The sequence below is a fragment of the Halioxenophilus aromaticivorans genome, assembly GCF_042850945.1.
Taxonomy (GTDB): Bacteria; Pseudomonadota; Gammaproteobacteria; order Pseudomonadales; family Cellvibrionaceae; genus Halioxenophilus; species Halioxenophilus aromaticivorans.
In genome coordinates, this window is sequence record NZ_AP031496.1 from 5,010,881 (window position 1) to 5,241,566 (window position 230,686).

General features: G+C 51.1%; 183 protein-coding genes, 1 tRNA gene and 1 pseudogene (2 of these 185 cut by a window edge). 91 read left to right on the plus strand and 94 right to left on the minus strand.

Annotated features, from left to right (window positions below; translation table 11 throughout):
• The 4 genes from ACGHM3_RS21365 to ACGHM3_RS21380 all read left to right on the plus strand — a co-directional run.
• Positions 1-10: the end of a hypothetical protein gene (locus ACGHM3_RS21365; RefSeq protein ID WP_345421066.1), read on the plus strand. It extends 428 nt beyond the left edge of the window; only the last 10 of its 438 coding nucleotides appear in the window; its start codon lies off the left edge, out of view; it ends in the stop codon at positions 8-10.
• A gap of 1,232 nt (positions 11-1,242) precedes the next feature.
• Complete coding sequence (locus tag ACGHM3_RS21370) at positions 1,243-2,598, plus strand: DnaT-like ssDNA-binding domain-containing protein (RefSeq protein WP_345421063.1); 1,356 nt, start codon at positions 1,243-1,245, stop codon at positions 2,596-2,598.
• Positions 2,510-3,199 carry a replication protein P gene (locus ACGHM3_RS21375; RefSeq protein ID WP_345421060.1) on the plus strand — a complete coding sequence of 230 codons (690 nt, stop codon included), beginning with the start codon at positions 2,510-2,512 and terminating at the stop codon, positions 3,197-3,199. The genes ACGHM3_RS21370 and ACGHM3_RS21375 overlap by 89 nt, the downstream gene beginning before the upstream one ends.
• Before the next feature lie 50 nt (positions 3,200-3,249).
• Positions 3,250-4,059: a glucosaminidase domain-containing protein gene (locus tag ACGHM3_RS21380; protein WP_345421057.1), complete on the plus strand. Its 810-nt coding sequence runs from the start codon at positions 3,250-3,252 to the stop codon at positions 4,057-4,059.
• A 19-nt stretch (positions 4,060-4,078) separates the two neighbouring features.
• Here ACGHM3_RS21380 and ACGHM3_RS21385 read toward each other — a convergent pair whose 3' ends face one another.
• The 3 genes from ACGHM3_RS21385 to parC form a co-directional block, all read right to left on the minus strand.
• Positions 4,079-5,311: an HD-GYP domain-containing protein gene (locus tag ACGHM3_RS21385; RefSeq protein ID WP_345421054.1), complete on the minus strand. Its 1,233-nt coding sequence runs from the start codon at positions 5,309-5,311 to the stop codon at positions 4,079-4,081.
• Positions 5,312-5,476: 165 nt separating this feature from the next.
• Complete coding sequence (locus tag ACGHM3_RS21390) at positions 5,477-5,770, minus strand: PilZ domain-containing protein (RefSeq protein WP_345421051.1); 294 nt, start codon at positions 5,768-5,770, stop codon at positions 5,477-5,479.
• 95 nt (positions 5,771-5,865) lie between these two features.
• A complete protein-coding gene (parC, locus tag ACGHM3_RS21395; protein ID WP_345421048.1) occupies positions 5,866-8,112 on the minus strand; it encodes a DNA topoisomerase IV subunit A in 2,247 nt (748 codons plus the stop codon).
• 250 nt (positions 8,113-8,362) lie between these two features.
• On the opposite strand from parC, the gene ACGHM3_RS21400 reads away from it, so the two are divergent.
• From ACGHM3_RS21400 to ACGHM3_RS21410, 3 genes are all read left to right on the plus strand, one after another.
• The gene (locus ACGHM3_RS21400; RefSeq protein ID WP_345421046.1) at positions 8,363-10,015 is read left to right on the plus strand and encodes an acetolactate synthase large subunit; all 1,653 of its coding nucleotides are present in this window, start codon (positions 8,363-8,365) and stop codon (positions 10,013-10,015) included.
• A gap of 162 nt (positions 10,016-10,177) precedes the next feature.
• A complete protein-coding gene (locus ACGHM3_RS21405) occupies positions 10,178-10,492 on the plus strand; it encodes a cytochrome c (RefSeq protein ID WP_345421043.1) in 315 nt (104 codons plus the stop codon).
• A gap of 167 nt (positions 10,493-10,659) precedes the next feature.
• Positions 10,660-11,154 (plus strand): TlpA disulfide reductase family protein, encoded by a 495-nt coding sequence (locus tag ACGHM3_RS21410; protein ID WP_345421040.1) that lies wholly within the window; start codon positions 10,660-10,662, stop codon positions 11,152-11,154.
• Between the two features lie 158 nt (positions 11,155-11,312).
• On the opposite strand, the gene ACGHM3_RS21415 is transcribed toward ACGHM3_RS21410, so the two are convergent.
• From ACGHM3_RS21415 to ACGHM3_RS21425, 3 genes are read right to left on the minus strand one after another with little or no spacing between them, the layout of a single operon-like run.
• The gene (locus ACGHM3_RS21415; RefSeq protein WP_345421037.1) at positions 11,313-11,675 is read right to left on the minus strand and encodes a DUF2750 domain-containing protein; all 363 of its coding nucleotides are present in this window, start codon (positions 11,673-11,675) and stop codon (positions 11,313-11,315) included.
• 28 nt (positions 11,676-11,703) lie between these two features.
• A complete protein-coding gene (locus ACGHM3_RS21420) occupies positions 11,704-12,423 on the minus strand; it encodes a SprT family zinc-dependent metalloprotease (RefSeq protein ID WP_345421035.1) in 720 nt (239 codons plus the stop codon).
• Between the two features lie 3 nt (positions 12,424-12,426).
• The gene (locus ACGHM3_RS21425; protein WP_345421032.1) at positions 12,427-13,074 is read right to left on the minus strand and encodes an MBL fold metallo-hydrolase; all 648 of its coding nucleotides are present in this window, start codon (positions 13,072-13,074) and stop codon (positions 12,427-12,429) included.
• A 323-nt stretch (positions 13,075-13,397) separates the two neighbouring features.
• On the opposite strand from ACGHM3_RS21425, the gene ACGHM3_RS21430 reads away from it, so the two are divergent.
• The gene (locus tag ACGHM3_RS21430) at positions 13,398-15,587 is read left to right on the plus strand and encodes a serine/threonine-protein kinase (protein WP_345421029.1); all 2,190 of its coding nucleotides are present in this window, start codon (positions 13,398-13,400) and stop codon (positions 15,585-15,587) included.
• 235 nt (positions 15,588-15,822) lie between these two features.
• Here ACGHM3_RS21430 and pssA read toward each other — a convergent pair whose 3' ends face one another.
• Entirely contained in the window at positions 15,823-16,629 is an 807-nt protein-coding gene (pssA, locus tag ACGHM3_RS21435; RefSeq protein WP_345421026.1) for a CDP-diacylglycerol--serine O-phosphatidyltransferase, read from the minus strand.
• 872 nt (positions 16,630-17,501) lie between these two features.
• Complete coding sequence (ilvC, locus tag ACGHM3_RS21440) at positions 17,502-18,518, minus strand: ketol-acid reductoisomerase (RefSeq protein ID WP_345421023.1); 1,017 nt, start codon at positions 18,516-18,518, stop codon at positions 17,502-17,504.
• Positions 18,519-18,712: 194 nt separating this feature from the next.
• Here ilvC and ilvY point away from each other — a divergent pair, with 194 nt between their 5' ends.
• On the plus strand, positions 18,713-19,579 hold the full coding sequence (gene ilvY / locus ACGHM3_RS21445; RefSeq protein ID WP_345421020.1) for an HTH-type transcriptional activator IlvY: 867 nt from the start codon (positions 18,713-18,715) through the stop codon (positions 19,577-19,579).
• A 52-nt stretch (positions 19,580-19,631) separates the two neighbouring features.
• On the opposite strand, the gene ACGHM3_RS21450 is transcribed toward ilvY, so the two are convergent.
• Positions 19,632-20,387 carry a hypothetical protein gene (locus ACGHM3_RS21450; protein WP_345421016.1) on the minus strand — a complete coding sequence of 252 codons (756 nt, stop codon included), beginning with the start codon at positions 20,385-20,387 and terminating at the stop codon, positions 19,632-19,634.
• Positions 20,388-21,360: 973 nt separating this feature from the next.
• Here ACGHM3_RS21450 and ACGHM3_RS21455 point away from each other — a divergent pair.
• Complete coding sequence (locus ACGHM3_RS21455) at positions 21,361-21,675, plus strand: hypothetical protein (RefSeq protein WP_345421013.1); 315 nt, start codon at positions 21,361-21,363, stop codon at positions 21,673-21,675.
• Here ACGHM3_RS21455 and ACGHM3_RS21460 read toward each other — a convergent pair whose 3' ends face one another.
• The 4 genes from ACGHM3_RS21460 to ACGHM3_RS21475 form a co-directional block, all read right to left on the minus strand.
• The gene (locus tag ACGHM3_RS21460) at positions 21,676-22,443 is read right to left on the minus strand and encodes a putative metalloprotease CJM1_0395 family protein (RefSeq protein ID WP_345421010.1); all 768 of its coding nucleotides are present in this window, start codon (positions 22,441-22,443) and stop codon (positions 21,676-21,678) included. It lies immediately after the preceding gene.
• Positions 22,444-22,472: 29 nt separating this feature from the next.
• On the minus strand, positions 22,473-22,802 hold the full coding sequence (locus ACGHM3_RS21465; protein ID WP_345421004.1) for a hypothetical protein: 330 nt from the start codon (positions 22,800-22,802) through the stop codon (positions 22,473-22,475).
• Between the two features lie 249 nt (positions 22,803-23,051).
• Positions 23,052-23,351, minus strand: a complete 300-nt coding sequence (locus ACGHM3_RS21470) for a hypothetical protein (RefSeq protein WP_345421001.1) — start codon at positions 23,349-23,351, stop codon at positions 23,052-23,054.
• A gap of 413 nt (positions 23,352-23,764) precedes the next feature.
• Entirely contained in the window at positions 23,765-24,205 is a 441-nt protein-coding gene (locus tag ACGHM3_RS21475; RefSeq protein WP_345420998.1) for a VOC family protein, read from the minus strand.
• A gap of 164 nt (positions 24,206-24,369) precedes the next feature.
• On the opposite strand from ACGHM3_RS21475, the gene ACGHM3_RS21480 reads away from it, so the two are divergent.
• Together ACGHM3_RS21480 and ACGHM3_RS21485 are read left to right on the plus strand one after the other, a co-directional pair.
• On the plus strand, positions 24,370-25,074 hold the full coding sequence (locus ACGHM3_RS21480) for an OmpW family outer membrane protein (protein WP_345420995.1): 705 nt from the start codon (positions 24,370-24,372) through the stop codon (positions 25,072-25,074).
• A 165-nt stretch (positions 25,075-25,239) separates the two neighbouring features.
• Positions 25,240-25,668, plus strand: a complete 429-nt coding sequence (locus ACGHM3_RS21485; RefSeq protein WP_345420992.1) for a hotdog fold thioesterase — start codon at positions 25,240-25,242, stop codon at positions 25,666-25,668.
• Between the two features lie 122 nt (positions 25,669-25,790).
• Here ACGHM3_RS21485 and ACGHM3_RS21490 read toward each other — a convergent pair whose 3' ends face one another.
• Complete coding sequence (locus ACGHM3_RS21490) at positions 25,791-27,284, minus strand: M23 family metallopeptidase (protein WP_345420989.1); 1,494 nt, start codon at positions 27,282-27,284, stop codon at positions 25,791-25,793.
• A gap of 569 nt (positions 27,285-27,853) precedes the next feature.
• Positions 27,854-28,486, minus strand: a complete 633-nt coding sequence (locus ACGHM3_RS21495) for a Dabb family protein (RefSeq protein ID WP_345420986.1) — start codon at positions 28,484-28,486, stop codon at positions 27,854-27,856.
• A gap of 651 nt (positions 28,487-29,137) precedes the next feature.
• On the opposite strand from ACGHM3_RS21495, the gene ACGHM3_RS21500 reads away from it, so the two are divergent.
• Positions 29,138-29,524, plus strand: a complete 387-nt coding sequence (locus tag ACGHM3_RS21500; RefSeq protein ID WP_345420983.1) for a hypothetical protein — start codon at positions 29,138-29,140, stop codon at positions 29,522-29,524.
• A gap of 285 nt (positions 29,525-29,809) precedes the next feature.
• Here the strand turns inward: ACGHM3_RS21500 and ACGHM3_RS21505 are convergent, their stop codons facing one another.
• Complete coding sequence (locus ACGHM3_RS21505; RefSeq protein ID WP_345420980.1) at positions 29,810-31,765, minus strand: hypothetical protein; 1,956 nt, start codon at positions 31,763-31,765, stop codon at positions 29,810-29,812.
• Between the two features lie 279 nt (positions 31,766-32,044).
• Between ACGHM3_RS21505 and ACGHM3_RS21510 the strand changes: the two genes are divergently transcribed.
• Positions 32,045-32,947, plus strand: a complete 903-nt coding sequence (locus ACGHM3_RS21510) for an aldo/keto reductase (RefSeq protein ID WP_345420978.1) — start codon at positions 32,045-32,047, stop codon at positions 32,945-32,947.
• Between the two features lie 28 nt (positions 32,948-32,975).
• Here the strand turns inward: ACGHM3_RS21510 and ACGHM3_RS21515 are convergent, their stop codons facing one another.
• The 9 genes from ACGHM3_RS21515 to ACGHM3_RS21555 all read right to left on the minus strand — a co-directional run bounded on the left by ACGHM3_RS21515 (position 32,976) and on the right by ACGHM3_RS21555 (position 45,248).
• Positions 32,976-36,218: an AAA family ATPase gene (locus ACGHM3_RS21515; protein ID WP_345420975.1), complete on the minus strand. Its 3,243-nt coding sequence runs from the start codon at positions 36,216-36,218 to the stop codon at positions 32,976-32,978.
• 39 nt (positions 36,219-36,257) lie between these two features.
• Complete coding sequence (locus ACGHM3_RS21520) at positions 36,258-37,496, minus strand: exonuclease SbcCD subunit D C-terminal domain-containing protein (RefSeq protein ID WP_345420972.1); 1,239 nt, start codon at positions 37,494-37,496, stop codon at positions 36,258-36,260.
• 26 nt (positions 37,497-37,522) lie between these two features.
• Complete coding sequence (locus tag ACGHM3_RS21525; RefSeq protein ID WP_345420969.1) at positions 37,523-37,903, minus strand: rhodanese-like domain-containing protein; 381 nt, start codon at positions 37,901-37,903, stop codon at positions 37,523-37,525.
• Between the two features lie 291 nt (positions 37,904-38,194).
• Positions 38,195-39,355 (minus strand): conjugal transfer protein TraF, encoded by a 1,161-nt coding sequence (gene traF, locus ACGHM3_RS21530; protein ID WP_345420967.1) that lies wholly within the window; start codon positions 39,353-39,355, stop codon positions 38,195-38,197.
• 571 nt (positions 39,356-39,926) lie between these two features.
• Positions 39,927-41,813 (minus strand): DNA topoisomerase IV subunit B, encoded by a 1,887-nt coding sequence (parE, locus tag ACGHM3_RS21535; RefSeq protein ID WP_345420964.1) that lies wholly within the window; start codon positions 41,811-41,813, stop codon positions 39,927-39,929.
• Positions 41,814-41,874: 61 nt separating this feature from the next.
• Positions 41,875-42,468: a YqiA/YcfP family alpha/beta fold hydrolase gene (locus tag ACGHM3_RS21540; protein WP_345420961.1), complete on the minus strand. Its 594-nt coding sequence runs from the start codon at positions 42,466-42,468 to the stop codon at positions 41,875-41,877.
• Between the two features lie 273 nt (positions 42,469-42,741).
• Positions 42,742-43,530: a 3',5'-cyclic-AMP phosphodiesterase gene (cpdA, locus tag ACGHM3_RS21545; RefSeq protein WP_345420958.1), complete on the minus strand. Its 789-nt coding sequence runs from the start codon at positions 43,528-43,530 to the stop codon at positions 42,742-42,744.
• A 466-nt stretch (positions 43,531-43,996) separates the two neighbouring features.
• Positions 43,997-44,467 (minus strand): DUF1249 domain-containing protein, encoded by a 471-nt coding sequence (locus ACGHM3_RS21550; RefSeq protein WP_345420955.1) that lies wholly within the window; start codon positions 44,465-44,467, stop codon positions 43,997-43,999.
• A 169-nt stretch (positions 44,468-44,636) separates the two neighbouring features.
• Positions 44,637-45,248, minus strand: coding sequence for an NUDIX domain-containing protein (locus tag ACGHM3_RS21555; protein WP_345420952.1), 612 nt, complete (start codon positions 45,246-45,248; stop codon positions 44,637-44,639).
• Between the two features lie 102 nt (positions 45,249-45,350).
• On the opposite strand from ACGHM3_RS21555, the gene ACGHM3_RS21560 reads away from it, so the two are divergent.
• The 5 genes from ACGHM3_RS21560 (at position 45,351) to ACGHM3_RS21580 (ending at position 52,418) form a co-directional block, all read left to right on the plus strand.
• Entirely contained in the window at positions 45,351-45,533 is a 183-nt protein-coding gene (locus ACGHM3_RS21560; protein WP_345420949.1) for a hypothetical protein, read from the plus strand.
• Positions 45,534-45,704: 171 nt separating this feature from the next.
• Positions 45,705-47,072: a TolC family outer membrane protein gene (locus tag ACGHM3_RS21565; protein WP_345420946.1), complete on the plus strand. Its 1,368-nt coding sequence runs from the start codon at positions 45,705-45,707 to the stop codon at positions 47,070-47,072.
• Positions 47,073-47,249: 177 nt separating this feature from the next.
• Entirely contained in the window at positions 47,250-48,701 is a 1,452-nt protein-coding gene (locus ACGHM3_RS21570) for a rhomboid family intramembrane serine protease (RefSeq protein WP_345420943.1), read from the plus strand.
• 49 nt (positions 48,702-48,750) lie between these two features.
• Positions 48,751-50,130 carry a DUF4013 domain-containing protein gene (locus ACGHM3_RS21575; RefSeq protein WP_345420940.1) on the plus strand — a complete coding sequence of 460 codons (1,380 nt, stop codon included), beginning with the start codon at positions 48,751-48,753 and terminating at the stop codon, positions 50,128-50,130.
• A 266-nt stretch (positions 50,131-50,396) separates the two neighbouring features.
• On the plus strand, positions 50,397-52,418 hold the full coding sequence (locus tag ACGHM3_RS21580) for an FG-GAP repeat protein (RefSeq protein WP_345420937.1): 2,022 nt from the start codon (positions 50,397-50,399) through the stop codon (positions 52,416-52,418).
• Positions 52,419-52,455: 37 nt separating this feature from the next.
• On the opposite strand, the gene ACGHM3_RS21585 is transcribed toward ACGHM3_RS21580, so the two are convergent.
• Complete coding sequence (locus tag ACGHM3_RS21585; RefSeq protein ID WP_345420934.1) at positions 52,456-53,061, minus strand: LysE/ArgO family amino acid transporter; 606 nt, start codon at positions 53,059-53,061, stop codon at positions 52,456-52,458.
• Positions 53,062-53,205: 144 nt separating this feature from the next.
• On the opposite strand from ACGHM3_RS21585, the gene ACGHM3_RS21590 reads away from it, so the two are divergent.
• The 5 genes from ACGHM3_RS21590 to ACGHM3_RS21610 all read left to right on the plus strand — a co-directional run bounded on the left by ACGHM3_RS21590 (position 53,206) and on the right by ACGHM3_RS21610 (position 57,408).
• On the plus strand, positions 53,206-54,084 hold the full coding sequence (locus ACGHM3_RS21590; protein WP_345420931.1) for a LysR family transcriptional regulator ArgP: 879 nt from the start codon (positions 53,206-53,208) through the stop codon (positions 54,082-54,084).
• Positions 54,084-54,533: a GNAT family N-acetyltransferase gene (locus ACGHM3_RS21595; RefSeq protein WP_345420929.1), complete on the plus strand. Its 450-nt coding sequence runs from the start codon at positions 54,084-54,086 to the stop codon at positions 54,531-54,533. Before ACGHM3_RS21590 ends, ACGHM3_RS21595 begins: the two co-directional genes overlap by 1 nt.
• An 11-nt stretch (positions 54,534-54,544) precedes the next feature.
• On the plus strand, positions 54,545-55,237 hold the full coding sequence (locus ACGHM3_RS21600) for a sulfotransferase (RefSeq protein ID WP_345420926.1): 693 nt from the start codon (positions 54,545-54,547) through the stop codon (positions 55,235-55,237).
• A 303-nt stretch (positions 55,238-55,540) separates the two neighbouring features.
• Positions 55,541-56,464, plus strand: coding sequence for a hypothetical protein (locus ACGHM3_RS21605; protein ID WP_345420923.1), 924 nt, complete (start codon positions 55,541-55,543; stop codon positions 56,462-56,464).
• Positions 56,461-57,408, plus strand: coding sequence for a tetratricopeptide repeat protein (locus tag ACGHM3_RS21610; protein WP_345420920.1), 948 nt, complete (start codon positions 56,461-56,463; stop codon positions 57,406-57,408). The genes ACGHM3_RS21605 and ACGHM3_RS21610 overlap by 4 nt, the downstream gene beginning before the upstream one ends.
• A gap of 114 nt (positions 57,409-57,522) precedes the next feature.
• On the opposite strand, the gene waaA is transcribed toward ACGHM3_RS21610, so the two are convergent.
• Genes waaA through ACGHM3_RS21625 form a run of 3 tightly spaced genes read right to left on the minus strand, consistent with a single transcriptional unit; the run spans position 57,523 to position 61,653 of the window.
• Positions 57,523-58,803 carry a lipid IV(A) 3-deoxy-D-manno-octulosonic acid transferase gene (gene waaA, locus ACGHM3_RS21615; protein ID WP_345420917.1) on the minus strand — a complete coding sequence of 427 codons (1,281 nt, stop codon included), beginning with the start codon at positions 58,801-58,803 and terminating at the stop codon, positions 57,523-57,525.
• On the minus strand, positions 58,803-60,563 hold the full coding sequence (gene msbA, locus ACGHM3_RS21620) for a lipid A export permease/ATP-binding protein MsbA (protein ID WP_345420914.1): 1,761 nt from the start codon (positions 60,561-60,563) through the stop codon (positions 58,803-58,805). The genes waaA and msbA overlap by 1 nt, the downstream gene beginning before the upstream one ends.
• Positions 60,564-60,609: 46 nt before the next feature.
• Positions 60,610-61,653 (minus strand): glycosyltransferase family 9 protein, encoded by a 1,044-nt coding sequence (locus ACGHM3_RS21625; protein ID WP_345420911.1) that lies wholly within the window; start codon positions 61,651-61,653, stop codon positions 60,610-60,612.
• 515 nt (positions 61,654-62,168) lie between these two features.
• On the opposite strand from ACGHM3_RS21625, the gene ACGHM3_RS21630 reads away from it, so the two are divergent.
• Positions 62,169-63,167, plus strand: a complete 999-nt coding sequence (locus ACGHM3_RS21630; RefSeq protein ID WP_345420908.1) for a branched-chain amino acid aminotransferase — start codon at positions 62,169-62,171, stop codon at positions 63,165-63,167.
• 87 nt (positions 63,168-63,254) lie between these two features.
• Here the strand turns inward: ACGHM3_RS21630 and glnE are convergent, their stop codons facing one another.
• The 3 genes from glnE to ACGHM3_RS21645 all read right to left on the minus strand — a co-directional run bounded on the left by glnE (position 63,255) and on the right by ACGHM3_RS21645 (position 68,478).
• On the minus strand, positions 63,255-66,278 hold the full coding sequence (gene glnE / locus ACGHM3_RS21635) for a bifunctional [glutamate--ammonia ligase]-adenylyl-L-tyrosine phosphorylase/[glutamate--ammonia-ligase] adenylyltransferase (protein ID WP_345420905.1): 3,024 nt from the start codon (positions 66,276-66,278) through the stop codon (positions 63,255-63,257).
• 79 nt (positions 66,279-66,357) lie between these two features.
• On the minus strand, positions 66,358-68,112 hold the full coding sequence (locus ACGHM3_RS21640) for a GspE/PulE family protein (RefSeq protein WP_345420901.1): 1,755 nt from the start codon (positions 68,110-68,112) through the stop codon (positions 66,358-66,360).
• Between the two features lie 60 nt (positions 68,113-68,172).
• On the minus strand, positions 68,173-68,478 hold the full coding sequence (locus ACGHM3_RS21645) for a hypothetical protein (protein WP_345420897.1): 306 nt from the start codon (positions 68,476-68,478) through the stop codon (positions 68,173-68,175).
• A 206-nt stretch (positions 68,479-68,684) separates the two neighbouring features.
• On the opposite strand from ACGHM3_RS21645, the gene ACGHM3_RS21650 reads away from it, so the two are divergent.
• From ACGHM3_RS21650 to ilvD, 6 genes and pseudogenes are all read left to right on the plus strand, one after another.
• A complete protein-coding gene (locus ACGHM3_RS21650) occupies positions 68,685-71,294 on the plus strand; it encodes a diguanylate cyclase domain-containing protein (protein ID WP_345420891.1) in 2,610 nt (869 codons plus the stop codon).
• A 130-nt stretch (positions 71,295-71,424) separates the two neighbouring features.
• A complete protein-coding gene (argE, locus tag ACGHM3_RS21655) occupies positions 71,425-72,579 on the plus strand; it encodes an acetylornithine deacetylase (RefSeq protein WP_345420885.1) in 1,155 nt (384 codons plus the stop codon).
• Between the two features lie 93 nt (positions 72,580-72,672).
• A complete protein-coding gene (gene argA / locus ACGHM3_RS21660) occupies positions 72,673-73,989 on the plus strand; it encodes an amino-acid N-acetyltransferase (RefSeq protein ID WP_345420882.1) in 1,317 nt (438 codons plus the stop codon).
• Between the two features lie 109 nt (positions 73,990-74,098).
• Positions 74,099-74,362, plus strand: a complete 264-nt coding sequence (locus tag ACGHM3_RS21665; RefSeq protein ID WP_345420879.1) for a BrnT family toxin — start codon at positions 74,099-74,101, stop codon at positions 74,360-74,362.
• A pseudogene (brnA, locus tag ACGHM3_RS21670) lies at positions 74,352-74,591 on the plus strand (type II toxin-antitoxin system BrnA family antitoxin). The gene ACGHM3_RS21665 and the pseudogene brnA overlap by 11 nt, the downstream one beginning before the upstream one ends.
• A 133-nt stretch (positions 74,592-74,724) precedes the next feature.
• A complete protein-coding gene (gene ilvD / locus ACGHM3_RS21675) occupies positions 74,725-76,560 on the plus strand; it encodes a dihydroxy-acid dehydratase (RefSeq protein ID WP_345420876.1) in 1,836 nt (611 codons plus the stop codon).
• A 107-nt stretch (positions 76,561-76,667) separates the two neighbouring features.
• Here ilvD and ACGHM3_RS21680 read toward each other — a convergent pair whose 3' ends face one another.
• On the minus strand, positions 76,668-77,318 hold the full coding sequence (locus tag ACGHM3_RS21680; RefSeq protein ID WP_345420873.1) for a hypothetical protein: 651 nt from the start codon (positions 77,316-77,318) through the stop codon (positions 76,668-76,670).
• A gap of 13 nt (positions 77,319-77,331) precedes the next feature.
• The gene (locus tag ACGHM3_RS21685; RefSeq protein ID WP_345420870.1) at positions 77,332-77,847 is read right to left on the minus strand and encodes a hypothetical protein; all 516 of its coding nucleotides are present in this window, start codon (positions 77,845-77,847) and stop codon (positions 77,332-77,334) included.
• An 846-nt stretch (positions 77,848-78,693) separates the two neighbouring features.
• On the opposite strand from ACGHM3_RS21685, the gene ACGHM3_RS21690 reads away from it, so the two are divergent.
• Positions 78,694-80,823, plus strand: coding sequence for a TonB-dependent receptor (locus ACGHM3_RS21690; protein ID WP_345420866.1), 2,130 nt, complete (start codon positions 78,694-78,696; stop codon positions 80,821-80,823).
• Positions 80,824-80,905: 82 nt separating this feature from the next.
• Here ACGHM3_RS21690 and ACGHM3_RS21695 read toward each other — a convergent pair whose 3' ends face one another.
• The 9 genes from ACGHM3_RS21695 to lgt all read right to left on the minus strand — a co-directional run bounded on the left by ACGHM3_RS21695 (position 80,906) and on the right by lgt (position 89,308).
• Positions 80,906-81,559 carry an FMN-binding negative transcriptional regulator gene (locus tag ACGHM3_RS21695; protein ID WP_345420863.1) on the minus strand — a complete coding sequence of 218 codons (654 nt, stop codon included), beginning with the start codon at positions 81,557-81,559 and terminating at the stop codon, positions 80,906-80,908.
• A 216-nt stretch (positions 81,560-81,775) separates the two neighbouring features.
• Positions 81,776-83,125 carry a hypothetical protein gene (locus tag ACGHM3_RS21700; protein ID WP_345420860.1) on the minus strand — a complete coding sequence of 450 codons (1,350 nt, stop codon included), beginning with the start codon at positions 83,123-83,125 and terminating at the stop codon, positions 81,776-81,778.
• 22 nt (positions 83,126-83,147) lie between these two features.
• Positions 83,148-83,756, minus strand: coding sequence for an energy transducer TonB (locus tag ACGHM3_RS21705; protein WP_345420857.1), 609 nt, complete (start codon positions 83,754-83,756; stop codon positions 83,148-83,150).
• Between the two features lie 4 nt (positions 83,757-83,760).
• Positions 83,761-84,165, minus strand: a complete 405-nt coding sequence (locus ACGHM3_RS21710) for a biopolymer transporter ExbD (protein WP_345420854.1) — start codon at positions 84,163-84,165, stop codon at positions 83,761-83,763.
• Positions 84,166-84,206: 41 nt separating this feature from the next.
• Entirely contained in the window at positions 84,207-84,734 is a 528-nt protein-coding gene (locus ACGHM3_RS21715; protein ID WP_345420851.1) for a MotA/TolQ/ExbB proton channel family protein, read from the minus strand.
• A gap of 10 nt (positions 84,735-84,744) precedes the next feature.
• Positions 84,745-86,118, minus strand: a complete 1,374-nt coding sequence (locus ACGHM3_RS21720) for a MotA/TolQ/ExbB proton channel family protein (protein ID WP_345420848.1) — start codon at positions 86,116-86,118, stop codon at positions 84,745-84,747.
• Positions 86,115-86,900 (minus strand): DUF3450 domain-containing protein, encoded by a 786-nt coding sequence (locus ACGHM3_RS21725; RefSeq protein ID WP_345420845.1) that lies wholly within the window; start codon positions 86,898-86,900, stop codon positions 86,115-86,117. The genes ACGHM3_RS21720 and ACGHM3_RS21725 overlap by 4 nt, the downstream gene beginning before the upstream one ends.
• Before the next feature lie 606 nt (positions 86,901-87,506).
• Positions 87,507-88,340, minus strand: a complete 834-nt coding sequence (locus tag ACGHM3_RS21730; RefSeq protein WP_345420843.1) for a thymidylate synthase — start codon at positions 88,338-88,340, stop codon at positions 87,507-87,509.
• A gap of 89 nt (positions 88,341-88,429) precedes the next feature.
• Positions 88,430-89,308: a prolipoprotein diacylglyceryl transferase gene (gene lgt / locus ACGHM3_RS21735; protein WP_345420840.1), complete on the minus strand. Its 879-nt coding sequence runs from the start codon at positions 89,306-89,308 to the stop codon at positions 88,430-88,432.
• 93 nt (positions 89,309-89,401) lie between these two features.
• Between lgt and ACGHM3_RS21740 the strand changes: the two genes are divergently transcribed.
• Positions 89,402-90,211: an NRDE family protein gene (locus tag ACGHM3_RS21740; protein WP_345420837.1), complete on the plus strand. Its 810-nt coding sequence runs from the start codon at positions 89,402-89,404 to the stop codon at positions 90,209-90,211.
• A gap of 24 nt (positions 90,212-90,235) precedes the next feature.
• On the opposite strand, the gene ACGHM3_RS21745 is transcribed toward ACGHM3_RS21740, so the two are convergent.
• From ACGHM3_RS21745 to rppH, 3 genes are read right to left on the minus strand one after another with little or no spacing between them, the layout of a single operon-like run.
• Positions 90,236-90,760, minus strand: coding sequence for a shikimate kinase (locus ACGHM3_RS21745; protein WP_345420835.1), 525 nt, complete (start codon positions 90,758-90,760; stop codon positions 90,236-90,238).
• A 47-nt stretch (positions 90,761-90,807) separates the two neighbouring features.
• Positions 90,808-93,084, minus strand: coding sequence for a phosphoenolpyruvate--protein phosphotransferase (ptsP, locus tag ACGHM3_RS21750; RefSeq protein ID WP_345420832.1), 2,277 nt, complete (start codon positions 93,082-93,084; stop codon positions 90,808-90,810).
• Positions 93,084-93,584, minus strand: a complete 501-nt coding sequence (rppH, locus tag ACGHM3_RS21755) for an RNA pyrophosphohydrolase (protein WP_345420829.1) — start codon at positions 93,582-93,584, stop codon at positions 93,084-93,086. Before rppH ends, ptsP begins: the two co-directional genes overlap by 1 nt.
• Positions 93,585-93,694: 110 nt before the next feature.
• Here rppH and ACGHM3_RS21760 point away from each other — a divergent pair, with 110 nt between their 5' ends.
• Both ACGHM3_RS21760 and ACGHM3_RS21765 read left to right on the plus strand, forming a co-directional pair.
• A complete protein-coding gene (locus ACGHM3_RS21760; RefSeq protein WP_345420826.1) occupies positions 93,695-94,417 on the plus strand; it encodes an HAD family hydrolase in 723 nt (240 codons plus the stop codon).
• Between the two features lie 25 nt (positions 94,418-94,442).
• Complete coding sequence (locus ACGHM3_RS21765; protein ID WP_390517631.1) at positions 94,443-94,628, plus strand: helix-hairpin-helix domain-containing protein; 186 nt, start codon at positions 94,443-94,445, stop codon at positions 94,626-94,628.
• A gap of 98 nt (positions 94,629-94,726) precedes the next feature.
• Here ACGHM3_RS21765 and ACGHM3_RS21770 read toward each other — a convergent pair whose 3' ends face one another.
• From ACGHM3_RS21770 to ACGHM3_RS21785, 4 genes are all read right to left on the minus strand, one after another.
• Positions 94,727-95,914 (minus strand): class I SAM-dependent rRNA methyltransferase, encoded by a 1,188-nt coding sequence (locus tag ACGHM3_RS21770; RefSeq protein ID WP_345420823.1) that lies wholly within the window; start codon positions 95,912-95,914, stop codon positions 94,727-94,729.
• 99 nt (positions 95,915-96,013) lie between these two features.
• Positions 96,014-96,406 (minus strand): glycine cleavage system protein GcvH, encoded by a 393-nt coding sequence (gene gcvH / locus ACGHM3_RS21775; RefSeq protein WP_345420820.1) that lies wholly within the window; start codon positions 96,404-96,406, stop codon positions 96,014-96,016.
• A gap of 238 nt (positions 96,407-96,644) precedes the next feature.
• Positions 96,645-98,216 (minus strand): iron ABC transporter permease, encoded by a 1,572-nt coding sequence (locus tag ACGHM3_RS21780; RefSeq protein ID WP_345420817.1) that lies wholly within the window; start codon positions 98,214-98,216, stop codon positions 96,645-96,647.
• Between the two features lie 69 nt (positions 98,217-98,285).
• On the minus strand, positions 98,286-99,320 hold the full coding sequence (locus ACGHM3_RS21785; RefSeq protein ID WP_345420814.1) for an extracellular solute-binding protein: 1,035 nt from the start codon (positions 99,318-99,320) through the stop codon (positions 98,286-98,288).
• Between the two features lie 185 nt (positions 99,321-99,505).
• Between ACGHM3_RS21785 and ACGHM3_RS21790 the strand changes: the two genes are divergently transcribed.
• Positions 99,506-102,169, plus strand: coding sequence for an AsmA family protein (locus ACGHM3_RS21790; RefSeq protein ID WP_345420812.1), 2,664 nt, complete (start codon positions 99,506-99,508; stop codon positions 102,167-102,169).
• Between the two features lie 13 nt (positions 102,170-102,182).
• Positions 102,183-103,277, plus strand: coding sequence for an A/G-specific adenine glycosylase (gene mutY, locus ACGHM3_RS21795; RefSeq protein ID WP_345420809.1), 1,095 nt, complete (start codon positions 102,183-102,185; stop codon positions 103,275-103,277).
• Here mutY and ACGHM3_RS21800 read toward each other — a convergent pair.
• Positions 103,251-103,691, minus strand: coding sequence for a hypothetical protein (locus ACGHM3_RS21800; protein WP_345420806.1), 441 nt, complete (start codon positions 103,689-103,691; stop codon positions 103,251-103,253). The genes mutY and ACGHM3_RS21800 overlap by 27 nt on opposite strands.
• A 143-nt stretch (positions 103,692-103,834) precedes the next feature.
• On the opposite strand from ACGHM3_RS21800, the gene ACGHM3_RS21805 reads away from it, so the two are divergent.
• Positions 103,835-104,134, plus strand: coding sequence for an oxidative damage protection protein (locus tag ACGHM3_RS21805; protein ID WP_345421129.1), 300 nt, complete (start codon positions 103,835-103,837; stop codon positions 104,132-104,134).
• A 94-nt stretch (positions 104,135-104,228) separates the two neighbouring features.
• A tRNA-Phe gene (locus tag ACGHM3_RS21810) sits at positions 104,229-104,304 on the plus strand.
• A gap of 232 nt (positions 104,305-104,536) precedes the next feature.
• On the opposite strand, the gene ACGHM3_RS21815 is transcribed toward ACGHM3_RS21810, so the two are convergent.
• Both ACGHM3_RS21815 and ACGHM3_RS21820 read right to left on the minus strand, forming a co-directional pair.
• The gene (locus ACGHM3_RS21815; RefSeq protein WP_390517636.1) at positions 104,537-105,103 is read right to left on the minus strand and encodes a putative toxin-antitoxin system toxin component, PIN family; all 567 of its coding nucleotides are present in this window, start codon (positions 105,101-105,103) and stop codon (positions 104,537-104,539) included.
• Positions 105,104-105,109: 6 nt separating this feature from the next.
• Positions 105,110-105,562, minus strand: a complete 453-nt coding sequence (locus tag ACGHM3_RS21820; protein ID WP_345420802.1) for an excisionase family DNA-binding protein — start codon at positions 105,560-105,562, stop codon at positions 105,110-105,112.
• A gap of 490 nt (positions 105,563-106,052) precedes the next feature.
• Here ACGHM3_RS21820 and ACGHM3_RS21825 point away from each other — a divergent pair, with 490 nt between their 5' ends.
• From ACGHM3_RS21825 to ACGHM3_RS21835, 3 genes are all read left to right on the plus strand, one after another.
• The gene (locus tag ACGHM3_RS21825) at positions 106,053-107,453 is read left to right on the plus strand and encodes a hypothetical protein (protein WP_345420798.1); all 1,401 of its coding nucleotides are present in this window, start codon (positions 106,053-106,055) and stop codon (positions 107,451-107,453) included.
• Positions 107,454-107,572: 119 nt separating this feature from the next.
• Complete coding sequence (locus ACGHM3_RS21830) at positions 107,573-107,917, plus strand: hypothetical protein (RefSeq protein WP_345420795.1); 345 nt, start codon at positions 107,573-107,575, stop codon at positions 107,915-107,917.
• A gap of 228 nt (positions 107,918-108,145) precedes the next feature.
• Positions 108,146-110,464, plus strand: coding sequence for a P-loop ATPase, Sll1717 family (locus ACGHM3_RS21835; RefSeq protein WP_345420792.1), 2,319 nt, complete (start codon positions 108,146-108,148; stop codon positions 110,462-110,464).
• Positions 110,465-110,937: 473 nt separating this feature from the next.
• On the opposite strand, the gene ACGHM3_RS21840 is transcribed toward ACGHM3_RS21835, so the two are convergent.
• Positions 110,938-111,903: a transposase gene (locus ACGHM3_RS21840; RefSeq protein ID WP_345420789.1), complete on the minus strand. Its 966-nt coding sequence runs from the start codon at positions 111,901-111,903 to the stop codon at positions 110,938-110,940.
• 80 nt (positions 111,904-111,983) lie between these two features.
• Here ACGHM3_RS21840 and istA point away from each other — a divergent pair, with 80 nt between their 5' ends.
• The 12 genes from istA (at position 111,984) to ACGHM3_RS21900 (ending at position 123,360) form a co-directional block, all read left to right on the plus strand.
• Entirely contained in the window at positions 111,984-113,507 is a 1,524-nt protein-coding gene (istA, locus tag ACGHM3_RS21845; RefSeq protein ID WP_390517641.1) for an IS21 family transposase, read from the plus strand.
• Positions 113,504-114,268, plus strand: a complete 765-nt coding sequence (istB, locus tag ACGHM3_RS21850; RefSeq protein ID WP_390517644.1) for an IS21-like element helper ATPase IstB — start codon at positions 113,504-113,506, stop codon at positions 114,266-114,268. Before istA ends, istB begins: the two co-directional genes overlap by 4 nt.
• Before the next feature lie 595 nt (positions 114,269-114,863).
• Positions 114,864-115,280, plus strand: coding sequence for a DUF5713 family protein (locus tag ACGHM3_RS21855; protein ID WP_345421728.1), 417 nt, complete (start codon positions 114,864-114,866; stop codon positions 115,278-115,280).
• A gap of 617 nt (positions 115,281-115,897) precedes the next feature.
• Positions 115,898-116,509, plus strand: coding sequence for an RNA methyltransferase (locus ACGHM3_RS21860; RefSeq protein ID WP_345421731.1), 612 nt, complete (start codon positions 115,898-115,900; stop codon positions 116,507-116,509).
• Positions 116,510-116,624: 115 nt separating this feature from the next.
• Positions 116,625-117,164, plus strand: a complete 540-nt coding sequence (locus ACGHM3_RS21865) for a 2OG-Fe(II) oxygenase (RefSeq protein ID WP_345421734.1) — start codon at positions 116,625-116,627, stop codon at positions 117,162-117,164.
• Between the two features lie 161 nt (positions 117,165-117,325).
• On the plus strand, positions 117,326-117,754 hold the full coding sequence (locus ACGHM3_RS21870; RefSeq protein WP_345421737.1) for a hypothetical protein: 429 nt from the start codon (positions 117,326-117,328) through the stop codon (positions 117,752-117,754).
• A gap of 263 nt (positions 117,755-118,017) precedes the next feature.
• A complete protein-coding gene (locus ACGHM3_RS21875; RefSeq protein WP_345421739.1) occupies positions 118,018-118,464 on the plus strand; it encodes a hypothetical protein in 447 nt (148 codons plus the stop codon).
• Positions 118,465-118,469: 5 nt separating this feature from the next.
• Positions 118,470-119,063: a rhomboid family intramembrane serine protease gene (locus ACGHM3_RS21880; RefSeq protein ID WP_345421743.1), complete on the plus strand. Its 594-nt coding sequence runs from the start codon at positions 118,470-118,472 to the stop codon at positions 119,061-119,063.
• An 847-nt stretch (positions 119,064-119,910) separates the two neighbouring features.
• Complete coding sequence (locus ACGHM3_RS21885) at positions 119,911-120,759, plus strand: SDR family oxidoreductase (RefSeq protein ID WP_345421746.1); 849 nt, start codon at positions 119,911-119,913, stop codon at positions 120,757-120,759.
• Between the two features lie 255 nt (positions 120,760-121,014).
• Complete coding sequence (locus ACGHM3_RS21890) at positions 121,015-121,401, plus strand: hypothetical protein (protein WP_345421749.1); 387 nt, start codon at positions 121,015-121,017, stop codon at positions 121,399-121,401.
• A 381-nt stretch (positions 121,402-121,782) separates the two neighbouring features.
• Positions 121,783-122,313 carry a cytochrome b/b6 domain-containing protein gene (locus ACGHM3_RS21895; protein WP_345421752.1) on the plus strand — a complete coding sequence of 177 codons (531 nt, stop codon included), beginning with the start codon at positions 121,783-121,785 and terminating at the stop codon, positions 122,311-122,313.
• A gap of 144 nt (positions 122,314-122,457) precedes the next feature.
• On the plus strand, positions 122,458-123,360 hold the full coding sequence (locus tag ACGHM3_RS21900; RefSeq protein ID WP_345421755.1) for a histone deacetylase: 903 nt from the start codon (positions 122,458-122,460) through the stop codon (positions 123,358-123,360).
• A gap of 247 nt (positions 123,361-123,607) precedes the next feature.
• Here the strand turns inward: ACGHM3_RS21900 and dld are convergent, their stop codons facing one another.
• Together dld and ACGHM3_RS21910 are read right to left on the minus strand one after the other, a co-directional pair.
• Positions 123,608-125,314 (minus strand): D-lactate dehydrogenase, encoded by a 1,707-nt coding sequence (gene dld / locus ACGHM3_RS21905; protein ID WP_390517651.1) that lies wholly within the window; start codon positions 125,312-125,314, stop codon positions 123,608-123,610.
• A gap of 79 nt (positions 125,315-125,393) precedes the next feature.
• Entirely contained in the window at positions 125,394-127,094 is a 1,701-nt protein-coding gene (locus ACGHM3_RS21910) for an L-lactate permease (protein WP_345421760.1), read from the minus strand.
• A gap of 164 nt (positions 127,095-127,258) precedes the next feature.
• On the opposite strand from ACGHM3_RS21910, the gene ACGHM3_RS21915 reads away from it, so the two are divergent.
• Positions 127,259-128,170 carry a LysR family transcriptional regulator gene (locus ACGHM3_RS21915; RefSeq protein WP_345421763.1) on the plus strand — a complete coding sequence of 304 codons (912 nt, stop codon included), beginning with the start codon at positions 127,259-127,261 and terminating at the stop codon, positions 128,168-128,170.
• Positions 128,171-128,183: 13 nt separating this feature from the next.
• Here ACGHM3_RS21915 and ACGHM3_RS21920 read toward each other — a convergent pair whose 3' ends face one another.
• Positions 128,184-129,311, minus strand: coding sequence for a DcaP family trimeric outer membrane transporter (locus ACGHM3_RS21920; protein WP_345421766.1), 1,128 nt, complete (start codon positions 129,309-129,311; stop codon positions 128,184-128,186).
• A gap of 355 nt (positions 129,312-129,666) precedes the next feature.
• Between ACGHM3_RS21920 and ACGHM3_RS21925 the strand changes: the two genes are divergently transcribed.
• Positions 129,667-131,613, plus strand: a complete 1,947-nt coding sequence (locus ACGHM3_RS21925) for a rhamnogalacturonan lyase (protein ID WP_345421769.1) — start codon at positions 129,667-129,669, stop codon at positions 131,611-131,613.
• Positions 131,614-131,660: 47 nt separating this feature from the next.
• On the opposite strand, the gene ACGHM3_RS21930 is transcribed toward ACGHM3_RS21925, so the two are convergent.
• Positions 131,661-133,856, minus strand: a complete 2,196-nt coding sequence (locus ACGHM3_RS21930) for a TonB-dependent receptor (protein ID WP_345421773.1) — start codon at positions 133,854-133,856, stop codon at positions 131,661-131,663.
• 567 nt (positions 133,857-134,423) lie between these two features.
• On the opposite strand from ACGHM3_RS21930, the gene ACGHM3_RS21935 reads away from it, so the two are divergent.
• Positions 134,424-135,242, plus strand: a complete 819-nt coding sequence (locus tag ACGHM3_RS21935) for a peptidoglycan-binding domain-containing protein (protein WP_345421778.1) — start codon at positions 134,424-134,426, stop codon at positions 135,240-135,242.
• Between the two features lie 58 nt (positions 135,243-135,300).
• Here ACGHM3_RS21935 and ACGHM3_RS21940 read toward each other — a convergent pair whose 3' ends face one another.
• Both ACGHM3_RS21940 and ACGHM3_RS21945 read right to left on the minus strand, forming a co-directional pair.
• Complete coding sequence (locus tag ACGHM3_RS21940) at positions 135,301-137,325, minus strand: alpha/beta hydrolase family esterase (protein ID WP_390517656.1); 2,025 nt, start codon at positions 137,323-137,325, stop codon at positions 135,301-135,303.
• A gap of 366 nt (positions 137,326-137,691) precedes the next feature.
• Complete coding sequence (locus ACGHM3_RS21945) at positions 137,692-138,018, minus strand: hypothetical protein (RefSeq protein ID WP_345421783.1); 327 nt, start codon at positions 138,016-138,018, stop codon at positions 137,692-137,694.
• Positions 138,019-138,301: 283 nt separating this feature from the next.
• On the opposite strand from ACGHM3_RS21945, the gene tmpT reads away from it, so the two are divergent.
• Positions 138,302-138,937 (plus strand): thiopurine S-methyltransferase, encoded by a 636-nt coding sequence (gene tmpT / locus ACGHM3_RS21950; protein WP_345421786.1) that lies wholly within the window; start codon positions 138,302-138,304, stop codon positions 138,935-138,937.
• Between the two features lie 82 nt (positions 138,938-139,019).
• Here tmpT and ACGHM3_RS21955 read toward each other — a convergent pair whose 3' ends face one another.
• From ACGHM3_RS21955 to ACGHM3_RS21995, 9 genes are all read right to left on the minus strand, one after another.
• A complete protein-coding gene (locus ACGHM3_RS21955; protein ID WP_345421789.1) occupies positions 139,020-139,619 on the minus strand; it encodes a transglutaminase-like cysteine peptidase in 600 nt (199 codons plus the stop codon).
• Between the two features lie 118 nt (positions 139,620-139,737).
• A complete protein-coding gene (locus ACGHM3_RS21960) occupies positions 139,738-141,663 on the minus strand; it encodes a LapD/MoxY N-terminal periplasmic domain-containing protein (protein ID WP_345421793.1) in 1,926 nt (641 codons plus the stop codon).
• A complete protein-coding gene (locus ACGHM3_RS21965; protein ID WP_345421796.1) occupies positions 141,650-142,945 on the minus strand; it encodes a HAMP domain-containing sensor histidine kinase in 1,296 nt (431 codons plus the stop codon). Before ACGHM3_RS21965 ends, ACGHM3_RS21960 begins: the two co-directional genes overlap by 14 nt.
• Before the next feature lie 8 nt (positions 142,946-142,953).
• Positions 142,954-144,474, minus strand: coding sequence for a DUF3369 domain-containing protein (locus ACGHM3_RS21970; RefSeq protein WP_345421935.1), 1,521 nt, complete (start codon positions 144,472-144,474; stop codon positions 142,954-142,956).
• Positions 144,475-144,492: 18 nt separating this feature from the next.
• The gene (locus ACGHM3_RS21975; RefSeq protein ID WP_390517661.1) at positions 144,493-146,091 is read right to left on the minus strand and encodes a sensor histidine kinase; all 1,599 of its coding nucleotides are present in this window, start codon (positions 146,089-146,091) and stop codon (positions 144,493-144,495) included.
• 52 nt (positions 146,092-146,143) lie between these two features.
• Positions 146,144-146,740: a response regulator transcription factor gene (locus ACGHM3_RS21980; protein ID WP_345421802.1), complete on the minus strand. Its 597-nt coding sequence runs from the start codon at positions 146,738-146,740 to the stop codon at positions 146,144-146,146.
• A 2-nt stretch (positions 146,741-146,742) separates the two neighbouring features.
• The gene (locus tag ACGHM3_RS21985) at positions 146,743-148,092 is read right to left on the minus strand and encodes an HlyD family type I secretion periplasmic adaptor subunit (protein ID WP_345421806.1); all 1,350 of its coding nucleotides are present in this window, start codon (positions 148,090-148,092) and stop codon (positions 146,743-146,745) included.
• Positions 148,079-150,253: a type I secretion system permease/ATPase gene (locus ACGHM3_RS21990; protein WP_345421809.1), complete on the minus strand. Its 2,175-nt coding sequence runs from the start codon at positions 150,251-150,253 to the stop codon at positions 148,079-148,081. The genes ACGHM3_RS21985 and ACGHM3_RS21990 overlap by 14 nt, the downstream gene beginning before the upstream one ends.
• A gap of 25 nt (positions 150,254-150,278) precedes the next feature.
• Positions 150,279-152,171 carry a TolC family protein gene (locus ACGHM3_RS21995; protein WP_345421812.1) on the minus strand — a complete coding sequence of 631 codons (1,893 nt, stop codon included), beginning with the start codon at positions 152,169-152,171 and terminating at the stop codon, positions 150,279-150,281.
• 23 nt (positions 152,172-152,194) lie between these two features.
• Between ACGHM3_RS21995 and ACGHM3_RS22000 the strand changes: the two genes are divergently transcribed.
• Positions 152,195-152,347, plus strand: a complete 153-nt coding sequence (locus ACGHM3_RS22000; RefSeq protein WP_345421815.1) for a hypothetical protein — start codon at positions 152,195-152,197, stop codon at positions 152,345-152,347.
• A 119-nt stretch (positions 152,348-152,466) separates the two neighbouring features.
• Positions 152,467-162,348 carry an Ig-like domain-containing protein gene (locus ACGHM3_RS22005; protein ID WP_345421818.1) on the plus strand — a complete coding sequence of 3,294 codons (9,882 nt, stop codon included), beginning with the start codon at positions 152,467-152,469 and terminating at the stop codon, positions 162,346-162,348.
• An 83-nt stretch (positions 162,349-162,431) separates the two neighbouring features.
• Here ACGHM3_RS22005 and ACGHM3_RS22010 read toward each other — a convergent pair whose 3' ends face one another.
• The 3 genes from ACGHM3_RS22010 to ACGHM3_RS22020 all read right to left on the minus strand — a co-directional run bounded on the left by ACGHM3_RS22010 (position 162,432) and on the right by ACGHM3_RS22020 (position 166,125).
• Complete coding sequence (locus tag ACGHM3_RS22010) at positions 162,432-164,126, minus strand: GMC family oxidoreductase (RefSeq protein ID WP_345421821.1); 1,695 nt, start codon at positions 164,124-164,126, stop codon at positions 162,432-162,434.
• Positions 164,127-164,152: 26 nt separating this feature from the next.
• On the minus strand, positions 164,153-164,755 hold the full coding sequence (locus tag ACGHM3_RS22015; RefSeq protein WP_345421824.1) for a gluconate 2-dehydrogenase subunit 3 family protein: 603 nt from the start codon (positions 164,753-164,755) through the stop codon (positions 164,153-164,155).
• A 215-nt stretch (positions 164,756-164,970) separates the two neighbouring features.
• Entirely contained in the window at positions 164,971-166,125 is a 1,155-nt protein-coding gene (locus ACGHM3_RS22020; protein WP_345421827.1) for a ThuA domain-containing protein, read from the minus strand.
• 157 nt (positions 166,126-166,282) lie between these two features.
• Here ACGHM3_RS22020 and ACGHM3_RS22025 point away from each other — a divergent pair, with 157 nt between their 5' ends.
• Positions 166,283-167,050, plus strand: a complete 768-nt coding sequence (locus ACGHM3_RS22025) for an AraC family transcriptional regulator (RefSeq protein ID WP_345421830.1) — start codon at positions 166,283-166,285, stop codon at positions 167,048-167,050.
• Positions 167,051-167,100: 50 nt separating this feature from the next.
• On the opposite strand, the gene ACGHM3_RS22030 is transcribed toward ACGHM3_RS22025, so the two are convergent.
• Complete coding sequence (locus ACGHM3_RS22030; RefSeq protein WP_345421833.1) at positions 167,101-168,228, minus strand: hypothetical protein; 1,128 nt, start codon at positions 168,226-168,228, stop codon at positions 167,101-167,103.
• A 132-nt stretch (positions 168,229-168,360) separates the two neighbouring features.
• Here ACGHM3_RS22030 and ACGHM3_RS22035 point away from each other — a divergent pair, with 132 nt between their 5' ends.
• The 8 genes from ACGHM3_RS22035 to ACGHM3_RS22070 all read left to right on the plus strand — a co-directional run bounded on the left by ACGHM3_RS22035 (position 168,361) and on the right by ACGHM3_RS22070 (position 179,898).
• The gene (locus ACGHM3_RS22035; protein ID WP_345421838.1) at positions 168,361-170,142 is read left to right on the plus strand and encodes a tannase/feruloyl esterase family alpha/beta hydrolase; all 1,782 of its coding nucleotides are present in this window, start codon (positions 168,361-168,363) and stop codon (positions 170,140-170,142) included.
• A gap of 14 nt (positions 170,143-170,156) precedes the next feature.
• Positions 170,157-170,687, plus strand: coding sequence for a DUF3237 domain-containing protein (locus tag ACGHM3_RS22040; protein ID WP_345421841.1), 531 nt, complete (start codon positions 170,157-170,159; stop codon positions 170,685-170,687).
• A 682-nt stretch (positions 170,688-171,369) separates the two neighbouring features.
• Entirely contained in the window at positions 171,370-172,119 is a 750-nt protein-coding gene (locus ACGHM3_RS22045; RefSeq protein ID WP_345421844.1) for a hypothetical protein, read from the plus strand.
• A 265-nt stretch (positions 172,120-172,384) separates the two neighbouring features.
• A complete protein-coding gene (lysM, locus tag ACGHM3_RS22050) occupies positions 172,385-172,921 on the plus strand; it encodes a peptidoglycan-binding protein LysM (protein ID WP_345421848.1) in 537 nt (178 codons plus the stop codon).
• A gap of 68 nt (positions 172,922-172,989) precedes the next feature.
• Entirely contained in the window at positions 172,990-174,141 is a 1,152-nt protein-coding gene (locus ACGHM3_RS22055) for a hypothetical protein (protein WP_345421851.1), read from the plus strand.
• Between the two features lie 97 nt (positions 174,142-174,238).
• On the plus strand, positions 174,239-176,206 hold the full coding sequence (locus tag ACGHM3_RS22060; protein ID WP_345421854.1) for an adenine deaminase C-terminal domain-containing protein: 1,968 nt from the start codon (positions 174,239-174,241) through the stop codon (positions 176,204-176,206).
• Positions 176,169-177,458 (plus strand): HupE/UreJ family protein, encoded by a 1,290-nt coding sequence (locus tag ACGHM3_RS22065; RefSeq protein WP_345421857.1) that lies wholly within the window; start codon positions 176,169-176,171, stop codon positions 177,456-177,458. Before ACGHM3_RS22060 ends, ACGHM3_RS22065 begins: the two co-directional genes overlap by 38 nt.
• A gap of 529 nt (positions 177,459-177,987) precedes the next feature.
• Positions 177,988-179,898, plus strand: a complete 1,911-nt coding sequence (locus tag ACGHM3_RS22070) for an ATP-dependent DNA helicase RecQ (protein WP_345421860.1) — start codon at positions 177,988-177,990, stop codon at positions 179,896-179,898.
• A 15-nt stretch (positions 179,899-179,913) separates the two neighbouring features.
• Here ACGHM3_RS22070 and ACGHM3_RS22075 read toward each other — a convergent pair whose 3' ends face one another.
• The gene (locus tag ACGHM3_RS22075; RefSeq protein WP_345421863.1) at positions 179,914-180,312 is read right to left on the minus strand and encodes a TM2 domain-containing protein; all 399 of its coding nucleotides are present in this window, start codon (positions 180,310-180,312) and stop codon (positions 179,914-179,916) included.
• A 302-nt stretch (positions 180,313-180,614) separates the two neighbouring features.
• Positions 180,615-181,658 carry an NAD(P)-dependent alcohol dehydrogenase gene (locus ACGHM3_RS22080; RefSeq protein WP_345421938.1) on the minus strand — a complete coding sequence of 348 codons (1,044 nt, stop codon included), beginning with the start codon at positions 181,656-181,658 and terminating at the stop codon, positions 180,615-180,617.
• Between the two features lie 187 nt (positions 181,659-181,845).
• On the opposite strand from ACGHM3_RS22080, the gene ACGHM3_RS22085 reads away from it, so the two are divergent.
• Positions 181,846-182,739 carry a LysR family transcriptional regulator gene (locus ACGHM3_RS22085; RefSeq protein WP_345421866.1) on the plus strand — a complete coding sequence of 298 codons (894 nt, stop codon included), beginning with the start codon at positions 181,846-181,848 and terminating at the stop codon, positions 182,737-182,739.
• A 60-nt stretch (positions 182,740-182,799) separates the two neighbouring features.
• On the opposite strand, the gene ACGHM3_RS22090 is transcribed toward ACGHM3_RS22085, so the two are convergent.
• Positions 182,800-183,828 (minus strand): LacI family DNA-binding transcriptional regulator, encoded by a 1,029-nt coding sequence (locus ACGHM3_RS22090; RefSeq protein WP_345421869.1) that lies wholly within the window; start codon positions 183,826-183,828, stop codon positions 182,800-182,802.
• A 382-nt stretch (positions 183,829-184,210) separates the two neighbouring features.
• On the opposite strand from ACGHM3_RS22090, the gene ACGHM3_RS22095 reads away from it, so the two are divergent.
• Together ACGHM3_RS22095 and ACGHM3_RS22100 are read left to right on the plus strand one after the other, a co-directional pair.
• The gene (locus ACGHM3_RS22095) at positions 184,211-185,218 is read left to right on the plus strand and encodes a Gfo/Idh/MocA family oxidoreductase (RefSeq protein ID WP_345421872.1); all 1,008 of its coding nucleotides are present in this window, start codon (positions 184,211-184,213) and stop codon (positions 185,216-185,218) included.
• 31 nt (positions 185,219-185,249) lie between these two features.
• The gene (locus ACGHM3_RS22100; protein WP_345421875.1) at positions 185,250-186,191 is read left to right on the plus strand and encodes a sugar phosphate isomerase/epimerase; all 942 of its coding nucleotides are present in this window, start codon (positions 185,250-185,252) and stop codon (positions 186,189-186,191) included.
• A gap of 25 nt (positions 186,192-186,216) precedes the next feature.
• On the opposite strand, the gene ACGHM3_RS22105 is transcribed toward ACGHM3_RS22100, so the two are convergent.
• From ACGHM3_RS22105 to ACGHM3_RS22140, 8 genes are all read right to left on the minus strand, one after another.
• Positions 186,217-186,678, minus strand: a complete 462-nt coding sequence (locus tag ACGHM3_RS22105) for a hypothetical protein (RefSeq protein ID WP_345421878.1) — start codon at positions 186,676-186,678, stop codon at positions 186,217-186,219.
• Positions 186,679-186,755: 77 nt separating this feature from the next.
• Positions 186,756-189,245 carry a TonB-dependent receptor gene (locus tag ACGHM3_RS22110; RefSeq protein WP_345421881.1) on the minus strand — a complete coding sequence of 830 codons (2,490 nt, stop codon included), beginning with the start codon at positions 189,243-189,245 and terminating at the stop codon, positions 186,756-186,758.
• 573 nt (positions 189,246-189,818) lie between these two features.
• Positions 189,819-190,952, minus strand: coding sequence for an FAD-dependent oxidoreductase (locus ACGHM3_RS22115; protein WP_345421884.1), 1,134 nt, complete (start codon positions 190,950-190,952; stop codon positions 189,819-189,821).
• 4 nt (positions 190,953-190,956) lie between these two features.
• Positions 190,957-191,322, minus strand: coding sequence for a Rieske 2Fe-2S domain-containing protein (locus ACGHM3_RS22120; RefSeq protein ID WP_345421887.1), 366 nt, complete (start codon positions 191,320-191,322; stop codon positions 190,957-190,959).
• 24 nt (positions 191,323-191,346) lie between these two features.
• On the minus strand, positions 191,347-192,273 hold the full coding sequence (locus tag ACGHM3_RS22125) for a VOC family protein (RefSeq protein WP_345421890.1): 927 nt from the start codon (positions 192,271-192,273) through the stop codon (positions 191,347-191,349).
• 45 nt (positions 192,274-192,318) lie between these two features.
• Entirely contained in the window at positions 192,319-193,479 is a 1,161-nt protein-coding gene (locus tag ACGHM3_RS22130) for a prolyl oligopeptidase family serine peptidase (protein WP_345421893.1), read from the minus strand.
• Positions 193,479-194,273: a cyclase family protein gene (locus ACGHM3_RS22135; RefSeq protein ID WP_345421896.1), complete on the minus strand. Its 795-nt coding sequence runs from the start codon at positions 194,271-194,273 to the stop codon at positions 193,479-193,481. The genes ACGHM3_RS22130 and ACGHM3_RS22135 overlap by 1 nt, the downstream gene beginning before the upstream one ends.
• Positions 194,274-194,315: 42 nt before the next feature.
• Entirely contained in the window at positions 194,316-195,293 is a 978-nt protein-coding gene (locus ACGHM3_RS22140; RefSeq protein WP_345421899.1) for a fumarylacetoacetate hydrolase family protein, read from the minus strand.
• Positions 195,294-195,465: 172 nt separating this feature from the next.
• Here ACGHM3_RS22140 and ACGHM3_RS22145 point away from each other — a divergent pair, with 172 nt between their 5' ends.
• Positions 195,466-196,374, plus strand: coding sequence for a LysR family transcriptional regulator (locus ACGHM3_RS22145; RefSeq protein ID WP_345421902.1), 909 nt, complete (start codon positions 195,466-195,468; stop codon positions 196,372-196,374).
• Between the two features lie 224 nt (positions 196,375-196,598).
• Here ACGHM3_RS22145 and ACGHM3_RS22150 read toward each other — a convergent pair whose 3' ends face one another.
• Positions 196,599-197,498: a LysR family transcriptional regulator gene (locus ACGHM3_RS22150; RefSeq protein WP_345421905.1), complete on the minus strand. Its 900-nt coding sequence runs from the start codon at positions 197,496-197,498 to the stop codon at positions 196,599-196,601.
• A 291-nt stretch (positions 197,499-197,789) separates the two neighbouring features.
• Between ACGHM3_RS22150 and ACGHM3_RS22155 the strand changes: the two genes are divergently transcribed.
• Together ACGHM3_RS22155 and ACGHM3_RS22160 are read left to right on the plus strand one after the other, a co-directional pair.
• The gene (locus tag ACGHM3_RS22155; protein WP_345421908.1) at positions 197,790-198,245 is read left to right on the plus strand and encodes a (2Fe-2S)-binding protein; all 456 of its coding nucleotides are present in this window, start codon (positions 197,790-197,792) and stop codon (positions 198,243-198,245) included.
• 3 nt (positions 198,246-198,248) lie between these two features.
• Positions 198,249-200,453, plus strand: a complete 2,205-nt coding sequence (locus ACGHM3_RS22160) for a xanthine dehydrogenase family protein molybdopterin-binding subunit (RefSeq protein WP_345421911.1) — start codon at positions 198,249-198,251, stop codon at positions 200,451-200,453.
• Between the two features lie 3 nt (positions 200,454-200,456).
• Here ACGHM3_RS22160 and ACGHM3_RS22165 read toward each other — a convergent pair whose 3' ends face one another.
• Positions 200,457-200,951, minus strand: a complete 495-nt coding sequence (locus ACGHM3_RS22165) for a GNAT family N-acetyltransferase (protein ID WP_345421915.1) — start codon at positions 200,949-200,951, stop codon at positions 200,457-200,459.
• Between the two features lie 54 nt (positions 200,952-201,005).
• Positions 201,006-201,707 (minus strand): SOS response-associated peptidase family protein, encoded by a 702-nt coding sequence (locus ACGHM3_RS22170; protein WP_345421918.1) that lies wholly within the window; start codon positions 201,705-201,707, stop codon positions 201,006-201,008.
• A 204-nt stretch (positions 201,708-201,911) separates the two neighbouring features.
• Between ACGHM3_RS22170 and ACGHM3_RS22175 the strand changes: the two genes are divergently transcribed.
• The 7 genes from ACGHM3_RS22175 (at position 201,912) to ACGHM3_RS22205 (ending at position 209,054) form a co-directional block, all read left to right on the plus strand.
• Complete coding sequence (locus ACGHM3_RS22175; RefSeq protein WP_345421921.1) at positions 201,912-202,154, plus strand: hypothetical protein; 243 nt, start codon at positions 201,912-201,914, stop codon at positions 202,152-202,154.
• An 83-nt stretch (positions 202,155-202,237) separates the two neighbouring features.
• Entirely contained in the window at positions 202,238-203,086 is an 849-nt protein-coding gene (locus ACGHM3_RS22180) for a hypothetical protein (protein ID WP_345421923.1), read from the plus strand.
• Between the two features lie 3 nt (positions 203,087-203,089).
• A complete protein-coding gene (locus ACGHM3_RS22185; RefSeq protein WP_345421926.1) occupies positions 203,090-204,583 on the plus strand; it encodes an NAD-dependent succinate-semialdehyde dehydrogenase in 1,494 nt (497 codons plus the stop codon).
• A 48-nt stretch (positions 204,584-204,631) separates the two neighbouring features.
• On the plus strand, positions 204,632-205,189 hold the full coding sequence (locus ACGHM3_RS22190; protein ID WP_345421929.1) for a hypothetical protein: 558 nt from the start codon (positions 204,632-204,634) through the stop codon (positions 205,187-205,189).
• 19 nt (positions 205,190-205,208) lie between these two features.
• Positions 205,209-205,580 (plus strand): Na+ dependent nucleoside transporter N-terminal domain-containing protein, encoded by a 372-nt coding sequence (locus ACGHM3_RS22195; RefSeq protein WP_390517676.1) that lies wholly within the window; start codon positions 205,209-205,211, stop codon positions 205,578-205,580.
• The gene (locus tag ACGHM3_RS22200; RefSeq protein WP_008250625.1) at positions 205,540-208,560 is read left to right on the plus strand and encodes a Tn3 family transposase; all 3,021 of its coding nucleotides are present in this window, start codon (positions 205,540-205,542) and stop codon (positions 208,558-208,560) included. The genes ACGHM3_RS22195 and ACGHM3_RS22200 overlap by 41 nt, the downstream gene beginning before the upstream one ends.
• Before the next feature lie 23 nt (positions 208,561-208,583).
• On the plus strand, positions 208,584-209,054 hold the full coding sequence (locus ACGHM3_RS22205; protein WP_345426536.1) for a tyrosine-type recombinase/integrase: 471 nt from the start codon (positions 208,584-208,586) through the stop codon (positions 209,052-209,054).
• 107 nt (positions 209,055-209,161) lie between these two features.
• Here the strand turns inward: ACGHM3_RS22205 and ACGHM3_RS22210 are convergent, their stop codons facing one another.
• Complete coding sequence (locus ACGHM3_RS22210; RefSeq protein ID WP_345426538.1) at positions 209,162-210,130, minus strand: helix-turn-helix domain-containing protein; 969 nt, start codon at positions 210,128-210,130, stop codon at positions 209,162-209,164.
• Between the two features lie 116 nt (positions 210,131-210,246).
• Between ACGHM3_RS22210 and ACGHM3_RS22215 the strand changes: the two genes are divergently transcribed.
• Together ACGHM3_RS22215 and ACGHM3_RS22220 are read left to right on the plus strand one after the other, a co-directional pair.
• Positions 210,247-210,630 (plus strand): PaaI family thioesterase, encoded by a 384-nt coding sequence (locus ACGHM3_RS22215; RefSeq protein ID WP_345426540.1) that lies wholly within the window; start codon positions 210,247-210,249, stop codon positions 210,628-210,630.
• Positions 210,631-210,708: 78 nt separating this feature from the next.
• Entirely contained in the window at positions 210,709-211,500 is a 792-nt protein-coding gene (locus tag ACGHM3_RS22220; protein WP_345426542.1) for an alpha/beta hydrolase, read from the plus strand.
• 98 nt (positions 211,501-211,598) lie between these two features.
• On the opposite strand, the gene ACGHM3_RS22225 is transcribed toward ACGHM3_RS22220, so the two are convergent.
• Positions 211,599-211,763 carry a MerR family DNA-binding transcriptional regulator gene (locus ACGHM3_RS22225; protein WP_345426544.1) on the minus strand — a complete coding sequence of 55 codons (165 nt, stop codon included), beginning with the start codon at positions 211,761-211,763 and terminating at the stop codon, positions 211,599-211,601.
• Complete coding sequence (locus ACGHM3_RS22230) at positions 211,760-212,971, minus strand: ATP-binding protein (RefSeq protein ID WP_345426546.1); 1,212 nt, start codon at positions 212,969-212,971, stop codon at positions 211,760-211,762. The genes ACGHM3_RS22225 and ACGHM3_RS22230 overlap by 4 nt, the downstream gene beginning before the upstream one ends.
• A 209-nt stretch (positions 212,972-213,180) precedes the next feature.
• On the opposite strand from ACGHM3_RS22230, the gene ACGHM3_RS22235 reads away from it, so the two are divergent.
• The 4 genes from ACGHM3_RS22235 (at position 213,181) to ACGHM3_RS22250 (ending at position 221,244) form a co-directional block, all read left to right on the plus strand.
• Entirely contained in the window at positions 213,181-216,117 is a 2,937-nt protein-coding gene (locus ACGHM3_RS22235; RefSeq protein ID WP_345426548.1) for a Tn3 family transposase, read from the plus strand.
• 62 nt (positions 216,118-216,179) lie between these two features.
• On the plus strand, positions 216,180-216,800 hold the full coding sequence (locus ACGHM3_RS22240; protein ID WP_390517680.1) for a tyrosine-type recombinase/integrase: 621 nt from the start codon (positions 216,180-216,182) through the stop codon (positions 216,798-216,800).
• A 394-nt stretch (positions 216,801-217,194) separates the two neighbouring features.
• Positions 217,195-218,112, plus strand: coding sequence for a SprT-like domain-containing protein (locus ACGHM3_RS22245; protein ID WP_345426550.1), 918 nt, complete (start codon positions 217,195-217,197; stop codon positions 218,110-218,112).
• A gap of 69 nt (positions 218,113-218,181) precedes the next feature.
• The gene (locus ACGHM3_RS22250; RefSeq protein WP_345426552.1) at positions 218,182-221,244 is read left to right on the plus strand and encodes a Tn3 family transposase; all 3,063 of its coding nucleotides are present in this window, start codon (positions 218,182-218,184) and stop codon (positions 221,242-221,244) included.
• Between the two features lie 994 nt (positions 221,245-222,238).
• Here ACGHM3_RS22250 and ACGHM3_RS22255 read toward each other — a convergent pair.
• Entirely contained in the window at positions 222,239-223,453 is a 1,215-nt protein-coding gene (locus tag ACGHM3_RS22255) for a site-specific integrase (protein WP_123035844.1), read from the minus strand.
• Positions 223,454-223,563: 110 nt separating this feature from the next.
• Between ACGHM3_RS22255 and ACGHM3_RS22260 the strand changes: the two genes are divergently transcribed.
• The 3 genes from ACGHM3_RS22260 to ACGHM3_RS22270 all read left to right on the plus strand — a co-directional run bounded on the left by ACGHM3_RS22260 (position 223,564) and on the right by ACGHM3_RS22270 (position 227,429).
• Positions 223,564-226,611, plus strand: a complete 3,048-nt coding sequence (locus ACGHM3_RS22260) for a Tn3 family transposase (protein ID WP_123035799.1) — start codon at positions 223,564-223,566, stop codon at positions 226,609-226,611.
• 172 nt (positions 226,612-226,783) lie between these two features.
• A complete protein-coding gene (locus ACGHM3_RS22265; protein WP_123035800.1) occupies positions 226,784-227,143 on the plus strand; it encodes a type II toxin-antitoxin system RelE/ParE family toxin in 360 nt (119 codons plus the stop codon).
• Positions 227,136-227,429 (plus strand): helix-turn-helix transcriptional regulator, encoded by a 294-nt coding sequence (locus tag ACGHM3_RS22270; RefSeq protein ID WP_123035801.1) that lies wholly within the window; start codon positions 227,136-227,138, stop codon positions 227,427-227,429. The genes ACGHM3_RS22265 and ACGHM3_RS22270 overlap by 8 nt, the downstream gene beginning before the upstream one ends.
• A gap of 275 nt (positions 227,430-227,704) precedes the next feature.
• On the opposite strand, the gene ACGHM3_RS22275 is transcribed toward ACGHM3_RS22270, so the two are convergent.
• The 3 genes in view from ACGHM3_RS22275 to ACGHM3_RS22285 are tightly spaced (at most 31 nt apart) and all read right to left on the minus strand, a layout consistent with a single transcriptional unit that may run on beyond the window.
• A complete protein-coding gene (locus ACGHM3_RS22275; RefSeq protein WP_027951052.1) occupies positions 227,705-228,805 on the minus strand; it encodes a CaiB/BaiF CoA-transferase family protein in 1,101 nt (366 codons plus the stop codon).
• A gap of 31 nt (positions 228,806-228,836) precedes the next feature.
• Positions 228,837-229,613, minus strand: coding sequence for an SDR family NAD(P)-dependent oxidoreductase (locus ACGHM3_RS22280; protein ID WP_345426562.1), 777 nt, complete (start codon positions 229,611-229,613; stop codon positions 228,837-228,839).
• A gap of 20 nt (positions 229,614-229,633) precedes the next feature.
• Positions 229,634-230,686: the 3' portion of an acyl-CoA dehydrogenase family protein gene (locus ACGHM3_RS22285; RefSeq protein ID WP_345426564.1), read on the minus strand. It continues 93 nt past the right edge of the window; 1,053 of the gene's 1,146 nt are visible here — the last part of the coding sequence; the start codon falls outside the window, past its right edge; its stop codon occupies positions 229,634-229,636.

A 230,686-nucleotide genomic window follows, 5' to 3' on the forward strand; every position in this document is an offset into this window, starting at 1 on the left:
CAAAAAATAAAAATCCCCTTTAATTAAGCCAGCCTACTTCATCAAAAAACAAGCCTAAACTCAATCGTAACGGCCGAATACCACCCTGTATTAATCACCCCAAGAAATGACGTGGGTGTCTTAATAAGAAGACATCACAGACCCTACCGCCTAGCACACCGCTTCAGCTTGGTTGCGAAGCTCCGAGCTCAATTAACGCCACACTTAATATGGATGTCTTGTTAAGGACCTTGTTAAGGACCTTGTTAAGGACCTTGTTAAGGAGGACTAGCATGGGTGTCTCGATAAGAAGACACCAAGAAAAAACGTGGGTGTCTCGATAAGCGTTGTTGCGAAGCACCGTACCCAACTACCACCGCGCCTAACATGGGTGTCTTGATAAGAGAAAACGGGGGGTGTCTCGATAAGAAGACATTACAAACCCTACCGGTCAGCACACCGTTTCAGCTTCGCAGCCAAGTTGTAAGACTGTGTGCGGCAGGGATGCCGCACTCAAGCCTCCAGGGACGGATTCACGGCGGGTCTTACAGCTTGGTTGCGAAGCACCGTGCCCAACTAACGCTACGCTTAACATGGGTGTCTTGATAAGAAGGGCTGTACCCAACTAACACCGCTCTTAAAATGGGTGTCTTGATAAGGAGGGCTAACATGGGTGTCTCGATAAGCACTTAATATGGATGTCTTGTTAAGGACCTTGTTAAGGACCTTGTTAAGGACCTTGTTAAGGAGGACTAGCATGGGTGTCTCGATAAGAAGACACCAAGAAAAAACGTGGGTGTCTCGATAAGCGTTGTTGCGAAGCACCGTACCCAACTACCACCGCGCCTAACATGGGTGTCTTGATAAGAGAAAACGGGGGGTGTCTCGATAAGAAGACATTACAAACCCTACCGGTCAGCACACCGTTTCAGCTTCGCAGCCAAGTTGTAAGACTGTGTGCGGCAGGGATGCCGCACTCAAGCCTCCAGGGACGGATTCACGGCGGGTCTTACAGCTTGGTTGCGAAGCACCGTGCCCAACTAACGCTACGCTTAACATGGGTGTCTTGATAAGAAGGGCTGTACCCAACTAACACCGCTCTTAAAATGGGTGTCTTGATAAGGAGGGCTAACATGGGTGTCTCGATAAGCAAACATGGGTGTCTCGATTGGCATTCACCCGCTTTAGATTGGCAGTCGCGTCTGGTGACTCGGCCGCTTGCCGCGGTAAACTACGCAGCCAGAGATTACACCGAGCTTTACCATGCCGTCACAGCCCCTACCCGAGCGCCCTATTACTGTTTCTCCGCGATTGGCCTGCCAGTTGGGGCTGGAGGGCGCTACTTTGGTTGCGATTTTGGCGGATTACGCCTTTCATCAGCCGGCCCGCATCCGCAATGGTTACCGCTGGTACCGATTAACCCAGGAACAAGCCGGGCACCTGATGCCGTTTTGGAACGGGCAGGATATCCAGCGCATCACGCAAACCCTGCGCAGCCAGGGGCTACTGCTCCTGGCCTCTGCCCCCTTTGCCGCCAGCGGCGAGCTCAAATTTGCCTTTAACCAAAAAGTAGACGAAAACCAAAGCCCGGCGCCGGTAAAACAAGATGTGCCGATGGTGGCTGCCAGCCCCATCGCCGCGCACTGGTCCCCTGGAAGCGAGATCACCGCCCGCCTGGCCGAGCACAACATACCCGATGCCTTTATCCGTGAGCTGGTGCCGGAATTCGTTACCTACTGGCGCGAACGCGGTGACAGCCAACGCTCCTGGGGGGCCAAATTTCAGTCATTTTGCGTGCGCCGCTGGCGCCAATATGAAGACCGCCGCGCCCGCGAGCAAAAAATGCAAGCGGCACAAACGCCACTTCCGGAGCAGTGGCAGCCAGACGACCACGTACTCAAACAACTCAGCCAAGAAGGCATCCCCATGGCGTACATCAACGATTGCGCCAGTCGCTTCCGCCTCTACTATCGCGAAACCGGCGCAGTGATGTCGTCCTGGGCTATGACCTTCTACGCCTGGGTAAAACGCGACTGGGAAGAAAAACAAACCCCATTTTTACCCAACCGCAAACCGGTAGCCATGAGCAACGACTGGCGCCCGGCGGAGCACAGCGTTGAATATTTAAAGAAAATGGAAGTGGACGACCAGTTCATCGAAGATTGCGTGCCGGAATTTATCCACAAGTGGATCGAACAGGGCTCCTATCGCAACAACTGGGGTGACCTCTTCTGCCAGCACGTCGGCACTCAGTGGAATTTTTTACGCCAGGGCATCACCCCAACCAAGGTAGCCACCTTGATCACCGACCAATGGCAACCCTCACCGGAGTGTGTTGAGCTGCTGCAAAACCAGTGCGAAATGCCTGGCGAATTCATTCAGTCACAACTGCCCGAGTTTGTTTTATACTGGCGCAATCGCTCGGAACCTAGACACAGCTGGGATAGCATCTACATACGCCACTTAAAGTATATTTGGGCACGACAAAATCAACTGGGCAGCAACGCCAACGGGAATGCACTGACTCCTCATGAAAGACAGCAAGCAAGTGATCGACCAAGTAGCACAAGAGATGCGTCACTCGCAGCCCGACTCACCGATCGCAGCTGGGCCTACTGATAACCACCCCAACGGTGGCCAAAGCAGCCGGCCGAAACCACCGCCGGCGCTTATCGATGCAATCAACCAAGTGTTTAGCTTGTTTAGCCTGAACTATCACAACCAGTACTACGCCGCCTACAAAGACACCGAGCGCGAAATCCAGGCGAAACGCCTGTGGCTAGAGGCCCTCCGCGGGTTTGAACCCTCAGTGCTGTTGCAGGCGGCCAAATCGGTGATGGTGCACAACGAATACCTACCCACCCTGCATACCATGTTGGAGCACTGCCAAAAACAACTGGGCGAGGCCTTGCCCGATGTCCACGCGGCCTACGTTGAAGCCTGCCGCGCACCCAATCCCAAGGCCTCCGCCAGATGGAGCCACCGGGCGGTGTATCACGCCGGCCGCATGGCCGACTGGTACTTTTTGGCCACCACCAGCGAGGCCACGGCGTTTCCGATATTTCGCCGTCATTACAACGAGATTTGCCAGCGTGTGCGCGACGGCGAGCAACTGCCGGAGCCCAATTATTTGGCACTACCAGAAGAGACCGAAACCGGTTTGAGCAAGTCGGAAAATCTAGAAAAGCTCAACCAACTGCGCAAAGACCTAGATCTGTAACCCAGATCTTTAGTCCAGACCTGTAATCCCCCGCTTGTAGAGAATACCCCATGCCCCGCGCGCCTTTCCTAACAGCCCTTGCACTGCTATTGCCAGCCGGCTTGCTGGCGGCGGTGTTCGGCCTAGAACATAACGCTCGCCAGCCATCGCCACCGTCACTTTTGGAGCGACCGGCGGCTCCGAAGCCAGGCCCGGCGCCGGATTTTGCCAGCATTGAAGACGTCTCTGAGAAAAAGCAGGCCTTTGTTGACTACCTGCTGCCACTGATTCGCTACCACAACGATCTATTGCGCTGGCAGCGGGGGCAGTTACAGCAGATTCAAAACCGACGGGAAAAAGGCCAAAAGCTCAGCTCCGAACAGCAAAGCCTACTGGAGCAACTGCAACAAACGTTTGAGAGCCAAGAAGTGAGTGATCTACTGGCCAAAGTGGATACTATTCCAGCCTCTTTGGTGTTGGCCCAGGCTGCCACGGAAAGCGGCTGGGGCAGCTCCCGCTTTGCGCGCGAGGGAAACAACTATTTTGGTCAGTGGTGTTACCAGGTCGGCTGCGGTATTAAACCGGCCCAGCGGGCGACGGGAAAATCCCACGAGGTGAAACGTTTTAACAGCGTAACGAGCTCGGTACGCGCCTACTTTAACAACTTAAATACCAACCCCGCCTACCAGCAGCTGCGCCAATTGCGTCAGCAAACCCGAGATTCTGGGCAGCGGCTAACGGGGGTTCTAATGGCCGCAGGATTGGCCAAGTACTCCGAGAAAGGCGACGACTACATCGACTACCTTCGCTCGATGATCAACAGTAACGGCTGGGGAAAACTGGATGCCAGCGCCCAGCAGTTAGCGGACGCCAGCGAGTAGGACTGACTAGCGGGGTGGGTTATTCGATGGCTGAGTTGAGCAGCGCCTGCAAATCCAATTTGGTTTGTGCTGGGTCCACCGCTTTCTCGATGCACACCTCATCTTGCTTGGCTAGTAGGTCCAACTCAAAAGGCTCTAACGCCGCTTTCTTTTTAACGTCGTACACCACCGTCACCACGGGCTTATCCATGGCATCCGGGTTAACCGATTGCACCACCGCAATGCGCTGATTGTTGAGCAGCACCAAGCAGCCCGACGGGTACACACTTAAGCAACGAATAAACTGGTAAACAAAGGTTTTATCCAAGTGGCGCTCATCGCTCCACTCGAGCATTTTTTTCAACGCCGTGGACGGCGGCATGCCGCGGTGATACACCCGGTCTGCGGTGACGGCATCGTAAACATCAGCCACCGCAGCCATACGGCTGTGCATGGGTAACTGATCTTCAGCCAAACCCCGCGGGTAACCCGAGCCATCCATGCGTTCATGGTGGTGGGCGACAATGTCGAGAATCTCTGGCGCCAAATCCGGCACTGGCCCCAAAATGGCTTCGCCGTACGTAACGTGCCGCTTCATCTCTTCCCATTCGTGGTTTTCTAGTTGGCCGGGCTTGTGCAAAATGGCATCGTCGATTTTGATCTTGCCCACATCGTGCAGCAACGCGCCACTGACCAGGGTTTGCAGATCATCGCCGCTGACACCCACCGACGAAGCCAACACCCCCATCAACACACTGACATTGAAAGAATGTTCCAAAAGATAGCGATCTTTGCAGCGAAGATGGGTTAAACATAGGAGCGCGTTTTGGTTTTTCTCTAGGGATTGCAACACCGCGCCTGCGGTTTCCTGGGCCGGGCCAACCTCAACGGGCTTACCCATTTTGGCATCTTGCATCACTTTATTAACGAGCTCATGGGCCTCATTTTGAATTTCTTTGGCCAGCTCCAACTCTTCATCAAAGGCCACTTTGGGTGTCGGCCGGTGGTAGGGCTTTTTAACCAGTGATGCAATATCTTTTTTTTGCTGCTGAATAATGGCTTCTTGTTCCACACCTGCTTCGGTGCCCTTGCCTTTTTCCACATCGATATAAAGGTCAGTAACACCCAACTTGATAATCTGTTCGATGACCCTCGGGTTTTTCACCCAGCCTTTACGAGCAAAATTATTATCCGGCACCCAAGCATTGCTAACATCGGCGATGTACATGCCAACTTCGAGAGCATCAACAGGAATACGCTTTATTTGCGACATTAAATTCAAAATCCGTAAGAAAAGATCCGGCGGCGCGAGTCGGAGAATGCGCCATCAAAATGAGTATAGACCGTCCGTGGTCTAGGTTCCTGGCGGGATATCAAAAAAGGAAAAGTTAGAAAAGCATCCTAATTTGGATGAAAAATGCGCAACACTGACTACTAATTACGCAATAAACTTAAGGCCCAATCCTTGTTTGTCGGCTCTTACAACTTGGGTATTAACGGTTTTGGATGTGGGAAGACCAGACACCACACGCACTGAAACGGTGGCACCAACAGCAATGGGTTTAACGATCTCAGACTCAAGAGCAATGTAAACACCAGAATCAGAGACGTCCTGGCAAACTGCTTGGTATTGGCCCAGTGTCGGGTGGTCTAACACCAGCCGACAAGAGTAGTACGTTCGCAGATCGTGACGCTTTTCGATGCTTTCAACTTCAGTAGCACTAGCTTTCATGTGTTTCCCCTCTTATGTAATAGTTTTTTTACGGGAAGGGCCAGTATAGAGCAAAAAACAACCAATTTACTTTAATTTACAGTGCCAAATTCGACTCATTGAACGTCAATAGAATCGACCTTCTGCGATCCGCGCGGCAGTTTAAGCCCTCTTCGGCCACGTTCACCTACATACTCGTTGAGTTCGGCGAACTTCATCGACTTTTTCTTTTTGCCGCTATAAAGGGTTAACACCTGCTTAGATGTTAAAACTGTGACGGCCACCACAAATTCCAAACGTTCTTCAACCCTAGCACCGGCAATATTGATGATCTTGTTACCTTTACCTCGCGCCAATTGCGGCAGCTCCGCCACCGGGAATGCCAACAAACGCCCCTCGTTGGTAATGGCCGCCACCAGGGCCGTGTCGTCCTCTGGCACCAGCACCGGCGGCATCACCCGAGCACCTTTGGGCAAGTTGAGCAGGTTTTTACCCTTGCTGTTTTTACTGGTCATGTCATCGAGGGTGGTGATAAAACCGTAGCCAGCATCGCTGGAGATGATTAACTTTTGGCTGCCTTCACCCATGATGAGCCCTTCAAAGGTAGCGCCACTGGGCGGATTAAGCCGGCCGGTAACAGGCTCGCCCTGCCCCCTGGCCGAAGGCAGGGTATGCGAGGCAAGGGAATAGCTCCGCCCAGTGGAGTCGATCAAAACCGTTGGCTGATTGCTCTTGCCGCGCGCGGCAAACTTAAAGTTATCGCCGGATTTATAACTCAAGGCGGCTGGGTCGATGTCGTGCCCCTTGGCGGAACGAATCCAGCCCTTATCTGACAGAACCACGGTAATCGGGTCTGAAGTCAGCAGATCTTGCTCGCTAAGCGCCTGGGCCTCGGCCCGCTCAACGATGGGTGAGCGACGATCATCGCCAAACTTATCGGCGGCGGCCAACAGTTCTTTTTTCACCAGCGTTTTTAGGCGACGGTCGGACGACAAGGTTTTGTTGAGGTCGTCACGTTCCTTTTCCAGCGCCTCTTGTTCCTCAAGGATTTTCATTTCTTCCAGGCGCGCCAACTGCCGCAGACGGGTATCCAAAATGTAATCCGCTTGCATTTCGATCAGATCAAAACGCTCCATCAACACCGGCTTGGGGTGATCCTCGGTGCGAATGATATGGATGACCTCATCCACATTGAGGTACACCAGCATTAAGGCCGCCAGGCGCAGCAAGCGCTCTTCAACTTTCTCTAAGCGGTACTGCAAACGGCGGCGCACGGTGTCCTGGCGGAACACTAGCCACTCGCTGAGCATAGTATTCAACGCCTTAACCTTGGGTTTCCCGTCGATGCCGATGACGTTTAAGTTTACTCGGTAGCTACGTTCTAGATCCGTTGTAGCAAACAGGTGGTTCATCACCTGCTCTGCATCCACGCGATTGGTACGCGGCACAATGACTAGGCGAGTCGGGTTTTCGTGGTCCGATTCGTCGCGCAGGTCGGCCACCATAGGTAGCTTTTTGGCCTGCATCTGGTTAGCGATCTGCTCCAGAATTTTTTCACCACTGCTTTGGAAGGGCAGCGCAGTAACCACGATATCACCATCTTCTCTGCCCCAAATGGCGCGCATGCGCAGAGCACCACGACCGGTTTGGTATATTTTTAACAGATCATTTTTGCCAGTGATGATTTCGGCATCGGTGGGCATATCCGGGCCCGGGATAAACTCGCACAATTCCTCTACCGAGGCCTTGGGATTTTCCAGCAGATGTACAGTAGCGTTAACCACCTCGCGCAGATTGTGCGGAGGGATGTCTGTGGCCATACCCACAGCAATACCCGTGGTACCGTTGAGCAGCACGTTGGGCACCTGGGCCGGCAATACTTTGGGCTCGTCCAGGGTGCCATCAAAATTGGGCAGCCACTCCACTGTGCCCTGGCCTGCCTCGGCCAACAGCACCTCAGCGTACTTTGCCAACCGGGCTTCGGTGTAACGCATGGCTGCGAAGGATTTGGGGTTATCCGGGCTACCCCAGTTACCCTGGCCGTCGACCAACGGGTAGCGATAGGAAAAAGGCTGCGCCATTAGCACCATGGCTTCGTAGGCGGCACTGTCGCCGTGTGGGTGGAACTTACCGATCACATCGCCCACGGTACGAGCAGATTTTTTAAATTTGGCATTATTGGCCAGGCCCAGCTCGCTCATGGCGTACACGATACGGCGCTGCACCGGCTTGAGGCCGTCACCAAGATGCGGCAGGGCGCGGTCCAAAATCACGTACATGCTGTAATCGAGATAGGCTTTTTCAGTAAACGCTTTCAGGGCGATGGACTCTTCACCATCGTCGCCAATGATCAAATCGGTCATGAAGTTCCTTAAGGGGCTGTTGGCTTTTGGCCGTGCACAATGCCGGGCTAGCGCTGGCTTATACCAAAGCTGGCCCACGCGGGCAATTTATTGGCCGAAATCTTTGCAATTTACCCTACCGGCCTTGCGCTAATGAAACCAATAGCCAATGGCGCCTTCCAATACCATCACCTTGGTGCGAAACTACTAATATTTGCCCCGCCCAGGGCACCCGTTCGTTTCGCAAGATCACGGCTCGCAAGGAGAATCCATGAAAGCCTCCGACCTAATGGTCCAATGTTTGGAAGAAGAAGGAATAGAATATATTTTCGGTGTGCCAGGAGAGGAAAACGCCGACTTTATGATGTCTTTGGAGGCCTCTGACCAAATCCGGTTTATTCTTACCCGCCACGAACAGGGCGCGGCGTTTATGGCCGAAGTCTATGGCCGCCTCACCGGCAACCCCGCCGGCTGCCTGGGCACCCTAGGCCCCGGCGCCACCAACCTAATCACAGGCGTTGCCGATTCCAATATGGACCGCGCGCCCATGCTGGTGCTCACCGGCCAGGGTGCCTCTACCCGCCTGCACAAAGAGTCACACCAAGTGATGCAGGTAGTGGACATGTTTGAGCCGGTCACCAAATGGGCCACCACCGTGTGGCACCCAGAAAACATCCCAGAAATTATCCGCAAGGCCGTACGCTTGGCGCGCACCGAGAAACCCGGTGCCGTACACATTGAGCTGCCGGAAGACATCGCCAAACTGTGGGCACCCAAAGAGCCCCTAAAAGTGAAAAAATTTCGTCGCCCGGTGCCGGACGAGAAAATCATTAACCTTGCCTTTGAGCGCATCAAAAAAGCCAAATGCCCAGTGATTATTGCCGGTAACGGCTGCATCCGCCGCCGCGCTAGTAAACAGCTGCGTCTGCTGTGCGAAAAAACCGGCATCGGTGTTATTAGCACCTTTATGGCCAAAGGTTGCGTCGATATGCGCGAGGACTATAGCCTCTACACCATCGGCCTTGGTTCCAAGGACATACCGGCTTGCGCCGTGGATGCCGCCGATTTAGTCATCACCCTGGGGTACGACATGGTTGAGTACCACCCCAAACTGTGGAACCCCGGCGCCGACAAGGACGTACTGCACATTGATTTTCTACCCGCTGAAATCGACGAAAACTACGACCCTTCCGTAGAAATCGTAGGAGACCTCGCCCACGCGTTGTGGATGCTCAACGAGCGCATCGACGCCCACGGCCCACTCGACTTTGACCTATCATCCCAACAGGCGGTGCGGCGCGATATGACCGCCGAGCTTGAAGCCCATAAGGACGACACCGGTGAAGGCCCCATCCGGCCGCAAAAAGCCCTGTGGGACGCACGCCAGGTGCTGAACGATGAAGACATTCTATTGAGCGATGTAGGCGCCCACAAAATGTGGATTGCCCGCCACTGGATTGCCCACGAGCCAAACACTTGCCTGATCCCCAACGGCTTTTGCTCCATGGGCTTCGCACTACCCGGCGCGCTGGCGGCGAGTTTGGTGTATCCAGAGCGTAAAATCCTCGCCATTTGTGGAGACGGCGGGTTTATGATGAACGTTCAAGAGATGGAAACCGCCGCCCGGTTGGGTACCAAACTAACGGTGATGGTATGGGAAGACGGTGGCTACGGGCTGATTGGCTGGAAACAAGACAACGAGTTTGGCCGCCATACTGACCTGGCGTTTTCCAACCCAGACTGGCTGCAATTGGCCCAGGCCTTTGGCTGGAACGGACACCTGTGCACCCGCGCCGAAGATCTGCAAAGCACCCTGAGAGAGGCCACTGAAGAAGACGGTCCAAGCCTTGTGGTTATCCCCATCGATTATCGAGAGAATGTAAAACTGACGAAAAAACTCGGTGAGATGGCCTGTCCTATTTAGGTTGGGTTCAACTAACCTACTTTATACCAATAGGCGTTTCATCCGGCACACTTTAAAATACGTATTTGATGTGATGCTTGAGAACACCGTAACGCACTAATAAAACAGCGCGTGCTTGTTACAAGCGCTGTAAGACTAAATTCCGTGACAGTAGGAAATACTATGAAAAAGCTAGCTTTCAGCGCCCTAATTGGCGCACTTGCCTTCAGTGCCAACAGCTTCGCCGCTGGTGATGCCGCCACCGGAAAAACCAAGGCCGCCATTTGCGCCGCGTGCCATGGTATCGATGGTGTGGCGATTTCTGCCCTGTACCCTAATCTCAAAGGCCAAAACGCTCCCTACTTGGAAGGTGCCATCAAAGCCTACCGTGACGGCCAACGCACCGGCGGCATGGCGGCGCAAATGGCGCCTATGGCACAAGGCTTGTCTGACCAAGATATCGCCGACCTGGCGGCCTATTTCGAAAGCCTTAAGTAGCCCACACCGCTGCACAAGCGCCCAGCACGGGCGCTTGTTGCTAATTTACCCCACCCACCAGCTAAACCCAGTCTAAATTCCGCACTCGTAGCGGCTTCGGAAACCAATCGTTTAATCCGCAGTCGAAAGCCAACACAATAAGCTCCGAATAAATTTGATCCATATTTATGAACGCTTCCTGCACCAAGACTTTGGCACTGCTATTAACGCTGATGGCCTGGACCGCCCAGGCTGCCATGCCGCCACAATCTGGCGATAAAGCGCCGGATTGGATACTCACCAACGCCGAAGGCAAGCCAACTTCCCTATACCGCGATTCAGACGACGCACAGGTGGTGCTGGTATTTTGGGCTTCATGGTGCCCTTTTTGTCTGGATTTAATGCCGCAGCTGGAAGCATTGCAAACCGAATTGGCCGAAAAACCAGTGAAGTTTTTTGCCTTGAATGTGTGGGAAGATGGTGACCCGGTGCAATACCTGGCAACAAAAGCACCGCACCTAAGACTCCTACTAAAGGCGGAAACCGTGGCCCAGCGTTATGGCGTGGTGGGTACTCCGGGGCTGTTTGTCATGGATGAAGAAAAGAACATTACCTACATTCGCCAACGCGGCACCAGCAGCGAAGAAGCTATCACCGCGGTGCGCACTGCACTGGGCTATTAGTTAACACATAAGGTTGGAACACCAGGGGTTGGAACGCCAGGCAATGGAACAAAGAGCCCCAGATCAGGGTACGGAGGCAAGTGTGGGCGAATTTCCAGCGGCGCTATTTCTAGCCGCCCTATTTTTAGCCGCCCTAGGCCGCCGGTCTGCCAGCAAGGTTAATCCAGGGCGGACTCAAAGTCCTCAAGTAGATCTAACGGCTCAACCTCTTGCCCGGCTAATTCGTCGTTCCAATTGATGCCCACCAGCAACTGATCGTCGTGCATGCCCGGCAACCAGTCATCCAAAAACTCTTCCGTGCTCACTGCCACCACCTGGTGCCCCTGCCACTCGTCGACACAGTGGCTCTCGGCGAACTCGGGCTGGGACCAGAATGGCATCACCTGGCTCTGTGGGAAGGTCTCGGAGTCACACAGCGCCCAACCGTCGGGACCTTCCAAGCCCCAAACACAACCCGTGTCGGCGGCATCGGTAATAAAACGGCTATAGTTTTCGTCTAGGTCGTCGCCGAGCGCGCTCATGGCTGTCCTTCAATGTTCAAAAAGTAATTTAAAACCACAAGCAATGGCCGTGATGCTGCAGCCAGGTTTTCGCCGCTTGGTACTCTGGGCAAACCTTACCGACCAGCGACCAAAACCGAAGGCTGTGGTCAAAGTGCTGCAAATGACAGACTTCGTGGGCTACCAGATAGTCGATTACCGGCTCCGGAGCCTGCATGATCAACCAGTTAAATTGCAGGCTACCGTCGTGGGTGCAATGGCCCCAGCGCGAGCGAGTTTTACGCAATTTTATCTGCTGGTAGCGCAAGCCCATCTGCCGAGTAAGCTGTTCGGTCTTGTGCGTGAGCACGGCCATGGCTTGTTGCTGGTACCACTGGCTTAGCAGTCGCTCCAGCTTGGCTTGCGGGTCGCGCACTTTACGCCGAGACACCACCACCCGCAAGCTCTGGTCCTGAATCTCTACTCGATCGACGGCGGCGACACGCACATCCAGGCTGTAGGGTTGGCCACAAAACCACCAACGCGCACCAGGTTCGTAGGTGCGCGGCGGGTAGAGCAGTGCTCGCTGGCGATACAGGGAGAGCTTTTCTTGCACCCAAGCCGCCCGCGCCAACACGAAACGCTGGATATCCCCCTGATGAACGAAGTTGGGGGCACGTACCACCACCTGATCGCCACGCACTTGAATCTCAATGGTTTTACGCCGCGCAGAGCGACGCAAAGTGTAATTAAAGGGCAAATGAGTGGATTTTAGAGACTGGGTCGCCATGGTCTAGCCGAAGTTTTTATCCGCAACGAAAGGATTGGTGTGTTTTTCGTGGCCAAAAGTGGACATCGGGCCATGGCCAGGCACAAAACGCACGTCATCACCCAAGGGCCACAGCTTGCCGCGAATGGATTGCACCAAATCATTAAAGTTACCTCGAGGGAAATCAGTACGTCCCACACTACCGGCAAACAGCAAATCGCCGACAAACGCGATTTGACTGGTTGCCTCGTAAAAAATCACATGGCCAGGGGTGTGGCCAGGACAATGCAGCACGTCGAAGGTAAGGTTACCCAAGGTTAGCTGATCGCCATCATTTAACCATTGGCTAGGTTCAAATACTTCGGCCGGCGGAAAATTCACTTGAGCGGCAAAACGGGGCAAATCTTGCAACCAAAATAGGTCTTCCCGGTGGGGGCCAATGATGGGTACATCAAACTGCCGCGCCAAATCCGGTGATGCGGCCACGTGATCCAAATGGCCATGGGTTAGCCAAATGGCGTGGGGCGTTAGGCCCTCTTCGCTCAGTACAGCCTGGATGCGGTCGATGTCGCCGCCCGGATCCACTAACACGGTCTGTTTGGTCTGGTCACACCACAGCACGCTGCAGTTTTGCTGAAAGGCCGTCACCGGGATAATACGAAATTTAAGCATAGAAACAGGCCCATTCATTTAGGGTTTAAAACCGACGATTTATAGTAGTGGTCACAAGGGACTCAAACCGGGTTATTATAGCGCCCGTGCCAGCTAACAACAGTGGCCTAAACGATACACGCCAACCTGCACTAAAGCGCCCCCTCTATAGAGAAGGCCGTAGGGGCCGCACACTATTGGTGCGTCCAGGCCAGTGACTGGCCACATTTGGCAAGACTTTAATAAATTTGACCTACCCCTTCTGCCCAGCTCGCGTTACGGCGGCCGGCGCGTCAGTCAAATTTGATTGTAATTCACCGATTTAGACCCCAAATTACGCTCTTATGGACTTAGAAATTCCCGGCTACGATATTATTGAGCGCATAGGCAGCGGCGGCATGGCCTCGGTTTACCGTGCCAGCCAGAAAACCTTCCAGCGCGACGTGGCCCTTAAAGTTCTACGCCAGGATTTGGGCAGCGATGAAAAATACAGCGAGCGCTTTGTGCAAGAATCGCAGATTATCGCTAGGCTGCACCATAGCCATATTGTGCAGGTGTACGATGTCGGCCAGTTCAAAAACCTGTTCTATGTGGCCATGGAGTTCCTGAGCGGCCGCAACCTGTCTGAGATGCTGCGCCAGCAGCGCGTGGATCGCAACCGAGCAGTTCGCATTTTTTCGCAAATTGCCTCGGCGCTGGACTATTCACACCAAAAAGGCATTGTTCACCGCGATGTTAAGCCCGACAACATTATGTTTCGTGATGACGGCGCGGCGGTGCTCACCGACTTTGGCATAGCCAAAGACACCGACGCCTCCATGGAGCTGACGCAAACCGGCACCATTATGGGCACCCCCAAGTACATGAGCCCAGAGCAGATACGTGGTGGAACCGTAAGTCCCTCCTCTGATCTGTACAGCATGGGCGTGGTGTTTTTCCAAATGCTCACCGGCAGTGTGCCCTACAGCGGCGCCACCCTAGTGGAGGTTGCGGTTAAGCACCTCAACGAGCCCATCCCTACCCTGGACGATCATCTCAGCCACTTTCAACCGATTATCGACAAAATTTTGGCCAAAAAGCCCGAAGATCGATATCACCGCGGCAAGGAGATCTTGAACGATCTGGCCAAGGTTGAGCACCGGGCGGTGAACGTTTTGTTGGATACCGACGACGAAGAAGATCTGCTGCACGACACCGGCCGCCTAATGGCACCCATTGTTGACGAGGCCGATCTCGACAACCAGGACAGCATCAACAACACGGTTACCAACCACGATGGCGTGACCTTGCTTAGCTTGGAAGGCATGGATCAGGGCATTGACGCCACCACCATTCGTGCAGAATCCCCAGTAACCGGTAAGTACAAGCGAGTCACCACGGCCAGAGCCGCCAGCCATGGCGACAGCAGCACCACAGACCATAGCGAAGATGATACCCTGGTGGCGGAAGCGCCCACGCCTGCGGCCGCCAAGAAAGCGGAACCTGTAACCAGCGCCCCCAGCCGCACTGGCAGTACCAAACGCAATGCCAGCGAAGACCCCATGGACACTACCCACTGGGAGTACCTGCTCGATCAGCCCGAAGCTGGCAGCGAAGCTGAAGCCACCAACGACGCCAAACCTAATTGGACGCTCTACAGCGGTATCGCCATTGCCTTTATGATAGTGGTGGTTGTCGTCGCTTGGATTGCGCCTTCCGTGGGGCCAAGTGAGTTCCCAAATACCCACGATGCACGCTTGAACACAGATGCAACGCAGCCGGCATCGCCAACAGTGGCCGGTAGTGTTCCCCCCCAAAATGAGACCACCAGTGGCGGCAGCAGCGTAGCACCGGCCAATGCCCCAACCAATGCCCTAGCCGAAAGCGCACTGGATGAAACCCGGGTGGTGGAGAATTCCCTGGTGCAAGGGGAAGTAATCAAAAACGAACCAAGTGCTAAACCTGCCGACACGCCCGCAGTAGAGCAGCCCGTGGCAGAGGCCGTTCCAGCAGAGGCCGCATTGGATGCTGAGACCCAGGCCACCATCGCTCAATTACTAGCCGCCGCCCGTACCGACGAGCGCAGTGCTCGCCTTACGCAACCACTGGGTAACAATGCCCTGGTAAAGTATCGCCAGGTGTTGGCGCTGGACGCCGAAAACACCGACGCGCAACTGGGTATTAGCCGAATCGCCGACCACTTTGTGGCCAACGCCGAGCAGTTCCCCAGCAAAGAGAATATGGGTTTGGCGTACTCGGTACTCTCTGACGCCAAAGATGCCAGCCCAGGCAACCCTTACCTGTACCGCATTAATCAGCGCTTAAAAGTGGTGACTGACAGCACCAAGGCCAGCGCCAACCAGGCTGATACCCTCTACAAAAAGCTGCAGGTGCAGGGGCTGTTGCGCAGTGCCGAAATCGACGAGCGTGAAGGCCGCTTAATGGCTCCCGCGCACAACAATGCCGCCGATAAGTATCGCAAGGTACTGGACATTGACCCGAGCAATAAGGTTGCCTCAGAGCGGTTAGCCTCCATAGAACAAGACCAGCCCTAGGCTGGTCTTTGGCCCTGACCCCAAGCTTGGCGGGCTTACTGCCAATAGCCTTCTCTTCACCCTTTTAAGGTTAAGCGCTTGCGATGCTTGGGCCTTATGATCCAGGCTCGACGAAGCTATCTTTTTACGTGTTCTCTTTATTCTCTGAGCCCCGGTTCCTTAAACGCTTACCCTCTAAGCCAATGGCCCCCTATAACTAAGACTTTTACCTAAGACTTTTACCCAGGACCTTTACCTAGGACTTTGGCTTAAGCCTACTGTGAGCCGCTCTGAAGATAGCTTGCAAAGGCCCAGAGGCGGCGTAGAGTATGCCAATCAGCAGCAACACACGCGGCGGGTCTATGGTGATAATGGTAAACAGCAAAACTGTGACGATGATAAATACAAACGGAACTCGGCCTTTAAAATCGATACCCTTCATACTTTGATAACGCACGTTAGAGACCATCAACAAAGCAACCGCCAGAGTCACCATGCCACACAGCAAGCCGATGGCCGGACCAACACCCACCTCATAACCCGTCCACACCATAGTGGCAACAAAACCGGCTGCAGCTGGGCTGGCCAGGCCGGTGAAATAGCGTTTATCCGCCGTGTGCACCTGGGCATTAAAGCGCGCCAGACGCAGCGCCGCACAAGCCACATAGGCAAAGGCAATGGCCCACCCCAACTTACCCAAACCGGTAAGGGCCCAGTTAAACATCAAAATAGACGGCGCTATGCCAAACGACACCAAGTCGGACATGGAATCGTATTGCACGCCAAATTCACTTTGAGTATTGGTGAGCCGTGCAATGCGGCCGTCCAGTCCATCTAAAATACCTGCCACCACGATGGCAATGGCGGCTTGCTCAAAACTGCCTTGGGTAGATGCGATTATGGCGTAAAAGCCAGCAAATAAGGCACCTGTGGTGAATAGGTTCGGCAGTAGGTATACGCCCTTGCGACGTATGCGCTTATCGCCCTCTTGCACTTCTTCTTCGTGTTCATCTACCGGGAGGGATAAATTATTGGTATCCGTGTTATTTTGCGGTTGGGTCACGATTGATCCTGTTGATTCGACTATGGACAACTCGGCACAGTGCTGCCACGCACGAGAACTGGGGGCAATCTTAAGCGAAGCGTGTGCATAAGCAAGAGCTAGCAAGCCTTAGGGCCGGAATCTAGTGCGGATGCCCCCAAAGCACTCAGCCAAAGATCGAGTAGGAGGCGGGATTACTCCCGCCGCCCTCTCACACCACCGGGCATACGGTTGCGTACCACGGCGTTTCCTGTCTCTACACAGACGTGAAGCGAGCTTTGTTCCGTTTTATTATTCGCCTGCCAATCACAAATCACTGCAACATTCATTGGAGTACCGCTGCGCAGAAAAGTTATTGCAAGCCCTCTTACAAGGCATCTGATTAGATTGGTCAGAGAGATAATATGACTATCCGCTCATGACAGCTTCGGCCCTTCAGTTTACGGTGACAGACCTACTATGGCGTCTGCTGACTTCTGTCACTGCATCTGAGCACCTCACTATGCCAGTAGCCAGAGGCACAACGACAGACCTCCCAAGGTAATGCGCGTGACCTTCACACTTATATCTGCCGCATCTACATCCACAGCTTCCGTGTAAGTACTGGGTTTTGAAGATATTGGCCTGCTCACCCGCTGAAGATGCCTTCTATGCGATTCCTGTTCGTCAGGCCAGTGTTTTGCCTTCGGCTTACTTCCGGCCGACGCTCCGGAGATTCCACCTCACGATGGACACCCTTGCCGTTCTGCTAATCGTTCCCCTTACCGGGCCGATAAGTCATCCGACCGCCACCACGCGTATCGGAACAGCGCATACGCGCTAAACGCCATGCCTGGCACACCCCAAAAAAAACGGCCCCGAAGGGCCGCTATGAACAAAACCAATGCCGAAGCTTAGTTTTTGCTCTTATCAATGATTTTCTTGGAGGTAATCCAAGGCATCATGCTGCGCAGTTTCTCACCAACAACTTCAATGCCGTGGGCGGCGTTGTTGCGACGGTGGGCAGTCATTGAAGCGTAGTTAGTCGCCCCTTCGGTGATGAACATTTTGGCGTATTCACCAGACTGAATGCGCTTGAGGGCATTACGCATGGCTTCGCGGGATTGATCGTTGATCACCTCAGTGCCAGTTACGTACTCACCGTACTCGGCATTGTTAGAGATGGAGTAATTCATGTCGGCGATGCCGCCTTCGTACATTAAATCAACAATCAGCTTGAGCTCGTGCAAACACTCGAAGTAAGCCATCTCGGGCGCGTAGCCGGCCTCTACCAGTGTCTCAAAACCGGCTTTAACCAGCTCTACTGCACCGCCACACAATACGGCTTGCTCGCCGAACAGGTCAGTTTCGGTTTCGTCTTTGAAAGTGGTTTCGATGATACCGGTACGACCGCCACCAACGGCAGAGGCGTAGCTCAAAGCAACTTCTTTGGCGCGGCCAGAGGCGTCTTGGAAAATAGCAATCAGATCAGGAATACCGCCGCCGTTAACGAATTCATTACGTACGGTGTGGCCTGGGGCTTTAGGTGCAATCATGATGACGTCTAGGTCAGCGCGAGGAACCACTTGGTTGTAGTGTACAGAGAAGCCATGGGCAAAGGCTAGGGTAGCGCCTTGCTTGATGTTAGGCTCAATCACATCGCGGTACAAAGCGGCATGGTTTTCGTCTGGGGCCAGAATCATAACAACATCAGCACCGGCAACGGCCTCTTCGATACTGGCAACTTTCAAACCGTGGGCCTCAGCTTTAGCCGCTGAAGAAGAGCCCGCACGCAGACCAACGGTAACGCTGGAGCCAGAATCTTGCAGGTTACAGGCGTGGGCGTGACCCTGTGAACCATAACCAATGATGGCAACCTGCTTGCCCTGGATAATGGATAAATCGCAGTCTTTGTCGTAATAAATTTGCATGGTGTACTCTCTCCGATGTTGGTGCTGGCACACTTATGCCCACACCGATGTGATGAAAACCCGCGCAGTGTACGCCGGCATTCAAGTTGCGTAAAATGAAATATTTGAAACCTAATATCCCATCTTACGCAACACCCTCCGGTTTGCTTATCAGGGTTACCACTAAGGGCAAAGGCAATCTAAGGGCAACGACAATGGACGATAAGGCGCTCAAACAATTTGTCACCTTGGCCGAGGTACTGCACTTCGGCAAGGCAGCCGAGCGCTGCCACCTGAGCGCCTCGGCACTTAGCCGCTCTATCCAAGCCTTGGAAGAGGAATTAGGCACCCGCTTATTTGTGCGCGATAACCGCCACGTCAGCCTCACGCGAGAGGGCAAGGTGTTTTGGCAACAGGCCCAACCACTGCTCAACCAATGGCAACAAGTAAAGGACAGCGTTGGTAAGCAAAGCCGAGAGCTGGCGGGCGAATTGAAGATCTATTGCTCGGTCACCGCCAGTTACAGCTTTTTATACGACATACTGCACGAGTTCCGTAAGCGCCAACCCAATATTGAAATCAAACTCAGTACCGGTGACCCAGCCCTGGCCATCAATCGAGTGCGCGAGGGCTTAGAAGACATTGCCATCTCTGCCCGGCCGGAAAAATTGCCCCGAGGCGTTAACTTTACTCGTATACAAACCACGCCTTTATTAATGATTGCCGAGCGCGAGGCAGCGCAACTATACCTACGCAACGCGCGCCACTTCTGGCAGGCCACGCCGATTATTCTGCCCATGGAGGGCCTGGCGAGAGATAAAACCCTAGCTTGGTTTGAACGTAACCGGCTAGACCCGAACATCTACGCTCGGGTGGCGGGCAACGAGGCTATTGTGAGCATGGTGTCGCTGGGCTTTGGCGCCGGCGTGGTGCCGGAGATTGTGTTAGCCAACAGCCCGTTAAAAGACCGGGTGTCGGCGTTGCCCATTAGCAACGCCGTAGGGGATTTTGATGTGGGGTTGTTTGCCCTCAGCAAGCGCTTAAAAGACCCACTAGTGCAAGAATTTTGGCAGAGCCAATAAACCGGCCGGTATAAATTGGCCCAATAACAGCGATTCAACAATAGACAAGGGTTCAGTAATGGAAGGTTACCTGCAAGCCCGCCATATCCAAATCCGACTCCCCGCTGAGCAAGCCACCTTCGACATCGTTGACGCGATGCCAAAACAGCGACATCCCCCAATCCCACCCCACCTTATAGCTGGCCTCCAGACCAAACATCAGCGGCACCTTGGTTTCGTTTTGATCGTATTTACTGACTCTGGTACCAACCGCCAAAGGTAAACCCTGGATAACGTCGTCGGTGATCTCACCGGTGGTAAGCAGCTCGGATTGCGTGCTTAAAAACGCCAAACCCAACTTGGCTTTCAGCGCAAAGCTTTGCGTTACCGGCCAAATAGCTACCCCCATAGCCGAGATACCGCGCAAACGAGTCGTCGTTTTTGCTTCGCCCTCGTAAGAAATCTGGCCGACGAGTTGTTGTTGGGTTTCGGGATTGGAAAAGGTTAACGTAAGACCATCAATACTGCGCGGGCCAGCTTGCTGGTATTTACCGCCGTCGAAAAAATGCGCCTCCACCGCGAAATGCTTGCGAAACTGATAGCCATAGACCAGTTGCCACCCCAGATCATCTTCGGTGCTTTGCGCTAGGCTGATCGCCTCTACGGCGTCAAAATAAGTGCCCACATAGTTATAGGACGGTTTTTCGTACTGGCTATTAAAGCCCCCCACCCCAAAATACATGTGGGTTACCGGTTGCGCCTGTGCCTCGTAGCCCAAAAAGCCCCAAACCACGATACCAATCAACACCACACTAATGATTCGATACATACCTTTCCCCAGGTCAAACGTTTATCACGGCGCCGGCCCGCATTTTGAACAGTCATATTTTTGGCAAATTACCGTTTTATTTTGACGCTTTCTAACCAAAATCAGGGCGCAGACGCTTTGCGCAGGCTAGCGTATTTTGACCAATCGGCACAGTTTTTTGCACAGTTAGTTGTATTTTTAACCGCTGGGGAAAAAAATTCCGCCTCACTGTGGACAATTACCATCGTTTAGGGTTATGCCATGGCCAGTACACGTGCCCCAAGACTGCACACAGCAACAGCAAAAGCCGTTTTTTTAATGTATTCCTATATTTTTCAGTATGTTATAACCACCACCTAAATTGGTTTATTAGGACATCCTTAGATTAGCGTCCGCTACACTTCTTTGTAAACTTTACATTTACTGCACATTTTCTCTGGAAAACCTGTTGAGCATCCTGTGGATAACCCACCGACAACACCGAGTCATCACTCCTTGTATGCGGTGCTCAAAAAAACGCCTACACAGCTGGGCCTAGCCGCACTGCCCCGTCAAAGGCTTGACCCGTATACTGCCCCGTTCGCAGCCTCGGGACTAATTTGGTGCACCCCTGGCTAAAAATACGGCGCGATTACTGCCTAGAGCCTGTTGACACTAATTTGGAGCTTCTGTTGAGTCAGGAAATAGTCCAATCTAGGCGCGAGCCGCGAAGTTTGATGGGCCCAAATAAGCGGTGAGCAACAACGAGTGGACTATTTCCTGGCTCAACCCGAAGGGCTGGGGCCAGCTTCCCGCTCAACGTTGTTGCCAATCGCTCATGTAGGCCCACTACATGTCACTCTTGGCGCCTAGTTGAACGGGAAGCTGACCTCCAGCAGTGGTACCAAATTAGTGTCAACAGGCTCTTGGAAACTTGCGATTCCATCGAGCATGTTATAAATATCAATACACACTCCAAAACCAAGCAGCTCCAGCTGCCACTGCCACCACTACCATGAAGAAACCAAAGACCAAAGCCCAAGTGAGAGCTGAAATAGAAGCTCAAATGACGGACTACCTTCAACGTGGTGGTGAAGTGGCGCAGTTTGCCCGGGGCGAGAGCAGTCTTTCACCCTCGCTGCACCCGTTCAAGGTGCAATCCTCCGATAAGCCTACGGAATCGCGCACATCGGTGCAGGATGCCGTTGCCGCCATAGAAAGCCGACGTAAAACGCACCCCAAGTCAAAGGCCCCCATGAGCAAGAGACCGAAAAAGGTTTTAATAAAGGATGATTTTGGCCAGCCACTGCGCTGGGTTTGGGAAGAGTAACTACACTCGGTTATAGAGCTGGGTGCCCACAGAATTAGCAACGGCGGGGTTGTAGGCCTCGTACAGTCGGAGTTGGGCCCGTGGCTTGGCGGTTTCGCTCTCAGCTGCCGCCTCCTCGTCATCGTTTTGCGCTGTGCGCTCTTGCTTAGCCTCGGCGCGCCGGGCATCGCTCAGCTCACGCAGCTCGGTTTGTGCGTCGGTTTTAATTTGCATAGCGCGGGAAGCCACCGAGCGATCTTGGGCAGAAGGTTCCGCCGGGGCCAACGCCGCACGAATGACTTGATCTGCCTGGCGGATCTTCTGATCAGGATCGCCCTCGCCTTTAGGCAGCCGTATGGGTACCTCACCACCAATGGCGTAGCGTGCTCCGTCGGGGCCGCGCTCGTATTCGTAACTGGCAGCACCGGCATACTGGCCACCCACGGCTTCGTGGGCCTGTTCGTGAGCTCGCACCTCTCGGTCGCGGGCCTTAAGCTGCATTAGGGTAGCCAACTCTTGCTCGGAGAGCTCTTTGCCGGCGACCTTTTTAGTTTTTTCCTCAGGCTTTGCATCTTGGGATTCTTCGCCGGCTATCTCTTCCTCATCGCTTGGCAGCGTATTGGCCGACGACTGGCGCGCATCTCGATCACCCGCTTTACTGTTGTTGGGCGATTCTTTAATGGGGGGCATAGGCGAGGCGTTAACCGGATTGGTTACCTCACTACTGGCGGTGGCAGCAAAAGGCGTTACTGCGTTGCTAAAATTGCTGCTGGCGCTGGGGATGTTCATGGCGCGTGGCGCTCGTTGCCTTAAGGCCGCTAAACGATCTCGTCAATCAGTTTTCCGGCCAGCTCATCGGACACCGACACCACTTCGGCCGACGCATTAAAGAGTAGTTGAGCTTGCCGTTGATTAACGAGTTCTGTGGCGATATCTGCGGTTCTACTTGGGTCGAAATTAACCGAGCCAACATCGCTGTAGGAGGTTGCAATATTTTGCGCCGAATTCAAAATCTGCCCGCCGGCGGACTGCATACCATTCACACCGGTGGTAAAGCTTGCGCTTAAACCGGTATTTGCGGAACCAACATCCGTGCGTGGCCTGGCGCTATTCAAATATGCACTGCTACTGGCTGATGGAATATCCAAAACAATTACCTCTGGTTGCTTCACCCTGAAGTTTAGCCAAGCGGCTATTTTTTCGACAGCGGACTTTAATATCGTTTTAGCGCAAAAAACGCATTTTTATGACAGGTTGAGGATTAATAAAAGCGTGCTGGCGTAACTTTCCGCGCTGCTAATCGAATTCGATGAAGAAAATCATCACCGCGTTAAGTACGACCAACAGTAGGTTAACGGAGTACGTATTTAAACGGCTATCGGCACCAGCCTAAAACATTAGCTGTAACTTTTTAACTGAGAGCTCATTAAGCGGCCACTACTGTTTTGCGCTAAGGCAACGGCACTCAAGCTTTTTAACAATTGGGCTGTGCGCAATGGTTTGGGTAGGGGAATGTAATCTTTATGTACTTTTCTTCGTCCCAGAGTAACGACGTAATCGGCCTGCTCTGCGAGCCGCTGAATTTCGTGTGCATCGGTTATTCTGTCAACATCGATAATGGCGATATCTACCGGGCTGCAACCAGCACCCACCACACGCCATTGGCGATTGGTTTTGGTGGATAGGATTTCGATCATGGTTATCAGCACTATACGATCGTAAGGCGCTAAACCAAACAGTCTTATTGAATTACTCATAGCCAAATAAAAATAAACCCAAGCTTGTCGTCTAAAAATCCGCCGCAAACGGCCACGTAAAATGCATTACGACAAGATTAGTAATTCCGCCCAAAAACTCTATAAATAAATTAATAAAAGCGGGTCAATTAGCCACATCAAAGAAGATTTAAAGAGAAGCTTGGCAAACACTAAAACGAGTGATTTGGCGCTCGTAACGACTTAAAACTATCTTTGACGTCTACTACTAGAATTTATTGGCATGAGAACCTGCCATTGCTAAAAGGCAGGCTAGGCATTTTACGTTTCTGTAATTTTCACGCTAATTGATCTGCATCAACTGAAACTTAAGTTACCAGTGCAAAGCGATCAGGCTACCACTCGCCGGTGTTAGGCATCGATGCCCAGGGTTCTTGCGGGGGTAAATGCTCGCCCTCTTGTAACAGCTCCAATGAGATGTTGTCTGGTGTGCGCACAAATGCCATATGGCCGTCTCTGGGTGGCCGGTTGATGGTGACACCCATGGACTGCAAGTGCTCGCAGGTTTGATAGATGTTTTCAACTCGGTAAGCTAGGTGGCCAAAATTTCGGCCGCCGCTGTATTCTTCTGGGTCCCAGTTGTAGGTTAACTCCAGAGTGGGCGATTTATTTTCTTTGGCAGACTCAACATCGTTAGATGCCGCTAAAAATACCAGCGTAAAACGACCTTTGTCGTTATCGATTCGCGACACCTCCTCCATGTCCAAACCCCGGCAGAAGAAATCCAGAGTTTTGTCTAAATCGGTGACTCGAATCATTGTGTGTAGATAACGCATGGCAGGCCTCGGCTAATTTGTTTTAAATCAATAATCACGTGAATGTTGCGACAGCAAAGCCCGGCCATAAGTTTCACGCCACTGGCGCTTAATCCAGATCAAAAACTCGCGCCAACAGCGCAGTAATCTGCACTCAACCAACAACACAAACGAGAGAGTACCCCATGAAACTGGTTAAAAACGCATTCATCTTCACAGCGGCCGCATCAGCCATCGCCCTGGCGCCCTTGGCCACAGCCTATGAAGCCGGTGACGTTGCTTTACGCCTTGGCGTAACCCAGGTAGCTCCGGATGCTTCCAGTGACAATGTCACATTAGATGGCTCCACTTTAAGCTTGGCCGGCGGCACGTCACAAGTGGATGTAGATTCTAACACCCAGCTGGGTTTAACCCTGGAATATTTTGTTACCGACGCCATTGGCGTTGAACTACTGGCGGCTACGCCGTTTGAACACACCGCCGAAGGCAAAGGAGAATTAGCCGGGCTTGATATAACCGACGCAAAACAACTACCACCCACATTAAGTTTGGTATACCACTTTGGCGGCCTTGGGCAAATTGAACCCTATGTCGGCGTGGGCTTAAACTACACGGTGTTTTTTGATGAAGACATCACCGGCCAAGCCGACACCACACTATCCAGCCTGGGCTTAACCGGCGCCGATGTTAGCTTGGAGGAATCCTTTGGCTACGCCGTACAGGCCGGCGTCGATTTCCATTTGGATGAAAAGTGGTTTATCAACGCCTCAGTGCGCTATATCGATATTTCAACCACGGCAGATATCGACTTTGACAATGGCAGCACCATCAGCGTAGACGTGGATATCGATCCCTTTGTTTACAGCCTATTCGCTGGCTACCGTTTTTAACTGAGCATTGTCTCAACCTCGACCCGGCCCACATTGGGCCGGGCTTTTTTGTTACGCCCACCACCAAGTGCTTACATTTTCGCCTTGTTTTTGGCCATTTTGGCAAACGACTACAGCTGCCAAAGCGTTTACACTGTGGCCTTGAACGTATAGCGGATATTTTGCATGTCAGCACCCATCTGGTTTGGTCAACCCACAATCGACCTTATTAGCCAAATGCAACAAGGCACCATCGACGAACACCTGGGGATTTCCATAACCGAGATTGGCCCGGACTATTTGAAAGGCACCATGCCGGTGGATCGACGGACCTTGCAACCCACCGGACGTTTGCATGGTGGCGCCAACGTGGTACTAGCGGAATCGCTGGGCAGCATCGGCGCTAATATGGTGGTGGATAACAGCCAACGGGTGTGTTTTGGCTTGGACATCAACGCCAACCACGTTCGCGGCGTTAGCCAGGGCGAGGTCACGGGCATCGCCAAGCCGTTGCATATCGGCGCTACTACCCAGGTATGGGAAATCAAAATCTACGACGAAAAAGATCGGCTCAGTTGTATTTCGCGTTTAACCATGGCGGTGGTTAAACGCTAGCAATCTGATCGAGCGTGATCTGTAGGCCATGATTGCATCAATGACACAACGGCTTGGCCGAGATCCCAGCCAAGCCTCGATTCAAACTCTACCGTCTCAGAATGCGCCTTATTAGAAAACGGTTAATGCTGAAACCCAAAAGGTAATAAACCGCAGATCAACCGCGTGCTAGGGCTGAATTCCTTATCGATTTCCGTGCCATTGAGACACTGCATTGTCAGATTGATTGGGTTAATGTCGTCTTTTGAGGCGCTCACTTCCCAGTCTTGCTCCTGATTACAAACTTCGGGGTTCTGATTGCATATCGAATTATTTGACTGCCCAAAAGCGAAATCTAGGCACAAAGATTCTACTTCCTGTCGACTCGCTGACATCACACTAATGTCGATAGACACCACCTCTTCCCCATCAGTCACGTCAATTTCTTCGGATCCCGTTGTAGAGTTAACAGTAATCGAATTGATTCCCCCTGGGCAATTACCTTTAACACTGAGCTGTGTAGTTAAATGTTCCTTAAATACAGACTCTGAATTTGGCTCCAGTACCTGCCAAGAATAATCGCTCACCGGGCTGCCACTGTTTACCGCATCTATCGCCAATGTGATATCTGGTATCGTAACCTGTTGTACTGTTAAGTTTGCTGGGGGTACGAAACCTCCTATCTTTGGATCTGGGCGGATTAAACGGCGCGGAGTAGCCACACTAATAGGTCCGTTCAACTGCACCCAATCTGTTTCTACCACGTTGCGGCCATCCGGTTTCGTAGCAATATCGGCATCTGAAAACCGCATCGGGATACTGTGGCAGTCTTGTTTTATATCACGCAGAGGCACGCTGCACTCCTGCAAATCGACGTGCAAATGTGGTCCGCCCGAACGACCAGAGTTACCAACTCGCCCCAAGAGATCACCTTCTTTTACTTGGGGCCAGGGAAACGGATTTACAGTTTCAGGTATGACACCGAACGCTCCCGACTTGTCTTTAGAATTTGCCATTTCCGTTCGTCCATGACTGCATACGCTTTCAGGAATGGAGCCTTCTCGAAAATGCGCTAAAAGGAACAGGCGGTTTTGAGTCGGAACCCACAAACGCACCATATTACCGCCACCAGGACGTTTACAGGCCACGTTAGGGTTGGCGGGGTTGTTGCCACATCCATCTTCGGCAGGGTCGTCACCATCTAGGGCTACTCGCCAACAACTCAATACAATACCATCGGCTGGAGCATAAACCGGAACATCCCAGATCAGTCTCCGGGCATCGCCTTCCAGACCATCCCTCGCAGGCAATTTACTGGTCCATTTATTAGTACTACTGTTGAAACGAACGCCATTCAAATCCCGTTTGTTACTGCCATTACCGTGCCCCGTGGCCTGCCAATATACATCTTGGGGTAGATCCTGCCCTCTCGAGGGGAATGGATAGCTGATGGCTCCGGGGTTTACATAGTGGGCATCTATGCCTTGGAGAGTTGAGCGCGAAGGCAACTCCGAAGATAAATCTCCACTGGTTCGTATTACTTGAGCGTAGACGTTGGAGGTAACCAGCGCCCCCACCAATGCGACCCCGCATAACACCCATAAACCAGCCATAACCCGTTGTATATGATTCGCCATAACTCGCCACCCACTCATTTTTTTGTCTGTTTATTAGCTCCGACAGACATCTTTTATCGGAGCTACAAATTTACGAAGAAAGTCTAAAATCACTTAAAGTACACTCCAGAGATTTTCAATCTAGTAAATTTGATAAGCGGAGTATTGAGTATTTATACCTATTTTTGCAGCTAAACTAGTCATTCAGCAGCTAGAGCCGCCAGCAATTAGATTATATTCACCGTAGACTAAATTTGGTTATATTCTAAAGCACCCATTTTGAATCTTGGGTAGATAGGAATGATCACCGAACATCATCTAACCCGAAACTACTAATAGCGGCAGCCTAAATTCGATAACTGTAATCGAACAATAAAACCTTCCCTGTATTCCACAGCCATTGGCGTGAAATCTCAAACCTACATTTTCATGTTGGGGCTGGGCTGTAGATGGATAACTTAGAACCCATCCGATTCGAGACAAAAATAAATTACTCGCCACAACTATCGAAAAAATACAAAAGGCTGACCAAAACACTGCGTTTAACCATAAGGCTGGTTAAACACTAGCGTTTGACTGCCTAATGGTAGTTACCAGGCCGTGGCTTGGTCTACGGTTTCTGGGCCGCAAAGCCAATCGCCGGTGATGGAAATCGCAACCTGGGTGCCTTTGGGTACCTCGGTGCCTGGAGCCGGCTCAGTCATCATTATGCGATCTGGTGCCCACACAGAGCCAATAACCTCGTCCACCTCTCCCAGCTCCAACCCGACCTCGGCCAGCATGGCTTTGGCTTGCTCTATACCCTTGCCGCGAATCTCTGGCACGTAGGCCAGTTTTGAATCCGAATGTTGCACCAACACGCGGGCTTTTTCTTTCTCGGCTTCTTCTTTGGCTGCCGCCTCATCGAACGCCGGGCCAAAATAGTCCACCTCCCAATCGAACGAAATCATGTTTTCTAGAATATCTGGCAGGAAAGGTGTCATGCGCAGGTGAGCCCAGTGCGACATATAGCGCTCCATGGCCTCGTAGCTGTCGATATCGCAACAATTGGCAAAGTCAAAATCGCCACTGTGAAAACGCGGCTCTTTTACACACAAACCGTGGCTGTAATCGCGTATTTCTTTATTTAAGTGCGGCAACTTTTTAACTTCTTCTATAAAAGTATCAATGTGCTCTTGCTTGGCATCGGCTTTGAATTTAATCATCACGACATGACGAATCATTGGGCATCTCCTAGTTGGTTATTGTTATCGACGGCGCACCCTATCCCGCTGCACCAAGAAACAATATGCCCCTTTTTGCTCAATTTATAACCTAACCAATCCGATAGCCCAGAAATAGAGCACTCAGACGTGCAGCCAAGCTATTTGTACACTTACGGTGTAATTTTTTTGGCTGTAAAACAGTTCGCTCAAGAGGTTCACGGTAGTTATATCATTGTTGTTTTTTTTGGCGCCAATAATGCCGTGAACAGTTTTCTGCATCGTCCCGACCACGAGTAAAATACTGGCCCGAGGTCCGAGCAAGAAAGCGTTAAAATAACGTGGCTAACTTAAATAATGATGACATTAATTCTGAGGATATTTTCTTCTATTGCTTTACTGCTCTGCCTGCCCTCGTTCGCGCACGAAGGACACCCTAGCGAAAGATGTACTCGTTGGTTCTTAGATACCAATATCAGCCCAAACTCTAAGACCTGTATGCCTTTTTGCACAGCAGCGTCTGTAGGCATGGGCACCTTTAATTGCCCCAACCAATGCGATCATTTTTGCGTGCCACAAAAAGCAAAAATCTGCAACGATGCTCCAACACTTAGAGAATACAGGGAATTCCGGGAGGATGAGGGGCAGTCCTATCTAGATTGGACAGATAACATGTGGGACCCTTTGTCTCGAATGCGCGATGGTATTATAGACAATAACCGAGCAAACCCAGGAATCCCGGCATCGACTATTTGGAATAATCGTGAAGCCATACAAGATATCGTCGAAGGAAACACCTTGGCCGGAAGCGTCGACCTTTGGGCCAACACAGCCTTGGTTCTTCTGCCTGAGGAACATGCAACGGATTTGAAAAATTCAGTGGAGTTAATGATTACAGGAATGGAGTCACTACGACAGGATAACGACCCCACTACCTTTCACCAAGGAGAGGATGGTTTTATGCGCGCTCAAGCCAAATACGCGTTAAGCCAGAGCGGCTGCTCTAGCGATTTAACCAATGATTACAACCTACGGCCATATACGCCAAACCGCGAGTGATACTAGCGCGAGGAAGATCTTCTTATAAAACAGATCCCTTCAGAGAGTGCGTTAGTCCGATTTAATTTATTAGCGTTGAGTTACAGCGGGCTATTGTCACTGTGTTTAGGGTTCGTTACACCTAATTTTTCACAGCGCTAAGCTCAAGCGTTTTTTTACCATTGGCGCGCTGAAAAACTATCAACTTTAAGTTTAGCGAGCATTTATAGCTTTATTATTGACCTGATTTGGCCCGCCAACAGCTAGCGGGACGCCGTGTTACAGCGCCCCACTTCCAACATCACATTAATAACAACCCAAAGTAATCTCTTTGAGGCCCACCAAGGTGTCATCATTGGCCATGCTTTTCATCTCTTGCATGGCGGCGGCGCGGGCCAGGGCTTGCACTTGAATTTGGCATTCGCCCTCCGCCTCACCGGTAACGGCCTCGGCGGCGGCTAGGTATTGTTCTTCTTGGTTGGCCAGTTGCTCTACCAGTTTGGCGCCCACATCTAAGGCCACTTCTTTGGCCAGGGTATCCAGCATGGTGGAGTCCGATGGTAGGTTGGCCACTTTAAAGGGCATAACAAACTCGCCAATCTCAATGCCTTCGGTGCTGGTATCTTCGGCTTTAGATTCTTTGGTGATGGAATCGGGGAAGATGACTTTTTCTGTGCTGGCATCGACCAAGCGATAGCTTAGGGTGAACTTGGCCGCTTTGCGGTGTTCGGTGACGCCCACGGATACATTTTCGTTCTCTTCTCGCTCAATGGTTTGCGCCGGGGCTGCTATTTTTCCACGCTCGGCGGCGCTCAGCTGCAGCCAGCTGTTGTAGGCCGGGTTGGGGACGGTCTCGTGACCCACGGTAACCCGCATGATCTTTTTGCCACGACGCTCGGTGGCGTTAACCTTGGCGTCGATGATGCTGCCAGTAACGAGATAATCCACCACCGGCGGCAGGTTGGTTTGCCGCTTGCGCTCGCGCTCACGCACAGTGGCCTCGTACTGCTGGCGTTCGATAATGCGCACATCAAAGGGGATTTGCTCGAACAGATACTGGGCGATATAGGTGGCCAGCACATCGCTGTAATCCACTTGGCCGCTGCTACTGACAAACTCCGTGGTAGTGATTTTGCGAATGGAGGCCTGCTGTACGCGGGCTTTAATGCCATTAAGCTGGTTTACAAAGTTGGTGTTGTCCGGGTCTATGTCGCCAATCATTAGCAGGTAGCCCAAGGCGGCTTCGTAGTCTTCCGCTTTTACCCGGCGCTGGAATTTTTTGGTGAGCTGGCGCACAAGGGCATCAAAACGAGATGCGGGTATAGGCTCTAGCTGGAATTGCTCGTACATCACCCGGCCTTGATCGTACAGGCGGAAGGAGTCTTTCAGCTGGCTGGCATCCAGTACGGCGGCATCGGCCTTGGCCAAGAAGTAATCAGCCATGGTTTGGGAGGTACCCTCTAATTTGGGCACGACTTTATCGAAGTTGTCAGCTTGGCTGGCGCTGGTGAATACCGCGTAGGCGCTGTCGAGGTCACCTTGGCCGAGGGATTCCAAAAAAGCGTTTTCGAAGGCCCGGGCATCGTAGCTGGCCAACTCGTCGGCTAGATTGCTGTCATCCGGGCGCGCAGCGCGAATCAGAGCGGCTTTCTCTTGCACCTGGGCTATGTAACGACCTTGGGCGCGGGCATCGCGCACGTCGCTCACCAGTTTATCAACGAATTCATCTTTGTGGCCCACCCACTGGTCATCACCACTGAGGCGGTGCAGGTTGTCAAACACGGCCAGCTTTTCGGCATCACTGATGTTTTGGCTGAGCTTTTCAGCCTCAAAGTCCACGTAATCCTTGGTGCGCTTTTTCTCTAAGGAGACGCGATCTAGCACGCGCTGCCACTTTTCGGCAGAGATATCTTCAGCGCCGGTGAGTTGCTCCGCGGTGGCGTCGATAGCGGGAATGGGCAACACACCGGAGTCTTCGCGCTTGGCGGTGTACTCGGCATCTAACTGCAATACGGTCAAATCCACCAAGCGATCTTCAATGATGCCGCGCCGGGCGAACTTATCGGCGTTGGAGGATTCTGATTTACCAGCCAACTGAACGTTGTAATCTTGCAACGCTATGAGCAGTTCTTCGTAATTTTCGTTCTGTTGGATATCGGCATCGCTAAGGGCCGCAATACCGCTTTGTGGCTGGGTAGACCCACCGCAACCTGCCAGTGTTGCCACCAACAATGAGCAGATCAGAATCCGTTTAGTATTCACCTTTCCTTCCTACTGAGTACATACGTGTCAATCATTACCTGGCGAAAGCTACCGCAAAGAGCCTTCATGGTCAAAAAACAGCCAAGCAGCCAATCATTTTAACCTGTTACTGCGGCGGAGTTTAGGGTTTATTGCGGTTATTGTTCAAAGTAGGATAACCAGCCAGAGCCCGCGGCCTGGAAAGCGGGCCGACATACAAAGTATAAGCATTCAAAAACCCGCCAACTCTCAGCAGCGGCGGCCACTAAAAGCAAAGCAACAATTAAAGAGACCCCATCCATGTCCACCCCTGCAAGAATTACCCTATGCCCCAAAGGCCCTGAAATTTCTCGCTTGGTGCAAGGTTACTGGCGCCTGAGTGAATGGCGCATGAGCGACCAAGAACTGCTTACTTTTGTAAAACAGCACGTCGAACTGGGAATTACCACCGTGGACCACGCCGCCATCTATGGCCCACCACCCTGCGAGGCCTTGTTTGGTAAAGCTTTGGCGCTGCAACCCAGCCTACGCGATGAGCTGGAGATTGTCTCCAAATTCGGTATCGTGCCGGGCGATAACCACAAGGTGTGGCACTACGATGCCCGCCCGCATAAGATTGTGGAATCGGTAGACCAGTCCTTGGCCAGACTAGGCGTAGAGTATTTAGATATTTTGTTGGTGCACCGCCCGGATTATCTGCTCAACGCAGATGAGGTTGCGGAGTGTTTTGAGCAGTTAAAACAGGCCGGCAAAGTGAAGCATTTTGGTGTTTCTAACTTTACCAAAGCACAGTTTGAACTGTTGCAATCGCGGCTAAACTTCCCACTGGTCACCAACCAAGTTGAGCTCAACCCCCTCAATTTGCCCCTTCTGGAAAGCGGCGATTTAGAGTTTTTGCAACAGCACCACATTACGCCCATGGCCTGGAGCTGCTTGGCCGGCGGCAGAATTTTTCATGAGCAGAGCGAGCAAATAAACCGCCTACGCACCTGCCTACAGCAAGTTGCTAATGAGACAGGTGCCGGCAGCATAGACGAAGTGGTCTACGCCTGGGTGGCCAAACTGCCCGCCAAGCCCGCGTTGATTGTGGGCTCCGGCAACATTGGCCGTGTGCGAGCAGCGGTAAGCGCGCTGGAACTGGAACTTGGCCAGGAGCAGTGGTACCGCATTTGGGAGGCATCCCAGGGGCATAAGGTTAAGTAGCTGGGTGTCCCCTGCCGCAGATTTGGCCTCACACCACTTTTTGGCAACCGGGGCCGCTTATCTCGCTTTGGCCGCCATGGCGGGGCTTCACTTCAATTTGGCAGGCGATGCGGTTTTTTAGCGCCTCTATGTGTGAAATTACCCCAATAAGCTTGCCCTCTTGGTGTAGGCTGGCCAGGGCATCCAAGGCGGTTTCTAGGGTGTCTTCGTCCAGAGTGCCGAAGCCTTCGTCCAAGAACAGTGAATCTACCCGCACTTTTTGGCTGGCCATACTGGATAGCCCCAAGGCCAGGGTGAGGCTGACGATAAAACTTTCGCCACCGGATAAATTTTTGGTAGAGCGAATTTCACCGGCCTGGTAGTTGTCCACCACATTCAATACCAAGGGCTCTTGCTCATCGCGTATTAGCAAGTAGCGATCGGTCATTTTTTCCAATTGGCGGTTGGCGTGGGCCACCATAATTTCGAAGGTTAGGCCCTGGGCAAAATTGCGGTATTTTTTGCCATCGGAGGAGCCGATTAGATCGTGCAATTGCTGCCAGCGATGGCACTCGTTGGCTTGGGCCTGAATCGCCAGTTGCTTTTGTTGGTTGGAGGCTTTTACCTCGGCGTCCTTTTTTAGGTCGTATTGGCAGGTGTTGATGATTTGCTGAATTTCTTTTAGCCGCTCGGAAAATTCAGCTGCTTCGATTTGCAATTGCTCAGCGGTTTTATCGGTGAGCTCTTTTGCAGTTTCTTCCACCAACCGGCCTTGTCGATCTTTAAGCGTGGTTTGGTGTTGTGTTTTTGCTGTGTCTAATTCTGCGGCTTTCTGAGAGAGCGCTTGCCGCTGTTCGGCGCTTAGTATTGCCGCCAAAAGCGTGGTTTCATCAACAAACCCTTGCGCTTGTAATTGCCGCTCAAAGGCCGTCGTCAACTCGCTGAGCGTGGCGGTTCTTTGTTCGATACTTTCGCCTAAAGATTCCACCAACGATTGTGTTCTGGCCACGACTTGCTGGTGATTATGGTGAGCTAATTGGGCTGCTTGTTCTGTGGTTTCGCAGTACTGTAACTGTGTCTGCAATTGCTGTTGTTCTTGGTCGGGTTGTTTTTCACCAAACAACTCTGTGCGATCATGTTGTTGCTCGCCCAGGCGCTGGCTAATATGGTCTGCTTTGTTTTTTACAGACACCACCTGCGCAGTAAGCGACTGTGCCGTGGCCTCTAGGCTTTTTATGTCGCTGTCTAAGCCGGCGATTTTTTTGTCTAGATCGGACTGTTTATTCAGAGCGGCCTGCCATTGTTCTAGCCGCTGGCGTAATTCGATCAACAGCTGTTCCGGCTGAACGAGATCATCTATGCCTAAGGGCTTAATTGCCGCCAACAGGGATTCGGTTTGCGAATTAATACTACTCGCCAGCTCGTGGGCGTCTTGCTGGTATTGATCGAACTGGTTGGCGCTCACCGCTTTTTGACTATCGGCCACCGCCACCTTAGCCGTGCTTTCGGCATGGGCACTTTGTGCTGATTGCAATTGGGCTTGCTGCCCAGCGATTTGCTCCTGCAATGCTTCTGCTTTGCCAATTATTTGCGACACCTGGCCAATCTGCTGATCAATATCGTTGGCCGCAGGCATATTACCGTGAGCAAAGGGATGTTCGGTGGCGCCACACAACGGGCACTCTTGGCCATCTTGTAACTGTGCCCGGTGTTGCTCTAACGAGGCAATTCTGTCTAGGAAGGATTTTTTTTCAATTAAGTTATCGCGTTGGGTACGGTATTCTCGCAATAAACTCCCAGCCAGCAAATCATCCAATTGTTGCTGCGTATCTGCCACCGCGGCCAGGCATTCATCGATGGCTTTTTGCTTTATTTCGGTTTCTTGTTCGGCTTTTGTAAACGCATCTTGGGCGGCTTTTAAAGCCGCCTTAGCGCTTTGTATTTGATTTTGCTTTTGCGCCTGCTGAGTTTTCAATTGTTGCAGCTGAGCGAACTGCGATTCTAACCCCGCTAAATTGGCCACCAGCCATTCGTCTTGCTGGTGAGAGTTTATGTAGGCTTGGGTTTCGTTTAAGCTACCACTGGCAGCTTTGCGCTTTGTCTGCAAGCTGTGTATTGCATCCTTGTTGGTTTGTATCCTCCCTCCAAGCTCACTCTGAGCCTCGGACTGTTCACCCAAAGCGTGATTTAGATCGCTAATGGCTTGGTCCAACAAGCGTACTTTTTGCCACAGCGGCTCTTGGCTTTTTAGTATTTCTTTGGTTTGTTGTGTCTCCCCTTGCGAGCGCTGCCAAGCAGCACTTAGTGGCTCAAGCTCGTCCGCCAATTGCGTTAGCTTGTTTTGGTTTTGCAGCAGCGCCGCCGCGTCCCGCTCTTGCTGAAGCCGCGTGGCTTTAAGCGTTGCATAGGGTCCATCCAAGGTTGCGGCCTGCTGCGCTCGTTGCAGCGTTTCACGGCTTGTCTGGAACGCCACCAAGGCTAGTTGATTGGCTTTTACCGCCTCGTCAATTTGGTGTATTTCTGCTTGCAGCTGTTCAATGCCGCTTAACCAAGCCTGGCTTAGGGCTGTGGTTTCCAGCTGTTTGGTTAGTGTTGCCTCTTGAGTTTGGCTGGCAGCCAAGGTATTCCGCAGTTCGGCTTCTTGCTCCGCGCTGAGCATGGCCTTCTCAGATATTTGAGCCCGCAGCAGCTCTAATTGCTTTGCTTCTTCGCTGTTGCGTTTGTGCACTAGCAAGGAGATATCGGTGTAAATTTCCGTACCGGTAATTTGCTCTAAAATTTTGGATTTTTCTTCTATACCCGCTTTTAAAAAGGTATCAAAACCACCCTGAGCCAATAAAATGGATCGGGTAAAGCGATCGAAATCCATACCGGTTTTTTCAATCACCACGGCCAGGGTTTTACTGCGGGCGGTTTCTATGGGCTTGCCGCTGTCGGCCTCGGATATTTCATGTTCTTGATCTTGCAGCTTGCCGTCGGCTTTTTTGCGCGCCCTGCGGTGCTCCCATTTACAGCGAAAGCGCCCGGCCTGGGATTGAAACACCACCTCGGCCATGCAATCACCGCTGTTGCGCGACATAATATCGTTACCGCTTTTAGTAATGCGGCCAAGGCGTGGCGTTGCGCCGTATAGCGCCAAACAGATGGCATCCAGTATGGTAGATTTCCCCGCGCCGGTGGGGCCAGTGAGAGCAAATATACCATTGGTGGTAAATTCACTGTGGCTAAAATCGATGTGCCAATCGCCGTACAAGGAGTTTAAGTTGCGCAGGCGCAATTCTAGAATTTTCACGGGGTGGGTAGTTCCTATAGCCGCTGGCTGTGCCAGCTTTTATTCGGCTTGGCTGTCGTCATCATTGAGTGTTTGCAAGATTTCAGCGTAGCTGGCAACCAGCCCTGGGCGGGATTCCGGCGGCACCTCGTTGGCCACTAGGCAGCGCTCAAACACTTCTTTGATGTCTAGGTCTTCCAGAGTTTCCTGGTCACCATTTTGATGGATGACCCGGTTGCGTAGGCGCTTATTTTTAATGCGGCGGATTTCCACCGCCGAGCCCTCAATGGCCTCGTCCAACTGCTGGCGCACATTGCCCGCCACCTGGTTGCACGTAAATTCAATCTCCAACCAAGCGTCGCTTTTGCTGGCCACCAGGGTTTGTATCTCAGCCAAAATGGTGTCTACCTCGCCCTCCAGGCGCACCAGGGTTTGAAACCGAGGAATGTGCAATTCCTGTAGTGAGTATTCACGGCCATTAAATTCCAACACCAATACAATTTTCTGCTGCTTGGCTTCGCCATAACCCATGGCAATGGGCGAGCCGCTGTATCGGATGTGCGATTGCCCGCCTACTGTTTGCGGCACGTGTAAATGCCCCAAGGCCACGTAATTTAAACACTCGGGGAAGGCATCCACCCCCACATGGGCTAGGTTACCCACGTAGAGTTCACGCACGCCGTCGTCTTGCTCGGTTTTACCACCGGCTGCGAACAAATGGCCCATACCAATAATTGGAATAGCCTGGCCCTGAGCTTGTTCCAATTGCTGGCGCTTCTGCTCTGCCAGTTGGCATACCTGGGCGTAATGATTTTTGATACCAGCCACCAGCTTGGCGTTTTTATCGTCGATGGTTTCGCCGGGTTCGATTAAACGAATGTCTTTGTCCCGCAAATAGGGCACTGCGCAGATGATTGCCTCTACCCGCTCGTCTTGCCTAAGCAAAATAATTTCGTCTTCGGGGTTATCGCCTATTGCACCTACCACGTGTACGTTCAAAGCTTTTAGCAGTTGCTTAGGGGCATTTAAAAACGAAGGCGAATCGTGGTTACCGCCAATCACCACCACATGGCGGCAGGCAGACGCCGCCACCTTGCACAGAAACTGATAGTACATTTCCTGGGCTTTATTGTTGGGCGTGTTGGTATCAAAAATATCCCCAGCAATTAGCAGCACATCAATGCGTTGTTGCTCAATGGTTTGCTGCATCCAACTTAAAAATCCCTTGAATTCTTCGTAGCGCTTACGGCCGTATAAGGTGCGGCCCAGATGCCAATCGGAGGTGTGCAGTACTTTCATCAAACTAGGAATAGATCCAGTTATTGTTACAGGTAGTCGATTGACGCTGGGGTTACGATGGGGTTCTGGGCTGACAGCCAGGCCTCTAAGCCACCGGCGATACTCTGCACATGCTGGTAACCCATGCTTTTTAGGCTTTGTGCGGCCAGGGCCGCCCGGCCGGAGGTTTTGCAATAGACCACAATATTTAAGGTGCGGGCGTTTAACTCTGGCCGCGACGACATGGTAAATTCCAGCATACCCCGGGGAATGCTGATGGCGCCCTCAATGTGACCGGACTCATACTCGGCGGGCTCTCGCACATCGATCAATAAATGTGCGTTACTGATCACCGAAGGCGCCGCCGCCACATCGATCTCCATAATCTGCTGCTTGGCTTGTGCTACTAAATCCTGTGCTTCTCTCATGCTTGCCTCTGATTTTGCCGGGTTTCAACACCCACTGTAAGTAATGGCATAGGTTTGGTTTGGCTAAACAAACCCCGCTATTGTAATCAAAAGCGCTGGGTCTAACAGTAGGCTCAACCGCTTTAAACGCAGATTGTAAGCAAGTTCAAAGACAGGTAGATGAGATTCGGCAGGGTTGACGAGGTTTCGCCAGAAAGGAAGAAAATTCAAGAGTGTGAGAAGCGCCACCCGGCTGAACTCTGCCCGGCTAAGCTATACCGGGCAAAGTGATACAACGGCGGGATTTTTGTACTACAAAGTCAATTTAAACTCCGCACCCACACCGGCGGTGTTGTTCTCGCTATAACTGGAAGACAAGCCAAAATGGAAGGTGTTAAATGGCGAGAAAGCTAGGCCTGCGGTGACGACGTTTTCTTGCACGTCGTTCATGTCGTGGCGGTAGCCAACGCGCACTGCAGCCCAGTTCCAGAAATTTAATTCTGCACCTAGGCGGGCAAATTGCGCGCGATCGTAACCTGCAAAACCGCTGTCCTCGGTGAGATCTAGATCCGCCGCCAGGGTCAGCATGGAACCGTTATAGGCCACACCCACTGTGGCTTTGGGGTTGAGTTCGTAACGAAGTGGTTCATCGGCTGCGTAGCGCGGGCTGATGGTACCGGGGGCAATGGTGTCGTAATCGCCGCCCAGTACATTGCGCAGGGTTAAGCCTGCGTTGACTTTGGGCGTGATGTAATAGGCCATACCTAGGTCCAGGTTAAACCCGGATTCCGAGGCCACATAGTCGTCTGCATCCAGGTCGTCTTGGTCGTAGCTGCCGGCGGTGCTCTTGTAATAAATGGTTTGCAACTCTTGGTATTTAGGGGCAACCGAAAAACTGAGTTGTTGGTCTTGCCAGGTGGCACCGTGGGCCAGGGCCACATAGGCTTCGCTCACCACAACGCCCACCCCGGTTACCGACGAGGCTGAATCTTCTAGCAAGTCAGCATTGCCGCTGATAATGGCATTTTCGATGAGCGTTTCATCGTCGCTGACGTAATCGGCAATCACGGTCACGTCTAACGTAGAGCGGCCGCCCAAGGCTAGGTTCATTTCTCCCAAGGGCATGGTCAGCGCTAACTCGGTATTCACTTTTAGCGTTACCGGTTTATTATCCAGCTCGGCGAGTTCTTGTAAAAACGCATCCTTGTAGGCTTCTGACGAGGAGACATCTTGCATTTGGATGGCCAAGTCCAACTCATCGTAGGCGTCGGTCATATCGTCTACGGTGTCGGCGATATCGTGGCGGTCGCTGGCTTCTACCACCAGGCTTGGGCCCACAAAAGACCAACCGGCTTGCAGTGGGCCACCGGTCATCAATGCTGGATTCATAATGGCGGCGGTGTCACCGTTGGCCGATGCCACACCGGTGCCACCCATTCCCATGCTGCGTACATCTTCAGCGAGTGAGGGCATGGCGAAACTTAAAGCGGCGGCAAGGAGAGTTGGTTTACACGCGGAGACAGGCTTCATAAATTAGTCCCTTAATTTTACGAGTGAATGCCTTAAGTGTAGAAGCCATTACCAAAAGCTTTAGACCACTGAGCGGATAAAGCCAACCTTTGGTAGCGTGGTGGCGTCCTTGCTCACCTTGCTCACGCCGGCAGCACCACGTTAATTAACACAGCCTTAACTAATTTAGCCGGCATAATTTTCGCGGCTTTTAGTATTTGCCCACAGCATTAATAAACCAACCGCTTTGCTCATAACCCAACACTTGTGCGTTGCAAACGCCTCAGCCGATTGCGTTCATAATGCGGTACACAGTCCACGATAAGCCATGCAAATCTGGCGTGCAGCATTGGGCAAATCATTATTTAACCAAATGGTTTATTAGGCTGGCATTATTTGTGAGCGGTGAATAGGATCTTTAAATAAAAAATCAGGTTTAGCAAAGGCCGATTAAAGCGAATTTTTAATTCAGCAATAAATAAAAACCCCGGTAAAAGCACCGGGGTTTTTATTTACACAAGGGCCTGCGAAAAAACTACACCTCTGCCAAATCACCTTTGGACTCCAACCACACTTTTCGATCGGAGGACCGCTTTTTGGCTAACAGCATATCCAAAACACCGAAGGTGTCTTGATCATCCTCGATGGTGAGTTTAACCAATTTACGGGTATCTGGCGCCATGGTGGTTTCGCGCAGTTGTATTGGGTTCATCTCGCCCAATCCTTTAAAGCGCTGCACGTTGGGCTTGCCGCGTTTTTTCTCGGCTTGTAGGCGATCTAAAATGCCGTTTTTCTCGGCTTCGTCTAGGGCGTAGTAAACTTCTTGGCCTAAATCAATGCGGTACAAAGGCGGCATGGCGATGTAAATATGGCCAGCATCCACCAAGGGTTTAAAGTGCCGTAAGAACAGCGCGCACAACAGCGTGGCAATGTGCAAGCCATCGGAGTCGGCATCGGCCAGCACACAGACTTTGCTATAACGCAGGCCGTCTAAATTATCGCTGCCCGGGTCTACGCCCAGGGCCACAGAAATATCGTGCACTTCTTGGCTGGCGAGAATGTCCGCACTATCGACTTCCCAGGTATTTAGGATTTTTCCGCGCAGCGGCATGATGGCTTGGAAATCTCGCTCGCGAGCTTGTTTAGCGGAGCCACCGGCGGAATCCCCTTCCACCAAAAACAATTCACTGCGGCTTGGGTCACCACTGGAGCAGTCTGCCAGTTTGCCGGGCAGTGCTGGGCCTTGGGTAATTTTTTTACGAGCAATTTTTTTACTGCTGCGCACCCGCGCCTGGGCGTTGCTGATGCAATGCTCGGCCAGCTTTTCGCCGTCTTCGGTGTGTTGGTTTAACCACAGACTGAATGCATCTTTAGCCACACCGGAAACGAACGCCGCCGCCTCGCGGGAGGACAAACGCTCTTTGGTTTGGCCTGAGAACTGCGGGTCACCCATTTTGGAACTGAGCACAAACGAACAGTGCGCCCAGATATCCTCCGGAGCCAACTTAACGCCACGGGGTAGTAAATTGCGGAATTCGCAAAACTCCCGCAGGGCTTCTAACAGACCGGTACGCAATCCATTGACGTGGGTACCACCCTGGGCAGTGGGAATTAAATTAACGTAGCTCTCTTGGGTGAGTTCGCCACCTTCTACCAACCATTGCACGGCCCAATCGGCGGCTTCGGTTTTTGCGCTGAAGGTGCCCACAAATGGCGCCTCTGGCAGGCAGGCCCAACCTTGCGTGGCAGCGGCAAGATAATCGCACAGCCCGTCTTCGTAATACCACTCGTCTTTTTCGTCGTTTTGCTCGTTGGTGAAGTTCACCTTTAGGCCAGGGCAGAGTACCGCCTTGGCGCGCAACACATGACGCAGGCGCGATACCGAGAATTTGTTGCTGTCAAAATATTTTGGGTCTGGCAGGAAGCGAACGCCGGTGCCGGTATCCCGTTTGGCGCAGGTGCCGATGACTTCTAAATCAGCGGCTTTTTCGCCGCCGCTAAAGCCGATGCGGTAAATTTCACCACCACGCTTGATGGTGACTTCCAAAATTTGGGACAGCGCGTTTACTACGCTCACCCCCACACCGTGCAAGCCACCGGAGAACTGATAGTTTTTGTTGGAGAACTTACCGCCCGCATGCAAGGTGGACAAAATCACCTCAACGCCAGGCTTGCCCTGTTCTGGGTGAATGTCCACCGGCATTCCACGGCCGTTGTCGCGCACCGTCATAGAGTGGTCTTTGTGCAAAATCACATCGATCTGATTGGCGTGGCCGGCCAGGGCCTCATCCACGGAGTTATCGATAACTTCTTGTGCAAGGTGATTAGGACGGGTGGTTTCGGTGTACATACCCGGGCGCTTGCGCACCGGGTCTAAGCCCGTGAGGACTTCGATATCTTCAGCGGTATAATTTGTTGCCATGGCCGTTTCGAGCTGCTCTGTGTTTCGAATGCGGCCATGTTAACCGTATTTGCGCGGCTTATTAACACTCCCGCGCATAAAATTTATCGAAAAACGCTAGGCTGGCGGACAAATGACGTTCAAAGTTTTGGAAACTGTGGTCACCGCCCTCTTCTACCAGCATTTCTGCCCCCTGATACTTGGACACGGCTTTGTTGTAGTCCAGGGTTTCGTCACCGGTTTGCAGCAACACCCAATAGTTGGCCAAGCGCTTGGCACTGTGGGCTGGCACCTGGGTCAATTCATCTAGGTGACTACTATTGAGCTGGTAGGTCTGTTCCGTGTGGTAGTTTTGCAGCGTTTGGTCAATGTATTGCGGCATAAGCTTCAACGGCTCACACGCGGGATTGATTAACACCGCAGGTAGATCACAGGCCTCGGCTAAATAGGTGGCCCAAAAGCCGCCCATGGAGCTACCCATTAGGCCAATGTGCTGGCCTTTGAGATCTGCCACCAAGTCATCCAATTGTTGTTGAGTTTGACCGGGATAGGGCGTGAGTTGCGGACAGTAAAAGCTCACCTGCGGGTGCTCCTCGGCCAACCAACGGGCCACTACCTGGGCTTTATGGCTTTGCGGCGAACTTAAAAAGCCATGGATGTAGATAACCGCTGTCATGGGGTTTACCACCTGGTTGTTTGGCGACCGACCTCTGGCTGCTAGTATTTCATCCAAAGGGCCGACTGCAAAGGCCATGAAGATTACGACGAGAAAATTTTAAGAACCACTATTATGCCCTAGCGCCCCGGCATTACCACGCATTAGCTGAAGCATTACTCTTCAGTACAGAAGGCCTTTAACGAACAAAGCCGCCATAAGGCGACTTCGAGTGGGGCTCGCTGCTAGTCGAACGAGGCACTAGCATGACGAAGCAGGCTGGCTGCCGACGGACTAATAACCGTTAGAGGCAAGGTCTATTTGGTAATCGCGCTGGGATACTCTGTTTACCTGGGTATTGAGAGAGCCGTCTTTGTGCAGCTCGAACAGGCGATAACCTGGCATCGCGGTATCCACTGCGAATTCGTCGTTGTTGGGCTTGAACTGAGCGCAGGTAGAAGGGCTACCGAACAGTTTTACGCCATTACGCACAGCTTGGAAATCTTGATGCACATGACCCCAGGCCACTGCACGTACGTTGTTGTGTTTATCGAGGGTTTCGAAAAAACGATCGGAGGAGCGCACTACGTACTGATCCAACCACGCTGAGCCAACAGGCACAGGCTGATGGTGCAAAAACACCATGGCGTTCATGCCACTATGGCGGGCCAGGGTTTTATCCAGGAAGGTCAGCTCGTTATCGCTTAGATCGCCATGCTCAAATCCAGGTACACGAGAGTTAAGGTGGAGCAACAACCACGACCCCATCACCTGTACGGGGTTAATTACCGCAGGGCCTAACACGCGCTTCATTACGTCTAGGTCGTCGTGGTTACCGGGCAAGCAAGACCAAATGTTGATTTGGTGCTCGGCCAGGGTATCGGCAAAGCGGCGGTAGGACTCAGGGCTGCCATCGTTAGAAAGGTCGCCGGAGGCTACTACCATTTCGCTTTTGGGCAACTGCCCTAATACGTCGCGTAGGCTTTGGTCTGTATCCACACCAAGCAAGGTATCACCTGGGATTTTACCCAAATGAGGATCGGTAATCTGCACTACACGAATAACATTGCTTTGAAAAAACATAACCCTAAGTTCTTTGTTTAACCGTATTTTACTTTACTGCCATAGTTTCTAGCTATGTTACCCCAGCGCCGACCCTAGAAATGTCGACTGGCTACGGTAATTTGTATAAAAACCGTAAAATCACGGTGTTTTTTTTGTTATATGACCAAGCGCACATAGAAACGCACGTTCAAGGCCGTTTATGGTAGTTCTAAATCGGTTTGGCGGTTCGCTGTAGTAGTGCATTCAGACGGGTGGTTTTCGCACCCAGGCGAATGGTTATCCCATAAAGCTGATTAAATTGTTACAAATCCAAACCGATTGGTCATGACACTCTGTGCAAAAACGATTATAGCCAGGAGGCCCGGCCTGTCAGGGGTTAAAGGCGCCGACTGGGTTAATTTTTGTTGATAATTTGGCCTAGTCGACATTTTGTAGGGCGACTTTGCCGCGCTAATAGCGATTGGAAGTCAGAGGGGGGGTGTTTTTAGTCGGTAATGCGTTGAGCCACGCGACCGCGGGCCAAACAATGGGCTAGCCATTCGCCCAAAAAGCGGTTGAGTTGTAGTTTCTCGTCCTTTTGGTACATGCGCTGGTTGGGGTAGTCATAGCTGGCGCGAGTGTTCCAATGCTTGTTCCAAGAGACCACCTCGGCCATGCGAGCATCGTGGTACATACGCACGCGTAGCACTCGGTCTTGCTCAAAGGGGTGCGCAGATTGCGTCTGTTTGATCTCTAAGGTAAAGGTGTAGGGCGCTCGCTCCAGCATGGTGAGCTGGATTTTCTCCGCCGGCAGCTCGCCTTTGGCCTCAACTTGGTACTCCCAGGATTCACGCTGCTCTAGGCTTGGCATCAACTTGCACAGACGCACGTAGTTGGCCTCACATTCGGCTTGCTGCGAGCGCAAATCAACTACATAAGACGCTTTTTTAGCCACACGAGGATTGCTGACGGGCAAGTAAAACTCCAAGCTCTAATGAGCATTCAATGGGTGAATCAACTGAGTGCTGTTGTTTATATCTATCACAAGTACCAGGACCTGTTAACAATTAAAGCTCGGGTTGGCCCCAGCAGAACGATCTGTGACACATTCGAAACTGTGCTGACCAAACCCATACCAACCAACACTAGGCTAATGCATTACTGGCAAGCCTAGCACGGTTGGCGACCAACCACTGTAAGCCAATTAACGTTGCAGCGTTGCAATGCTGGTCGGCGAAGAGATTGTCCAGCACCTCCGCGGCGGGGTATACCCCCAAACGGATGTCTTCGGATTCATTCTCCAAGCCATAAAATCCGGCTTTTCCAGTCAAATCGCCCAGGGCACAATACAGGTAAATTTTTTCATCACTGCCACCGGGGCTGGATAGATAGGTGCAGATAGGCACCAATTGTTGTGGACTAAACCCGGCTTCCTCCACCAGCTCGCGGCGGATTGACTGCTCGCCATCTTCCCCAGGGTCAATGATGCCAGCCACCACTTCGTAGCACCAGGCGCCGCCAGCACTGCCTATGGCGCCAACCCGAAATTGTTCTATTAGGCCAATGGTGTCGTTGATTGGGTCATAAAGAATGGCCGCCGCCGCATCGCCCCGTTTAAATACTTCACGTCGAATGGGGTCGCTCCAGCCGCCGCCGAACAACCGATGCTTCAAGGTAACCGTCACCATCTTAAAAAAGCCTTGGTAACTGGTGCGTTCTTCTAATACTTCTACGTCTTGGTCATTAAAACCGGGCATGGCAGTTCCTTCAAACGGGTCTTTAGCTGTGGTCTAGATAACTGGAGCACGAATCGAAAAATATTGGCGCTAATACACCAGTAACCCTCCGGCCGCGGATTAATGAATGCAGTGCTTAGCATCAATCACGATTTCGCAGCGCTGGCTGTATTGGGAGTAACAGAATATCAGGCTATACTGATTAAGACATTGACCGAGTTAGAGGCCCGAGCCAAAACCTACCGCCGCTCCTGCGCATGCCACTCCATTCCATGGCAGCTACCCGCACCCAACATCGCCGGCTGAGAATTCTAACAGATTCTTAAGAAACCAAATTTGCCCAACCCTCGTCCAAGCGGCTTTGGCAAACGATGAAAACTGGCTGCAACGCGGATACTGACACATTTTGGTTTCACTTTTTGCGCGCCGGGCCGATAGAGACACTATTGAATTTCGCACTGATTAAAGGCAAATCGCATGAAAAAGTCAGCCCAACTACTGATTAGTTTGGCAATCGCTACCGCTACAGGCTTAAGCCAAGCGGCAGATTTAAACGAGGTGTACCAACAAGCCCTGGAGAATGAGCACCAACTGAAAGCCGACCAAGCGGCCTACAAGGCGGCACTGCAATCACGCAAACTGGGCCTCGCCGGATTACTGCCCCAAATTAGCGCCACCGCTGAGTACGCCGATACCGACATCGAAACCCGCCAAATTAACAACTTCGACACACTGCCCCAAACCGTCGAAATTCCTGTGCGGGGCACCACTTATACGGTTAGCCTAACCCAGCCCATTTTTGACCTGGGAGCCTGGTTTGATTATCGCCAGGGGATCAACGTTAGCAAGCAAGGTGCAGCTCAATACGCCGCGGATCAGCAGTCGTTTATTGTGCGAGTGGCCAACGCCTACTTTGACGTGTTGCGCGCAGCCGACGTGCTGGATAACGCCATCGCGCAAGAGAAAGCCCTAAAACACCAACTAGAGCAAACCCAGCAGCGCTTTGAAGTGGGGTTGACCGCCATCACCGATGTGCACAATGCCCAGGCTACCTACGATAGCGCGCGGGCAGAAACACTGGGCAACCAAGCCACCCTGGGCGCGGCCTACGATGCCTTGGAAGTCATTACCGGGTCCATCCACGAGGAAGTTTCTGCGCTGTCGGATAGTTTCCCCGTTACCGAGCCTACCCCCGCCAACCGCGACCAATGGGTAGACTTTGCGCTGGAAAACAACAACCAGCTTAAAACCGCCAAACTGGCCTCCGAGGCCGCCCGCCAAGCAGCCAGGGCCGCCTCCGCAGACCACCTGCCCACGGTGTCCGCACGCTTGTCCGAGCAGGACGACCGCAACTACGAGGGCCAATTTGATGGCGCCAACTCGGGGTTTGCCGTGTCCGTTAATTTACCGATCTTCTCCGGTGGCGGTGTTAGCGCTTCTCGCCGTCAGGCCTCGGCGCAGCACATACAAGCCCAAGAGACCTACCTGCAAACCAAGCGTGAAATCATTCAGTCTGCCCGCACCCGACACCTGGGGGTGATCACCGATGTGGCCACCGTAGCGGCACGCAAACAAGCTATTATCTCCAGTGAAAGCTCCCTGGAAGCGACCCAGGCAGGCTACGAAGTGGGTACCCGTGACTTTGTGGACGTACTTAACGCGCAACAGGGTGTTTACCAAGCCCGTGCGGACTACTACAACGCGTTGTACAACTACATCATTAACACCCTGGAGCTGAAGCAAACCGCCGGTACCCTGGCACCGGAGGACGTAGTGGAGTTGAACCAATGGCTCGACGCCAACAACACCAAAACCCGCTCCAGCTACGAAAACACCAGCCGTTAAATCCTCCGACCCGGCGGCTCCGCCGGGTTTACCTCCCCCACCTTTTGGCCTTTTCTGGTTCCGTTGACTGGCGTAATTGGGTTATTTTGACCAAACTTTCTAATTTGAGAACGTACGCTCCCTTACCGACATTCAGGTTCGGATCAGTACCCCAACCGATACAATAGTTCGCAGTTAATGGTTATTTTACCCACCGAAAAGAAAATCGATTGGTCACGCCCGCCGGTGGTCGTGTTCACCTTATTGCTTATCAACCTGCTGGTGTTTTTGTGGCAGCAATCCAATGATGCCAATGTTTACCAAACCGCCATTGAATTTTACAGCGAGAGCAGCCTCCCCGAGCAAGAGTGGCAACCCTACGTGGATTTTCGCATCCGCGGCGGTGATATCGATGAACCAACATTACAGGAAGAACGCGAATATCTGTTTTTAGATTTGGTCTTCGACCCCAAGTTTGATGAATTTCTACAAGAGACCACCCCTTACTACGCCGCCAACGATGCCACCCGCTACGAATGGATTACCGAGCGCGCCGAACTACGCCGCCAAGTCAATCTGCTAAGCGCCAAAGCCTACGGCCTAGCCACCCACCAAGTTAGTGTCATTAACCTGATTACCTACCAATTTTTGCACGGCGATTGGATGCACCTGCTGGGCAATATGATTTTTTTGCTGGTGTGCGGTTTTGCCGTGGAGGCGAGCCTAGGCGGGCGCCGGTTTTTATTATTTTATTTACTGGGCGGCGCCGGCGGCGGTGCTCTATTCCAGCTCAGCCAAATGAACAACGATGAAATCGACTACTTGGTGGGAGCCAGCGGATCGATTTCAGCCGTGATGGCCATGTACGTCACCTTGTTTAGGCTGCACAAGATTGAATTCTTCTATTGGTTGTTTGTGTTCGTCGGTTATTTTCGAGCACCTGCTTTGCTATTACTGCCGCTGTACATCGCTCTGGAAGCCGTAAAATGGTTTATCACCCCAGAGAGCAACATTGCCTACAGCGCCCATATCGGCGGTTTTGTTACCGGCGCGGCATTGGTGGCCCTAGCGCAACGCTTTATGACTCAAAGCATCGACGACGACTATATAGAACAACGCCAGGATGAAGACCTAGAACGCAAAGCCCTGGACCGAGTCTACCGCGCCATCGCCGAATACGAATTTGAAAAAGCGCTAACACAATTGGAGCTGCTTCTTGCCAAAAGCGAAGCCAAGCAACGCGCCCAACTGCTTAGGGTTAAGCTAAATTTGGTCAACGCCCTGGGCAACCAACAGAAAACCGATTTTTTAGTGCACTGCATCGATCAAAACCAATATTTTGATGGTTTAGATTCCGCCATCCACCACTGGTGGAGCCAGCTTAGCGACGCAGAACAACAAGCCATCGATAACCACCAGCGCGTCAAAATAGGCTTGCGGTTAATGGACTTGGACCAATACAAGGCCAGTGAATCAATTCTGTATCAGTTAGTAGATAGCCATTACAAGCAACCCATGGTGGCCAAACTGGCGCGCAGGTTGGCCCATTTTTATGAACGCCAGGGTATTGTTTCGCGCACCACCACTATGACGGAATTGGCCGATTCACTAATGCACTCCGGCATGCACGATAGCCGAACTCAACTATGACATACTCAACCCCGATTTTGGATTCCGGCACAAGGATCGACCGGCCGCTATGAGTCAATGCAAATACCATCCTCTGGTAGCTTCGCGTTACCACTGCCAGCAGTGCCAAAGCCACACCTGCGACAAATGCTGCGACGAAAACCCCACCGGCGACCAGGATGTGGGGCGACGCTGCTTTACTTGCGGGCAGACGGTTACCGACATGGGCTCGGCCCATTCCGCCGCGCCCTTTTGGCGACGGCTGGATAAAATTTATCGCTATGGATTATCGGCCAATGCGCTGGTGGTGATTGCCGCGTGCTCCTTGCTGACCGTGTTCAGCCTGTACAATCCCTGGCTGCTGATTATTCCGTCCATTATTCTCACCCGTTACAGTTTTAATTGCCTGGAGCAAACCGCTCTGGGCAGCATGAAAGCCCCATCCTTAACCAACAGCTTTAGCGGCGGCATTACCCTGCTGGTGCAACTGACGGTAATCATTTTATTGGCCGGGGGCCTGGTTGCTGTTTGCGCCTATTATTTGGGGCCCAACATGGCGGCACTGGCGGGTTTTGTGGTGCTGTTTACCCTGCCGGCGATTTTTATTCTGCTGGCCATTAACGGCACCCTAGGCGAGGCCATCAGTCCGGCCAATATCGGCCAGATGATTTCCGCCACCGGGGCCACTTACATCATTATGCTGCTGTTTATTTTTGTAATGGTGGCATCGGTGGGAGTCATCAACGCGCTGATTGGCGATGGCCACGAACACGTGCAGTTTTTTGCCCAAAACCTGGTAGCCAATTACTACACCGTGGTGGTGTTTCATTTAATGGGTTACTTGGTGTTTCAAAAACAAGAAGCCCTGGGGTTTTATGCCAGCGACAGCGACTTCAGCCGCGAGCCGCGCACCGAGTTTGAAATAGAGCAAGCGCGCATTGAGGTATTGGTAAAAGAAGGCCAATACGAACACGCGCTGGACGCCTATCGGGATGTTCTGCCCAAACACCCCAACAATATTGCTCTGTGGGAAAAGTGCCTGAAACTGATGTGTTTTGTGGGCACTGAACAGCAAGTGAGCCGCTTTGCCGATCAAATTTTGCCGCGGCTTATCAACAAAGACGATGACTTTTACATCGCAAAAATCTACCGCGATATCCTAAGAAAAGCGCCGCAATTTCGCCCCAAGCGCAGCGCCAACACCTTAAGAATTGCCCAAGTGCTGTTTGCTCTAGGTGACTACCGCGCAGTGGCAAAACTACTCCACGAGTTTCACAAACGTCACTCGGAAGACAATCGAGAAATTTACGCAGCCTACGATTTACTGGCTAATTCTTTGGAGCGCATACCTGGCTTAGAGCCCAAGGCCAAAAACTACCGAGTCTTTTTAAAACGATTAGAACCAAGCCTGGCCGATACACTCAACAAGCCACGTCCTGCGGCATTCTAAGGTCAATACAATATTAGAAATTTTGCATACAAGATCCGCTGGCTACCCCAGCCTCATGTGTGAAGCAATTAATTAAGACCGGTTACGTCGACAATCTAGCCGCTCATCCTCTGCGCTTATAAAGCTATCAAAGTAATTAGTATTTTTTACTTAAATGATCCTAGCACTGGTGTTGTAACCGGCGCCCAAAGCCTTACACTGTAGGCGCTTTACAAGTCTTAAAAAAACTAAACATTATTAAAGCCTTATATCCAGGACGCTCATACATGCCTTCGGAATTTTCGTTGTCTACTCGTAACTGCACAGCCGCTGTGCTTTGTTTAATGCTCAGCGCCTGTGGCGGCGGTGGTGGTGGAGGCGGCGGTTCCGGCTCTGGTTCTGGTTCTGGCTCCGGCTCCGGCTCCGGCTCAACTAATGGCATCACCGTAACCACTACCATAACGCCTAACAGCGCCGTGGCACTGGGGAGCCAAACCACCCAAGTGGAAAGTGGTGAAACCGTCACCATCGACCTGACCCCAGCCAGTGGCTTTGTGTTTGAAAGCGTCGAAGGTTGTGGCGGCACGCTGACAGATACCACCTACACCACCGGTGCCGTTACCGCCAGCTGTGAGGTGACTGCGGTATTTAGCCCAGTGCCCACATCTTTCAGCTTAACGGTTAGCGCCATTAAAAACTTTACCTTCGAGTGGCCCGCCGCCGAGCAAGCAACCCACTACCGGTTGCTACGTCAGCAGAAAACCACCGGAGAATATCTCCGCTATGGCGATAATATCGATGCCAGCGAAACCAGCGTCACCATCAATGTTCCGCTGTGGCGCGATGTGAATGCCCTTTACAAACTGCAAACCTGTGTCGACTCCGTGTGTGCCGACTCAGAAGCGTTTTTAGTAGACCAGGATTTAACGCCCTCCATCGGTTACCTAAAAGGCCAACCAGATTTGAACGACGGCGATGAGTTTTTTGGCCGCTCAGTGGGTATCAGCGCGGACGGCACTATTGCTGTCGTTGGAGCCGACCAAAAACTCATTGAAAATGGCGCCGAAGGCGCAGCGTTTGTGTTCGCCCTGGTGAACGGTCAATGGCAGCAACAGACCATGCTGACCGCACCGAACTATCACGTAAACGCAGCATTCGGATACCGCGCCGTAATCAGTGATAACGGCAGAACCATGGCCATCGCTGCTATTGGTGAAAACAGCACGTTTGCTGGCACCAGTGACACTGCACAGACGATCACTCCCCAAAGTGACCCGAACTATGTCGGTTCAATTGGCGCTGTGTATGTGTTTGAAATCAGCGGCGGCAATTGGGAACCAACGGCCTACCTTAAACCCCAGGTCGAAACCCAAGCGCAAATCAATTATTTGGCTGAACTCTATGAGGGCGATACCGAAGGTCTGGAAACCTACAACCTGTTCAAAAACTTTGGCGAGTCTTTAGCCATCAGTGGCGACGGAACCGTGATTGCCGTAGGCATGAAAGGCGCTGCCTTTACCTACCAATACACCGGTAGCGAATGGCAGACTCAAGACGTGGTATTCGGCGCCAATTCCGCTTACGGCACCCCAGACAATATTGGCGACTACCTTGCACTAAACTACGAGGGCACTACCTTGGCATTGGGCGCTCCACAGGATGACAGTGGCGCTAATACCATTAACGGCGATGAAAACAACCAAGACGCCATCGACTCAGGTGCGGTTTATATTTTTACCCACGCCAATGGCGCCTGGTCGCAGCAGGCCTACATCAAAGCGAGTAGCGTAGAAAGTGGTGAGCACTTTGGATTAGTGTCTCTGAGCGGCGACGGCACTACCCTTGCCGTTGGCGCCCCACTGTCGGCCGATACCGGTAGCGCCTATGTCTACGTGAGTAACGAAGGCCAGTGGAGTGAACAAGCGGCACTCACGCCGGTTAATTCAAATTTCGCCGTTGGTTACGGTTTGCCAAGCCTGAGCTACGACGGCAACCAATTGATGATTAGCAGCTACGGTGAGCAGAGCAACGCCGTGGGTTTTGATGGCAATAGCCGAGACGGTTCAGCGCCTGACGCGGGTGCCGTGTACAGCTATACCCGAGACGATGGCGTATGGGGCCGAAACCGATACATCAAAGCACCCAACACAGACGCCGGCGACAATTTTGGCATTGCGCTAGCAGTTAGTGCAGACGGCAACACTCTCATTGTTGGCGCCACCGGGGAAGACAGCTCCGCCAGTGGCGTAAGCGGTAACCAGCAAGACAACGCCGCAACCGACTCTATGGGCGCGGCCTACCTCTACTAAAAGTTAATCCCAAAGTATCAACCCATTGGGCCAAGCGCTACAGCAATACCAAGCTGAGCGCTATGGCCCACATGGTGACACCCACCACCGAGTGCAAAATCTTCCAGGCAATCGCCCGGTTAAATAACGGCTGCAAAAGCCGGCCCGCCACGCACAGGGAAATAAACCACGTACAAGACGCCGCTGCCGTACCGACTACAAACCAGCCACGCTGATCCGTTGGCATTTGCGCGCCCACAGAGCCAATCAACACAACGGTATCCAAGTACACATGGGGATTTAACAAGCTGACAGCTAAGGTCGCCAAAATAATCGACCGGCGAGTGGTGACCACCTGCTTGGACATTTTAAGTGATTGGTCTTCGTTGATTTGGCGAAACGATTGCCAGCCATACCACAACAAAAAGCCGGCCCCACCCCACTTAAACCACACCACAAATTCCGGGTTATTTTCAATCAGTAAGCCAAGGCCAAACACGCCACAGGCCACCAAGATAATATCCAAGGCGATGCAAATACCGGCCATTAACCACTGGTGCTGATTGCGAATACTCTGCGCCAGCAATAGGGCATTTTGCGCCCCAATGGCCATAATTAAGCCAAGGGTTAGCGTATAACCCTGCACCACAGGCAACCAACTCATGATAGAAATCCTTGAACGAGAAGACATTTAGATAACTGGGAAAAGCTCTGGAAGAGCACAACGCCCTTGACCAGACCGCGCCAAGTTTAGGAGAATCCCAACATCAATCAATCTAATTATTTTCATACATCATAAGTTTTTCTTATGAAGCTTTTAAGTCGTCATTTACAAGCCCTAGCTAAAGTCATCGAAACCGAGAGCTTCGAAACCGCCGCGCAGCAGCTGTTTATCTCCCAACCGGCGGTATCTCAGCGCATCAAGCAGCTGGAGCAGCAGGTGGGCCAGCCGCTACTGATCCGCAACTCTCCGCCTCAGCCCACGGCGCTGGGCAAACGGCTAATGCACTTCTACCGCCAGGCCGCCCTACTGGAGGCCGAAGTATTCGACAGCGAAGACCTCAACACGCAAACCCTACCCATCGCCATCAATGCTGACAGCCTAAGCACGTGGTTTTTCCCTGCCGTGGCGGATTTTGTTAAAAACGCTCATGTGCTCCTAGAGCTGCGCGTGGACGACCAAGATCAAACCCTGCGTTTGTTACAGGCCGGCGAGGTCACTGGCGCCATCAGTGCCGAGCAACAAGCCCCCGGCGGTTGCGACAGCATCAAGCTGGGCGGCATGAAATACCACTGCGTGTGTACGCCGGCGTTTCGCGACAGCTATTTTGCCAAAGGCCCCAGCAAGCAGGCGTTTTTACAAGCGCCAGCCCTGCATTACAGCCCTAAAGATCAATTACAAAGTAATTACCTGGCTAAGTATTGGAAAGTGGCCCCTACCTCCTACCCGTTTCACCAGATTCCCTCCACCGAAAGCTACCTGGATTTTATTCTGCGAGGCTTAGCCTGGGGCATTGTGCCTGAGCTACAATGCGAAACCCATTTAGCCAACGGCACCCTAATTAAGCTAGACCCAAAGCGCCCCATTACCGTGGACCTGTACTGGCACACCTGGACGCTACAACCAGAACTGCTAAAAGGGTTTAGCCAACAACTGCAATCGTATTGCCAAAAGGAACTCCGCTAATGAGCCTATTAATTCGCAAAGGCGCCGCACACGATATCGACACGCTGGTGGCTTTTAACCAAGCCATGGCACAAGAAACCGAAAACAAATCGCTGAATGAAACCGTTTTGCAAAAAGGTGTTAGCCAATTAATCGCCACCCCCAGTATGGGGTTTTATTTATTGGCTGAACAAAATAACCGAATTGCTGGCAGCTTAATGGTTACCGAAGAATGGAGCGATTGGCGAGCAGCGCGCTTTTGGTGGATACAAAGCGTGTACGTTGCTCCCCAATTTCGCCGCCAGGGAATTTATTCAAAGCTGTACCGCGAAGTACAGCAACTGGCCGAAGAACAAGGCGATGTGTGCGGCCTGCGGCTGTACGTTGAAAAAGAAAACACCACCGCCCAAAAAACCTATCAGGCACTGGGCATGGAAGAAAACCAATACTTGATGTACGAAACTAAATAGCCTTATTCACAATGGCGCTGCCAAAAAAAATTCTAGTGGTGAGCTTACCGCGCACGGGTACCACTACACTGTGCCGCGAGCTATTGGATTTGAATTACCGGGTGGCCCACACCGCTTACAGCCAAGCCAGCTGTGAGGCCGCTACGGTTATTGCCGACAGCCCCGCCTACGCCGATTTTAATGAGCTCAATCAGGTTTGGTCACCGGACCTCTGGTTGTATTTGCACCGGCCGCTGCCGCGATGGTTGGTGTCTATCCGTTTTTTAATTGAGCAACTGGCGGCGCAACCCCGTAATCGTTTACCCCCCTTATTTTGGCGCTGTTGGCAACGCGTGTTTGGCGAATTCAATAGAGCCATTAGCGACCAACAATTGGAACATATTTATTTTCGCCATCAAGACTGGGTAAGGCAAAGTGCCAAAATAAACCAACAGCAATTGCTGTGCGTTACACTAACCGAAACAAATAACGACACTAATCTTTCTGAGGTGGAGAAAAGCTGGCCAGTACCAATTAACGTAATACTCGGAAATTTGTTAGAACGCGATTCCAGCGAGAACATTTACCCCATCACCTCATCCTACTGCCTTAACCGAGGCCGAGTAACCGCTTGGGCAGGCATTAAGCACGCCAATAAAGTGGCATCGCAATTACGCGGGTCTAACGGTAGGCAATATTACGATTACTCGCTAATGGATACCTAACGCACATTTATCCGCGTCATTTATCTGTGGTGTATCTACAATTTGAATAACGGCCCACTCCGACCGCTCTGTGATCCAATTCGCAAACTCGGTAGTTTTTCGCATGCTTTTGACTGATTTATTTTATGATCCCAGAAAGATACCTCTAATAAAGTATTAATACTTTGGGCGGTTAAATAGAGAATAATCACGGTATTTGTGGGTTAAAGTTACGAGCTATAGTAGCGGGCTAATCTGCCAAAAAGCATGCATCGTGTCATTGGGTTCGAATGCCCACATACTATACCCATAAAAGGACTTGCAATGGAAATCACACCAGGGATCGTTTTAGACGCGGTAGAAGATCAAATTAGCCTATGGGGCGAGGTAACCCGCGCCTGCATAAACCAAGCAACGCTCCCTAAATTGCCAGAAAATAATAACCTGCTAAAGGCAGCACTTTGGTTCAATTTTGGTTTAGAAGCTGGGCAAAACCTCATGCCAGCCGTGGCCTTTATCGCCGGCAAAGCTGCCTTACCCTTGTGGATCGTCGCCACTGCGCAAAAGCAATACAAGAATCATTTTGTCAAAAAACGACAAGATGCCCAGGATATGCTCGGCGACACCTACCAAACATATAAAAATGTTTTAGTCGATTCCGTTTCTGAATCACAGTTTAAGTTTACCCGTTCTAGTTACTACGACTTGATTGAGAGTACTTTTTTATCGTTCTACCAAGGGCAGGATATAGGCGCAAAGGTCAAATTGAAGGATGAAATAGGAGACATAATTAGGGATTCGGGGGTTATTATAACCAAGCAAAATGAGCTCGCCCCCACCATAAATAGCCATATGCAAAGGCTGGCCACAAACCTAACCCGGGTTTGGGAGGGTGCTCAATCCGGCGAATTACTCTACGTAGCCAAAAACTCTGACCTACTATTGCCCACCTCAAAAGCACCCAGGGTTGAAAGCTGTAGGCGTATTGCCAGGCATAGCCCATTTGAAATCCCCGACGGCTACATCCGAGTAAACGCTGCCGACGAAGCTGAGATGGCTTGGCTCTACGCCAACGCTCATAGCCTAAAAACCACCAAGATTGACTACGGATTTTGGGAGCCTTGTCTGGATACCGTCTACGCCAAACCGTTGCCACCTGGGCAACAAACCATAGAGCAGCAATTGAATAACTCCTACCGAAAAACCTGCGACCTACTGGCGCAAACCCACAGCCGGATACACGCATGACCCAAATAAAAAATAGCTCTCGATTCGGCAAGTCTTTTATTACATGCGCCCTAACGCCGTGCAAACTTCTGCTTGTGGCCATATGCTTACCGGCCCTATTGGCCGGGTGCGACAGCAGACAAGAGAGCGAGATAACTCCGGCCAATACCAGCGTTGAAATTTACCAGCGACCAGGCCAGAGAACCAAAATTCAGCGGCCATTGACCGAGCTTGCAGACGAGGCAAAACAATACGCCAATGCAAGAGACACTTTGAAACTGGCCTACCATACCCCTGACGTTAGACCGCTGTACGCGAAAATACACCACTTACTGGCCGGGGAGCGTTACAGCGAAGCCCTGCCCTTGCTCAAAGGTTTAGCAGAACAAGGCTATACCGATGCCGCTTTTGACTTGTTTATTTTTTTTGATCCTTATGAATCCGGCCCGCACGAGCTGGAAGATCCTGCTAAAGCAGCCTATTGGCTAAGGCAAGCCTTGGACGGCGGTTACGTCCATGCCCAGAGTATTGCCGCACTATTGCATTACCACGGTGAAAACCCAGAATTTCCCTTGGATTGGGGAAAATCTGCAGAGTGGTTTTTTATTGCAGCGGAACAGGGAGACCCAGACGCTCAGTCCTTTTTATCAAGGCGTTATAAACGCGGCGAAGGTGTTGAGGTTAACCCCTTAGAAGCTTACAAATGGCAACGGCTGGCGCTAGACCGCATTAAAGTAAGCCACATTGGCATTGGCGAAAATGGCGTGGCCACTGCTGAGTTTTTTTTGAATTCCGTTGTTGAAGAGTTTGAGCTAACGCCGGAGCAGATAAAAGAGGCTGAACAGTTGGCCGCCAAGTGGGAAGATTCACACCCCTGGGCCTACCAATCTCGAGACGAACTGGCCAGTTACAACTGGGAAGCACCTGAAGACTATCCGCCCCCGCAAGACTCGCCGCCCCTGTAATACAGCTCGCCTCGCTAAGACACCCCAACAGGGCACGCCATTGACTCCTCAGCAAGCCGCAATTTCCAGCATTGCGGCTACCGCCATTTCTTTTCAGTTTTACTGCTCGTTGAGCTATACCGTATCCGGCAGGTAAGGTGCCAGCGCCATTAATACGCGCTGCAGTGCGCCTCGATTAGCTTCGGCAAATTGTAAGCCCCGGTTGCCCTGGGCCTGTGCTGCCTCTGGCTGGGCTTGCCAATGGGCAATAGCCGCAGCCAGGGCATCATCATCGGCTACGGTGGTCAGCGCCTGGGCGGCGGTCATTTCCTCTGCCATGGTGGCAAAGTTAAATACGTGGGGGCCGCTGAGCACGGGCTTGCCCCACACCGCTGGCTCCACCAAATTGTGGCCACCGTGGGCCACCAAGCTGCCGCCCACAAAGGCAATATCTGCGGCGCCGTAAAACAGCATCAGCTCGCCCAGAGTATCCACCAATAACACATCGGTAGCGGCGGTTACCGCGCTGTTACTGCTGCGGGTAACCACGGCCATGTTTTGGCATAGGGCCAATACCTCGGTGCTGCGCTCTGGGTGGCGCGGCACCAACACCAACAAAGCGCCGGGCACTTGCTGCTGCAATTGTTTGTGGGCGGCGACGATTTGTTGTTCTTCTCCGGGATGAGTAGAGGCCGCCACCCACACCAAAGGATGGGGCCATTGATTACGCAGGGTTTGAGTCTCAACTCGCAAGCTTTCGCTTATGGCGATATCAAATTTAACACTGCCACAGACTTGCAACCGCTCCTGGGGCAAACCCAAATCTACCAGCCGTTTGCCATCGGCGTTGTATTGCACCAGGGCCTGGGAAACATCGGCCAACATACTGCGAGAGAGGCTGCCAAGCCGGCGATAGCCTCTGGCAGAGCGCGCCGACATACGACCATTTACCAACACCGTCGCCAAATTGCGCTGGCGGCAGGCCCGCAAAATGTTGGGCCAAAGCTCTGTCTCCATCACCAACAACAATCGCGGCTGGTATTGCTTTAAAAAACGCTTAACAATAATTGGGAGGTCGTAGGGTGCGTACACGTGCTGCACGCGCGCGCCGAGCTTGGCCTGCACCTGGGCGGAACCGGTAGGGGTGGTGGTGGTAATAAGCAGTCGGCAGTCGCCTCGGGCCAGTAGATGCTCAATCAACGGCAGCGCCGCCAAAAACTCACCCACAGAAACCGCGTGCAACCAAATTAATGGCTGCTGGCTGCTGGCCCTGTGCGCTAGCGCTGCCCGGCTGTAAAAACTAAAACGCTCGGCCATGCGTTGGCGATAGGCCGGCTGCTTACGCGAGCGTAACAGCAATCGCAAACAAATAAACGGCAAAGCCACCAGCCACAGCGCGTTGTACAGGCCTCGCATTAACCTTGGTCGTCTTGTATTAAGGCCTGTGACGTGTGCAATCCGGCGTACATGCCATTGGCTGCTAACAATTGCTCGTGACTGCCCTGTTCAATAATTTCACCGTTATCCATCACCACAATGGTATCGGCATTTTCGATGGTGGAAAGGCGATGGGCAATAACGATGGTGGTGCGGTTTTTCATCAGCTCGGTTAACGCCGCTTGGATTTTGCGCTCGGATTCGGTATCCAGAGCCGAGGTGGCCTCATCTAAAATCAACACCGGCGCATCCTTTAACAGCGCCCGTGCAATGGCCAAACGCTGGCGCTGACCGCCGGATAGCCGCGTGCCATCTTCGCCGATAATGGTGTTAAACCCCTCTGGCAGCTGCTCGATAAAGTCCAACGCGTGGGCCGCTTTGGCCGCCGCGCGGATGGCCTCCATACTGGCATCGGCTAAATGGCCATAGGCAATGTTCTCTGCCACCGTGCAATTGAATAGCGTGATGTTTTGACTAACTAAGGCAATTTGCTGGCGCAGATTACTTTGCTTGTACTCACTGAGCGCGACACCATCCAAGGTGATGCTGCCTTCACTAGGCTCGTAAAAACGGCTGATAAGGGACGCCAGTGTGGTTTTGCCACTGCCAGAGCGGCCCACCAAGGCCACGCTTTGGCCGCGTGGGATGTGCAAGTTAATGTTGCGCAGCACCTGTGAGTCTATGGCGGTGTAGCGAAAGCTCAGCGCGTTAATGGCAATCGTGCCCCCAGCCCGCGCTACCGTGTAGCTGCCCTCATCTTGCTCCGAGGGGATATCAATAACTTCAAACACACTTTGGGCAGCGGCAACGCCTTTTTGAATTTGCCCACTAATTTGAGTTAACGCCCGAATAGGACGGGCCAGCAGGCCAGCCATCACAATGTAAGCCACGTGTTCTTCCGGCGCCCCTTCCATATTGAGCACTAACAACATCACCAAGGCCAACGCCACCGACAAAATAAATTGCAACACCGGTGTCTGCAGAGAATGGATAAAGTTAAAGCGGATACCTTGCTTGGTGTTGCGCTCGCTGGCCTGGTTGAAACGCTGGCGTTCGTAGCCCTCTCCGCCGTAGCCGCGCACCAAGCGATAACCGTTAACGGATTCGTTGGTGATATGGGCCAAGTTACCCATGCTGTCTTGAATGCGTTTGCTGAGTTTGCTGAACTGGCGGCTGGCCAAGGCCACAATACCGGCCATAAACGGCGCAACTAACAGAAAAATCGCCGTCAGTTGCCAGTTTTGATAAAACAGATACGCCAACAGGGCCAACACCGTGAAGCCCTCACGGAACACGGTTTTCACCGCCGTGGAGGCAGAATTACTGACTTGATTGATGTTAAAGGTAATCAGCGAAACCAGCTCGGCGGAGTTACGCGAATCGTAGTATTGGCTGGGCAAGTAGAGCATTTTATCAAATACCTGCTTGCGCAAATCGTTGATGATGCCCAGGCTCACTTTGCTCATGGCGAAATTGGCCACAAAAAAGCTGGCTCCCCGGGCAAAGGCCAATACCACCACCAAAATAGGCACGTATAACAGGCTGGTGGACTCCGGCATGCGCAGCGCTTTGATAAATTGTTCGATGATGTAGCCAAAAGAGGCTTGAGTTAGGCTGTACACTAAAAAGCCGGCGATGGAGATCGCAAACTGTACTTTATAAGATTTTAGGTACCCCAATAGTCGTTTATAAACGACTAAACCAGACTCTGAGGCCTGGTTTTCAGAATGTTTGCTCATACAGTAATTTATGGACTAACAGGGCTTACAGCCTGATGCTGCGTATTTAATACACCCTGGAAACGCCTGCCGCTTCTGGTTTTTGGTAAAGTTCGTTCGCTACGGCGGGCATTGTAGCCATTAACCGCTCCAATGCCGAGAGCAATTGCGCCGGCGGGCATTGGTTATCGGTTTGAGCGAGCACCAATTGCTGGCCGCCATAGGCGGTTTTGCAGTCAGGCGTGTGTTCGCTGTGCAGGCGCACCATGGGCACCTTTAAGGCCGCTGCCATGTGTGAGAGGCCGTTATCAACGCTCACCACAGAGCAACTGTCCATCAACACCGAAGCGATACCAGAAATTTTAAGGTTGGGCATCAGTTCGGCATCGGTACCCTCCGCTAAGCTGCGCAGGTAATCCCCGGAGACGCGGTCGCGCCACAACAAGCGCACCGGGCGGCCCATTGCACACAGCCGCTGCACCAGTTGCTTAGCGTGCTCCACATCCAAACGTAGGCGGGTTTCTTTGGCCCCTAACATCAAAGTGATGGCCTGCTGGGAGGCACTTTGAGCACAGAACCGGCTGGGCTCTATACCGTAATCGACGTCGATTTGGCCGCTGGCGTTTTTGGGGTTTGCGCTTTTGGGAACGGCGTAGTGCAGGCAATGGGCTAACAGGCGGCGGATTTGCTCCACCCGGTGGAGGTTTTGTGCTTCAGGCTGGCGGTGGTTGTATAGGACGGAAGAGGAACGCTTTTTTTGATCTACTTTACTAAAGCCGGCACAGGCACATTGCACTGTGCGAGCAAACCAAGCCGAAGACCAGCCACCGTAAAGATCGATGACCCAGTCGTAGCTGTATTTGCGCAACTGTTTTTTTAACCGCTTTACGTCTTCGGAGGCGAATAACGAGATAAATCCGCGCTGCCAGCTGTGGCTAGGAATGGTAAATACGTGGCCTACGGCGGGGTGCCACTGCGGCACCTCGGCCCAGCGCTCATCGACTATCACATCGAACACCATATTGGCGTGCGAGTATTTGGCATCGGTAAATGCCGGTAGCATTTGCATGACATCGGCCAAATTGCCGGTGTTAAAGATGAGAACGCGCACGAAATACCTCAGCGTTTTATCAGTTCTCCACCGGGTCGGCGAAGAGCGCCCCAAAAGGGATCAAACCAGCAGGCCTAAAGAGAATGCCCAGATGATTGCTAACTAAGCGGTGTCTGTTAGGCAATAGTCACAGGCTACAGCCCGTCAGACTGCACCCACAAACAACCGGTTGTTTGTATGCATGATACCGAACTGCGCTGCAAACTCCACCGTTAATTGAGTCGTTGAGCGCTTGGCTTGTAAAAGACTCCACATCCACCTCGTTTAACAATATTGGAATAAAAATTGAGTCTCTTTGCTTTTCGTCCCATCCCTCGCCAACTGGCCCCTCCATTGGCCACTGCCTACCGAGGCTATTTGCCACATTGGGCAGAGGCGCTAGTTCTATAAGACGTAAACATAAGACGTAAACAAGCATACCGACCTCAAGCCGGGGGACTATTCCAATTTGCTAACAGGGTAATTACAATTCGCCCTCCGTGGTTTTTAGCCCCCGTTTTTTGAGGTTTCGCTCTATGACTGCCTTTGGTAGCGTATTTATGCCAGAAATGGCTCTATCTGAATTTAATGGCGAGCATTGGAGTGAACCCAAATTGGTCGCCAGTGATAGCATCAGCCTGCACCCTGGGGCCCACGTGCTGCATTATTCCAGCACCTGTTTTGAGGGCTTAAAGGCGTTCCGCCACGGTGACGGCAGCGTTAAGATTTTCCGCATGAACGCCAATATTGCGCGCTTTGCCCAAAGCTCACACATGCTGGCTTTACCCGAAATCGATAGCGCGCAAACCGAGCAAATGATCACCATGACGGTGCGCCGATTTGCCGACCAAGCGCCGGAAGTACCGGGCTCACTTTATATACGCCCAACCCACATTGGCACCGAGCCGGCCATTGGTAAGGCAGCGGGGCCTTCTGCCACCTCTGTGCAATATGTGTTGTTGTCGCCGGTAGGTGATTACTTCTCCGGCGGCGCAGATACTACGTTGCGTTTATTGCTGGAAGAAGACGGCATACGCTGCGCCCCGCATATGGGCCGCATTAAAAGTGGTGGCAACTATGCCAGCGCCCTACTCCCCACACTGACCGCCAAAAAAGAACACAAGGTTGATCAAATTCTGTTTTGCCCCGGCGGCGATGTGCAAGAAACCGGCGCGGCTAACTTTTTGCTCATCGATGGCGATACTCTGATCACCAAATCCTTGGACAGCAGCTTTTTGCATGGCATAACCCGTGATTCCATACTCACCCTGGCCCGCGATCTAGGCATGACGGTTGAAGAGCGCAGTTTGAGCGTAGAAGAACTGCTAGAGCGCAGCCAAAAACCCCAGTGCGAGGCGGCGTTGTCGGGCACGGCGGCGGTACTTACCCCGGTGGGAACCCTGGTACACAAGGGTAAAGAATACTCGGTGGGCAGCGGCAAAGCCGGCCCACTCACCAGTGGCCTGCGCAAAGCCTTGAACGACATCCAGTGGGGCCGAGCGGAAGATAAGCACGGCTGGCTGGTGAGTGTTTAACAGCGCACTTTGCAGCTAGAAGGCCCCAATAATTACACCAAAAAACCAATTCGCAAAACGTGCCGGCCAGCCGGCCGCGCACGATCTCTATCCCTCCATTAAACGCCGCCACATACCCTCAACCTGCTGTCGGTGTTGCGTCAACGCATCGGCCGGCAGCACTGCGTCTTGTTGTTGCAATGCCAAACGGTGGCCCGCAGCACGGTAGGCTTTGTAAGCCTCCGCCAGTACACCTTCCTCCTGCTCGGTTATCAAGCCGGCTTGCTGTAAGGCGGCCAAAATACGAATGTTATCGGAGTAAACCACCAACTCTGGATATTCTACGGCCCAGGCCAAAGCGGCGTACTGCACCATAAATTCAATATCAACAATGCCGCCGCGATCTTGCTTAAGGTTGAACTGCGCCTGATGGGCTTTGCTGCCCAAATGATCGAGCATTTTATTGCGCATATCCACTACCTGCTGGCGTAGATCGGTGCGATCCCGTTGACGGCAAAGCACTGAACGGCGCAGTTGGCTGAACCTGTCGACCAGAGACTCGCTGCCGGCCACCGGCCGCGCCCGCAACAGCGCCTGGTGTTCCCAGGTCCAAGCCTGTTCGCATTGGTATTTTTCAAACGCAGCAATGCTGGTCACCAACAGGCCTGAGTTTCCCGAGGGCCGCAGGCGCATATCCACCTCGTACAATCGTCCAGCGTTGGTGCGGGTGTTGAGGATGTGAATGATTTTTTGCCCTAAACGGGTGTAAAAGGTTTGTGTGTCTATCGATTTGCTGCCGTCTGATTTATCACCGTCAGTGGAGCCCGTGGCTTCGCAATCATGAATAAACACCAAATCCAAATCTGAGCCGTGGGCCATTTCCAGACCGCCAGCCTTGCCGTAGGCGACAATGATAAATCCCTTATCGTGGCGGATGCCTTGGCTGTCGCCAGGCCAGCCGTACTTGCCCACCATATCGGCCCAGGCAATTGCCAACACCTGGCGCACAATTTCTTCCGCCACCCAGGTTAAGTAATCACTGACTTTCATCAAGGGCAAGGTGCCGCTTACCTCGCAGGCAGCCACCCGCAGGCCGTGGGCTCGGCGAAAATAGCGCAACGTATCCATTTGTTGCTCTAGGTCATCTGCCGGAATTGCCGCCAAAGCCTGCTCCAACTCGGCTCGTAATAGCTCGGGCTCCGGCACCGTGTGCAGGTTGTGGGTGTCCAGCAGTTCTTCCAACAACGCCGGGTGGGCGGTAATTTGTTCGGCAATCCAAGCGCTGGCGGTAAATAAGCGCAACAGGTGCGGCAATACGGTGGGGTTTTCCAGTAAAAGCACTAGATAGGCCGAGCGACGAGCGATGTTTTCCAGCAAGGGCAAGGTGCGCGCTAGCAACTGGGCGTGGTCCAGTTGGGCGGGCAGATCTGGCCAGGCTAAAGACTGCCAATCCAGATCCGTTAGCTGCTGTAGCAACAATGCCATCAGTTGATCCAGCTTGGTTCGGCTGCTAGCGGGCAGGCCGTTGAACAGACGATTGCTAGCAAAATGGTTAAGCTGGGTGAGCACAGTTTCGGCCGACTGCAGGCCGAGGTCGACGCAGATTTCTAACGCTTCCTCGGTGCTGAGCTGACTTTGGGTTATGCCCACCCACAGCGCCATGGGCATTTCTCGGGTTTCGGCTTGGTGTTGCTGGCTATCACCCACCACGGCCTGGAATTCACTGTCCACTACGGCACGTACTGATTCTAAATGGTCAAAGCACGCCGGCCAGCTTTCAAAGCCCAGCACAAAGGCCAACCGGGCTTGCTGTTGCGCATCCGTTGGCAGAGCTTGGGTTTGCCGGTCTTGCCAGGCCTGTAGCGCGTGCTCCACCCGGCGCAGAAAGCGATACCCCTGGGCCAGAGCATCGGCGGTAGCGTCGGGCATTACTCCCAGATGCACCAGCGTAGGCAGCACTTTTAACAACCGACGTTCCTGTAGCACAGGCTCGCGGCCGCCGCGCACCAACTGGAACGCCTGGGCGATAAATTCCACCTCGCGGATACCACCCCGGCCCAATTTCACATCCTGGGTTTTATTGCGCAGTTTAACCTCGCGGTTGATCAGGGCTTTCATATCCCGCAGGGCATTGATAACCGAGAAATCCACGTAGCGGCGGTAGCTAAAGGGGCGCAGCAACTGCATTAGTTCGTTGGCGGCGGATTGGCAGTAGCGCCTATCCAGACTTACTACTTCAGAGCAAGTCATCTCAGAGCAGGCCACCACGCGGGCTTTAATCATGGCGTAGCGTTCCCACTCCCGGCCCTGGTTTTGGTAGTACTCCTCTAAAAAGCCAAAATTGGCGGCCAGCGGGCCACTTTGGCCGTAGGGCCGCAGGCGCATGTCGGTGCGGAACACAAAGCCATCGGCGGTTTGTGCATCCAAACTTTTAATCACTCGCTGGCCCAAACGCTGGAAGAACTCCTGGTTAGACACACTCTTTCGGCTTTTGCTGTCGGCCACAGGCCGAGTGTTACCACGCTCTGGGTAGGCAAATATTAAGTCGATATCAGAGGATAAATTCAGCTCCCAAGCCCCTAATTTGCCCATGCCCAACACCAACATCGGCTGCACCTGACCGGTGTCCTCCCCCACCGGCTCGCCCATTAGCGCGGTCAACCAACCATAGTGGCTGTCCATAGCAACCTGGATCGAAGCCTCAGCCAAGGCGGATAGATGCTCGGTAATGATCTCCACCGGCGCCAATTGATTGAGCTCAGCCCACACAATGGCCAACATGGCTTGATTGCGGTGTCGGCGTAATAACCGGTCGAGGAGTTGGATTTGTTGCGTATTGGGTAGCTGGCCGTCAATAGCCGCTACCCCCTCGCGTAACACGCTTTGGTAATACGACAGTGACGGCAGCGCAGTGTGGCGCTGAATTTGGGCCAGCAGCCACTGGGGATGTACAAGGAATTGTTCGTAGGCGTATTGGCTGCCCGCGAGGGTCACCGCCAGCTGTGCCCGGGTTGCACCGGTTAAGACAGTGGGCAGCTCTGGGTAACTATCGCCGTGGCGTTGGCGAATGTTATCGCACAGGTCATCCGCCAAGGCGTCAGCTTGGCTTCGGGTAAAAGCGAGTTCAGTCATGCAGCACCTGCCGCTGTGCGGCTTATTATAATTGCGGTAATTTACGGTCGTGGCTGTGGTAGAGGTTCGAGCACAGCGCCTATTGTTCGATAGGCGGCGCCACTCGCAGCACTTCTTCCATCGTCGTCAGGCCGGCGGCTATTTTCTGAGCACCGGACAACCTTAAGGTACGCATACCCTCGCGCATGGCGGCGTGCCTCATCTGGGTAATATCGGCGTCGTCTTTTATGTGCTTAGCCACGGCCTGGGTAACGGGCAGAATCTCATACAAACCCTGGCGGCCCAAATAGCCGGTGTTGCGGCATTCTAGACAACCCTCAGCCTGCAGCACTTTCTTCGGCAACGGCGCCTTCCATGGGGCTACCAATGCATGCCAATCGCTGGGCGAGATTTCGCCCTCTCCCTTACAGTGCGGGCATAGGGTACGCACTAAGCGCTGGGCCATCACGCCAAGCACGGTGTTTTTGATCAAAAAACTGGGCACGCCCAAATCCAACAACCGGCTGATGGCCGAGGGCGCGTCATTGGTGTGCAATGTGGATAACACCAAATGCCCAGTCAGTGCCGCCTGCACTGCCATTTGCGCGGTTTCCAGATCGCGAATCTCGCCCACCATGATAATGTCTGGGTCTTGCCGCATAAGAGTGCGAATACCCGAGGCAAAGTCAAATTCGATCTGCGGGTTAACCTGGGTTTGGTTAAAGCTCTCCTCAACCATTTCTATAGGATCTTCTATGGTGGAGACGTTGACCTCCGGCGTGGCCAGTTGCTTAAGTGACGAATACAGTGTGGTGGTTTTGCCAGAGCCGGTGGGGCCGGTGACTAAAATAATACCGTGGGGATTGCGGGTCATTTTCTGCCACAGGGCGAGGTCATCGCCCACCAAGCCTAAGTCACTGAAGCTGCGCAACAGCACTTCTGGGTCAAAGATCCGCATGACCAGCTTTTCACCAAAAGCAGTGGGCAAGGTGGATAGTCGTAACTCTACCTCTGAGCCATCGCTGCGCTTGGTTTTAATACGGCCATCTTGGGGCTTACGCTTCTCGGCCACGTTCATCCGCGACAATACCTTTAACCGGCTGACCACAGCAGTGTTGATCGCTGCGGGTAATTCGTACACCTGATGCAAAATACCATCGATACGAAAGCGCACTTTGCCTTGCAAGCGGCGCGGCTCGATATGGATATCGCTGGCGCGCTGATCGAAGGCGTATTGCAACAGCCAATCGACAATATTAACGATGTGTTGGTCGTTTGCTTCGGGATCTTTGGCGCTGCCCAGCTCTAACAATTGCTCAAAGTTAGTCACCGATGAGCCGCCGCTAAGGCCTTTAGCACCGGAAATGGAATTGCTTAGGCTGTAGAACTCCACCATGTAGCGGGCAATATCAGCCGGGTTAGCCACCACCTTATGCACCTTGCGCCGGCTTACGTGTTCCAGTTGCGGAATCCACTCTTCGGTAAAGGGTTGGCCGGTGGCAATGGTGACCATATCAGCGTCCACCCCGACGCACAGGATATCGTGGCGCTTAGCAAACCCGTAGGACATCACCGAAGTCACCTTGGCAACTTCAATTTTTAACGGGTCGATATGGAACAATGGCAAGTCAGCTTTTTCCGCCAGCCACTGGGCTAGGTTTTCGTGGCTGAGTTTACGCCCAGGGTTCGCCTGGTCGTCCAGATCCTGGCTGGCGATAAACGCCAGCGGGTGCATAAGGGCTTGTTCCCGCGTACGTGGCGAACCGGCCAAGAGGTTGGCGTCGCCTTGATCCAAGCGGCCGTCGGCCACTAAATCGTCTAAGCAGGTGCGCAATTCGATGCGTCGATCAGCCAAAACTAGCTCCTAAAAATCAGGGTTGTACAACAAATGGGCAACACATCAGCGTTGCCTTAATTAAAGAGTGTAATCCTGCCACGCGGTTAAGCAAATTATCCAGTACAGCACCCCGGCTTTAGGATAACGCCGAATCACACCACTGCTGCGCTCTTGCACATCAATACTGCACATTAAACAATCAAAACTCTGTGGTATTTTATCTGCCTGAAACGCCTGCGTGTGGTACCCGCCATAAGCGCCGCGAACCGTAGTTGTTGCACACCACCGGCGACTTACCATTACAGGTGCCACCAACCAAATATTGGCGCATTTTTCTATAGAACGAAACACGCTAGCTTGCAGCGAATTTCGGCCAATTTTCATAATAAAGGCCCCGCTACTAAAGCCTGAACGCCATCACTTGACGTAACTTATTTTGTAAAAGTGTGAACAGCGACAAAATATCGACGAATTCCTTAACCTTGTGACGTCAATCTTCGTACTACAATTAAATGCATTGGCGGCCAACATTGACCACCCGCATTAACCGCTGGCAAAGGGTTAACGTTTACTGATGTAAATTAGAGATAATGCCCAACGAAGCAACTTACAAAGCCGTTCTGGATTCCCTGGATATTGGCGTTTTATTACTGGATCAGGATTTACGCCTGGTGCACGTAAACGCGTGGCTGAGTAACCGTTGCGCGGTGCCAGTGGCGGCGCTTATAAATCAACCCATTGGGTCGATATTCCCTACACTTAAAAATTCTTTTTTGCTCGAATGCTGCAACGATGCACTGCACCAGGGCTTACCCAAAAAGTTGTCTAATACGCTAGACGCATCCCCACTGCCGCTGTACGACCCCAACGCCATTAATGAAGGCGAGCACTTACTACAACAGAGTATCGCTATCCGGCCCATTGAGAGTAAAGATCGCCGGTTGTGTGAAATCGTCGTCCGCGATGTCACTAAAAACGTTATCAAAGAAAACTGGCTTAAACGTATCGCCACCAACTTTCGTCATGAGTCGCAACAAAAAGACACGTCTTTGGCGCAGTTTGCACAAATTATTGAAAACGCCACCGATGCTATTTTAGTGGTAGCCTCCGATGGCCATTTGGATATGGCCAATGGTGCGGCCAAACATTTCTTTGGTTTACACGATGACGCAACTGCCATTACCAAACAAGTTAACGACATTTTTACCAGCCACCATCAATGGCAGCGGCAGGAGTTACGCACACAGCTACAGCAATTGATAGAAGAATTGCAGCCACGGCCGGAACATCAAAAAACCTCATCGGCAAACCCTAGCAACCGCATTCCAGCCTTGGCAACACAGATTAAAAACCACGCAGGGCAGGTGGTGCCGGTGCAAATTCGGTTTGCCATTAGCCATCATTTCGGCCACCGAAAATTAATCATCACTGTGCGCGATTGCACCGACCAGGCCGAAACAGAACAAAACTTTTACGCCAGTGAAAACCGTTTTCAAACCCTCGCCAAGCTCGCGCCGGTGGGTATTTTCCGCACCTGCGAGCGCGGCGTTATACGCTATGCCAACGAAACCTGGTTTCAATTAACCGGTGCCGATGATTCACACCTTGATCGCTTATCTTGGCTGAGCTTGGTGGCAGAAAACAGCCGCGAGACAATAGAGCTTAAGTGGCAGGCCAGCAAAGCCAACCGCTTGGGGTTGAGAGAAGAATTTAAACTGATAAAACAGAACTTAAACAGTGGCCAAGCCAAGCCGCTGGACGGCCACCACGATGCCACCTGGGTACTGTGCAATTTAATGCCAGAGTACGACAACCAAGAGCACGTACACGGCTTTGTGGGCATCTTTACTGACATCACGCAACAGCGTTCTAATCAGGAGGCCATTGAGCGCATGGCCTATCACGATGCGCTAACCGGGCTGCCCAACCGGCGATATTTTAACGATACCCTAGAACAACACATTCGATTAAACCGCCGCGCGCAGACCGCTTTCGCGTTATTTGCGTTGGATTTAAACGGCTTTAAACAAATTAACGACACCCTCGGCCACGATGCCGGCGACATCGTACTAAAGGCCATTGCCGAGCGGCTGCAAAAATTGCTGCGCGAGTCGGCCACCGTTGCAAGAATTGGGGGCGACGAATTTAACGTTATGATCCCTGAGTTTGAAGAACTCGGCGCCCTAGAGATTATCGCCCAGCGGATTGGCGAAATAGTACGCGAGCCCACCGTCCTGGACGGCCATGAGGTGAGCCTTTCTACCAGCATCGGCATCGCTCTGTTTCCAACCGATGCAGCCAACAGCCACGAGCTTATCAAAAATGCCGATTTAGCGTTGTACAACGCCAAAGATAATAAAGAGTTACCGTTTGTGTTTTTTGATAAAGCCATGAATCAAAAAGCCACCAGCAACCGAAATCTTTTAGTTGACCTAGAAACCGCCATCGCCGATGAACAGTTTGACTTGCAACTGTCATCGACCGATATAAGCAATGGGGCTAACTACGTGGTGGTGCAAGCCATGCTCAGCTGGCAGCACAACAATTGGGGCACCATTCAACAGCCCAATTTTATTAAAGCCATGGAGCGCAGCCGTTTAATAAAACCGTTTAATTTGCTGTCACTGGAGTTAATCTGCCAGGCATTGCAAAGCTTGCATCAACACCTGCCGGAGTTGACAAATTTAAAACTCATCTTTCAATGGCAGGCTTTTCAGCTATTACAGCCCGGCTTCAGCCAAGACGTAGCCACTGTGATACGTCGCTACAATGTACCTACTCGCTGGCTGCAGTTCGAGATTTCCGAGCAAGCCGCAAACGACTATTTTGGCAGCCTGTTACCTATCTTTTTACAGCTAAACCGACTGGGAGTGCAGCTCACTTTAACGGAGTTCTCCGGTGCGCATTTACCGCTGCAAAAAATCACCCAGCTGCCCATCGCCGCGGTGGAGATAAACCCAGTATTGTTGGATTACGGTACCAACCACCGCGCCAGCCAACTGCAACTCTCTAGCCTGTGCGATTTGTGCAATCGATTGGGTATTGTGATTCATACCAGAACCCCCAACGGCTTGACCCAACTGCGTAATCACGGCTGCCAGCAAAGCCAATTGTTAGAGCCTGGGGCCGGGCTCGCAATGGACGCTTTTATCGAGCAACTCAAGCTAGCCATCAAAGCCGCTAACGGGCGCTCCGCCTAGATCTTTTCAAGCCTTTCTCAGCCGGATTTAACTTTGGCAAAAAGCGCCTTTCCGTGCTTATATACAAGCTAGTTAGAAAATCATAATCGCTCCACAATCACCCTTTATAGCTATCGCGCCAGGCCGAAACATGACACGTCCCACACTCGCCACCGTTAAACATCAGCTCAGCCAGCTGGTCGCCTGCCAATCGGTCTCCAGCGCCCTGCCCAGCCTGGATCAAAGCAACCGTGGCGTCATCGACCTACTGGCCAATTGGTTGGAGGATCTGGGCTTTCGTTGCGAAATTTTGCCCATCGAAGAGCAAACCAACAAAGCTAACCTATTGGCCACCCTGGGCCAGGGCTCCGGCGGCTTGGTACTGGCCGGCCACACCGACACAGTGCCCTACAACGCCGAAAAATGGCAACAAGATCCATTCCAATTGAAAGAGCACAACGAGTGCTGGTACGGCTTAGGTGCCACCGATATGAAAGGTTTTTTCCCGGTGGCACTGGCGGCTGCGGCGCAGTTTAAGTCCGAGCAATTAACCGCTCCATTGATGATTTTGGCCACCGCCGACGAAGAATCTTCCATGTGCGGCGCCCGCGCACTGGTGGAGCAGGGCCGCCCCAAGGGCCGTTACGCCGTAATTGGCGAGCCCACCAGCCTGCGTCCCGTTCGCGCCCATAAAGGCATTATGATGGAGGCCATTCGCATCACCGGCCAAGCCGGGCATTCATCCAACCCCAGCCTTGGCCGCAACGCACTGGAAGACATGCACCTGGTGCTGGCGGAACTATTGGCGTTTAGAGGAGAACTGCAACGGCAGTATCAAAACCCGCTGTTCGAAATAAACTACCCCACGCTGAACCCGGGTTACATCCATGGTGGTGACAACCCCAATCGAATTTGCGGCCACTGCGAATTGCACTTCGACCTGAGGCCCCTGCCCGGTATGGATTTGGTGCAATTGCGCGGTTTAATCGAAACCCGCCTTGGCAAGTTGCAACAGGCCTCAGGTATGGCCATACAATTTGAAAGTCTCTTCCCCGGTGTTCCGGCGTACGAACAGGCCCAGAACTCGGCCCTGGTGGCAGCGGCGGAAAAGCTCACTGGATTCAACGCCGAGGCCGTGGCTTTCGCCACAGAGGCACCATTTTTACAGCAATTAGGCCACGAGACCATCGTTATGGGGCCGGGCAGCATCGACCAAGCTCACCAGCCCAACGAATTTATCGCCATTAGCCAAATTGACCCGGCAATCCACACCGTTACTGGGTTAATTCGACAATTTTGCCTGTAACCTTGGCTTGTAATCGTTGCCCGGCTGGCTATATTGGTGCTTTTTAGCCCCCAGCCAACAATTTCGCCCGTTTATTAGAAGAAAGAATACACAGTGAGCAGTTTTGACCACATAACCTGGTTTCGCGCATCGTCGCCCTACATCAACGCCTACCGTGGCCGCACCTTTGTCGTGTATTTGCCCGGCGAGGCAGTGGACCACCCTAATTTTGGCACCATCGTGCAGGATTTAGCCCTGCTGCACAGCTTGGGCATTCGGTTGGTGGTGGTGCATGGTGCCCGCCCCCAAATTAACCAACGCCTGGCGCAACAGGGCATTGAAACCACCTTCAACAATGGCCAACGCATCACCGATGAAGCCGCCCTGCCGGCCGTGCTGCAAGCGGTGGGAGAAACTCGCTTCTACGTCGAAGCAGCGTTTTCGGCCGGCATGCCCAATTCCCCCATGCACAACGCCGACATCCGCGTGGTTTCCGGTAATTTTGTGGTGGGTATGCCGCGCGGTGTGATTGATGGTGTGGATTTTCACTTCACCGGCAATGTGCGCAAAATTGACAGCCCCAACATCAACGCTGCGTTGGATAACGGCGCCATGGTGCTGGTATCCCATATTGGCTTTTCCACCACCGGCGAGCTGTTTAATGTGTCTTCACTGGCGGTGGCCATGCGCACCACCCTAGCCCTGCAGGCAGATAAGCTGATTACCTTTGTTGAGCCCGATGGCCTAATGCAAGATAACGGCGAGCTATTGCGCCAGGTCAGCGTATCGCAATGCCAGGCGTTTTTAGAATCCTCTACCATTCCCCAGGCCGATGCCGCAGCGGCACTGCGCGCTTGTTACCAAGTGTGCCGCCAAGGAATATCACGGGCGCAAATCATCAGTTATTGCGAAAACGGTGCCCTACTCGAAGAGCTGTTCACCCACGATGGCAGCGGCACCCTGGTGCACAGCGACAGCTACGAAGTACTGCGCAAGGCCACCATCGCCGATGTTGGCGGCATTTTGGCGCTGATTGCTCCGCTGGAAGAACAGGGCATTTTGGTGCGCCGCTCCCGCGAGCTGTTAGAAGCGGAAATCAGCCAATTTAGCGTGCTGGAGATCGACGGTATGATCATTGGCTGCGCCGGCCTGTACACCTACAACGACCAATCCATGGCGGAACTGGCCGCGGTGGCCACCCACCCCGGCTACCAGGGCAAAGGCTTGGGGGCACGGCTACTGGCCAAGGTAGAGCAGGATGCCATTAGCCAGGGCTATCAATCCCTATTTGTGCTCACCACCCAAACTGCCCACTGGTTTATCGAGCAGGGCTTTAAAGCCGCTGAGCTAGGCCAACTGCCCCAGCAAAAACAGCAGCTGTATAACTTGCAACGGCGCTCTAAGGTGTTTATTAAGCCGCTTGCCAAATAAATTTATGCGTTGAAAAAGTTTGCAATGAGAATATCTGACGCTAAGTAGGCGGGTTGAAATGCTCTCTCAACCTTTGCTATTGGCGTACAAAAGGCATACTTTTTGACCAATGAGCGGTTTTGAATATGACTCAGCCAAAAGCACATTCAATCGCGATAAACATGGAATTGATTTCGATGATGCGCAACAGCCTTGGCAGGATGAGGATCTGGTAGAGGTCTTCGCCAAAATAACTGATGAACCCCTTTCCCCTATCATTGGCAAAATTAGTGGTAAACACTGGTCTGCTGTAATCACGCAAAGAGAAACAGACTTCCGGATAATATCAGTGACTCGTTCAGGAAAAGCGGAGGTAGCCCTGTATGAAAGCTAAAGATTTTGATCAAAAGTTCGATGCTAGTGATGAAGATATTCTAAATGAGCTTGATTTTTCCAGTGCTAAACGAGTTAACCAACAACAAAAACGAATTAAGATTGATTTCCCGGTATAGTTGATCGAATCACTAAAGAAAGAAGCCGCCAGGCTTGGTGTGACACGCCAATCCATCATCAAAGTTTGGCTGGCCGAACGGCTGGAGCGCCAGCGGGCCAAACGCACTTAATCACCAAGCAACCAGGGTTAGTGCCCCAAGCCCCATTCTGCTATCCTTAGCGCCCATTTTTGGGTGCCTGGGCCTTCTGCGCGCCAAGCCCCACCCTGATATGTGATTGCACTGATACAGCCCCGGAGCCGATATGCCTGCTTACCGTTCTAAGACTTCCACCGCTGGCCGTAACATGGCCGGTGCCCGCGCCCTGTGGCGTGCCACGGGTATGAAAGACGATGATTTTCAAAAGCCGATCATCGCGGTAGCCAACTCATTCACCCAGTTTGTGCCCGGCCACGTGCACCTAAAAGACATGGGCCAACTGGTGGCGCGCGAGATCGAAAAAGCTGGTGGGGTAGCCAAAGAATTTAACACCATTGCCGTGGACGACGGTATCGCCATGGGACACGACGGTATGCTCTACAGCCTGCCCAGTCGCGACATCATCGCCGACTCGGTAGAGTATATGGTCAACGCCCACTGCGCCGATGCCCTAGTGTGCATTTCCAATTGCGACAAAATCACCCCCGGAATGCTGATGGCCGCCATGCGCCTGAACATCCCCGTAGTGTTTGTTTCCGGTGGCCCCATGGAAGCGGGTAAAACCAAACTGGCCGATCGCAAACTGGATTTGATCGACGCCATGATTGTGGCCGCCGACCCAAATGCGCCGGACGAGAAAGTCGAAGAATACGAGCGCAGCGCTTGCCCCACCTGTGGCTCTTGCTCCGGAATGTTTACCGCCAACTCCATGAACTGCTTAACCGAGGCTCTGGGCCTAAGCCTGCCCGGCAACGGCACCACACTGGCTACCCACGCCGACCGTGAGCAACTGTTTTTGGAAGCCGGCCGTTTAATCGTGGACTTGGCCAAACGCTACTACGAGCAAAACGACCAGCGCGTGTTACCGCGCGATATCTGCACCAAAACCGCCTTTAACAATGCCATGGCTTTGGACATTGCCATGGGCGGCTCCACCAATACTATTTTGCATTTGTTAGCCGCGGCACAAGAGGCCGAGGTGGACTTCACCATGGCCGATATTGACGATTTATCGCGCCGAGTGCCTCAGCTGTGTAAGGTTGCCCCCAACAGCCCAAAATACCACATTGAAGACGTGCACCGCGCCGGTGGCATCTTTGCCATTTTGGGCGAAATGGCTCGCGGTAATATCATCGACGCTAGTGTGCCAACCGTACACAGTAATACTATGGCTGATGGCATCGCCCAATGGGATATTACCCAAACCAGCGATGACAAAGTCTTTGAATTCTACAAGGCAGGCCCTGCCGGTATCCCCACCCAAACCGCGTTTAGCCAAGCCACTCGCTGGCCATCCCTAGACAGCGACCGCGCCGAAGGGTGTATTCGCAGTGTGGAGCATGCGTTCTCACAGGAAGGCGGCCTAGCAGTTCTGTTCGGCAATATTGCCCAAGACGGCTGCGTGGTAAAAACCGCCGGTGTGGACGAATCCATTTTGGTCTTTAACGGCACCGCCCACGTCACCGAATCCCAAGAAGAAGCGGTAGAAAATATTTTAGGCGGCAAGGTAAAAGAAGGCGACGTGGTTATCGTACGCTACGAAGGCCCCCAAGGCGGCCCCGGCATGCAAGAGATGCTGTACCCAACCAGTTATTTAAAATCCATGGGCTTGGGTAAAGCCTGTGCCTTAATTACCGATGGCCGTTTCTCTGGTGGTTCTTCCGGTTTATGCATCGGTCACGTTTCACCTGAAGCCGCCGCCGGTGGTGCCTTTGGCCTGGTGAAAAACGGCGATAAAATCGAAATTAATATCCCAGAGCGATCCATAAATTTAGTGGTAAGTGACGAAGAAATGGCCAAGCGCCGCGCCGAGCAAGACGCCAGCGGCTGGAAGCCGGTTGAACCACGTCCGCGCAAAGTGAGTGCTGCGCTAAAAGCCTACGCTTATTTTGCCACCAGTGCTGATAAGGGTGCGGTGCGGGATTTGTCTAAATTGGATTAATAAGCTGGATAAATTAGTTCGCCAGTGAAACTAACCGTAACACAATCGCAACAAAGCCGGGGCTAACCCGGCTTTGTTTCAACATTTAAAACTTATAGCTTTAGGAATTATTTTTCCAAATAAGCCACGGTTTCCAAACCTTCGTTTCGCCAATAAATCGTCGAAGAATACTCCGCCACCGCACTGCCGATGTTGTCACGAAATAGATCGGCTTCTTGCTCACTGGAGTGTTTCGCCCGCATTTCGCACAATGACTGTCGACAGTCGAGCTGGGTAATAGTCGTTTGCATCAGCTCCTCTTTCTGAGTGATTAAATCCTGGGCGCTGGTTTCTACGGCGTCGGCCCATTTGTCATCTCGATCCTGGGCTTCGTAATTCATACGCATTTCTTCATGCAAAGCGGCTATTACAGCATTATCGTCTGCTTCCATTTCTTCGAGGGTTAACGCCGGTGATGACTCATGGTTAGGCTCTTCCACATCAGTTTGCGCTTTGTCTTGTCTAGCTGTAGATAGCTGCGCAAACTCTAAAACCTCCACTCGATATTGCATTTGCTGTAGCTCCAATAAGACATCATCTAATTTACTGTACAATGCCGTTAACTCTCTGGTGCTGCTGGCCTCGCTGGCTAGGCCCAAGGCCTGCTCTGGCCCCCTATCCTGTAGTGCGCTCAATTGACTTACGCGAGCACCAGCCCAAAAGGCCAGCACCACACCACAAACAACGATCGATGACATCGCCATTTTATCTTTCATCATTGTTAATACCGCTCTAGGAATCTTCTTCGGTCACTAAAATACTGCCGATAAAATCCCCATAACGAGAGTTACCGCCAAGAGAACAGTCCACCACAATTTTGCCTTTACTGGCTGCGGCAGGCAATTTACCCAATGAAATAACGCGCCGCCCCAAACCCGGCACATTTTTGGTTTTCCGCATTATTTCGACATCACCATAACGGTTATAAGCAATTACTCGGCAATTGGGCGTAATTCCAAAATCACCATAATAATCGGCAAAATAAGACACTTCTATTTTTAGCGGCCCCTTGTTGGTTAGTGCATTGTGACGAGGAATAGGACATGTCACATTAGTAATAATTGTCGTGTTCGTGCCAGTGTATCTCATCTCAGCACTGCCATTAATACGCCCCACTTCCCAATTAGAATCTATCAATCTTTGATGACAAATAGAACCAGGATATACGGTGGTTCCTGCCTTTGACTGGACAGACGATAGCGTGCAGAACACCAAAAGAAAAAATGTAGATAAAGATGACTTACCCATAGAACACCTCTAGGCAATTAATTTAGCAAGCGCGTTTAACGCACTTACTGTGGAAAAGAATAATTACTGTTTATTTACCACCGCAACCGATACGAGCAGCGAGTATATGAATACGTTTGGCGCCGACTCCTTTCAGGCGCACTCCCAGTATGTGCATAGATGCCAGAATTTATCTCATAGGATGCAGAAAAATTTTTTTAGACAGGACTGTTATTTAGCTTTCAACCAGAATCGGCAACAGCGCCGCTTTGCACGATCAAAATTTATAGTAGAGCGAATAGTAGCGCTAATATTTATTCCAGCGACCCTAATCGCGTTGTTTTATGTAGAGCCCATACACACCAAAAGCAAATCATACGGTGGCGCCTGCCACTGCTAGAGACACCAATAAAAAAGGGCAGAGAAAGCCACGAGGAAATAAGCCGATTACGTTCATTTTTTCACAACATACTCCTGGTTAATTATTCTGAAATTTAGCGAATTTGACTAATAACCCCTGCAATCTATTCCAATGGCTATCGCAACATTCGGGTATTCACAGCGAAAAACCATCCACCCCCTGGGTGTAGATTTCCATTGCACTCTTTTATGTTGCGGCTAAACGGCATGCTTTCCCATGCAAAGGGCAAAAACACAAATAAAATAAACTCAAACAGCCGCCAAGCAAGGCTGAATTACAACAACTTCCTGCAGACTATTATCGATTTGCTAGCCCGCACAGCGATGATGATCCAACGTACCCCACCTTAGCTCTGGAATACACCAACACCATTGTTATCCGACTTCCATTTTCAAAAAAATAATGATTATCATTATCATTAACCCTTAAATCAAGGAATCTTCACCGTGGTAACAGCAGTCCCCCACAGGCACATCACCCGTTTTATGTTGATCCGTTTCTTTTTGCTCTACCCTTGGGCTGCCACGGGTTTAGCCGACGCTATGGAAGAAGTTTTGGTGATTGGCGAACAAGACTCGTATTTTGAGAAATCACGCGCAACTGCGTTAAAGATGAATTCTGAGGATTTGGAAACGCCGTTCTCCACCAGCGTAATCAACAGCGCCGTACTTGAGGATCTAAAAGCCAGCACATTGGAAACAGCGTACGGCTACCTTACCGGCTTCGCCCGCAGCGGCACCAACGCCAACGCCTTTACCATTCGTGGCCAAGCCGCCGACCTACAGAATATTCAAGTGGATGGCCTACCCGGTCTAGCTTCCCGTTTTGGCTCGCCAGTAACGGCAAACGTAGAGCGCATGGAAGTTCTGAAAGGCCCAGCCTCCGTGCTTTATGGCTGGATGGATCCCGGAGGGATGGTAAATATTGTGACTAAAAAGCCCCAAGCACAGTCCAGCACCAGCATTGACATCACTGGCCAGTATTTTACCGGCTACAACAAGAATGGCTTAGAGGGCTCCCTCGATTCAACAGGGTCTCTCAATGAAGGTAGGTCGCTTCTGTACCGCGTGGTATCCGGATTGGAAACCCTGAATTCCTTTCGCGATTACGTTGAGTCAGAGTCTACGTACCTATTCCCGAGCCTCGCTTGGCTACCAGACGACCAATCCCGCCTGGACGTACAATTCGAGTATCTCAAACAAGACCGTAACGCCGACAACGGCCTTTGGGTAATCAATCAAGACATAAATACCCTGGCCGAGATTGAAACCTATTACCAAGAACCCGGCGACACCGACAACGACGAAGGCTACGGCGTTTCTGTGGCTTACCAACGCACTATCAGTGATCAGCTCTCAGCTCATGTTAAATGGCGCAGTATTTGGCATGAGGATGAGCGAGACCTTTACGAAAGCAACAGCCTGCAAACTGAGGCCGGTGAGACCACTCTACGGCGGCGAAATAGGCATCAATTAAATAAACGTGAATATCACTTTGCCGATGCCAACCTCATTGCAAGCACCCACTTTGGCTTGCCTCAAACGTTTATCCTTGGCTTTAACGGCGGCTACGAATATCGACAGTATGACCGCATTGCATTTGACACTCGTGGCGCCAACCTAAGCCTGGTAGCGCCACAATACACCGGCCGAATTTTATCGGATGACCCAGGCACTTTCCGCCAGTGGAATTTGTACAGCACTGGTTTCTACGCCATGGACCGGATAACCTTAAGTCAACATTGGACGCTTTTGGTTGGTGCTCGCTGGGATAAACAGAGCGGCGATTATCAATTACGATATATCGATGTAGATGACTCCGGTATCGAAGAAGACGAATCCGCACAAAATGTTAGTGTTAATGGGGGTGTCGTCTACCGCGTTAATGATCAGCTGTCTTTTTACGCAAGTTTCGCCGAATCGTTCAACCCGCAAGCCATTCCTTCGTTCGACGTCAATGGCGACCAACTGGACCCAGAACAGGGTGAGCAATGGGAAGCGGGCTTTAAATTTGAATCCGTTGGCGGCCGTTTAAACTTGAATATGGCCTATTTCGATGTGCTTAAAAAGAATATCGTTGAAGAAGGCGAATCTGGCGCAAATGAATTAATCGGTGAGGTCAGTAGCCAAGGATTGGAAGTGACCTTGCAAGCACAACCCAGCGTTAACTTTCAGTTTATGCTGGGTTATACCTACACCGATGCTGAGATCAGCCAGGCCTACGCCGATGCCGCCGACACCCTGGGCAACCCACCGGGCTTTGTCCCCAAAAACACTGCGTTTGCCATGACTCGCTACAATTATCCAGAACCGGTGTGGGGAGGCTTTGTGGGGGCGAGCTTTGGCTGGAAGTACCAAGACGAGCGCTATACCGACGAGGAAACCAGCCGACGTGTTTTACTGCCTAGCCATCGATTGATGGATATCGGGTTTTATTACGAAGTTAACAATGCAAAATACGCTCTCAATATCGCAAATCTTAGCGACGAAACCTACTACGTGGGTGGCACTAACGATACTCGAATATATCCTGGTGACCCGCGCAAGGTTTCGCTTTCAGCAAGGTTTGACTTTTAAAAGGCCCTGCCCGTCACAACACAACCTGCGCTCTGTCATCAGAGCGTAGCACCAAATTATTCAACCGCAGGCACGGACTGGGCTAGTCCCGCTGCTCCGCACTTATCCAACGAGCCATTTCTTGGTGGCGCTCACAGCCTGTTTCGTTAAGGCCTTCAATCACCCCGGCGATGTTCTCCTTTGGTTGGTTTTGGCTTAGTTTCCACTGGCCGGTGATGGATTCCACTTCAACTTCAATACCGATCACTGCCGCTAAAAGACGCTCGATATATTCCGGCGGCGCATCGTCCATGCTCCACGGCGTTTTCTCGTTTTGCTCTTGTTGTTGCGTCAATTTAGCAATTACCTGACTCAGCCACGCCTTGTCTTCCACAAATCGAATCTTTCCGCGAACATGAACCACAGCGTAATTCCAGGTCGGCACGGCACGGCCGTGTTTTTGTTTGGTAGGATAAAAATTGGGGGTGATGTAGGCATTGGGGCCATTAAAGACCGCCAATACCCTGCTGCTTGGCTCGACACTGCGCCACCACCCGTTGGCCTGGGCAATATGCGCTTGCAGTAACAGCTGTGAACCACAATCGCCAACCACAAACGGCACATGAACTGCCTGGATTCTGTCCGCGTCTATCTCCCCTGACGCGGAACTTGCCACTAAGGTCGCTAACGGGAACTCTTTAATTAACCCGGTTAAGGCATCCACGTCTTGTTGATTAAAAGGGTTAGCCGAATGCATTAATACTCCCACCAGTTAAACATATCCTAACGCCACGGTATGCGCTGCTTGCTGCTTGGCGCTTGGCGCTTGGCGCTTGGCGCTTGGCAAAGAAGATACCAAAGGCTTCTGTGATTTGCTTTATTTATATACCCCTTCAAAAATATGTTTAAGAGGCCATAAAAAAACCGAGCCATTTGGCTCGGTTTTTTTAAGCTGCAAAGATTTGAGGCCGGCTCAGTTAGAAGCCAGTGACTCTTCACGCTTTTGCTCACCTTGGCAGAACTGAATCCAGTTCTTAGCAAAGGCTTCGCTGCGCTTATCTTTTTTGGCTTGGTTAAAGTATTTTTCGCAGTCCGCCCAGTTGCCTAGGTTCGCGCTGGCCATACCCATAACCACCTGCAGTTGGTCCATACGTTTCACACCACCACGCGACAGTGCTTTTTTACCAGCATTAATTGCGTTTTTGTTTTGGTCGCTATCCACGTAGTTACCCGCTAACAGAGCGTACAAATTACCATTGTCCGCCTTAGATGCAGCTTCTTTCATAACCGCAATGGACTTGTCCACTTCCTGCGACATGCGCCACGCCGTAGCTAAGGTTTCAAGATTTTTAGAAGTTGGCTCAATAACTTTCTTATCAATGCCTTTCTCGATGATCTTGGCAGCGCGGTAAGAATAGCCTTCACCTAACATCATATAAGCAACGTTAAGTACTTCAGTTTCTTTTTCCAACGCGCCAGCAACGTAGTTGGCATCGCTTAAGTAAGCTGCTTGTTGCTCTTTCTTCACCATGTTGTACATACCTGCTAGCTGCTTGTAGTAAGCCTGCTTAGGGTATAAACGAACCAGTGTTTCCAGAATATCAACAACTTCTTTGTTTTTACCGCGATCGTACTGAATCGCCATTTCGATAGAGTACCAGTTTTCTTTCGGGGTTTTACCCGCTTCCTTGTACATCGAAATCGCTTTCTGGACGTTGCTCAACGATTGGTCGAACTGCTTGTCCTGGTAGTACGCCTGCGACAACAACGCATAGTGATCCGCATTAACAAACATCGGGTCAACTTGCTTAAACCACCTGTTTAGTGTGCCAATGGCGCCTTTGTAGTCCTCCACCACAAACTGTAACTGTGCAACGGTGTACAGAGTAGCAGTCTCTAGGTTTAGAGGAATCTGGGGCGATTGAGCAATTACTAATTTGTAGTATTTAAGTGCGTTGTTGAAGTCCTCTGTGCTGTAGTACGCATAGGCCATGTAGTTATACAACGTGGCTTTCTCGTACGCGTTCCAGCTTGGGGCATCACGCGATTCAATCTTCTTTAACGCTGCCAAGGCGCCGGGGAAATCTGGTTGTACGCCTTCTTTCTCCGGGTTCATCATAGTGTTAGGGTCACCCAATTTCTTGTAAACCGCTTGGCTAATAGCCGGGGTTTTACGGGTAACGCGTTTGTCCTGGGCCGATGCTTTGGCAAAGCCTGCATCTAAACCCAAGCTGTCTAACACCACTACTGAGGCAGTGGGGGCAACGGCCATTGGCAATGCCAAGGCAATGTTGCGCATGAGCTTGGTTTTCAACAGCTTCATATCGTGCTTACTCCTCACTCAATTAGTCTGCGATAGCAAAGGTGATTTTATTTTGGACACCAGGTACTTCAATTGGTGTCCCATCAATCACACGTGGCTTGTACTTAAACTTCAACGCTGCTTTTACTGCTGCATTGTCAAAGATGTTAGGTGGATTCGCCTCAATAACAACCGGATCACGAACAGAACCGTTAGTCGTCACTGTGAACTCAACAATCACGTAACCTTCAATACCTCGTTGCAGTGCACGACGGGGATAAACCGGCTGCACTTTAACAATGGGCAAGTACTCGCCATCGCCACCGAAGCCGCCAACACCGGCCACGTTTAAGTCAGTCTGAGCAGTTGGAGCGGCGATGTTGATACCACTCATGTCTGCGTCAGGGGTTTCCATTTCCATCTGAGGTTGCTCAGGTGGCGGAGTGTCTGGCTCCTCTGGCTTGTCTGGCTTTTGCGTGTCGTATTGGGTTTCGATCTTGGTTTGCGGCATAGTGATATCCGCAATCTTGATCGTTTTGCCTTCGTTGGGCGCGCTTTCATTCATGTAGATGAGGTAAGACATCAACGCAAACAAACATGCCGTAATCCCAACTGCAAAACAGGCCGATAAAAATAATCTAATAGCACTCATCGACTTAGTTACGCTCCGTTGACACTGCGACATCTAAAAGGCCAACTTCACGGGCGGCGTCTACTACCTCACCAACTCGCTCAATTCGGGCTTTATCGTCTGCTTGGATCACCAAACTGCCTTTGGGGTTTTCAGCGTAGAGACGCTCAATTTCCAAACGCAAGTTGCGAGGGTCGATCTTTTTCTTGTCGATCCAGATCTCATCGTTGTCACTCAAAGCGACCAGAATTGCGGCGTTCTTTTTAGATTCCGCAGTTGTTGCTTCCGGTCGATTTACTTCGATACCAGGTGTTTTGATAAACGAAGCAGTAACAATGAAGAAGATCAGCATGATGAACACTACGTCCAGCATGGGCGTAAGGTCAATCGCGCCGACTTCTTCTTCTTGGGGCTGATTTCGTCTAGCCATGAAAATTTCCTACAACTGTTAGGTGCTTGGCCAGATGGACCTTAATGGTCCATCGTTAGGTGGTCAGCGAACAGCTGATTTTCGCGCTCGGCAATGCGGTTGACGTAGGTACTACCAAATACCCCGGACAGTGCGGCAACCATTCCAGCCATTGTTGGAATTGTTGCTTTTGAAACACCACTGGCCATGGACTTAGCATCGCCACCGCCGGTTACCGACAAAATGTTAAACACTTCGATCATGCCCCAAACCGTACCTAATAGGCCGAATAAGGGAGCCAGCGCAACACATGTTCCGATCAGATCAAGGTTGGCATTGACTTTCTCGCTAACGCGAGAGATCAGTGCGTAACGTACTTGGTGTGCATTCCAAGACTTGCGCTCCGGACGAGATTCCCAAGCTTGCAGAGAATTCCGTACTTCGCGGCCAAGTAAAAACTTAAAATACCACACACGCTCAAAAATCAGCGTCCACATCAGAAAAGTCAGAATGCCAATTAAGATTAGGACTTCGCCACCTGACGCCAAAAACTGGCGAACAATTTCTATTGCATCCATTAAACCTGACATGGACTTCTCCTTAACTACGCTCGGCGTTCTCAGCGACGATACCGGCGCTTTGCTCATCTAAGATGTGGAGAATTCGCTTGGCACGACTGTTAACAAAGGTGTGCATCAATACCATTGGAATTGCGACCACCAGACCAAGTACAGTTGTAACCAGAGCACTTGAAATACCACCCGCCATTGCTTGTGGGTCACCCGCACCGAAGATGGTGATAGCCTGGAAGGTCAAGATCATACCGGTAACGGTACCCAAGAGACCTAGCAGAGGTGCAACAGCAGAGATAATTTTGATCAGGTTGAGGCCAGCCTCGATTGAAGGCTTCTCTTTAAGAACGGCTTCTTCCATTTTCAGCTCTAGGGATTCGGTATCCAATGAAGGATTGCCCTCGGCTACTTTCAACACACGACCCAGAGGGTTGTTGTCGTTAGCAGTGCTGGATTTCAGCTGAGAATTCACTTTAGCACCAACAGTGGTTAGAACGATCAAGCGGAAGATACCCAGCAACAAGCCGAACGCACCCACTGCGGTGATGATGTAACCAACTACACCACCTTGGTGCCAACGCTCAACGAGGTCTGGGCTGTTGATCAACGCGGATAGGAAAGAACCACCAGAAGGGCCCGTTGGGTCGATACCGGTTTTGGTGAAGCCATCAGTAGAAGATGCCAGGGCAGAAGCAGCCGCTAGGAAATTGCCAGAAGGCTGACGAGTCAACTCGGCCATTTTCTTAGATTCGGTGTACTCCAGGTACTTGCCGTCAGACAGCAGGTTGAAGGTACCGATACGGACAACTTCTTGGGTATTTTGCTCACCTTCCGGTGAAACAACAGTGGCTGGGAACTTAACGATTTTACCACCTTCGATGGTTTCACGTTGCATTTCGAACCACAGACGCTCGATCTCTTCGATGCTAGGCAACTTGGTTGCGCTGTTCATCTTTTCGATCAGGCCTTCCAAGAACTCAGTACGGCCAGGGTATTGAGCACTAACGATAGATACGTCTAAGTTAGAGCGCAGGTCGCCGGCGGTAGAAGTTAAGTGGCCGAACAGTTCTTTCAAAGAACCCAAACGCTCAGCAAGTTGCTCGCGTTTGTCTTGTACCGCAATTTCTTGCTCGTCGTACTTGGCTTCTAAGGTTTCAGAACGCTTTTCTTCGTTAGCTTTAACCGCTTTGGCTTCTTCTAACAATTGCGCTTGCCGGTTTTTGTCTTGGCGGAACTCAGATTCGCGGGCTTTGTGCTCACGAGATTCTACCAAGCTGTCTTGTTTCACCATGTTGAGCAGCTCTTCTAGCGTTGCTGCTTTTTGCTCCTGAGCAAAAACACCTACGGAGAAAACGCCAGCCGCTACAGTGGCGACAAGTTTTTTAGCGAAGGTCAATTTCATTGTGCTGCCTCCGGAGCCAAAATCGGTAATTCAAGAATATCGGTTGCTGCTTGTTGCTTGGCAATACGGATGCCTTTCAGCACGGCGCTGCGGTATTCACCCGCATCCAAAGCTTCCCACTGACCAGAACGAGAGTTCCAAGCACCGGTTAATTTGGTATCTTTGGTTTGATACATCAGAGCAATACGGCCCACTTGGAAGATGTTAACTTCACGCTCGGTGCCGTCTAACGTCAGAGTGGTTTCGTAGGTGCTGATCTTACGACCGTACTCAGCTTCAATTTTGTAAAGCTCCAGTACTTGACGAAATTTCTCAGCAACTGAGATATCGGCTCGGTCCATGTTGTTGGTGACTTTCTCCAACTCGGCCGTGCGATCTTCAATGTGGAAAGGAACATCCAGCGATATAAACTGGGTGAGGCCTTCTAGCATACGTAGTACTAGAGGTTGAATTTGACGCTCGATAACGGTGACGTTTTCGATCGACTCGTTGAGGTCGTTGATAACTTCCAACTGATTAGCGATCTGCTTTTCAAGCTGCGCGTTATAAACACGTAAACCTTCGATCTGCTTATTTACAGTTTTAAACTCTTGCAGTAACGCGTTCGTTTGTTCCTGTAACTTGTCGATCCGTTGCTGGGACTTAAGCCCTGCGCTGATTTTCGACTTCTCCACCTGGAAAATTTGATCCAGGGTTTGATCCGCGAACACCTTTCCACCAAAGAAAGTGGTTGCGGTGACCATAGTGGCAACTGCCACAGCTTTCACTCGCTGCTTCTTCATAAATCCCCCAAGTCGGGCGCTAGCAAAAAAACACAAAAATAATTAACCACTGAAACGCATCAGAGCTTACAAACAAGATTTAGTAAATAAACGTTTAGGTCACAGAGCATGACGGGAATCGCGGGTCAGCACGTTTCATTAAATCGCACTTTACCGTTCAGCTTTAAAAAAACTGGCTTTACGATATCGTTTACATTTAACTCAACAGCACTGTACAGCAGACACCAAAGTCGGTGTAAAACCCGGCCGTTATCTAGACGCTTTGTGTGGGTATTCCTTCAATTTTGATTACTATTAGTCTTATTTCACCGAACGCTTTCCTAGCCGATCAGCCTGCTTCTAACGTGCATCCTTGATCTCTCTCGGTTGACTCTCAGTACACGCTCACCTCGCGCACCCGGTCGGGCAAATCGCCCCTAACAATCAAGAATGCAGAAAGTACAGGTTTATGGGGGTCTATTTCAACCCCTTGTAAAAAATTTACCTAAAATCGGCGACCTCATACCGTAAATTAATATCCTACTCACGGCGGGTGTTACCCTATATTACACAGCACTATTTTTTGCGCTGTTTTGGCACTTTTTTTGGTGCCTTCAAAATGCCCTTTTATATGGCAATGGGAGCGGAAATGTGTGGGTGTGGGTCGTAACCGATTAATTCAAAATCATCAAATCCAAAGTCAAAGATGTCATTAACCTCGGGATTAAGCTGCAATTTTGGTAACGGCCGTGGTTCACGGACCAATTGCTTCTCTACCTGCTCTAGGTGATTCAGGTACAAATGCGCGTCACCCAGTGTATGAACAAACTCCCCTGGGGTTAGTTCCGTAACCTGGGCAATCATCATGGTTAATAGTGCGTATGAGGCGATATTAAATGGCACGCCCAAAAAGATATCCGCACTGCGCTGATAGAGCTGGCAAGATAATTTGCCGTCGGCGACATAAAACTGAAACAAAGCATGGCACGGCGCCAGGGCCATTTTGCCCGCCTCTACGTTCGCCTGGGGAGAGCGCGCCTCATCCGGCAGATCGGCTGGGTTCCAGGCTGAAACAATCAGCCGCCGTGAGTCGGGCTTGGTTTTTATTTGTTGAATCACCTCACTGATTTGGTCGATATGGCCGCCGTTCGGGCTGGGCCAAGAGCGCCACTGAGCGCCGTAGATAGGGCCTAAGCCGCCATCTTCGGTGGCCCACTCATCCCAAATCGATACTGAATGTTCGCGCAAATATTGAATGCTGGTCTCGCCTTTTAGAAACCACAGCAGCTCGTGAATGATTGAGCGTAAATGACACTTCTTGGTAGTCACTAACGGAAAGCCTTCGGCCAGGTCAAAACGCATTTGGTGCCCAAACACGCTAACGGTTCCAGTGCCGGTGCGGTCGGCTTTTTTTACCCCCTGGTCGCGGACCAGACGCATTAAATCCAGATACTGTTTCATGGCTTCACTTGCTTCTTACAAATGGTGTTAATAAAAAACAAGCGCTACAAAAAGTAACACTTGCTACACAAATTCTTTTTACCGCCCAATTAACTTTTCTTAGCACTCGCCGGGGCTGCCGTGGCTTGGGCTTGCTGTTTTTGCTTCGCCCGCCAAACGAACAGGGCAAACAAACTGGCACCGACAATAATCATCACGCTACACAATAATTGGCCACGGGTTAACCAACCAAATAGATCAAAGCCGATGTGCTGATCGGGCTGGCGGAAAAACTCCACCACAAAGCGAAAACACCCATAGCCGATTAAAAACAGCGACGCCACAGTTCCCGGCACGCGCGGTTTGGCAGAATACACAAAAAGAATAATGAACAGTAGCAGGCCCTCAAGCCCGGCTTCATACAGTTGCGAGGGGTGTCTCACCAAGCCTTCTGGGTCATTGGGGAAGACCATACCCCAGCTGGCGGTGGTTTCGCGTCCCCATAGCTCTTGGCCTATAAAGTTGCCAATGCGACCAAAGCCAAGTCCCAAAGGAACCAGCGGCGCACAGAAATCGGCCAGGCTTAGAAAGTTGATGTTGTGCTTACGGGCGAACAGTAGCATGGCCACGGTAACGCCAATTAACCCACCGTGGAATGACATGCCACCGGTCCATATTTTAAACAGCCAGATCGGGTCCTCTAGGAATTGATCTAAACCGTAAAAAAATACATAACCCAAGCGACCGCCTAGAATCACCCCCATGGCACACCAGACAATAAAGTCCTCCACCTGGGAGCGCGCCATCACCGAGTGCGGTTTACCCGCGCGATACATGGCAATGGCCCAGGCAGCGGCAAACCCAGCTAGGTACATTAGGCCGTACCAGTGCACGCTAATGGGGCCAAGCTCTATGGCTACAGGGTCTATATTGGGGTAGGTAAGCCTAGCTGTGGCGAGCATGTCGATCTCCGAAACCGTTGCGGGCATCACTCTTGCCAACCTAGCCGTGGGTTAGGGGTTGTGCGCGCCGCTGCGTTACACTGGGCTCACCCCTTAGGCGACCCGGTGCATCATTGAATAATGTGTCTGATATTTGTTGCAGTTAAGCAACATCAACAATGGCCGCTGATTATGGCCAGCAACCGCGATGAATTCTTTAGCCGCCCGAGCCTTCCAGGCCACTTTTGGGCCGGGCAATGTAACCTGCTGGGCGGGCTTGATCAAGAACAGGGCGGCACCTGGCTGGCCATCTGCCGGCAGGGCAAAATTGCAGCAGTAACCAATTACCGAGACCCAAGCCAAGCCGAAGGCAAGCTCAGCCGAGGCCACCTGGTGCGCGATTTTGTAGCCAGTAACCAATCCGCCCGAAGCTATCTCGCCAGCCTAACACCAAGCCAATACAGCGGATACAACCTATTACTGGGGGATGCCCAACAGCTGTTTTATTCCAGCAATCGCGGCCCCATCCTGGAGCCACTGTCGGCCGGTATTTATGGCCTATCTAACCACCTTCTCAATACTCCCTGGCCTAAGCTTCGCCACGGCAAAGCCGACTTTGAGCGAGCCATTCACCAGGCGAATTTCAATGTAGAGAGATTGTTTGATGTGATGCTCGATGACGAGCCGGCGGCGGACAGTGATCTGCCGAACACCGGTATCGGCCTGCCCGCGGAGCGGTTTTTGTCGTCTCGGTTTATCGCCGGCGGCGACGCTGCCCTGCAGCAAAACCCGGAGCTGGCAAACCATAGCAACCAACACCGGCTACTAAACTACGGCACCCGCACCACCACCATCGTGCTGATGGACAACAACGGCGGCGGCCGCTGGTTTGAGCGCAACCACACGCTCAACAGTATCAACCGCACAAAGACTGTGGCTTTTAGTTGGTGAGCTTGACTGGCGATGAACTCTTCTTTAAGAGGCCAGCCCGTTTAACTGCTCAATAATGGATATCAAACTTTGCTGCGGCGATTGCCCCTGACAGTCGATTTCGATGTCGGCGTAACGTTTGTACAAGGCGGTACGCTCTTCCATAAGGGATTCAAAACTCTGGCCGGGTGCCCGGGCAATTCCGCGCTGCTCGTAGTTGTGGATACGCCCGCGCAGGGCATCCAAGGTGAGGGACAAATACACCACACAGCCATTCTGCGCCAGGTGGGCCATACCTTCTGGGCTGTACACCGCGCTGCCGCCGGTGGCCACCACCTTAGGGCTGGCGAAACTCAGCTCTTGCAGCACCAGGGCCTCTACCTCACGCAGGGCAAGGTAACCACTGGCATCCATGATCTCTTGCAGGGTTTTACCCTCGCGGGTTTGAATGTAGAGATCCGTATCCACAAACTCCAACCCCAGCTCCTTCGCCAACAATACCCCGAGTGTACTTTTGCCCACTCCAGGCATGCCAATGAGAATAACGCTGCGTTTTTTTTGATCAACCATGAGGATGCCCCCTACCGCTTGGGCCGTGTGTGTTTATTGTTGAAAACTTAGAGAGAGATTTTGTCGCCCACGGACGAGCGAAGCAGTTTATAGGCGCCGGACTTTTTCAAAGCTTCTTGCACGCAGTGGTTGATGCTTTCGGCATCGGGCAGATCGCGCACTTGCAGCAACAGCTCTTCGGCTTGTTCTAGAGTAATGGACCGCAGCACCGCTTTTACCCGCGGCAAGTTGGCCGCGTTCATGGAGAGCACATCAAAGCCCATGGCTACCAACAACATGGCAGAGCCTGGGTCTCCGGCCAACTCGCCACAAATACTCACCGTGGTACCTTGGCTGTGGGCTTGTTGCACTACGTCTATCAAGGCTCGCAGCACCGCCGGGTGACGTGATTCGTATAGCCCGGCCACTCGGGCGTTGTTGCGGTCTACCGCTAACAAATATTGGGTTAAATCGTTACTGCCTACGGATAAAAAATCCACCCGTGCGGCCATCTCGCGGGCCTGGTACACCGCGGCCGGCACCTCCACCATAACGCCGATGGGAGGCAGACTGATGGTAAAGTCTTCTTCTAAAAGCTCGTGGAAGGCCCGGTAAATCAACACCTGGGCGGCTTCTAGCTCGGCAATACTGCTTACCATGGGCAGCATAATGCGCAGGTTATCCAAACCCTCGCTAGCTTTAAGCATGGCCCGCACCTGGGCCAGGAAAATCTCAGGGTGGTCTAGGGTGACTCGAATACCGCGCCAGCCCAAAAAGGGGTTGTCTTCTTCAATGGGGAAATACGGCAGGGATTTATCGCCGCCCACATCCAAGGTGCGCATGGTCACCGGGTGTGGGTGAAAGGCCTGCAATTGCTCGCGGTAGATTTTGCGTTGCTCCTCCTCGGTGGGGAAACGGTCGCGCAGTAAAAACGGCACCTCAGTGCGATACAAGCCTACGCCTTCGGCGCCGCGCTCAAGGGAACGAGTCACATCCACCATAAGGCCGGTGTTCACCCACAGCGGGACTCGATGATGATCCAAAGTCTCGCAGGGCAAATGGGTAATGGCCTCTAAGTCTTTTACCAGTACCTGCTCTTCGCGCACGACCTCTTCGTACTGGCGCAGCAACTCCTCGCCTGGGTCGCTCACCACCGAGCCGCGATAGCCGTCCACAATCAAACGGCGCTGGTCCAATCTCAGGTAGGGCATGTCCACTGCCCCCATTACCGTGGGGATGTTCATCGCCCGCGCTAGGATGGCCACATGGGAGTTGGCCGAGCCCTGGGCCGACACCATACCTTTTAAGCAGCCCTCGGGCACTTCACCCAACATGGTGGCGGTGAGCTCATCGCCGACTAAAATGGTGTCTTCTGGGTAAATGCGAGTTTGCGCCGTGGTGTTCTGCATGTGGCCCAGCACCCGGCGGCCCAAATCGCGCAGATCGCTGGCGCGCTCGCTCAGGTAGGCGTCTTTCATACTGTCGAAGGTGGCTACGTGGGCCAAGATAACCTGGCTCCAAGCGTAGGGGGCGTTGTCGCCGGAATCGATGCGCTGTTCTACTTCGCTAATTAATGTGGTATCCGCCAGAATAGCCAAGTAGGCATCAAACAGGCCCTGTTCTTCGGGCGTTAGCCGGTTGTTCAATTGCTCTGCCAGGCGCTCGATATCGTCTTGGGCTGCGGCTAGGGAGTTTTGCAGAAGGTGTTTCTCAGCCGCTGGGTCATCGCTGAGGCCAGATATGACACGGCTTAGGTTCTCCGCCGGCGTTACCAACACAGCCGTACCAATGGCCACACCGGTGGCACCGGACATCCCCGCAAAGCGCGCCGCATGGGTGGTAGGGCCCATGTTATCCAAGGCACCGGTGGCCTCGGCGTGGGCAATCACCCCGGCCAGCTGGGCTGATACCGTTACCAAAAAGGCTTCTTCGCTTTCATCAAAGCGGCGGTTTTCTACCTGCTGCACCACCAGCACCCCCAACACCTGGCGGTGATGAATAATGGGTGCGCCCAAAAAGGTTTGGTAGCGCTCTTCGCCGGTTTCCGGGAAGTATTCGTAACGCGGGTGCTGGGCGGCGTTTTCCAGGTTTAGCGGCTCCGCCCGGGACACAACCCAACCAACCAAGCCCTTGTTGGCATCCAGGGTAACCTTACCCACCGCCTCTTGCTTTAGGCCCTCGGTGGCCATTAAGCGATAGCTGCTAGAGCCCGAATCGCGCAGGTATATGGAGCAAACCTCGGTTTGCATAATCTGCTTAACCCGCTCAACAATTATGTCCAACGCCGCTTGCAAATCGCGGGCGCTGTTAACTTCTTGAACGAGACTACGCAGTGAATTAAGCATTAAGGTCGGCCGCAGGCTTCTTCCAATAAGGAATGATGACTGGATAGCTCTTTCAAGGCGCGCCGGTAAACGTCGCGTTTAAAAGAAACCACCTTGTTTAGGGGGTACCAATAACTCACCCACTGCCAGTGATCAAACTCGGCGTGGCCGAAGCGTGCCAAATCGATCTCTTGCTCACTGGCCTTTAAGCGTAACAAAAACCACTTTTGCTTTTGGCCTATGCACACCGGTTCTTTACGGGTGCGAATCAGGCGCCGAGGCAAACGATAGCGCAGCCAGCCACGAGTGCAAGCGACGATTTCGACATGCTCTTCAGTGAGGCCAACTTCTTCGTACAGCTCACGATACAGCGCCTGCTTGGGGCTTTCATTCTGATTGATACCGCCCTGGGGAAACTGCCATGCGTCCTGACCATTGATGCGCCTTGCCCAAAACAACTGGCCGGCATCATTGGTAATAATGATGCCTACATTGGGACGAAATCCTTCGGCGTCGATCAAAGTGGTTCTCCCAATCTGACGGTTAAGCCGTTACAACGGCGATACATATAAAAGAGCAATATAAACCAAAGTTTACTTAGATTCCTAGAGCAGACCGGGCATCACCACCCTTGAGCGCAGCAAATGGCACCGGTATGCTGCGCCCACAGACTTTATTAGCGCACGAGGAAGTAAGCGTGACCCTGGCCATATTTGACCTAGACAACACCCTAATTGCAGGCGACAGCGACCACAGTTTTGGCGAATATTTGGCCGACATCGGCTGGGTGGACGCCGAACAATCCCGCGCCACCAATAACCGATTTTACGAAGAGTACAAAGCCGGCACCTTGGATATTCTGGAATACTCCGCCTTTGCCCTAAAGGCTTTGGTGGGTAAGAGCCCCGAGGTACTGGCCCAACTACAACAAGACTTCTTGGCAAACAAAATTGCTAGCATGGAGTTACCCAAGGCCCGCGCCCTCGTAGAAAAGCACCGCAACCAGGGCGACGACCTGCTGATCATCACCGCCACCAATCGCTTTGTAACCACCCCCATTGCCCAGTGGCTGGGCATCGACGATATGCTGGCCACCGAGCCGGAGTGGGTCGACAACAAAATCACCGGCAAGGTGGTGGGCACCCCCTGCTTCCAGGGCGGTAAGGTAACGCGTTTAAACACCTGGCTGACAACCTACCCAGGCAACTTGGATGGCGCCTATTTTTACAGCGACTCATTCAATGATCTTCCGCTACTGTCCAAGGTCGACAACCCCGTGGCCGTGGACCCAGACGACACCCTGCGCGCCCACGCCGAGCAAGCCGGCTGGCCAATCATCTCGCTACGAGACTAACCAACAAAGATTCAAGGAAGAAACCATGGCGTTTAGCCCAGAGGAAAAACAAGCACTGCTGGCCGTGAAAGGTGTTGGCCCAACCGTGGTGCAACGGTTTGAAGAAGTTGGCGTAGACAGCTTTGCCAAGCTGTCGAAATTTGAAGCCAAGGCATTGGCACAGCTGGTGGCAGATATGCTGGGCTCTACCTGCTGGGCCCTATCTTATTAGGCCAACCCACCACGCAGCATAGCGGCGATGGATGCCGCCATTGCTCGGGCCCAAACGGCGGCCCAATGATCTAGCGATTTACGTCTTGCAAACCGGGCCTAGCGATAGACCCTGGCAAACTGCGCTTTGAGGTACTCGGTTTCAGGAATGGCCGGGTGCACCGGGTGGTCCGCGCCCTGACCGCCCTGGTGGAAGATCTGCAATTGGCGATCTAGGTGGCGGCTACTGGAGCGCAACAGTTCTGTTAATCGCGCTCGCGGCAAATGCATAGAGCAGGAGCCAGACACCAAAATACCGTTCTTATCCAGCAAGCGCATGGCCAGCTCATTGAGGTGGTAATAGGCCGCCTCGCCGGATTTCTGATCCTTTTTACGCTTAATAAATGCCGGCGGGTCCATCACCACCACATCAAACTTTTCGCCGGCCTCCAACAAAGCTTTCAAGCCGGGCTGGGCTTTGCCTTCCAGGGCGCTAATGCGATCGGCAACGCCGTTTAGCTCGGCGTTGGCTTGCACCCAATCCAAGGCCTGGCTGGAGGCATCCACACACATGGCTTCACCGGCACCGGCCACCAACGCCTGCACGCCCCAACCGCCGATGTAAGAAAACACATCCAATACTCGCTTGCCCTTCACCAAGCGCTGCAAATACGCCCGCGACTCGCGATGATCGTAAAACCAACCGGTTTTCTGGCCGGTGTGCACAGGCACCCAAAAGCGGGTGTTGTTTTCCACTATTTCGATTTGCTCAGGCACATCGCCCCTGCTCGTGACCTGCTCTTCCAAGCCCTCCAGGCTGCGGGCACTGTGGTCGTTTTTAAACAGAATACCCTTGGGCGCTAGCACTTGCTGCAGAGCCTCGGCGATATCATCCTGCAACCGGTCCATACCCGCGGTGGCCATTTGAGCCACCAAGTAATCGCCAAACCGATCAACCACCAGGCCCGGCAATAAATCGCTGTCGCCATACACCAAACGATAGTAGGGCTGGTCGTAGACCGCCTCACGCAGGGCCAGGGCCTGCTTAAAGCGATGCGCCAGCAACGATTTATTCAATGGGTAGCGCACCTCTCGGCTGACGACTCGCGCGCAAATTAACCCCTGGGGGTTAACGGTGGCCACGCCCAAAGATTTGCCTGTGCTGTCTTGCACTTCCACCTGGTCGCCGGGGGCTAGGTCGCGCAAAGGAGTCTTTTGGGTATCCACTTCGTTGGAATAAATCCACAGATGGCCCTGCTTTAAGCGGCGATCGGATTTGGCTAATAACTGTAGGGGCGGTAGCGACATGCTGGCTCCGAGGGCGAAAGGTCAAACAGAATAAAACAGGCCACGGGCGCGGCTCTGCCAGGAAAGGCAACCCCCGGCTCGGCCGGGGGTACAGCAAAACTAGTCTTCGTCGTCAATAGTGGCTTTGTAGCCGTCAACGTCTAGGGCGTCGTCCAGGTCAGTGAGATCGCTGGGCTTCACTTTAAAGAACCAGCCATCGTCATAGGGCGATTCGTTAACGGTCTCCGGGGCGTCTTCCAGCGCCTCGTTGACGGCGATCACCTCACCGGAAACTGGCGAGTAGATATCCGAGGCCGCTTTTACTGATTCCACCACACCCGCCTCATCGCCGGCAGTAACACTGGTGCCAACGTCAGGGGTTTCAACATAGACCACATCGCCCAGGGATTCTTGGGCGTGGTCGGTGATGCCCACGGTAACGGTGCCATCTTCTTCCACACGAGCCCACTCGTGTGATGGTAAATATTTGAGTTCTTTGCGAAGTTCGCTCATGGCAGATTCCTCGAGTCCGTCTTGCCGGGGCTAATACCGGTGGCTTAAATAATAGTAAACGATGGGGCCGCGTGCAGGCACGCCCCAATGGACTTTTGCAGGCTAGGCTGCAAAAAAGCGTATTAGAAAATAGATCGTGGCAAACAGTAAAGCCCTAGCGGCAAACTTATGCCCGAATTGACGACCAATTTGCCCTTCTTTGGTCGAGCCCTAAGATGATAATCATCAAACGTTACCGTTAGCGGCTTCGGCGAATCATCATAACCACCGGCATAATGCTCACCACCACCAGGGTAACCGCCGGCAGCGCCGCCTGCTCCCACTGGCCCTCCGCGGTCATCTCAAATATTCGCACCGCCAGGGTATCCCAGCCGAAGGGCCGCAACAGTAGTGTGGCGGGCATTTCTTTTAAAGTATCCACCAACACCAGCAGAGCGGCGGTTAATATACCCGGCCGCAACATGGGCAAGTAGACCTGGCGCAGAATCCGCCAGCGGCCGGCGCCCAGGGTTTGGGCCACCTCTTGGTAGCTGGGCCGAATGGCCTCCAGGCTAGATTGCACCGGGCCAAAGGCCACGGAGTAAAAGCGAATCACGTAGGCCAACACCAGGGCCAACAACGAGCCCATTAATACCTGGCCCACGCCCAACCAACGCGCCACCGGTTGTAGCAGGTTGTTTTCAATCAATGTGAGCACCAACAAAATGCCTACCGCCAGCACCGAGCCCGGCAGGGCGTAACCTAGGCTGGCCAATCGCGAGCTAAAACCCAAGCCCGCCGAGGGGCACTGGCGCTGGCCAAAAGCCGCCAATAACGCCAGGGTAACCGCAACCACGGATGCCAACACCGCCAGCACCAGGGAGTTTTTAACAAAGTGCCAATAGCGCGGATTAAAATCCTGCAGGTGCTCCAGCGTCCAGGCCACCAACTGGCAAACCGGAATAAAAAACGCCAGGGCAAATACGCATAGGCAAAACCCACTGGCGGCAACGGCTCGGCCGCCGCGCAGTTGGTAGCGGGCATGCTGACGGGATTTGCTGGCGGTACGCCGGCCCTTGCGAGCGGCTTGCTCGCCCCACAAGGCTAACAACACCACCAACAGCAACAGAGAGGCCAACTGGGCCGCCGCCGACAAGCTGTAAAACCCAAACCAAGCCTTATAAATAGCCGTGGTAAAGGTATCAAAGTTAAACACCGACACCGCACCAAAATCGGCCAGGGTTTCCATCAGCGCCAACGCCATACCCGCGGCAATGGCCGGCCGCGCCATAGGCAGAGCCACCTTAAAAAAGCCCCGGGTGGGAGACACTCCCAAACTGCGAGCAGCGTCCATTAGCTCTCGGCCCTGGGCCATAAACGCGCTGCGGGCCAGCATATAAACGTAGGGGTACAACACTAGAGCCATCACCACAATTACCCCCGCCGGGGAACGCACATCACCGAAGCCCTGCTCCCAGCCCAAGCTTTGTCTAGCCCATGTATTTACCGGTCCGGCGTAATCAAATAAGCCCAAAAACACAAACGCAAGAACGTACGGAGGCACGGCCAGGGGCAGCATTAGGCCCCAATCCAGCCAGCGCCGGCCAGGAAATTCGCAGGTGGCTACCAACCAAGCCAAACTGACACCCAACAGGGCAACAATAACGCCCACACCCAGCAGCAACAGTACGGTGTTTTTAAACAGCCGCCACAACTGGGTTTCTAGCAAGTGAGCCCAGATGTCTGGCTGCGGGTCGAACCAGGAAAAGGCAATCACCGCCAAGGGCATCAGCACCAAGGCAGCAACCAGGTAGGTGGGGAGCCGCCACACACCGCTGGCGGGCGCTGACCTGCCCACCCGTTTAGCGGGTGCAGCAGAAGCGCTTCCGAACACCGCCAATTATTGGTAACCCACTCGATCCATCAACTTGATGGCTTCAGCTTGCAGGCGGCCAGCGGCCTCTACGTTGATGCTATCGGGCTTAAATTCACCCCAAGATTGCACCTCTTCGGAGGGTTTTACATCGGGGTTCACTGGGTATTCTTGGTTGGCCTCGGCAAATAGGTATTGGGCCTCGCTCTGGCTTAACCACTCCAGCAACTTGAGCGCACCTTCTGGGTTTTTAGCGTATTTGGTAACCCCCGCTCCAGACACATTAATGTGCACACCCCGGTCATCTTGGTTGGGCCAGAAGATGGCTAGGTTGATATCAGGGTTATCACGGTGCAAACGGCCAAAATAGTAGGTATTTACGATGGTGGCATCGCACTGGCCAGCGGCAACCGCCTCCATGGCTTTTACATCGTTGGAATACGGCGCGGTTGCCAGGTTTTTAACCCAACCGCCCACAATGCGCTCGGCCTCTGGCTCGCCCAGGGTTTTGATCATGGTGGCAACCAGGGATTGGTTATAAACCTTTTTAGAGGTACGCAAACACAAGCGGCCATTCCAAGGCGCTTCGGCCAGGGCCTCGTAGGTGCTGAGGTCTTCCGGCTTTACGCGATCTGTGGCGTAAACAATGGTGCGCGCTCGCAAGGATAAACCGTACCAATCGTTCTTTTGCGAACGCAGCGGCGCGGGGATGTTATCCAACAGGGTTTGTGAATCCACCGGCGCCAAAACGCCCACTTCTGACGCCTGCCATAAAAAGCCCGCATCCACCGTAATAAACAAATCCGCTGGCGTATTCTCTCCCTCTGCTTTTAAACGCGCCAACAAAGGCCCGGCGTCATCGGTGATATAGCGAATTTCTACACCGGTTTCTTTGGAGTACTGATCAAACAGCGGTTTTATCAGCTGTTCGTTGCGAGCGGTATACACTGTAATAACGTTGTCGCTGTTGGTTTGCTGGCCACAACCAGCCAGGGCGCATAGCGCGGCCACAACTAACAGCACGCGAGCGGTGACGATATCCATACGGTTTTTAACAGTCATAGGAACTCAGTAAATCGATGAGAGACAGGATGGCGAGCAACTCGGCGGCTCGACAAGAATTGGACGCAAATAATAACCACTATTATTTAGACAAACAACAAGATCCTGGGAACAGTTACCGCAGAATTGATCTAAGTCGTGCGCTATAAAGCTCGACAAGGCTACAACAAGACAAGGTAAATTGCATGAAATCAGCCCTGAAAACACTGGCCATTGCCGGTGCCGCTTTAGTTGGCTTTACCGGGGCCGCCATGGTGGCCATTACCACATTCATAGACCCAAACGACTACAAACCCCAGATAGAAGAACTCGCCCAACAGCAGGGCTACCCCATTGCGTTAAACGGCGAGCTGAGCTGGCAGTTTTTTCCACGCCTGGGCATCGCCGTTAACGACGCCCAACTGTTGGGCGCTGACGCCGGCCAACCGGCGCTAGCCAGCGTTAAAGAAGTCCGCGCCTCGGTTATGGTGCTGCCGCTATTACGCAAGCAAGTGGCCGTAGACCACGTACTGCTGGATGGCCTAAGCGCAAATTTAAGCATCGATAAAAACGGCAACACCAGCTGGCAACACCTGCTCAAAGAAGATGACCAAAGCCCCACTGCCAGTGAGCCGCCCAGCGAACCCACGGTTACCGACAACAAAGGCCATTCGCTATCCCTGGCGGCCAACAGCATACAATTAAAGAATGCCGAAATCCGCTACATAGACCAACGCAGTGACACCGACATTCGCCTACGCCCGCTGGGTGCGGAGATCAACCGCCTTAACTTGGATGGCATAGAGTTCCCGGTGCGGGTGGAATGGGCGGCGGAGATTAACCACGGCGCATTAAAACAAACCTTAATGAACAGTGGCTCGCTGGAAACCGCGGTTACCCTCACCCAGGATTTTAAACACCTTAAGTTAAAACAGGGCCACCTCAACAGTGAAATGGGCAACAGCGATGTAAAGGAAAAATCGTTTATAACCCTGGAATTTGGCGCTGATATTACAAACTTACTGACCAACCCCACCATAAAAGCCCACGCCGAACTGACCCCCACCGACGTAAAGGCCATAGCCAACAACTTCACCGCCCAACCGCTGCAAACCCACAACCCTAAGTCGCTGACCCGGGTTGGTTTTAACCTAAGCGTTGCAGGCACCCCAGACAACTTAAGCATCAACCCCATTGCCATTACCCTGGACGACACTAGCATTAACGGCAAGGCCGAACTGGCAAACCAAAACCAGCTGCAGCTGCAACTTACTGGCAGCACCATTAATGTGGACGACTACCTGCCAGACGCCAACGCGCCGCCGGCAGAAATACCCGAAGAAGCCCTGCCGGAGCCCACCACCGATGGCGAAGCACCGCTGGCGGTTCTCAACCAATACAGCGCCGACATCAACATTGGCTTTGAGCAAATCAGCGCCATGGGCATTGCCCAAAACACCCCGCAGCTTACTGCCAAACTGGCCGACGGCGTGCTCAAGGTGCAACCCCTGGCCGCTAAAATCAACGGCAAAACCACACAATTAAGCGGCCAGTTAGACGCCCAAGGCAAGCTGCAAGCCAAGCTCAATGTGCCCACCATCAACGCCCGCCAACTGCTCACCGATTTAAATATCGAGCTGCCCGTTACCGCCGACAACAGCACCCTGCAAGCCGTGGATTTGAGCCTGGATGCCAGCGGCAACTTAGATGACATAGCCATCAACAACCTAAACTTTGGCCTGGACCAAACCCGCATTACCGGCTCAGCGCGGATTCGTAACGGCAGCGATATAGACATCAAACTGGCTGGCACCGAACTGAATGCAGACCGTTATCTGCCGCCGCCTGCCGAAGCAACCCCGGCGGAAACCGAAGCCGGTGCAACGCAGCCCACCACACCAGAAACACCATTGGATTTCAGCGCCCTGCAAACTCTGAACGCCAAGGCCTCTGTTACCTTTAGCAAACTCAAGGCCCACAACCTAGAACTGGCCAACCTAAAACTGGCCGCTAACAGCAGCCAAGGGCTGGCCAAACTGGACAACCTCAGCGCCGACTTTTACCAAGGCCAACTGAAGGCGAAAGGCCAGCTAGACGCCCGCAGCAAAACCCCCAGTGTAAGCTTTACCGGCGACGGCCAGGGCGTGGCCATCAAACCCCTTTTGGCCGCCCTGGCCACCGGCGACACGCCGCAGAAGTTTGTGCTGGCAGGCCTGGCCAACGGCAAGGTCACCCTCAATACCCAAGGCAACACCGTTAGCCATTGGATGGAAAACGCCAAGGCCAACATCAACGCCAATACCCAAAGCCTGCAGCTGGTGCCGATTAATATAGAGAAGATGGTGTGCCAGGCCGTGGCCTTGGTGCAGGGCGAAAGCCTGGCCAATATCGACTGGCCGGCGCTGACCCAAATGCAGGACCTCAACGTCAAAATCAGTTACGCCAACCAAACCGCCACCATCGAGGAGCTTTCCGCCGGTGTGGAGCAGTTCAACCTGGGCGCTCTCGGCAAGGTGGATCTAGGCAAGCAGAGTTTGGATGTACAGCTGCCGGTGCAGTTTTCGCAACCACTCACCCAGCGCGAGGGTTGCCCGGCTACGAGTAGCTGGCTGGTGGGCAAGGCGCTGTCTTTGGTGCGCTGCAAAGGCAGCCTGCTCGAGCCCACCCAAGCCTGCGGCCTGGACGACCGCGCCATTCGCGAAGCCGTTAAGGATTACGCCGAGGCCAAGGCAAAAGCCAAGGTCGAGGCTAAAAAAGACGAGGCAGAACAGCGATTGGACGAGAAAAAAGATCGTCTCAAGGATAAAATCGACGACGAGCTGGGCGAAGGCACCAGCGAATTACTAAAAGATTTGTTTAAACGCGATTAGAGCCTATATTCGAGTGACCGATAAACGCACCGCCACCCGCTTTCAACAGCGGGTGTTTGGCTGGTACCACCAACACGGCCGTAAAAACCTGCCCTGGCAAAAAAAGATCAGCCCCTACCGCGTATGGGTATCTGAAATTATGCTGCAGCAAACCCAGGTAACCACGGTAATCCCCTACTTTGAGCGCTTTATGCAGCGCTTTAGCAGCGTAAAAGCTTTGGCCGAAGCCCCGGTGGATGACGTGTTGGCCCTGTGGACGGGCCTGGGCTACTACGCCCGAGCCCGCAACCTGCACAAGTGCGCGCAAACCGTGGTGGCAGAGCACGGCGGGCGATTTCCGCGCAGCGTAGACGGCCTGGCCGAGCTGCCCGGCATTGGCCGCTCCACCGCCGGCGCCATTGCCTCCATCAGCATGGGCATTAGCGCCCCTATCTTGGACGGCAACGTAAAGCGCGTGCTGGCCCGGCACTACGCCGTGCCCGGCTGGCCCGGCCAAACCAAAGTGCACGACCAACTGTGGCAAATCGCCGAGGGCCTAACCCCGGTTGAAGACTGCAACCACTACACCCAAGCCATGATGGACCTGGGCGCCACCCTCTGCACCCGCAGCAAACCCGACTGCCCCGCCTGCCCGCTGAACAAAACCTGCCAAGCCTCCGCCCAGGGCAACCCCACGGACTACCCCGGCAAAAAGCCCAAAAGCAAAAAACCGGTAAAGCAAACCCGCATGTTGATGATCACCAACCCACAGGGGCATATTTTGCTGCAGAAACGCCCGCCCTCGGGTATTTGGGGTGGTCTGTGGTGCTTTCCTGAGATCAGTGTGGAAGAGGACATCGATACTGCTCTACAAGCCATCACCCCGATTACTGGCTCAGGGCCACAGTGCGAAACCTGGCAGGGCTTTAGGCACACCTTTAGCCACTATCACTTAGATATAGAACCGGTACGGGTGAATTTAGACAAGGCAGTAACGGGGGTAAGTGAAGGCAACCAGCGCTGGGTTGCGCTGACCGACACCGGCGAGCTGGGCTTGGCCGCGCCGGTGGTAAAGCTGCTAAAACAACTGCACAGCGGGCATTCAACCGGCCAACCGCAGCTCTTCTAACAAGGCATCCAAAGACTGCACCAAATGCGGTAAGGCACGCTCTGGCCCATAGATGTGCAAGTCTTCCACCGTAAAGTAATGGATGCCATTCGCCCGGTGGGGAAAGTGCTGCTGCATCATGGGGTAATGTTCATCCCGGCTGGCGGCAATCACCCGGTGGTACTGATCAAAATGCTCATCCTCCACCCGCGCCGGAAAGCGGCTGGTATCGGCCTCCAAACCAATCTCGCTTAGGTATTGAATAGAATGTGGAGACATAGGCCCCTCCACCCCTTCAAACAGCGGATGGCGGGTAATGGCCTTGGAATCCGCCCGCCAATTTAAGCCGGCAAGCGCGGCGTGGTGGTTAAAATACTGCTCCGAAAACCGGCTGCGATAGTAATTGGCAGTACACAAAAACAGCAATTGATTCATTCACATCACCTCAAAACGGCGTTAATGGCGCGCAGCGATTACCAACGCACACACGCCAGAAACGCATTCACAAAACGGCTATAATGCCCAGCCGATAAGACGCTTTAATGAATCAACCCTACTACAGAGAGCAAGGCCAAGCCATGAGTCGAACCGTATTGTGCCGCAAATATAAGCAAGAACTGGAAGGCCTAAACCGCCCGCCCTATCCCGGCGCCAAAGGCCAAGACCTATACGACAACATCTCCAAACAGGCCTGGGCCGACTGGATGAAATTTCAAACCATGCTCATCAACGAGCGCCAACTCAACATGATGGACATGGGCGCCCGCACCTACCTCAGCGAACAAATGGACAAATTCTTCGCCGGCGAAGAAACCGACCAAGTAGAAGGCTACGTGCCACCCAGCCAAGCTGGCGCTGATCAGAATTCAAACGACTGATTTCACAACATTTTTATCTCCCAAGCTCTTGACTCCAAAGAGCCGAGCGGGTTTAATACGCGCCTCTTTAGGGGCAGCAGCCCTAACCGATTTAGCCCGGATAGCTCAGTCGGTAGAGCAGGGGATTGAAAATCCCCGTGTCGGTGGTTCGATTCCGCCTCCGGGCACCATAAACAAACCCCTTAGTACCTCGGTACTAAGGGGTTTTTTTATGGTGCCTGAGTGGTAGGGATCGAACCATAGCTCGACAAATTTGCCGGGAGCAAATTTGGACAGCCGAAGGCTGGGCCCGGAGGGCTGGGCTACACGGACGTAGCCCACATTCCGCCTCTACCCCACTCTCCATACGCACCACAGCCAACTATCGCACCAGCGGGGCTTTTTAACTGTAACCCCAGGCGGTTAGAGAAAGTCAGAAAACTCTTTAAGTTTCGACACTGTTTGGGGGAGTTGTTGTTTCTGCAAAATAGCCAGGAACTCATCGACGTTAATCTGGGGATTCTTTAACGCTGTTCGCTGCTTCTTGATGGCTGAACAACAAAGCGCCGGAGCCATATCAATCTGGTAATAGATAAAATCGTCTGGGTGAAGTAGTTCGATTCCATATGGTTTCAAACCAGCTGCAGGAAAGTCTTTAAGATTCAGAGTAACGATAGCATCCGCATTACAACGGATAGCTGCTGCCAGCACGTGGCGATCATCAGCGTCCGGTAATTGAAGAGTCCCAATCAAAGATTTGTACCCCGTGACTCTGGCATCTTTTACATGGGCATTCATCAAGTCGCGTATGCGTTCCAATTTATCGCGAGTATATTTTCCTTGCCGTAACAGTGCATTAATCCACTCTTCGTGAATCTGATCCGTCCAGTGCGCCTTAAACAAGCCTGTCAGGGCTAAACGCATTAAAGTATGCCGCAGAGGCGCGGGATACAAAACACAAGCATCGTACACTACAGTGAACTTGCTCACGGCTGCTCAGTACCCCATTCCCTCATCTTGAGATAGCGCAACCAGCTCATCCAGAGCCTTGCTACGCAGCTGCTCTGTCTTCTCCCGATAAGCCAAGACATCGGTTAGCAATACCCGGCGGTGGGCACCGACCTTGCGAAAGGGAACCTCGCCCTTCTCCAGCAAACCGACCAAAAAGGGGCGGCTTACATTGAGCAAGTTGGCGGCCTCCTGAGTACTGACCTCTTGGTGATGCGGAATCAGACTAATCGCATTACCTTTAGACGTCTCAGACAACACATCGAGCAGCATTTGCAGCACATGCCCAGGTAGCACCAGCTCATCGGACTCACCATTGCTACCAAGCAATGAGAGCTGAACGCGTTCCACGTTCGCATACTTGGACAGGGTACGGCTTGATATCTTCGCTTGCTCTACCTCTGTACTGGTAGGCAAGTGGACTATTTTTTGAGCGGACACAACGAACCTCCAGAATTCATGACGTTATAAAGTAATCACACGTGGATGATTCCCCAGAGGATAGCACAAACGAAATATACGAAACATTCAAAATATTCGAATATTTATATGGCGTGTCTATCTCATAGATTCACATGATATGTAACGTCTATAACCAGGAACGAACTGGTAGATTCACAGGGTTAAGCAGCCCGAACCAGCTGGCGTATAGCGGACCGCAATATTATGGGCAGCTAAAATATTATTGAACTTTTAATCAACTAAGGCTAGTTTTGACGAACGCTGAATATAGCGACAGTTGTCGGTGAAAAGGATTTATTCGAGGATATGTGACGTGGCGCCTATCTAGCGATCGGCAAGGTCTTACCAGGCCGAGAGATTAATGACGCATGCTAGTTAGGGTGTACTTACTATTGCTTAGATATATGACGAATCGCACGGATACCTGTCGGGTGTTAAATTGTTATAGCTCCGAATTGTCGAGGATAGAATGTCATACGCCCTAATCGATAATGCTTCTCTGACTGCTGTAGAAAGAGCAGTTGGACGAGTTGTTGTTAAGAACCCTGATACTATAAATGGCGATTTGGTAGCTTTTGAAAATCTTATACAGGCAATCCTTTTCTATGATGACTTGATATGCGTAGACAACTATAAGGAAGAGCATAGGGATTCGAGAATAAAGAATTTTGATTTTATTAGATTCCTATCGCCAAATTCTTATGGTCTTGATCAAGTAGAAGCATTGTCACAAAAGCAGGCAAGGTCAATTAAGCCTGAAATACGTGGCGGGGAGTTTGCTGATGATGATTTTCGTGAGTTAGTAGAATTATTAAAGCTCAATATGGTTTGCACATGGGATATGCGGTCCAGTGTTTACTATTTAACCATGAAGATGTTAGGTCAACCGAATACCCCAGAGTACGAAAAATACAGTGAATTAAGCTCGGCTATTTTCAATGAGTTATCCGACGTTGGTTCAACGAAAGGGTACTGGTCAACCAATGCCACCTTGATCAGCTCTAAGGGGCATGTGCATACATCTGAGGAATTCCAAAAGCAAGTAGATGGGCTAGGCGGTGTTACTCGCCCTTTAGAAATGTTTATTGCTTCTCTGAACTGGCTTGCTTTTAAGTCAATCTACTACAGTATTGCCGCGAAGCATTTGCGGGCTGATTCTTTTATTCATCCAATTAGGCATGCTTATCAGCTACATTGGATGAAAAAGACAGGGGCTTTTGGTCATGACTTCTCCGCAAAAGTACTATCTAATCTTTCACAAAAGATATCCACATCAATTTCTGAAGTTGTAGATCATGGTCGAGCTGCGACTGTAAGTATGGATATTCCCATTTTTAGTGCTTGGCTTGCACAAGAATCAGGTGGAATACAAAATTCTATCGGTGCAGCATTAGAGGTTAAGAAATCCAATCATTTCATGGTTACTAGAGAAACACTTCGAGAGATAAAAATTGCTTATGACGAATCTGGTCTAGCTAAAGGGAACGTCAAAACCACAAAGCTGCTTTCTGAGTTAGATAAAATATCAGGTGATTTAAAAAGGACTTATGGAGTTCCTTCTCCTCAAGGAATACAAGGTAGCTTTTTGATTAAAACAATAAATTCCTTAACTTCTCCCTTCGGAATTCCAGCCATACCTGATAAGGAATTCGCTCTTAGCACACCGGACTTTATGAAAAGCAATCAAAGTAAAGCCTTTTCTACAATATTCAAAGATATCGCCAATGAGCTTACTTCTATAGAGCGTTTAGGCGGGCATAGAGATTTGCTGGCCTCTCAGTTTCAAATTGATGATGAGTATTACACTGCACCGAAGACGGAAGATCCTCAATTCCGTAGGGCAAGTTCTAGTTGGAAACTTCCGATGTAAAGCTATAACAAGGCGCTGCTGTCGGACAAATTTTCCACTGCGCTCCAAATTTGCCGCAGAGCGCGGCGTTATGCGCAGCAAAAATTATTGAGTGAAAACAAACGAAAGGAGAATTTAGGATGGAAAATGGATGGTATGCATTTTTAGTGATTGTATTGGTTATGTTCTCAATTTTACCGCTAATTATTTTTATATTGGAGTCCATTAAAAATCCAATAAAAAACAAAGGATTATTGGCCTGGGGGATAGGGCTTCTTGTTTTCGCTGGCGTTTACTTTGCGTTTCTAACTGACGGGGAAGAGCGTTTCAAAGCAGTTAAAGTTAACTCTGAATCTGAGGAATCTCTCCGGCAGAAAATAGTATCGTTATTTGGTCTATGGATATATATAGTTCCAGCAACCTACCTATCTCTCGGCTGTAGTTTGATGGCATCCTATAGTACAAGAGAGGAAGAAAATGCATAACCAAGTCAGCCAGCGGACCTCCGTTCCAAAAGAGGCCATAATAAGGACATAATAAGGGACAGGCACTATCATAGAGGCAAAAGGGACAGGCACCTTCAAACATTCGGTTATTTTATGGCAATGGTGAAATAATTGATGCGAAAGTACGGTTAAAGCAGAAAAAGTGATGTGGTCTAAGGAGTGCCTCCGAGCTGGAAGTACATACTTAAGAATAACTAGGAGATAATAGTGACGGAAAAGCTAAAGGGCTTCTTTGCATACGCATCTAACCCCTCGGAAATTGGCCAAACGATAGAAGCTGCAGTTAAATCAGCCAATATGGGCTCTGAATTTTTAGTCGAAACATGGCGAGCGCTAGATATACCCGGTCACTTTATTTCAGAAATGGTTATTGAGGGAATTGATAACTGTGACTTTCTCGTTGCAGACATCTCGGTGCTTAACTTTAACGTTACATATGAAATTGCTTATGCAATCGGTAAGGGTAAGCGAGTTTTTATAACTAAAAACTCAAGTATAAAAGAAAGTTCACCGACAATACGAGAAGTAGGAATTTTCGATACATTAGGATTTCAGACATATCAAAACTCAGCGGAATTGGCGCGTCATATAGGTAATGCATGCAAGGTTAATCCTTTAAAAATACCAAACAAAATAAATACCAAGTCTCCAGTATATTTAATGGAAGGGCTGCATAAAACTGATTGGGCATCTCGGATAGTTTCAAGAATCAAAAAAGCGAGATATCTGTTTAGATCATTTGACCCAAATGAGCAGCCTAGATTATCTGCAAATGATGCTATAGGTCAGGTGGCTCAGTCTCATGGCGTGGTTGTGCCACTCTTGTCTTCCAACTCCGTTGGAGCGGAAGTCCATAATATGCGTGGCGCGTTTGTCTCGGGGTTATCACAGGGCATGGAAAAGGCTCTATGTATGCTGCAACATCAAGAAGAGCCTGTTCCTTTAGATTATAGAGATTTTGTAAATTTCACCTATCACCCTAACGACGTAAATGAGTGCATTGCAGAGTTTGCGGGAAAGGTTGCGGAAGCATTTCAACAAGAAACCAAAGAAGTTGTAGAAAGCGAAGATACATTTTTACAGTCGCTCGACCTTGGGGCATCTTCAGCTGAAAATGAAATGCGAACGCTGGAAAACTATTATCTAAAAACCGATCAATTTTTACGGTCTTTAAGGGGCGAGGTAAATATTGTCGTTGGTAGAAAAGGTTCTGGAAAATCTGCGATATTTCTACAAGTTAGAGATAGAGAGCGAAACAAACAAGGAAACATTGTTTTAGACTTGAAGCCTGACGGATATAAATTGATCAAGTTCAAGGAACTTATTCTTACATTCTTAGAGGAAGGCACATTTCAGCACACCATCATGGCTTTTTGGGAATATGTTTTGTTGCTTGAAATCTGTTACAAGATACTAGAAAAGGATAGAGAGCAGCATAAGCATGATCATCATTTATATGAACCCTACAGGAAACTTGCAGAACTCTACCATGCAGAAGGTTATGAAACTGAAGGTGATTTCTCAGAGCGGATGGGCTCACTTATGGAAAATATATCTACTGAATATAGATCTAAACATGGAGACCAAAGAGGAGTTAGATTAAACGCTTCGAAGTTGACTGAAATGCTGTATTGTCACGACGTAAGAGAGCTGGCAAAACAAGTAATAGAGTACATGACTCATAAAGAAACGTGCTGGCTCCTGTTTGATAACATTGATAAAGGTTGGCCTACGAGTGGGCTTGAGCATGAAGATCTTTTGATAATTCGTGCTCTTATCGATGCGACAAAAAAAATAGAGCGCCAGTTTAATAAATCGAATGTAAATGTTAACACCATCATATTTTTACGAAATGACGTGTTCGAGCTACTAGTAAAAGAAACTTCGGATAGAGGAAAAGAAGCAAGCGCACTGTTAGATTGGACTGATCCCGACCTGCTTAGAGAGTTAGTCAGACTAAGAATAATTTCTAATGAAGTTAATGGTGATAATTCGTTCCAAGCCATCTGGCCAAAGATTTGTGTGAGTCACTATATGGGAGAAGAAAGCTCACAGTTTCTTATAGATAGATCGTTGATGCGGCCTCGATTTTTACTGAATTTGATAGGGCAGTGTAAGAGCTTTGCTATAAATTTGAACCATGAGCGCATACTTGAAGATGATATCGAAAAGGGGTTGCAAGCCTATTCGACGGATCTTCTGGCTGATGTTGGATACGAAATCCATGATTTAGAAAATAGAGTGGATGATGTACTCTACGCTTTTATTGGATGTAATCCTTCACTGAAAAAAGAAGAGATTATGAATATCCTTGGGGAGTATGGCGTAGAGGCTGAGTTCCAAGATAAAGTTTTTGAACTCCTTTTATGGTATGGATTTTTAGGTATAAAAATTGAAGATGAAGAGAAGTATATCTATCAGTTCAATTACAGTATGAAATTAATGTCAGGAATGATAAAAAAAATGAACAACAGCCTATTTTGTATTAATCCTGCCTTTTGGCCAGGATTGATGATTTGGCAGTGATATTGGTCAGGCAGCCCCTACTAGCAGCTACTATGGCAGGGCACACCAGGGGGGCACACCAGGGGACAGGCACTCACAAATAGCCAGCCACCGTGGACAGGCACTTTCAAAAAAGGGCGCCCCTCTGGGGAAGGGCCCCTCTGGGGACAGGCACTGTAAATTCTCTCAAAAAAGAACTCAAAATCAACAAAGCCAGTCGCAACAGAGCGCCCACTACAGGCACCAGGGGACAGGCACTCTCAAAAAGCCCTCAAGGGGACAGGCACTCTCAAAAAAGAACTCAAAATCAACAAAGCTAGTCAAAGCAAAACGCCCTCTACAGCGATTCAATCCTCAGGCCACACAAAATCAATAGCAATTGAAACTAAAAATGGCTCGTAGGAATGCATTTTAGGTTATAAAGTAAATCGGCAGACACTAGTCACCCGCCCAGAGCAACCAGGGGGTCCAGTAAAAGGCATGATACAATCAGTCTACGCTGATCGCTGTAAGGATGGAGGGCTTTTGGTGAAGTGGGATCGGTAGCTGGCTTCGAATTGGGTGGCAGTTTTAAGCCAACTGTCGGATTTGACATTGAGTCTTTTAAGAATCGGCGGAAGGTGACTTTCAATGGCCCCTCTTTTATCGGCTAACACTGCCCTGCCGGTAAAATCGACCAACTCCAGATAATCAATGAAAGTGAAAGGTAAGTCATTTTGAGTATCATTGTTTATCACCTCCGCGAAAGGCTGCAAAGGCTTAATCGGCAAATTAAATTTTGTTATGGCACCCTGCTCCATTTGCTCAGCAACGGCTTTTTCTGCATCAAATTTTGGCTCAATACGCTCTTGAATGCTGGTGTAGTCAGATGCCTCTGGCGTGCTTGCCATGCCGGCCCTCACTGGGTTTAGGTCAACGTAGCACATAGCCGACAACAGCGCTTCTTCGCTTAGCAACGCTTGCGATTTGTAGCGCGATTCCCAGAAGTGGCCTGTGCAGTTGTCTTCCTTATTGGCTTGGCGGGCAACGGATTCGTTAAGGCACTTCATAAACCAGCCAAGATTGGTCAATCGTTTACGAAAGATATCAACACAGTCACTTACTGCTTTTAACTCAGCTGGGCTGAGATTTTGGTCATCAAGAAACCTCTGCACCAGTGTTGGCCCTTTAAATAAGCTCGTCCACCGTATTAACACCTCCTCTGAAGACCACGCCTGTGCGTCCTCTGGGCATAGTTTTACAACTATGTGGTAGTGATTGGACATAACTGCGTAGGCACTTACCTCTATACTGAAAATCGATGAAAGCAGACGAACTCTGTCTTCGATCCAAGCTCGGCGGTGTTCAAAGCTACGGCCAGTGCTGTGGTCAACGCCACACAGATACGTGCGCCGCACACAACGCGAGACGACATGGTAGTAGGGCGTTTCTTGTACACAGACCTGAGTGTTCGGCGACAATTAGGATGACCGGTTGACGACAACTATCTTGGCCGGTTGGGTGTGACAATTGGCAGCTTGTATCCAGTGTGGAGTTCAAGGTGCCAGGTCAACACATCACCCAGCGACAAGAGGAGCTGTATATGCAGCATCGCCAACAAGGTATGAACCAAGAAACAGCCGCCGCCAAAGCCGGCATTTCAGTTCGAAGTGGACGTAGAATTGAGAATGCATCAACAACCCCGCGACCTAAGCACGATAGGAACTGGCGTACCCGAGAAGATCCGTTAGAAGCGGTTTGGGAGACTGAACTCGTACCTCTCTTACGGGCGGAGCCTGATCTTACCGGTACAACCCTACTCGAATACCTGGAAGAACATTACCCCACCCATTACGACCAACGCATATTGCGAACCCTGCAACGCCGAGTGAAGCAGTGGAAAGCGTTACACGGGCCAGACAAGCCCGTCATCTTTCGCCAGCAGGCTGAACCCGGACGGCAAGGGTTTTCTGACTTCACACACCCCGATAGTGCTATAACCATCGCCGGAGAGCCGTTTAAGCATCTGCTCTACCAATTTCGCTTGGCTTTTAGCGGCTGGCGCTCAGTGACGATTGTCCAAGGCGGCGAAAGCTATGCAGCATTATCGACAGGCTTACAGCGTGCCTTACAGCAGGCGGGCGGCAGCCCCATTGAGCACCGCACCGATAGTTTGAGCGCGGCACGCAACAACCGACAAAACCTGTGGACGGATGCTTATGCTGACTTGTGCAGTCACTACAATATGACGCCGACCCGTAACAATCTGGGAGAGTCTCATGAAAACGGTATTGTTGAATGCGCGAACGGCTCGCTAAAACGTAGGCTCTCCCAACAGCTTAAGCTTCGCGGCAGCCACGACTTTGACAGTATCGAGTCATACCAACACTTTACCGACCAAGTTGTTGAGCGCCTGAATCGACGCTCACACTCTCGCTTCCAAAAAGAAAAACAAGCACTGCAAGGCTTACCAGAGCAGCAAGCTGCTAACTATCAAACACTTAACCTGAAAGTGACTCGCTCATCGACCATCGAGGTTCGCCGGGTGGTTTACAGTGTACCGTCGAGACTGATTGGCGAGCGCGTCCAGGTTAGGCTCTACCACGACAAATTAATGATCTATGTAGGCCAGCAGGTCGCGCTGACACTTGCTCGCATATATCCAGCTAACGGCCACACTCGCGCAAAAAGCATTGATTACAAACATTTGATTCATGCGCTCGCAGCCAAGCCCCAAGCGTTCCGCTACTCACAGCTGCGTGATGAACTCTTGCCTGACGACAATTACCGCCAGTTGTGGCAATACGCTGATAAAGCGTTGGAGTCGCGTCAAGCCTGTAAGTGGATAGTAACCGTGCTGCGACTTGCCTACGAATACGACGCAGAGAAGCAATTGGGCGAAGAGCTTCTTGTTGAAGTTAAATCCGGCAAGTTCGCGTCAATTAAAAACATCCAAGACCGGTTCTTCCGGCCCTCCCAATCGGTGCCAGAACTGCAAGGCAGGCAGCATGACCTGCAAAGCTACGATGAACTGCTGTCATCGCTGAAGACACAAAAATCCTGGACAGAGGAGGAACCCTTTTGAACGACTCAACCGCCTTACTGCTAAAAGAGTTACGCTTGCCTGCGTTTGTCCGGCACTACCAGTCACTCTGGGAAACGGCTACCGAAAAGGGTTGGTCACACACCCAATACCTGGCAACCCTGTGTGAGTATGAAATCTCGGACCGCTACCAACGCCGCACACAAAAGTGGATACGTGAAGCACAGCTGGCCGGAGGTAAAACCTTTACTGAGTTCAATGACGATGGCCTAAACAGAGAGACCAAAGCCCAACTGGCTCGGCTAAAGCAAGATGCATCATGGGCTGAGCATGCCGATAACGTGTTGCTCATCGGCCCTAGCGGTACCGGTAAAACCCACATCGCCAGCGCCTTGGTCCATCAGCTTATCGAGCACGGTATACGCTGCAAGCTGTTCCCCGCAATCGCTCTGGTTCAGCTGTTGCAGCAGGCCAAACGTGATCTAGACCTTATGGCTGCCATGACCAAGCTGGATAAATATCGCGTCATTGTGATTGACGACATTGGCTATGTAAAAAAGACCGATGCAGAAACCCAGGTGCTGTTTGAGTTTATCGCTCATCGCTACGAAAGCGGCAGCTTGATTATTACCGCCAATCAACCGTTCGGCTCATGGGACAAAATCTTCCCCGACAGCATGATGACGGTAGCGGCCATAGATCGACTCATCCACCATGCGACAATTATCGAATTAGAAGGAGAAAGCTATAGAAAGAAGCAGCAACTAGAGAAGGCAACCAACACTAAAACTGAACACGCCTAACCGGCCATCATAATTGTCGCCGACCGGCCAAGATAGTTGACGTCTAACACCTGAGTATTTCTGGGGCGAGTCATAGCGATCACATAAGTGGTTATAAATACAGCACTAGATAAATATACACCACATTCACCAGCGAACAAAAGATAACCAGTTGGCAATCTTCGTAAATACTCGTGTGTTAAGTTAGGTAATATTTGTGCTGTTCTAACCACGTCGGAACGGAATCGGATATACCCAAAACATTTGCTGGATACTAGTATATGGGCCTGGCTTGGTGTCAGCTATTGCTTCTCTTTAGCACCAATCCTTTACACTCCAAAGCCCAGCATTATCAAGAACTACGGATTAGGGCAAATACAACGGCCCTTAGAAAGGAAGTTGAATTTTTAGTCAATAAAGGCTAATTTTGCTGCATGCTGAATACAGAGACGCTCTTCTCGCAAAGGTTTTATCTAGGGATGTGAAGATCCATAATCTTAGCAATAATTTACGTCTTGGACAGCTGGGCGAAATAGGAATCTTGCCAGTTACGATGCGCTTACTTTTTGTCGATACTGACATTCAGACGGCTATCCGTTCTATTTGAATTTGTTAGGTGAATAAAGAACAAATGAAAAAAACACTATCTATATTACTCTTTTTATTAATCACAGCCAGTTGTAGCAACGAGGTAGGAAACGTAGAAAATCCGGAAATCAGGTCGCACTCTTTCTTAGAATCGATGTATATGGATGACTATTATCCGAAGAATCTTGTCAATAAATCTAAGAATGTACTTATCAAGTTATGTGTGGACATAGAGCACACAAATCCATCGACGACCGAGGAATTATTAAACATCACCCACGCCGCGACGGATCAGTTCAATGAGTTGATGTATGAATTCCAAGACCAAGGCAGTGATTTAGAAACTCTAGCAAGAGAAGCGATAGCTTCAGATATTGCATTTATTCTTTCTACCTACGGCTATGACATAGATATAGAAGATGCGATAGCCACGCGGGAGTGGTAATCAAAAGACAACTTCGCCACTACAACGGCTGGCATATCACCGGCCACTGCGGTTAGCTTCCTAGGGCCTGTTGACACTAATTTGGCACCACTGCTGTAGGCTACGCGCCCCGGGTAGCTTCCCGTTCAACTAGGCGCCATGAGTGAAATGTAGTGGGCCTACATGAGCGATTGGCAACAACGTTGAGCGGGAAGCTGGCTCCAGCCCTACGGGTTGAGCCAGGAAATAGCCCACTCGTTGTTGCTCACCGCTTATTTGGGCCCACCAAACTTCGCGGTTCGCGCCTAGATTGGACTATTTCCTGACTCAACAGAGGCTCCGAATTAGTGTCAACAGGCCCTAGCTCTAGAGATTTCTGAATATGATCGATAAATACGAACACGATTTTAGGACCAATGGGACAGGCTCTCTCAGCAGTAACTGTTGTCGGTAAAACGTCTGTAATAGGAAATTAGATAAGGCAGCTATCTATTTTGATCGGAGTTACCGAAACAGGCCATAAGATAGTCGACCACTGCCAGTTAGAGCGTACTTATTTTAGAAGAGTGACAACTCGAATGGCACTCCTCCGAAAATAAAGTTGTAAGGCGGCAAAATACCCAAACTATGGCAGCCATATGAAAGATCCACAAGAATCGAAAAGCGACTTACGAAAAAGAGCTGATGCCATTAAGGAATATCGATGCAAAAATCTCATAGTCGTTATTGAGAACCCCAAAACGCTGAAGAATATTGGTTCAGTCGTTAGAAATATTGATGCTCTTGGAGCTGAAAAGGCTTATATCATTGACGAGACCAATTCACTGCCTGATGATTGGCAAGATATGAGGCATTGGAATCCTCTGGTTAAGCCATCCGCCTCGGCAATAAAGTGGAGTTTTGTAAAGAAATTTAAAAACACAACCACCTGCCTTGATCATTTAGAAGCAAATGGATTCACTTCGATAGTCACATCCCCACACGTTAAAGGGAAAAAGAATGTCGAGCTTTCTAAAGGAGACTATACCCACAAAAAGCTTGCCGTCTGGTTCGGGAATGAAACCAAGGGTGTTAGTAACCTAGCTATCGAACGTAGCGAAATGTGCGTTAGCATCCCTATGTACGGCATAATCGAAAGCCTTAATCTTGGAACTTCAAGCGGTATAGTGCTCTATGAGATCACTAAACAGAGACGTGCATTTACCGAGAAAAAATATGGAATTGATCTATCTAAGCCACCCAACAAATAGCTGAAAGGACAACTCAAACGAATCTTCATACCAACACCGTCTTTGAACTATATAGAAAATGCAATGCGATTTATTTGGCGACACTGTGCTCTAAAGAAAGATCGGCGGAATAAACATGATCAAATATAACAATGGTGCCTTTGTTGTTGAAGGCTTTTTAACGCAAAAGGAATGTAGCGACTTAATATCCAGAAGCGAAGGCATCGGTTATACGCGCTCAAAAATACAAACAAGCTCTGGCGAAGAAGAGTCGATTTCTGTTCGCAACAATGAGCGCATACTATTTGACGACTATGATCTCGCAAAGCAGCTTTTCGACAGATTATTACAGTACCTTCCGCAAGAAATAGACGCATGGAAGCCAAGTGGGTTAAATAAAAAGTTTAGGTTTTACCGATATGGTGGCGACCAGTACTTTAAGTGGCATGTAGATGGCTCTTTTAAGCGTGATTATTTTGAAGTTAGCAAATTGACAGCACTGCTATACCTCAATGGCGATTTTGAGGCCGGAGAAACCGAATTTGAGGGCATAAAAATACAGCCTGAGCCTGGCTTACTTCTGGTGTTCCCACACAAACTCAGGCACCAAGGTGTACCACCCAAAAACGGCATAAAATACGTTCTTCGAACCGATGTAATGTATGCAAAAGCCTAACAATCAATACACAGCTGGGCACTTTTGCTTTTGCCTTAACCAACTCTGCCTAGGAAATGTCTTTTGACTTAGAACACAATTAAACACGCTAGAGTGACCTAGTTTTAAGCAACTGCAGGCCAGCTGAGAAAATGACTGAGCTAAACATAACGGAATATAGTATGAAAAATTCAAAATTTGGATTCATTGGAATAGGAATCGGCGCATCAGCTTTACTCCTAGCACTTGTTCATTTCTGGGCTGGCCCGTTCTCGCCTAAGCCCGCCCTTGAAACACTTGTTGCAGATAAAGCGGCTGCTATCCGCAGTGCAACCTTAGATACAATAAACGGCAAGGCGCGCACATATGAAACTACCAATGCTACATGGGACGCTAACAGAATCACTCAGTTAGTGACTGCCGTACTTGGAGGACTAGCATTTATATTTGCAGTACTCTCCTTTGCATTAAAAGAACCAAACAGGGTTTCAGGTGGTGCAGCAGTACTAGGGGTAAGCGCAATAGCGTTTCAATTTATCGCCATGTATGCAATGGCACTGTTGGTTGTGATTCTCATAGCGGTGGTGCTTTCTAGTCTTGGCGTGGGCTGAATTTAGCACACTATCTACAAACGCCGCCAAGCAATATTACCTAGTAGTATTAACACTCGCTTCGCGAGACTAACTCAGAGTGTTAATACTTTTCCCCATCATACGCCAGCGACTATCTATGCTCTTTTATTTGCGCCCAATCTGAGAACTAGCATAGCAGACGATTACTATTTTTTACTTTAACCCCGCCAGGCTCTACCGTAAAATTTGCGCCACCTCGCCAAAGCGTCCAAGCCAAACCGCTCCCAACAAACGAGAAAATAATGACGACGATATACGACACGCCAAAAGCCAACCTCGAAAACGAACAAGCACCCGCATTTAGCCTGTTTAAATTAAACGGCATCGTTATCGCAACATTCGTTGGCTCTGCGGTGGCAGGCGGAATTTTGATGTACATAAATTTCAAAAGACTTGGCCTCCCTGATAAAGCCAATAAGAGCCTTTTGTACTCAATTATCGGGTTTGTGCTGTTAATGATCGCTAGTATTTTCATTCCCTATGCCGATAAAATCCCAAACATTGCTTTCACTGTTGCACAGGTAGTTGCGTTATTGCATTTCTCCAAAGAACATCTTGGCCCACTGATTGATTCACATGCAGCCAACGGCGGCGAGCTTGCCTCTAACTGGAAGGCGTTTGGGATTGGCTTACTGGTCTTACTCCCTGTAGTTGCATTCGTGTTTTTGCTGGCATTTTCTACTATTTAAAAATTGTGAATAACGTTCCAATTACTGCAATCACGCTTAGCGCCATTACACTGGTATGTTCCTTGGTGGTTGCATATTCAGCGACTAACTTTATTTTTGGAACTGTTCCGGTAGTTAAGCTCAGTGACTTAGGCGGTATTACCGTAGCGGATCTTTACCGAGTGGAAGTCTGGAGACTGTTCACCTCTCAAGTTATTCATTCCAAACAAATTCACATGCTCTACAACGTAGTATCTCTTATACTTCTCGGTTATGGAATTGAGAAGCACCTAGGTTGGCACACATTTCTTCTTACTTGGTTTATCACCGGCGCTTCTGGCACCCTGTACAGCACCCTATTTGTGGAGGCCCCTTGGAACGTAGGCACAGGCGGATCACAAGCAATTTTTGGTTTGATCGGTTTTAGCTTTGTACTATTAACCAAATTAAAACACAGCCTTTTTTTAATTGGCGTGCTATTATTTTCTTTTGTACCCGCATTGATGCTCGATATACTCTTTGCACACTACCCCAAGCCGGGCCACATAATGAGTTTAACGGCGGGCATGTTAATAGGCACATTACGCATCAACAATTTAGCGACAACTAAAGCTCAATAATTCCCCTAGCTCTTAGCCAACGAAATAGCAAGACCGGTGTAATCTAGAACTTAAACCACAAGAGGAAATTAGATGCTTTCTTGGATCATAGTATTAGCCGGCCTCGGCGCATCTTGGCACTACACAGATTTGGAATCTCAAACTGCATTGTATAGTGTAGTGTTCCCTCTGCTATTTCTTGTTTTTGCAGCTGCACTGGCGATTAAAATTGTAGTGTTTTTGAACCCGAGTAAAGGCCGAGCCAATTCTAATAACAGTAGCACTGGGTTCTGGGGCGATTCCGGCGGCAGTGATTGGGGTGGCGGTAGCGACGGCGGCTGCGGTGGAGGCGGAGACTAGCTCTGTTATTTGTGCTGTAGTGAGAATTACCCAATTAGGTTATGAGTAATAGCCCCACCACCTCATAGCAAGCTGGCGCACAGTGTTCACAAGCCGATAAACGCGCCGAACACTCTTTCTATCTCTATAGATCCAAATTACGCCCTGGCGAATATTTCAAATCCCAAGCTTAACTCATTAAGAGCATGCCCCCTCATAAACATTAACGCGTTCTATTACCTTTTGGTTAGTGGTTTTAACGTAAGTTTGTCTCGATATAAACTGTACTTGTTATAGCACCGATCTCCTCAAGGGTAGTAAGCTTTTATCAAAAGGGCTTGTATAGAACGCCCGCCTAACCTAAACAGGCGTAAGCATATAGTGCCAGCAATTAACCATATCAGCATAAATTGCACAGCCTGGCGATAGCAAAACTCTGAGCGCAACCCGTAAATGTGTGTTGGCGGCGGTATGAAAACCCGTGCAAGCGCCAACCCTACTCTAATTACTAACAAAAACCGGAGAGCCCGTGGATAAACAGAACGAACTAAGCGTTGCAGGCAAGGTAGTAATAGTCACCGGAGCCAGCCGAGGTATTGGTCGTGTAATTGCGCTTGCCTTGGCCAAGCAAGGGGCTCGCGTTGTTGTTACCGCTCGCTCTGTGTCTGCGGGTGACCAACCCGGTACGATTGGTGAAACTGTGAATAAGATTAAAGCCAACGGTGGAGTAGCGCTTGCCATTGAGGCGGACATGGCCAAAGAGGCCGACCTTAAAAAACTTGTGCAGCGCACCTACGAACACTTTGGTGCGGTTGATATTTTGGTGAACAATGCGGGAGTCACCCACCAAAAAAGCTGGTCTTCACCATTGTTAGAGATACCCCGATCGGACTGGGAATACCAATATGCGGTTAACGTTCATGCGCCTTTTACATTAACCCAGCTGGTAGCGCCTATCATGGAGGCTAACGGTGGTGGCCGTATTATCAATATTACCGCTGGCTGTGCTGAGGTTTATAGGCTGCCGGAAGAGCAACCCTTTCGTGAAGCCATTGGTGATTTCCGGCTTGCCGCACCGGCGTATTTTTCCAGTAAAAGAGCACTGGATCGTTTCTCGAATGTAGTTGCCGCTGAGCTGAGCCGAATGAATATCGCCATTATTGGTGTAATGCCTGGGCTAACGGCTTCCGAGCTTACCGTTAAAAATGTACAAACAGCAGGCTTAGACGATTCTTCTTTGGTCCCCATGGAAGTTCCGGCGCGCATGGTGGCTTACTTCGCCTCCTGTGAGAATCCACTGGAGTATACCGGGCGTTTATTTTGGGCGGAGCGCGAGCTCAAAGTGTTGGGTTTAGAGCCAGAATATAACGAGCTTTAATAAACCATTGTTTTTTACCATCACCCAAGGTAGCAAAGCCTCTCTAACAACAGACCCTTGCTGCGAGTCCTAATCCTCCCTCGACTTTCACCGTTCTTGCACAATGTTCCGCTATCATCGGAAGATTAAAGGCTGTTCCTCAACGGCACCTCTTACACCTTTTAGGGTCGTAATAGCCATCAGAGGTTTGCTTGCACCTGAACTCGGGTGCGCCGAACCGATACAAGCATTCACTAAGCGGATAAAGGACATACTATGACTGAAAACTTCACCCCCAAAGCCTACTTAAAAAGCAGCTGCCCATTTTGTTTTAAGCTGGTGATGTTTTTGGCGGAAGCCAAGCTGATGGAGAAGGTAGAGATTATTCGAATCGAATCCAGCGATGAAGCCGCACTGAGCCACTATCGCGACCAGTTGCAAAAAGCCACCGGCAAGGCCGCCAGCTTCCCTACGGTGGAGCTATCGCCCGGCAAATTCAGTAGCGATTCCGATGGCCTTATCAATTACTTTGGTGAAAAGTACGAGGTAGTGCCTTCATCTTTGCCGGGGCTGGCTTATTACAAAGATAATCTGTTCCCCGCTTATTTGGCGAATTTTAGGGAGTTAAAAGCGCTGAGAGCCGAAGCCACCAGCGCAAAGTAGCTAATTTTACTAGGCTGATTGCCGACATGTAGGCAGGGAGACTCACCTGCTTACCTAGTGTAATCAGCAAAATTGCTCAAACCCCAAAGGCTCCGCGCCCATACCCCATGGTCTACAAATTAGGTGTGTATACCTAAACGATAATCTGGTATACCGCTGCGGTATATTTACTGTAGTTATCAAATCACCGCTGTTCACTTCGCGCAAGCTTTCGATTGCAAACCAATAAAAACTTTATTTTTTTACATTCAGGTTGCAGTTTCTCCGTGGTAAGTTTCTTGCTTACTCAATGTATTAAAAGCACCGCTACTAGCGGCTTTGTTAAAACACATTGAAATTAATACTCAGATTTACTTACAACACGCCTGTTACGGAAAACCTATGAATATTTACGACACACCAGAAAAATACGGGATTATCTCCCGAGCCTTGCATTGGGCCATGGCCGCATTGCTCCTGTGGCAGTTTCTGGGCGCCGCTGCTCATTTACTCCTCTCTGATACAGCTATTAAAGGATTTTTATTTGGCCGCCACAAAGCCTTGGGATTTTTGTTATTTTTGCTGTTTTTTGTAAGGGTTGCATGGGCACTGATCAATGCCGCTAAGCGTCCGCCCTCGCTAAGCTTAGCCGCCAAAGCCGGCCACATCGCGCTGTATGCGCTACTGCTGGCAGTCCCCGCGCTCGCTCTTGCCCGCCAATACGGATCTGGTCGATCTTTTGATTGGTTTGGCATTTCTGTGTTTTCGGGTTTTGAAGGCAATGAAATCGATTGGATGGTGAATATTGGTAATTCATTCCACAGCTGGGCGGGATGGCTACTAGCAGCGTTAATTGCCGGCCATATTATAATGGTGTTCCTACACAAAAAAGCCAGCGACCAAGTGGATGTATTGCCCCGCATGTGGCGCTAGCCGACGCGCAGCCCGCCCAGCTTTGGCTGCGCGGGCCCTCCTGCCCGCTGCAGTAATAGCCTCTTCAATCACCACTGCCTTTGTCAACGCCAGAATCTTCAAACTTGTGCTTTAATAGTCATCTCCCAAGCACAAGGCTCCACCATGCTCAACCTCTACTACCACCCCCTGTACACCGGCGGCATCGACCCAGAAGCGCGCTTTCCGAGGGATCGTTACACCCTGCTGGCCCAGCGCTTGGCTGGCGTAAACGGTATACAGATGCACACCCCACGGCTCGCCACCCGGGAGGAGATAACCACCGTACACGATGCCGACTACGTCGATCGATTTTTAAACGGCGAACTAAGCGATAAAGAAGCCCGCAAGATTGGCCTGCGCCCTTGGCGGCCTGAGATTGTACCTCGCACCCTGCGGATTATGGGCGGCAGTTTGCAAGCCCTCGATGATGTGTTGAGCCATGGCGGATTGGCGGGCAATATGGCCGGCGGCACCCACCATGCCTTTTATGATTACGGTAGTGGCTACTGCATTTTTAACGATATAGCAGTGTGCGCCCATCACGCCTTACAAACGCCGAAGGTTAAACGCATACTCATTTTGGATCTGGATGTGCATCAAGGTGATGGCACCGCCGCCATGCTGCAATCGTGGGATAGCTGTTACACCGTGTCTTTGCACGGGGGTAATAATTTTCCCTTTAAAAAGCAACAAAGCGATTTAGATGTTGAGCTACCCTGCGACGCCACGGACACCGAATATTTATCAGCCCTAGATGAGCTATTAGCCACGCTGAATTTCAACGATTATGACTTACTGCTGTACCAAGCGGGGGTAGACCCTCTTATCACAGACCGACTCGGCCGTTTGGCAGTCACACGAGAAGGGCTAAACCAACGTAATCTACGCGTGTTTGAAAAAGCCCACCTGGCATGCTTACCCACGGTAATATTTATGGGCGGTGGCTATGCCGAGCCCATTGCCGATACGGTAGACGCGTTCCAAGATTTATTTACTCTCGCCGCGCAGTTCCAAGCACAGCGCTAACCGCTGCTATAGCATTAAGCACAAAAATCGCTCAGATCATCAACACATGCAAACACACCGAAAAAAACACGACGAGCAATGCAGTTATTAATTTATTACGCACACCCTGCGAGCTGCAAAGGTGTACCCCAGTGAATCAATAGTACAGTGTGTCCTAAATTTACCCATAATGATCCGCCCATATATTCTATTGCAAGATCAGACACTGTTTCGTAGCAATTCACTAACTTCGAAACACCTTTGAGGCCTAAATGCAACAGCTGCAATTTCTTTTAGCTTTATCCATTTTACCCACACCGGGGTTAAAAGTATTGGTTGGATCGAGACTCCGGTAAAATGCCTGTAGGCCATCCTCAGCTTCATATAAATGGCCGACATTGTGTTCCGCAGGGTATTTAGCCCCCCGCCTGTCAAGTAAAGCCAACATGTCGGCCTTAACTTTTTTGGCGTCGGAACCCTTTTTAAGAACATAGTCCTGATGGAATACATGGCAGAAAAAGTGCCCGTAATACAGGGACAGTTCGATATTGTCTGCAATATGTGGTGGCAACTTCTCTACCCAGTCTATGTCATCACGCCGCAGGGCTATATCCAATGCAAGAATTTCACCTACATGCTTCTGGTGCAGAAGTTCGTACCGAACGGCAGCGCCGGCGGCGGCAAAACGGTGTAAAAAAGCCGCACTAGCTTCTTTGGTAGAACAAGTGAAGTAATCCCCTGCACCGGGGTTTTGCCTAAAGTAGGCGTCCAAATACTGCTCGGCCTCGGAAATTCCATCGTCACTCATTTTTAGCAACAAGTGATGTTCGTACCGATTGCGATACTCCAGCATTTTTTGTGGCAGGTGTTGCGGGAAAAGCTTAGCCACACTTTGCATTATGCGGTCTGTAAGAAATTTGGGTAGCCAAGGCTTCTTATTAAGTACAGCATCGATACGCCCCTTAAGGGCGAACATTTTAGGTAGTTTATTGGTACCTAAGTGCTTAACCGCCAAAAACGTATCCTTGCCGTAGTGCCGGGCGACATCGAAGATGTCCCGATGCAGGTATTCGCCAACCTCTGGCAGATTTTTAAACCCGCCGAGAATATCGCGCCGAATCGTTGCCAACGTGTGAGGATTATTAGTGCCGACATAGAATGTTTTTTCAGTCTGAGGCACTGAATAGGTGTCCAAACGCACGGCGAATACTGCAAGCTTACCGGCACAACCGCTAGCTTCATACAACCGAGTGGTATCGGCATTAAAACGTGCCGGCGTATCGGCGTTTACCTCTCTGATGCGCTGTTGGTAATCGGTGGCACTGGCTTTTGCAGTATTCTCAAGTGAGCCCAAAGTGAAATTTCCACGCTCCAAATTGGACACCATTTGCTCGGGGGTGTCTCCCAGCTCGATACCGAGATGATTTACCATCTCTAACTGGCCGTGCTCGTTCACCCGGGCAAACAGTGCCAGTTCAGTGTAGGCTGGCCCTCGCTTAACTAGAGCGCCACCAGAATTATTGGCCACACCGCCGACAATAGACGCCCCCAGACAGGAAGAACCAATAACCGAATGGGGAGCGCGATTAAGCGGTTTTAAAGTGGCCTCAAGCTTGTGTAGCGTTGCACCGGGAAAAGAGACCACCTGCTCGCCGTTGCCCAAAACCAATAGCTTATCCATTGCCAGCGTGTTAATAATCACCACTGGTCGATCGTAGTCGTTACCACTGGGCGTGGAGCCTTCGGTTAACCCGGTTTTCGCCGCTTGCATAATTATAATGCAGTTATATTCAACACATATTTCTAACGTTTTCCACAAATCCAACAGCGATTGCGGAAATACTACCGCTAGGGCAGCGCCCTGGCCCGAGCGCCAGCCAGAGCGGTAATGTTCCGTGCGGCGATCTTCCGTTGCTATGTGATCTGAGCCGAGTAGTTGGGTGAGCTTCTCAACAACTACGTGGGGCATTTGCATTTCCTCCACCTCCACCTCCGGCCGCTGGCCGCAGGTTGTGTATTTGATCTATTAAAATAACAGCCTCAGCAGCCGTATATCACGCAAGTGGGCCTGAAATATCCAGCGCGTAAAGTGCAATCATAGCCAAAACGCCGGACACCAATACGTAATAAAAAGTGGGCAATAAAGTTTTTCGCAAAGTCGCACCCTCCTGCCCCAATAAACCTACTGTCGCACTGGCAGCTACCACATTGTGAATAGCAATCATATTTCCGGCTGCGGCTCCCACCGCTTGGCTGGCAACGATGATTGCCGGAGACAGTTGCAGACTCATGGCAGCCTCATACTGAAACTGGCTGAACATCATGTTAGAAACCGTGTTGGATCCTGCGATAAATGCGCCTAGTGCGCCGATGGTAGGGCTTATTAAAGGGAACGCCGAGCCTAACGTATCGGCAAACAACTGCGCACTGGCCATGGGCATGCTGGGGAGATCCGACAGGTTTACGCCGGAATTGATAAACAGCCGTACCATGGGAATGGTAAACATCAAGACAAAGCCGGCTCCGATTAACGTTTTGGATGATTCCGCGAAAGAACTGGCTAGCACTCGGCTGCGTTGCCCGCTCTTCCCCTGTAGACCAACAGCAACTAAAGCAGCTATTAACAACAGACCACCCGGGAGATAAAGCGGGCTAAAATCGGCGTTTACACCAGCTTCACCTAGAATATTTTTTGCACCAATGCTGACGCTCACAAAGGCGGCCTTTACGTCACTGGACACCCGGGAAGCCACTAACAACATTGCAACCACAAGATAAGGTACCCAAGCTACCAATTGTGACATGGGTTTATCGTGCAGCATTTCATCAGCATTAAATGCCACCTTACCAGACCACTCGGCCGGCCAGCTGTCTTTGCCATCGAAATCCCACTGTTGTTTTGGCAACAGAAAGCCCATTTTTGCAGTTTGTACAACAATCGCAAGGCTTACCAAACCGCCGATTAAGGATGGGAACTCAGGACCGAGAAAAATACCGGTAAGTGTGTAGGGCACGGTGAATGCCAGACCTGCGAACAACGCAAAAGGGGCTGCTTCAAACCCTTCCCTCCAGCTGCGGTTTTTGCCAAAGAAACGAGTCATCATTACCACCATAAAGAGCGGCATGAACGTACCGACCAAGCCGTGCATTACGGCTACGTTGGTAGTGATCAATTGCAGAAACTGATCCCAACTCCCCCCCTGCTCTAACAAGCGCTGGGAAATCGCGGCTTTATCCAATCCATTATTAACGCCGATAACAATAGGTGTCCCCACAGCACCAAAGGAGACAGGTGTGCTCTGTATCATCATGCCTACCATTACCGCAGCCAGCGCGGGAAAACCAAGCGCCACCATCAAAGGCGCAGCGATGGCAGCCGGCGTACCGAAGCCCGACGCCCCTTCGAGAAAGGTACCGAAACACCAGGCAATAATAATTGCCTGAATACGCCGGTCCGGTGAGACAAACGCGAATCCTTGACGAATCGTTTGAATCGCACCCGTAAATTTCAGTGTATTCAGTAGAAATATTGCTCCAAATACAATCCACAAAACAGAGACAGTGATTATCAAACCTTGTAGAACTGAAGCGAAAATACGATTTATGGATACATCCCAGCAAAATGAAGCCAACAAAGCAGTAGCGATTAGCACTAACGGCATTGCTTTACGTGCAGACCATTGCAAACCGAGTAGAAGCAATGCCGCCAAAACAATGGGGGCGAGCGCCAACAATCCAAGAGCAGTAGAGCCCATTTATTATCTCCTTTAATTCTTATACTTTTGCTGCGCCTTAGATTACCGGGATCAAATATTGAACAAGGAAAGCAGCTTGTGGGGGACTCTACATTCCCACTCGACAGAGATATATATTCAGACGTATTATGATTATTTCTTTTTCTGCATAAATAGAGAGTGAAATGGCACAATTTAAAGCCGATGATATTTTGCTGTTTGTTTACGTCGTTGAAGAGGGATCTTTTTCTCGGGTGTCGGTGAAACATGAAATCACCATGTCGGTGGTGAGCAAGCGAATCGCCCGGCTGGAGAAAGCACTGAACGTGCAACTACTTTACCGCACCACGCGCAAGCTGAGCCTAACCGATGCTGGCCAGGCGCTTTTCAAGAAAGCGAAAATAGCGCAACAAGCACTGCAAGACGCCCAAGATGTGGTATCCGTCTACGGCAGCGATATGCGCGGACGCATTCGTATTACCATGCCAGTGGTAACCGCCAACCTCGTGTTGAACCAAGCATTGACCGAATTTTGCGAGCAATACCCCCACATCCAAGTCGAATTAAGAATTACCAACCGGTTTGTGGATATTATCGATGAAGGCTATGACCTAGCCATCCGTACCGCTCAACTAGAAGACTCGTCGCTGGTAGCGCGACGGCTAGTCGACTCTAACTGGGTTGTTTGCGCCAGCCCCAGTTATTTGCAAGCCCGTGGAAGACCCGCACACCCGGACGATTTACCTTCCCACCACTGCTTAATTTACAAATACGAAGGCTCTGGCCCAGACACTTGGACGTTTGTAGTCGATGGTAGTGATTACCAAGTACAGGTGCACGGCCGCTACCAGACCAACGCGTTAGATTCTATTAAGCAAGGGGCGCTAGCTGGGTTCGGTGTGGGCTACCTTCCAAGGGCAATCATTCATGAAGAGCTGCTGTCTGGCCAGTTAGAAAGCATTTTGGATACCTATATTGGTAAAAAATTAGGTATTTACGCGGTGTATCCCAAAAGCCGTCAACCCGATAAAAAACTCAATCTACTAGTAGAGCACTTCCGCTGCGCATTGCAACGAAAGCGCCAGCACTTTAGTTGAAGCAAGACGCCAACTAGAACCGAAAGGTAGCGGAAAACTGCAAGTAGTCTGAATCCACATTCTCGGTCAACGCATCATCTATTGCGTAGTTGCCTATTTCAACTCCCACATCTAACTGCTTGTTTATTGAGTTGATCAGATTTAGCCCCCAGTGTGCACGCTCAAGCTCGGCTACGTCTGTTTCGGCAGTGCCATAAAATGCCGTAGAGCGTAGGGTATCGCTCCAGAAGTGACGGTAAGCCACGGTATAAGCGGTGGTTTCTTCCACCACCAGTTCACCTGTCGTTGGGTCACGTACAATGTCATTGGTCATGGCCGCAGCAGCGTAGCGTCCTAAATCCCCGGAGGATACTTGAAAGCGTAAGTCATCATTGCCGAATGTTTGAATTTTTCCAGATACCACAAAAGCCGCACCCGTTTCGTCCAAACCACCCTGGTCGATTTTGCGTAGCAACGCGCCAAATGACAAACTGCCCCAATCGCCGTTTAGGTCATAGCGTGCAACGATATCCGGCGTATCTTCGTCTGGGTCTGCTTGATCGCCGGATAGGCCTAACGCGCTGGACGGCGCACCAATATCATCGTCACCCCAGGTTTCAGGGTTTTCGATGGCGAACTGCCAATTTCCTACCGTATAGCGTAATTGTGCAGCGCGAATAAAGACCTCACCCACGTGCGGCCCGCCAAAGTCCAGAGCTTCTGGCAGCGCTTTTAGCGGCATAAAGGTGGACCAATTCTGTCCTGCCATCCAATTTCGATAAGTGATATAAAAATGACGTAGGCGCGAGTTGGCGGAATTACTTATAATTTCGTTACCTCCGCCACCGTAAAAATCCATTTCCACAAAGCCGGTAACCTCCCCGTGTTGCACAGAAACATTTAATCGCGACTCACGTACATTGAAGACCGTGGTGGAAGTCTCCGTTGGCTCGCCCCCAGGAAAATTACCTAGCCAATAATCTTGGTAGGCTATATCCCCGTTCACATGGCGTAAGTCAGCCTTAGCGTAACCACCGATGGAAACACGGGTAAGCGCATCGCCAGAACCGGAAGTATAGATTTCAACAGCGTGTAAGGTAGGAGCGCTTAGCAAGCAACACGAAGAAAATATCAGCAACGCGGGCTTCTTTAGATTTTTCATTTTTTATCCCAATTATCGTTTGTAGAAATTTGGCGATGTAATTTACGGATGAATGCCTGGAAGAAATAGACCATCGATCGCTAATCACTTTTTCCAAATCTTTATTAATTGGGCAAAAACTAATAAACCGGACTGTAAAAGAGAAGATACAAACGCCGCCTGAGCGACGATTCGATACGGCAGAAGCCGTTGAGGATCGATTCATCCTAACAGCTCGGCTCCACAGCCAGAGCTAATCCGAGGTATACCGTTAAGCAGGAAAATTACTCTGGTTCACATATGAACCGGCGTGGAGTTTCGCGTTGCAATACACCGGTAGATCGGAAATAGTCTTAAAAAAACAGAAGAGACTACTATGCATTCCCCCGTTTGCAGGCAATCAGTCCACGCGTCACGAACCACACTGGCGCCATTCAAACTGGCATTAGCAGCGCTTACGTTGCTCACCGCTGCGTATAACCAAGCTGGCTCAAATGTGGCAGGCGCCACATCGGATGACACGGTAATTTCTTCTCGCCACCTCACTGCGGTTGCGGCTAATAACCCGGCCCATACGCATATTTCTTGGGTTTACCGTGACGATGATGGGCCAAACACCCGCGTGGAGATACTGAAAAACGGCCTGGTAATTCATCGCCAAACCGGTGTCCAAGCCAGCAGCTACTTGGACACCACAACAACCAACAACGGCAATTACCAACTGCGCATCAACGGCCACCCGGCGGGGGAAGCACAACGGCTAAATAACGGTTATTTAGAAATCCCTCTGAATAAACCAGCCGATCGAAACGCGCAAAACGACGAGCCCTACAGCTACACCATTAACGATGCTTCAGTGGGGGATTTAAACGGCGACGGCAGTTACGAAATTATCATAAAGTGGTACCCAACCATTGCCAAAGATAACGCGTTTGCAGGCTACACCGGCAACACGTTATTAGACGCCTACACACTGAATGGCGAGCAGTTGTGGCGAATCGATTTGGGGCCCAATATTCGTTCCGGTGCGCACTATACGCAATTTATGGTTTACGATTTAAATAGTGATGGCAAAGATGAACTGGTGGTGAAAACCGCCGATGGCACCATCGACGGCGCTGGCAAGGTGATAGGCAACCCCAACGCAGACTGGCTAACCAAAGGCGGCGAATTGGCACAAAACGACCGCACCGGCTCTCGAATACTGGCCGACGGCACACGCCTGGCTGGGCTCACCGGAAGAGTGCTTAGTGGGCCGGAATATCTCACCGCATTTAATGGTCTTACCGGTGAAGAGATCTCCACGGTGGAGTACATCCCCCAGCGCGGCAAAGAATCCCACTCCCCCACCAAAGAGGCCATGAAGGCACTTTGGGGCGATGGCTATGCCAACCGCTCGGATCGTTTCCTGGCCGCCGTTGGCCACTTTGACTCGCAGCGGACCAGCGTGATTTTCTCCCGCGGGTATTACGCCAAATCAGTGATTGCCGCCTGGGATTTAATCGATAACACATTAACACCGCGCTGGGTATTTGATACCGATGCACAACCGCCGGGCTATGCCGGCCAGGGCAACCACCAGATGTCCGTGGCTGATGTGGACGGCGATGGCTTGGACGAAGTTGTGTTCGGCTCCATGGCCATTGATCACGACGGCAGCCCGCTGTGGACTGCCCAACTGGGCCACGGCGACGCACTCCATGTTGCGGATTTAGACCCAGCCCACCCCGGCATAGAACGCTTTGGTGTACAAGAAGACATGTCCGCCAGCGGCCACCTAGGCTCTACCATGCTGGATGCCGCCACCGGCCAAATACTGTGGAGTACGCCGGCAGAGAAAGACACCGGCCGAGGTGTGTGTATTGATATCGACCCCAACTACCCGGGCAGTGAATGCTGGGCATCCAACAGCAATACGCTGTACAGTGCCCAAGGCAAGGTGATTGCGCAGGCACGGCCTAAGAGTGTTAATTTTGCGATTTATTGGGATGGCGATGAATTGAGAGAAATACTCGACGATACCCGCATTACCAAGTGGGATTGGAATGCAAAGACCGAAACATCCCTGCTAACGGCGGTAGGCAGTTTATCCAACAACGGCACCAAAGCTACGCCGGTGCTGCAAGCGGATATTTTAGGCGATTGGCGAGAAGAACTAATTTTACGCCGAGAGGACAACCAAGCCCTGCGTATCTACCTAACGCCCTTTACCACGCAAATTGCGCGGCCATCATTAATGACGGACCGCACCTATCGGCTGGCCATTGCCTGGCAGAATTCGGCCTATAACCAACCACCACATTTGCTTGCCGGCAAGCCGTAGCTTATTAGCACTAATGCAAGCCACGGTTTGTGGCCGGGCTTTCCTGGCTATTCCCCAAAGCGGTAATCCACTCTCATACCCAAGGTACGCGGCTTAGTGTAGGCGGTGGTGGCACTTTGGCCTAAAAAGCCTGGGCTCACATACACATTACTTTTTTGCACGTCGTTTTCTAAATTGGTGGCAAACAAAGTGAGTGATAATTTATCGCCGGGAAAGGCGTAGCCCAGGGTTGCATCGGTTTTGGTGTAGGCCTCTACTTTATCGATCTCTGGGTGGTTAAATTCTCGCAGGTACATATCCCCCTGCCACAGGGTATTAATGGCCGCTTGCAAATAGCCACCATTGCCCAGCACCTTGCCATACTGCAATCCCAGCGAAACACTGTGCTCGGCTACGTAGGGTACTTTGTTACCGGCTAAATCCGTGCGGCCTAGCCCGGCGGGGTCGTTGGGGTTGGCCACCGGTGCAGGGTCTCTATTATCTGTGCTGTACAGTTCATCAAATTCCGCTTCGGTGTAGCTGAAGGTGGCCAGCAACCGCCACTGTTCGTTTAGTACAAATTGCGTTTCTAGCTCGGCACCGTAAATGGTGCTTTGTGCGGCGTTGGTGGTGAATTGGCCCGGGGCGTTATTTACCGTGGCTAACGTGGTGAGCTGTAAATCTTGATAATCGTAATAGAATACATCCAAATTCATCTGCGCCTTGCGGTTCCATAGGTCAGACTTTATGCCAAACTCGTAGGCCGTAATGTGCTCTGGGTCGTAGGGTAGGCCGTTAGAGGTAAGGTTAAAGCCGCCGGCCTTGTAACCCGTGGAGGTAGAGGCGTACATAAATACGTCCTCTGAATAATCCCACTCCGCACCCAGCATGTAGCTGTTTTCGGTAAACTTGGCTACACCGGAGTACTGATCGTTAGGAATATCCGGCGGAAACGGCGCGCCAAAATTACCTCGAGTAACCTTAGTACCGGTTTTCTCATCGCGAGTATGCCGCGCCCCCAGCGATAGCCTAAATTCATCGCTTACGGCAAAGGTTGCGGTACCGAACGCGGCCAGGGTTTCACTTTGGCCGTCTTCATCCAATAAAAAATCTGGCAGGTTTATTACCCCCGGCCCTGCCAAGCCATTTAAGCGCACCCGCCGAAAAATAAACGTATCTTCGGCGAAGTAATAACCACCTACAATCCAGCTTAGTGTTTGCGTGTCATCGGAGGCGAACCTAAGCTCGGCACTTTTTGCCGTGCTGTCTTGGTTCTTATTAAAGATACTAATATCCACCGGCGAGCCATCGAAGTCTTGTTGGGTTCGAGTGGTTTGATCCAGATAACTTGCCTGGAAAAATATCTCATTGCCCTGCAGATTGTGTATCAGCCGAACTAAACCGCTGGCGGTTTCGGTGTTATTAAAAGCCCGCGCATCACTGGCCGCTTTTAAAGGGTCTGTTGGGTCCTCTGGAATGGTGGCCACCAGTGCCTGGGTGGGCGGTGGCCCACCGGGGTTGCGCTCTAGGTACACCATATTTAAACCGGTGCCCTGCAAATCGCTGTAGGTACCCGAGAGCAATACCTCGGTGGTTTCTGGCGAGCCCCAAAGCATTTGGCCACGTACCGTGGTATCACCATCGGTACCAAAGAAATCATCGGCCCCAGGTGCAGACGAGGTGTTGGTAACATAGCCTTCTTCTTCGGTATATACCGCAGAAACTCGGGTGCTGAGCTGCTCATTGATTGGCACATTGAGCACTCCGCGCAGCTCTTGATGGCCGCGGGAGCCCACACTAACACCAGCCTGCGCCGAGAAGTATTCCGCCGGGCCCTTGGAAATAACGTTAACCACACCGCCGGTGGCATTGCGGCCATAGAGGGTACCCTGGGGGCCACGCAGAACTTCTATGCGTTCGATATCGTAAAAAATCGAGGAGCCACCGGCGGGCCGGGCGATATAGTTGTTGTCTATATAAAACGCCACACCAGAATCTGAAATGGAACTGGTACCCTGTAATCCAATACCGCGCAACGAGATTTTAAAGCCATCCTGCTCTTGGCCAATGTGCAAGCCAGGCACGTAGGATTGCAAATTGGTTAAATCGTCGATTCCCCGTTGCTCGAACATTTCACCGGTAAACGCGGTGATGGCAATTGGCGTGCTTTGCAACGCAGTGGATTTTTTTTGCGCGGTAACCTCTATAACCTCTAACTCGCCACTGTTGGCCATTGCGCGCGAATCAGAGGAGCCCTGAGCCATAACAGGGGTCGAAACTAAAACAGAAGTGAATATGCTAATAGGTGCAAAATATTTTGTAGACTTAAGTGCCATAATCTTGCTTCTAATACCGAATGCTAATGTGGTTGGAGTACCGAAGGGATACTCTTAGGTATAGAAGTAAATTAGGAATTTCGCCTTATTTTTAAGAGCCAAATAAATTATCCAAACCCGCTCTATGCACACAGCAGCAACCAACAACATTAAATGCTGTAATTTTCATTAGAGCAGTAAAACACAGCTTTCTAAAACCCTATTAGAACCGAATGATTTAGCTCTGGACTTGTGCGCAAAAAATAATTTAGCGTAGACTGGTTTAGCTTAAAGAGGAGAGGAAAAATCTGCCAGCTAGGGCCTTCAGATTTTAGCATTTGTAAACTCCTGGCGGTTAAACCAGCAAATCTACAACAGAAAGCACGCCACATTTGTGTTTTACTTATTTTATAAAAGAGTTCTGGTAGCAAATTGGCTGAGTGACAGATTGGAGGGCTAGGCCCACAGCAGCGCCAATGTGCGTAACATCAACGGAAAACAACCACAGGGAATATCATGGCAATTGATTTTAATAATGTACCGAGTTATATAAAAAAAGAGATTAACCCGCCAAGTAAAACCTTAAAACGCGGCAGTAAAGGCCGCGCCGTTAAACAGGTGCAGGAGTGGTTGCAATATCATCGCTGCCCTACGGCCATTGATGGCAAGTTTGGCCCCGCCACTGCAAACTGCGTCAAGGATTTTCAAACCGCTTTTAACCTTAGTGCCACGGGCAAAGTCGAAAAAGCCACCTGGCAGGCACTGGTTAACCCCATGAGTTTATCCCTAGCGCCACCAAGCATAGGCCCAAAAGAGGCTGCCGCTAGCACAGTAGCCAATGTCGCCAAGCAACACGTTGCGCACAACCCCATTGAAATTGGCGGCGCTAATTGTGGGCCCTGGGTTCGATTGTATTGCGAGGGTAATGATGGCCCACACTGGGCTTGGTGCGCAGGCTTTGCCAGCTTTATCATGCAGCAGGCCTATTTTTACCGGAACGAACCCACGCCAATTAAAGGATCGGTTTCTTGCGACAGCCTAGCCGCCCAAGCAAAAGCCAAAAAACTGTTTATTAGCAAACGCAAGCTTTCCGCCGGCAGTGTGGATTGGCAGGATTTTAAAGGCGCGTGTATTTTTTTACGCCGGCGCACGGCCAGCGATTGGACCCACGCGGGGATTGCTACCGTCAGCGAAGGTAAAGGCAATTCCTTGGTGTTTTCCACCATTGAAGGCAACACCAACGACGAGGGCCACCGTGAGGGGTTTGAAGCCTGTGAGCGCAAGCGCAGCCTTTCGGGCACGCATTACGACTTTATTGCCTTTGACGCGATATAGATTGATGCCCTGTTGGCCGTTTAATAGAAGAAGGGGACGCCCGCTTCCTCTAATGATATTACGGGCAACTGCCCACTAACCACTGCTGACCGCCATCGGTAGAATACAGCGTAGTCACACCGTAGGTTGAACCGGGCATGGCATCATCACTGCCGTTGGCAAAATAACTGGGCGAGAAATAGCTCCCGGTGCTGTAAGCGCGGCCGTAATAGGCCTTGTGATAGTAGTTCATATCCGTGAACGCCTGGCAGAGGCCATCACCGCCATCACCGCCATCACCGCCATCACCGCCATCACCGCCCAGGCTGCACGTCACTTCTGGCCCTTGGCAACTGGCGTCGTCATCCTGCCAGCGGCATAGCCCACCGTTTGCATTAACCGTGGTTTCATCCAGCCTAAAGGCTGCCGTGCTGTACTCCAAATAGCAGTTGGCGTAGTTGCTGTAATCCAAACGGCCAGCATCAATATGCTCGCTGAGCGTGGCGGTTTGCCCGGCATCAACGTCAAAATTAAGCGACTCGGTTGTGCTTAAGCCAGTATCATCCGTGGCCACAACGGCCACGCTATTGGCCCCACCCGGGAGACTACAAGCCTCGGCGCTAAAGACATCACCAGTTAGAGCCGCCACCGCATTGCCGCTGGCAAACGTTGCCTCAACCCGTTGGAGGTTTTGGTTGGCATCCACCACGCCGCCAGTGACGGTTGCACATTGGCCAGCTACGGAAACCGCCAACCCACTCAACACAGGGGCTTGTGGCGGAGGTTCTGGGCCTATACGTTGGGTTTGCGCCGTGGCCTCACCCACAGCGCCTTCGTCATCAGCCGCCGTTATTTTTACACGGTAAAGCCCATCGGCAAGGCTGCTACTGGTACCCGTGAAATTCCCACCGGATTCGACAAGCACTACATTGGTTATCACACTACCTGAGAGGGCATCACTGACCTCCGCCTGCGCACTTGCCACAGTGGTCTCGGCATCGGTAATGGTGGCAGAAATGTATAACTGGCTGCCCGTTGCTGTGATAGAAATGTTATCAATTACCGGGGCTGAATTGCGATTAACCCGCAGATTATTGGCGGCGAAAAACTCGCCCAGATAAGCCGTATAATTAATACTGTTACCACTCACGTAGGAGCCACTGGCTCCGGCCCCGCCAGACCAAGCATGGCCAACACCGCCGTGAAACCAAAGCTTAGAAACTCGCCCACCCTGCCAAAGTGTTTCGGTGGCGGTGTTGGCACCGCTGCCCAGTGTGTTGCTGCCGGGCAGTTCTGCCACGCCATAGACGCTTGCCAAACCTTCGGCGTTTTGGGTGTTGTAACAGGTACTCACCGTACCGTCGTCATCGGCCTGAGCAAAAGAGGCCACCTGGGTGGCAAAATAACTGGCGTAGCTACCGGCGTAACTTACACATCGGCTGGCCACATTGGCGGATTCACAGGAGCCAAGGGCCCCGCTGGACGAGGTACCCACACTGGGCCCAGCACTAATGCCCATACCGGCAAAAATATCCGGTGCCAAGCAGGCCGTGGTGTTGGCGAAGGCAGCGCCGGAGGATAACCCGGCGATATAAACTTGGTCGGCATCAATGGCGGCGGAGGCATCGGCTACCAGGTCCTCGGCCAGTTGAATCAGGTTTTGGTAATCCAGCTTGGTTCTCGACGGCGTGCCAGAATTACTGTTGTTCCAATAGGCCCAACAGCTAAAACCTTCTTTGTGTTGGGCATCGGGCACAGCGATTACCATGCCGTTGGCCTCAGCGGCGGACTCCAAATTAGCCGTGTTGTACGCGCTAATAGGCTGAGTGCAGCCATGCAGCACCAGCAGTAGCGAGCGTTTATCCACCGGGCCAATGGGGCTAAAACTGCTGGGGGTATACAGATTTACCGTGCTAAAACCGCCCAGCGAAAGACCGTTTTGCCAACTACCCGAAAATACGGTTGGCACCAACAGGATGGACGTTAAAAAAACAAAACATAAAGAGAATGGTATTCGGTGAGAATTTCGGTTTCGACCAGAGTCTTCAAAGCGGCGGCCATTGGCCTGCGCCGCCGAAACGACGATTTTGTTGAGCTGTTGCATGACGCTTGCCTTGGATTCATTATTATTTTTTAGGTGCAAATTTTTTCAGGTGCAAAGCACCAATAGAGTCGGCCCGCACCGGATATTCAACGATTGTTGAATAAACTCCAGGCTAGAGGACTCAAACACCGTTTGCAAGCAACGCGACGTTACAGCCGCGATTTTGGCGCGTTAAATAGAAAACTATTCAGCATTGTATTTATTTGAGATAACAGGGGCAGTGGTAATAAGTTTTCTGAAGAAAAACCAGCGCTAGGGCGTTGAAGCCGCAACAGCAAAAAGAGCGCAACATCAACCCCAGCGCAATGAATTGGCTGTTTTAAAATGAGCCCGGCATTAGCTCAAAGCCGCGCTCAGTTCAAGCCACTAACGGTTGTTTTCAGCGCCATTTATTCGATTTTTAATGCTGCGAACTTCGGCTACGTCACCCAAGAACTTAATAACGGCGTCTTTTTCTTCTGTGGTTAAGTCTTTTTCTAGCAGATCCAACTTACTGATGACCACTTCCAACGCCTCGGATAAGCGACCAATTTGCTTACCGTAACTGCCTACCTTTTCCAACACCTCCTGTTCAATCTCCGGGTTAGAGGAGGAGCCGAGATTTATATTGAAGAAGCTGAATCCCCAATTGGGCAAAATGGATTGTGATAAATTGGACGGTGCTAGCTGAAGCGGAATACTGACGTTGCTCATAGGAAAACCTCCATGGAATACTCTATGCAGTGATTGTGTCGTTACGGTCGCTCTACCGTGGGCAGTAAAAATTCTCAAAATAACTGCAAGTAGAGACAATGCTATAAAAACAGCCGTTAGAAAACTATCTTAAAAAGATGGTTGGCAATGTGAATCTTGAAAAAGCAAAAGCTCCCGCCTTTAATCTCTTTCAATAAAACCAGCTGAAAGGCACTTGACCAGGGCCCTGGCGTAACCTGTATGCTTACAGGCTTATATTAGTGTATTAGAGGAAGAAGGTATTATGGAAGCGGATTTTTGGCACCAACGCTGGCAAACGAATGAAATTGGCTTCCACGAAGCCGTGCCCAACCCCATGCTTACTCAGTACTTGGGGCGCCTGCCCATTGCCCCTGGAGATACCGTACTGGTACCACTGTGTGGTAAATCTCACGATTTAACCTGGTTAACCCAGCAAGGTTACCAAGTGGTCGGTATAGAGCTTAGCAAGCTAGCCGTGGAAGCTTACTTTGAACAGATCAACCAAACGCCCGCCATCGACGAGCTGGATAATTTCACTCGCTACAGGGGCGAGCAGATTACTATTTACGTTGGTAATTTTTTTGATGTTACGGCGGATATTGTCGGCACAATAAACGCAATCTACGACCGAGCGGCGCTAGTGGCGATGCCTCGCGACATGAGAAAGGAATACGCCAAGCACCTTTTAGCCATATCGGCTAAAGCGCCAAAGCTGTTGGTAACCTTTGAATACGACCAATCCATCATGGATGGGCCGCCCTTTTCGCTCAGTGAGCAAGAGGTGCGCGAGCACTACGATAGCCACTACGACATAACCCGAGCCTTTGAACAAACGGTGCCCGGTAAACTGAGAGGCACTGAAGCCAAAGAAAGTGTTTGGGTCGCTTTACCCTTGTAAGCGGCGTTACTAGGCAAAATAAAGCGAGTTTTTGTTAGGTGGTAAGAGGACTTGCTACAGGGGTTAACAGTGTGGGCTGCCGTTACCCCAGGGTAATTCCTTCTAGCTCGAGCTTACGGAAGACGTTACGCCAGCGAGATAGCTTAGCGGTAGAAGAACCTGAGGCCTTTTGATTACCGGGGCCCCATAACCCTTGGCTGTTAAAGCTAAACACAGGGGTGAGATCGGTACGATCGCGGGCAGGCAGTACTTCATCTACTAGGCTATCCAAAATCAGAGGCTGAGACGCACCGGGGTGGAAGTAGCCTAGCACCATGTGGGCCTGGGTTACCGAGCTACGGCGGCCACCGATTTTGGCCTTTACGTAAATAAGCCGTAGATTCTCTTCCGGCACGCCCGATTTCATCAGCAGTATGTATTTGGCAATGGCATAGTCTTCACAATCACCCTGCCCTCGGCCCAGTAGCTCGGCAGGGCTCGCCCAGTAGTCGCTCTCTTTCCAAACCACATCATCCACTTCGTAGGTCACTACGGAGTTTACATAGGCATTGACGCTTTTAATTACTTGCAAACGTTGGGCTTGCTTCGCATCCGCCAGCACTTTATCCAGTTGCTTGCGGTTATCTGCGCTGTTTTTACCACCAAAACTCGCCACGGACTGCCAAAATTTGTCCAAATTCATGGTAACCGTGGCTGAGCTTACAAAAAAGGAGGCGCCGCAAATGAGCAAAACAGCACAAGCTGATTTAGGCAGCAACGGGAACGCCTTGCACTGAGTAACCGATGTATTCATATCTCGGTTACAGTGCCTTGTACTTTTCGCGAGCTAGGCCATCAAACCCAATTTCGAAGAGTAGTTTTTCACCGTCTGCGCCAATAAATCCATTGGCGTACACTTTCATTCCCAAGGAGTGGGCCAAATCCGCAATACCACGCAAATACGCTTGGTTGGTGGGGTTGTTAAGTACATCGTGGACGAAGGCGTTGTCGATGCTGATGTAGTCTAAGCCGAGTTCGTGAACATCGGTTATTTGGGAAAAGCTTTCCCCTACTCGGCTTAAGCCAATTTTTACCCCGTAGGGCCGAACACTCTCTACAAAATGAACGAACTCGTCTTTGCGACCAGTGACAGCGCTCTCGCGGCAATCGAACAACAACCGCGAAGCATAGGCACTGTTAGATTTTAGTAGATCAACAATTTGCTTTACTGAATCAACACTGGCAAACGTAGAAGCGTACAGCGGTACGGCAAGCTTGACATCCCCACTGGAGATATCCAGTGCGCTAATAGCACGGCGAATTAACGCTAAATCTAAATGGCGCAGACGATTGGTACGCCTCGCAAATGCAGTGAGCGCTTCTAAGCCACAGTCGCTTTCATTTAGCCGGATTTCGGCAGAAACCAGTGAAAAAAGCTTTTTGTCACCGGCATCTTTTACATCGCAAAACTGAATGCTAGAACCCGAGCCAACATTGTCGATAAAGTCGCTGCAGATCTGTGCCAGGTTGTCGTCGCTGACGCTACTTTGGAAACCGTCGATGACGAATTCGCTTTCATCGTCACTTTCCGTGGCGTTATAGAGGGCATCGTCTAATCGATCAAACAGCTCGTGGCTGGCCTCATTATTACGTACATAGGTTGCTGCTGAAGCGACGTCCAGTTGGACATCGCCCCGGGTTTTTATATCGCTGGCGGTAAGTGCCTCTAGGAAATTCGAACGAATATAATTAATCTGATCGCACCCGGATACCAACACGGCTACGTCTGTCTCGTTGATGCGAGCCATTCGACACTCGGTGTACAGGCTGTTCTTTTTAACGTAGTAGTCACTGAGCCACTGCGCAAACTGTTTCATTACCACATTCTGGTCGTCCTTGGGCATACTCAAAAAATCGCCACTCATTAGCTTTACACTATGCATAATAAAGACGTTGGCTTCGTACTCTTGGTAAGAATGCATCTGTGATTCTAGGATAGAGAAAAAGGCATTAATGTTAGGTAGCCCGGTAATTGGATCGTGGCGATTGCGATAGCGAGTGTCTTCTAAGCGGCGATTATTTTCTAACACCAGTGCTTTAAACCGATTGGCTAGGCTGTTCATGGCTTCCACCACGCGAGCGAAATCGGAAGTCCAAGGTGTTTCAATGGTTATGAATCGCCGATCTGAAAAACAATTGGCTTGGTAGACGATTCTGTCTAGAGGGCGTAACACAATTTTTAGAAGGATAGAACCAATAGCACCGATGACTAGTGCTAAAATTAGCACGCACAGTGTGAAGTATTTAATTTTCCCCCAGAGTATTTCGGTGGCATATTCTGCCTGGCTCTCTAGGTGAACAGTGCCGAATTGAGACCAACCATCGCTCACCTGCGCCACACCGGGTGCCACTTCAAAATGGCCAAAACGCATAAACCAACTGGGAACATTGGTTTCGTATTCAGAGCCCCTTAACACGACAATATCGTTGTCGTCTTCATCGGCCAGACGAATGATGGAATAATGGCCGGAGTCAAATTTAGCAGCAATCAACAGCTCAAGGTTAGATACCGATTTCTCGGATTGCGTCAGCACCAACGCCAAGCCATTGGCGTTATCGACATTCTTTAGATAGAGCTGCTCACCTAAGCTGTCTTTAATGGCGTCAACGATTAAAATAAAACAAATACCACTGTTGAGAAAAATAATCAGAACAATGGATATCCAAAGTTGTTTATTGAGCGTCATGAGAATCTATTAGGCAAACGTCGGCAATGGCTAATGGCAATGTAACGGTGAATGTGGTACCCACTCCGGCTTCTGTTTCTAAGACAATTTGTCCCTGTAGTTTGTTTTCTAACAGCGATTTAACAATCGCTAGGCCCAGGCCGCTGCCCCCCTTATCCCTACGAGTGGTGAAATAAGGTTGGAATACTGCGCGCTGAATAGACGCTGGAATACCCGCGCCGTTATCCACCACTTTCAATACCGCGGTGTCTGACTGATCACCAGCATCTAGGTGTATTTTTATTAACGGCTCTGGCGTGTCCGGAAAGGCGTGAACAGAGGCATTAAAGATCAAGTTAGTAACAACCTGAATAATGGCCCCTTGGAAAGAATTCATAAAGAATCCGTTTTTATCGCTAAATTCGGTTTCTATCTTAACGCCCTGTCCCTTTAAGTAAGGCCGAGTGCTGGACAGAACTTTATCCAACAAATCGATTAAATTGAAGGACGCTAAGCGGTCTGAACTTTGGCTAACGGCACTGCCTTTAAAATCTTTAATAAGCCCAACGGCACGGTCCAAATTAAAATCCAGCATATTACAGACGTCATCTACCTCTTCCATAAACTCCACCAAAGAGTCTTCGGTAAGCGCGCCTTCTTTGTAGTCTGTCTCTAGCGCTTTAGTGGCCTCTTTAAGGTGGGATACAGCGGTGACTGAAATACCCAGGGGCGTATTGACCTCATGAGTGACGCTGGCCACCATCTTGCCCAGCTCAATAAAGCGCTCAGCCTCTACAGTTTCATCGTCCACCGGCAATTCGCGTTTTTGCAGGGCTACCATAAGATTCTGATCACTGAGGATCAGCGCGATATTGTTTAGGTCCTCAAGATCGGGTTGCTTTGCCTCCTTCCAGGCCAAAAGCACCGCATATACTTGACCATCCAGCTCGTTTTTCAGCCCGCAAGTGGCTACGGTTCCGAAGTTGGCGCCGCTATCTCCAGTACTATCTCCAGTACTATCTCCGGCATTTTGGCTCGGGTTCTCGACTCGCCACTGATCCTCAGCAAAATAATTCACATAACTGTCTTTGAATATCTGAAAATTGATCAGTTCGTGCTCAGAATATTCAAAATTGAGATATTCATTAAAAATATAGTCACTACCTATTCGGCCACAGAAAACAAAATAATCTGCACCAGAAAAGGTTTTCACCATACTGCGGATCACGTCCCGGCGGGACGTCACCGAAGGCATTGCCGCGTAGGAGGTAGAAATTGCGTGTAAAATGCTGGAGATTGTCATGTTGTAGCCTATGCCTCCGGATCCAGGTAGTGCCCCCGCGCGCTCCAAAGAGCATCAAAGTTCTCGACAATGGCGTCGACCAACTTCGGCTCAAACTGACCTCCCTTTTCTTTTACAAATTCAGCTTTAATGTCGTCTTTGTCCCAAGACTCCTTATAAGCTCGTTTTGAAGCTAGAGCGTCAAATACATCCGCAATCGATACAATTCTTGCCGACACCGGAATGTCCTCACCGGCCCAACCGTTGGGATAACCACCCCCGTCCCAGCGTTCGTGGTGAGAAAGGCATATCTCCGCCGCCGTTAGCAATGTTGGCTTGGTGGATTTGGAGAGTATCTGGTGTCCAGCCTCGGTATGGGTTTTCATAACCTCGCGCTCCTCGTCAGTAAGTGCGCCTGGCTTTAGTAGGAGGTCATCTGGCAGGGTAATCTCACCGAAATCGTGCAAAGGCGCAGCCGCTTTAATGCGCAGAGCGTCCAAATCGCATAAACCGTAAAGCTTAGAGACTTCGTAGGCCAGAGTAGACACACGCTTGATGTGATTAATGGTTTCTTTGTTTTTCTTAATTACTGCACTGACGAGTAGCTGAACAAACTCTTCTTGCGTTTCTACCAGCTCTTCGCTGAGTTTGAGCTTGTCGTAGGTTAAAGAGATATTAATGCAGTAAATCCCTAACAGCTCCTGCTGGCTTTCTGTTAGCTCTTGTGTGGCATCAAGGTAGAGCAAACATTCGTTATCTCGGTCGGAGCGAGTGTAGAATACATACTGATTATCTTCGCTGATATTCTCCTGACCTTGGTAGGCGCGCTCCATGATTGGCTGGATTCGATCAGGGATATCGGCCATGGTTGTGCAATCGCGCATGGCACCGGTGGCAGCTAAAATTGCGCCCTGATTAAAATCACGGCTGGCCTGTGCGTTAGAATAAAATACGGCGTCGCTGTCAATCTTTAAGAAATCCATTGTTTCTTTCAAAGCGACAGATGAAAATTCCGTTAGAGAATTGGATTTCAGCACCTTAGAAACACTGGCCAATATGTGTTTTAGGCCAGCCTTATGGCTCTCAATGGTTTCGATATCCACAAACGAGCGCAAACCGGCGTACATCAGAGTCTTCAGCTTCTGACTAGTAAGCTCGGTTTTCTCTTTGTAGTCGTTGATGTCATAACGCTCGATAATATCGTGCTCTGGCGCCTGGCCAGGCTGACCCGTCCTTAATATCAAGCGACATAAGCTGTTATCGAGATCGTTACGTACAAAATGAATCAGATCTAACCCCGCGTGATCCGTCTCCATAACAACATCCACCAACGCCAGCGCTATTCGGGGATTATCACGAAATATTTGCTGGGCTTCTTCACCGGAATAGGCATGCAGGAACTTAATTTTTCGGCCGTTAAACCGAAATCGCTTAAGCGTTAGCTCAGTTACTTTATGCACTTCGGTCTCATCATCAACAATCAAGACCTTTAGCGGTTCTTCTTCCGGCGCCGCTGCTTCGCCACCTTTATCGTCATTTGCAAATAACATGTTCACAATAATTCTCCGCTATAAATCTTTTAATTCAAATGAGATCCATAATCCTTCCCCCTCAGAACCCCCATAATAGAGGTTACTTTTTAACTTCCCTTTTACTAGGTTGTGTACAATGGTTAAGCCCAGCCCTACATTACCGCCGCCTCTATTAGTGGTATAAAATGGCTCGAACATTCTTTTTTGCTGGTCTTTAGTAACACCTGGGCCGTTATCAGAAAATCGTAAATAAATGGCTTTGTCGTTTTCTTCCGTGGCAATATGGACGATACAGTTTGGCGTCTTGCTTTCGGCGTGAGCTTCTACATTAGCCATGAGCAATGAAAGCACCTTGCTCACCACCGTTGAGTTCGTTTTTACAGCGAGGTCCGACCGCACATCATTCACCACGTTAATAGGAGAATCTGCTCTATTACTGGTATAGTAGTCAATGTAGCCGTCTACAAGTTCTCTGAGGTTCTGGTGGGCTAACTCACCTGCGTCCTCTTGGTTTATAACGGCAATATTCTTAAACTCTGTTACCAGTTTAGCCGTCCGTTTAATATTGTTTTGAATCAGTACACATAATTCTTTCGTGGTATCAAAATAATCTTTTAAGCCATCGGCATCCAGCCGATTGGCATTGAAGTCTTCCTCAGCATCTCGCACCATATCCTTCATATGAGAGACACTGGTTAAACATATACCCAGCGGGGTATTGATCTCGTGCGCCACGCCTGACACCAAACCACTCATAGCGTTAATGGTCTCTGATTCTATAAGCTTTTCCTGCGCTAATTTTAAGCTCTCCAAAGCTATTTCTTTTTCTTTATTGAGCCTGCCTACTCTTACGTTAATATGCCAAAAAACCACGGCCAGGGTACTGGTTATAAAAAAGAACAATGGGATGGCTAGGTATCCATACTTTCGTTCATTAGGGCGGCGCAGCGCTATGGTCCAAATGTTGTCCGCCAGCTCCAGTGTTGAGCGATAGGAGCTGTGGCTGTTTAAAGCGCCGGTACCGTTGTTATAAATAGGTTTTTCATCGTTAAAGCCATTATAGATGGAATAATTGCGGGTTATGTCGTTATCCAGCACTTCTCGGCTGGTATAAACGACATCGATTACGCCCACAATATAACTATTGGTGCGTGGAATATGATGAATGACTAAAGACCCTTGCAGTCGACTGCCTTTAACCAGCGCAGACACCAAGTGGGCATTGGCCAAATCCCCAATGAGGTGTAGCCGTGCTCTGGAATTATTAATCACCTTTTTCTTGTTTTGTAATGGCCGCGCATGATTAATAAACCAGTACTTCATAGAAATTTCTTTATCCGCGGTGCCCGAATCATCCTGGGCATCAACGATCTCTATTTGCCCAAGTGCCGCGATCGCAGGGTTTTGCTCTATTAGGCCACGAGAGAAATCCCGAAATTCAATTTCACTAACGCTGGCAGAAGCTACGTAGAGTTGTACCAGAGTGACTAATGACGAATCGATTTGTGTGAATCGCTCATTGAGGATACTGATGAACTCGTTGGCGGGCTTTTCAAAGCTAATCACCTGATTAGAGCGCACCATTTTATGGTATATGACTACGCCACATGCGGTTGCTAATATGACAATGAGCACACTGATCGTCCAACGCAATCTGGCCTTTTTAGATAGCGAAACCAAAAGCCTGTTACACCGCTGGTTTATTGAAACTACCAAGTTTAAGCAGTAGGTCTACTCGATCTTTGGCTTGGTACTTTCTTAAAATGGACGATACATGCTCTTTAACGGTTCTTACCGAAATGCCGTGTAATTCTGCAATTTCCTCATTGCGTTTGCCCTCTAAGATGCCATTAACCACTTCGGCTTCGCGCTTGGTAAGCTGACCTACTGGCAACTCGTGTCTCTGGTACATGGCTGAGCCTGCCAATGCTTCTATCACATCGCACAATACCGATTCATTAACCCAAAGTCCGCCATTGGCCACCGACCGAGAAACCGCTTCGATTTCAGTCACCGACAAATCGTCAGCACAGTAACCTCGGCTACCGCTCACCAACGCCTGGCACATCTCTCGGTAGCTCTGGTCACTGGAGATAACGACGATATTCTTTGTTGTCGCAGATAGCCGCCGAACAGCGCCCAACCAACCTTGGTGAGAGGTATGCACCCAAAACATGTCATCGGTTTTTGTTTCACAGTTCTCCACCCCAGTGTAAGAGCTGGCGCTTAGGGCTTTAAAACTCTGGCTCAGATCACGGCCATTGTTTACGACCTTGTAGTTCATAGTTATCTCTCAGTAAGTGCCTGCCCGGCTGCTTTTCTTAATGGCCCGATGATGTACTGAAACACCGTTCGCTTACCTGTAATAATGTCCACCTGGGCAACCATGCCTGGGAGAATGTCTATTTTGGACGCTTGGTCTTTTGTGGTTTGAAGGCGCACTATGTAGTAGGTGTTATCTTTTTCGTCGCTCACGGTATCTGCACTGATGTGCGATACCAAGGCTTTCAATCCGCCATAAATGGCAAAGTCGTAGGCCGAAAACTTAAGAATTGCCGGCTGACCTTTCTGTATGAAGGCGATATCCTTGGGCGATATTTTCGCTTCCACAATGAGCTGATCATCATGGGGAATCAGTTCTAACACTGGACTTCCCGGAGTCACCACGCCTCCCACATTGTTCGCCAATATTCTTTGAACCGTGGCTTTCACCGGAGATCTTATTTCCGATTGAGCAACCACATCTTTGAGCCCCGTTTTTACCTCTGTTAGAGCTGCCATTTTTGCGGTGGCTTCGGATAGCTCCTTACGCCATTGATTGATTTGATTTAACCTCGCTTCTTCCTGATTATTTTGTTCTTCTTGAATGGACGACCGAGCTTTATTGATTGAGGATTTGGTTTTATCCAGAGTGGATTGAAGCTCCAGTATGCGCCGATCTATCTCCAAGATGTCTTTGGCGGACACCGCCCCAGATTTAAGTAAAGGCTTGGTGATGGCCAGTTCCTCCTGTGATAGCTCGTACATTTTCTTGGTATTACTGAGCTCGGTCTGGAACGATGAGAGATCGGTTTTTTTCTGCTCTATTCTAGCATCGAAGCGAGTCATCAACTCTGTCAATTCGTCACGGTTGGATTGAAACAGCGCCGTTTGTTGACCTACCGCTGCCTTGGAAGACGACATTAATTCGTCAGGAAACTCTAATGGCACATTAGTGACAAGTGCTTCAAGTCGGCGGATGTTGGCCCATAGAGAGTTGGTTTGAGCGTTATTTTCTTGCAAGCTCGCTATATGCCGGGTGGGGTCTATACGCACTAGGATTTGATCCTTAGCGACAATTTCACCCTCTTCCACCAGAATTTCTTCAACGATGCCGCCATCAAACGCTTGTAACACTTGCAGTTTTTGGAACGGCACCACCTTGCCATTGCCGCGAGCTACCTCATCTATGGAAGCGTGGTACGACCACACAGCAAAGCAGATGAAAATCAACACAATAACGTAGAGAATGGCTTTAGCTTTTAAAGGCTCCTGCTGTACGCGAGCCCATTCCGATTCCAGCACCCAATCGTGGCCGGCAGGCGGAGCCAGCCAGTTGCGAATGATTTTTTGAATAAGTGACCTACGCTCTGCCATTAATCGCCCCTGCGCTTTGTACTTTTGCTAGCTTAGCTAACACAGCATCTCGGTCACCGTCGGCGATGCATCTGCCCTTATCTAATAAAATAATGCGATCAACCAGTTGCAGCAGTGCTTGCCTATGGGTATTAACAATAACCGTTTTTCCCTTTGCCTCCGCCGTTAGCAGTCGGCAAAAGTTAGCCTCTGTAGTAGAGTCCATAAATGATGTAGGCTCATCCAAGATATAGATTTGGGGATTGCGAATAAGGGCGCGGATCAACGCCACGGTTTGCCGTTGCCCGCCAGACATAAGTCCACCGCGCTCGCCAACCAACATATTAATGCCATTGGGGTTATTGTTTACAAAATTGGAGAATCCCAATTGGTCCATTAGCTGCCACAGCTTGTCTTCCGATACTTCTTCGTCAAAGGACGTTAGGTTATCGTGCAACGTGCCGGAAAATAGCGCTATATCTTGTGGAACATACGCCAAGCTGTTACGTAGCGCTGACGGCTCATATTGATTGATATCAATACCGTCAACAGTCACCAAACCAGAGGTTGGCTGATAGGACTTAAGTAATAATTTATTGATGGTGGTTTTGCCAGAGCCGTTATGCCCCAAAATAGCGACCTTCTCGCCTGGCTCAATTCTTAGATTAATATCCTTAAGCGCCTGGTTAGTTTGATCCGGGTATTTAAAAACCACATTTGAAAATTCAATGCTGCCCTTACTGATCGCGTGTTTCGACCACTGCTTTGCTTGTGGGCTTTCGCGCTCTTGCTCAATAAGATTGGAAAGCGTTTTATAGGCAGTAACCGCTTGAAAAAACTGCGCCAACAAACCTGCCACCATAGCCATGGGCCCCATTAATCGCCCCGATAGTAAATAGGCTGCAATCAAGCCTCCCTGGGTTATATAGCCTTCAATAACCAGATACACACCAACGATGATTAGGCACACCCCAACGGTTTGGTGAACCCAGCTGGCCAAGCTGGTGACGCTGGAACTTAGTAGCCGTAATTTGGCATTAACCTTAGCCAAGTAAAGACTCTGCCGCTCCCATTGGTAGCGCATGTGGTTGTGAGTATTAAAAAACTTAATATCATCTATGTGGCTTACCACCTCGGTGAGCAAACCGTTACGACTGGCAGAGATTTCTTTGGATTCATCCGACAACTCGCTCATGGTGCGCTGGGTGTATAACGCGTAACACACAATCACCGAACACCCCACCGCAATGGGAAATACTAAATACGGATGAATCATGGCAATGATTGCGGCAAAGATTAGCGCAAATGGAATATCAATAAAGGCGACAAGCGTAATCGAGTTAGTGAAAGAGCGAATGGATTCTATGGACTGTACATTATTCACAAAGGCCCCCACCGAAAGCGGGCGGTCTTTTAGATGCAGTCCCAACACGGCGCCAAACACCGTCGACGATAACGTAAGCTCAATACGACTGGCGGCCAACTCGACAAAGAAATAACGTAACATTTTTAGCAGCCAGTCAGACAACAAAGCGATGCCCGCGCCTACCGCCAACACCCAGAGCGTTTCTACCGCCGCATTTGGCACAACTCGGTCGTATACATTCATTACAAATAGCGGCAAAGCAAGCGATAATAGACTGATTACCACCGAGGCAATCAATACATCGCGGTACAACGGTACCGCACACTTCAGTGAGTTTTTAAACCAGCCTTTTGCATCGACGTCACCGACCAGGGGCTTTAGCTTTTCCGCCTTACGAGTGGGCCGAACAAAAATAATATATCCCGTATAGCGCTCCTTGAATTCTGCCAGCGGCACTGTTTCTTCGCAGTCTTTTAGCTCTGGATAAATAACAGTAATTTTTTTATTACGAGCATCAAAGCCGGTTAGTACACATGCTTGGTTGTTCTTAAGAATGGCGACGGCGGGTAGCAGCTCGGTATTAATTTCTGATAGCTTTCTAACCACCATTCGGCTGGACATACCCACTTTGGACGCGGCATCTTCGAAACTAATGGGGGTTAATTTGTGGTGTTTCAGCGGCAGGTCATTTAGTACCGCCGTCGAGCACACCGGCACGCTGTACAGGCCACAGACAATCTGTAGGCAGTCCATCAGCGGCCCGCCGGAGTCGGTGCCAGTCGATTTAGCACTCGCGTGCATCACGTTACTATTCATGGCGCGTTTCTATTTCTGGCACTTTCTATTCCTGGTACTGGGGTTGCTTTATTGAGTCTTCACCGGGCAGTAGAACAACAATCGCTTCTATTCTTCTATTTACCTCGTTGGCGGCTTCGTTGCGTTCGTTAATAATCGGTCGTTCCGTGCCCAATCCTAATGATTTGACTCGCTTAGCCGGTACCCCAGTTGCTGCAACTAAATAGTCGGCAACGGCTTTTGCGCGTTGCTCTGACAAAGTTTTATTCCAGTCTGCCGGCCCCTCCAGGGAGGCGTGGCCCTCAATAATGATGCCCGTATCGTCGCGATCCGACAGCGACTGTAATAATGGGTCTAGATGAGAAAGGTTTTCCGGCAAGAACTCATCGGAGTTCTTTTTAAATTGGATTTTTATTTCGACTTTTTCCAATACCGGAAGGGTGGCAAGGTCCACCTCTACTGGGGCGTCCATCACCACCGGCATAGTTGGTATGGCACAGCCGTTTTTGTCTACTTCGGCGCCTACCGGTGTAGATTCGCAATCGTCCCAGAAGTTTTCTATTCCATCGCCATCGTCGTCTGCTTGTAAAACATTGCCATTACTCCATTGCGCATCCATTTCTGTATTTGGGCAAAGTCTGCTTGGCACTCGGGTAATCAACGGCGTTTCCAGTGTGTCAACCAGTGCTTCATCGCCGTTGTCAAAACCCGCCATAAATCGTAATTCACCGGTTACAGCCAACATGCGAAACTGCGCATTTTGCTGACGCGAATAGGCTTGTTTGTAAGCGCGGCTGGCTTCATAGGCTTCGTTTTCAGAATCCAATAAATCTAAAAGGGTTCTGGAACCGATTTTAAATTGATCAGAGTAGGCGGTTTTTACACGCGCAGATGATAGCCGATGCTCGTTTAACGAGGGCAATTGCCGTTCTAGATTTATATTTTCATTGTAAGCCAGCTGTAAATCTTGCCGAACATTTCTGCAGTTAATGTTTCTGTTTTCTAACGTTCGGTTTGCGCTGAATTTAGCGGACTTTCGATTACTGATTTTAAGACCGCCATCGTAGAGGTTATAGGTCAACTCCAGGCCGACCCGGCCCTCGGTACGGTCCTCGGCAATACCCAATTCATTTCCGTCTTGCAGGCCATAGGATGCGATAAAGTCCAGCTTGGGGTAGTTATCGTTTTTTGCTGCGCCACGCGCCTGGCGAAACGCCTGAATATTGTAATAAGCCGCCAGCAGCTGGGGATTTTTTTGCTGTGCCGCTGCGAAACCGATGGCAGTATCCAGTGGCAAGGCGGCTTCGACCTCGTAACTGATGGGTTCTAGATACTCGGCTGGCCAGAGGCCGGTAAGACGCAGGTAACGCGTAGATACATCTTGCAAGTTGGCTTGTTCGGTAATGACATTGGCTTCCGCTAATGATAAGCGCCCGCTGATTTGCTCCAAATCCGCACGGCGACCCACCCCGGCCTCGACACTTTCTTCTATCTGTTTGTAGACGTCCACGTGGGACTGAAGGTTTTCTTTGGCGATTTCCAGTAAGTCTCTGTACAAGAGCACATCGATATAAGCAACCACCACCTGTAACAATGTTGTTTCTAACTGACCTAGGTACTGGAAGTAAGCCGCGCTGTACTCATATTCGCGCTGGCTAATTTGGTATTTCCGGTTGTATCCATCGAACAGCCTTTGCGTTAATCTAACCTCGTATTCGCTGGACGAGAAATCATTACTGGTGATGTCCTCCCGCTCTACCATGGCAGCAGAGCCCCGCAAATCTACCGACGGCCGCAAAGCGGATCTTTCTCGGCGAACGGCCTGCTCCGCAACCTGTAACGCGTGCCACACTTCTTTTATTTCTGGGTTATTAGCCGCGCTGTAAACCAAAATCTGATCCAAAGATGAAGAAGCGCCGGTATCTGTTTGAGCAAACAATTCCCCTGCATAGAAACAAGGAAATGCAACCAGCAAACAGCTCGTTTTTAAAAACTTTTTCATCTAATAAATCACACACACGCAAACAGGAATTAAAAAACGTAAAAAAAGCGGTACATACTAATAAAGCTAGACAGCAAACATACGTTTCGCAAATCAGCGCAGATGAAGAATAAATAGCTATAGAAATTAAGCGCCCGCCCATTAAAAAATCTAAAAACCGCCCCCCAGTACAATAAATAATTGCGCCAATAAAAACTAAATTAAATGCTCAACTAAATTGAGTGGCGCACAAATGTCTATCGTTATTGAAAATATTGTTGGTTCTGCGGGCATTCTTAATGCAGATGGTTCTATTACTCCGGTGAGCGTGGGTGACGTAATCCCCGACGACGCGGTATTACAGAGCATTGGCGGCGAGGCGGTGATTACCACAGACCAGGGAGAGCTCAATTTATTAGAAGGACTGCAAGGTTCGTTTAATATTGCCGGCGATAGCTTTTTTGCGGCCAACGAAGACAGCGAAAATTTGTTGTTTGACGACAGCCTAGATAATTTATTAGGTGAGTTAAATACAGCCGGCGTTGAAACCAACGAAGACCTAGACATTGCGGCCTTATTAGAAGGCGACGGCGACATATTAGAATCGTTAGAAGAAACCGCAGCCGGTTTATCGGGTGGAGGTGGCGCCGAGGGCGGCTCCAGCTTTGTGCGAGTTGCCCGCGTTGCTGAAGATTCCAGCGAATCAGAATTTGATATTGAGAGCGCCAACAACGAACCTGAGCAAGAACCGACCTTCGACCAAGAAAGCACTCAGCCGCCACAAGACCCGGATAACCAAGATCCAACCCCTGCCAACGATCCTGTCGCCGATGCGCCACAGGAAGAGGTAGCAGCCGACGATGCCCAGCCCGATGCTCAAGCAGATGACCAGGCAGACAATCAGGCCGACAATCAGGCCGACACTCAGGCTGACGCCCAAGCAGACAATCAGGCCGATACCCAAGCTGACGCTCAAGCAGACACTCAGGCCGACGCTCAGGTCGATAACCAGGCTGACACTCAAGCAGATACTCAGGCCGACAGTCAGGCCGACAGTCAGGCTGACACTCAAACAGATACTCAAGCCGACACCCAAGCGAATAACGGAGCCGATGCAGTAGATCAAGGCACAGCGAATGACGATGGTGCAGATACAACTGCAACAGGCGACGGAGCGGACACCGACGAGGGCGCTACAGACGCAGGTACGGGCGCTGAGTCTGGGCAGGCCACCAACGACGAAGCGGCCAACGACCCAATTAACGACCCTGCCAACCAGCCGGACAACCAAAACGCCGCAACCGACAATGGCGCAGCGGAGAGTACTGGTGGTGGTGCTGATGGCACCGCTGACGCCGGCGTAGATCAATCCGCTCCGGCATCGTCCAATAGCGCCAACCTAGCGCTAGAGCCCGTTGCTATCACCAACAATACCACGCCTACGTTATCTGGCAGCACCGATTTTAGTAATGGCGAAACCATCACTTTTGTTGTTACTGACGCCACTGGAGCCAGCCAAACGTTTAACGCTGTCACCCAACCCGACGGTAGCTTTACGGTAGACATTCCAGCTGATCTGGCAGAGGGTGATTTCACCGTAGACATTAGCGCAGTGGATGCCGAAGGCAATCCCTCGGCCATCACGAGCACCGGCACCATCGATCAAACACCGCCGGCGCTATCCGTGGATAACCCTGCCACTTCCAACGATGCCACGCCTGAAGTTACTGGCACCACGGATTTACCTGCCGGCAGTACCGTTGCCGTCACCTTCGTTGATGCCAATGGCGCTAGCGAAACGATCGATGCCATAGTGCAACCCGATGGTTCGTTTAGCGCGCAGCCAACCGGTGACCTCGCTGAAGGCAATTACACGGTGGATGTTGTTGTCACCGACGAAGCTGGCAACACCACCACCTCAACCCAGGCGGGTAACTTTGACCCGTCTGCGCCCGAATTGACCGTAGACGACATCGGCCTAGGTAACGATGCAACGCCGACTGTTTCCGGCACTACTAGCCTACCCGCCAGCGAGCAGATTTCCGTGACGGTAACGGATAGCGCTGGCAATATTCAAACCTTTACTATTCCAGTAGAGCCCGATGGCAGCTTTGCGGCGGAAGTACCTGCAGACTTGGCCAACGGAGCATTTACCGTAGAAGTCAGCGCCACCGATGCTGCGGGTAATACGGCATCCACCACCAAGGCCGGTGAGGTCGATACAGTTGCACCGGAAGTTACCGTCACCGATCAAGCTCTCAGTAACGACGGCACCCCAACGATTACGGGCACCACAAATCTACCTGCTGGAGAATCGGTAGCCATTACCGTTACCGATGCCAATGGCAACGTGCAGACGTTTGATGCCACCGTGCAACCCGACGGAAGTTTCACCGCCGAGGTTCCCGCGGACCTTGCCGACGGCGCGTACACCGTTGAGGTAACCGCAACAGACGCAGCAGGCAACAGCGCCACCGATGCCAAAACCGGTGACGTAGATACCACCGCGCCCACAGTTACCGTCAATGACCCCGGCCTCGGCAACGATGCCACACCAACGGTTTCGGGGACTACCGATTTACCGGCCGGCGAAACCATTGCCATCACCGTGACCGATGCCAACGGCAACGCGCAAACCTTTGACGCCACAGTGCAGCCGGACGGTACGTTTACTGCCGATGTACCTGCCGACCTAGCCGAAGGTAATTACACCGTTGAGGTTACCGCTACTGATGCCGCCGGTAATTCATCTTCCGACTCAAAAACCGGCGAAGTGGATACCACCGCACCAACGGTTTCTGTAGATGACCCTGCGTTAGGTAACGACGCAACACCAACAATTAGCGGCACCACGAATTTGCCAGCTAGCGAAACGGTTTCGATCACCGTTACTGATTCAAACGGCGATGCACAAACCTTCGATGCCACGGTTCAGCCAGACGGCTCTTATTCTGCCGATGTACCTGCTGATTTAGCCGAAGGTAGTTACACCGTTGATGTAACTGCTATCGATGTGGCTGGTAACTCTGCAAGCGATTCTAAAACCGGTGAAGTGGATGTCACTGCGCCAACAGTTTCTGTGGATGACCCAGGATTGGGTAACGATGCAACACCAACAATTAGCGGCACCACAAACTTACCAGCAGGTGAAACCGTATCGATCATAGTGACCGACTCAAACGGCGACGCACAAACCTTTGATGCCACTGTACAACCTGATGGTTCTTACTCTGCCAATGTTCCTGCAGACTTAGCCGAAGGTAATTACACCGTTGATGTAACCGCTGCCGATGCAGCCGGCAACTCCGCAACCGAATCTAAAACCGGTGAAGTGGATGTCACTGCACCAACAGTTTCAGTGGATGACCCAGGATTGGGTAACGACGCAACACCTACTATTTCCGGTACAACTAATTTGCCAGCTGGTGAAACGGTTTCTATTACCGTTGCTGATTCAAACGGCGATGCGCAAACCTTCGATGCCACGGTTCAGCCAGACGGCTCCTACTCTACCGATGTACCTGCAGATTTAGCCGAAGGTAATTACACCGTTGATGTAACCGCTACCGATGCAGCCGGCAACTCCGCAACCGATTCTAAAACCGGTGAAGTGGATGTCACTGCACCAACAGTTTCAGTGGATGACCCAGGATTGGGTAACGACGCAACACCTACTATTTCTGGTACCACAAACTTACCGGCTGGTGAAACAGTTTCCATTACCGTTGCTGATTCAAACGGCGATGCACAAACCTTCGATGCTCCCGTGCAACCCGACGGTTCTTATTCCGCCGATGTACCAGCAGACTTAGCCGGCGGTAATTACACCGTTGAGGTTACCGCTACTGATGCGGCCGGTAATTCCGCAGCCGATTCTAAAACTGGTGAGGTGGATACCAATGCGCCAACGGTTTCTGTTGATGACCCAGGATTAGGTAACGATGCAACACCGACTATTTCCGGCACCACGAATTTGCCAGCTGGCGAAACAGTTTCCATTACCGTTACCGATTCAAACGGCGATGCACAAACCTTCGATGCCACAGTTCAACCTGATGGTTCTTACTCTGCTGATGTACCAGCAGACTTAGCCGAAGGTAATTACACCGTTGATGTAACCGCAACCGATGCGGTCGGCAACTCTGCAACGGACAGTAAAACCGGAGAAGTTGACGTCACTGCGCCTACCGTTACCGTTAATGATCCCGGTTTGGGCAACGATGCAACACCAACAATTAGCGGCACCACGAATTTACCAGCGGGTGAAACGGTTTCCATAACCGTTACTGATTCAAACGGCGACGCACAAACCTTCGATGCCACAGTTCAACCAGACGGTTCATACTCTGCCGATGTACCTGCTGATTTGGCGGAAGGAAATTATACCGCTGAGGTTTCGGTTAGCGACGCCGCGGGCAACACGTCTTCGGATTCCAAAACCGGCGAGCTAGACACGACAGCGCCTAATATTTCCGTTGATAACCCTGGAGTGGGTAGTGACACCACGCCGACCATTACCGGCACTACAGATCTTCCCGCTGGCGAAACCGTTGCTATAACCGTAACGGACAGCAACGGCGATGCACAAACCTTTAATGCTACGGTACAACCCGACGGCTCCTACTCCGCCGACGTTCCCGCAGACCTGGCCGAAGGTAATTACACCGTAGACGTATCTGCTACTGACGCCGCTGGTAATAGCAGTTCAGCATCAACTACCGGTGACATTGATTCCAACGTTCCGGATTTGACCATTGGAGACTTGATCGTCACAAACGATGTTACGCCTACCATATCCGGTACAACCAACCTGGCACCTGGCGAAGATGTTTCGATTACGGTTACCGATGCCAATAGCGATACGCAAACGTTAACCGCCACCGTGCAGCCCGATGGCACCTTTAGTATCGAAGTACCCACTGCCCTTGCCGAAGGCACCTATACCGTGACGGCGACGGCAACCAATGACGTGGGTAACTCCGCCACCACCAGCAAGTCCGGGGAAATTGATACAACCGCGCCGCAGCTCACCATAGACGAGCCGGGCATTGGTAACGACATTACTCCCACCATCAGCGGCTCCACTGATTTGCCTGCAGTCGCAACCGTATCCATTACGGTTACCGACCCCAACGGCGACGCGCAAACCTTTGACGCCACAGTACAACCAGACGGTACCTTCTCAGCCGATGTACCAGCCGACATCGCAGAGGGCTCTTACACCGTTGACGTTACGGCCACCGATGCCGCGGGCAACAGCTCCACCGATTCAAAAACCGGCGAAGTGGACGTCACAGCACCAACAGTGAGTGTCAACGACCCAGGCCTAGGCAACGATGCAACACCAACGATTGCTGGCACTACAAACTTGCCAGCGGGTGAGACGGTTTCCATCACCGTAACCGATTCAAACGGTGATGCACAAACCTTCGATGCCACTGTACAACCCGACGGCTCTTATTCAGCCGATGTACCAACGGATTTAGCCGAAGGTAATTATACCGTTGAGGTAACCGCAACTGATGCCGCAGGCAACTCCACAACCGATTCTAAAACGGGTGAAGTCGACACTGCCGCGCCTGTTGTTACCGTAGACGATCCTGCGCTCGGTAATGACGCCACTCCAACTATTGCTGGCACCACAAATTTACCAGCTGGTGAAACAGTTTCCATTACCGTTACTGACTCTAATGGCGATGCACAAACCTTTAATGCCACCGTGCAGCCCAATGGATCTTATTCTGCCGATGTACCAGCGGATTTAGCGGAAGGTAATTACACCGTTGACGTAACGGCTACCGATGCAGCAGGTAATTCTGCTACGGATAGTAAAACTGGCGAGGTTGACGTTACTGCGCCGACAGTTTCTGTAGATGACCCAGAATTAGGTAACGACGCAACACCAACGATTAGCGGAACCACGAATTTGCCCGCTGGTGAAACCGTATCGATCACCGTTACAGACTCTAATGGTGACGCACAAACCTTCGATGCCAATGTACAACTCGACGGTTCTTACTCTGCCGATGTACCTGTGGATTTAGCCGAAGGTAATTACAGTGTTGATGTAACTGCTATCGATGCCGCTGGTAATTCTGCAACGGATAGTAAAACTGGTGAAGTGGATATCACTGCACCAACCGTTACCGTTAATGATCCTGGTTTAGGTAATGACGCCACTCCAACTATTGCTGGCACCACAAATTTACCAGCTGGCGAAACGGTTTCCATCACCGTTACTGATTCAAACGGTGACGCACAAACCTTCGATGCCACCGTGCAGCCCGATGGCTCTTATTCCGCCGATGTACCAACGGATTTAGCGGAAGGTAATTACACTGTTGATGTAACTGCTACCGATGCAGCAGGTAATTCTGCTACGGATAGTAAAACTGGCGAGGTTGACGTTACTGCGCCGACAGTTTCTGTAGATGACCCAGGATTAGGTAACGACGCAACACCAACGATTAGCGGAACCACGAATTTACCAGCTGGTGAATCTGTATCGATAACTGTTACAGACGCCAACGGCGACGCACAAACCTTCGATGCCACCGTGCAGCCAGACGGCTCCTATTCTGCCGATGTTCCTGCAGATTTAGCCGAAGGGAATTATACCGTTGACGTAACTGCTACCGATGCAGCTGGTAATTCTGCAACCGATAGTAAAACTGGCGAGATTGACGTTACTGCACCAACCGTAACCGTTAACGATCCTGGTTTAGGTAATGACGCCACTCCAACTATTGCTGGCACCACAAACCTACCTGCGGGTGAAACGGTTTCCATCACAGTGACCGATTCCAACGGTGATGCACAAACCTTCGATGCCACAGTACAACCTGATGGCTCTTTCTCTGCCGATGTACCAACGGATTTAGCGGAAGGGAATTATACGGTTGACGTAACTGCTACCGATGCGGCTGGTAATTCAGCAACCGATTCTAAAACCGGTGAAGTGGATGTCACCGCACCAACCGTAACCGTTAATGATCCTGGTTTAGGTAATGACGCCACTCCAACTATTAGTGGAACAACCAACCTGCCAGCAGGCGAAACAGTTTCAATCGCAGTGACCGACGCAAACGGCGATGCACAAACCTTTAATGCCACCGTGCAGCCAGACGGCTCCTACTCTGCCGATGTACCTACAGATTTAGCCGAAGGTAATTACACCGTTGATGTAACTGCTACCGATGCGGCTGGTAATTCAGCAACCGATTCTAAAACCGGTGAAGTGGATGTCACTGCACCAACCGTTACCGTTAACGATCCTGGTTTAGGTAATGACGCCACTCCAACTATTGCTGGCACCACAAACCTACCTGCGGGTGAAACGGTTTCCATCACAGTGACCGATTCCAACGGTGATGCACAAACCTTCGATGCCACAGTACAACCTGATGGCTCTTTCTCTGCCGATGTACCAACGGATTTAGCGGAAGGGAATTATACCGTTGACGTAACAGCAACCGATGCGGCTGGTAATTCCGCAACGGATAGTAAAACTGGCGACATTGACGTTACCGCACCAACCGTAACCGTTAATGATCCTGGTTTAGGCAATGACGCCACTCCAACTATTAGTGGAACAACCAACCTGCCAGCAGGCGAAACAGTTTCAATCGCAGTGACCGACGCAAACGGCGATGCACAAACCTTTAATGCCACCGTGCAGCCAGACGGTTCTTACTCTGCCGATGTACCTACAGATTTAGCCGAAGGCACCTACACCGTTGACGTAACGGCCACCGACGCAGCTGGAAATTCTGCTACCGATTCAACCTCCGGTGATTTGGATATTACGGCTCCTACGGTAACCGTAAATAATCCTGGTTTAGACAATGACGCAACGCCAACCATTAGTGGTACCACTAACCTACCTGCGGGCGAAATGGTTTCGATCACCGTGACCGACGCCAATGGTGACGCACAAACTTTCGCGGCGACGGTTCAACCGGATGGATCCTACGCCGCCGACGTGCCCAGTGATTTAGCAGAAGGCAATTACACGGTTGAAGTCACTGCCACCGATGCGGCAGGTAACTCAAGTAGCGCAACGGGTACCGGCGAGGTTGATACCACTAATCCACTGCTGTTAATTGACGACATTACTAGCACTAACGACACCACACCTACGATTTCTGGCCAAGCCGATGTCGGCGTGGGCACCATCGTCACGGTGGTTGTTTCCGACAGCAACGGCATAGAGCAAACACTGGCCGCCGTGGTGCAAGTGAATGGCAGCTGGAGCGCAGACGTACCACTGCCACTGGCCGAAGGCGCCGTGAGCATTACTGCCACGGTTAATGATGAAGCCGGTAATATTGTTAATGTCAGTGCAGGTGCAACAGTAGACACCACTCCGCCGTCGTTAATTGTTGATGCCATTGGTGATACCAACGACACCACACCAACAATATCTGGCCAAGCCGATGTCGGCGTGGGTACCATCGTCACGGTGGTTGTTTCCGACAGCAACGGCATAGAGCAAACACTGGCCGCCGTAGTGCAAGTGGATGGTAGCTGGAGCACAGACGTACCACTGCCACTGGCCGAAGGCACGGTAAGCATTACTGCCACGGTTAACGATGATGCCGGCAATATTGTTAATGTGAGTGCGGGTGCGACGGTGGATACCACACCGCCGTCGTTAATTGTTGATGCCATCGGTGATACCGATGACACCACACCAACGATTTCTGGCCAAGCCGATGTCGGCGTGGGCACCATCGTCACGGTGGTGGTGTCCGATAGCAACGGCATTGAGCAAACTCTTGCAGCCGTAGTGCAAGTCGATGGCAGTTGGAGTGCAGACGTGCCCCTGCCCTTGGCAGAGGGTGGCTTTACGATAACGGCCATTGTTAACGATGAAGCCGGCAATATTGTTAATGTAGGCGCTGCGGCAACCATCGATACCACGCCGCCGGTGCTCAACCTGAACGACATAGGCAATACCAACGACACGACGCCGATTATTTCTGGTACGACCGATGCCGGCCTGGGAGCTTTGGTGGATATCACCATCGAAGATTTCTTGGGCAACGTGCAAACGCTGCAAGCCACTGTGCAAGTGGGCGGTAGCTTCTCGGTGGAAGTACCTACCCCGATTGTGGAAGGCGCCTTCACGGTGGAAGCCGTACTCACCCAGGGCGGCACCACGACAACCAATATCACCGCCAACGTGGACCTAACGCCGCCAACGCTGGTAGTAAATGCACTGGGCACCATCAACGATGCTACCCCTACCATCACCGGTAGCAGCAATGCCATCGGCGCCGCAGTACAGGTGGATCTGATTGACGGTAATGGCGACAGCCAAAGCCTGGTGGGTGTGGTATTGGGAGATGGCACTTTCTCCGTGGATGTGCCGGTGGATGTATCCGAGGGTAACCTCACCGTGGAAGTGTCTGTGCTCGATGACGCCGGCAATGAAACCACGGATATTTCCAGCGCACTGGTCGATTTAACCTTGCCGCTATTAACCGTGGACGTTATTGGCTTAACCAACGATTCAACGCCGACTATCAGTGGCACTTCCGATGAGATAGGCGCAACGGTAACCATCACAACCACCGATGGAGATAGCAACGAGCAAGTGTTCAGTACCGTTGTGGACGGCGCCGGGCACTTCTCCGGTGACATTCCCTTTGACGTTGCCGATGGTTTGCTAAGCGTAGATGTGTCCATTGCCGATATCGCTGGCAACATCAGCACCACCTCCACCAGCGGCACCATCGATACCATTGCGCCCAACTTAGTCGTAACAAAAACGCCTTCGTTGCTAACGCCGTATTTTGCCGGCACCTGCGACCCAGACTTGGCTGGTCAAACCATTAACATTGATGTGACAGCGAATATTTTAGGAATTGAAACAGACCTAACCATCAGTACCAACGTACTACCCGATGGAACCTGGCAAACCGGCCCTATTCTCAACCTATCCCTGGGGCCAATTTCGGCATCCATATCGGTTGAAGACCAAGCCGGTAATTTACTAACGGTTACTGAAAATACCACAGTAAATTCAACCGACTCCGGCGGCACGGAAGAAAGCTCAGGCGGATTATTGGGCGGCAGCTTGCTTAGCCTTGATATTGGCTTAGGAGGTTTGGGAATCGGTATTGATATTTAGCACCATTAAAAAGCCCCTGGTTGTTTCCGCGCCAGGGGCTTTATTGTGAAGAGCTACCCGATCTTTACCGGGGGTTAAAAACGTTAAATCGCGCCGCTACTCAACTGATCTACAGCGTAGTCCACAGCCCGTGCTGTCAACGCCATAAAGGTGAGCGATGGGTTAACGCAAGAACCGGAGGTCATGCAGGCACCGTCGGTGACAAAAACGTTAGGCACGTCGTGCATTTGATTCCATTTGTTAAGCACCGATTCCTTCGGATCATGGCCCATACGCGCGGTACCCATTTCATGAATGGCAGCACCCCCAGGCATGTTACCCTGGAAGCTGCTCACGTGTTGTGCACCGGCTTTACGTAGCATTTCTTCACCCTGGGTAACGATATCCTGGTTGATTTTGTGCTCGTTTTCCTGGAACTCGAAGTGGAATTTAATTTGCGGAATACCGTAACGGTCTTTCTCTTTTTCCACCAACTCCATGCGGTTTTTCTTGTACGGCAGACACTCACCAAATCCACCGAGGTACATCAGCCAAGGGCCGGGCTTACGCAGAGACTCTTTAAAGTCTTTACCAAAGCCTGGGGTGCTCATGGCTTGGCCGGTAACACCGGCACGCATGGCGCCGCCCTGATAGTTATAACCGCGTACAAAATCGACGTCATCCTGGTCGCTAACGTTACGGAAGCGAGGAATGTAAATACCGTTAGGGCGATTACCCAGCTCTACTTTGTCGTCGTGCAGGCCTGGGAAAATACCCACGGCACCACTGGCGTAGGTGTGATCCATTAGGTAATGGCCCAAGGCACCGCTGCGATTACCCAAACCATTGCGGAAACTTTCCGACTTAGAATTCATCAGAATTTGCGTGGTTGCCAAGGTGGAAGCACACAAGAACACCAGCTTCGCGGAGTACTCGGTTTTTTCCAAGGTATTGGCATCGATCACTCGCACACCGGAGGCGCGCTTGGTTTCTGGATCGTATTCAACGCTTTCTGCCACGCAATCGGATAACAAAGTTAGGTTGCCGGTGGCACGAGCTGCCGGCAAGGTAGAGCTTTGCGTTGAGAAATAAGCACCGGCAGAACAACCGCGATGACATGGGCCACAGTAGTGGCAAGGCGCACGATTGTTGTGTGGCTTGGTGATAATAGCAACGCGGCCGATGGTCATCATGCGGTCGTCGTAATTGGATTCCAAGCGTTGTTTAAAATCTTTCTCTACGCAGTTCATTTCCATGGGCGGCAGAAATTCACTGTCTGGTAATTGCGGCAGGTTTTCCGTCTGGCCACTTACACCAATGTACTTTTCTACGTAGCTGTACCATGGAGCTATATCTTTGTAGCGAATGGGCCAATCGATACCGTGGCCATCTTTTTTGTTGGCCTCAAAGTCCAGGTCGCTCCAGCGATACACCTGGCGGCCCCACAACAAAGACTTACCACCCACAACACCCGCGCGATACCACAAAAACTCTTTGGCATCGTTAAGGTAAGGGTTTAGACGGTCGTTGTTGTAGAAGTGACGGGTAGTTTCGCCGAAAGCGTATTGCGATTGCTGAATACGGTAGTCTTTTTCGTATAGGTCGCGGATGGGTTTACCACGGAAAGGCACATCCCAAGGGGCCATGTGCTCGCCCTTGTAGTCTTTGCCGTGCTCAACCATTCGGCCACGGTCTAACATTAAAACTTTAAGGCCCTTCTCGGTGAGTTCTTTGGCAGCCCAGCCACCAGTCACACCAGAGCCAACGACGATTGCATCAAATTGTGTATTGTTATTCATTGCTAATACCTGTTATTTGCTCTGGATTAAGAAGTAAAACGACGGCCAACTTTGGCGTATTCGTAGCTACCGTCGTAATAGCCAGGCATAGGCATGTAGCTAAGCTCCTGCTTTGCGCCTACCTCGGAGGTGTAGTAACCGGTCACTACCAATTCTTTCAGCTTGCCAAAAAATGGCATATTTGGGTCGGTCTTCTGGGCCAGAGGGTGGCCACCGGCACCGGGGTTGGCTTTTTTGTATTCCTCGGTAGCGGTTTCTTGGGCGGTCAGTGCGGCAATGCGAGTGGCTTCGCTGGCATCGGCAAAATCTTTTTGCTCGGTTTCTTGGCAGAACTCATCCAACGCTTTAAACCCCTGGAAAAACACCGCACGCTCTTCATCGTTGTACCATTGGCTAACAATGGTTGAAATAAAATCAGGCACGCCGGCTTTGATTGCTCCGGGCGTATCCGTAGTAGGAATAATCATCTCCGAGACGATGGCCACGGACTTTTCTTGGGACTGGTTAAACACAACGGCGGATAAACCACGGTTAAGTGGCCCACCTGCCATTAACGACTGCGCAACGCCACCGGCGGCGGCGAATCCAACCAACATAAATGAATGCTTAAGCATTTCACGTCGATGCATCTGTCTGCTCCTTATACTTAGGCTTACCGAGGTAACATAAGCTTTTTAAGCCGGACCCGCTTGGCCGAATGCGCTTATTATTTTGCATTTTACGGCCAACCGGGCTGGCTGGGATAATCACATGGCGGGTAAAAGTTGCTTCGCTTGAACTGGCGCTTTTACCCTTGTTGTTTTTTTAAAACTGGCTTCGGCTTTTTACTGCTGGCTTCAGCTCTTTATTTACAGCTAGCCTCACCTTCGCCCATAGCCCAGGCAATGCCGTCGCGTAGAATCTTCAACGGCTCCGGCAGGTTATACACCTCTTTGCGATGGCCGATGGCGGTATAAAAAGCGCGGCCATCCTTGATGCATCGGCTCCACACGATGGGATGGTCTTCGCCCATATGCAAATCCTTGCCAAAGGATTTACCGGGGTCGTAGGATGATTCATCTATGGTTACAACCACATCGGCACCGCTGTTACGAGGGCTTTCTGCAAATGAGTACCACTCGTCTTTCATGGACCAACCGGGCGCAAGGTCTTTAACCACGCCATTTTTGGCTGCTTCAACGTTCAATTTAGCGGTCTGAAATTGTGGTTCCATTGGGTGGCCAATAAATTGGGCGCCCAGGAGCTCATTGGCGTAGAAATCCCAGTAGTAGGAAGAATCGCCGCCCGCGCCATGCACGCCAACAAAGCCACCACCGTTGGTGATGTATTTTTCGAACGCTTTGCGTTGGCTTAAGGTAAGTACATCGCCGCTGTTGTTATTCCACACCACCGCGTCGAAATTTTTCAGCATTTTAGTGGTAAAAATACCGGGTTGGTCGGTGACCACAACACCCCAACCTTGCTGCTCAGCCAAAGCTTGCACGGCTTCGGTGGCGGCGGTCACTGAAGGGCCGTGATCAAAACCGTTGATTTTGGTAAAGACCAACACGGTTTTATCCGTGTCGGGCAGTTCAACTTCTGGCATTTCGTTGCTGTAGCGAGCACAACGCGCTTTGCGATCGGCATCGGTTACCTGCACCTTAGCCAAGTCCGCAGCAAAGGCGTCTATATCACCGGGGTCTCCGCCCATGGAAACCGCCACTCCCACAGCAATGATAGCGCCAAAGGCTGGAGTTTCTGTTTTAACAAAAATGGGCGGCATTTTATCCCGGGCACCGGGATAGTACTGATCAAACACAGCCAAGGCATCTTCGCTGAGTAAGATGTCTAGGAACGGGGTATTGAGGGTGAAGGGTTCATCGCGCAATGGGCAATCCAGCATTTTATCGGCGAACGCGTTGGAGGCCGCTGCTAAGGCAAAAGTGCCGCCGATCAGCGCTTTGAGAGACGAACGGTGCAATTTTTTGGTGAAACGGGTTACTACTGGAGTCAAATTCATGATTTGGCCGCTTATTTTATTTGTTATGAGTAAAGAAAGCTCTAATATCCAGCGCCACATTGGCGGCAGCGTGTTACTTTACCCTGGCGTGTCATTGCTGGGCTAGCACAAAAAAAGGTATGATCTGGACAAAATCAGCGCAAAAGAACTTATCCAAATGATGCACCCCCAAGCTTATAACCAACACTTTTTAAACCAGTTTTTTAGCGATATCCCCTTTCAAACCTTACTGACCACCTTCGATATGCTGGACGACACCCTGGTATGGGTAAAGGACAAAAACAGCCGAATTGTTCACGCCAACCAATATTTTGTGCATCAATTGGGGTTTGACAGCCTAGAGCAGTTATTGGGCAAAAATGATTACGAGTTCTCGCCCCTGGAAATTGCGCAACAGTTTTTGGATGACGACCAAAAGGTTCTGCAGGGCCAGTTGGTACAAAACCGAATTGAACTCAATATATTGCGCTCCGGTGAAATCGGCTGGTTTGAAACCAGCAAATTTCCACTGCACTCCAAAGACCAGGAAATCATCGGCACCTATGGCGTTTCAAAACGCAGGGACGACTCTGCCATCCCGCTGACCGCCGTTACCCAACTGGAAAACGCACTGGCGTTTATTCGCTATAACTTTACCCGTGATATCTCGGTATCCGAGTTGGCAGAGCACTGTTGTATTTCAATCAGCGCTCTGGAGCGGCGTTTTAAAAAATACCTGCAAAAATCGCCCAAGCAATTTATCAATGAGATTCGTTTGGAGTACGGCAGCCATTTATTGCTGCGCAGTAACGACACCATTGCAAACATTGCCCTGGCGGCCGGGTTTTCTGACCCCAACTATTTTACCCGCATGTTTACTCGCCACTTTGGCTGTGCCCCTAGCGATTACCGCCATCAAAAGCGTGGCGGCGACTTACCGCAATAACATTCGGCGTTCTTTGGTAAAAGGAAAACGCCAAGCGCATTTATTAAAGCTCATAAGTCCAATAAAACCGCTTCGGAAAAATAATGGCCCACTAGTCGTCCGGCCTCATCTGCATCCTGTTTTTGTACGGCCATCAGTATCTGCTCGGTACTGACTTTGATTAAGCCAACGTTGAGTGCAGCCATCGCCTCGTCTGCAGAGTTTTTCTTTATAGTAAATAACCACAAACACCGTATTAAAGTATGCAGCACCGGCAGCTGCGCAAGATCTGCCAAAGTACGAAAGGATTCAATTTGCAAGGCCACTAATTGATCCGGCCGGCAGTGCTTTAGCCTGGCGTGCAACGGCGTCAATTGCGCGAGAGAACCACTACCGCTAGCCGCTTGTTGAGCACTGACTTGGTTGATTGCGTTAATGATGTCTTGCACCGGTGCCAAATCGTGGATGTGGGCGCAAAAGTGGGGGTATACGGCCTTTACAATCGCAGAAGAGCCCGGCCGGCTAAAATAAAAGCCACCGGCACGGCCGCGTTTTCCAATCACTAAATCCAGACTTTCTAGCACCCTTAACGCCTGCACTACTATCGGCTTGCCGGCACTGTACCGCTCGCATAAATCGTCGATGCTACCAAGCGCTGTTTGCCCAGGCGTTTTATCTCGCAAAATATTACGGGCAATGCGCAGTGCTCGGTTGTCGGTTCCTGGGGCCTCATGTTTGCCGCGCAAATGCGCCAGAGTCTCGGCAAACAGCGAATCCACTAGCGCCCACGCCACTGGATGCTCGGTTAACTTGGCCAACAACTGTCGCTGCTCTTGCTCCACAGCCTTTGCTGTTAGACCCAAAGCAGAAAAATGTAGCGCCAGTAACTTACCGGCCATGCCAGGGTTGGGCGTATGGATTACCAAGCCACCTTCCGCCCCGCGCCGCATACGCCCCCAGTCGCGCCACTGCAAAATACGCAGGGCCTGGCGCACTGCCTGGTAAGTGGTTTGGTAGCACCGAGCCAGTTGCTGCTCTGACCCAAACACATAACCCGGCGGCAAGCCATGAGACAAAATGGTCAACTCTAAGCGCTCGGCCAAGCGCAGGGCGTTGTTCTCCGACGGCACAAAGTGCAGGCCAGAGGCCCGCTGCATAGGCGGGTCTAGGGTAAAGATTGGCTCGTTATTGTTATCCATACCGCAATTATCACATATCGCCGGTGAGTTTTTGTATTTCGGGTACTATTTAAACCATCCGATTTCGAACAAAAATAGGCACGTTAACTGTCTACCTCAGGCCAACAACTTACATAACATGGCGCAACTTCTATGCTAACCCCACCAATAAAAGCCATCCCTATAAAATCAACTTTTACTCGTTTCGTTTTATCCAGTATCAACGCAAAGCACACGGGCCCAAAGCGCTTGCCAGGGTATCTTGCCCTCGCCTGTGCAGCCATATTAGCTGGTTGCCACACCGCGCCGAATCAATCACCCGGCGCCGAGCTAAGCTTTGCGGAACGTTGCCAAGCATTACCGGCAGCCGGTGCGCCTGGTTTGCAGCGCGCTGAATTCCAAGCCAATCAAACCGTGCAACACCGGTTTGCCCCCCAGGAGGTACTGCCTCCCCATTGCGAAGCCTTTGGCACCTTAGAGCCACGAACTGGCATTGATGACCAAGAGTACGCCATTGGCTATCATCTCCGGCTGCCAGAACACTGGAACGGCAAGTTCTTTTTTGAAGGCGGTGGCGGTACCAATGGCAATATCGGCACCGCCACGGGCACAACCGGCGCAACCAACCCCAGCGCCTTGGCTCAAGGCTATGCCGTGGTCAGCCAGGATTCTGGCCACAGTAACGACCTTAACAACAATCCCCAGGCCAGCGGTACCGCCAGCTTCGGCCACGACCCAATCGCCCGGCGCAACTACGGCCATGCATCCCTGAAAAAGGTAAGCGATGCTGCGGTGGCTGCCATTACGCGGTTTTACGGCCAAAGCCCCCGTTATTCCTACTTTATGGGCTGCTCCAAGGGCGGCCAGGAAGGTATGGCCTTTGCCCAAAGATACCCCGAGGTATTTGATGGCATAGTCGCGTCTGCACCAGGGATGTCACTGCCACGGGCTGCTTTATCTCAGCTGAGGGATGTACAACAGTTTGCCCAATTGGCAATGACACCGGGTGATACCTCACTAGACCCAGAAAAACTGGCTAAGGTGTTCTCCGCCGAACAAATAACCACCCTGCAAACCACGGTAATCAAAACCTGCGACGGACTGGACGGCTTGGAAGACGGCATTATTAGTAACTTTTCGGCCTGTACCAACGCTCGAGTGATACCACAACTGCGCCAACAGGTGTGTAGCGATGCTGCCCGCTGTTTAACGTCGCAGCAGGTATCCGCATTAGAACAATCCCTCGCTGGGCCGGTAAATAAGAAGGGAGAGCCGATTTATGCCGCTTGGCCTTGGGATACCGGCGTGGGCTCACCGGGCTGGCAGATGTGGAAACTGGGCAACGAGCAAATGCCGGCGCTGAATGTCATGCTTGGCGGCACCGCCACGCCGGCCATTTTTAGCGTGCCCCCTGTGGCGGTAGCCGCCACGCCCCAAGCTGCGGCTGCCTATGCTCTAGCGTTTGACGTCGCCGACGGCGAGGCCATTATCAATGCCACCTCCGACACTTTTACCACGTCGGCCTGGCAGGATATCTCAGCACGATCCGCCAACCTTGATGGATTTATGGCGCGCGGCGGAAAACTTATCGTACCCCACGGTGTTTCCGACCCAGTGTTCTCTATCAACGATACCCTAGCTTGGCTGCAAGAAGTTACCGCACGTTATGGCCAGCAAACCAATAGCACAGTACGAGTATTCCCTGTGCCGGGTATGGCGCATTGTTTTGGAGGCCCCTCCACCAACCAATACGACGCCTTTACGGCCATTACCCAGTGGGTGGAACAAAACCAAACCCCGGATGAAATCATTGCTACAGCCGGGCCCGATACCCCCTGGCCTGAGCGCAGCCGGCCGCTGTGCCCACACCCCCAAATGGCCGTTTATAACGGTAACGGCTCCATTGAAGACGCTAGCAATTTTAACTGCAAATAACCCTAGGACCTTCCATGCCAAAATTAACAATAACAACTGCATTGTGTTTACTTGCCACTACACTGGCCGTAAATCTTACCCAGGCCAACGACGCCAAAGTAGAAACCCCACCAACCGCTGAGCCGTACTTAGAATTTGCATTTGAGGAAATTGTAACCCTGGCGAACGCCATGCCGGTGGGCACCACCGGCCTCGGTAAGCGCAATATTATTCCCATTACCGGCGGTAGATTTTACGGCGATAAACTGAAGGGAGAAATTCTTCCCGGCGGCTGGGACTGGCAACTGCAACGGGCCGATGGCTGCACGCTAATTGAAGCTGATTACATGCTTAAAACCGACGACGGTGTCATTATTAATGTGCTCAACAAAGGCACACTTTGCCAAATGCCGGGTAAAGGTTTTTCCGCCAGAACCCATCCGGTGTTTGAAGTTCCCGTTGGTAAATACGACTGGCTGAATAAAACCACATTTATTGGCACCTTAGAGCCTGCGCCTAAAAGCGAAGGCCCAGCGGTTAAAATTAAATTTTACGCCGTGAAATAATGGTGGACAATTAAACAAAATCTATTACCGACACCTTTCCATCAAAATAGCTGCGCATTAATTCCTTACAGCAGTGACACCAAAAAACCCATTAAGTCTTCCATAGAATTAAGGAAGACTTAATTAACCCACACATCGCCTTATTCTTCTGCCACAACTCGGTAATCCTTGCGTCCACAGCCACCACCTTGTAACTGCCAGAATGTAGGCCACCGAAATCCGTTTTTAATTTATTTTGATACAGTAAAACAAAACGACACTGCCACGTAACCAGCCGCAGGCTCGAACACCAAATGTAAAATAAGTAAACGCTTAATAACGCTCAAGCTCAACAACAATTAAACCATTAACAAATAAAGCACTCTTCAACCCACGCAGCCCAGTCTTAATAGTGTCATTATAGGGCGATATACTGCTGCCGTTACGTCAACCAAATTCACGCAGGCTACACATATAAGCCCCAGGTCATACACCACGGTTTTAAGGCTTTTACGCGCAGCCTTTAGTAGCCACAGCTATACCAGAAAACACTCACTGTTAGCACAACAACTATTTGTGTAAAAATTTCGTTAGGTTTGTTTATCTAGCATGAAAGTGGCTTGCTATTTTACCAAGCATAGATATAGTTGTGCAGCGCAGTGCGGCTGCGTAAGTAACAGCCTATCAATGAGGGACGGCAGTAATGGGTCAAGTGATCGACCTGGGCGAAGCAAGAGAACGCGCCCAAAGTAAGCACGCAAGAATTTCAGAAAGCCTCAAACGATTGGCCCGTGAAAACCGTCAAGCCCTGCTCAGCTCTTACCCCTACGTTAGGTTTTGGTTGCAAGATGTTCAGCGTGAACATTACGTGCACCTGCTTCGTTTGCATTTGGCGCTAAGAGAAGCCATTGAAAACAACCTAGAATATTTGGGCGACCACTTTGAGGTGGAAGCCCTATTCGACCAGCAGCGTAAGCAGTTTTCCATTGCGCACTTTGTAAAACCAAACATTTATAAGTCAGATCTTATTCGCAAAGATTTGGCCGCCCTCAATGAGTCCCCCTTCACCGAGCTCGACCACAGCCCAAAGCTGAAAGAATTTTTGGGCTATATCCGTCGAACCTCCAACGCTTACTCGGTATCTTTGCTCGGCACACTATTTGTGTTGGAAGATAACCTCGCCAGCGCGGGCAACCAATTGGCCACAACCTTGGTGCAAAACAACGCTGTTAATAACTTCGCGCTAAATTACCTATCATCCTACGCCGACAGCAAAGATGGGCTTTGGCAGTTTACGCAATCCCTGGATAGCATTTCAGATTTTCAAACCCAGGCCAATGTGGTTATTGCGGCAACCCTCTCCTACGAAATGCACCGTGACCTCCTTAAGCCCATGGATGTGCGGCGCTGGTCTGCAAAGCGCCAGGCCGACCTCAGCCTAGACCAGTACTAAGGCTTACTTTCTCCTCAATGTGACGTTTTTGTTAACGGTTGTGCATATATTAATTTGCTGAGACACTCCAACCAGCAGTGAGCACAACCAAAAACAATCATTCAAAATAAGCTTGCTGCAGGCCAGGTATTCAACCTAGGTAGAGCCAATCTGGATTGCACTTATCTGAATAGCACTTATCTGGATTTATCTACCTAGAAATTACTTATCTGGACACATAGGCGGCTGGTAGATAGCCGTTATTCACCCTGAAGGAGGCATCACAATGGGACTGTTCGATTTTGTTAAAGACGCCGGTGGCGCATTAGGCAGTAAAGTATTTGACTTAACCCACGACGACGAAGACATCACCAAACCCACCACCATCTCCCCCGAGCGACTCAACCACCTACGCAAGGCCAGCATTGAACGCACCGTAGGCGAAATGAACTTAAATATTGAACAATTTAATGCCGAAGTGGATGGCGAATTGGTAACCATTACCGGCACCGCTCCAAACCAAGAGGCCATTGAAAAGGCTACCCTGGCCTGTGGCAATCAGCACGGAATTGGGCAAGTGGACTGCCAGTTAGCATTGGCTGAAACGCCGACCAGCGCAGCACCTGCTGATGCCAAACCCAGCGATAATGCACAACCAAGCCAATTTTATACCGTGCAAAGCGGCGATACTTTAAGCAAAATAGCCAAAGAGCTTTTGGGCAGTGCTAGCCGCTATATGGCTATATTTGAAGCGAACCAACCCATGTTGGAAAACCCCGATAAAATCTACGTCGGCCAAACCCTTCGTATCCCACAGGCCTAACGCCGCTGCGGCCCAAGTACCGGGCCGCATGACTTGCCAATACCGCACCGCAGTTCGACGGAGTTGCTATGTCTCTTACTAAATCAACGCGCAGCTCGACCAAAACCAAAAACAAGCGCAAAAAATCGCTGTCGCCGGCGGAGCAATTTCAGCAGCAGTGGCAAACTGTGCAGGAGCTGCAACAGAAAAGCCAGCGCATAGAACATGAAGCCGCTGAGCTCGTTGCCAGCGTAAAACCCAAAATCGAAGCCAGCGAACGCGGCCGAACCGAAACCGTGTACCGGCTTACGGAGCGCATTTTGGTGTTTATGCAACGCAAAACACTGCCGCAGTGGTGCAAGCAAGAACTGCTGGACTGGTTAGACGACAACATGATGCTATTGATGCGCCACCCCTTTGCCGACCACTTAGACGTTCGCGCGCTGGCCGAAACTGCAGATGATGTTATGCACAGCCTGTGGGGCGCGCCAAATCAGCCACCACAAACCGGTGCTGATGGTGAGGATGACGACCTCCGCAAAGCCGCGGAAGACATCGATATAGAAGACCTATTTAGCAAGCTCGACGAAGCAATGGCGGATGATGACGAGCTAGACGAATACGACGATGAGTTTGAAGACTCATCTGACGATGATTACTTTGAAGAAGGCTTTGATCACTGGCAAGAAGAACGCAACCACCAGGCCCAGCAAGAGCAAGAAAAACAGCGGCAACTCAATAAATTACTGCGCACCTCCAACATCAATAAAATCTTCCGCAAGATCGCGCGGGTGATACACCCCGATAAAGAAACCGACCCGGACAAAAAGTCGGTAAGGCACGAGCAGATGAGCGAATTACTCACGGTGCGAGACAACAAAGACATTATCGGTTTGTTTCAGTTATACCAACAGCACCTGGGTAACGCGCCTTTAGAAGAACTCGGTGAAGACTTAGCCAGCGCCACCGAATTACTGCGCCACCAAGCGGACCAGTTGCGTGTGGAATTGGCCAACTACGAGCCTGAAGCACCCTCGGACTATTACCTCTACGAGCTGTTCGCCCGTTATTCTGGTAAGACCTTGGCCAACAAAATTAGGCACCACGTTAGAGAGCTGGACGACATCATCGCCGGCCAAAACCTTTTGTTGGATCAGATGACCAGCATCAAAAACGTCAAGCCGATTTTAGAAGTACGCCAAGCCCAGCATTACTTTGGCGACCTTAACGATTACTTGTAGCGACCTGCGTAGCCTCCTTATTATTGTCTACCTAGTCAGGTATTGGCATTAATCCTGCCTCTCCCGCACGAATTGTATTCTTTGCCGGGAGCCCACCGTGAACAAGCCCAACAATAGACTTATTCCAACACTGTTGGTTTGTTTATGCACCATTTTGACCACAGCCTGCGATGACAAAGGCGATAAAAGCAGCGATGCAAGCGGCAATGAAACGCAAAAACCCCTATCCACGCCAGAGCCAACCACACACACCTTTGGCTCAGAAATCCAAACCCGCCAGGCGCTTACCCAAGTAGCACTGGCACGCCAGCCGGCGGACTTAATCATTCAAAATGCCACCGTGTTGAATGTGTTTACTCAGGAATGGCTGGCCAACCAAGACATTGTTATTGCCAGCGGTAGAATTGCCTGGACTGGGGCCACTAATACCTGGCCCGGCAGCGCCGCACAAACCTACGATGCCAGCGGCTTATATGCCGTACCCGGCTTCGGCGAATCCCACAAGCACATTGAAAGCTCCTACCTTACCCCGGAATACGAAGCGGCATTGGTGATTCCCCACGGTAACACGTGGACGGTTGAAGGATCCCACGAGATTTCCAACGTGGTGGGTAATTACAACGCGGAATTTTGGCTAGCGGCAGAGCGCGCCGGTAGCCCGTTAAAAATCTTCCCGGCTATTGGTTCGGCCACACCACCCACGGTATATGAAAGCGGCGGCGGCTATTATGGCTACCCAGAAATGGACGCATTTATGCAATACGACCCTCGAGTTGTTGCCCTGGGGGAAGTGATGGACTGGAGCGCAATTATCAATGCCGATAACGGCGGCCACAGCCGTTTGTGGCAAATGATAGAAGCCACCTACGACAACCGCGGCGTGGTTGAAGGCCACGGTTCTGGCCTGTACAGCGCGGAAGAAATCAGCGCTTTTGCGGCCGCAGGGTTGGCTTCCGATCACGAGGTTAGACTGGCCGATGAAGGCTTAGAAAAATTACGCCGCGGAGTATTTTTAGAATTAAAACACGCCGGAATGGATACCGTAATTCCCAAATTGTTGCAGTTAAATTTAAAAGACTGGAGTAATATTTCGGTTACCACCGACGACCGTGACGTATTTGCAACCTTGCAACTGGGCTCCATGGACTACAACATCCGCACCGCTATTGAGCTGGGCGTAGCACCGGAGATCGCCTACCAGTTGGGCAGCTACAACACAGCACGGCATTTTCGCATCGATCACCTTGTAGGCTCATTAGCCCCTGGGCGTTACGCCGACGTGGTGCTGTTAAGCAACCCCGAAACCGTTGCCATAGAACGCGTCTACGCCAACGGCCAATTAGCGGCCCTGGGCAAGGATTACAAATTACCCATTGCCAATATCGATTACCCCGCCTGGGCTAAAAACACCATGCGTGTGGGCAAAACCCTGAGCGCCGAAGATTTTATTATTCACGCCCCCGAGGGCAAAACCGAAGTACAAGCCGCTATTTTAGAGCCGTTTTGGTTTGAGCCGGATTTTATTACCCGCACCCTGCCAGTGAATGAGGCCGGCCTTGTGGTGGCAGCTCCCGCTGATAACCTGATTAAAGTTGCCGTAGTGGATCGCTACCACGGCACCGGCGCCATATCGAAAATGCTGTGGCAAAACGTGGGGCCAATGACCGAAAACTCCGCCTTGGCCAGCTCTCAATCACACGACCTACACAACATTTGGGTTATGGGTAATAACGACAGCGCCATGGCCATGGCGGCCAATGCCGTGGCTGAGATGGGCGGCGGTTGGGTACTGGTGAAAAACGGCGCAATCGCCGCCCAGGTTAAATTGGATATCGCCGGGCTTATGACAGCCCGCCCGGTTGCCGAAGTCGCTGCCGAAATGGAGCACCTGTTACAACAGGCCGACACCATGCAATGGATTAATAATACCGGCCTGCCCGAACGCATGCGTTTTGCATTTTTAACCGCGGCGCCCTGGAAATGGCAACTGGTAGCCCCTTACCAAGGCAACCCCGGCGGCTTGGTGAATGTTACCACCGGAGAAACCCACCCCATTGTTTGGTAACCCGGCGTTAAACTACTATAAGCCAAAATCGCGAAATGCCCTTAGTAGGCAAAATTGGGCTCGCGCCCTGCTTTGGCTGGTTGGCCTGCTGTGCGCCGCCAGCAGCAACGCCCATCTGCTCAATATGACTAAAGCAGAGGTAGAGATATTGCCCGATAATTCTCTGCGGGCGTCGCTGCTGGTGGATTTGAGTCGAGAGGCTGGCAGCGGCGAGGAATATTTTCGCTGGAGCAACCTAGCCAACCCCACCCGTGACCCCACCGTGCAAGCAACTTTGGCCCGCTTAACCCAAGGCCTAAACATCACCGCGGATTCGCAGCCATTGCACTGGCAGGTAACCCACATCACCTGGCCCAAGGATCGGCCACTGTCGGATTTTACCTCCGGTTTAAGCTGGCCCATGACGGAAATACAACTGGCCGCGCCAGCCGCTGTTCTATCGATTCCTTCAACAATTCCTTTAAACAGGCCCTCAAAAACATCGTCATCACTCTCGCCTAAAACCCAGGCAGAACCACCAAGGGTATTACAGGCTCGTTTTAGCGATGGCTTTCGCTTTGAGGAGCCCATCGCCCTGAGAATGAGCTGTGCCTGCAGTAATTTAAGCCTAAACCGCTGGCTAGTACGCAACCAACAAAGCCCTCAATATTACCCCACCGGCATCGCCAACAACGAAACCGCAACGCAACAGCCAGCACTGAACGTTTGGCGAGATTACATTTGGCTGGGCATCACCCACATTATTCCCAAAGGATGGGATCATGTGCTGTTTGTGTTAGGGCTACTGCTGGGCATGCACACAGCGCGGCAACTGATAATTTGGATCAGTGGTTTTACTTTGGCCCACACCCTGACCTTAGGATTGGCCGCCAAGGGCGCCATCGCCGTGCCTAGCCAGTGGGTAGAACCCGCCATTGCTCTGACCATTGCCTGGGTGGCCGTTGAAAATCTAATGCACCCACCTAAAACCTACCTGCGCTTAGCGGTGGTGTTTGCCTTTGGTTTAATCCACGGCTTGGGCTTTGCCGGGGTGCTTAAGGAGATGGGGTTTCCCCCCGGGGACTTCACCACCGCGTTAATTGGCTTTAACGTGGGGGTAGAGGTTGCTCAACTGGCGATTGTTCTGCTGGGCTGGATCATCTACCGCACCTGGGCCAACCCAAGTGCTTGGCGCCGCCGGGTTGCACTGCCCGGCTCTGTTCTTATTGCCGCCACGGGCTTGTATTGGGCTGTGGTTCGCCTGGTGGGCTAGCGCCCGGCCTCGTCTCTATATACAAGGCCAGCCATTAGTAAGTTGTTTCCAATTGGTGCCGATTCATTAATGGGAATTACTCTCCCGGGCGTTATTGAATTACATAGTTCGATAACGCCGATTGCGACGTGCGAGCAACCTTCTGCGCCTGCGGCACTATGCAATTTTTCTCACTACTCGGCGGCATTACGACCTTTCATTCAAGGACCTGGGTAACTGTTTCGGCATTTAATCATTAACGGCCATTTTCATATCTACTAGTCACCACCGGTTGGCCAAAATGTGATGTCATGGATATCGTCTAACTGAAACCTGCGTTAGTATTTTTATATGGCTTTGCTTTGTGACACGCAGTTTTTGGCTTGCATTTAAGAGGCGCATTTTCTGCACAACTGTGTGACTATTTCACATACACAGCTGTGCGAAAATACTGCATCGATAAAGGACAAAAGTACTAAGCCTCATAGCGAGTCACAAGCTTAATGGCTTATATATTTCGATAATATTTTAACCAGTAATTATTTCGCTTATGCACACACCAGATACTCTGCTAAAAAACACCTTTGGCTTAGCGTCATTTAGGCCTGGCCAACAGCAAGTTATTGAGACGTTATTATCGGGTCAATCGGCGCTGGCGGTGTTCCCTACGGGTGGAGGTAAAAGTTTGTGCTACCAGCTGCCGGCATTAATGTTGGAGGGCCTTACACTCGTTATTTCGCCTTTGATTGCATTGATGAAAGACCAGGTAGACCAACTACAGGCACTGAACATTCCCGCCGCCCGCTTAGATTCCAGCATTGACGCCGAGCAGTTACAGTCTATTTACCGAGGCCTTGCTAACGGTGACATTAAAATACTCTACACCGCACCGGAGCGACTCACCAACGAGCGTTTTATCAATCGCTTAAAAGGCGTCAACATCAGTATGATTGCCATTGATGAGGCCCACTGTGTATCGGAGTGGGGGCATAATTTCCGGCCGGATTACCTAAAGCTTGCCAAGCAAGCGAAAACACTCAACGCGGACCGAGTACTGGCGTTAACCGCCACCGCCACACCTGAGGTGGCCAACCAAATTCGTGAAAACTTTGCCATTGCCGCTGACAACCATGTGCAAACCGGGTTTTACCGCGCCAACCTAGCTATTAATGTGAGTGCACACATAGGCCACCAGCGACAGACTGCGCTGATCAACCGGTTAAAGGCCCACCCCCAGCAAGCCAGTATCGTTTACGTAACCCTACAAAAAACCGCCGAAGAAATAGCCGATGCCCTCTGCCAACAAGGCCTAAGCGCCCAGGCTTACCATGCCGGCCTTAAGGATGACCAACGCAACGCGGTGCAAGAGGCATTTATGGCCGGCACCACCGATATCGTGGTTGCCACCATCGCCTTTGGTATGGGCATTGATAAATCCGACATCAGAGCGGTGTACCATTACAACCTGCCCAAGTCGTTGGAAAACTACATGCAAGAAATTGGGCGCGCTGGCCGCGACGGCAACGCCTCCCAGTGCCACCTGTTGGTAGACACCCAGGATCTCACCGTACTGGAAAACTTTACCTACGGCGACACCCCGGATAACAGCGCCATCACAGCTTGCATTCAACATCTTCTAAGCCACGGCGCTGAATTTGATATCTCTGTTTACGAGCTATCCCAGCAGTACGATATTCGACCGTTGGTGATCAACACACTGCTCACCTATTTAGAGCTTAACGGTGCAATTACCAGTATCGGGCCGTTTTACTCCGAGTATAAAATTGCCTTTGTCGAAGACAGCCATACCGTGCTAAATCAGTTTGACGCTAACCGGGCCGAGTTTTTGCAATCGGTATTTAACACCGGTAAGCAAGGCCGTAGTTGGCTGACCATCCAACCGACCCAGGCAGCAGAAGCGCTTAACGAAGATCGACAGCGAATCTTAAACGCGCTTAATTATCTCGAGCAGAAGAACTTAGTTACCTTAAAATTATCGGGTATCCGCCATCGCTTTCGCTTGGCCAATGAAACCGACGACCAAGCTCAGCTGATCGCCGACATTCAGCAAAGTTTCAAACAACGAGAGCAGCGCGATATTGAACGCTTGCAACAGGTTTGCCAGTGGGCGGCGGGTAAGACCTGCTTGCAGCAATCACTGGTGCAGTATTTTGGCGAACAACTCCCTATACCTTGTGGGCAATGCAGCAGCTGTACTGGCCAACCGGCACAGCTGCAACCCAGGCCCAGCCGCGCTCCGGATATTAGCGTGATTCATTCCCTTCAATCACAGCCACACCCAGCGCTGGCCACCGCCAGGCAACAGGCCAGGTTTCTGTGCGGCATTACCAGCCCACAAACCAGCCGAGCCAAGTTAAGCAAACACGCGCTGTTTGGCGCATTGGCCGATTGCCATTTTGAAGCGGTATTAGAAGAGGCTAACAAGCATTTGAACGGCTAGCAATCTTTCTAACGGCTAATACGCAACCGTATTAGCCTCAGACACCTGACGATTTAGCGTCCAGAAATCGTACAACACACCGATTAAAAAGAAGCCGCAGGTAAACAGGTACAGCAAGCCAGTTATCCACTTGCCCAAATAAAACCGGTGTACACCAAACACACCTAAAAAAGTTAAAAACACCCAAGCCAGGGTGTAATTTTTAAAGCCCGCCTGGAAACGTTCATCGGCCTCTCGATCCATCCCGGGGATCAAAATTAAATCGATAATCCAGCCAATAAAGAAAATTCCCAATGTAAAAAAGTAAATGGTGCCGGAAATCGGTTTGCCGTAGTAAAACCGGTGGGAGCCCATAAACCCGAAGATCCATAGGATATAACCAATAACAATGCTGTGTGTGGGAGCGGCAATCATAGCGTTAACGCCTCTTGTACAATGGGAAGCCCGAATAAGTAGCAACACACTACTCTCAGAAAACATCATCTCAGCAAAATAAATGCCACGGCCTATAAAGAACTCGGCCAACCGGGCTTATGAAAACTTTTCGGCAATAACGGTAGGACGCTGCAAGCAAGGAAAACGTTTAAGGCGAACCGGGGAGAGGTATGTAGGCCAATGGCTAAGACCTAAGCGGTGAGCTTAGGCCTAGCGCACTTAACATATTCAGAACACAGAACTTAGTTGGGGCCTGCGTACTGGGCGTGAGTAAAAGGAGATTAACTTAACGTTGCCATATCAATCACAAAACGGTAGCGCACATCGGATTTCTCCATGCGCTCGTAGGCCTCGTTAATTTCACCCATGGCAATGGTTTCACACTCTGGCAAAATATTCATACGGCCGCAGAAATCGAGCATTTCTTGGGTTTCGGCGATGCCGCCAATCAGCGAACCGGCCACCCGGCGGCGGCCAAAAATCATAGGCACCGTTATAGGCTCAGCCAAAGGCCCTACCTGGCCGACGATAACCAGTGTGCCGTCTACGTCCAGCAAGGGCATATAGGGGTTTATGTCGTGTTTTACCGGCACGGTATCCAAAATCACATCGAAGCTGGCTTGGGCCAACGCCATGGCACCCTCATCGCTGGAGGCCAAAAACTCGTGGGCTCCCAACTCCAGTGCGTCGTCTTTTTTGGCCTCTGTACGGCTGATCACCGTCACGTGAGCGCCCAGTCCCACCGCCAGCTTAATGCCCATATGGCCCAGGCCACCCATACCCACTATCGCCACGCGGCTACCGGGGCCAACGTTCCAAGTGCGCAGTGGCGAATAGGTGGTAATGCCGGCGCACACCAGGGGTGCCACCCGAGCGAGGTCTAGGTTCTCTGGCACTCGCAGCACAAATTCGTCACGCACCACTATGTGTTTGGAATAGCCACCAAAGGTTGGCGTGCCGTCTACGCGGTCCTGGCCGCCGTAGGTTTGGGTGTTGCCCTCACGGCAGTATTGCTCTTCTCCCTGGTGGCATTGGTCGCACTCTTTGCAGCTGTCTACCATGCAGCCAACGGCCACCGTGTCACCCACCACAAAGTCGGCTACGTCGTCGCCCACGGCGGAGACTCGGCCAACGATTTCATGGCCGGGTACCGCGGGGTAAAGGGTCACGCCCCAGTCGTTGCGGGCGGTATGTAAATCGCTGTGGCACACGCCACAGTACAGAATATCAATGGCCACATCGTTGGCGCGTGGCTCCCGGCGCTCGAAAGAAAAAGGCGCTAGTGGCTCTTGGGCGGATTGCGCGGCATAACCTAGGGTTTTCAAATCAGACCTCCAAAGATCGTCTTGAGAGGCCGCTTCACACTCACCATTGAGCATTAACACAAGCGGCCTCTTATTAGTGATACTAATAGTACTGCTTGATGACACAGGCTTTAATAGCCCATAATCGATCGTATTAATAAAATAATTTCACCAATCATTTATCAGCCAGAGCCACTATTCAATCACCATGCCGCGCGAAAACATTAACGATTTAGTCGTATTCATAGCCATTGCCCGTGAAGGCAGCTTTACCAAGGCCGCCGCCAAAATGGGCGTGTCGCAATCCGCCCTCAGCCATTCCATTCGGCAATTGGAAGAGCGGCTGGGCATTCGGCTTTTCACCCGCACCACCCGCGCCGTGTCCCCCACCGAGGCCGGCCAGCGCCTGCTTACCGGCATTGGGCCGCACTTTGATTCCATCGAACAAGAGCTGGAAGCGCTGAATTTATTTCGCGACAAACCCGCCGGCACCATTCGCATCGCCGCTGCTAGCAATACAATCAGCCATGTTTTGTGGCCCAAGATTCGAGAGTTTTTGCCGGAATATCCGCAGATCAGCGTGGAATTATTTACCGATAACGGCCTTACCGATATCGTCAACGGCCGCTTTGATGCCGGCGTGCGGTTGGGCGATCAAATAGCCAAAGATATGATTGCTGTGCGCATTGGCCCCGATATTCGCTTTGCCGCCGTGGCCACGCCAGAGTTTTTTAAACAACACGGTAAGCCCGCCACCCCGCAACAGCTGACGCAATTCAAATGCATTAACTTTCGGCTGCCCACCGCCGGCGGTTTATATGCCTGGGAATTTGAAGAAAACGGTGAGGAATTCAAAGTGCGGGTGGACGGCCAATTGGTGTTTAACGAGATCTACCATATTATCCAAGCCACCCTGGACGGCTTTGGCATCTCGTATATGCCAGAGGAGCTGGCCAAGCCCCATATCGAATCCGGTGAATTTGAACGCGTGCTAGATGCCTGGTGCCCCCTGTGGGAAGGGCCCTATTTGTACTACCCCAACTGGCGGCAAGCGCCGCCGGCGTTTTCGGCGTTGGTAGAGGCGCTGCGCCATCGGCCTTAATTTCTACGAAAATTTTATTTAATTAAACCAGCAGCAGGTAAACCTTTGCTGTTTTAGTGTTTACTGGATATTTTCAGAGATAAACAATTCGTGGGCTAATATTTCGTAGGCCTTGGTATTTTGCTGTGGGTGTTGCAAAGCGTTAACCATAGCCGTCACGGTTTTCTCGGCCAGTGCTCTGCGCGGATTGGCAATGACCAAATCAATGGTGTGGTCAATTAATGCGGCGCGGGTGATGTCGGTTAGCTCATTACAAATTACAAATAGCGATTTAGGTTTAGCCTGCCGCAGAGCCTGCACCACGCCACCAATGCCGCCACCAATGCAATACAAGCCAGTGATGGAAGGTTGCTCTTGTAACAGCGTGCTTACCGTTTGTTGCGCCATGGTGTTGTTTTCTAAACTGATAACGCAATCGATAATATTGATGGACTCGGCGTGTTCCCGGCAATAACTGCGAAAACTGCTTTCGCTGTATTCCTGGCTGAGAATACGGTGGCTGGCCATAACCAAGCCCACCGATCTCGGCTGCGGTGAAAACTGACACATGGCCCAGGCGGCGGTGCGGCCCGCCACACGGTGATCTATCCCCACAAACCCCCGCTTACGCTGGGCGGATAAATCGGTAATTAGGGCAATAACCGGCACACCTTTGTCTGCCAAGTGCTCTATGCAATCGCTGACGTGTTGGTGATCGCTAGAAACCACCGCAATGGCGTCGGCTTTTTCTGCCAGCGCGTAAATACCCGCCACTATACTGGCGGGACTCATATCCTCGGCGTACTCCACCACAGCGGTGCCGGCAATATCATCACAGCGCTGGGTGGCGGCGGTAAGCTCTGCCGCCAACTCGGTGTAGAACACACTGGATTTACGATGCAGTAAAAACCCCAGCCGCTGGGCAGGCACAAATTCATCCACCCGCTGTTGGATTAACCGAGACGCGCGAAACCCCAGGGCCTTGGCCGCTGCCAGCACTTTGTGAGCGGTTTCCGGCTTTACCGGTGCGCGCTTGTTGATGACTCTGTCCACAGTAGCCACGCCAACACCCGCCTGACGTGCCACATCGGTCATGGTTGGCCGGCGCATAGGGCCTCTAATCTATTAATGTTCATCTGATCTGTCTTTATCAATGTGCAGGCCGTCTTACTTAGGCTGCCGATATTACGGCTGCTATTACGGCTGTTCATACCAAGCTTGATAGTTTCTATCATTCTTGCTCAATGATGATAGAAATGAAACAAAAATTCCAGCGCCATCTAAAATGGCTTTTCCACTTCATTACCCTGAATTAACATCGGTTTCCGATCCGCAACGCGCCCCAGGGGCTGGGATCCAATCATTGATAGCTTCTATCATTTAAAGATAACAACAGCGCCAAGCATTTCGATAAGTACTAACAAAAAAGTCTGATTTAGCCACCAAGCATCATTAGCTCTGGCCAACCAATAATGACAATAAAGGAACGCAAATGACCGTAAAAATAGGTGTCATCGGTACCGGTGCCATAGGCCGCGAACACGTGTTTCGCTTAAGTCGAAAAATCCCAGGCGCCCAGGTCGTCGCTTTGAACGATGTCAATATTAGCTCCTGCGAAAGCATCAACAGTGACTTTGACCTGGATGCGAAAATTTTTACGGATAGCCACGAGCTGATTAAATCCGATAGCGTAGACGCGATTGTTGTTGCGTCTTGGGGCCCCACCCACGAGGAGTTTGTCAATTCCGCCATTAGCGCCGGCAAATTTGTATTTTGTGAAAAACCCCTAGCCGTAACGGCTGAGGGATGCCGACAAATCATCGACGCAGAGCTCACCGGTGGTAAGCGTTTAGTGCAGGTTGGCTTTATGCGTCGCTACGACCAAGCCTACCAACAACTGAAAAAATGCCTGCAAGATAACACCATCGGCCACCCAATTATTTTAAATTGCGCCCACCGCGCCCCCCATGCCCCGGGCTTTGGTGGTGACATGGCCATTACCGACTCCCTGGTGCACGAATTTGATGTACTGCGCTGGTTGTTGGACGACGACTATGTGGCAGCCCAGGTTATTTTGCCGCGCAAAACATCTCTGTGCGATGAAGGCCTACAAGACCCGCACATAGTGCAACTGCGCACCCGGCAGGGCATTCACATTTCAATTGAGAGCTTCGTCAACGCGCACTATGGCTACGACATTCAATGCCAGGTAGTAGGCGAAAAAGGCGTAGCTGCCCTACCGGAACCGGCCAGTGTGCAATTGCGCGAGCTGGGCAAGTTATCCCACGAAATATTAATCGACTGGAAAGACCGATTTGTTGCCGCCTTTGATCAGGAATTCCGCGATTGGATTCAGTCCATTAAAGCCGGTAAAGCCAACGGCCCTTCTGCCTGGGATGGCTACGTGGTGGCGGTAACGGCGGACGCCTGTGTGAAAGCCAAACACAGCGGTCAATTTGAAAACATCGACCTGCCACCGCGGCCTGATTTTTATCAATAGCCGCTCAAATAACAATAAAGAGTAAACCAATATGAAACTATCTTTCTGCACCGACAGCTTGGGCCAATACACCTACGAGGAAATGCTGGACAAACTGCTTAGCTACGATGTTAAAGCCATCGAAATTACCACCGGCGGCTGGTCTGCAGCTCCCCATATGCGGATGGACCAAATGCTTGCCGACGATAAAAAATTACGGGCGTTTCAGTCTGCGCTGGAACAACGGGGTATGGAGATCGCAGCGCTGAATGTTTCGGGCAATCCACTGGACCCAAGCGCCATGGGGCAAGCCCACAAACAAGCGGCCTTCGATACCATGGAGCTGGCCCAACGCCTAGACGTTAAAAAAATCGTTATGATGAGCGGCCTACCTCCGGCTGCGCCCAGCGACACCGTACCCAACTGGATCACCTATACGGTTAGCTGGCCACCAATATTACAAGACCAACTGAATTATCAATGGAACGACGTCGCCATTCCCTTCTGGAACGAACTGGTGGCCCATGCGGACAATTTCGGCGTGGAAAAAATCGCCTTGGAAAACTTTAGCTCCATGCTGGTGTGGAACCCAGAAACCCTATTCCGGCTGCGCAACGCCGTTGGCCCCATGGTGGGCTTAAACCTGGACCCAAGCCATTTAATTTGGATGGGCGCAGACCCCATAGCCGCGGCGCGCAATCTGGGCGATGCCATACACCATGTACACGGTAAGGACGTGCGCTTAGAACGCGGCCTGGTAGACGTAAACGGCTTGCTAGAAACAAAACCCGTAACTCAACCCGCCGAGCGCGCCTGGAATTACGTTGCCGTAGGTTGTGGCCAAGACTTGCAATGGTGGAAGGAGTTTTTCTCCGTAGTGCGGATGACCGGCTACAACGGTTACGTCTCCCTGGAAATGGAAGACTTAACCATGTCTGTTGAAGCGGGAATAGAAACCTCTATTCACGCGCTGCAACAAACCATTTCTCGCTAACCGACATCAACCAAACATATCCCCACTAAGCACACTGGCTTTGGTGTGCTTGGTTTTTGCTGGCAACTTTATCCAGTGTAAATAAAGCCAAAGGCGTAACCACGATAGACACCACAAAAGCGTAGATCAGCTTAAAGCCGACGAATTGGGTAAACCCAAGGCTTTCAATACTCCCTGCGTTGAAAACCAGCCCATGTACAGACTGCATGATTAAGGCCAGCATTATTGCGGCCAGTAACGAAACCAACAGGATTGGCCATACCTTTACCGCAAGCTTGTGTTTAGCCCGGGTAATTAAACTTGGAATTGCCGCGGCAAAAAATACCACAAAGGCGGTTTGCACAAGGCCATCCTTAACAATCTCCGCGGCCGGAACCGTTACCAACTGGCGAAACAATAAGAAAGCAAATAAAAAACTAAACGCACTATTTATAACGGCGCTGATAAGCGCCTCTCGCGCTAGGGTTTGAAATGTGAACGGTGGCATAGAACATACCTCTTAAATATCAATGATGCTCAAAACAGTGATAGGAGCTACCGTTACGGTAACTCCCAACAATTGCGTTAAAAGAAATAATTAAATCGCAATCCGTAGGTTCTTGGCGGCTCGTATACGGAGGTCACCAAGTTACTCATTTCGCTCAGTACTTGGGTAACCGATTGCACTTCTTCATTGGTGATATTACGGGCGTAGGCCAATAGTGACCATTGGCCACTAGCGGCATCCAATTGCAAGGTGGCATCCAAGGTGGTGACCGATTCCGCCCGTTGGGGTGGAGTAAAATCAAAACCCACCCAGCGGTCATCGCGGTAACGGGCATCCAGGCTCAGAACGGCGTTGATGTCTGCCAATGAAAATTGTTGGTCTACGCCAAAGGTTGCCGTCCACTCCGGCGAGTTGCGCCCCTCTTGGCCAGAACAATCCACTTGCCACAAGGCGTTACCCGCAGCGTTTAGCTCTATGAAGCTGGAATCGCAACCGGTGACTACGTGTACGTCGGGGTCTGCAGTGGGTTGCACAAAACTAAAGTCATCAATGGTATTTTTTAAGTACTGCACATTGGCCCGCAGCCGGGTACTGTTAGTGGCGGCTAACAAAATATCCAGCTCTAAACCTTCAATGGTGGAGCTGCCGATGTTCTCGGTATACAAGGTGCTATTACCGCTGGCGTCAACGCCGAAATGGCTGGCTTGTTGATCGTCGTACTGCCAGTGGAACAGCTCCGCGTTAATTTGCAGGCGATCTTCAAAAAAGCGGTTTTTAGAGCCAAGGGTAAAAGCATCCAGATACTCTGGGTCGTACTGTTCGCGGCCGGCGGCCAAGCTAAAACCGCCGGAGCGATAACCGGTTTCAAAACTGGCATAGAGTAAACTGTCGGCACCCACATCCCACTCAGCGGCCAAGCGGTAGGTTATTTCTTCTGCTGTTTGCGTTTGATTAATTTCTGTGGGATTAATCAGCAATAGGTTTGCGGTGGCGGTTGCCGGCGCACCGGGGAATAGCGGCACCTGGCCGTAGGGCACAGGCCCGGTGCCGATACCGGGTGCGCCCACCGGTAGATCGGCGGCATCAATCAGCGCAAGAGTGTCTGCCACGGTAGCGCCGGCAGGTATGGCCGGTGCGCCCTCGCAATTAGGGATTTCTGGGCCACCGGGGAACACCGGCAGGTAACGAATGCACAGGTTCACAAAGGTATCGGAACGGCCGGTGAATTGTTTTTCGTCATCGGTGTAGCGCAAACCACCCACCAGCCTAAATGAGTCGCTGACGTTAAAGGTTCCGCGGGCAAACACCGCCTTTGACTCCGACGTGGAGGCGTCTATGCCCTGGGTGCTTTGAATACTCTGCTGGTTGTAAGAGGCCAACCCACTGACTTCTTCATCAAAATAATAGCCACCCAAAATCCAATCCACCGGGCCGGAGCTGGTGCTTAAGCGCGCCTCCAGGCTAAATTGGTCTTGGTCATCTTGAATAATGGCGGCTTGCATACCCGGGTTAATAAATAGGTTGTCGGCTTCGGCTTCGCGGTAGCCGGCAATCACCACCAGGTCACCAATATCTAGCGCCGCATTAAGCTCGGCATTAACGCCCCAAAAGGTGTTATCTAAAAAGGGCTTTTCAGTGGGGTTTGGCGTGGTAAATGCGGGTACCGTGGCCAGGGATTGGTAATAGGCTTGGGCCACGGGCGTAAGTGGGCCACCAAAGCCATCCGACACATTGCTGGGCGCCGGATTAAAGTCGTAATGATCTATGGTATTGGGGTTATCCGATGGCGGGCCAAATTGAAAGCCGTAGTTGCCTCGGTAAATAGGCGCACTGCCATCACCCTGGCTGGTGGAATAATCCGCCGCTATACGAAGGCTAACGTTATCACTTAGCTCGCCAAATAATTGGCCGCGCAGCGCGGTATCGTCTGTGGCGCCAGTGCCGTCGTCGTTATATCCGTCGCTGTCCAGTTTGGCCAGAGACAAGCGCGCCGCCCACTGCTCATCTAACGCCAAATTAACCGCGCCGGAAAACCCGGTTTTGCCATAGTTACCTAGCTCCGCCGAAAGGCTGCCGCTGGTTTCACCCAAGGTGGGCGTGTTGGGAATAACATTGATGGCACCGGCGGTGGCGTTGCGGCCATACAAGGTGCCTTGCGGCCCTTTTAATACCTCAATACGGTTTACATCCAAAAAGGACGCCGTGGTGGCCGTGGGCCGACCAATGGCGATGCCATCGATATTAAACGCCAGTGCCGAATCGGTGTAGGCGTTGACCGCAAAATTACCCACGCCACGCACAAAGAAAATATTATTGGAACCGCCGGCCGAGGCCACGGTTAACGCCGGCGATACCTTACTCAGCATAGAGGCATCACTTACGCCGATGCGATTAAGCTCCGCCTCACCGGCGGCGTCGATGGGCAAGGCGGCGTCTTGCAAGGTTTCTGCCTTACGCTGGGCGGTAACCACCACTTCCTCCAGCGCGGTTTGGGCGTGCAAATACGGCGCGGCCAGGGTAGCAGTTACGGCGGATACGACTAACGGTAGTGTTTTATATGTTGGCATTGTTCGCTTCCTCAAGGAACCTCTGATTAATCTCGGTTGCTTCTGCGCGAGTCCTCAAAGCTCAGCTGACAAGGCGATTTTCGCAGTTAATGGCCGTCGTCCTTAGCAAGAAAATCAACGCAGTCAGATGGGCTTTGAGGCCGCGCCCTACGGGGCTTTCAGAGCTTTCTGATATCTTTGTTAGCGTTTTGTGACCGGGGCGCGCAGCCGTACGGCCAGTATGCCTGCAAAACGCTGCCTCGATCTCAAAAAGCTCTGGGAGCCAGAAGTCAGCCGAGATTATTCAGAGGTTCCTTTGTTATTGTTTTGAGTACTTTTTTATACAGGCAACCACCGCACACAGAATAAAATTCCGTGCCGGCCTGCTTTTTTATAAATTGCGGTAGAGCGTTGTTATTTGATATTTCTGATTAGAGCTTGGTAATTCTGATTAGAGCTTGGTAGTTCTAACTAAAGCTCGGTAGTGCTTTGGTTTGCTGAGGTCTTACTTTTTATAATTTTTATTCGGTTAAAACGGTGTTGTTTAGCGTGGGGGCTGGCGCGCTGCAGAGGATACAACGCGCTTTATTAAGCCTAAATAGGTTGCTGTAAAGCGATTAAGGTATCGCGCATTAACATGGCGTGCTCCATTTTATCGCCGCCTTCGATTTCGATTTGGCCTATGCGACCGGAATTTTCCACCACCATGCGGCAGCGCTCCCAACGACGATCTTGGAAGGCGGTTAATGCCTGGGCCAGTTCATCGCGCTGGGCTAATTCCTCGGCCAATACGATGGCGTCTTCAATACCGATACAGGCACCGTGTGCCAGGTGTGGCGTTGTGGCGTGTACGGCATCGCCAATTAGTACCACCCGGCCTTGGAACCATGGCTGGGGCATTAATAGCCCTTCCAAGGGGCGGAACATTACATGGCTATCTGCATTAATTTGTTCTGCCAGGGCGTGCACCGCCGGCGCAGTAAAGTGCTCTAACAACAACTGCTTTAATACCGCCGGTTCTTCCTCGGGTGTAAAGCGCTGGCGCTCTTTGCTGTCTACCGTTAGGAATAAATACACTTGGTCTTTGGACATTGGGTTGATGCCGGCTTTCAAGTTTGGCCCCACCCACATCTTAGTGCTATTGCAACCTTCCGGCTTGGGCAGCACCGCTCGCCAAACGCCTTGGCCGGTGTAACTGGGCGCTGCTGCATCGGGGAATAACCACTGGCGGGTTTTGGAGTAAAGGCCATCGGCGGCAATCACTAAATCGTAGCTTTGTTCGCTGCCATCGCTGAATTGCACCGTGGCGCAGTCGTCGTTTTGGCTGATTCCGGTGTGGGTAATACCCAAACGAACTTTGGTGTTACCGGCTTTTACTTTGTCGGCCAAAATTTTTGCCAACACTGGGCGCATAATGGCCCCGGTGCCGGGGATATGCTCGCCGGCAAAACGCGGGTTCGGTATGGTTTGAATATGATGGCCGTTAGGTGCAAACAGGTCTAAGGCATCGTGGCCGTGGCCGTGGTCTAAAAACTGATCCAACACACCCAGGGTTTCAAAGGCGCGCAGTGTGGCGCCACCAATACTGATGCCAGCACCATCGGGGTGCCAGGTTGGGCTGGCTTCAATTAATTCTACTTGGTAGTTTTGTTTGCTCAACTCGATGGCGGCGGTCATGCCCGAAAAGCCACCACCAATAATTAATACTGATTTAATTGAATTAGTCATTGTTTTATTCTCCGCCGGCTAGCTCGGCTTTGCTGATGGATATCTGACCTCGGCTGCTGACACCAACGGTGAGCTTGCTGAGGTATTGGCCCAAACAGGGGCCGCTTGTGCACAATCCGGTTTCTATATTGAACTGAGCACCGTGGGCGGCACACTGTATGGCCTGCCCGGCGGCGTTTAAGTAGTTGTCTTTTTTCCAGGGCAATGTCATGCCATCTAGGTGCGGGCAGCGGTCACGATAGGCAAACACTTCACCCTGCTGGCGCACCACAAACACACTGTTTTTACCTTCGTTTAATGGATCAAACCCGCGCGCACCGGGGTTGGGAATATCCTCCAGCGCGCACAAGATCCACCGTTCCGCAGCCATGGTTTACTCTATTATGGCGTTGAATTAAGGCTTTGGCGGCGGGCCCATGGGCGCCCATTTTTCTCGGTATTGCAGCAAAAACGCCTGGGAGTTATCGGCTCCGGGCATGGCTTCTCGCGCCTGCCAAGTGTCGTCGTGCAAGTCCATATCGGCGTCGTATTCCATATTGCAGCCGAAGGGGCTTTTAAAATACCAAAACCAGTTTGATCCAAAAATATGACGCCCCGGCCCCCAAAAGCTCTCGTAGCCTTTGCTTTCTAGGTTACTGCCAGCCTGCATCACTTCGGTGGGGCCACCCATGTGGAAGGTAAAGTGTTCACAACCTTGCATGTGGGGCGGGGTTTGAATAAAAAATACCGTGTGGTGATCGGTGCTGCCCGCCGGCCGCATAAAGGGGCCAACTTTAGTAAAGCGATCGGTGGTGACAAACCCTAAACGATCACGGAAAAAGGCTTCAGCTTTTTCGGCATCCGGCACAAAGTAGACTGCATGGGACAAGCTGCGCGGCTTAGGCTGTGCGCCATTGACTACGCCAATTTCGTTAATGGACCGCTGTACCGAGGTACCCGGCGCATTGATTTTTTCCATGCTGGCGCTAATGGTTTTGCGGATAGTAACTTGAAAGCCCAACACAAAACCCAGGTCGTCGGCCACTTGTAGCGAGCCATCGTCCAACACGGTGACTTCTCGGTCGCGCCCCAGCTCGACTTTTAATGCATCCAATGTGGCTTGGTCAGCCACACCGTAAATGGTTTTGCGTAACATGGACCCCGTAGGCAAGGCCGCCGGCAGGGATTGATCATCTGCGGAGCACACTTGCACGCCAGTTCCATCCATGGCTTCAAAGCGGCCACCGCCCACGGCACTAAGGCCGTAGTCCAATAAAAATTGTTCACAGGCGCTGGTGTCTTCTACACCAAATACTAAGGTATCAGGGCCAATAATATTCATAACACTTCTCTTATTCTGTTCTTTTCAGTTACTGCGTTGTTGCGCTTAATCGGCAACCCGGCCGCCCAATTGCTCAGCCACCCAGTCTGCGATGTAATGACCAGCATTGATGCTGTTATCGAAACTGGAATGCTGCACACCGCCCTCGCGCTGGGTGAAGATTTTTAATTCACGGTTAGGGCTATTCACCAATTGCTCGTAGGTGCGCTCTGCCCACTTCAATGGAATTTGGCTGTCTTTTTCGCCGTGGGTAACTAAGAAGGGCACTTTAATTTTTTCAACAACACCATCGAGGTGTACCCTCTCGGCGATCTGCATAAAGTCATCGATATCTTTTGCACCCCATACCCAGCACACGTGTTTCCAGTAATGGGGAACCGGGAAATCACCTTCTTTGTCTAGCCGGCGCTTTTGCACATCGCGCCAATCGTGATTAGCGCCCCACACCACGCCACAGGCAAAGCGCGGTTCAAATGCCACGGCTCTGGGGCAGTAATAGCCTCCTAAAGAAACGCCTTCCATACCAATACGTTTACTGTCTACGTCATCGCGAGCCTCTAGCCAATCCACGACCGGGCTGGCCCAGTGTTCGCTGTCGTAACGGGCAGTGAGCTTTTGTAGGCGCAGGGCTTCACCGGTACCGGGCTGATCAATAATCAGCGAACCGATACCGCGCTTCGCCAACCACAGCGGCAGGCCAACGAAATATTTCAGTTCCTTGGTGGAGTCCAGGCCATTTACCTGCACTAAAATAGGCATGGGGCCTTGGCTGTTGTCGGGTTTTACCAACAGGCCGGTTAGGTGAGAACCGGCGTAGGGGATTTCTACTCGCTCGCAGTTGGCGCCAGTAAGGGCATTGCCGCGTTCAAAGGTGGCCAGTGAGCGTTTGTATAAATCTAAGCGGCCCGGCGCATCGTGGGCTTGCAATCGTTCACAGGTGATTAAGTACATAGAGGCGCGACGATATTTCTCACCGGCGGAATAAATTCGCCCCTTGGCTTCGTCCTCTTCGGCTAAGGAGCAGAGTTTATCTGCCATGGTTTGCCAGGTGTCGCGGAAGGCCTGGGTGCCTTCTTTATCGGGCTTTTTGGCGGCCTCTTGCAGTGGCGCACACATTTCTTCAATTTCGCCGATACGCGCACCCATTTCGATGGCCAAATCCACCGACAAATTCCAAACATAATTGGTGGGAAAATACTTAAACATTAATTGTCCTCAATAATAGCAACGGCGCGCACGAACCCCGCCGATGCGCGTTTAATTTTGTAAGGGAAGCAAGACACGGTAAAACCGTTGGCCGGCAGCGCCTCTAGGTTGGCGAGTTTTTCCATTTGGCCGTAGCCGATGTCTCGGCCCGCTTTATGGCCTTCCCAAATAATGGAGGCGTCTTTGCTTTTCTCGAATTTTTCTTTGGTGTAGGGAAATGGCGCGTCCCAACTCCAGGCATCGGTGCCCACCACGCGCACGCCACGCTCCAATAAATACAAAGTGGCTTCGCGGCCCATACCAACGCCGGCGGCCAGGTAACCCGGTTGGCCAAATAAGCTGCCAGCGCGGGTATTTACCAAAACAATATCCAAAGGCTGCAGGCTGTGGTTAATGCGTTTTAATTCCGCCTCTACCTCGGCGGCGGTGACCACGTGGCCGTCGGGCATGTTGCGAAAATCCAATTTAACGCCGGGCTGCAAGCACCACTCCAGGGGTAGTTCATCAATACCAAACGCAGGCCGCCCCCCCATTTGCTCATCGGTGGTGGAGGCATAGTGCCAGGGCGCGTCCATGTGGGTGCCACTGTGGGTGGTAATTTCTAAGCGTTCTGCCGCCCAGGCTTCATCACCGGGTAGATCGGATTTTTTTAGGCCAGGAAACATGGCTTCCATTTCTGGCCAACCCTGCTGGTGATCCATGTAATCAATTTTGGGTAACAGCGGCGGTGGATCGGTGTTTGGGTTGTTATCCAAAGTAACCGACAAATCAATTAGGCGACGCTTGCTGGTCATAGTGTTATCTCGTATTTTTTGCGCTGCGTTATCGGCGCAGGATTAGACAAGGGCAACTCGTTGGTCGATTGCACCAAACGGTTTTTCGCCATTGGCTAACTCGGTATAAATTTGCACCCGGTCACCGGGTTGCATAAAGGGCGTGCGAATTTCGCCGTGTTCAATCACATCCAATGCCCGGCGCTCGGAGATACAAGCGGAGCCGGCGCTGCGATCTTGGGTAGACACAGTACCGGAGCCAATAATGGTGCCGGCGCTGAGTGTGCGAGTGGCCGCGGCGTGGGAGATCAGTTGGTGAAAACCGAAATGCATTTCTTCGCCGTTGGGGTGGCCAAACCATTGCTCGTTCCAACGCATGTGCAAAGGCAAGCACACGCGGCCATTGCGCCAGGCATCGCCCAGCTCATCCGGGGTAATGGCCACGGCAGAAAAACTGGTGGCGGGTTTGGCTTGCACAAAACCGAATCCGGTTTTCATTTCCCGTGGTGCCAGGGCACGCAGGCTAACGTCGTTAACCAGCATAATTAAACGCACGTAATCCAGAGCGTTGTCAGCGCCGGTGCCCATGGGCACTTCATCCACGATGACGGCAAACTCACCTTCAAAATCGATTCCGTGTTCGACACTGGGGCATTCAATGGCATGGCCGGGGCCTTTTAAATCGTCGCTAGCGCCTTGGTAGACCAGGGGGATTGTGTCGGCATCGGCAATAGGCTCTAAGTGAAAGGCCTTTTGCATAAGCTCGCCGTGATTTAAAAACAGCGAGCCATCCAACCACTGCCAAGCTCGCGGCAGCGGAGCCAAAACCTCTTGGGGGTTAAAGCTGATAGCAGCGGATAGCTTGCCTGCCTCTAATTCATCGCCCAGCGCGGTTAACTCGCTGTGATGCTGCTGCCAGTTTTCCAATAACTCGCGCAAACTGGGCGCTAAATGATTGATGGCAACGGCTTGGGTGAGTGCGCGGTTGACCAGCACTGGCAAGCCATCGCGGGTGCCGTTGGCAAGGGATGCAAATTTCATTATAGATATACGTGTTTTTGATCAGGTGCCAGTAGGGTAATCCCAGACGAAACCCAACAGAAATCACTTATAATGATCCAATGCATCACAGTTTGTGATACATTGACCAACATAGGATTGGTATGGCCAATTTCCACAATAAATACTGAGCACCCACGCGTGAGGCACACCCATGCGCTACGAACATTTGGATCTAAACCTGCTGGTTGCACTGGACGTAATGCTGGACGAACGAAGCATCACACGCTCTGCGGAGCGGCTGCATATGACGCAATCCGCCGTCAGTGGTGTACTCAAACGGTTGCGTAATTACTTTGACGACGAGCTTTTGGTACAGGTGGGCCGGAGCATGCAGCCCACACCCTTTGCCCTGGAGCTACAAGAGCCCGTGCGCGAGGTAATGCTGAAGATACGCTCCAGTATTGTGACGAAACGCGACTTCGACCCCATCACGAGCAAGCGCCACTTTCGTATTATCAGCGCGGACTTTGCGATCTCGGTGCTTTTAAGCGGGGTGATTCGCGATATTCAGGCGCAAGCACCGGGCCTAACCTTTGAGATCCTAAGCCCCTTTCACCACACCGAGAACACCTTTTCCCGCGGCGAAATTGATTTTCTGTTAATGCCGGAGCGCTATATGGTGAACGACCACCCCTCTTCCCTGCTGTTTACCGAACACCACGTATGCGTGGTGTGTGCCAACAATGGTGAGGTGGGCGAAAAATTGAGCTTAGAAGAATATTTGGCCATGGGGCACGTCAGCGTGGGTTTTGGCAGCTCGCGCCAACTGAGTATCGAAGACTGGTTTATGAAGCAGTACAAGGCCCAACGCCGTATTGAGGTGATCTCCAGCGATTTTAATACACTGCCGCAGTGGATTATGGGCACCAATCGCATTGCCACCATGCACAAGCGCCTGGCGGAGTACTTTGCCCAGTACTTGCCCATTCGGGTGCTACCGACACCGGTAGAACTGCCGGAAATGCGAGAAAACCTGCAGTGGCACAGAGCCATGGACCAAGACCCGCTGCACCGTTGGGTTCGGGAGCGGATTCAAGCGGCGGCGGGGAAATTGAATTGAGAGAGGAAGGAAGGGATTTAATCTAGAATTAGTTAGCCAAATATCAAGCTCGCTAAGCTAACTTGCGACTTCAAAGAGTGTGGTCAATGAATCAAAATCGTTTCGGTCCATAGTCTTACGGTGCAGGTATCCACCGTTATCTAACTTCTGTTTTGTATTATAAAGTTCGCCCACACTCTGCTCCTGATACTAAAATTAAGAACCTCAACTTACTAAGGCAACATTTATTGATCGCCCCGATAACGCAGGCGATCAATCACCAAGCGAAATGCAGAGCTTATCTGGCGCCGGCCCGAATAACACAGATGGAAGCCATCAAAGGGCTCGCACCAATCCTGCAATACACGCTGTAAGCTGCCTTCCCTCAATTGCAGCTCTATTTCAGATTCCAGCACTAAGGTTATGCCATGATGATCCTTGGCTGCTTCTACGCAAAACGTACTATCGCTAAACACTAGCGGCCCATTCACTTTCTTAACGATTTCCGCACCGTCTTTTTCAAACTCCCAGTCGTACACCCCCACACGCGAATGGAAGCGAATGCCTATGCAGGTGTGCTTATCTAAATCGTCTGGGTGCTGGGGTACGCCATTGGCGGCAAAGTACTGGGGCGAGGCCACGGCGGCCATGCGTAGCTTGGGGCCGATTTTTACGGCAATCATATCCGGGCTTACCGCCTCCAGTAGCCGCACCCCTGCATCGTAGCGCTCTTCTACTAAATCGGTAAGCTTACTCTCAACGTTGAGTTCGATTTGTACCTCTGGGTAATCACGTACCAGTTGTGAAATGGCCGGCCATAATAGTGTTCGCGCAGCGGCTTTACTGGTGGCAATACGCACCAATCCACGGGGTGCATCGCCCAGCAAGCGCAGCTCTTCTATGCGCGCGTCAATCTGGCTGAAACCCGGGAGCAGAGCGGCCAGCAGCTTCTCGCCAGCATCCGTGGTGGATACCCGGCGCGAGGTTCGGTTAAGTAATTTGACGCCTATGGATTCCTCGAGCCGACGCATGGCGTGGCTCACCGCCGACTGCGAAACGCCCAATCGCACGCTGGCGCGGGTGAAGTTTGACTCCTCCGCCACCACCAAAAACACGGCCAAATCGCTTAGTTCGTCTCGCTTCATACATGAACCCAATAGGATAAAATGCCAGTTTAGCCGATCTAAACCCAAAGAGTTGGCCCCCATTAATGAGCAAGCTTCATAAGAACGATCAGAAAAGGCCCGTTGCCCATCCGAGCGACTTTGGTTAGCGTAACCCTACCCACACTCTCATTATCACCCGAACACAGGGCCTACACTTGATTGCCGACGATATTGCGATACTTTTTGCGATGTTGCTGTCCAACAAAAACCAAACATTTGCCCCATAACAACTACTCTACTTTTTAGCCTTCTACATACCGAGAACTAGCCATGAAACTCTCCATAAACGGCCAAGCCCGTGACATCGATATTGAACCAGATACCCCGTTGTTGTGGGTATTGCGAGATGAACTGAAACTCAAGGGCACAAAATATGGCTGCGGTGTTGCTCAATGTGGCGCCTGCACTGTACTCGTGGACGGCCGCGCCACCCGCTCCTGCGTACTGCCGGTGAGCGTAGTCGCCAACTCTGAAATCACCACCATTGAAGCCATTGCCGAAGACGCCACGGGCAAGGCCGTGGTGGATGCCTGGGTAGAACACCAGGTGCCCCAGTGTGGCTACTGCCAGTCTGGCCAAGTGATGGCCGCCACCGCGCTACTAAAGCAAAACGCCAAACCCAGCTCGGAGCAGATCGCCACCGCCATGACGAACCTGTGCCGCTGCGGCACCTACAACGCCATTGAAAGCGCCATTGCCGATGTTGCCGGCAGTAACAAGGGGTAAGCCATGACTATTCACGAATCACCCAGCCAAGTAAGCGCTGGCGAAGTTAAAGTTTCCCGCCGCACCTTCCTGGGCGCCTCCGCCGGTGCCTTGGTGCTGTCCGTTGGCCTACCCGGCGCCTTTGCTAAGTTGCAGGCCAAAACCGGCGAGCCCGGCGCCAATGTGGCCGCCTTTTTAGAGATTAAACCCAACAGCCAAGTGCTGTTCCGCAGCCCGTTTATTGAAGGTGGCCAGGGCGTATTTACCGCCATGGCGCAAATCATCGGCGAAGAGCTGGATGTAGCCCCAGACCAGTTTATTGTGGAGGGTGCCCCTGCAGGCCAGGTGTATCAGATCTTAAACGGCATGCGCGTTACCGGCGGTAGTATGTCGGTACGTATGAGCTACGACACCCTGCGCAAACTGGGCGCCAGTGCGCGCTATTTATTGCTGCAAGCCGGCGCTGCCAAATTGGGTGTGCCAGCCGAAGAGCTCACCACCGAGCCCGGTTTTGTGGTGCACAAAAAATCCAAGCAAAAAGCCAGCTATGGCGAGCTAGCCGCCACCGCCAGCGAGTTTAAAGCGCCATCTAAATTAGAGCTGCGCGCGAAAGACGATTTCCGCTGGATTGGCAAATCCGTACCGCGCATCGACGTGCTGGATAAATCCACCGGCAAGGCTGAATTCAGTATCGATACCGAAGTCGACGGCATGCTTTACGCCGCCGTGGTACACGCCCCTCACCTTGGCAAAGAACCCAAAAGCTGGAGCAACGAAGCCGAAGTAAAGGAAATGCCCGGCGTGGATTCCATCCATAAACTGCCCGGCGCCGTGGCTGTGGTGGCCACCAGCTGGTGGCGTGCTCGCAAAGCGGTTGAAGCGCTAAAAGTCACCTGGGAAACCGGCAAAGACAGCCGCTTCCCCATGCCAGAAGCCTTTTCTTCCGCCGAGCGCATTGCCCATTTAAAAACCGTGCAAGAGCCCAAACTCACCGGCGAAAAAACCGGTAACACCACCAAAGCCCTGGCACAAGCTGCCCAGGTGGTAGAGGCCAGTTACGACGCCCCCTACGTTGTCCACGGCCAGCTAGAGCCACCTTCGGCACTGGCGCGCTGGAACGACGACGGCACCCTAGAATTGTGGATTCCCAACCAAGCTCCGGAAATGTTCCAAGCCCACGCCGCCCAGGTGGCCGGCATCGAGGCGGATAAAATTATCATCCACTCGCCATTATTGGGCGGCTTTTTTGGCCGGCACTTTTTATACGATGCCGCCAGCCCCTACCCCCAGGCCATCGCATTATCCAAGACCGTGGGTAAGCCCATTAAATTGTTGTGGAGCCGAGAAGAAGAGTTCCTGCGTGACGCCGTACGCCCGGCTGGTGTAGCCACCTTTAAAGCCGGCCTGGATGAAAACGGCAAGCCCATCGCCCTGGAAGCTGCCAACATCGGTGAAGGTCCTGGCGGCCGTTGGTTTGGTCGTAAAGAGGGTAAAGCTGATGATTCCTTCCTTGAAGGCATACGCGGCAAATCCTACGAGTACAAAAACCATTTGGTGAGCGACATCCGGGTGTTAGACCCAGCACTGATTGGCTTTTGGCGCTCCGTGGGCCACTCCATGAACGATTTCTTCTACGAAAGCTTTTTTGATGAGATGGCCGATGCCGGCAAGCAAGACCCCTACGAATTGCGTTTGGAATTGCTGGCCAATAAACCACGCCAAAAACACCTGTTAGAGCAAGTTGCGGATTTATCCGGCGGCTGGAAGCGCGGCCCCTACACGGCAAAAGACGGCAGCAAGCGTGCCCGCGGTGTGGCCATGGCCTCGCCCTTTGGTACCGAGGTGGCCACCATTGCCGAAGTCTCCATCGATAAAGAAGTGGTTGTGCACGATGTGTGGGTTGCCATCGACCCGGGCAGTATTGTTAACCCGGCGGTGATTAAAGCGCAGGTTGAAGGCGCCGTTGCTCTGGGCACCTCGATTACTTTGGTGGAAGAACTAACCTACGAGAACGGCCAGCCCCACGCCCGTAACTTTGACCGCTACCCCATTTTGAACCGCAGTAAAATGCCTAAGGTTCACGTGCGGATTATTGAGAGCGGTGAAGCCATGGGCGGCATCGGAGAGCCAGGTTTACCGGGTGTACTTCCGGCCATCGTCAATGCCGTTTGTGTATTGCACGGCCAGCGCATTCGCAGCTTACCGCTATCCAAAACTCAGTTTGCGTAACCGCTAACTTACGGTGGCCAGGCTTTTTTGCCAAAACAAAGCTTGGCCACCGGTTTCACTTAATTGGTAACCGGCGAAACCGAATTTTTGATAGGCGCCTTGTGCTATTTCGTTGTTGCTCAATACCTCTAAGGTTATTTTGCAACAGCCCTTTTCCTGGGCGATGTTTTCCACCGCCTGCAACAACGCCTGCCCCACCCCTTGGCCGCGATGGCCATTCGCTACCACCAAATCGTGAATATTAATTAAGGGTTTGGCTTGGAACGTTGAGAAACCCTCAAAGCAGTTGGCCAACCCCACCACGTCATCGCCTTGGTAGGCCAATACGCTGAAGGCGTATGGCAGTTGCGCTAACTTTTCTACCAAGCCTGCCAGAACCGATTCGGCAATGGGCGTACCTCCGCCCATGGGGTCGGTGGCGTAGGCTTGCATCATGATGGGAATATCTTGCTGATGCTTAGGGTTTTGGTAGTCTGCCAAAATAACCGTGGTGGTCATGCCTTTTCCTATCTTTGATTTATCTAAATCTATTTATCTATATCCCAGCCGCAATCAATCGGCGTCTATGAGCTCGGGAGTTTTATTGGTGGCTCCGGATTTAAACGCTTTTACTTTACTTACCGCCAGGCCCACGCTCACTGTGGGCTCATCCAATAATAACTGTATTTCTGGGGTAACCGGCAACTCGGGGTTTAGCCAGGCGTTTACCACGGCGGCATTATTAGGAACAAACAACGGCATAGCCTTTTCGTGGAACTGTGCAAAACGCTCGGTGGCCGGCCGCGTGATTACCGCACAGCAATATTTACCGTTGTCGAATTTACGGTAGAGCGCGCCCAGGAAAAACGCCTGGCTTTGGCCCTCCATTAAATACTGTTGCTTTTTACCCGCCTGTATTTGCGATTCGCCCAAACCCGTTGCCACCACCAAAGCGCGATGTCGTTTCAATGCGCTGCGCCAGTAATTGGAGTCGAGGTTGCGGGCATTAAAAGTAGTGCGCTCGCCCACCAGTAGTTGGTCACCCGCTGCGGTGCAATCAAACCACCAGGTAGCATCCACCGCTTTAGGTTTTCCGTCTTCCACCACAATTAATTTACCAATGGTTTTGTTGGCATCACCGCCAAACGCTGGGTAAAAGTGCTGAATCGATGCACCGCTAGGGGCAAACTCAGACACCAAATCCTCTAGCCCCACGGAAATCAGTAGAGCTTGCACGTAGGCGTTATCGGTTACCCTGCGAATATAACCACACACTGATACACCTCCTTTTATTTTCTAAACTTTGCGTTTGATATCAATTGGTTACACAGTTTTGCCTGCGTAATAAGCGCCATTTGTCAGCCGAGAGAAGATTTACGCGCCTAAGCCGGTTTGTTATATTCAACGCCTGTTCCCAATCTTTTGGTCATAGGCGTGGCCATAGGGCAGCAAGTCACTCTAAGCACAGGACGGCGTACCATGTCAGCATCTAAACCCTACGCACCGCGTAGCCGAGAAGCATTAGAAAAGCTCATTGTTGACTTGCGCCATATGGAGTCGATTTTAACCGTAGAAATTACTCTCAGCGCGCGCCGCTTTGACTACACCCGCGAGCAAGAGCTGCGCACCAAAAAACTGAACGTGCAAATCTCCATACTTGAAGCCCGTGCCGAGCTAGAGCAACTCAATAAAAAAACGCCACATCTGCGCTTGGTAAAATAGTACCGTGCCAAGCCCGCCCGCTTGGTTGATTTATCTCCCCTCGCTGGTTACTCTCGCTGAGCCTATCGCCATATGAGCCCGCCATGAGCACCAGTAGATCCAGCCCCGGTTCAAATCAAGAACGTTCCAAACCCAGCATTACGGACCAGGGGTATCGTCTATTGACCGGCTATTGTAGCGCCGATCAGCTAGCCGCCCTAAAAACCGAGGCCGAAGCTTTAATAGAGCGCCACTATACACCGGCCAACCTAGCCGCTCACAGCGTTTACCCCTCGGATTCCACCGACACCCGGGTAAGCCACGCCATGATGATTGCCGAGGGCCAGAGCGAGCTACCCCAGGTAGACCACCAGGGCTGCCCTGCGGTGCATAAATTACTGCAACGGCACAACCAATTGCTGGCGGAGTTCACCGGCCAACAAGTTGCCCCAAGCGCGCGCTGCATGTTGAATTACCAAAATTACTTCGCCGGCAGTAAGCCTGTGGGCGAGCATTTTGATGGCGAATACATACGCACCCAACGCGCCTCGGATGGCATAGAGTTCAGCTTGATAGAGGGCATCTTACCGCGCTACGTTGCGGTGTTGGTTATCGCTAACGAAAACAACGGCAAGGGCACCGAGCTTGTCGACAACGCCACCGGTGCGGTGTACAAACCCACCATGCACCCGGGCGATTTACTCATCTTTGATAACATTCGCCTACGCCACCGTGTGCCCACCATGGAAAAGCCCCGCATAACCCTGGGGCTGCGCAACTTTGACCACCTGGCCGTGCACTTTGCCGCCGATGAGCAAAGCTTTATTGGCGACGATTACAGCCCAATTGCTGAGGGGTGGGTGTCCACATCCGTTAACTGTAACAAACGCTTTGCCGACTTTATGCAGCAACAGTGGCCGGCCATGAAAGAAGACTACTCGCACTATTTTTAAACCATGCCAAAAACCCCCAACGAGCCCAGCCCGCACCTGCCCACTCCTACCCATTGGCAGATTGACCACTGGCCTCGGCAAGCCATCATTGATGGCGGTTTGGTTGCCGGTAGTAACCCGTTCAGCGTAGTTAACCCCGCCAACGGCCAGCCCCTGGCCCAGGTGCACGACTACACCGATGCCCAATTTACCCAGGCCATCGACAGCGCTCACCAGGCCTGGCAAAGCTGGCAACACACACCGCCCAGAGAGCGCCATCAGTTGCTATTGCAGTGGGCCGAGCAACTCAGCCAACACCACACAGGCCTTAGCCAACTGCTGTGTTTGGAAAACGGCAAACCTCTGGCACAGGCCGAGGGCGAAATTCAGCACTGTATTACCATGCTGCGCTGGTACGCCGAGGAAACCCGGCGACTGACCGGTGAGGTTTTACCCAAGCACAACAGCAACCTGCAGCACTTTACCCAGCGGCAACCCCTGGGCGTGGTGGCAGCCATTACGCCGTGGAATTTCCCTGCCGCCGCCGTGATTGTTAAAGCCGGCGCCGCCATTGCTGCCGGCTGCACTTGTATTGTTAAGCCCTCGGAACACACACCACTCATCGCACTGGCGTTAGCCAGCCTGGCGGTAGATGCCGGCCTGCCCGCTGGGGTATTGAATGCCGTACCGGCCAGCGAGCCAAAGCACTTTGGCCAGATACTGTGCACTAGCCCGAAAATTGCCATGGTGTCGTTCACCGGCTCCACCGCCGTGGGCCGCCAGCTATACCAGCAGTGTGGCCCCAGCCTAAAACGTCTGGCGCTGGAGCTGGGCGGTAACGCACCTTTTTTGGTGTTTGATGACTGCGATATTGAACGTACAGTGGCAGCGCTGGTGTCCGCGCGCTTTTATAACTCCGGCCAAATTTGCGTGGGCGCCAATCGCATTTTGGTGCAAGCCAGCATCGCCCAGCGGTTTACTCAGGCCCTTGCCCGCGCCGCCCAAGCACTGACTGTTGCCCCAGGCCATGCACCGGGTTGCGATATCGGCCCGTTGATCAACCAAACTGCAAAAACGCGCCTTATCGCCCTACTGCAAGACGCCATTGCCCAAGGCGCCCAATTACATTGCGGCGACCTAGCGCAACTGAGTGCTAACGACAGCCTATTAATGCCGCCTTTTGTGTTGAGCCACATGCAAACCACCATGGCGGCCTACCAAGCCGAACTGTTTGGGCCCGTGGCTTGCTTGTACACCTTTAACGATGAAGCCGATGCAATCAACCTAGCCAACGATACCCAAGCCGGTTTGGCGGCCTACGTGTACAGCGGCAGCTATCCGCGCTTACTGCGGGTTAGCGAGCAACTGCAAGCTGGCAGTGTGGGGGCCAACAGCTGTGAGTTGTTTTCTGAGGATGTACCCTTTGGCGGCATTAAAAGCTCCGGCTTTGGCAAAGAGCAAGGCCTGCACTGCTTGCACGAATTCACCTACTTAAAATCGGTGGCCCTGGGCTTGTAAGTACAGCCAACCTAACCCCGACTAACACCCAGAACAAAGGTACCACCCGTGACGGCCATCACCTGCCAGCAAGCCTGGCGTAACATGACACAGCAAAGCCAAAGCCAGAGCCTGCGTAATTACACCCAACGCCTTGCCATGGACGATTATCTGGTAGAGACCGAGCTCTTCCCCAAGGCCGTGTTAGAAGCCTACACCGCCTGGAATTTAGAGCTGCCGCTAAGCGACGAACAAACTCAATTCTTTAATGCTGAGCGGGGCGGCGGCCAGGGCGATTATCGCAGTGGCATGCGCAACAAAATTGCCAATGTGGTGGATTGTCTGAGCCGCTTTCCGCAGTCCAAACGCGCGATCATTACCATCAGCAATAACCCAAGCCCTTGCCACACCAGCGACGACGATGCCAAATGCCTGCGTGAGCTGCACTTTTACATTGAAGACAACAAGCTCAACGCCAGCTGCCTGTTCCGCGCCCAGGCGGCGTTGATTTTCCCTAAAAATATTCATTTTATCGGCGCCCTAATGGCAGAGATCGCGCAGTCTCTGGCCATACCCGTTGGCACTCTTTTTTACTGCGCCACCATTTTAGTTTCCGACCGCAGCTAGTTTTGCTAAGAGAATCTTTGTGACCACACTTATTTGTTTAATCGGTATTGCTGTCATTCTTTTGTTTGCCTTTGCGGTTTCTAATAATCGCCGAGCCATAAACCGCCGTACCGTGGGCTGGGCCTTTGCCATTCAGTTTTTAATCGGCGCGTTTGCGCTTTACATCCCCCAGGGCAAAAGTATTCTCAACGCCATTTCCAGCGGAGTATCCAGCGTTATTGGGGTCCTAGGGATTTTGCCCCCAAATACTGCAAAAACCGCTGAAGTCCCCGTATTTACTGGCCTCCAAGCCACTATTAATTTTAATTTAGCTCAAGTTTCAGTATCTTCTTCGGCCTTTGGGTCAAAGAATGAGCAGAAACAAGCGACTATCGATTCTCACTGCCGCTGAAATCGAGGATTTATACGGCGTCCCGTCCTTCAACGAATCGTATCAGCGGTTTTACTTCACATTGAATGATAAAGAGCGTGCTGAGCTGGCCAGAATAAGGCAACGCAAGTATCGCTGTATCGCCATCGCATTGTTGGGCTACTTCAAATGCAAGCCCATCTTGCTCAATCCGACATTTAAATCCATGCGGGATGACCTGGAATTTATTGCGCAAAATCACTTCGATGGCCTGAAATTTCGGCGCTTCAGTCTGAAATCTGATCAAAAGTCCCGCATTTATGAGCGGATTTTTTCCATGATCGATTATGAAAATTGGAAAGATCCTGAGCATCAACCCCGGCTTGTTGAACACTTACTGGTCTGCGCTGAAAGCTGGGTCGCGGCGCGTGCTCTCTTTGATGCTGCCATTGAGTTCCTGGCTCACCAGAAAATCGCCATTCCTGCCTATAGCACCCTGCAGAAGATCGTCAGCCAGGTGGTTAACCAGCATCAGCAGCGACTGCATGAGAAGATCGGTGCCGCGTGTAGCCCAAAATTGACGGCTATACTAAATACACTGGTATCCGGTAATGACCAGCTTACGTTAACACAATTGCGCGGCAGCGCGCGCAATTTCACCGGTACCGAGTTGCAGAAAGAACTTGCAGTGTATCACCACATTCAACCGCTGATGGCAGAGGTGACCGCTGTCCTCGACTCGCTTTCTCTGTCTCAAAAAAATCAGCAGCACTATGCCGAACGGATTCACTATTACGGCGCCAAAATAAAACGTCAGTCGCCTGAGAATCAGTGCCTATATCTGCTTTGCTACCTACAGTTTCGATACCAAGAGGGGCTGGAACGGATGGCCGAAGGGTTCATTCATCACGTTCGACAGGTCAAGCAACGAGCGCATCAGCTGGCGCAGGACCGAGTTTATCGGGATTGGCAAAAGGCGGCTACCAATGTGAGTAAAGCTGCGGAAATCTTGCGTCTGTTCGTTGATGATCGTATCGATCCCAATACGTCATTCCACTCTGTACAGAAACAAGCATTCCAGGTTCTCAATGCTAGTGAGCTGAGCTCCGTCTGCCGGTATCTCGGCAATCAGAAGCAGTCGGCGGATGAGGCGTTCTGGCAACACCTGGATACAGAATCTACGTTGAGAACCGGCCTGTTACGATCACTCTTTTGTTGTCTTCGCATTGATGGCACCGATAAAACACAACGGTTGGCAGCGGTCTTGAGTCAAGCTCGACAGGAGCTGGCAGCCGGCAATATGCTCGGGGATGTCAGTATTGACAGGCGTCTTCCACCCAAAGCCACGCGACCACTCTTGTTGAAATCTGACGGCGGCATAGACAAGGCTAGATATGAATGGTTCTTGTATTTGCAGATTCCCAGCCGCCTAAACGGCCAGTTAGTGCTGCCAGAAGTCATACGGTATCGTGCACTGGACGACGATCTGGTAAAACCACAGACTTGGAAAAATCAGAAGCAGGCCTTGGTCGAGGGTACGAAGCAGCCCAAAATTACTGAGGATCCAAAGCAACTGATCCCGCGCATGACGGATCAGTTGGCCACTCGGCTACACGAGGTCAGTGACTACCTGGAACGCCTGGACAACAGGGATATCATTCTGCGCCCGAAGGGGGGTAAACACCTTTGGCGCTTACCGACTGCCGGCAAAAAACATCTGGTGAACAACCCGTTCTTCCAGCAAATGAGGGCAATCGGAGTCGCCGATGTCTTGCGCGTGGTGGATCAGGATACCGGATTTATTGACGACTTTGAGCACGTGCTGGGCATGACCTCCAAAAGCCGCCAGTATGAAGTGGACTTGCTGGCGATCCTGATCGCTAATGCCACAAACCAGGGCATCTATGGTATCGCCCAGATCTCCGACCGCACCTACGATCAGCTGAGTACGATCCAGGCGAACTACCTTCGACTGGAAACACTGAATGCCGCAAATGACCGCATCAACAACGCCACTACGCGACTGAGCATTTTTAATCACTACAATATCCAGGATGACAACCTGCATGCCAGCGCCGATGGCCAAAAGTTCGAAGCTAAGCGCGAGACATTCCGTACCCGGTATTCCTCAAAATACTTCGGCACCAGCAAAGGGGTCTCGGCTATCAGCCTGAACGCCAATCATATGGCAATCAATGCCCGGGTGATCGGCGCTAACGAACATGAATCCCATTACATCTTTGATCTTCTGATGAATAACAGTACTGAGATCATTCCAGATACGCTCTCCACGGATACCCACGGGGTAAACCACGTCAATTTTGCCTTGCTCGATCTGTTTGGATACCGGTTCGCCCCCCGATATGCTCAGGTAGGCAGGGTCATCAATGAGATGTTCAATATCTCCGAGGACGAGAATCAGCGCTTGAAACTCGCGTTGCGTAAACCGATTAATACACAGATCATCATGGAGTACTGGGACACCATCCAGCGAATTGCCGTCTCACTGGCTCACCGGAAAACCACCCAAGCCACATTGGTCCGGAAACTCTCAGGCTACAAGCAAAACCACCCTCTACTGAAAGCGCTGACTGAATATAACCGACTGTTGAAGGCCCAATATCTGCTGGATTACATCGATGACGCCAGCCTTAGAAACCACGTGCAACGAGCCTTGAATCGGGGAGAAGCTTATCACCAGTTGCGCCGGGCAATCAGCAACGTGAACAGCGACCGGTTCCGGGGAAATAGCGACGAGGAGATACAAATCTGGAACGAAAGCGCCCGGTTGGTAGCAAATGCCATTATCTACTTCAACTCGAAAGTACTCAGCAACCTGCTGGACAGCTTCGAGGAGCAGGGCAGCGAAAAATACATGGAAACCGTAAAGGGCGCATCACCTGTCGCGTGGGAGAATATCAACTTCCGGGGTACGTATACGTTCGCGCCGACGGGAGAACTTCCGAAACTGGATGATTTAATGGCGCCAATTGAGGGGTATCGGCCGAAAGGTGAAAGTTGATGCCTCTCTACAGGCCAGTAAACATGGGCGCTTCAGAGGCTTTTGCAGTATTTGGAGGCAAAATCCCTAGGACCCCAACAGGGCTGGCTCGTGCGCTGCCCTTTGGGGCCTCCAGTTGTTGTCCTGCCAAGGCTGTCAAAATGTGGCTGGAAAACGCAGACATCGTCAGTGGTCCGCTTTTCCGGCCGGTAAATCGCTGGGATCAGGTTCAGGCAAAACCCCTGAATCCGGGCGCTATTAATGATCTCCTGAAAGTGCTGGGCGATGCTTGCCAGTTCGACTTTGTACCGGACCTGAGTAGCCACAGTTTTCGGCGTGGTTTATCCACTTCGGCGGCACGGGAGCGAGTCGATTTTGAGCTGATCAAGAAACAAGGGGGTTGGAAAAATGACGCCACGGTTTGGGAATATATCGAGGAAGGCCAACAGCTTTCGAACAATGCTTCGTTGGTATTGATGGAAAAACTGGACGTTCTGATTGATAAGGATGGATAAAAAGATCGGTATGATAAGTTCTCGACCTGGAGCCAACTGGCTATGGTCATGCGCATCCGCTCATGATCCTGTGTTCGGCGTTGGAGCTGAGTACTGCTATTTGTCGATCAGTCTCCAGGCGGTAGTTCTCCGTTGCGCCACTTAGTAGGCGTAACTCCTGTACTTCGTTTAAACAAACGGATAAAAAAACTGACATTTTCATATCCAACTTCATAGGCAATCGCTTTAACATCCATTTCTCTGGATATAAGCAATTTCTTTGCCTTATCGACCCTTGCCTTTTGAATATACTGATTAATCGATATCCCAGTTGCAGCCTGAAACCGTCTTTTTAGATTTCGATCACTGAAGTTAAACGACTGCGCTAATGCCTGAATCGTTATGGGCAAAGAATAGTTGCCTTCTATCCAGTCTTGCACCTGGATAATGGCTTCGTCACGATGATTGCGATGCCCAGGAAGTATGGGTTTGAGTTTGTAAGGATCGGAGACAAGCAAATGGGCTGCGCATAACTGTGAAAATCGATCACCCTTAGCAGCAGCGACATATTCCAACAGTGCGTCAAAGCAGCCGTCCAAGGAGCCCGACGTATAAATCCGGTCATGGCATAGGTAAGATCCATGAGCACCAAAACTCACGTGCGGAAACAGCTCTTCGAGGTGCCTGACGTATGCCCAGTGCGTTGCTATCAGCCTATCGTTCACCCGACCTGTCGCGGCAAGAAAACAGACGGCCGTAGTCATGGCTAATACAGAGCTGCCTTTTTCAATCCTTTTATTCAGCCACGGTATTAAGTTAGACGTTTTCCATTGTCCTGATAACAGTGCGGGGCCTTCCATTGGGGGAATCACTACCAAATCATAATCAGCCTCCGTGTCTAGCTTCTTGTCAGGAGCGATATCAATGCCGCTGGCACTTATAGCCGAGCTGCCAGTGAGGGATAAGATCTCCGTAGTGAAAGTCGGCTCCATGCCCAAGTGGCGTTCTAGCAGATACACTATCCTGAAGAAATCCTTCGCGGAGCAGACGCTCATTGCCCAGCAACCATCATAAGCGATTATCGCAATTTTAGTCATAAATTAATTCTGGCCCGATCAGACTATCAATTATCCTAAACGAGTATATTGTCACTGAGCGTCCACCAATACAATAACAAGGGTCGATTGTGGTCGTTTTTGAGAGATAAATATTCATGAATTCATTAGCTTATATTCAGCGAGACGCATATGCGGCTAACCTAGGCGTAGAATGCATCGAAAGCAGCTTTGAAAATACAGTTTGTCGATTGGTTATTCAGAATAACCACTTGAACGGCCTCGGTACTACACACGGTGCTGTCATTTTTTCGCTAGCCGATATCGCGTTTGCATGTGCCTGCAATGCTTCGGAGCAAACATTTGTGGGCGTGCAAACCGAAATTCGATATATGCGTAAAGCCCAAGGCAACGAACTAATTGCCTATGCTATGCTGGTTTCTGCGTCCAAGCGCTTTGCGCACTATCAGGTAACGGTCAAAGACGGACAGGACAATCAGATCGCCTTGTTTACTGGGACTGCCTGCCTCCTACAATCCTGAGAGCCACAGCGCAATGAGCGTCTTCCACCGAAGAAAACCCGTACATCCCTTTTCTCGCCGAATAGACGACACTACAACATGACTTTAGTAATCGAAAAGCAGTTTTTTGTTGGTCATCCTAGCGGAAAGCTGTTTGCCAAACGGTGGCTTCCCACTGATGTTGATAACACGGATTTGGCTCCCATTCTGCTTTTTCACGATTCTCTGGGATGCGTTGATTTATGGCGAGACTTTCCCCAGACGATCGCACGTGCAACCGGAAGAGTGGTGATAGCGTACGATCGTTTGGGCTTTGGTAAATCAGATTCTTTCTCAGGTCTGCTGGCTTCCGATTTTGTCTTTTCTGAGGCGTCGGTTGGGTTTGCATCGGTATGCCAACACTTCAATATAAAAAAGGTTGTGTGTTTTGGGCACAGCGTGGGTGGTGGAATGGCGGTTGCCTGTGCAGCAGCCTACCCCGAGATTTGTAACGGTGTCATCACTGAATCGGCGCAAGCGTTCGTGGAAGACAGAACACTGGAAGGCATCAGAACTGCTAAAGAAGGCTTTCGAGATATCAACCAGCTTCAACGCCTATCCAAGTACCACGGTGACAAGGCTAAATGGGTGTTGAATGCCTGGACGGAAACTTGGCTTTCAGAGAACTTTCGAAATTTCTCCCTGAACGAGGTATTACCTAAGGTAAAGTGTCCTGTGTTAGCGATCCATGGAGATTTGGATGAATATGGTTCGGTTTTACATCCACAAATAATTTCAGAGCGCTGTTCGGCACCTTCCACGATGAAAATCATTGCTAACTCCGGACATGTACCTCATAGAGAAAAGCAGGCTGAAGTTATCAATACGGTTGTGTCATTTCTGGCGGGATGAAATTGCTCGTGGTCTACTTTGTGGTATAACACTAACAATCTATGCAGACTTCCACTTTCAGTTGGGTGAGCCTGTTTCTCATGCACGAGTTACCGCAATCAGTGTTTTTTAAACAGCGCATCATAAAATGGCTCTCGTACTTGAATTAACAGTGCCGGTTTCGGCGGTTGAGTGATGAGACCTTGGCGTTCGTAATTGCAGATGGTTTGGACATTGACGCCTGCGGCCTTAGCCAGTTGACCGATGGAGTAATTTGACGTCATGACCATAGGGCTCCCAGAGGTACCGCATAAAGGTGGTCGCCAAAGGCTGTCGTATGATCGCCGTCATAAAGCAGAATACCGATCTTGAAACGATCACCGGCCACGGATTGAAACCGTTTCAACCCGGTAAAATCCTTCGCACTTAAGGTCGCTGCCGCCTTCACCTCGATGGCGAAGCAGTCACCCATGGCATTTTCGATGATCACGTCAACCTCCACTTTGTCTTTATCCCGGTAGTGGTAAAAGCTCAGTGGTTCGTCCACCCAAACCGCTTGTTTGCGCAATTCGTTATAAACAAAGGACTCCAACAGCAGACCAAAATCCCCCGGTTGTTTGAGTAGTCGGTCACGGTTGAGGCCGCGCACTGCGCACATTAGGCCAGTATCGACGGAATGCAGTTTGGGTGTCTTCACCAGCCGTTTATATTCGTTGGAATGCCAGGCGGGCAATTGCTCCACCAGAAACAATTGCTCCAACAGTGCCATGTATTTTTTGATGGTCAGCCGATCCAGCCCCAGTTTGCCCCCCAATTCGGTGAGATTGACTAGTTTACCGGCGTAAAAGGCGGTGAGCTTGAGCAACCTTCCCATTAAATCCGGATGATCGATGTGGGTCAGATCGCGAATATCCCGTTGCACCAGGGTGCTCAGGTATTGCTGATACCAGGCTTGTGAACGCCGTTCACTGCTGCGCTGTAGTGGCTCAGGAAAACAACCGGTGACCAAACGGTTCAGAATGTGCTCTCTAACGCGGATGGACTGGGTTGAAGGTGCTTGCTGGCTCAACAGCTTAGAGAGAAATGTCGGTTGCTGCCCCTGGATCTCACACTCCGAGAGCGTCATCAAGCGCACCGATTCCATCCGGCCAGCCAGAGAGTCGGAGAGCCTCGGCAGTAACAAGGCGTTGGCGGAGCCCGTCAGCAGAAAACGACCCGGCGTGCGCTGTTCATCCACTGCCTGCTTGATGGATACGAAAAGCTCCGGCAGGCGTTGCACTTCGTCGAGGGCAATGCGGGTGGGTGGCAGGTTGCGAATGAAGCCCACAGGATCGGCCTGGGCAATCTCAAATTGGGCCTGGTCATCCAGGGTGATGTAGGTCCATTGTTCGGCCCCCATTTCATCCATCAAGGTCTTCACCAGCGTGGTTTTACCGGTCTGACGGGGCCCCATGATGAAGACGACGGGCGTGTCGCTCAGCGCTTCTTTCACGTGGAGTTCAGAATAACGAGGGTACATAAACGGGCTTCCGGCTAAACAGGAGTTGTATTTCGGCTACCTGTTATTCTATTATCGTCCAATCGTTATTACAATGCCGTCCAAATGTAAGAAAGACAGTATCCACTGTCGGCATCATAAAAGCACAAATAAAAACAACGCTATAGGAGTAGTTGGCGTGACCACAAACCGATGAGGCGCTCATGACAGCCAAAGAGCAGTTTTTGACCAACCAACAACGCTACCAGCCGCTGATATTGCCGCAACGCTTTTCCGACGAGGAAATGGTTCGCGACTGGACCCTGAATCGACGCGACTGCCAGATGGTTAACAAATACCGCAAACAGTACCGCTTGGGCGTTGCCATCCAGCTCTGTGCCATGCGCCTCTATGGCCGCTTTCTGAACCAGCTTAGCGATCTCTCGTCCCGCGTGGTCAGCTACCTCAGCAGCCAACTCGATTTACCGCCAGCCCTCACTGTGGAAGTGCCCGAACGGGAAGCAACCTTATTGGAACACCGCAATAACATCCTCAAATACCTGGGATTCAAGCGTTTTGATGACAAGGTGGAGGCCGATCTAGATCGCTGGGTCGAAGCCCAGGCACGCCAGGGGCTACTGCCGGATGAACTCTTTCATCGGGCAGAGCGCTACCTGTTGTTGAATCGGATTGTGTTACCGGGGCCCACCACCATCGAACGACAAATCGTTCGCATCTGCAACCAGGTCCATGCTCAGCTCTTTGAGCAAGTGTTTGAACAGATGTCGCCTGAATTGCGAGAGGCTATCGATGATCTGCTGCAAACCTCTGGCGTCAATCAACGAACCTATTTCAATCAGCTCAAGGAATATCCACCCGCCGCCAAAATTTCATCGTTGAAGCGCTACCTGGAGCGCTACGATAATCTGGTGGCTACCGGTATTAATGCATTTGAAGAAAAGCTCATTGATACCGCCTTTCTTCACTACCTGTATCGCTTGACTAAGCGTTATAGCGCCAAGGACATGAAACGCTTCAAGGATCATAAGCGCTATGCCCTGATGGTGTGTTTTCTGTTGGAATCCAGAAAGATATTGCTTGATCACCTGGTTAAAATGCACGATCAGTATATGACGGAGCTGTGTCGGCAAACCAAAAACAGTCACGACAAGAAGCATAAGGAATTTCGTAAACGGCAAAAGAAAGCAATTGATGCCGTGCTGGAAACCACCAATGTGCTGCTGGAATGGCCCGATGAACAGCCTTTATACAAGCAGGATTTATGGCAGCGTATCGACCAGAAACACCTACTGGTTTCCATTGACGATTTGCGCATCTTCAAGCGCCTGGAAGAGCGTGGCTACTGTGATTTGCTATTGACCCGTTATCCCAGTTTACGAAAGTATTTTGCCGACTTTATCCGCTTACCGTTTGAGGTCGCGAAAGGCTCCGGACCATTGATCAAAGCTATCCAGATTGTCCAGCAATTGGATAATGGTGATCTCAAAAAGCTACCGGAAACGACACCGATAGCCTTCATTCCTCGCGAATTACGTCGCAGCCTCAAAGATCAAGGTGGCAGCATCAATCGCAATGTGTGGGAAATGGGGCTGGCATTGGCGATGAAAGATGCCTTGCGCTCCGGCGATCTCTATTTGCCGCAAAGCAAGCAACATGTTTCGTTCTGGGATCTGACCTTAAACGAGCCCAACTGGGACGAAACAAGGCAAACCGTCTATACCGAACTGCAACAACCACCTCCGCACGAAGTTCGCGCCGTCATTTCAGCACAGTTCCACGAATCCGTATCTGAAGCAAAAAAACGCTTTGGTTTGGATAATTTCGCCGAGATCAACAATGGTCGGCTGAAACTAAAGCGTGATGATAAGCTGGAGGTGCCGGATAAAGTCAGCCGACTGCAAAAAGTGATTGATGCGCACATGCCGACCATTCGCATCGAACAGCTTCTCATGGAAGTAGATCAAATGACGCACTACAGTCGTCACTTTGTTCCCATTCAGCACCATCAATCACGCCCAAAAGCCTTCTATAAAAGCCTGATGGCTGCCATTATTTCACAAGCCACCAACCTGGGCGTGGTGTCGATGAGCGCCAGTGTAAAGGGTGTGACCGTCGATATGCTCAGGCACATCCTGCAATACTATATTCGCGAGGAAACCCTCATCGACGCCAGCGCCGAAATCGTGAATCAGCACCATGAACTGCCACTCAGTGCCGCTCATGGCAGCGGCACCTTGTCCTCATCGGATGCGCAGCGATTTAAGATTCGGGCTGACAGCTTGCTGGCGTCTTATTATCCCCGCTACTACGGCTATTATGAAAAGGCGATCGGGATCTATACCCACGTGTCCGATCAATATTCCGTATTCAGCACCAAGATCATTTCCTGTAGCCCCCGCGAAGCGCTGTATGTGCTGGATGGATTACTGGAAAACAACACTGTCCTGAAAATCCGTGAACATACCACCGACACCCATGGATATACGGAAATCGTGTTCGCTCTCTGCCAACTGCTCGGCTTCTACTTTATGCCGCGGATTCGGGATTTAAAGGATCAACAACTCTACCGTATCGACAAATCCGTCGATTACGGCGACCTCAACCATTTGCTCACCAAAACTGCTGATCTGGCCATCGTTGAGGAGCAATGGGAGTACATGATGCGAGTGGCCATTTCCTTGAAACAGAAAACGGCACCAGCGCATGTGATCGTTCAGCGATTGACCAATAGCTCACCATCGGATCGCCTCACTAAAGCCTTCACGAATCTCGGACGGATCATCAAGACTGAATACATTCTGCGCTACCTGACGGATCAGGAATTGCGTCGAACCGTCCAGCGGCAATTGAATAAAGGAGAATACCGGCACAAGCTGCCGCGCTGGATCTTTTTTGCCGACCAGGGTGAGTTCACTACCGGTGATTATGAGGAAATCATGAATAAGGCCTCCAGTCTTAGTTTTGTGTCGAACGCCATACTGTACTGGAACACAATCAAGATAAATGACATTGTGGAACAGCTCCGGCAGCAGGGGGAGGACATCGATGACAAGACCCTGTCCCATATCTCGCTATTGCCCTACAAACATGTGCTACCCAATGGCACGTACTTTATTGAGGATGAAAAGGAGAAGAGGTAAATCAGCAGAAACCTACGGTTACGACGTGGTCTCGCGATTCAAAACCGTAGGTTTTCGTTCAAATGCCCCCGCTGGTCCATGTTGCGCTTGAGCTTGCAAACCAGGACAGAATTTACGAACGCAGCCTGTTTGTCATTACCGCTTTGAAAACGCTGTTTTTACGTATTTCAGAGCTCTCTGAACGCCCAAACTGGACGCCTGTGATGAGCCATTTTTGGCAGGATTCTGACGGCAACTGGTGGCTGAAGATATTTGGCAAAGGTCGAAAACTTCGAGACATCACAGTACCAAACAGCTTTATCGATTATCTCAAAAGATACCGTCAATTTCGTGGTTTAAGCCCTCTACCATCTTCAGGTGAAAATCATCCTATTGTCGAAAAAATCCGTGGCCAAGGCGGGATGACTTCCAGACAACTTATTCGAATTGTTCAACAAGTTTTTGATTTGGCCTACGATAAAATGAAGGAAGCCGAAGGCGAAGACAATGCACGAAAGCTGCGAGAAGCTTCGTCGCACTGGCTTAGACACACCGGCGCGAGTATGGAAGTTGAACGCGGTCGCGCACTAAAGGATCTGTCCGAAGACCTGGGGCACTCTAGTATGGCGACGACCGATACCATCTACGTACAAACCGAGAATCGTGTTCGTGCTGAAAGCGGGAAAAGCAGGAATGTGAAATAGTGACTTGCTGCTCTCAAGCTCTGTAGGCTATTTGCTCTTATTGCTGGCCACCTCGGGCGCTTCGCAGATTCCATTACTGTTTTACGACAGGAGGAACTCATATCCAGTCAACACGTATATTAGCCAATCCGCCCACGCAATTCAAAGCCCACCGCAATTGATCCCATCTCATTCCAAACTACTGCGCTTAGGCCATATATAAAAAACCTGTCAATTCGCTACCGCCGAAACGATTCTAACCCAGGCGCTAGCCGTCTTTGGAGACGAGAACACCCAAATGAATACAGGCTACTTTTTTCCGAGTACCATTCGTTCTAAAATTGTATGAAATATTTTTTAGAAGTATGGCTAGGCCACAGTTTTGCGGACTAAAAAATAAGCAGAAAAATAGGTTATGCACACAAATGGTGCATATTTTGGATCATACAATCCAAAATATGCACAAGAATGGGGCGATTTGCGGGTGCTAGAAGAAAAGCCGACAACAGAGTGTTATCAGACGCTTTCGAGCGCGTACGATTATTTTAACAGTGCCTTGTTTGCTGGGCAATTGCCTGATGTCATCATCACATTCCACCGGCAGCGCAAAGTGATGGGCTATGCATCCATTGGCCGGTGGGTCAATGAAAAACGCCAATATGTGGATGAACTAGCCGTCAACCCTGAATACTTCGCAAAATACCCACTTATTGAGATCTGCCAAACCTTATGTCACGAGATGGCTCACATCTGGCAGGCTCACTATGGCTCACCCGGACGAAGGGGTTACCATAACGCCCAGTGGGCCAAAAAAATGGTGCAAATAGGACTGATCCCTTCATCCACTGGCAAACCTGGAGGACAGAATACAGGGGAATGGATGATGGACTATGTCCTGCTAGAAGGCCCATTTCACGAGGCCTGTAAAGAGCTTCTCAAAAAGGGTTATCGTCTGCCCTGGGTTGACCGCTACCCTGTATACCGCCTGGAGCTACCTATTACCGCCTATGATGATAAAGGCTCCGAATACGAACTGACCGAGAATTTAAATCCCAGACCCGCTGCGGCAGTCGCAGCCATGCGAGCAGAGCGCGACGCTTCGATAGTTATGACTGAGCCGTCATTAAGCGAACGGGCATTTAGTAGTGAGCATGAAGAGGTTAACCAGTTCTATGACGACGACAATCTCAGCGAATTAATCACTTCAAAGCCAAAACCGCGATCAGGGCGCATTAAGTACGCGTGCAAGACATGCCATATCCAGCTTTGGGGCAAGCCTGGGTTGAACGTAGTCTGTGGAGACTGCAACAAAAAACTGAGTGAGGTGATTTAGAGCTTGGGATAGGGGCTTTCAGGAAGGATAATAACACTCCCTTCCATAGGATAACATTAGGAGTGTTCAATGTACACCAAAAAGATCAGTTCCACCGATAAAGAGTTCCACGATACCCCACCGCAATTCAAAGCTTTAGACCGCAAGCGCTTTTTCTACGTCGAATCTCACTTCAAACAGCTTATCACGCAAAACGTTCGCGGCAATGCCAATATCGTTTACATCATCGTCGCCTACGGGTATTTCAAAGCCACGGGGCAATTTTTTAATACTGCGATTCAAGAAGATGTTGACTATGTAGCTGGGCGATTGAAACTCAAACAAAGCTTTCATTGGGAAAGCTACAATACAAGCACCAGAAACCGCCATAGAGAAATGATTCTTGATGCGCTGGGTTTTAAGCCGTTTAATCAAACCTCCATTCAACCACTGTTGCCGTTGATAAGAACGGATGCACGTTCTCAGAAAAACCCTGATAAATGTTTTATTTCCGTTTGCGAATGGCTCTTTGAACATAAAGTCGAGACACCCGATTATAAAACAATCTGTGACACGGTGGAGTCGGTCTATAAAACGCATATCGACCAACAGATTGCCGTTGTTAAAAATAATCTCTCGAATGATAGCGCTCAAAAACTCGATGCGTTATTTGCAAAAGGAAAAAATACGTATGATGAAATGGAAACGTACAGACTTACGCTACTGAAGAAACTCAACCAGTCAACCAAAACGTCTAAAATTCGCGAGAATGTCGCAATTTACGATACGCTCAAGCCTCTCTATGATATTGCGCTACCAATCGTAAGCGAGCTGGATTTTACAAAAGATGGACTTAAACGCTACGCACTATCCGTTCACCGACGACAAGTCTTTCAGATTAATCGTTTGAAAGATCATGACCGGCACCTTCATCTTGTCATTTTTATCGCTCATCAATTTCAGCATCTGGTTGACATTCTGGTTGAAACGTTTCTGGCCTCGGTGAAAACAGCTGTGAACAAGGCCGAGAATCTTGCCAAAGAAGAATACTACAAACAACGCCAAGAACAATCTGGTCATACACAAACGTTAGTAAAGGATACGGTTGATTTAGTGTCGTTGATGGAAAAACTTAAAGAGACGCTGAACAACCCTACTCTGAGTGATTCAGAGAAAGTCGAAAAAGCGATTCGCTTGATAAGCCCGTCAAAAATGTCCATGGAAAACGTAAACTCTCATATAAAAGATGTCCAGGACGACTTAGATAAAATCAGCGGACAAGCTCTTGAAATGCTCTTTTTGGAAGAAGGCGCCACTTCGCTTCAGCTCAAGTGTAGCGATATCCTTCGGCGGCTCAATTTCGATTGCGACGTGAAAAGCAACAAGCTGCTAAAAGCAATATCGCAATACCAAGCAAAAAACGGAAAGGTTGATGATACATTCCCAGTAGGGTTTCTTACAAATTCAGAGTCCGGCTACGTTGACACGAAAGAGTCCTTCCGCGCGAAACTGTATCGCATTCTGCTTTACAAGCACACTGCCGCCGCCATTAAAGATGGCACACTGAGCATTGTTAACTCAAATCGTTACCGACAGCTAGAGCAGTATTTGATTTCGCGGGAATACTTTCAAAAAAACCGAGATCACATACTAAATTTAGCGGACATGGCTGATTTTAAAGATGTTAAAAAATTGGTTGAGCACTGGGAACTTGAATTGGATGCGCAATACAAGGAGACGAACGAGCACATATTGGAAAATTTAAACGAATATATTGAGACAGACGGTCTTGGCGGATTTAAGCTAACGTACGAACGAAATACTCGGGCAGAAGTCCTGCTAGAAATGGAAAGCGACGTCGCTCTGTTTCCGGATGATCAATACATTCGAATAGCAGAAGCGCTAAGCACAGTGAATGCCGCTTCAGGGTTTCTTGACGAGTTTGAACACAACAGTATCCGATACCGTAAGCCCAGACCTGAAGATAAAAATTTCCTGGCGGGAATAATTGCGCTAGGCGAACACTTGAGCGTGCCAAAATTATCTAAATTGGCGAGAGAGATTGAACTGGCAACTTTGGAATCCACGACCAATGGTTTTTTTACGCTTGAGAATTTGAGACGAGCAAATGATGCCGTTATTCGTTTCGTCAATCAACTTCCACTGGCCAAAGTATTCATTGGAGACTACGGCTTGCAGACATCGAGCGATGGTCAAAAATGGACGATCGCATATGAATCACTCAATGCAAATAAATCTTTTAAATACGGCGGACGTGACCCCGTTGTATCGGCCTATACGTTCATAGATATACGAGGGATGTTCCCTTACTCAATGGTGATCAGTGGTGCCGAATTTGAAGCGCACTATATGGTGGATGGGTTATTAAAAAATGATGTAGTGAAATCAGACCTTCACTCCACTGATTCTCACGGATACACGGAAGCCATATTTGGGCTTACACATTTATTGAAATTTTCTTTTGGGCCACGCATAAAAAACCCCGGCAAACGAGTTTTATACTCCTTCAAAACTCCCACTTTCTATAAGAAAAAAAGCTATCCGATCTTTCCAAAAGAGCGGATTAATAAAGATAAAATTATTGATAATTGGGAAGACGTTCTTCGTTTGTGCGCATCAATAAAGCTAGGCGAAGTTACGGCGTCTCAAATCTTCAAGCGATTGAACTCATACTCAAAAAACAATCCACTTTACGAAGCACTAAAAGCATTTGGAGGTATTCCGAAAACGTTGTTCTTGCTCCGGTATGCCGACGATGTGGGTATGCGCAAAGCTATCCACCGCCAGTTAAATAAAGGCGAGGCAGGGAATAAGCTTGATCGAGCGCTGGCCATTGGACGGGCAGATTATGTGCAGACAATTAAAGAAGATCAGGAGATCGCAGAGACCTGTAAGCGACTACTTAAAAATGTCATCGTTTGCTGGAATTTTATGTATCTCTCCAAACGTCTGTCAGAGGCCAAAACAGATGTTGAGTATTCCCTGTTACTTAAGAAGATTAAGGCTTCGTCTATGCTGTCTTGGGAACATTTTGTCTTTCATGGCGAATTTGATTTTTCACAGAACTCGCTAAAAGACTCTCAACAGATAGATCTACAAAAAATCCTTGATCCAGACCTGATCAAAGAATAATCGATCTTCGCCGCTTTGCAGGAGAGTGGCCTCCACTCTCCTCGTTTTTCCAAATTTAACACCGATTTTTTGCATCGTTCCGGGAAAAGAATTGTCGTATAACCTATTGTATTTAAAGGTTATTTTAGAAAACCTATAGTGGTTTTTCGAGTTTTGTTTAGGATTTCCCTATATTGAATCTGATCGCCGGGAACGACATGAGTCTGGCCGTAGAAAACGAGTGAAAGAAATCTATTAAAAACAATAAGTTATCCGATAAAGTGTAAAATTCTGGTCCCTATATTGTTGAAGACCCTATGTGGTAGATGTTTCGTAAAGTTTTATATCTGCGAAACTCATCAGCGATTACGGGCAAAAGGTCGTCCTGTGTACCAGGCGAAAGAAACCGTTAAACCACCTCTCGCTACGATTGAGCAGAGTGGATGTAGAGTTCCCTATATTACTGGATGTCCCGATTATGCTTTAGGGCGGTTCTACGGGTAGATTTGTAAGGGACGTTGCTTTGCCTGTTGATGGGGGACACTTGATTACTTCGATGTAGTTATAAATGCGTCCACAGGTTATCCTCAGTCGGCTATTCGAAGATAACTACTTCATCATACCTGGGGAGCGTGAGTAAGGTGACACCACTATTGCCCTCTTTCTCTTCCAGAAAAGGAAGTGTCTCATCTTCACTCCCCGCGAGATACTCAAGAATAATAGATTGCCCTACGAATTTTTGATCTATCGGAGCCGTGAGACTATCGTAGTGAATTGGAACTATTTTTGATGGCTTCAATACCCCTACAGTCTCATTCCAAAATGTATTGCGATACTCTTGAGTCTGCCCACCTAAACCACCGACACCCAAGAAGACTATGTCTGCGTGATAACCACGCAATCCATCAATTTCGTATCCTGCGCTCCCAATGATGGCTCCCAGAACATAAGCGGACGTGATTCTCCGCTCAGTGGGTTTATGTAGTTGATTTCCCTGTATTTTTTCTCGCCAGTTTTACAGGGAGTGAATTCGCTTCTTCTTCGCTGATTTGTGCCGCTCTTTGAGCTCTATATCAATGTACTTGTCGGTAATGGCGCTGGAGCTATGGCCTGCATCGTCTCTCACATGCTCTCTGGGCCTGGTTTTGACGTCTTCTGAGATACCTGTATGGCGCAGCCAATGCACGGTAGCACCCATCAGTGATTCGGCCTCCTCTGTTTGTTGCTGAGCAACCAGGCTCTGAATCGCCTTGTCGAAACAGTCTTGTACTATAGACCGTATGTGTGTGGTATTGGCCATAGGCCCTTGGCCCCGATGAACCGGAAGTAGTGGCGAGTCATCAGCTGGCGTGGGTAGTACCGATAACCCCCGAAACTTCCGCCAGCGTTTTAGCGCAGCCAGCATTGTATCGCTAACCGCTATTTGCCGCTCTTTATTGCCTTTTCCTACCGTGGTAAACCACCACAATCCATCGTTATCCTTGTGAAAGTCATTCATCGTGGGTGTCCAGCGGTCGCTAGCCGCCAACTCTGATATCCGTAAATACATACTGTAAAGCGCGGATAACATGAAGAGCGTTCGCTCATGAGATCCCGGGTTGTCTGCGGCCATCTGCTCAGCGGTAGTGATGACCACTTGCCACTGAAGTGGACTCAATCGACGTACTCTAGTTTGGCCCTGACGCTTCTGCACGAACTTACTTTTTTGCCGAATCAAGGCCACCGGGTTGCTGTAGACATATTCCTCTAACAGCAGATATTGGTAAAAACTACTGCAGATAGCCATCAGCTGTTTGATGCTGTTATTTGAGGCGAAATAGTCCTTTTTAGAGGGCGCTTCGCCCTTTTTGTGGGCAGATTTCGAGACCGTTGCCACGAAGGGTCGCCACTCGGGGTTTGGTCGGCGCTCACTTTCACTGTCAATAAAACGTGGCGCTTTCTTAACGCCGATCCAGGCGGCTGGTGGACGCTGACTAAACCGAATAAATTTCTCGATATCCTCTCGCTTCAGTCCATCCAGTGTGGTCAGGGCAATGTGCCAGGTCCATTGCAGCAAGTTTTCGACTTCACGACGGTAACTATTAAACGTTGCGGCGCTACCGGTGTACTGTTGGAGGAATTGCACAGCAATGGTGAAATCGCGACTCTGCGCTTCCGACAGGTCGTCGGGCGGACTCGCGTTATCGATATACTCCATGGCATCCAGGTATGCTAGTGGAGGCCGTCTCATGCTAGCGGTTGTCATCGGCTGCTCACGCTGATACATTTACCGTATTAATAATAGTTATCACAGTATATAGATAATAATAGGCAAGGCAATATGTATTCAGGAGTCCCTATATGACGCGATTGGTCTTTCTGTCGCCCACTGAAAAACGGAAATTCGACTCCCCTCCCGTCTTTACAAAAGAACAACGTCACGCCTACTTTGTCGTGACTGAGGATATTCGACGAACTCTGAGTCAGCTACGCACAACGACAAATAAAGTCGGCTTCCTTTTGCAGCTCGGGTATTTCCGGTACTGCGGGAAATTCTTTGTGCCATCTGTGTATCGCCGTAGGGATATCCAATACGTGAAGCGACTTCTCAGCGTCACAGATGAATTCAATTTCGATCGCTATCCTTCAGCCCGAATTTTACAGCATAGATCACGCATTCTGACACTGCTGGATTGGACACCTTTCGATGAGTCCAATGCTACATTGATTGCTGAACGCATCCAATTGTTGGCCCAGCAGCAATTGAAGCCAGATCAGGTATTTGTTGCTGCAATTGATTTTTGCTGGAAGCAACGCATCGAAATACCGACCTACCATCAGTTATCCACAGTGATTACGGACAGCTTCAATATCGTGGAATCCAGCCTGCTAAACACCCTGTCGTCAGAATTGCGCGAGGATGAAAAATCCTCGCTAGACGTATTGCTAGCAAATCCGAAGAATCACTGGCTACCTTTGCTCGGGCAAATCAAACAGGTTAACCAGTCATTGCGCGCCAAGGATATTCAGCAAAATGTCAACGCATCCCGGACGCTCAGAGATCACTTCGAACAGTTTCGATCAATTTTTGACGAGTTAAATTTGAACCAACAAGCCACAGAGTACTACGCTACCTGGGTACAGAAGGCAACGCTGACACAAGTGAAGCAGTTTCCCAATCCACAGAAACGTCACCTCCATTTACTGTCCTTCATCAAGCACCAGTACTATTTCCGCCAAGATGTCTTGATGGATATTTTCCTAAAAAGTGTCCGCACCGCTACGAATGGCGTTAATAAGAAGCTTGCTCAAAAAGAGCAAAAAACGCAGTCAGAGCGAAAGACTGCTATCCAAACAATCAACACGTCCCATAGAAATTCACGCCATCTACTGGACGAAATTACGCGTATTGTCCGATGCAAGGACCAATCAGATTCTGAGAGAATGGAAAAGATTGAACGTCTGATCGATGACTATGAGGCTCTGCAGGGAGATATCAAGACAGAGAAATTACAATTCTATGAACAACTACTCGATCAACACACAGAGGGTCAGCACTATTACGATACCCTGGAAAACCAATCTCTGCGCCTCCAGCGCAAGGTGTCCTCAGTGCTTAAGAATTTGGTATTCGATAAGGCGTCATCGGAGGAGCCGTTATTTGCAGCCATGACACATTTTCAAGTGACGGATGGTAATGTCGGACACTCACCACCTCTGGACTTCCTGCCAGAAAAGGAACAAGACATTGTCGCAGGCGATACCACATTCCGCACATCGCTGTACAAAATACTACTTTTTCAATCCGTTGCGGATGCGGTGCGCGCGGGCAAGCTTAACCTCCAGTATTCATACCGTTATCGCGCTATACAGGACTACCTGATTCCTACTGCACGCTGGCGGAAAGAAAGGGATCGCTTGCTGACATTGGCAGGCCTACAAAAATTCGCAGATGGCGCAAGCTACCTTGCGGAACTCAAAACAACACTAGAAAGCACATACCAGGCTGTCAATGGACGCTTTGGTGAGGGGAATAACACGTACCTATCTGTTGACGACTCTGGCTATGCCAAGGTCAGTACGCCCGGTACGTCATTTAGTGAAGACGGATATAATGGCACCCTATTGAAGGAGAACGGCATCGTTCCCATTTTGCGCGTTCTTCGGGACATTAACCGAACGAGCGACTTCACCCGCTACTTTAAACATCTAAGCCCCAAACACCACAAGCTCAAGCCGAATGTCGAAACGGTTCTGGCTGGTATTATGGGCATGGGCTGTAACATTGGTATTGATAAACTGTCCCAGATCTCTGTAGGTATCAACGAAAGCACGCTGAAAAACACCGTTAACTGGTGCTTTAGCCTGAAAAATATTCAGGCAGCGAACAACGTTATTATTGGCCAGATTGACAAGCTCGCTTTATCCAACGCGTTTCAAAAATATCCGGACCAGCTGCATACCAGCAGTGACGGGCGCAAGGTAAACGTTGGAGTAGATTCACTGCATGCAAGTTATTCATTCAAATACTTCGGCAAGGATAAAGGCGTCACGATGTATACTTTCATCGATGAGCGCCATGCCCTGTTCCACTCAACCGTGATTAGTGCATCCGATAGAGAGGCCGCCTATGTCATTGATGGCTTGATGCAGAATGAAGTCGTCAAGAGTGACATACACTCGACGGATACACACGGATTTTCTGAAGCCATATTTACGGCCACGCATATGATAGATACTGCATTTGCCCCACGTTTTAAGAAGATTGGCGAACAGCGGCTGTATGGATTCTCCAGCAAATCTACATATCAAAGGCGCGGTTACAGTATTGTGCCGAGTCGCACAATCAACCGGAAACTCATCCTCAAAAACTGGGATGACATCCTCCGCTTTATGGCTACGATTAAACTGCGCTATTCCAGCGCCTCGCAACTGTTCAAGCGGTTAAGCTCCTATGCGAAAGATCATCCGTTGTACCGGGCATTAAAGGAGTTCGGACGCATTATAAAATCCCAGTTTATACTGACTTACTATGATGACGTAGAGCTACGTCAGCGTATTGAAAAGCAACTGAATAAAGTGGAATTAGCCAACAGGTTTTCAGCGGCTGTATTTTTTGCTAACAACCAGGAATTCCAGGTAGGCACCAAGGAGGAACAGGAAATAGCAACGGCCTGTAAAGTGCTCATGCAAAATGCCATTGTCCTGTGGAATTACCTGTACCTGTCCCAACGGCTATCATCCACGGCTGATCCCGACGACAGGCAGGACATGCTCGAGGCCATTACCAGTGGTTCGATCATAGCCTGGGCACATGTCAATATGCAGGGGGAATATGATTTTACACGGCCCGCCGCTAATGATGATGTCTTTGATATGGCGAAAATTCTTGCGCTGAAACTGGGTTGACCTCTGGCTTTGATATAAGGAGAAGGACGAATCCTTTCAAGACAATGAGTTGGTTCCACTGATCAGAAAATCTCATTCATTCACCCTCGGCCCCCAGGTCCCAAGGCCGTAAACAAAAGTAAGAAACTGTTTTTGTTGCCTGGAGCGTACCATATATGGTACATTCAGCAGAATGATAGCACCTAAGAAAAAAATAACCGCTGTTTTTTACCAGCTCTCCAGCGGGAAAGAACCTGTTAGAGATTGGTTGCTTGGACTGACCCAAGAAGATCGGCAAACAATCGGGCAGGACATTATGGCAGTGGAGTTCGGTTGGCCTTGTGGTGAACCGCTGTGCAAATCCTTATCTGGCTATCCTGGATTGTGGGAGGTCAGAAGTAATATTAAGAGCGGGATCGCCCGTGTGTTTTTCTATATCGACAATTCAGAGATGATCCTATTGCATGGACTGGTTAAAAAGACCCAGAAAACACCGGACAGAGATTTAAAGCTCGCTCAGAAGCGGAAGACGGAGTATCAGAAAAATGGCTAAAAGAAACCCTCGAGCAGGTTCAAGTTTTGACGACTTTCTAAAGGCAGATGGTATCTATGAAGATGTTCAAAATGCCGCGATCAAAAAAGTACTGTCTGCAAAACTAGAAGCTGCCATGCTTGACCAAAATATTTCAAAAACCGATATGGCTAAACGCTTGAAAACCAGCCGTTCACAGCTTGATAGATTGCTTGATCCAGACAATGAAACTATAACACTTCAAACTGCTAGTAGAGCAGCGGCAGTGCTTGGGATGACCTTAGAAATCAACCTTAGCCCGATGTAAAGACCTGGGCCAGATTCGGCCAAAAGCATGCCCTATCAAGCGTCTCAGGAAAAGGTGGTGAGGAATCACTATAAATAAAATAGCTTAAGTGGGGGGAACGCAATATCTCGTCCCCTTATGCCCGCGGACCCAGAGCGGCACAAATCAGCGAAAAAGATGCGAATTCACTCCCTGTAAAAGTGGCGGGAAAAATTACTGGGAAATCAACGGCTTAAACCCACTGAGCGGAGAATCACGTCCGCTTATGTTCTGGGAGCCTTATAAGCACTGCACATTCAGCCGGCCTTACCAAGGGATCGCAGAATCCTCTCTGTGTGTTCGCCGGAACGCGGAACATCACCGACCTCCTGCTGGGTCGCACTGAATTTCGGCGCAGGAGCTGGCTGCAACAGGCCTTCACCCGCAACAAAGCACTCGCGTGCCCTGATGTGCTCGTCTTCCGCCGCTTCCGGCAGCGACAGTACTGGTGCGAAACAGGCATCGGTGCCCGACAGCAATTCGCACCAGTGTGACCTGGGTTTACTGGCAAACAGGACCGCCATTTTTTCTCGGGCGGCAGGCCAGGTCTTCTTGTCGTGCTGGCGGGCGAAGTCAGGATCGTCTTCAAACCCGCACAGGGCAATCAATTCTCGGTAAAAATTGGGTTCAAGGGCCTGTACCGTAATGTAGCGACCGTCCGAACAGGGGTAGCTGTTGCACCAGGGTGATGCCCCGCCGAAGAACGTTTCACTGGGGGTCTCGCTGATTGCGCCCTCCCCTCGCAGGCCCGCGATCAGGGTCTGGTTATAGATGGCACCGTCGCAGATGGCTGCGTCGATTACCTGCCCCTCGCCGGTGCGCTGCGCGTGCAGCAGCGCTGCCAGGATGCCCAATACCAACATATTCGAACCGGAACCGATGTCACCCAGCACTGTGGGCGTGGGATAAGGCGCATCGCCCGGCAGGCCGCCGTAGTGGAGAATCCCCGAGATGGCGAGGTAATTCAGGTCGTGTCCAGCCGCATGCGACAGGGGGCCATCCTGCCCCCAGCCGGTCATCCGACCATAGACCAGGGAGGCCTTTCGCTGATGCACGACCTCTGGCCCCAGCCCCAGCCGCTCCATTACACCGGGGCGAAAGCCCTCGATCAGCACGTCGGACTGCTCCGCCAACTGCAACACACTTTCCACCGCTTTCGGGTCTTTCAGGTCCAGAGCTATGGATTGTTTGCCTCGGTTGAAAAAGCCGTTCTGACCCACCTCAGCCGCGTTTTTGTTAGCGGCTGCGCGTTCAACCAGGATGACTTCCGCCCCCAGATCGGCCAGCATCATACCGGCGATCGGGCAGGGCCCGATACCGGCGATTTCTAAAACTTTGATTCCGGCTAGCGGTCCCACGTCTCTCTCCTCAAGGCGTTGGTTGTATGGCCTACCTGGCCTGCATCACCGTGGCAGCATCCAGGCGCAGGACCCGGCCATTCATATAGCCATTCTCCGCTAGGAAGGCGCAGGCGTGGGCGAACTCATCCACCTCGCCCATGCGCTTGGGCGCCTCGCACATCGCGATCAGTGAGTCCTGCACTTTCTGGTCCAGCCCCTTCACCAGAGGTGTTCCAAACAGTCCCGGGGCAATTGAATTCACCCGGATACCCAGGGGGCCGAGTTCGCGGGCAGCGGGAATATTCATGCCATTCACGCCCGCCTTGGACCCACTGTAGGCGCTCTGGCCGATCTGGCCTTCAAAGGCTGCGCCGGAAGATACGTTCACAATCACACCGCGCTCACCGTTCTCGTCCGGCTCGTTCCTGGCCATCTGCTCGGCGCACTTGGCCATCACGTTAAACACGCCCATCAGGTTTACGTTGATCACCGTAGCGTACTTTGCCAGGCTGCTGGCCTTGCCTTCCCGGTCGAGGATCTTGCAGGGCAGCGGAATACCGGCGGCATTGACATCCATGTGGATGGCGCTGAACTTGTCCATGATGGCGGCGATGGCGGCATCAATGCTCTCCTCAGAGGTCACATCAGTCTGGCAAAAGATGGCGTTGGCCTCGCCCAACTCCTCTACCATCGCCGCGCCCGCCTCCTCATTCAGGTCCAGCAGGGCAACCTTTGCCCTCTTCTCGCCTACCATATAGCGCGCAGTGGCCTGGCCCAGGCCGGAAACACCGCCGGTGATTACTACAACCTTGTCTTTCAGTTCCATGTTTCCTCCTGTAATCCGGGTTAGCGGAAAGCCTGTTCGCCTGTCAGGGCCCGGCTGATGATCAGTTTCTGGATTTCCGTAGTGCCATCGGGAATGGGACTGACAATAGCCTCTCGCGCCAGGCGCTCGACGATGAACTCCTTGGTAACACCATTGCCACCGTGGATCTCCACGGCATCCCGCGCCGCTGTCACTGCGATTTCAGTGCCAAACCACTTGGCCATGGCACACTCTTTGTCCGCCCGCGCTCCCCGCTCCACCATATCGATGGCGCGATAGGTCAGCAGCCTGGCGGCGTCAATCTTGGTCGCCATGGTGGCGATCTTGTCGGCGATCAACTGGTGGCCCGCGATCAATTTGCCGTGCTGTTTGCGTTCCTGTGAGTACTTGATGGACTCGTCCATCGCGCGGCGCGCCACGCCAACGCCCCACATGGACATGTGACAGCGGGCGTATTCGAAGATTTTCAGCGTGTTTTTCAGGCCTTGACCACGCTCGCCAATGGTGTTGCTGACAGGCACGCGAACATCGGACAGGAATACCTGGGAGGTGGACTGGCCGTTCAGCGCCATTTTCGGGATCCCCACCGTTTCAAAACCGTGTTCCTCACGGTCGACTAGGATATGGGTAAGCTCCCCTTCCCCTGTAAGACATGTGCAGATAAACACATCCGCATACTCGCCGTTGGTAATCCAGGTCTTCTCGCCATTGATCACCCAGTGATCACCCTCGAGCACTGCACGAGTCTTGACCGCGGCCACGTCTGAGCCCACGTCCGGCTCCGATATCCCGATGGCAATAAACTTGTTGCAGGCCAGGATATCGGGAATATATTTCTGCTGGATTTCCTCGGAGGCGGTCCGCCGCAACAGTTCCGCGCCGCAGGCATTAATAAAGCCGGGAATGGCGATATCCAGTGAAGTATAGGCTACTTCCTCAAATACCATCAGGTGAGTGAGCCAGTCCATGCCGAAACCGCCCCACTCCTCACCGAATGGCGCCTTGGTCATCCCGAACTCAGTCAGGGCCTGAACCCAGCCCTGCATTTTCTCCCGGGGAATAAAACCCTCGCC

Coding starts and splice junctions, on each gene's coding strand:
- ACGHM3_RS21470 (WP_345421001.1), bottom strand. CDS start 23,351: ATGATCGAAATCCTATCCACCAAAACCAATCGCCAATGGCGTGTGGTG.
- ACGHM3_RS21940 (WP_390517656.1), bottom strand. CDS start 137,325: ATGCAACAGCTCAACAAAATCGTCGTTTCGGCGGCGCAGGCCAATGGC.
- ACGHM3_RS22205 (WP_345426536.1), top strand. CDS start 208,584: ATGGGCGCTTCAGAGGCTTTTGCAGTATTTGGAGGCAAAATCCCTAGG.
- ACGHM3_RS21770 (WP_345420823.1), bottom strand. CDS start 95,914: ATGTCGCTACCGCCCCTACAGTTATTAGCCAAATCCGATCGCCGCTTA.
- ACGHM3_RS22070 (WP_345421860.1), top strand. CDS start 177,988: ATGCACACACCAGATACTCTGCTAAAAAACACCTTTGGCTTAGCGTCA.
- waaA (WP_345420917.1), bottom strand. CDS start 58,803: ATGCGAGGCCTGTACAACGCGCTGTGGCTGGTGGCTTTGCCGTTTATT.
- parE (WP_345420964.1), bottom strand. CDS start 41,813: ATGGCAACAAATTATACCGCTGAAGATATCGAAGTCCTCACGGGCTTA.
- ACGHM3_RS21410 (WP_345421040.1), top strand. CDS start 10,660: ATGAACGCTTCCTGCACCAAGACTTTGGCACTGCTATTAACGCTGATG.
- lgt (WP_345420840.1), bottom strand. CDS start 89,308: ATGCCCGCAACGGTTTCGGAGATCGACATGCTCGCCACAGCTAGGCTT.
- ACGHM3_RS22280 (WP_345426562.1), bottom strand. CDS start 229,613: ATGGAACTGAAAGACAAGGTTGTAGTAATCACCGGCGGTGTTTCCGGC.
- ACGHM3_RS22120 (WP_345421887.1), bottom strand. CDS start 191,322: ATGGCTGCGGAACGGTGGATCTTGTGCGCGCTGGAGGATATTCCCAAC.
- ACGHM3_RS22020 (WP_345421827.1), bottom strand. CDS start 166,125: ATGAATTTGACTCCAGTAGTAACCCGTTTCACCAAAAAATTGCACCGT.
- ACGHM3_RS22270 (WP_123035801.1), top strand. CDS start 227,136: ATGGCTAAAAGAAACCCTCGAGCAGGTTCAAGTTTTGACGACTTTCTA.
- ACGHM3_RS22260 (WP_123035799.1), top strand. CDS start 223,564: ATGACGCGATTGGTCTTTCTGTCGCCCACTGAAAAACGGAAATTCGAC.
- ACGHM3_RS21785 (WP_345420814.1), bottom strand. CDS start 99,320: ATGACTGTTAAAAACCGTATGGATATCGTCACCGCTCGCGTGCTGTTA.
- ACGHM3_RS22140 (WP_345421899.1), bottom strand. CDS start 195,293: ATGAAATTTGCATCCCTTGCCAACGGCACCCGCGATGGCTTGCCAGTG.
- ACGHM3_RS21870 (WP_345421737.1), top strand. CDS start 117,326: ATGAAAAATTCAAAATTTGGATTCATTGGAATAGGAATCGGCGCATCA.
- ACGHM3_RS21955 (WP_345421789.1), bottom strand. CDS start 139,619: ATGAATTTGGACAAATTTTGGCAGTCCGTGGCGAGTTTTGGTGGTAAA.
- ACGHM3_RS21890 (WP_345421749.1), top strand. CDS start 121,015: ATGACTGAAAACTTCACCCCCAAAGCCTACTTAAAAAGCAGCTGCCCA.
- ACGHM3_RS22265 (WP_123035800.1), top strand. CDS start 226,784: ATGATAGCACCTAAGAAAAAAATAACCGCTGTTTTTTACCAGCTCTCC.
- ACGHM3_RS21925 (WP_345421769.1), top strand. CDS start 129,667: ATGCATTCCCCCGTTTGCAGGCAATCAGTCCACGCGTCACGAACCACA.
- ACGHM3_RS21405 (WP_345421043.1), top strand. CDS start 10,178: ATGAAAAAGCTAGCTTTCAGCGCCCTAATTGGCGCACTTGCCTTCAGT.
- ACGHM3_RS22110 (WP_345421881.1), bottom strand. CDS start 189,245: ATGCCAACATATAAAACACTACCGTTAGTCGTATCCGCCGTAACTGCT.
- ACGHM3_RS21500 (WP_345420983.1), top strand. CDS start 29,138: ATGTGGGACCCTTTGTCTCGAATGCGCGATGGTATTATAGACAATAAC.
- ACGHM3_RS21375 (WP_345421060.1), top strand. CDS start 2,510: ATGAAAGACAGCAAGCAAGTGATCGACCAAGTAGCACAAGAGATGCGT.
- ACGHM3_RS21555 (WP_345420952.1), bottom strand. CDS start 45,248: ATGCCCGGTTTTAATGACCAAGACGTAGAAGTATTAGAAGAACGCACC.
- ACGHM3_RS22115 (WP_345421884.1), bottom strand. CDS start 190,952: ATGACTAATTCAATTAAATCAGTATTAATTATTGGTGGTGGCTTTTCG.
- ACGHM3_RS21765 (WP_390517631.1), top strand. CDS start 94,443: ATGGCGTTTAGCCCAGAGGAAAAACAAGCACTGCTGGCCGTGAAAGGT.
- ACGHM3_RS22250 (WP_345426552.1), top strand. CDS start 218,182: ATGTACACCAAAAAGATCAGTTCCACCGATAAAGAGTTCCACGATACC.
- ACGHM3_RS22160 (WP_345421911.1), top strand. CDS start 198,249: ATGACTATTCACGAATCACCCAGCCAAGTAAGCGCTGGCGAAGTTAAA.
- ACGHM3_RS22010 (WP_345421821.1), bottom strand. CDS start 164,126: ATGAATAACAATACACAATTTGATGCAATCGTCGTTGGCTCTGGTGTG.
- ACGHM3_RS21480 (WP_345420995.1), top strand. CDS start 24,370: ATGAAACTGGTTAAAAACGCATTCATCTTCACAGCGGCCGCATCAGCC.
- ACGHM3_RS21895 (WP_345421752.1), top strand. CDS start 121,783: ATGAATATTTACGACACACCAGAAAAATACGGGATTATCTCCCGAGCC.
- ACGHM3_RS22175 (WP_345421921.1), top strand. CDS start 201,912: ATGTCAGCATCTAAACCCTACGCACCGCGTAGCCGAGAAGCATTAGAA.
- ACGHM3_RS22135 (WP_345421896.1), bottom strand. CDS start 194,273: ATGACCAGCAAGCGTCGCCTAATTGATTTGTCGGTTACTTTGGATAAC.
- ACGHM3_RS22085 (WP_345421866.1), top strand. CDS start 181,846: ATGCCGCGCGAAAACATTAACGATTTAGTCGTATTCATAGCCATTGCC.
- ACGHM3_RS22040 (WP_345421841.1), top strand. CDS start 170,157: ATGCCAAAATTAACAATAACAACTGCATTGTGTTTACTTGCCACTACA.
- msbA (WP_345420914.1), bottom strand. CDS start 60,563: ATGAGCAAACATTCTGAAAACCAGGCCTCAGAGTCTGGTTTAGTCGTT.
- ACGHM3_RS21985 (WP_345421806.1), bottom strand. CDS start 148,092: ATGGCAGAGCGTAGGTCACTTATTCAAAAAATCATTCGCAACTGGCTG.
- ACGHM3_RS21380 (WP_345421057.1), top strand. CDS start 3,250: ATGCCCCGCGCGCCTTTCCTAACAGCCCTTGCACTGCTATTGCCAGCC.
- ACGHM3_RS21990 (WP_345421809.1), bottom strand. CDS start 150,253: ATGAATAGTAACGTGATGCACGCGAGTGCTAAATCGACTGGCACCGAC.
- ACGHM3_RS22185 (WP_345421926.1), top strand. CDS start 203,090: ATGCCAAAAACCCCCAACGAGCCCAGCCCGCACCTGCCCACTCCTACC.
- ACGHM3_RS21920 (WP_345421766.1), bottom strand. CDS start 129,311: ATGAAAAATCTAAAGAAGCCCGCGTTGCTGATATTTTCTTCGTGTTGC.
- ACGHM3_RS21560 (WP_345420949.1), top strand. CDS start 45,351: ATGAATGCAGTGCTTAGCATCAATCACGATTTCGCAGCGCTGGCTGTA.
- ACGHM3_RS21525 (WP_345420969.1), bottom strand. CDS start 37,903: ATGAGAGAAGCACAGGATTTAGTAGCACAAGCCAAGCAGCAGATTATG.
- ACGHM3_RS21425 (WP_345421032.1), bottom strand. CDS start 13,074: ATGCTTAAATTTCGTATTATCCCGGTGACGGCCTTTCAGCAAAACTGC.
- ACGHM3_RS21730 (WP_345420843.1), bottom strand. CDS start 88,340: ATGAAACAGTATCTGGATTTAATGCGTCTGGTCCGCGACCAGGGGGTA.
- parC (WP_345421048.1), bottom strand. CDS start 8,112: ATGACCGATTTGATCATTGGCGACGATGGTGAAGAGTCCATCGCCCTG.
- ptsP (WP_345420832.1), bottom strand. CDS start 93,084: ATGCTTAATTCACTGCGTAGTCTCGTTCAAGAAGTTAACAGCGCCCGC.
- ACGHM3_RS21645 (WP_345420897.1), bottom strand. CDS start 68,478: ATGAAAATTGGCCGAAATTCGCTGCAAGCTAGCGTGTTTCGTTCTATA.
- ACGHM3_RS22215 (WP_345426540.1), top strand. CDS start 210,247: ATGAATTCATTAGCTTATATTCAGCGAGACGCATATGCGGCTAACCTA.
- ACGHM3_RS22100 (WP_345421875.1), top strand. CDS start 185,250: ATGAAACTATCTTTCTGCACCGACAGCTTGGGCCAATACACCTACGAG.
- ACGHM3_RS21520 (WP_345420972.1), bottom strand. CDS start 37,496: ATGAAAGTACTGCACACCTCCGATTGGCATCTGGGCCGCACCTTATAC.
- ACGHM3_RS22045 (WP_345421844.1), top strand. CDS start 171,370: ATGGGTCAAGTGATCGACCTGGGCGAAGCAAGAGAACGCGCCCAAAGT.
- ACGHM3_RS21805 (WP_345421129.1), top strand. CDS start 103,835: ATGAGTCGAACCGTATTGTGCCGCAAATATAAGCAAGAACTGGAAGGC.
- ACGHM3_RS21800 (WP_345420806.1), bottom strand. CDS start 103,691: ATGAATCAATTGCTGTTTTTGTGTACTGCCAATTACTATCGCAGCCGG.
- ACGHM3_RS21590 (WP_345420931.1), top strand. CDS start 53,206: ATGAAGCTTTTAAGTCGTCATTTACAAGCCCTAGCTAAAGTCATCGAA.
- ACGHM3_RS21945 (WP_345421783.1), bottom strand. CDS start 138,018: ATGAGCAACGTCAGTATTCCGCTTCAGCTAGCACCGTCCAATTTATCA.
- ACGHM3_RS22235 (WP_345426548.1), top strand. CDS start 213,181: ATGACAGCCAAAGAGCAGTTTTTGACCAACCAACAACGCTACCAGCCG.
- ACGHM3_RS21695 (WP_345420863.1), bottom strand. CDS start 81,559: ATGCATTCGGCTAACCCTTTTAATCAACAAGACGTGGATGCCTTAACC.
- ACGHM3_RS21720 (WP_345420848.1), bottom strand. CDS start 86,118: ATGAAATTGACCTTCGCTAAAAAACTTGTCGCCACTGTAGCGGCTGGC.
- ACGHM3_RS21510 (WP_345420978.1), top strand. CDS start 32,045: ATGTCCACCCCTGCAAGAATTACCCTATGCCCCAAAGGCCCTGAAATT.
- ilvY (WP_345421020.1), top strand. CDS start 18,713: ATGGACGATAAGGCGCTCAAACAATTTGTCACCTTGGCCGAGGTACTG.
- ACGHM3_RS21930 (WP_345421773.1), bottom strand. CDS start 133,856: ATGGCTCAGGGCTCCTCTGATTCGCGCGCAATGGCCAACAGTGGCGAG.
- ACGHM3_RS21565 (WP_345420946.1), top strand. CDS start 45,705: ATGAAAAAGTCAGCCCAACTACTGATTAGTTTGGCAATCGCTACCGCT.
- ACGHM3_RS22005 (WP_345421818.1), top strand. CDS start 152,467: ATGTCTATCGTTATTGAAAATATTGTTGGTTCTGCGGGCATTCTTAAT.
- ACGHM3_RS21570 (WP_345420943.1), top strand. CDS start 47,250: ATGGTTATTTTACCCACCGAAAAGAAAATCGATTGGTCACGCCCGCCG.
- ACGHM3_RS21385 (WP_345421054.1), bottom strand. CDS start 5,311: ATGTCGCAAATAAAGCGTATTCCTGTTGATGCTCTCGAAGTTGGCATG.
- ACGHM3_RS22155 (WP_345421908.1), top strand. CDS start 197,790: ATGAAACTCTCCATAAACGGCCAAGCCCGTGACATCGATATTGAACCA.
- ACGHM3_RS21830 (WP_345420795.1), top strand. CDS start 107,573: ATGGAAAATGGATGGTATGCATTTTTAGTGATTGTATTGGTTATGTTC.
- ilvD (WP_345420876.1), top strand. CDS start 74,725: ATGCCTGCTTACCGTTCTAAGACTTCCACCGCTGGCCGTAACATGGCC.
- ACGHM3_RS22180 (WP_345421923.1), top strand. CDS start 202,238: ATGAGCACCAGTAGATCCAGCCCCGGTTCAAATCAAGAACGTTCCAAA.
- ACGHM3_RS21860 (WP_345421731.1), top strand. CDS start 115,898: ATGAAAGATCCACAAGAATCGAAAAGCGACTTACGAAAAAGAGCTGAT.
- ACGHM3_RS21900 (WP_345421755.1), top strand. CDS start 122,458: ATGCTCAACCTCTACTACCACCCCCTGTACACCGGCGGCATCGACCCA.
- ACGHM3_RS21630 (WP_345420908.1), top strand. CDS start 62,169: ATGACTGCCTTTGGTAGCGTATTTATGCCAGAAATGGCTCTATCTGAA.
- ACGHM3_RS22065 (WP_345421857.1), top strand. CDS start 176,169: ATGTTACCACCGGAGAAACCCACCCCATTGTTTGGTAACCCGGCGTTA.
- dld (WP_390517651.1), bottom strand. CDS start 125,314: ATGCAAATGCCCCACGTAGTTGTTGAGAAGCTCACCCAACTACTCGGC.
- ACGHM3_RS22055 (WP_345421851.1), top strand. CDS start 172,990: ATGTCTCTTACTAAATCAACGCGCAGCTCGACCAAAACCAAAAACAAG.
- ACGHM3_RS21740 (WP_345420837.1), top strand. CDS start 89,402: ATGTGTCTGATATTTGTTGCAGTTAAGCAACATCAACAATGGCCGCTG.
- ACGHM3_RS21710 (WP_345420854.1), bottom strand. CDS start 84,165: ATGGCTAGACGAAATCAGCCCCAAGAAGAAGAAGTCGGCGCGATTGAC.
- ACGHM3_RS21700 (WP_345420860.1), bottom strand. CDS start 83,125: ATGAAGCTGTTGAAAACCAAGCTCATGCGCAACATTGCCTTGGCATTG.
- ACGHM3_RS21540 (WP_345420961.1), bottom strand. CDS start 42,468: ATGACAGCGGTTATCTACATCCATGGCTTTTTAAGTTCGCCGCAAAGC.
- cpdA (WP_345420958.1), bottom strand. CDS start 43,530: ATGTTTTTTCAAAGCAATGTTATTCGTGTAGTGCAGATTACCGATCCT.
- ACGHM3_RS21915 (WP_345421763.1), top strand. CDS start 127,259: ATGGCACAATTTAAAGCCGATGATATTTTGCTGTTTGTTTACGTCGTT.
- ACGHM3_RS21490 (WP_345420989.1), bottom strand. CDS start 27,284: ATGGCGAATCATATACAACGGGTTATGGCTGGTTTATGGGTGTTATGC.
- ACGHM3_RS22025 (WP_345421830.1), top strand. CDS start 166,283: ATGATGCACCCCCAAGCTTATAACCAACACTTTTTAAACCAGTTTTTT.
- ACGHM3_RS21910 (WP_345421760.1), bottom strand. CDS start 127,094: ATGGGCTCTACTGCTCTTGGATTGTTGGCGCTCGCCCCCATTGTTTTG.
- ACGHM3_RS21415 (WP_345421037.1), bottom strand. CDS start 11,675: ATGAGCGCGCTCGGCGACGACCTAGACGAAAACTATAGCCGTTTTATT.
- ACGHM3_RS21610 (WP_345420920.1), top strand. CDS start 56,461: ATGACCCAAATAAAAAATAGCTCTCGATTCGGCAAGTCTTTTATTACA.
- ACGHM3_RS21390 (WP_345421051.1), bottom strand. CDS start 5,770: ATGAAAGCTAGTGCTACTGAAGTTGAAAGCATCGAAAAGCGTCACGAT.
- ACGHM3_RS21980 (WP_345421802.1), bottom strand. CDS start 146,740: ATGAACTACAAGGTCGTAAACAATGGCCGTGATCTGAGCCAGAGTTTT.
- ACGHM3_RS21420 (WP_345421035.1), bottom strand. CDS start 12,423: ATGGCGACCCAGTCTCTAAAATCCACTCATTTGCCCTTTAATTACACT.
- ACGHM3_RS21865 (WP_345421734.1), top strand. CDS start 116,625: ATGATCAAATATAACAATGGTGCCTTTGTTGTTGAAGGCTTTTTAACG.
- glnE (WP_345420905.1), bottom strand. CDS start 66,278: ATGACTGAACTCGCTTTTACCCGAAGCCAAGCTGACGCCTTGGCGGAT.
- ACGHM3_RS22125 (WP_345421890.1), bottom strand. CDS start 192,273: ATGAATATTATTGGCCCTGATACCTTAGTATTTGGTGTAGAAGACACC.
- gcvH (WP_345420820.1), bottom strand. CDS start 96,406: ATGAGCGAACTTCGCAAAGAACTCAAATATTTACCATCACACGAGTGG.
- ACGHM3_RS21970 (WP_345421935.1), bottom strand. CDS start 144,474: ATGTTATTTGCAAATGACGATAAAGGTGGCGAAGCAGCGGCGCCGGAA.
- ACGHM3_RS21485 (WP_345420992.1), top strand. CDS start 25,240: ATGTCAGCACCCATCTGGTTTGGTCAACCCACAATCGACCTTATTAGC.
- ACGHM3_RS22165 (WP_345421915.1), bottom strand. CDS start 200,951: ATGACCACCACGGTTATTTTGGCAGACTACCAAAACCCTAAGCATCAG.
- lysM (WP_345421848.1), top strand. CDS start 172,385: ATGGGACTGTTCGATTTTGTTAAAGACGCCGGTGGCGCATTAGGCAGT.
- ACGHM3_RS21665 (WP_345420879.1), top strand. CDS start 74,099: ATGAGCGGTTTTGAATATGACTCAGCCAAAAGCACATTCAATCGCGAT.
- ACGHM3_RS22145 (WP_345421902.1), top strand. CDS start 195,466: ATGCGCTACGAACATTTGGATCTAAACCTGCTGGTTGCACTGGACGTA.
- ACGHM3_RS21400 (WP_345421046.1), top strand. CDS start 8,363: ATGAAAGCCTCCGACCTAATGGTCCAATGTTTGGAAGAAGAAGGAATA.
- ACGHM3_RS22245 (WP_345426550.1), top strand. CDS start 217,195: ATGCACACAAATGGTGCATATTTTGGATCATACAATCCAAAATATGCA.
- ACGHM3_RS22090 (WP_345421869.1), bottom strand. CDS start 183,828: ATGCGCCGGCCAACCATGACCGATGTGGCACGTCAGGCGGGTGTTGGC.
- ACGHM3_RS21450 (WP_345421016.1), bottom strand. CDS start 20,387: ATGTATCGAATCATTAGTGTGGTGTTGATTGGTATCGTGGTTTGGGGC.
- ACGHM3_RS21965 (WP_345421796.1), bottom strand. CDS start 142,945: ATGACAATCTCCAGCATTTTACACGCAATTTCTACCTCCTACGCGGCA.
- ACGHM3_RS22035 (WP_345421838.1), top strand. CDS start 168,361: ATGCTAACCCCACCAATAAAAGCCATCCCTATAAAATCAACTTTTACT.
- ACGHM3_RS21605 (WP_345420923.1), top strand. CDS start 55,541: ATGGAAATCACACCAGGGATCGTTTTAGACGCGGTAGAAGATCAAATT.
- ACGHM3_RS21680 (WP_345420873.1), bottom strand. CDS start 77,318: ATGATGAAAGATAAAATGGCGATGTCATCGATCGTTGTTTGTGGTGTG.
- ACGHM3_RS21455 (WP_345421013.1), top strand. CDS start 21,361: ATGAAGAAACCAAAGACCAAAGCCCAAGTGAGAGCTGAAATAGAAGCT.
- ACGHM3_RS21745 (WP_345420835.1), bottom strand. CDS start 90,760: ATGGTTGATCAAAAAAAACGCAGCGTTATTCTCATTGGCATGCCTGGA.
- ACGHM3_RS21585 (WP_345420934.1), bottom strand. CDS start 53,061: ATGAGTTGGTTGCCTGTGGTGCAGGGTTATACGCTAACCCTTGGCTTA.
- traF (WP_345420967.1), bottom strand. CDS start 39,355: ATGCCCTCACTCGCTGAAGATGTACGCAGCATGGGAATGGGTGGCACC.
- ACGHM3_RS21875 (WP_345421739.1), top strand. CDS start 118,018: ATGACGACGATATACGACACGCCAAAAGCCAACCTCGAAAACGAACAA.
- ACGHM3_RS22000 (WP_345421815.1), top strand. CDS start 152,195: ATGCAACCAGCAAACAGCTCGTTTTTAAAAACTTTTTCATCTAATAAA.
- ACGHM3_RS22030 (WP_345421833.1), bottom strand. CDS start 168,228: ATGGATAACAATAACGAGCCAATCTTTACCCTAGACCCGCCTATGCAG.
- ACGHM3_RS22095 (WP_345421872.1), top strand. CDS start 184,211: ATGACCGTAAAAATAGGTGTCATCGGTACCGGTGCCATAGGCCGCGAA.
- ACGHM3_RS22220 (WP_345426542.1), top strand. CDS start 210,709: ATGACTTTAGTAATCGAAAAGCAGTTTTTTGTTGGTCATCCTAGCGGA.
- ACGHM3_RS21595 (WP_345420929.1), top strand. CDS start 54,084: ATGAGCCTATTAATTCGCAAAGGCGCCGCACACGATATCGACACGCTG.
- argE (WP_345420885.1), top strand. CDS start 71,425: ATGACACGTCCCACACTCGCCACCGTTAAACATCAGCTCAGCCAGCTG.
- ACGHM3_RS21960 (WP_345421793.1), bottom strand. CDS start 141,663: ATGACGCTCAATAAACAACTTTGGATATCCATTGTTCTGATTATTTTT.
- ACGHM3_RS21430 (WP_345421029.1), top strand. CDS start 13,398: ATGGACTTAGAAATTCCCGGCTACGATATTATTGAGCGCATAGGCAGC.
- ACGHM3_RS22255 (WP_123035844.1), bottom strand. CDS start 223,453: ATGAGACGGCCTCCACTAGCATACCTGGATGCCATGGAGTATATCGAT.
- tmpT (WP_345421786.1), top strand. CDS start 138,302: ATGGAAGCGGATTTTTGGCACCAACGCTGGCAAACGAATGAAATTGGC.
- ACGHM3_RS22225 (WP_345426544.1), bottom strand. CDS start 211,763: ATGACGTCAAATTACTCCATCGGTCAACTGGCTAAGGCCGCAGGCGTC.
- ACGHM3_RS21600 (WP_345420926.1), top strand. CDS start 54,545: ATGGCGCTGCCAAAAAAAATTCTAGTGGTGAGCTTACCGCGCACGGGT.
- ACGHM3_RS22105 (WP_345421878.1), bottom strand. CDS start 186,678: ATGCCACCGTTCACATTTCAAACCCTAGCGCGAGAGGCGCTTATCAGC.
- ACGHM3_RS21650 (WP_345420891.1), top strand. CDS start 68,685: ATGCCCAACGAAGCAACTTACAAAGCCGTTCTGGATTCCCTGGATATT.
- ACGHM3_RS21370 (WP_345421063.1), top strand. CDS start 1,243: ATGCCGTCACAGCCCCTACCCGAGCGCCCTATTACTGTTTCTCCGCGA.
- ACGHM3_RS21575 (WP_345420940.1), top strand. CDS start 48,751: ATGAGTCAATGCAAATACCATCCTCTGGTAGCTTCGCGTTACCACTGC.
- ACGHM3_RS21715 (WP_345420851.1), bottom strand. CDS start 84,734: ATGTCAGGTTTAATGGATGCAATAGAAATTGTTCGCCAGTTTTTGGCG.
- ACGHM3_RS22130 (WP_345421893.1), bottom strand. CDS start 193,479: ATGTTTAAGTATTTTCCCACCAATTATGTTTGGAATTTGTCGGTGGAT.
- ACGHM3_RS21475 (WP_345420998.1), bottom strand. CDS start 24,205: ATGCGTTATCTACACACAATGATTCGAGTCACCGATTTAGACAAAACT.
- ACGHM3_RS21685 (WP_345420870.1), bottom strand. CDS start 77,847: ATGGGTAAGTCATCTTTATCTACATTTTTTCTTTTGGTGTTCTGCACG.
- ACGHM3_RS21935 (WP_345421778.1), top strand. CDS start 134,424: ATGGCAATTGATTTTAATAATGTACCGAGTTATATAAAAAAAGAGATT.
- ACGHM3_RS22150 (WP_345421905.1), bottom strand. CDS start 197,498: ATGAAGCGAGACGAACTAAGCGATTTGGCCGTGTTTTTGGTGGTGGCG.
- ACGHM3_RS22240 (WP_390517680.1), top strand. CDS start 216,180: ATGCCCCCGCTGGTCCATGTTGCGCTTGAGCTTGCAAACCAGGACAGA.
- ACGHM3_RS21825 (WP_345420798.1), top strand. CDS start 106,053: ATGTCATACGCCCTAATCGATAATGCTTCTCTGACTGCTGTAGAAAGA.
- ACGHM3_RS21580 (WP_345420937.1), top strand. CDS start 50,397: ATGCCTTCGGAATTTTCGTTGTCTACTCGTAACTGCACAGCCGCTGTG.
- ACGHM3_RS21460 (WP_345421010.1), bottom strand. CDS start 22,443: ATGAACATCCCCAGCGCCAGCAGCAATTTTAGCAACGCAGTAACGCCT.
- ACGHM3_RS21790 (WP_345420812.1), top strand. CDS start 99,506: ATGAAATCAGCCCTGAAAACACTGGCCATTGCCGGTGCCGCTTTAGTT.
- ACGHM3_RS21705 (WP_345420857.1), bottom strand. CDS start 83,756: ATGAGTGCTATTAGATTATTTTTATCGGCCTGTTTTGCAGTTGGGATT.
- ACGHM3_RS22015 (WP_345421824.1), bottom strand. CDS start 164,755: ATGCATCGACGTGAAATGCTTAAGCATTCATTTATGTTGGTTGGATTC.
- ACGHM3_RS22075 (WP_345421863.1), bottom strand. CDS start 180,312: ATGATTGCCGCTCCCACACACAGCATTGTTATTGGTTATATCCTATGG.
- ilvC (WP_345421023.1), bottom strand. CDS start 18,518: ATGCAAATTTATTACGACAAAGACTGCGATTTATCCATTATCCAGGGC.
- ACGHM3_RS21495 (WP_345420986.1), bottom strand. CDS start 28,486: ATGATTCGTCATGTCGTGATGATTAAATTCAAAGCCGATGCCAAGCAA.
- ACGHM3_RS22200 (WP_008250625.1), top strand. CDS start 205,540: ATGAGCAGAAACAAGCGACTATCGATTCTCACTGCCGCTGAAATCGAG.
- ACGHM3_RS21725 (WP_345420845.1), bottom strand. CDS start 86,900: ATGAAGAAGCAGCGAGTGAAAGCTGTGGCAGTTGCCACTATGGTCACC.
- ACGHM3_RS22210 (WP_345426538.1), bottom strand. CDS start 210,130: ATGACTAAAATTGCGATAATCGCTTATGATGGTTGCTGGGCAATGAGC.